General features: G+C 55.9%; 193 protein-coding genes, 6 tRNA genes, 3 rRNA genes, 1 other RNA gene and 6 pseudogenes (2 of these 209 running past the window's edge). 106 read left to right on the plus strand and 103 right to left on the minus strand.

Annotation, left to right across the window (positions count from 1 at the left end; all coding sequences use genetic code 11):
• Positions 1 to 195 carry the 5' portion of a chaperonin GroEL gene (gene groL / locus KGFNPO_RS01910; protein ID WP_472614507.1) on the minus strand. Its footprint begins 1,461 nt before the window's first position, so 195 of the gene's 1,656 nt are visible here — the first part of the coding sequence; the start codon lies at positions 193 to 195; its stop codon lies beyond the left edge, outside the window.
• Between the two features lie 104 nt (positions 196 to 299).
• Positions 300 to 590, minus strand: coding sequence for a co-chaperone GroES (groES, locus tag KGFNPO_RS01915; protein ID WP_472632846.1), 291 nt, complete (start codon positions 588 to 590; stop codon positions 300 to 302).
• Between the two features lie 327 nt (positions 591 to 917).
• Between groES and KGFNPO_RS01920 the strand changes: the two genes are divergently transcribed.
• Positions 918 to 2,285, plus strand: coding sequence for a sodium-dependent transporter (locus KGFNPO_RS01920; protein ID WP_472632847.1), 1,368 nt, complete (start codon positions 918 to 920; stop codon positions 2,283 to 2,285).
• Positions 2,286 to 2,394: 109 nt separating this feature from the next.
• Here KGFNPO_RS01920 and KGFNPO_RS01925 read toward each other — a convergent pair.
• Both KGFNPO_RS01925 and KGFNPO_RS01930 read right to left on the minus strand, forming a co-directional pair.
• A tRNA-Pro gene (locus KGFNPO_RS01925) sits at positions 2,395 to 2,471 on the minus strand.
• A gap of 29 nt (positions 2,472 to 2,500) precedes the next feature.
• Positions 2,501 to 3,430 (minus strand): polyprenyl synthetase family protein, encoded by a 930-nt coding sequence (locus KGFNPO_RS01930; RefSeq protein ID WP_472634546.1) that lies wholly within the window; start codon positions 3,428 to 3,430, stop codon positions 2,501 to 2,503.
• Between the two features lie 465 nt (positions 3,431 to 3,895).
• Here KGFNPO_RS01930 and rplU point away from each other — a divergent pair, with 465 nt between their 5' ends.
• The 4 genes from rplU (at position 3,896) to proB (ending at position 6,992) form a co-directional block, all read left to right on the plus strand.
• On the plus strand, positions 3,896 to 4,207 hold the full coding sequence (rplU, locus tag KGFNPO_RS01935) for a 50S ribosomal protein L21 (protein WP_472614510.1): 312 nt from the start codon (positions 3,896 to 3,898) through the stop codon (positions 4,205 to 4,207).
• Positions 4,208 to 4,251: 44 nt separating this feature from the next.
• Complete coding sequence (rpmA, locus tag KGFNPO_RS01940; protein WP_472614511.1) at positions 4,252 to 4,530, plus strand: 50S ribosomal protein L27; 279 nt, start codon at positions 4,252 to 4,254, stop codon at positions 4,528 to 4,530.
• Between the two features lie 97 nt (positions 4,531 to 4,627).
• Positions 4,628 to 5,737: a GTPase ObgE gene (gene obgE, locus KGFNPO_RS01945; protein ID WP_472632848.1), complete on the plus strand. Its 1,110-nt coding sequence runs from the start codon at positions 4,628 to 4,630 to the stop codon at positions 5,735 to 5,737.
• Between the two features lie 136 nt (positions 5,738 to 5,873).
• Entirely contained in the window at positions 5,874 to 6,992 is a 1,119-nt protein-coding gene (gene proB, locus KGFNPO_RS01950) for a glutamate 5-kinase (RefSeq protein WP_472632849.1), read from the plus strand.
• 40 nt (positions 6,993 to 7,032) lie between these two features.
• Here the strand turns inward: proB and KGFNPO_RS01955 are convergent, their stop codons facing one another.
• Positions 7,033 to 7,605 carry a CNP1-like family protein gene (locus KGFNPO_RS01955; RefSeq protein WP_472632850.1) on the minus strand — a complete coding sequence of 191 codons (573 nt, stop codon included), beginning with the start codon at positions 7,603 to 7,605 and terminating at the stop codon, positions 7,033 to 7,035.
• Positions 7,598 to 8,173, minus strand: coding sequence for an RNA pyrophosphohydrolase (locus KGFNPO_RS01960; RefSeq protein ID WP_472632851.1), 576 nt, complete (start codon positions 8,171 to 8,173; stop codon positions 7,598 to 7,600). The genes KGFNPO_RS01955 and KGFNPO_RS01960 overlap by 8 nt, the downstream gene beginning before the upstream one ends.
• Before the next feature lie 208 nt (positions 8,174 to 8,381).
• On the opposite strand from KGFNPO_RS01960, the gene KGFNPO_RS01965 reads away from it, so the two are divergent.
• The 5 genes from KGFNPO_RS01965 (at position 8,382) to coq7 (ending at position 14,156) form a co-directional block, all read left to right on the plus strand.
• A complete protein-coding gene (locus KGFNPO_RS01965; protein WP_472632852.1) occupies positions 8,382 to 10,106 on the plus strand; it encodes a proline--tRNA ligase in 1,725 nt (574 codons plus the stop codon).
• 80 nt (positions 10,107 to 10,186) lie between these two features.
• Positions 10,187 to 10,792, plus strand: coding sequence for a lytic transglycosylase domain-containing protein (locus KGFNPO_RS01970; RefSeq protein ID WP_472632853.1), 606 nt, complete (start codon positions 10,187 to 10,189; stop codon positions 10,790 to 10,792).
• Between the two features lie 107 nt (positions 10,793 to 10,899).
• Entirely contained in the window at positions 10,900 to 11,835 is a 936-nt protein-coding gene (gene lpxC, locus KGFNPO_RS01975; RefSeq protein ID WP_472632854.1) for a UDP-3-O-acyl-N-acetylglucosamine deacetylase, read from the plus strand.
• A gap of 176 nt (positions 11,836 to 12,011) precedes the next feature.
• Positions 12,012 to 13,289, plus strand: a complete 1,278-nt coding sequence (locus KGFNPO_RS01980; protein ID WP_472632855.1) for a DNA polymerase Y family protein — start codon at positions 12,012 to 12,014, stop codon at positions 13,287 to 13,289.
• Between the two features lie 240 nt (positions 13,290 to 13,529).
• Positions 13,530 to 14,156 carry a 2-polyprenyl-3-methyl-6-methoxy-1,4-benzoquinone monooxygenase gene (gene coq7, locus KGFNPO_RS01985; protein WP_472632856.1) on the plus strand — a complete coding sequence of 209 codons (627 nt, stop codon included), beginning with the start codon at positions 13,530 to 13,532 and terminating at the stop codon, positions 14,154 to 14,156.
• Positions 14,157 to 14,163: 7 nt separating this feature from the next.
• Here coq7 and KGFNPO_RS01990 read toward each other — a convergent pair whose 3' ends face one another.
• Positions 14,164 to 14,610 carry an OsmC family protein gene (locus KGFNPO_RS01990; protein WP_472632857.1) on the minus strand — a complete coding sequence of 149 codons (447 nt, stop codon included), beginning with the start codon at positions 14,608 to 14,610 and terminating at the stop codon, positions 14,164 to 14,166.
• A 583-nt stretch (positions 14,611 to 15,193) separates the two neighbouring features.
• Between KGFNPO_RS01990 and rplM the strand changes: the two genes are divergently transcribed.
• Together rplM and rpsI are read left to right on the plus strand one after the other, a co-directional pair.
• Complete coding sequence (rplM, locus tag KGFNPO_RS01995) at positions 15,194 to 15,622, plus strand: 50S ribosomal protein L13 (RefSeq protein WP_472614522.1); 429 nt, start codon at positions 15,194 to 15,196, stop codon at positions 15,620 to 15,622.
• A gap of 9 nt (positions 15,623 to 15,631) precedes the next feature.
• Entirely contained in the window at positions 15,632 to 16,024 is a 393-nt protein-coding gene (gene rpsI / locus KGFNPO_RS02000) for a 30S ribosomal protein S9 (protein WP_472614523.1), read from the plus strand.
• Positions 16,025 to 16,197: 173 nt separating this feature from the next.
• On the opposite strand, the gene moaC is transcribed toward rpsI, so the two are convergent.
• A complete protein-coding gene (moaC, locus tag KGFNPO_RS02005; RefSeq protein ID WP_472632858.1) occupies positions 16,198 to 16,704 on the minus strand; it encodes a cyclic pyranopterin monophosphate synthase MoaC in 507 nt (168 codons plus the stop codon).
• 77 nt (positions 16,705 to 16,781) lie between these two features.
• Between moaC and KGFNPO_RS02010 the strand changes: the two genes are divergently transcribed.
• Positions 16,782 to 18,296: a beta-barrel assembly-enhancing protease gene (locus tag KGFNPO_RS02010; RefSeq protein ID WP_472634547.1), complete on the plus strand. Its 1,515-nt coding sequence runs from the start codon at positions 16,782 to 16,784 to the stop codon at positions 18,294 to 18,296.
• 74 nt (positions 18,297 to 18,370) lie between these two features.
• Here the strand turns inward: KGFNPO_RS02010 and KGFNPO_RS02015 are convergent, their stop codons facing one another.
• The 5 genes from KGFNPO_RS02015 to KGFNPO_RS02035 form a co-directional block, all read right to left on the minus strand.
• Positions 18,371 to 18,973 carry a DUF2946 family protein gene (locus KGFNPO_RS02015; protein ID WP_472632860.1) on the minus strand — a complete coding sequence of 201 codons (603 nt, stop codon included), beginning with the start codon at positions 18,971 to 18,973 and terminating at the stop codon, positions 18,371 to 18,373.
• A gap of 110 nt (positions 18,974 to 19,083) precedes the next feature.
• Positions 19,084 to 20,031: a YheT family hydrolase gene (locus KGFNPO_RS02020; RefSeq protein ID WP_472632861.1), complete on the minus strand. Its 948-nt coding sequence runs from the start codon at positions 20,029 to 20,031 to the stop codon at positions 19,084 to 19,086.
• 61 nt (positions 20,032 to 20,092) lie between these two features.
• Complete coding sequence (locus KGFNPO_RS02025; RefSeq protein WP_472632862.1) at positions 20,093 to 20,533, minus strand: YybH family protein; 441 nt, start codon at positions 20,531 to 20,533, stop codon at positions 20,093 to 20,095.
• A 110-nt stretch (positions 20,534 to 20,643) separates the two neighbouring features.
• A complete protein-coding gene (locus KGFNPO_RS02030; RefSeq protein WP_472632863.1) occupies positions 20,644 to 20,877 on the minus strand; it encodes a zinc-finger domain-containing protein in 234 nt (77 codons plus the stop codon).
• 63 nt (positions 20,878 to 20,940) lie between these two features.
• Complete coding sequence (locus KGFNPO_RS02035; protein ID WP_472632864.1) at positions 20,941 to 21,861, minus strand: branched-chain amino acid transaminase; 921 nt, start codon at positions 21,859 to 21,861, stop codon at positions 20,941 to 20,943.
• A gap of 168 nt (positions 21,862 to 22,029) precedes the next feature.
• Between KGFNPO_RS02035 and KGFNPO_RS02040 the strand changes: the two genes are divergently transcribed.
• From KGFNPO_RS02040 to KGFNPO_RS02075, 8 genes are all read left to right on the plus strand, one after another.
• Positions 22,030 to 22,791 carry an AzlC family ABC transporter permease gene (locus tag KGFNPO_RS02040; protein WP_472632865.1) on the plus strand — a complete coding sequence of 254 codons (762 nt, stop codon included), beginning with the start codon at positions 22,030 to 22,032 and terminating at the stop codon, positions 22,789 to 22,791.
• 9 nt (positions 22,792 to 22,800) lie between these two features.
• The gene (locus KGFNPO_RS02045) at positions 22,801 to 23,124 is read left to right on the plus strand and encodes an AzlD domain-containing protein (protein WP_472632866.1); all 324 of its coding nucleotides are present in this window, start codon (positions 22,801 to 22,803) and stop codon (positions 23,122 to 23,124) included.
• 105 nt (positions 23,125 to 23,229) lie between these two features.
• On the plus strand, positions 23,230 to 24,420 hold the full coding sequence (locus KGFNPO_RS02050; RefSeq protein ID WP_472632867.1) for a phosphoglycerate kinase: 1,191 nt from the start codon (positions 23,230 to 23,232) through the stop codon (positions 24,418 to 24,420).
• 290 nt (positions 24,421 to 24,710) lie between these two features.
• Complete coding sequence (gene fba, locus KGFNPO_RS02055; RefSeq protein WP_472632868.1) at positions 24,711 to 25,775, plus strand: class II fructose-bisphosphate aldolase; 1,065 nt, start codon at positions 24,711 to 24,713, stop codon at positions 25,773 to 25,775.
• A gap of 76 nt (positions 25,776 to 25,851) precedes the next feature.
• Entirely contained in the window at positions 25,852 to 26,349 is a 498-nt protein-coding gene (gene purE, locus KGFNPO_RS02060; RefSeq protein ID WP_472632869.1) for a 5-(carboxyamino)imidazole ribonucleotide mutase, read from the plus strand.
• A gap of 13 nt (positions 26,350 to 26,362) precedes the next feature.
• Positions 26,363 to 27,241: a phosphoribosylaminoimidazolesuccinocarboxamide synthase gene (locus KGFNPO_RS02065; RefSeq protein ID WP_472632870.1), complete on the plus strand. Its 879-nt coding sequence runs from the start codon at positions 26,363 to 26,365 to the stop codon at positions 27,239 to 27,241.
• Between the two features lie 125 nt (positions 27,242 to 27,366).
• Entirely contained in the window at positions 27,367 to 28,389 is a 1,023-nt protein-coding gene (locus KGFNPO_RS02070) for an L-threonylcarbamoyladenylate synthase (protein ID WP_472632871.1), read from the plus strand.
• 191 nt (positions 28,390 to 28,580) lie between these two features.
• Positions 28,581 to 29,981, plus strand: coding sequence for an SGNH/GDSL hydrolase family protein (locus tag KGFNPO_RS02075; protein ID WP_472632872.1), 1,401 nt, complete (start codon positions 28,581 to 28,583; stop codon positions 29,979 to 29,981).
• A gap of 29 nt (positions 29,982 to 30,010) precedes the next feature.
• On the opposite strand, the gene KGFNPO_RS02080 is transcribed toward KGFNPO_RS02075, so the two are convergent.
• Both KGFNPO_RS02080 and KGFNPO_RS02085 read right to left on the minus strand, forming a co-directional pair.
• Entirely contained in the window at positions 30,011 to 30,265 is a 255-nt protein-coding gene (locus tag KGFNPO_RS02080; protein WP_472632873.1) for a SemiSWEET transporter, read from the minus strand.
• Positions 30,266 to 30,287: 22 nt separating this feature from the next.
• Complete coding sequence (locus KGFNPO_RS02085) at positions 30,288 to 30,809, minus strand: flavin reductase family protein (protein WP_472632874.1); 522 nt, start codon at positions 30,807 to 30,809, stop codon at positions 30,288 to 30,290.
• Between the two features lie 174 nt (positions 30,810 to 30,983).
• On the opposite strand from KGFNPO_RS02085, the gene msrA reads away from it, so the two are divergent.
• Together msrA and KGFNPO_RS02095 are read left to right on the plus strand one after the other, a co-directional pair.
• Positions 30,984 to 31,514: a peptide-methionine (S)-S-oxide reductase MsrA gene (gene msrA, locus KGFNPO_RS02090; protein WP_472632875.1), complete on the plus strand. Its 531-nt coding sequence runs from the start codon at positions 30,984 to 30,986 to the stop codon at positions 31,512 to 31,514.
• 43 nt (positions 31,515 to 31,557) lie between these two features.
• Complete coding sequence (locus KGFNPO_RS02095) at positions 31,558 to 31,962, plus strand: HIT family protein (protein WP_472632876.1); 405 nt, start codon at positions 31,558 to 31,560, stop codon at positions 31,960 to 31,962.
• Positions 31,963 to 32,207: 245 nt separating this feature from the next.
• Here the strand turns inward: KGFNPO_RS02095 and KGFNPO_RS02100 are convergent, their stop codons facing one another.
• The 3 genes from KGFNPO_RS02100 to KGFNPO_RS02110 form a co-directional block, all read right to left on the minus strand.
• Positions 32,208 to 33,410, minus strand: coding sequence for a class I SAM-dependent methyltransferase (locus KGFNPO_RS02100; protein ID WP_472632877.1), 1,203 nt, complete (start codon positions 33,408 to 33,410; stop codon positions 32,208 to 32,210).
• 64 nt (positions 33,411 to 33,474) lie between these two features.
• The gene (gene pdxH, locus KGFNPO_RS02105) at positions 33,475 to 34,110 is read right to left on the minus strand and encodes a pyridoxamine 5'-phosphate oxidase (protein WP_472632878.1); all 636 of its coding nucleotides are present in this window, start codon (positions 34,108 to 34,110) and stop codon (positions 33,475 to 33,477) included.
• A 16-nt stretch (positions 34,111 to 34,126) separates the two neighbouring features.
• Positions 34,127 to 34,777 carry a hemerythrin domain-containing protein gene (locus KGFNPO_RS02110; protein WP_472632879.1) on the minus strand — a complete coding sequence of 217 codons (651 nt, stop codon included), beginning with the start codon at positions 34,775 to 34,777 and terminating at the stop codon, positions 34,127 to 34,129.
• On the opposite strand from KGFNPO_RS02110, the gene tcdA reads away from it, so the two are divergent.
• Complete coding sequence (gene tcdA / locus KGFNPO_RS02115) at positions 34,768 to 35,634, plus strand: tRNA cyclic N6-threonylcarbamoyladenosine(37) synthase TcdA (RefSeq protein WP_472632880.1); 867 nt, start codon at positions 34,768 to 34,770, stop codon at positions 35,632 to 35,634. The genes KGFNPO_RS02110 and tcdA overlap by 10 nt on opposite strands.
• A 191-nt stretch (positions 35,635 to 35,825) precedes the next feature.
• Here tcdA and thpR read toward each other — a convergent pair whose 3' ends face one another.
• Positions 35,826 to 36,365 (minus strand): RNA 2',3'-cyclic phosphodiesterase, encoded by a 540-nt coding sequence (gene thpR, locus KGFNPO_RS02120; RefSeq protein ID WP_472632881.1) that lies wholly within the window; start codon positions 36,363 to 36,365, stop codon positions 35,826 to 35,828.
• 45 nt (positions 36,366 to 36,410) lie between these two features.
• A complete protein-coding gene (locus KGFNPO_RS02125; RefSeq protein WP_472632882.1) occupies positions 36,411 to 37,292 on the minus strand; it encodes a LysR substrate-binding domain-containing protein in 882 nt (293 codons plus the stop codon).
• Positions 37,293 to 37,728: 436 nt separating this feature from the next.
• On the opposite strand from KGFNPO_RS02125, the gene KGFNPO_RS02130 reads away from it, so the two are divergent.
• The 8 genes from KGFNPO_RS02130 to speB all read left to right on the plus strand — a co-directional run bounded on the left by KGFNPO_RS02130 (position 37,729) and on the right by speB (position 47,381).
• Positions 37,729 to 38,826, plus strand: coding sequence for an ABC transporter substrate-binding protein (locus KGFNPO_RS02130; protein ID WP_472632883.1), 1,098 nt, complete (start codon positions 37,729 to 37,731; stop codon positions 38,824 to 38,826).
• Between the two features lie 103 nt (positions 38,827 to 38,929).
• Positions 38,930 to 39,841, plus strand: a complete 912-nt coding sequence (locus tag KGFNPO_RS02135; RefSeq protein WP_472632884.1) for an ABC transporter permease — start codon at positions 38,930 to 38,932, stop codon at positions 39,839 to 39,841.
• Positions 39,838 to 40,758, plus strand: coding sequence for an ABC transporter permease (locus KGFNPO_RS02140; protein WP_472632885.1), 921 nt, complete (start codon positions 39,838 to 39,840; stop codon positions 40,756 to 40,758). The genes KGFNPO_RS02135 and KGFNPO_RS02140 overlap by 4 nt, the downstream gene beginning before the upstream one ends.
• Before the next feature lie 24 nt (positions 40,759 to 40,782).
• Positions 40,783 to 42,012 carry an ABC transporter ATP-binding protein gene (locus KGFNPO_RS02145; protein WP_472632886.1) on the plus strand — a complete coding sequence of 410 codons (1,230 nt, stop codon included), beginning with the start codon at positions 40,783 to 40,785 and terminating at the stop codon, positions 42,010 to 42,012.
• 306 nt (positions 42,013 to 42,318) lie between these two features.
• Entirely contained in the window at positions 42,319 to 43,107 is a 789-nt protein-coding gene (locus KGFNPO_RS02150; protein ID WP_472632887.1) for an ABC transporter substrate-binding protein, read from the plus strand.
• Positions 43,108 to 43,204: 97 nt separating this feature from the next.
• On the plus strand, positions 43,205 to 44,830 hold the full coding sequence (locus tag KGFNPO_RS02155) for a 5-guanidino-2-oxopentanoate decarboxylase (protein WP_472632888.1): 1,626 nt from the start codon (positions 43,205 to 43,207) through the stop codon (positions 44,828 to 44,830).
• On the plus strand, positions 44,827 to 46,278 hold the full coding sequence (locus KGFNPO_RS02160) for an aldehyde dehydrogenase family protein (protein WP_472632889.1): 1,452 nt from the start codon (positions 44,827 to 44,829) through the stop codon (positions 46,276 to 46,278). The genes KGFNPO_RS02155 and KGFNPO_RS02160 overlap by 4 nt, the downstream gene beginning before the upstream one ends.
• 146 nt (positions 46,279 to 46,424) lie before the next feature.
• Entirely contained in the window at positions 46,425 to 47,381 is a 957-nt protein-coding gene (gene speB, locus KGFNPO_RS02165; protein WP_472632890.1) for an agmatinase, read from the plus strand.
• A 335-nt stretch (positions 47,382 to 47,716) separates the two neighbouring features.
• Here speB and KGFNPO_RS02170 read toward each other — a convergent pair whose 3' ends face one another.
• The 11 genes from KGFNPO_RS02170 to KGFNPO_RS02220 all read right to left on the minus strand — a co-directional run bounded on the left by KGFNPO_RS02170 (position 47,717) and on the right by KGFNPO_RS02220 (position 57,804).
• Positions 47,717 to 48,883, minus strand: coding sequence for an acyltransferase family protein (locus KGFNPO_RS02170; RefSeq protein ID WP_472632891.1), 1,167 nt, complete (start codon positions 48,881 to 48,883; stop codon positions 47,717 to 47,719).
• Positions 48,884 to 49,145: 262 nt separating this feature from the next.
• Positions 49,146 to 49,853, minus strand: a complete 708-nt coding sequence (locus tag KGFNPO_RS02175; RefSeq protein ID WP_472632892.1) for a phosphatase PAP2 family protein — start codon at positions 49,851 to 49,853, stop codon at positions 49,146 to 49,148.
• 158 nt (positions 49,854 to 50,011) lie between these two features.
• A complete protein-coding gene (locus KGFNPO_RS02180; RefSeq protein ID WP_472632893.1) occupies positions 50,012 to 50,659 on the minus strand; it encodes a Spy/CpxP family protein refolding chaperone in 648 nt (215 codons plus the stop codon).
• Positions 50,660 to 50,750: 91 nt separating this feature from the next.
• The gene (gene rng, locus KGFNPO_RS02185) at positions 50,751 to 52,214 is read right to left on the minus strand and encodes a ribonuclease G (protein WP_472632894.1); all 1,464 of its coding nucleotides are present in this window, start codon (positions 52,212 to 52,214) and stop codon (positions 50,751 to 50,753) included.
• 6 nt (positions 52,215 to 52,220) lie between these two features.
• Positions 52,221 to 52,844 (minus strand): Maf family protein, encoded by a 624-nt coding sequence (locus KGFNPO_RS02190; RefSeq protein ID WP_472632895.1) that lies wholly within the window; start codon positions 52,842 to 52,844, stop codon positions 52,221 to 52,223.
• A gap of 7 nt (positions 52,845 to 52,851) precedes the next feature.
• Positions 52,852 to 53,322, minus strand: coding sequence for a 23S rRNA (pseudouridine(1915)-N(3))-methyltransferase RlmH (rlmH, locus tag KGFNPO_RS02195; protein ID WP_472632896.1), 471 nt, complete (start codon positions 53,320 to 53,322; stop codon positions 52,852 to 52,854).
• A gap of 25 nt (positions 53,323 to 53,347) precedes the next feature.
• Entirely contained in the window at positions 53,348 to 53,971 is a 624-nt protein-coding gene (rsfS, locus tag KGFNPO_RS02200) for a ribosome silencing factor (protein ID WP_472632897.1), read from the minus strand.
• On the minus strand, positions 53,972 to 54,652 hold the full coding sequence (locus KGFNPO_RS02205; protein WP_472632898.1) for a nicotinate-nucleotide adenylyltransferase: 681 nt from the start codon (positions 54,650 to 54,652) through the stop codon (positions 53,972 to 53,974).
• A complete protein-coding gene (gene hemF / locus KGFNPO_RS02210; RefSeq protein ID WP_472632899.1) occupies positions 54,652 to 55,560 on the minus strand; it encodes an oxygen-dependent coproporphyrinogen oxidase in 909 nt (302 codons plus the stop codon). Before hemF ends, KGFNPO_RS02205 begins: the two co-directional genes overlap by 1 nt.
• 124 nt (positions 55,561 to 55,684) lie before the next feature.
• Positions 55,685 to 56,959, minus strand: coding sequence for a phosphoribosylamine--glycine ligase (gene purD, locus KGFNPO_RS02215; protein ID WP_472632900.1), 1,275 nt, complete (start codon positions 56,957 to 56,959; stop codon positions 55,685 to 55,687).
• Between the two features lie 113 nt (positions 56,960 to 57,072).
• A complete protein-coding gene (locus KGFNPO_RS02220; RefSeq protein ID WP_472632901.1) occupies positions 57,073 to 57,804 on the minus strand; it encodes a YebC/PmpR family DNA-binding transcriptional regulator in 732 nt (243 codons plus the stop codon).
• 102 nt (positions 57,805 to 57,906) lie between these two features.
• On the opposite strand from KGFNPO_RS02220, the gene KGFNPO_RS02225 reads away from it, so the two are divergent.
• From KGFNPO_RS02225 to KGFNPO_RS02260, 8 genes are all read left to right on the plus strand, one after another.
• Positions 57,907 to 59,424 carry a helicase HerA-like C-terminal domain-containing protein gene (locus tag KGFNPO_RS02225; RefSeq protein ID WP_472632902.1) on the plus strand — a complete coding sequence of 506 codons (1,518 nt, stop codon included), beginning with the start codon at positions 57,907 to 57,909 and terminating at the stop codon, positions 59,422 to 59,424.
• Positions 59,425 to 59,740: 316 nt separating this feature from the next.
• Entirely contained in the window at positions 59,741 to 60,652 is a 912-nt protein-coding gene (locus KGFNPO_RS02230; protein WP_472632903.1) for a DMT family transporter, read from the plus strand.
• Between the two features lie 8 nt (positions 60,653 to 60,660).
• Positions 60,661 to 61,443 (plus strand): SDR family oxidoreductase, encoded by a 783-nt coding sequence (locus KGFNPO_RS02235; RefSeq protein WP_472632904.1) that lies wholly within the window; start codon positions 60,661 to 60,663, stop codon positions 61,441 to 61,443.
• A 381-nt stretch (positions 61,444 to 61,824) separates the two neighbouring features.
• Positions 61,825 to 63,030: a TolC family protein gene (locus tag KGFNPO_RS02240; RefSeq protein WP_472632905.1), complete on the plus strand. Its 1,206-nt coding sequence runs from the start codon at positions 61,825 to 61,827 to the stop codon at positions 63,028 to 63,030.
• Entirely contained in the window at positions 63,027 to 63,575 is a 549-nt protein-coding gene (locus KGFNPO_RS02245; protein ID WP_472632906.1) for a hypothetical protein, read from the plus strand. Before KGFNPO_RS02240 ends, KGFNPO_RS02245 begins: the two co-directional genes overlap by 4 nt.
• Positions 63,576 to 63,598: 23 nt before the next feature.
• On the plus strand, positions 63,599 to 64,705 hold the full coding sequence (locus KGFNPO_RS02250) for an efflux RND transporter periplasmic adaptor subunit (protein ID WP_472632907.1): 1,107 nt from the start codon (positions 63,599 to 63,601) through the stop codon (positions 64,703 to 64,705).
• A 170-nt stretch (positions 64,706 to 64,875) separates the two neighbouring features.
• Complete coding sequence (locus KGFNPO_RS02255; protein ID WP_472632908.1) at positions 64,876 to 67,977, plus strand: efflux RND transporter permease subunit; 3,102 nt, start codon at positions 64,876 to 64,878, stop codon at positions 67,975 to 67,977.
• A gap of 194 nt (positions 67,978 to 68,171) precedes the next feature.
• Positions 68,172 to 68,540: a hypothetical protein gene (locus KGFNPO_RS02260; protein ID WP_472632909.1), complete on the plus strand. Its 369-nt coding sequence runs from the start codon at positions 68,172 to 68,174 to the stop codon at positions 68,538 to 68,540.
• Positions 68,541 to 69,018: 478 nt separating this feature from the next.
• Here KGFNPO_RS02260 and KGFNPO_RS02265 read toward each other — a convergent pair whose 3' ends face one another.
• The 14 genes from KGFNPO_RS02265 to KGFNPO_RS02330 form a co-directional block, all read right to left on the minus strand.
• Positions 69,019 to 71,370, minus strand: a complete 2,352-nt coding sequence (locus KGFNPO_RS02265; RefSeq protein ID WP_472632910.1) for a heavy metal translocating P-type ATPase — start codon at positions 71,368 to 71,370, stop codon at positions 69,019 to 69,021.
• Positions 71,371 to 71,411: 41 nt separating this feature from the next.
• Positions 71,412 to 71,657, minus strand: coding sequence for a DUF2933 domain-containing protein (locus tag KGFNPO_RS02270; protein WP_472632911.1), 246 nt, complete (start codon positions 71,655 to 71,657; stop codon positions 71,412 to 71,414).
• A 64-nt stretch (positions 71,658 to 71,721) separates the two neighbouring features.
• Positions 71,722 to 72,156, minus strand: coding sequence for a DUF411 domain-containing protein (locus KGFNPO_RS02275; protein WP_472632912.1), 435 nt, complete (start codon positions 72,154 to 72,156; stop codon positions 71,722 to 71,724).
• A 74-nt stretch (positions 72,157 to 72,230) separates the two neighbouring features.
• A complete protein-coding gene (locus KGFNPO_RS02280; RefSeq protein ID WP_472632913.1) occupies positions 72,231 to 73,724 on the minus strand; it encodes a multicopper oxidase family protein in 1,494 nt (497 codons plus the stop codon).
• 116 nt (positions 73,725 to 73,840) lie between these two features.
• Complete coding sequence (locus KGFNPO_RS02285; protein ID WP_472632914.1) at positions 73,841 to 74,299, minus strand: hypothetical protein; 459 nt, start codon at positions 74,297 to 74,299, stop codon at positions 73,841 to 73,843.
• A gap of 243 nt (positions 74,300 to 74,542) precedes the next feature.
• Positions 74,543 to 75,046 carry a protein-disulfide reductase DsbD N-terminal domain-containing protein gene (locus tag KGFNPO_RS02290; RefSeq protein ID WP_472632915.1) on the minus strand — a complete coding sequence of 168 codons (504 nt, stop codon included), beginning with the start codon at positions 75,044 to 75,046 and terminating at the stop codon, positions 74,543 to 74,545.
• Positions 75,047 to 75,109: 63 nt separating this feature from the next.
• Positions 75,110 to 76,498: a hypothetical protein gene (locus tag KGFNPO_RS02295; RefSeq protein ID WP_472632916.1), complete on the minus strand. Its 1,389-nt coding sequence runs from the start codon at positions 76,496 to 76,498 to the stop codon at positions 75,110 to 75,112.
• A 23-nt stretch (positions 76,499 to 76,521) separates the two neighbouring features.
• Positions 76,522 to 76,983: a hypothetical protein gene (locus tag KGFNPO_RS02300; RefSeq protein WP_472632917.1), complete on the minus strand. Its 462-nt coding sequence runs from the start codon at positions 76,981 to 76,983 to the stop codon at positions 76,522 to 76,524.
• Positions 76,984 to 77,116: 133 nt separating this feature from the next.
• Entirely contained in the window at positions 77,117 to 77,491 is a 375-nt protein-coding gene (locus KGFNPO_RS02305) for a copper-binding protein (RefSeq protein WP_472632918.1), read from the minus strand.
• 60 nt (positions 77,492 to 77,551) lie between these two features.
• The gene (locus tag KGFNPO_RS02310; RefSeq protein ID WP_472632919.1) at positions 77,552 to 80,725 is read right to left on the minus strand and encodes an efflux RND transporter permease subunit; all 3,174 of its coding nucleotides are present in this window, start codon (positions 80,723 to 80,725) and stop codon (positions 77,552 to 77,554) included.
• The gene (locus KGFNPO_RS02315) at positions 80,722 to 82,338 is read right to left on the minus strand and encodes an efflux RND transporter periplasmic adaptor subunit (protein ID WP_472632920.1); all 1,617 of its coding nucleotides are present in this window, start codon (positions 82,336 to 82,338) and stop codon (positions 80,722 to 80,724) included. Before KGFNPO_RS02315 ends, KGFNPO_RS02310 begins: the two co-directional genes overlap by 4 nt.
• The gene (locus KGFNPO_RS02320) at positions 82,335 to 83,702 is read right to left on the minus strand and encodes a TolC family protein (RefSeq protein WP_472632921.1); all 1,368 of its coding nucleotides are present in this window, start codon (positions 83,700 to 83,702) and stop codon (positions 82,335 to 82,337) included. The genes KGFNPO_RS02315 and KGFNPO_RS02320 overlap by 4 nt, the downstream gene beginning before the upstream one ends.
• Positions 83,703 to 83,784: 82 nt before the next feature.
• Entirely contained in the window at positions 83,785 to 84,231 is a 447-nt protein-coding gene (locus tag KGFNPO_RS02325; RefSeq protein ID WP_472632922.1) for a hypothetical protein, read from the minus strand.
• Positions 84,232 to 84,522: 291 nt separating this feature from the next.
• Positions 84,523 to 84,924, minus strand: a complete 402-nt coding sequence (locus KGFNPO_RS02330) for a CzcE family metal-binding protein (protein ID WP_472632923.1) — start codon at positions 84,922 to 84,924, stop codon at positions 84,523 to 84,525.
• Between the two features lie 192 nt (positions 84,925 to 85,116).
• On the opposite strand from KGFNPO_RS02330, the gene KGFNPO_RS02335 reads away from it, so the two are divergent.
• From KGFNPO_RS02335 to KGFNPO_RS02345, 3 genes are all read left to right on the plus strand, one after another.
• Entirely contained in the window at positions 85,117 to 85,797 is a 681-nt protein-coding gene (locus tag KGFNPO_RS02335; RefSeq protein WP_472632924.1) for a heavy metal response regulator transcription factor, read from the plus strand.
• Positions 85,794 to 87,224, plus strand: coding sequence for a heavy metal sensor histidine kinase (locus KGFNPO_RS02340; protein WP_472632925.1), 1,431 nt, complete (start codon positions 85,794 to 85,796; stop codon positions 87,222 to 87,224). Before KGFNPO_RS02335 ends, KGFNPO_RS02340 begins: the two co-directional genes overlap by 4 nt.
• 221 nt (positions 87,225 to 87,445) lie before the next feature.
• Positions 87,446 to 88,420 (plus strand): quinone oxidoreductase family protein, encoded by a 975-nt coding sequence (locus KGFNPO_RS02345; protein ID WP_472632926.1) that lies wholly within the window; start codon positions 87,446 to 87,448, stop codon positions 88,418 to 88,420.
• A 407-nt stretch (positions 88,421 to 88,827) separates the two neighbouring features.
• Here the strand turns inward: KGFNPO_RS02345 and KGFNPO_RS02350 are convergent, their stop codons facing one another.
• Entirely contained in the window at positions 88,828 to 89,481 is a 654-nt protein-coding gene (locus KGFNPO_RS02350) for a DUF4136 domain-containing protein (protein WP_472632927.1), read from the minus strand.
• 219 nt (positions 89,482 to 89,700) lie between these two features.
• On the opposite strand from KGFNPO_RS02350, the gene pepN reads away from it, so the two are divergent.
• Both pepN and KGFNPO_RS02360 read left to right on the plus strand, forming a co-directional pair.
• Positions 89,701 to 92,412: an aminopeptidase N gene (gene pepN, locus KGFNPO_RS02355; RefSeq protein WP_472632928.1), complete on the plus strand. Its 2,712-nt coding sequence runs from the start codon at positions 89,701 to 89,703 to the stop codon at positions 92,410 to 92,412.
• Between the two features lie 149 nt (positions 92,413 to 92,561).
• Positions 92,562 to 93,563, plus strand: a complete 1,002-nt coding sequence (locus tag KGFNPO_RS02360; protein WP_472632929.1) for a class 1 fructose-bisphosphatase — start codon at positions 92,562 to 92,564, stop codon at positions 93,561 to 93,563.
• A gap of 242 nt (positions 93,564 to 93,805) precedes the next feature.
• Here KGFNPO_RS02360 and KGFNPO_RS02365 read toward each other — a convergent pair whose 3' ends face one another.
• A complete protein-coding gene (locus KGFNPO_RS02365; protein WP_472632930.1) occupies positions 93,806 to 97,210 on the minus strand; it encodes a UvrD-helicase domain-containing protein in 3,405 nt (1,134 codons plus the stop codon).
• Positions 97,210 to 99,951: a PD-(D/E)XK nuclease family protein gene (locus KGFNPO_RS02370; protein WP_472632931.1), complete on the minus strand. Its 2,742-nt coding sequence runs from the start codon at positions 99,949 to 99,951 to the stop codon at positions 97,210 to 97,212. The genes KGFNPO_RS02365 and KGFNPO_RS02370 overlap by 1 nt, the downstream gene beginning before the upstream one ends.
• A 356-nt stretch (positions 99,952 to 100,307) precedes the next feature.
• Between KGFNPO_RS02370 and trxA the strand changes: the two genes are divergently transcribed.
• Positions 100,308 to 100,634, plus strand: coding sequence for a thioredoxin TrxA (trxA, locus tag KGFNPO_RS02375; RefSeq protein WP_472632932.1), 327 nt, complete (start codon positions 100,308 to 100,310; stop codon positions 100,632 to 100,634).
• 168 nt (positions 100,635 to 100,802) lie between these two features.
• A complete protein-coding gene (gene rho, locus KGFNPO_RS02380) occupies positions 100,803 to 102,065 on the plus strand; it encodes a transcription termination factor Rho (RefSeq protein WP_472614584.1) in 1,263 nt (420 codons plus the stop codon).
• A gap of 80 nt (positions 102,066 to 102,145) precedes the next feature.
• Here rho and KGFNPO_RS02385 read toward each other — a convergent pair whose 3' ends face one another.
• Positions 102,146 to 102,754: a trimeric intracellular cation channel family protein gene (locus KGFNPO_RS02385; RefSeq protein WP_472634548.1), complete on the minus strand. Its 609-nt coding sequence runs from the start codon at positions 102,752 to 102,754 to the stop codon at positions 102,146 to 102,148.
• Positions 102,755 to 103,054: 300 nt separating this feature from the next.
• Between KGFNPO_RS02385 and KGFNPO_RS02390 the strand changes: the two genes are divergently transcribed.
• The 6 genes from KGFNPO_RS02390 (at position 103,055) to KGFNPO_RS02415 (ending at position 106,282) form a co-directional block, all read left to right on the plus strand.
• Positions 103,055 to 103,321 carry a type B 50S ribosomal protein L31 gene (locus tag KGFNPO_RS02390; RefSeq protein WP_472614585.1) on the plus strand — a complete coding sequence of 89 codons (267 nt, stop codon included), beginning with the start codon at positions 103,055 to 103,057 and terminating at the stop codon, positions 103,319 to 103,321.
• A 124-nt stretch (positions 103,322 to 103,445) separates the two neighbouring features.
• Complete coding sequence (locus KGFNPO_RS02395; RefSeq protein ID WP_472632933.1) at positions 103,446 to 105,161, plus strand: ArnT family glycosyltransferase; 1,716 nt, start codon at positions 103,446 to 103,448, stop codon at positions 105,159 to 105,161.
• Between the two features lie 115 nt (positions 105,162 to 105,276).
• Positions 105,277 to 105,495, plus strand: coding sequence for a DUF904 domain-containing protein (locus KGFNPO_RS02400; protein ID WP_472614587.1), 219 nt, complete (start codon positions 105,277 to 105,279; stop codon positions 105,493 to 105,495).
• A complete protein-coding gene (locus KGFNPO_RS02405) occupies positions 105,492 to 105,803 on the plus strand; it encodes a cell division protein ZapA (RefSeq protein WP_472632934.1) in 312 nt (103 codons plus the stop codon). Before KGFNPO_RS02400 ends, KGFNPO_RS02405 begins: the two co-directional genes overlap by 4 nt.
• Positions 105,804 to 105,849: 46 nt before the next feature.
• Positions 105,850 to 106,029: non-coding RNA, 6S RNA (gene ssrS / locus KGFNPO_RS02410), on the plus strand.
• 82 nt (positions 106,030 to 106,111) lie between these two features.
• Positions 106,112 to 106,282, plus strand: a complete 171-nt coding sequence (locus KGFNPO_RS02415) for a hypothetical protein (RefSeq protein ID WP_472632935.1) — start codon at positions 106,112 to 106,114, stop codon at positions 106,280 to 106,282.
• 116 nt (positions 106,283 to 106,398) lie between these two features.
• Here KGFNPO_RS02415 and lgt read toward each other — a convergent pair whose 3' ends face one another.
• Positions 106,399 to 107,196, minus strand: coding sequence for a prolipoprotein diacylglyceryl transferase (lgt, locus tag KGFNPO_RS02420; protein ID WP_472632936.1), 798 nt, complete (start codon positions 107,194 to 107,196; stop codon positions 106,399 to 106,401).
• 275 nt (positions 107,197 to 107,471) lie between these two features.
• On the opposite strand from lgt, the gene ilvD reads away from it, so the two are divergent.
• Positions 107,472 to 109,346 carry a dihydroxy-acid dehydratase gene (gene ilvD / locus KGFNPO_RS02425; RefSeq protein ID WP_472632937.1) on the plus strand — a complete coding sequence of 625 codons (1,875 nt, stop codon included), beginning with the start codon at positions 107,472 to 107,474 and terminating at the stop codon, positions 109,344 to 109,346.
• Positions 109,347 to 109,439: 93 nt separating this feature from the next.
• Here the strand turns inward: ilvD and KGFNPO_RS02430 are convergent, their stop codons facing one another.
• A complete protein-coding gene (locus tag KGFNPO_RS02430) occupies positions 109,440 to 109,679 on the minus strand; it encodes a TIGR04438 family Trp-rich protein (protein WP_472632938.1) in 240 nt (79 codons plus the stop codon).
• Between the two features lie 156 nt (positions 109,680 to 109,835).
• On the opposite strand from KGFNPO_RS02430, the gene KGFNPO_RS02435 reads away from it, so the two are divergent.
• Complete coding sequence (locus tag KGFNPO_RS02435) at positions 109,836 to 110,144, plus strand: c-type cytochrome (RefSeq protein WP_472634369.1); 309 nt, start codon at positions 109,836 to 109,838, stop codon at positions 110,142 to 110,144.
• A gap of 144 nt (positions 110,145 to 110,288) precedes the next feature.
• Here KGFNPO_RS02435 and KGFNPO_RS02440 read toward each other — a convergent pair whose 3' ends face one another.
• A complete protein-coding gene (locus KGFNPO_RS02440; RefSeq protein WP_472632939.1) occupies positions 110,289 to 111,437 on the minus strand; it encodes a branched-chain amino acid ABC transporter substrate-binding protein in 1,149 nt (382 codons plus the stop codon).
• Positions 111,438 to 111,763: 326 nt separating this feature from the next.
• Between KGFNPO_RS02440 and KGFNPO_RS02445 the strand changes: the two genes are divergently transcribed.
• Positions 111,764 to 112,273, plus strand: coding sequence for an Lrp/AsnC family transcriptional regulator (locus tag KGFNPO_RS02445; RefSeq protein WP_472632940.1), 510 nt, complete (start codon positions 111,764 to 111,766; stop codon positions 112,271 to 112,273).
• 19 nt (positions 112,274 to 112,292) lie between these two features.
• Here KGFNPO_RS02445 and KGFNPO_RS02450 read toward each other — a convergent pair whose 3' ends face one another.
• The 6 genes from KGFNPO_RS02450 to folD all read right to left on the minus strand — a co-directional run bounded on the left by KGFNPO_RS02450 (position 112,293) and on the right by folD (position 118,435).
• Positions 112,293 to 113,606 (minus strand): D-amino acid dehydrogenase, encoded by a 1,314-nt coding sequence (locus KGFNPO_RS02450; RefSeq protein ID WP_472632941.1) that lies wholly within the window; start codon positions 113,604 to 113,606, stop codon positions 112,293 to 112,295.
• 289 nt (positions 113,607 to 113,895) lie between these two features.
• The gene (locus KGFNPO_RS02455) at positions 113,896 to 114,372 is read right to left on the minus strand and encodes a hypothetical protein (RefSeq protein WP_472632942.1); all 477 of its coding nucleotides are present in this window, start codon (positions 114,370 to 114,372) and stop codon (positions 113,896 to 113,898) included.
• Between the two features lie 8 nt (positions 114,373 to 114,380).
• The gene (locus tag KGFNPO_RS02460) at positions 114,381 to 114,800 is read right to left on the minus strand and encodes a DNA polymerase III subunit chi (protein ID WP_472632943.1); all 420 of its coding nucleotides are present in this window, start codon (positions 114,798 to 114,800) and stop codon (positions 114,381 to 114,383) included.
• Between the two features lie 18 nt (positions 114,801 to 114,818).
• A complete protein-coding gene (locus KGFNPO_RS02465; protein WP_472632944.1) occupies positions 114,819 to 115,466 on the minus strand; it encodes a DUF4124 domain-containing protein in 648 nt (215 codons plus the stop codon).
• A gap of 18 nt (positions 115,467 to 115,484) precedes the next feature.
• On the minus strand, positions 115,485 to 117,584 hold the full coding sequence (locus KGFNPO_RS02470) for a M3 family metallopeptidase (RefSeq protein ID WP_472632945.1): 2,100 nt from the start codon (positions 117,582 to 117,584) through the stop codon (positions 115,485 to 115,487).
• Positions 117,585 to 117,589: 5 nt separating this feature from the next.
• The gene (folD, locus tag KGFNPO_RS02475; protein WP_472632946.1) at positions 117,590 to 118,435 is read right to left on the minus strand and encodes a bifunctional methylenetetrahydrofolate dehydrogenase/methenyltetrahydrofolate cyclohydrolase FolD; all 846 of its coding nucleotides are present in this window, start codon (positions 118,433 to 118,435) and stop codon (positions 117,590 to 117,592) included.
• Positions 118,436 to 118,880: 445 nt separating this feature from the next.
• Between folD and aceE the strand changes: the two genes are divergently transcribed.
• From aceE to KGFNPO_RS02495, 4 genes are all read left to right on the plus strand, one after another.
• Positions 118,881 to 121,577 (plus strand): pyruvate dehydrogenase (acetyl-transferring), homodimeric type, encoded by a 2,697-nt coding sequence (gene aceE / locus KGFNPO_RS02480; RefSeq protein ID WP_472632947.1) that lies wholly within the window; start codon positions 118,881 to 118,883, stop codon positions 121,575 to 121,577.
• Positions 121,578 to 121,697: 120 nt separating this feature from the next.
• Positions 121,698 to 123,062 (plus strand): dihydrolipoyllysine-residue acetyltransferase, encoded by a 1,365-nt coding sequence (aceF, locus tag KGFNPO_RS02485; RefSeq protein ID WP_472632948.1) that lies wholly within the window; start codon positions 121,698 to 121,700, stop codon positions 123,060 to 123,062.
• Positions 123,063 to 123,225: 163 nt separating this feature from the next.
• The gene (lpdA, locus tag KGFNPO_RS02490; protein ID WP_472632949.1) at positions 123,226 to 125,022 is read left to right on the plus strand and encodes a dihydrolipoyl dehydrogenase; all 1,797 of its coding nucleotides are present in this window, start codon (positions 123,226 to 123,228) and stop codon (positions 125,020 to 125,022) included.
• Positions 125,023 to 125,516: 494 nt separating this feature from the next.
• Positions 125,517 to 126,248 carry a hypothetical protein gene (locus KGFNPO_RS02495; protein ID WP_472632950.1) on the plus strand — a complete coding sequence of 244 codons (732 nt, stop codon included), beginning with the start codon at positions 125,517 to 125,519 and terminating at the stop codon, positions 126,246 to 126,248.
• Positions 126,249 to 126,415: 167 nt separating this feature from the next.
• Here the strand turns inward: KGFNPO_RS02495 and KGFNPO_RS02500 are convergent, their stop codons facing one another.
• The 4 genes from KGFNPO_RS02500 to KGFNPO_RS02515 all read right to left on the minus strand — a co-directional run bounded on the left by KGFNPO_RS02500 (position 126,416) and on the right by KGFNPO_RS02515 (position 129,186).
• Positions 126,416 to 127,417: an aldo/keto reductase gene (locus KGFNPO_RS02500; RefSeq protein WP_472632951.1), complete on the minus strand. Its 1,002-nt coding sequence runs from the start codon at positions 127,415 to 127,417 to the stop codon at positions 126,416 to 126,418.
• Entirely contained in the window at positions 127,380 to 127,835 is a 456-nt protein-coding gene (locus KGFNPO_RS02505) for a MerR family transcriptional regulator (protein ID WP_472632952.1), read from the minus strand. Before KGFNPO_RS02505 ends, KGFNPO_RS02500 begins: the two co-directional genes overlap by 38 nt.
• Before the next feature lie 698 nt (positions 127,836 to 128,533).
• Entirely contained in the window at positions 128,534 to 128,773 is a 240-nt protein-coding gene (locus KGFNPO_RS02510) for a toxin-antitoxin system HicB family antitoxin (protein WP_472632953.1), read from the minus strand.
• Positions 128,770 to 129,186 (minus strand): putative toxin-antitoxin system toxin component, PIN family, encoded by a 417-nt coding sequence (locus KGFNPO_RS02515; RefSeq protein WP_472634370.1) that lies wholly within the window; start codon positions 129,184 to 129,186, stop codon positions 128,770 to 128,772. Before KGFNPO_RS02515 ends, KGFNPO_RS02510 begins: the two co-directional genes overlap by 4 nt.
• A 141-nt stretch (positions 129,187 to 129,327) precedes the next feature.
• On the opposite strand from KGFNPO_RS02515, the gene KGFNPO_RS02520 reads away from it, so the two are divergent.
• The 3 genes from KGFNPO_RS02520 to KGFNPO_RS02530 all read left to right on the plus strand — a co-directional run bounded on the left by KGFNPO_RS02520 (position 129,328) and on the right by KGFNPO_RS02530 (position 131,348).
• On the plus strand, positions 129,328 to 129,453 hold the full coding sequence (locus tag KGFNPO_RS02520; protein WP_472634557.1) for a hypothetical protein: 126 nt from the start codon (positions 129,328 to 129,330) through the stop codon (positions 129,451 to 129,453).
• Between the two features lie 193 nt (positions 129,454 to 129,646).
• Complete coding sequence (locus KGFNPO_RS02525; protein WP_472632954.1) at positions 129,647 to 130,741, plus strand: FUSC family protein; 1,095 nt, start codon at positions 129,647 to 129,649, stop codon at positions 130,739 to 130,741.
• A 319-nt stretch (positions 130,742 to 131,060) separates the two neighbouring features.
• Complete coding sequence (locus KGFNPO_RS02530) at positions 131,061 to 131,348, plus strand: helix-turn-helix domain-containing protein (protein WP_472632955.1); 288 nt, start codon at positions 131,061 to 131,063, stop codon at positions 131,346 to 131,348.
• A 261-nt stretch (positions 131,349 to 131,609) separates the two neighbouring features.
• Here the strand turns inward: KGFNPO_RS02530 and KGFNPO_RS02535 are convergent, their stop codons facing one another.
• Positions 131,610 to 131,744, minus strand: coding sequence for a hypothetical protein (locus tag KGFNPO_RS02535; protein WP_472632956.1), 135 nt, complete (start codon positions 131,742 to 131,744; stop codon positions 131,610 to 131,612).
• Between the two features lie 404 nt (positions 131,745 to 132,148).
• On the opposite strand from KGFNPO_RS02535, the gene KGFNPO_RS02540 reads away from it, so the two are divergent.
• From KGFNPO_RS02540 to KGFNPO_RS02570, 7 genes are all read left to right on the plus strand, one after another.
• On the plus strand, positions 132,149 to 132,520 hold the full coding sequence (locus KGFNPO_RS02540) for a DUF423 domain-containing protein (protein WP_472632957.1): 372 nt from the start codon (positions 132,149 to 132,151) through the stop codon (positions 132,518 to 132,520).
• Between the two features lie 318 nt (positions 132,521 to 132,838).
• Positions 132,839 to 133,396, plus strand: a complete 558-nt coding sequence (locus tag KGFNPO_RS02545; protein WP_472632958.1) for a cytochrome b — start codon at positions 132,839 to 132,841, stop codon at positions 133,394 to 133,396.
• A 46-nt stretch (positions 133,397 to 133,442) separates the two neighbouring features.
• Positions 133,443 to 134,918 carry an efflux transporter outer membrane subunit gene (locus KGFNPO_RS02550; RefSeq protein ID WP_472632959.1) on the plus strand — a complete coding sequence of 492 codons (1,476 nt, stop codon included), beginning with the start codon at positions 133,443 to 133,445 and terminating at the stop codon, positions 134,916 to 134,918.
• A complete protein-coding gene (locus KGFNPO_RS02555; RefSeq protein WP_472632960.1) occupies positions 134,915 to 136,249 on the plus strand; it encodes an efflux RND transporter periplasmic adaptor subunit in 1,335 nt (444 codons plus the stop codon). The genes KGFNPO_RS02550 and KGFNPO_RS02555 overlap by 4 nt, the downstream gene beginning before the upstream one ends.
• Complete coding sequence (locus KGFNPO_RS02560; RefSeq protein WP_472632961.1) at positions 136,246 to 137,025, plus strand: ABC transporter ATP-binding protein; 780 nt, start codon at positions 136,246 to 136,248, stop codon at positions 137,023 to 137,025. The genes KGFNPO_RS02555 and KGFNPO_RS02560 overlap by 4 nt, the downstream gene beginning before the upstream one ends.
• The gene (locus KGFNPO_RS02565) at positions 137,025 to 138,233 is read left to right on the plus strand and encodes an ABC transporter permease (RefSeq protein ID WP_472632962.1); all 1,209 of its coding nucleotides are present in this window, start codon (positions 137,025 to 137,027) and stop codon (positions 138,231 to 138,233) included. The genes KGFNPO_RS02560 and KGFNPO_RS02565 overlap by 1 nt, the downstream gene beginning before the upstream one ends.
• 134 nt (positions 138,234 to 138,367) lie before the next feature.
• Positions 138,368 to 140,230: a PHA/PHB synthase family protein gene (locus KGFNPO_RS02570; protein ID WP_472632963.1), complete on the plus strand. Its 1,863-nt coding sequence runs from the start codon at positions 138,368 to 138,370 to the stop codon at positions 140,228 to 140,230.
• A gap of 320 nt (positions 140,231 to 140,550) precedes the next feature.
• Here the strand turns inward: KGFNPO_RS02570 and KGFNPO_RS02575 are convergent, their stop codons facing one another.
• The 5 genes from KGFNPO_RS02575 to KGFNPO_RS02595 all read right to left on the minus strand — a co-directional run bounded on the left by KGFNPO_RS02575 (position 140,551) and on the right by KGFNPO_RS02595 (position 148,125).
• Positions 140,551 to 142,086 carry a SpoVR family protein gene (locus KGFNPO_RS02575; protein WP_472632964.1) on the minus strand — a complete coding sequence of 512 codons (1,536 nt, stop codon included), beginning with the start codon at positions 142,084 to 142,086 and terminating at the stop codon, positions 140,551 to 140,553.
• Positions 142,083 to 143,351: a YeaH/YhbH family protein gene (locus KGFNPO_RS02580; protein ID WP_472632965.1), complete on the minus strand. Its 1,269-nt coding sequence runs from the start codon at positions 143,349 to 143,351 to the stop codon at positions 142,083 to 142,085. Before KGFNPO_RS02580 ends, KGFNPO_RS02575 begins: the two co-directional genes overlap by 4 nt.
• Positions 143,352 to 143,466: 115 nt before the next feature.
• On the minus strand, positions 143,467 to 145,389 hold the full coding sequence (locus tag KGFNPO_RS02585) for a PrkA family serine protein kinase (RefSeq protein WP_472632966.1): 1,923 nt from the start codon (positions 145,387 to 145,389) through the stop codon (positions 143,467 to 143,469).
• 405 nt (positions 145,390 to 145,794) lie between these two features.
• Positions 145,795 to 146,982 (minus strand): acetylornithine transaminase, encoded by a 1,188-nt coding sequence (locus tag KGFNPO_RS02590; RefSeq protein ID WP_472632967.1) that lies wholly within the window; start codon positions 146,980 to 146,982, stop codon positions 145,795 to 145,797.
• A gap of 114 nt (positions 146,983 to 147,096) precedes the next feature.
• Positions 147,097 to 148,125: a CDP-6-deoxy-delta-3,4-glucoseen reductase gene (locus tag KGFNPO_RS02595; protein ID WP_472632968.1), complete on the minus strand. Its 1,029-nt coding sequence runs from the start codon at positions 148,123 to 148,125 to the stop codon at positions 147,097 to 147,099.
• Positions 148,126 to 148,137: 12 nt separating this feature from the next.
• Here KGFNPO_RS02595 and KGFNPO_RS02600 point away from each other — a divergent pair, with 12 nt between their 5' ends.
• Complete coding sequence (locus tag KGFNPO_RS02600) at positions 148,138 to 149,040, plus strand: SDR family oxidoreductase (protein WP_472634371.1); 903 nt, start codon at positions 148,138 to 148,140, stop codon at positions 149,038 to 149,040.
• Between the two features lie 256 nt (positions 149,041 to 149,296).
• On the opposite strand, the gene tfpB is transcribed toward KGFNPO_RS02600, so the two are convergent.
• The 3 genes and pseudogenes from tfpB to KGFNPO_RS02615 all read right to left on the minus strand — a co-directional run.
• Positions 149,297 to 151,075, minus strand: coding sequence for a type IV pilus assembly ATPase TfpB (gene tfpB, locus KGFNPO_RS02605; RefSeq protein WP_472632969.1), 1,779 nt, complete (start codon positions 151,073 to 151,075; stop codon positions 149,297 to 149,299).
• A 216-nt stretch (positions 151,076 to 151,291) separates the two neighbouring features.
• Positions 151,292 to 152,113: a spermine/spermidine synthase domain-containing protein gene (locus tag KGFNPO_RS02610; RefSeq protein WP_472632970.1), complete on the minus strand. Its 822-nt coding sequence runs from the start codon at positions 152,111 to 152,113 to the stop codon at positions 151,292 to 151,294.
• A gap of 27 nt (positions 152,114 to 152,140) precedes the next feature.
• A pseudogene (locus tag KGFNPO_RS02615) lies at positions 152,141 to 152,233 on the minus strand (DNA-deoxyinosine glycosylase); the annotation flags it as partial.
• A gap of 95 nt (positions 152,234 to 152,328) precedes the next feature.
• Here KGFNPO_RS02615 and KGFNPO_RS02620 point away from each other — a divergent pair.
• The gene (locus tag KGFNPO_RS02620) at positions 152,329 to 152,607 is read left to right on the plus strand and encodes a type II toxin-antitoxin system RelE/ParE family toxin (RefSeq protein ID WP_472632971.1); all 279 of its coding nucleotides are present in this window, start codon (positions 152,329 to 152,331) and stop codon (positions 152,605 to 152,607) included.
• Entirely contained in the window at positions 152,607 to 152,930 is a 324-nt protein-coding gene (locus KGFNPO_RS02625) for a HigA family addiction module antitoxin (protein WP_472632972.1), read from the plus strand. The genes KGFNPO_RS02620 and KGFNPO_RS02625 overlap by 1 nt, the downstream gene beginning before the upstream one ends.
• Positions 152,931 to 152,976: 46 nt before the next feature.
• Here KGFNPO_RS02625 and KGFNPO_RS02630 read toward each other — a convergent pair.
• A pseudogene (locus KGFNPO_RS02630) lies at positions 152,977 to 153,353 on the minus strand (DNA-deoxyinosine glycosylase).
• 257 nt (positions 153,354 to 153,610) lie between these two features.
• On the opposite strand from KGFNPO_RS02630, the gene KGFNPO_RS02635 reads away from it, so the two are divergent.
• Positions 153,611 to 154,561, plus strand: a complete 951-nt coding sequence (locus KGFNPO_RS02635) for a helix-turn-helix domain-containing protein (protein ID WP_472632973.1) — start codon at positions 153,611 to 153,613, stop codon at positions 154,559 to 154,561.
• Positions 154,562 to 154,610: 49 nt separating this feature from the next.
• Here the strand turns inward: KGFNPO_RS02635 and KGFNPO_RS02640 are convergent, their stop codons facing one another.
• Positions 154,611 to 155,120 carry a DNA-deoxyinosine glycosylase gene (locus KGFNPO_RS02640; protein WP_472632974.1) on the minus strand — a complete coding sequence of 170 codons (510 nt, stop codon included), beginning with the start codon at positions 155,118 to 155,120 and terminating at the stop codon, positions 154,611 to 154,613.
• Positions 155,121 to 155,164: 44 nt separating this feature from the next.
• Positions 155,165 to 155,308: pseudogene (locus KGFNPO_RS02645) on the minus strand (DNA-deoxyinosine glycosylase); the annotation flags it as partial.
• Positions 155,309 to 155,450: 142 nt separating this feature from the next.
• Between KGFNPO_RS02645 and KGFNPO_RS02650 the strand changes: the two are divergent.
• Positions 155,451 to 159,839 carry an EAL domain-containing protein gene (locus tag KGFNPO_RS02650; protein ID WP_472632975.1) on the plus strand — a complete coding sequence of 1,463 codons (4,389 nt, stop codon included), beginning with the start codon at positions 155,451 to 155,453 and terminating at the stop codon, positions 159,837 to 159,839.
• A gap of 395 nt (positions 159,840 to 160,234) precedes the next feature.
• On the opposite strand, the gene KGFNPO_RS02655 is transcribed toward KGFNPO_RS02650, so the two are convergent.
• The 4 genes from KGFNPO_RS02655 to pgi form a co-directional block, all read right to left on the minus strand.
• On the minus strand, positions 160,235 to 161,335 hold the full coding sequence (locus KGFNPO_RS02655) for a response regulator (RefSeq protein ID WP_472632976.1): 1,101 nt from the start codon (positions 161,333 to 161,335) through the stop codon (positions 160,235 to 160,237).
• Positions 161,332 to 161,754, minus strand: coding sequence for a response regulator (locus KGFNPO_RS02660; RefSeq protein ID WP_472632977.1), 423 nt, complete (start codon positions 161,752 to 161,754; stop codon positions 161,332 to 161,334). The genes KGFNPO_RS02655 and KGFNPO_RS02660 overlap by 4 nt, the downstream gene beginning before the upstream one ends.
• Before the next feature lie 38 nt (positions 161,755 to 161,792).
• Complete coding sequence (locus KGFNPO_RS02665) at positions 161,793 to 164,315, minus strand: hybrid sensor histidine kinase/response regulator (protein WP_472632978.1); 2,523 nt, start codon at positions 164,313 to 164,315, stop codon at positions 161,793 to 161,795.
• A gap of 581 nt (positions 164,316 to 164,896) precedes the next feature.
• Positions 164,897 to 166,537, minus strand: a complete 1,641-nt coding sequence (pgi, locus tag KGFNPO_RS02670) for a glucose-6-phosphate isomerase (protein WP_472632979.1) — start codon at positions 166,535 to 166,537, stop codon at positions 164,897 to 164,899.
• Between the two features lie 383 nt (positions 166,538 to 166,920).
• Here pgi and KGFNPO_RS02675 point away from each other — a divergent pair, with 383 nt between their 5' ends.
• The 4 genes from KGFNPO_RS02675 to KGFNPO_RS02690 all read left to right on the plus strand — a co-directional run bounded on the left by KGFNPO_RS02675 (position 166,921) and on the right by KGFNPO_RS02690 (position 170,354).
• On the plus strand, positions 166,921 to 167,694 hold the full coding sequence (locus KGFNPO_RS02675; protein ID WP_472632980.1) for an ABC transporter ATP-binding protein: 774 nt from the start codon (positions 166,921 to 166,923) through the stop codon (positions 167,692 to 167,694).
• Positions 167,691 to 168,686, plus strand: coding sequence for an ABC transporter substrate-binding protein (locus KGFNPO_RS02680; RefSeq protein WP_472632981.1), 996 nt, complete (start codon positions 167,691 to 167,693; stop codon positions 168,684 to 168,686). Before KGFNPO_RS02675 ends, KGFNPO_RS02680 begins: the two co-directional genes overlap by 4 nt.
• A 63-nt stretch (positions 168,687 to 168,749) precedes the next feature.
• Complete coding sequence (locus KGFNPO_RS02685; RefSeq protein ID WP_472632982.1) at positions 168,750 to 169,523, plus strand: ABC transporter permease; 774 nt, start codon at positions 168,750 to 168,752, stop codon at positions 169,521 to 169,523.
• 27 nt (positions 169,524 to 169,550) lie between these two features.
• A complete protein-coding gene (locus tag KGFNPO_RS02690; protein ID WP_472632983.1) occupies positions 169,551 to 170,354 on the plus strand; it encodes a transporter substrate-binding domain-containing protein in 804 nt (267 codons plus the stop codon).
• A gap of 78 nt (positions 170,355 to 170,432) precedes the next feature.
• Here KGFNPO_RS02690 and KGFNPO_RS02695 read toward each other — a convergent pair whose 3' ends face one another.
• A complete protein-coding gene (locus KGFNPO_RS02695; protein WP_472632984.1) occupies positions 170,433 to 171,518 on the minus strand; it encodes an MBL fold metallo-hydrolase in 1,086 nt (361 codons plus the stop codon).
• A gap of 110 nt (positions 171,519 to 171,628) precedes the next feature.
• On the opposite strand from KGFNPO_RS02695, the gene KGFNPO_RS02700 reads away from it, so the two are divergent.
• A complete protein-coding gene (locus tag KGFNPO_RS02700; protein WP_472632985.1) occupies positions 171,629 to 172,534 on the plus strand; it encodes a LysR family transcriptional regulator in 906 nt (301 codons plus the stop codon).
• Positions 172,535 to 172,587: 53 nt separating this feature from the next.
• Here KGFNPO_RS02700 and KGFNPO_RS02705 read toward each other — a convergent pair whose 3' ends face one another.
• From KGFNPO_RS02705 to KGFNPO_RS02720, 4 genes are all read right to left on the minus strand, one after another.
• A complete protein-coding gene (locus KGFNPO_RS02705; protein ID WP_472632986.1) occupies positions 172,588 to 172,779 on the minus strand; it encodes a hypothetical protein in 192 nt (63 codons plus the stop codon).
• A gap of 102 nt (positions 172,780 to 172,881) precedes the next feature.
• Positions 172,882 to 173,193: a helix-turn-helix domain-containing protein gene (locus KGFNPO_RS02710; RefSeq protein ID WP_472632987.1), complete on the minus strand. Its 312-nt coding sequence runs from the start codon at positions 173,191 to 173,193 to the stop codon at positions 172,882 to 172,884.
• Positions 173,165 to 173,488 (minus strand): type II toxin-antitoxin system RelE/ParE family toxin, encoded by a 324-nt coding sequence (locus tag KGFNPO_RS02715; protein WP_472632988.1) that lies wholly within the window; start codon positions 173,486 to 173,488, stop codon positions 173,165 to 173,167. The genes KGFNPO_RS02710 and KGFNPO_RS02715 overlap by 29 nt, the downstream gene beginning before the upstream one ends.
• Positions 173,489 to 173,702: 214 nt before the next feature.
• Positions 173,703 to 173,777: transfer RNA gene (locus KGFNPO_RS02720), tRNA-Arg, on the minus strand.
• A gap of 200 nt (positions 173,778 to 173,977) precedes the next feature.
• Between KGFNPO_RS02720 and KGFNPO_RS02725 the strand changes: the two genes are divergently transcribed.
• Positions 173,978 to 175,879, plus strand: coding sequence for an ATP-binding cassette domain-containing protein (locus KGFNPO_RS02725; RefSeq protein ID WP_472634372.1), 1,902 nt, complete (start codon positions 173,978 to 173,980; stop codon positions 175,877 to 175,879).
• A 135-nt stretch (positions 175,880 to 176,014) separates the two neighbouring features.
• Here KGFNPO_RS02725 and KGFNPO_RS02730 read toward each other — a convergent pair whose 3' ends face one another.
• The gene (locus KGFNPO_RS02730) at positions 176,015 to 176,854 is read right to left on the minus strand and encodes a SirB1 family protein (protein WP_472632989.1); all 840 of its coding nucleotides are present in this window, start codon (positions 176,852 to 176,854) and stop codon (positions 176,015 to 176,017) included.
• 50 nt (positions 176,855 to 176,904) lie between these two features.
• Complete coding sequence (gene murJ / locus KGFNPO_RS02735; RefSeq protein WP_472632990.1) at positions 176,905 to 178,455, minus strand: murein biosynthesis integral membrane protein MurJ; 1,551 nt, start codon at positions 178,453 to 178,455, stop codon at positions 176,905 to 176,907.
• Between the two features lie 213 nt (positions 178,456 to 178,668).
• Here murJ and rpsT point away from each other — a divergent pair, with 213 nt between their 5' ends.
• Positions 178,669 to 178,932, plus strand: coding sequence for a 30S ribosomal protein S20 (rpsT, locus tag KGFNPO_RS02740; RefSeq protein ID WP_472614644.1), 264 nt, complete (start codon positions 178,669 to 178,671; stop codon positions 178,930 to 178,932).
• Positions 178,933 to 179,048: 116 nt separating this feature from the next.
• Here rpsT and KGFNPO_RS02745 read toward each other — a convergent pair whose 3' ends face one another.
• Both KGFNPO_RS02745 and KGFNPO_RS02750 read right to left on the minus strand, forming a co-directional pair.
• Positions 179,049 to 179,510: a DUF192 domain-containing protein gene (locus tag KGFNPO_RS02745; protein WP_472632991.1), complete on the minus strand. Its 462-nt coding sequence runs from the start codon at positions 179,508 to 179,510 to the stop codon at positions 179,049 to 179,051.
• A gap of 87 nt (positions 179,511 to 179,597) precedes the next feature.
• On the minus strand, positions 179,598 to 180,155 hold the full coding sequence (locus KGFNPO_RS02750) for a pseudouridine synthase (RefSeq protein WP_472632992.1): 558 nt from the start codon (positions 180,153 to 180,155) through the stop codon (positions 179,598 to 179,600).
• Positions 180,156 to 180,336: 181 nt separating this feature from the next.
• Here KGFNPO_RS02750 and icd point away from each other — a divergent pair, with 181 nt between their 5' ends.
• Positions 180,337 to 181,590 carry an NADP-dependent isocitrate dehydrogenase gene (gene icd, locus KGFNPO_RS02755; protein ID WP_472632993.1) on the plus strand — a complete coding sequence of 418 codons (1,254 nt, stop codon included), beginning with the start codon at positions 180,337 to 180,339 and terminating at the stop codon, positions 181,588 to 181,590.
• A gap of 183 nt (positions 181,591 to 181,773) precedes the next feature.
• Here icd and cspE read toward each other — a convergent pair whose 3' ends face one another.
• Positions 181,774 to 181,977: a transcription antiterminator/RNA stability regulator CspE gene (gene cspE / locus KGFNPO_RS02760; RefSeq protein WP_010395943.1), complete on the minus strand. Its 204-nt coding sequence runs from the start codon at positions 181,975 to 181,977 to the stop codon at positions 181,774 to 181,776.
• Between the two features lie 331 nt (positions 181,978 to 182,308).
• Here cspE and clpS point away from each other — a divergent pair, with 331 nt between their 5' ends.
• Both clpS and clpA read left to right on the plus strand, forming a co-directional pair.
• On the plus strand, positions 182,309 to 182,617 hold the full coding sequence (clpS, locus tag KGFNPO_RS02765; protein WP_472614648.1) for an ATP-dependent Clp protease adapter ClpS: 309 nt from the start codon (positions 182,309 to 182,311) through the stop codon (positions 182,615 to 182,617).
• Complete coding sequence (gene clpA / locus KGFNPO_RS02770) at positions 182,614 to 184,917, plus strand: ATP-dependent Clp protease ATP-binding subunit ClpA (RefSeq protein WP_472632994.1); 2,304 nt, start codon at positions 182,614 to 182,616, stop codon at positions 184,915 to 184,917. Before clpS ends, clpA begins: the two co-directional genes overlap by 4 nt.
• 236 nt (positions 184,918 to 185,153) lie before the next feature.
• Here the strand turns inward: clpA and KGFNPO_RS02775 are convergent, their stop codons facing one another.
• The 6 genes from KGFNPO_RS02775 to KGFNPO_RS02800 all read right to left on the minus strand — a co-directional run bounded on the left by KGFNPO_RS02775 (position 185,154) and on the right by KGFNPO_RS02800 (position 192,789).
• Entirely contained in the window at positions 185,154 to 186,275 is a 1,122-nt protein-coding gene (locus tag KGFNPO_RS02775; protein ID WP_472632995.1) for a M48 family metalloprotease, read from the minus strand.
• 3 nt (positions 186,276 to 186,278) lie between these two features.
• On the minus strand, positions 186,279 to 186,725 hold the full coding sequence (gene dut, locus KGFNPO_RS02780) for a dUTP diphosphatase (RefSeq protein ID WP_472632996.1): 447 nt from the start codon (positions 186,723 to 186,725) through the stop codon (positions 186,279 to 186,281).
• Between the two features lie 46 nt (positions 186,726 to 186,771).
• The gene (gene coaBC / locus KGFNPO_RS02785; protein ID WP_472632997.1) at positions 186,772 to 187,992 is read right to left on the minus strand and encodes a bifunctional phosphopantothenoylcysteine decarboxylase/phosphopantothenate--cysteine ligase CoaBC; all 1,221 of its coding nucleotides are present in this window, start codon (positions 187,990 to 187,992) and stop codon (positions 186,772 to 186,774) included.
• A 210-nt stretch (positions 187,993 to 188,202) separates the two neighbouring features.
• Complete coding sequence (lspA, locus tag KGFNPO_RS02790; protein ID WP_472632998.1) at positions 188,203 to 188,703, minus strand: signal peptidase II; 501 nt, start codon at positions 188,701 to 188,703, stop codon at positions 188,203 to 188,205.
• Positions 188,704 to 188,785: 82 nt separating this feature from the next.
• Positions 188,786 to 191,713 carry an isoleucine--tRNA ligase gene (gene ileS / locus KGFNPO_RS02795; protein WP_472632999.1) on the minus strand — a complete coding sequence of 976 codons (2,928 nt, stop codon included), beginning with the start codon at positions 191,711 to 191,713 and terminating at the stop codon, positions 188,786 to 188,788.
• Positions 191,714 to 191,811: 98 nt separating this feature from the next.
• On the minus strand, positions 191,812 to 192,789 hold the full coding sequence (locus tag KGFNPO_RS02800; RefSeq protein WP_472633000.1) for a bifunctional riboflavin kinase/FAD synthetase: 978 nt from the start codon (positions 192,787 to 192,789) through the stop codon (positions 191,812 to 191,814).
• 523 nt (positions 192,790 to 193,312) lie between these two features.
• Between KGFNPO_RS02800 and KGFNPO_RS02805 the strand changes: the two genes are divergently transcribed.
• Both KGFNPO_RS02805 and KGFNPO_RS02810 read left to right on the plus strand, forming a co-directional pair.
• Positions 193,313 to 193,828 (plus strand): chemotaxis protein CheW, encoded by a 516-nt coding sequence (locus KGFNPO_RS02805; RefSeq protein ID WP_472614656.1) that lies wholly within the window; start codon positions 193,313 to 193,315, stop codon positions 193,826 to 193,828.
• Between the two features lie 40 nt (positions 193,829 to 193,868).
• The gene (locus KGFNPO_RS02810) at positions 193,869 to 195,557 is read left to right on the plus strand and encodes a methyl-accepting chemotaxis protein (protein ID WP_472633001.1); all 1,689 of its coding nucleotides are present in this window, start codon (positions 193,869 to 193,871) and stop codon (positions 195,555 to 195,557) included.
• A 214-nt stretch (positions 195,558 to 195,771) separates the two neighbouring features.
• Here KGFNPO_RS02810 and KGFNPO_RS02815 read toward each other — a convergent pair whose 3' ends face one another.
• Entirely contained in the window at positions 195,772 to 196,497 is a 726-nt protein-coding gene (locus tag KGFNPO_RS02815) for a 16S rRNA (uracil(1498)-N(3))-methyltransferase (protein WP_472633002.1), read from the minus strand.
• A gap of 152 nt (positions 196,498 to 196,649) precedes the next feature.
• On the opposite strand from KGFNPO_RS02815, the gene tkt reads away from it, so the two are divergent.
• Both tkt and gap read left to right on the plus strand, forming a co-directional pair.
• Entirely contained in the window at positions 196,650 to 198,644 is a 1,995-nt protein-coding gene (gene tkt / locus KGFNPO_RS02820; protein ID WP_472633003.1) for a transketolase, read from the plus strand.
• Between the two features lie 77 nt (positions 198,645 to 198,721).
• Positions 198,722 to 199,738: a type I glyceraldehyde-3-phosphate dehydrogenase gene (gene gap / locus KGFNPO_RS02825; RefSeq protein ID WP_472633004.1), complete on the plus strand. Its 1,017-nt coding sequence runs from the start codon at positions 198,722 to 198,724 to the stop codon at positions 199,736 to 199,738.
• A 245-nt stretch (positions 199,739 to 199,983) separates the two neighbouring features.
• On the opposite strand, the gene KGFNPO_RS02830 is transcribed toward gap, so the two are convergent.
• A complete protein-coding gene (locus KGFNPO_RS02830; protein WP_472633005.1) occupies positions 199,984 to 200,472 on the minus strand; it encodes a DUF6998 domain-containing protein in 489 nt (162 codons plus the stop codon).
• Positions 200,473 to 201,023: 551 nt separating this feature from the next.
• Here KGFNPO_RS02830 and KGFNPO_RS02835 point away from each other — a divergent pair.
• Together KGFNPO_RS02835 and KGFNPO_RS02840 are read left to right on the plus strand one after the other, a co-directional pair.
• Positions 201,024 to 201,287, plus strand: coding sequence for a helix-turn-helix domain-containing protein (locus tag KGFNPO_RS02835; protein WP_472633006.1), 264 nt, complete (start codon positions 201,024 to 201,026; stop codon positions 201,285 to 201,287).
• Positions 201,288 to 201,290: 3 nt separating this feature from the next.
• Positions 201,291 to 202,620 (plus strand): annotated as a pseudogene (locus tag KGFNPO_RS02840) (type II toxin-antitoxin system HipA family toxin).
• A 159-nt stretch (positions 202,621 to 202,779) separates the two neighbouring features.
• Here the strand turns inward: KGFNPO_RS02840 and glnE are convergent.
• Positions 202,780 to 205,539 carry a bifunctional [glutamate--ammonia ligase]-adenylyl-L-tyrosine phosphorylase/[glutamate--ammonia-ligase] adenylyltransferase gene (gene glnE, locus KGFNPO_RS02845; RefSeq protein WP_472633007.1) on the minus strand — a complete coding sequence of 920 codons (2,760 nt, stop codon included), beginning with the start codon at positions 205,537 to 205,539 and terminating at the stop codon, positions 202,780 to 202,782.
• A 182-nt stretch (positions 205,540 to 205,721) separates the two neighbouring features.
• On the opposite strand from glnE, the gene KGFNPO_RS02850 reads away from it, so the two are divergent.
• The 5 genes from KGFNPO_RS02850 (at position 205,722) to KGFNPO_RS02870 (ending at position 214,305) form a co-directional block, all read left to right on the plus strand.
• Positions 205,722 to 209,948, plus strand: coding sequence for a YhdP family protein (locus tag KGFNPO_RS02850; protein ID WP_472633008.1), 4,227 nt, complete (start codon positions 205,722 to 205,724; stop codon positions 209,946 to 209,948).
• A 22-nt stretch (positions 209,949 to 209,970) separates the two neighbouring features.
• Entirely contained in the window at positions 209,971 to 210,801 is an 831-nt protein-coding gene (locus tag KGFNPO_RS02855; protein ID WP_472633009.1) for a carbon-nitrogen hydrolase family protein, read from the plus strand.
• Positions 210,802 to 211,053: 252 nt separating this feature from the next.
• Positions 211,054 to 212,514, plus strand: a complete 1,461-nt coding sequence (gene tldD / locus KGFNPO_RS02860; RefSeq protein WP_472633010.1) for a metalloprotease TldD — start codon at positions 211,054 to 211,056, stop codon at positions 212,512 to 212,514.
• A gap of 286 nt (positions 212,515 to 212,800) precedes the next feature.
• Positions 212,801 to 213,865, plus strand: coding sequence for a 3-deoxy-7-phosphoheptulonate synthase AroG (gene aroG, locus KGFNPO_RS02865; protein ID WP_472633011.1), 1,065 nt, complete (start codon positions 212,801 to 212,803; stop codon positions 213,863 to 213,865).
• Between the two features lie 119 nt (positions 213,866 to 213,984).
• Positions 213,985 to 214,305, plus strand: coding sequence for a DMT family transporter (locus tag KGFNPO_RS02870; protein WP_472614669.1), 321 nt, complete (start codon positions 213,985 to 213,987; stop codon positions 214,303 to 214,305).
• Between the two features lie 21 nt (positions 214,306 to 214,326).
• On the opposite strand, the gene KGFNPO_RS02875 is transcribed toward KGFNPO_RS02870, so the two are convergent.
• Entirely contained in the window at positions 214,327 to 214,959 is a 633-nt protein-coding gene (locus tag KGFNPO_RS02875; protein WP_472633012.1) for a retropepsin-like aspartic protease family protein, read from the minus strand.
• A 78-nt stretch (positions 214,960 to 215,037) separates the two neighbouring features.
• Positions 215,038 to 215,529 carry a YajQ family cyclic di-GMP-binding protein gene (locus KGFNPO_RS02880; RefSeq protein WP_472633013.1) on the minus strand — a complete coding sequence of 164 codons (492 nt, stop codon included), beginning with the start codon at positions 215,527 to 215,529 and terminating at the stop codon, positions 215,038 to 215,040.
• 135 nt (positions 215,530 to 215,664) lie between these two features.
• Here KGFNPO_RS02880 and murB point away from each other — a divergent pair, with 135 nt between their 5' ends.
• The 6 genes from murB to rrf all read left to right on the plus strand — a co-directional run bounded on the left by murB (position 215,665) and on the right by rrf (position 222,652).
• Positions 215,665 to 216,693 carry a UDP-N-acetylmuramate dehydrogenase gene (gene murB, locus KGFNPO_RS02885; RefSeq protein ID WP_472633014.1) on the plus strand — a complete coding sequence of 343 codons (1,029 nt, stop codon included), beginning with the start codon at positions 215,665 to 215,667 and terminating at the stop codon, positions 216,691 to 216,693.
• Positions 216,694 to 217,222: 529 nt separating this feature from the next.
• Positions 217,223 to 218,755: ribosomal RNA gene (locus KGFNPO_RS02890) — 16S ribosomal RNA — on the plus strand.
• 152 nt (positions 218,756 to 218,907) lie between these two features.
• Positions 218,908 to 218,984, plus strand: a tRNA-Ile gene (locus KGFNPO_RS02895).
• A 41-nt stretch (positions 218,985 to 219,025) separates the two neighbouring features.
• Positions 219,026 to 219,101: transfer RNA gene (locus KGFNPO_RS02900), tRNA-Ala, on the plus strand.
• Positions 219,102 to 219,494: 393 nt separating this feature from the next.
• Positions 219,495 to 222,369 (plus strand): 23S ribosomal RNA (locus tag KGFNPO_RS02905).
• A 170-nt stretch (positions 222,370 to 222,539) separates the two neighbouring features.
• A 5S ribosomal RNA gene (gene rrf, locus KGFNPO_RS02910) occupies positions 222,540 to 222,652 on the plus strand.
• The 16S, 23S and 5S rRNA genes sit together here with 2 tRNA genes alongside, the layout of an rRNA operon.
• A 446-nt stretch (positions 222,653 to 223,098) precedes the next feature.
• Here the strand turns inward: rrf and KGFNPO_RS02915 are convergent.
• Both KGFNPO_RS02915 and KGFNPO_RS02920 read right to left on the minus strand, forming a co-directional pair.
• Positions 223,099 to 224,271 (minus strand): annotated as a pseudogene (locus tag KGFNPO_RS02915) (IS3 family transposase).
• Between the two features lie 326 nt (positions 224,272 to 224,597).
• A complete protein-coding gene (locus tag KGFNPO_RS02920) occupies positions 224,598 to 225,197 on the minus strand; it encodes an NUDIX hydrolase (RefSeq protein WP_472633015.1) in 600 nt (199 codons plus the stop codon).
• Between the two features lie 185 nt (positions 225,198 to 225,382).
• Between KGFNPO_RS02920 and KGFNPO_RS02925 the strand changes: the two genes are divergently transcribed.
• Positions 225,383 to 225,459, plus strand: a tRNA-Met gene (locus KGFNPO_RS02925).
• Between the two features lie 320 nt (positions 225,460 to 225,779).
• Here KGFNPO_RS02925 and KGFNPO_RS02930 read toward each other — a convergent pair.
• Together KGFNPO_RS02930 and KGFNPO_RS02935 are read right to left on the minus strand one after the other, a co-directional pair.
• On the minus strand, positions 225,780 to 226,064 hold the full coding sequence (locus KGFNPO_RS02930) for an IS30 family transposase (RefSeq protein WP_472633016.1): 285 nt from the start codon (positions 226,062 to 226,064) through the stop codon (positions 225,780 to 225,782).
• 464 nt (positions 226,065 to 226,528) lie between these two features.
• Positions 226,529 to 227,746 (minus strand): annotated as a pseudogene (locus tag KGFNPO_RS02935) (IS3 family transposase).
• A gap of 74 nt (positions 227,747 to 227,820) precedes the next feature.
• Between KGFNPO_RS02935 and KGFNPO_RS02940 the strand changes: the two are divergent.
• From KGFNPO_RS02940 to thrS, 3 genes are all read left to right on the plus strand, one after another.
• Positions 227,821 to 228,693 (plus strand): ISAs1 family transposase, encoded by an 873-nt coding sequence (locus tag KGFNPO_RS02940; RefSeq protein ID WP_472633017.1) that lies wholly within the window; start codon positions 227,821 to 227,823, stop codon positions 228,691 to 228,693.
• Between the two features lie 589 nt (positions 228,694 to 229,282).
• Positions 229,283 to 229,359: transfer RNA gene (locus tag KGFNPO_RS02945), tRNA-Val, on the plus strand.
• Between the two features lie 211 nt (positions 229,360 to 229,570).
• Positions 229,571 to 230,686, plus strand: partial view of a threonine--tRNA ligase gene (gene thrS, locus KGFNPO_RS02950; protein ID WP_472633018.1) — the 5' portion only. The gene runs 792 nt beyond the window's last position; only the first 1,116 of its 1,908 coding nucleotides appear in the window; it begins with the start codon at positions 229,571 to 229,573; the stop codon falls past the right edge of the window.

Consider the following 230,686-nt stretch of genomic DNA (forward strand, 5'->3'; position numbering starts at 1 on the left):
CTTGTCTTTGAGTTCGATTTCCTTGGCTACCGATACACCATCTTTGGTGATGGTTGGCGCGCCGTATGAGCGTTCGATTACGACGTTGCGGCCTTTAGGGCCCAGGGTAACTTTAACTGCGTTGGCGAGAATGTTGACGCCTTCGACCATCTTGGAACGGGCTGAATCGCCAAATACTACGTCTTTAGCTGCCATGTGAATCTCCTAAACTGATTTTCGGGGCGGGCACTGCTTGAAAGCTTGCCAGCCTGAGAATGTGATGTGACTAAATGATTGATGCCTGACGGATGGTGTGTTGATTACTTTTCAACGACAGCCATGATGTCTTCTTCGCGCATGACCAGCAATTCGTCGCCGTCAACCTTGACCGTCTGGCCAGAGTATTTGCCGAACAAAACGCGATCGCCGACTTTTACAGCCAAGGCACGAACTGAACCGTTTTCCAGAATTTTGCCGTTGCCTATTGCCAGAATTTCACCTTGATCCGGTTTTTCAGCAGCTGTTTCAGGCAGAACGATGCCGGATGCTGTTTTTGTTTCCTGATCCAGACGTTTTACGATAACGCGGTCATGCAAAGGACGAAGATTCATAAAAACTCCTTAGTATTCAATAGGTTGTTGTTTTTTTGCGGCATTTCTGCCACAAAGCATTCTTACTGCGCAGCCTTGTACTGGAAACAGGCTTTGCCGCAAAATTTTAAGGCCAGGAGAACTTGTTAGCACTCTCCCCTAGCGAGTGCTAATTATATGGGGGCTTATCGGCTTTTTCAAGACGTCAAAAATAACAGTTGTAAATTATCTTTCTGATCCACTTTTCCTCCTGTTTGTCCTTTCGCATACCTGATTTTCTAGTGCCGGCAAAGTGCTACAATCCGGCCCTTTCGCCATCCAGGCGTCAGCAATGGAAGAAGAAATGTCATGGGGCAACGCAGTTACAGCGTGAAGCGGGACGGCTTCACTTCCAGTTTTGGTGTGCTGGCAGCCACCCTCGGTTCTGCTGTCGGTCTGGGCAATATCTGGAAATTTCCCTATCTGACTGGCGCCAATGGCGGCGCAGGCTTCTTGCTGGTCTACTTGCTGGCGACCCTGTTTATCGGGCTGCCGGTGATGATTGCCGAGATTACCCTGGGGCGTCAAGCCAAGGCAAATCCGATTACCGCCTTGCAAACGCTGGCATCCAAGGGGCAACCCTGGTGGCTGATCGGCGCTTTTGGCATGCTGGCCGCCTTCCTGATTCTGTCTTTCTATTCCGAAGTGGTGGCCTGGGTCTTCGCCTATGTGTTCAAGGCAATCGGCGGCTCCATCCTGAGTAGCGACCGGAACATAACCGAGGCTGCCTTTGGCGCGCTGATCAGCGATCCCTGGCAATCGGTGTTCTGGCAGTGGGGCGTGCTGTCTCTCATGGGCGGCATTCTGCTGCTGGGCGTGACCAAAGGCATTGAAGCGCTGACCAAGAGGCTGATGCCGCTGCTCTTTCTGTTGTTGTTATTGCTCTGCGCGGTCAGCCTGTCCTTGGACAAGGCCACTGAAGGTCTGGCATTCCTGTTCAATCCCGACTTCAGCAAAATCACGACTTCCGTAGTACTCACAGCAATGGGACTGGCGTTTTTCAAGCTGTCGATTGGGATGGGAACCATGATGACCTATGGCAGCTATTTCCGCGACGATCAGAATATACCGGTGACGACTTTTCGTGTGATGAGTGCCGATCTGTGCGTCTCGATGCTGGCCGGCATTGCAATTTTCCCTGCGGTATTTACCTTTGGCTTCACGCCGGCAGCGGGGCCGGCACTGGTATTCATTACCATTCCAGCGGTGTTTTCCCAGATTCCGATGGGGCAAATTCTGATGGTGGTTTTCTTCGTTCTGACTGCCGTAGCGGCAACCGGCGCCATGCTTTCTTTGCTGGAAGTGCCGGTGGTTATTCTTCACGAGCGTTTTAGCTTGTCGCGCTCGAAAGCGACCCTGCTGACTCTTGCGCTACTGGCGTTGCCGGCGTCAGGCGCGGCACTGACCAACAGCCTGCTGGCCGACTTCAAGCCGTTCGGCCACAACATGTTTGATTTGTTTGACTTTCTCTCATCCAACATCATCCTGCCGGCAGGTGGCATCGCCATCGCCATCTTTGTCGGCTGGTTTTGGGGCTTTGACAAGTTCAGTCAGGCGCTTTCCAATCGTGGTCAGTTGCATAACCAAAGATTAGTGCGCACTGTTTTCTTCCTGCTGCGTTATGTCTCGCCGCTGCTGATCCTGGTCGTGATGCTCAAAGGGTTGGGTATTTTCTAGTTGTTTTTTGGCGGGAGCCCGCGAACATGTCGAGTGACACGGAATGTGCGACGCGTGATTTTTTTAGGGAAGAAAAATGGCGCTAGATTTTTGCTTATAGGGCGAATCCTGGTCGGGGTGAGAGGATTCGAACCTCCGGCCTCTACGTCCCGAACGTAGCGCTCTACCGGACTAAGCTACACCCCGACTGCGATGCAGGCGCAATCTTTGCTATTTCAGTGATTGCGTTTGACTGCAAAGCTGCACAATTCTAGCAAGGAATCCTTGAATCGATTATCAGGCAAGTGCGTCACAGCCGCTGCCGCTCTGCCGGCGGCCTGCTGCGCCTGACTGGTGGTGTAGTCGAGTGCGCCGGAGGTAGTGATGGCCGCCAGTATTTGGTCAAAATGCTGCTCATCGCCGTTTTCGATGCAGGCGCGCACCAGTTCGCGTTGTGTCGGCGTGCCATGTTGCATCAGATAAATTAACGGTAGCGTCGGCTTGCCTTCGCGCAGGTCGTCGCCGACATTCTTGCCGATTTCGGCAGCGTTGCCGGAGTAGTCCAGCACGTCGTCGATCAACTGGAAGGCGGTACCGAGGCAGCGGCCGTATTCGGCAGCGGCTTCAATGGCGTCTTCTGAAGTGCCAGCGACGCGCGCCCCGAGTTGCGCTGCCGCCTCGAATAATTTGGCCGTCTTGGAACGAATGACCTGCAAATAGCGCTCTTCTGTCAGGTCCGAATCATGCATATTAAGCAATTGCAGTACTTCACCCTCGGCCAGCACGTTGGTGGCATCGGCCAGAATGCGCATGACCTGAATATCGTCGATTGCGACCATCATCTGGAAAGCACGCGAATGCAGGAAGTCGCCTACTAATACAGAGGCCGCATTGCCGAATAGCGCATTGGCAGTTTTGCGCCCGCGCCGCATCGAGGATTCATCCACCACATCGTCGTGCAGCAAGGTGGCGGTGTGGATTAGTTCGACCACGGCAGCGAGTTCGTGGTGGTGCGTGCCGGTATAGCCGTAGGCATTAGCGACCAGCAAGACCAGTTGCGGGCGGATGCGCTTGCCGCCGGCGCCGATGATGTACTGCGCAATCTGGTTGATGAGCGGGACATCGGAATGCAGGCGCGTGCGGATCACGCGGTTGACGGCGTCCATGTCGGCGCTGATGGATGGTATCGAGTTGCTGTGGGCGGTGAGGTCGGTTGCGGTAGACAAGGTGGCGCCTGTGAAAAATCATCAATTGCGGGAATTATACGATGACAATATCGTTGCGATGTGATCCGGTTCAGTGGCCCGGCGTACTCGGGATTATTGTCGCGCAGCAGCAACGGCTTTCCGGATGCTGCTGGCAGCGAGAAATAATATACGGAGTATCGTTAATTTGCCAGTGTATCCGCATGCATTTCAAGCGACTTTCAAAATACATGCACAGGTATTCTAAATAGCCGGAATTGTACAAAGCAAGTTTGGAGTGCCCGCAACATTATTGTGGCAATCGGCCGGTGCAAATTTTGACCGTCATCGCAAGTCCATGTATAATTTGCGGTTTTCCGTATTAGGCAAGTGTTTTTTGCATGTTTCGGAAAAGAAAGTTTATTCAATTATTCGATGAGGTTCCACATGTATGCGGTCATAAAAACCGGTGGCAAACAATATAAAGTTGTTGCTGGTGAAAAATTTAAAGTAGAACAGATACTTGCAGACATTGGCTCCGAAATCACCCTAGATCAAGTGCTCGCAGTGGGCTCAGGTGACACCATTAAATTTGGTGCTCCGCTGGTTGAAGGTGCAACGGTGCTGGTTACGGTAGTGGCGCAAGGGCGTCACGATAAGGTCAAGATTTTCAAGATGCGTCGTCGTAAGCATTACCAGAAACATCAAGGCCATCGTCAAAATTACACCGAACTGCAAATCGTCTCCATCAACGCTTAATACATCAGCGTTGTTCGAGTTAACCAGATACCAAGGAGTTTCAAATGGCACATAAAAAAGGCGGCGGCACTACGCGCAATGGTCGCGATTCCGAGTCAAAACGGCTAGGCGTGAAAGTCTACGGCGGCCAGGCAATCAATGCCGGCGGCATCATCATTCGCCAACGCGGTACTAAAGTACATCCGGGCGAAAATGTCGGCATGGGCAAGGATCACACCTTGTTCGCGCTGATTCAAGGCAAGGTACAGTTTGTTATCAAAGGCGCGTTGAGCCGCCAGTTCGTAACAGTAGTACCTGCAACTGTAGCTGTAGTTGCTGCGTAAGCATCGTTTGTAACGATTGCGCAGTGTAAGGCGAAAGCCTTCAATCGAAAGGCTCTGCCCCAGGTAGGGCCTTTTTAGCTTTTGGGCGGCAAAAAATATGAAATTTATCGACGAAGCAAAAATTGAAGTCATTGCTGGTGACGGCGGCAACGGGGTCGCATCATTTTGTCGTGAAAAATTCAGACCTTTCGGCGGCCCAGATGGCGGCGATGGCGGCAAGGGCGGCAGCATTTATGCGGTAGCGGATCGCAATATCAATACACTGGTGGATTTTCGTTTCTCCAAATTGCACAAGGCGCGCGACGGTGAAAACGGCCGCGGCGCGGATTGTTACGGCAAGGGCGCCGATGACATCATGCTGCGCATGCCGGTAGGAACATTGGTTGCCGATTACAACACCGGCGAAGGCATTGCCGATCTGACCGAGCACGGTCAGCAAGTCTTGCTGGCCAAGGGCGGCGAGGGCGGCTGGGGGAATATTCACTTCAAATCCTCGACCAACCGTGCACCACGCCAGAAGGGCGACGGCAAGGAAGGCGAACGGCGCGAACTGCGGCTGGAGCTGAAAGTGCTGGCCGACGTCGGTTTGCTGGGCATGCCGAATGCGGGTAAATCGACCTTCATCACAGCCGTGTCCAATGCACGGCCGAAGATTGCTGATTACCCTTTCACGACATTGCACCCGAATCTGGGCGTAGTGCGTGTCAGTCATGAGAAAAGTTTTGTGATTGCCGACGTACCCGGTTTGATCGAGGGCGCGGCCGAAGGCGCCGGTTTGGGGCATCGCTTCCTGCGCCATTTGCAGCGCACCGGTTTGCTGCTGCATATCGTCGATCTGGCTCCGTTCGATGACATGGTTGATCCGGTCAAGGAAGCGAAGGCGCTGGTCAAGGAATTGAAGAAATACGATGAGTCGCTGGTCGATAAACCACGCTGGCTGGTATTGAATAAGCTGGACGTGATACCGGAAGACGAACGCAAGCAACGCGTCAAGGATTTCATCAAGCGCTTTGCCTGGAAAGGGCCGGTATTCGAAATTTCCGCACTCAACCGTAATGGTTGTTCAGAATTGGTGACGGCGATTTATCGCCATCTGGAAGAAAAACGCAATGCCGAGTTCCGCGCCGAAGAGATTCAAATGACGGAAGAAGCGCGCGGCATCGCATCGATAGATCCGGATGATCCACGCTTCAAGATAATCGATTAAGCTGTTTTACAGGTATCCCAGGCACGGCGGGACGGCAGTTGCCGGTCCCGCCGTTTTTCGATGTAACGTCCAATGCACATGCGGCGCATGCGCTTTTGACGCTTGACTGATTTTTCTCCGGCAGTTACCGAAAAATATGCATTCTGTTATTCAAAACGCCAAACGACTGGTGATTAAAGTAGGTTCCTCGCTGGTAACTAACGATGGGCGCGGCCTGGATCATGCGGCCATCGCAAATTGGGCCGATCAAATCGCCCGCCTGCGTCAGTTGGGCAAGGAAGTGGTGCTGGTCAGTTCGGGCGCGATTGCCGAAGGCATGCTGCGGCTCGGCTTCGAGCGGCGTCCGACCGGCATCGACAAGCTGCAAGCCTGCGCTGCGGTGGGTCAAATGGGACTGGCGCAAATCTACGAAACCAGTTTCCAAGCGCACGGCCTGCGCACCGCACAGGTGTTGCTGACCCATGCCGATCTGGCGCACCGCGAGCGTTATCTGAATGCGCGCTCGACCTTGCTTACCCTGTTGCGCCTGGGCGTGGTGCCGATCATCAATGAAAATGACACGGTGGTCACCGACGAGATCAAGTTCGGCGATAACGATACCCTGGGTGCGCTGGTGGCGAATCTGATCGAGGGCGATGCATTAATCATCCTGACCGACCAGAAGGGCTTGTACACTGCCGATCCGCGCAAGGACCCGGATGCGGTATTCGTGCACCGGGCGAATGCGGGCGATCTGGCGCTGGAAACGATGGCCGGCGGTGCCGGCAGCAGTCTCGGGCGCGGCGGCATGCTGACCAAGATATTGGCGGCAAAACGGGCCGCCAGTTCCGGCGCGCATACGGTAATTGCCTGGGGCCGCGAGGAAGAAGTCTTGATCCGGCTGGCGAGCGGGGAATTGATCGGCACCCAGTTGACCGCCCAAACCGGGCAATTGACCGCGCGCAAACAGTGGATGTCCGATCATTTGCAGACTGCCGGCCGTGTCGTGCTGGACGCGGGCGCAGTGCAAAAGATAAGTGAAGAAGGCAAATCCCTGCTGCCGATCGGCGTCACCCAGGTGCACGGCCAGTTCGGCCGCGGCGAAGTCATTACCTGCACCGATGAAGACGGCCACGCAATCGCACGCGGCCTGACCAACTATTCGAGTTCGGATGCGCGCCGCATCATCCGGCACGCTTCCGGCGACATCGAATCGATTCTGGGCTTTATTGAAGAGCCTGAACTGATCCACCGCGACAATCTGGTGTTGCTGTAAATCCGATTAAGTACCGCCGTGTCGGCGGGACCGCGTTGCGCTAATCACCGGAAATCGATAACGGGCGCCGGTTGCGTATCCTGTCGATGATTTCGGTCGCCTTGCCTGCAACCTGGCCGTCGCGGCAGAAATAATCCTGGGCCAGCGTCACATGTTGCCGATTTGTAGCATTCTTGAAGATCGGCTGCCACGCATCCCGCCTGGCGCGCGACCAGCTGCCGTCGGCGCGGCCGAATGCGTACAGCTTCTTCTCGAACAACTGGCAGCGTATCCCTTCATAACTGACGCTGCTGGCCCCGGCGCTGCTTTGCGCCACTAGTGTGTAGCGCACCACGCCATCGGTTCCCACCGTCAAGGCTTTGGGATCGATATGGAAGCTTTGGGACGTATTTGGCGTGATGGTAAAGGGCAGCAATGCATCGGTATTGGGAGCGGCGGGTAGTTGCAATGCCAGCTCCTGCCACAGATTAACTTTGTTGCTTTCTTCGTCGTCCTGATTCGACTTAATCTGCGCCAGTGCTGAACCCGCCAGCAGGATTGTCGCCAGAAAAATTGCAGTCTTGCTGCAGGCAGTGGTAAATCCGTTGTTTTTTTGCATGAAAAATTTATTCATCGTTGGGCTCTATTTCCGGCAAGCGGGGCGCGTGCGGTTGGCGCAAATAGCGTGATGTATGTCGCTGCTGCTGCGGCGTGGTTGTGTCTGCCACTGGGCGCGACAGGAAACGCGACAGTTCCTGCAGCGCTTTTTGGTAAACATCGCGTTTGAATTCGATGACGATATCCATCGGCACCCAGTAATCGTGCCAGCGCCAGGCATCGAATTCCGGATGCTCGTTGATGCGCAGGTTGACGTCGCAATCGCGACCCACCATGCGCAGCAGGAACCAGATTTGCTTCTGGCCGCGATAGTGGCCGCGGATTTCACGCTTGATGAAATGATCCGGCACCTCATAGCGCAGCCAGTCGCGAGTGCGGCCGACCACCCGTACATGCTCCGGGCGCAAGCCAACCTCTTCTTCCAGTTCGCGGAACATTGCTTGTTCCGGCGATTCGCCGTATTTGATGCCGCCTTGCGGAAATTGCCACGAATGCTCGCGCACCCGTTTGCCCCACCACACTTCGTTTTGTGTGTTGAGCAGGATAATGCCGACGTTGGGTCGAAACCCTTCACGGTCCAGCATATTGCACCTCGATATTTTCTGCTGCTAGCTACACCGCATCCTCGATTTGCACTTAATTTGATGCCTGATCAGCGTCATATCAGGCACTGCCCGCGAGTGGCGTTGCGCGCGGTCTTGAACCAATTGTACGAAGATGTGATGCATTAGCCTGCGAATACTTTAAAATTGGGTTGATTATAACTCTCTCTTTTTAAAAGAATACATCGCCATGCGCGCTTCCCGTTTTTTCATTTCCACCCTTAAAGAAGCACCTTCAGACGCTGAAGTTGTCAGTCACAAGCTCATGGTACGTGCCGGTATGGTCAAGCGCATCGGCTCCGGTATTTATACCTATATGCCGATGGGTTTGCGTGTCATCCGCAAGGTGGAGGCCATCGTGCGCGAAGAAATGGTGCGCGCGGGCGCCATTGAGATGCTCATGCCTGTAGTGCAACCAGCCGAGTTGTGGCAGGAAACCGGCCGCTGGGACAAGATGGGCCCGGAACTGATGCGGGTCAAAGACCGCCACGGCCGCGACTATGCGATCCAGCCTACCTCGGAAGAAGTGATCACCGATGTAGTGCGCTCCGAAATCAAGTCGTACCGCCAGTTGCCGCTCAATTTTTACCATATCCAGACTAAGTTCCGCGATGAGCGTCGGCCGCGTTTCGGCTTGATGCGCGGCCGCGAATTCACCATGAAGGATGCCTACTCGTTCGATCGCGACGTGGCTGGACTGAAGCAGTCGTACCAGCTGATGTACGACGCTTATGTGCGCATTTTCAATCGCTTCGGCCTGCAATTCCGCGCGGTGGCAGCCGACAACGGCGCCATCGGCGGCTCCGGTTCGCATGAATTCCATGTGATCACCGATACCGGCGAAGACGCCATCGTGTATTGCCCAAGCTCCGACTACGCCGCCAACATGGAAGCGGCAGAAGCATTGCCGCTGACCGCGCAGCGCCTGGATGCGACCGAAACGCTGGTCAAGACCGCTACGCCGGGTCAGTCAAAATGCGAACAAGTGGCTGAATATCTGAAGATTCCTCTGGAAAAAACCGTCAAATCCATCGTGCTGACGGTCGAAAAGCCGGCAGGCAAGGAAGTCTGGTTATTGCTGTTGCGCGGCGATCATAGCTTGAATGAAGTCAAGGTAAGCAAGATTGACGGTATCGCCGGTTATCGCTTTGCCACCGAAGATGAAATCATCGAATGGTTCGGCACCAAGCCCGGTTATCTGGGACCGATCAACACTGTCAAGCCGGTCCGGCTGGTAGTTGATCGCACGGTCGCCAACATGAGCGATTTCGTGTGCGGCGCGAATGCCGAGGGTTATCACTTTACCGGTGCCAACTGGGGCCGCGATCTGCCGCAGCCGATGGTCGCTGACTTGCGCGACGTGGTGGCGGGCGATCCATCGCCGGACGGCAAGGGCGTGCTGGCGATTCAGCGCGGCATCGAGGTCGGGCATGTATTCCAGCTCGGCACCAGCTATTCCGAATCGATGAAGGCGACCTACTTGGATGAAAACGGCAAGCCGCAACTGCTGCAAATGGGCTGTTACGGGATTGGCATAACGCGCATTCTGGGCGCGGCAATCGAACAGAATTTCGACGACAAAGGCATCATCTGGCCAGCATCGCTGGCGCCGTTTGAAGTGGTGTTGTGTCCGATGGGCTACGACCGCAGCGAAGCGGTCAAACGCGAAACCGACCGTTTGTATGCAGCGCTGCAGGACGCCGGCGTCGATGTGATACTGGACGACCGCGGCGAACGCCCGGGCGCGATGTTTGCCGACTGGGAATTGATCGGTGTGCCGCATCGGGTCGTGATCGGCGAGCGCGGCCTGAAGGACGGCAATCTGGAATATCAGGGCCGGCGCGATAGTGCGGCAACCGTGGTGCCGGCAGCAGAAATGCCGGACTTCGTTCGTGCCCGCCTGGCGGCTTTGTAATCCTGATATTTTAATGGGGTATTTATGAGGTCGCGTTGTTATATTGCGGTAATTGCATGCTTTTAGGTAATACTGGAGGTATGTATAATATTTGTTTGCGACTTGCGCTGGTGGCTTGGCTGGGCGTCTGCCTGCCGGCGCAGGCCGGCAATCAGCAGGAAATCGCGCTGGCGGACTCGGTGCGGCTCGCTTTGGCGCATGCGGTTGCGGATGGCCGGCCACTCAAGCCGCAGATCGAAGATGCCAACGAACGCAATCAATACCTGCGCTGGCTGGGAGAAATGTCGCAGCGCTTGCAAAAGAGAGTGCCCGATGTGCAGATGCGGCAGGAATTCCTGGAGTCGGTTTGGTATGAAGCCACCCGCGCCGGACTCGATCCGGCCATGGTGCTGGGCCTGATCCAGGTCGAATCGGCATTTCGCAAATACGCGATGTCGATCGTCGGCGCCCGTGGCTACATGCAGGTGATGCCGTTCTGGACCCGCGTCATCGGCGACAATGACCGCAGCAAGTTGTTCCAGATGCAAGCTAATCTGCGTTACGGCTGTGCCATCCTGCGCATGTATATCGATATGGAAAATGGCAATCTGTACCTGGCCCTGGGACGTTATAACGGCAGCCGCGGCCGCCCGGATTATCCGAATGCGGTGCTGTCGGCCTGGAACAAGTGGAAATTGCAAAGTTAGTCGCAGTAGTGCAGGCCTCCGTGCTTGCGGCCCGGTGCAGGCACAGAGGCCTGCACTACTGAAAAGCAGCAGCATTGCGTAAGTCCTATCTTGATTCAACAATAAAAATGTTAAAACAACGAACCATCAAACAAACCGTCAAAACCGTCGGCGTCGGGCTGCATTCCGGCACCAAGGTTGAACTGACCTTGCGCCCGTGCGGCCCGGATAGCGGGATTACTTTCCGCCGCGTCGATCTGGACCCGATCATCAGTTTTCCGGCCGCAGCCATGGGCGTCGGCGACACGCGCATGGCTTCGACCCTGGTCAATCAGGGCGCCCGAGTCTCGACCGTCGAGCATGTGATGTCGGCCTGCGCCGGGCTGGGTATCGATAATCTGGTGATTGACGTGAGCGCCGAAGAGATTCCGATCATGGACGGCTCGGCCTCATCTTTCGTGTTTCTGCTGCAGCAGGCCGGCATGCAAGAACAGGAAGCGGCCAAGAAATTCATTCGTGTCCTAAAGCCGGTAGAAATCCGCGAAGGGCAGGGCGTTACCGAAAAATGGGCGCGGTTGGAACCTTTCAATGGTTTCAAGCTGGACTTTTTCATCGAGTTCAACCATCCGGCGGTAGACGGCACCAGCCAGCAGGCCGAAGTCGATTTCGACCGGGTGTCGTATGTGCGCGACGTCGCGCGGGCCCGCACCTTCGGCTTCATGCAGGACGTGGAAACCCTGCGCGGCCTGGGTCTGGCGCAGGGCGGCTCGATGGAAAACGCGATCGTGATGGATGAATACCGGATATTGAACATGGATGGCTTGCGCTACGACGACGAATTCGTGCGCCACAAGATTCTCGATGCAATCGGCGATCTGTACCTGGTCGGCCATCCGTTGCTGGCCAGTTATGTTGCCCACAAATCCGGTCATGGCTTGAACAACCAGTTGCTGCGCGCCTTGCTGGCGCAGCCGGATGCCTATGAAATCGTCAGCTTCGAGCACACCGAGGCCGCGCCGCCGGCCTACGCCAATCAGGCCAGCATGGAATGGGCGCTGGTGTGAGTGCTTTGACCGCATTGCGCATGATCGCTGCCTCCCAGCCGGCTGCGCCGTGTTGGTGACTCTGCGCCGCCCTTAAGCTGTCGCTGGATTTTTCCGGCATTCCGTAACAGCCGAATTATACTGTACATATATACAGTATAATTCGGCTGTTACGCTTATGCAGGAAGGGGCTGGCGATGACTTTGCGTGCGCTGTATGTGGATTCCAATTCGTATTTCGCCAGCGTCGAGCAGCAATTGCGGCCGGAGTTGCGCGGCCGGCCGGTCGGCGTGCTGGCGGTGCTGACCGACACCACTTGCTGCATTGCCGCCAGCACCGAGGCCAAGCGCTTCGGCGTCAAGACCGGCACGTCGGTGCGCGATGCGCGCAAGCTGTGTCCCGAGATCGTGTTCGTCGAGTCGCGTCCGGCCGTGTATGTCCAGATGCATCACAAGCTGGTGGCGGCGGTCGAATCCTGCATCCATGTCGAGCAGGTGCGCTCGATCGATGAAATGTGGTGCCGTTTGCGCGGGCGCGATACGCAGCGCGAGGGCGCGGTGCAACTGGCGCAGCAAATCAAACAGGCGATTTACCAGGCGGGCGGCAGCGTCATGCACTGCTCGATCGGCATCGGGCCGAATCGCTTCCTGGCCAAGACTGCCTCCAACATGCAAAAGCCGAATGGCCTGGTGGTCATCGAGCAGGCCGACTTGCCGCAGGCGCTCTTCAGGCTGGAGTTGCGTGCGCTGACCGGTATCGGCAGCTCGATGGCGGCGCGGCTGGACGCCTGCGGCATTACTAGCGTGCAGCAATTGTGCAACGCGTCAGCGGCGACCTTGCGCAAGGCCTGGTGCGGCGTGACGGGTGCGCGCTTTCATGCGATGTTGCACGGCGACGATATTGCGGAGACGCCGACCCAGCGCAGCACGGTGGGCCATTCGCATGTGCTGGCGCCCGAGTTGCGCCATCGGGATGCCGCGTACGCGGTGCTGCACCGCTTGCTGCAGAAGGCGGCGATGCGCTTGCGCAGCATCGACTGCATCAGCGCCCGCCTGTGCGTGAAAGTGACGCTGAAAAACCGTCGCCACAGAGTCGTCTGCTGGGACGATGACGTTGCGCTCGACCCGACCAGCGACACCCGCGCCTTGCTGGCCGCATTCGACGTACTCTGGCAGCGCTATCCGCCGCAAGCCAGCGCTCGCGGCTGGGAGCCGATGGCAGTCGGCGTCACGCTGGTGAATTTGTCCGAGGCGCGCAATCAAAGCCTTTCGTTGTTTTCCGGCAGCCACGCGCAACATCAGCTGGATGCCGCAATCGATGCGCTGAACCTGCGCTACGGCAAGAATGCGCTGTATTTCGGCGGCGCGGCAGCGGCTCTGCAAGCCGCGCCGATGCGCATTGCATTTACCCATGTGCCGGATCTGGCGCTGGAGTCGGATCTGGAAGGCGTGCGCCCGGATTTGGCGCGAAAATAATACTATTGTTTGTATTATTTAAAAGTCACATTTTACATGCGGTAATCGATATGTTTTAAGGCATACTCCCGATAATTTCATTTATTTGCAGGGGACTTCCAAGTGCGCCTGGCTTGCCTGGAAAAAGTCGCCGGCCACTTGCGCAGGCGTGTGCGTCATAATATTGGCAGGGGGTATGGGCGCATTGGAAAAATGCGCCATGCCCGGATTAATGCAGTGTAATTCTCAAAGGTTATCGATATGCGTCAATTGGATACATTCATCATCGGTCTGGACAAGGCCTTGCGCGTGGTGTCAGGCGTTGCGGCGGCGTCGCGGCCGAGCCCGGCAGGCTTGGCTGAGGATGGCGAAATGGACGATAAGGAGCGCCGCCATAGCGCCGGCCTGATGCGTATCAACCACGTCGGAGAAGTGTGCGCGCAGGCGCTGTATGACGCCCAGGGGCAGTTTTCTAAAAACGCGGAAGTGCAGCGGCAGTTTGCCCAAGCCGGGCGCGAGGAAGAAGATCATCTGGCCTGGAGCGCGCAGCGTTTGCAGGAATTGGGTTCTCACACCAGCCTGCTCAATCCCTTGTGGTACGCCGGCGCCTATGCGCTGGGCGCCATCGCCGCCAAGCTGGGCGATGCGCGCAGCCTGGGTTTCGTGGTCGAGACCGAGCGCCAGGTTGAGGCGCATCTGAATAGCCATCTCAGCATTTTGCCGCCGCAGGATGTGCGTTCGCGGGCGATTGTCGACCAGATGCGCATCGACGAAATTGCGCACGGCGCAGCGGCCCAGTCGCTCGGCGCGGCAGACACGCCAGCGCCGGTGCGCATGGTGATGCAGGCGATGGCCAAGCTCATGACGACCACCGCCTACCGGATTTAATCAGCTCTCAGTTGGGTGGAGTCGCGGCAATCAGGTCGTCGAGTATCTCGAACGTGTGCGTAATCTGGGCCGATTTTTCCATCATGATGGAAGCCGAACAGTATTTTTCGTGCGACAGTTTGATTGCGCGCTCCACCAGATTCGGCTTCAGATTGCGTCCGCGCACGGTGAAGTGGAAGTGGACGGCGGTAAATATTTTCGGATCTTCGGTGGCGCGCTCCGCTTTCAGGGTGACGTCGCAACCGCTAATATCCTGCCTGCTTTTGCGCAGGATCAGCACCACGTCGTAGGCGGTGCAGCCGCCGGTGCCGGCCAGTACCAGTTCCATCGGCCGCGGCGCCAGATTGCGCCCGCCGCCGTCCGGCGCGCCATCCATCATCGCAATGTGGCCGGAACCAGTTTCCGCTAAAAAAGTCATTCCGGACAATCCTGCCCAGCGTACCGTGCATTCCATAGTGTTCTCGCAGTAAAAAAGACAGCGGTAATTGTAACTCCGGTAACTCCGGTAACTGCAGTAACTGGACTGGCAATCCCCGATTGCGCCACATTGATTTTTTACAAGATGGATATATTGCGTTGCAGCATTATTTACAATATGAAAAAATATATTCATGATGTGAAAATTATTATTAACCTATTGATTAATATATGTTTTTTATTTTTATTTTATTATTTTTAGTCGGCGTATAAAATTTTTCTCAAAAATATCTTGCGATGCACAATGGCTTCGCTATAATCAAATCATTGTTTGGCGCAGTGGCCGCAGTGAAACTTTGAAGCACCCAATTTTGCTTGTCTCCTCCACCCTCCTAACGGTGTGGATTTAAACCCGAAACCATCGTGCTTCGGGTTTTTTTTGCCCGCAGTATTCCGGATAAGGCTCTGTGGTTTCTACCAGATTTGACGCCCAGCCATTGAAAGGACTATAATCTACGGCTTTCCGTTTGCTCAGGAAAGTAGCATAAGGGCGAGTCCGTACTGTTGGCAATGTGCGGAACCACCAATTTTGAGCGAGTTAATCTAGTTAGAAAGTCATCATGAAAACTTTTTCCGCTAAAGCCCATGAGGTCAAGCGCGAGTGGTTGGTGATTGACGCGACGGACAAAATCCTCGGGCGTGTTGCCAGCGAAGTGGCACTCCGATTGCGCGGCAAGCACAAACCTGAATTTACTCCGCACGTCGATACCGGCGACTTTATTGTCGTTATCAATGCAGGTAAATTGCGTGTCACAGGCACCAAAGCAACTGCAAAAACATACTATCGCCACAGTGGTTATCCAGGCGGTATCTATGAAACCAACTTCAAGAAAATGCAAGAGCGTTTTCCAGGTCGCGCGCTTGAGAAAGCGGTCAAGGGCATGTTGCCTAAAGGCCCACTCGGCTATGCAATGATCAAGAAGCTCAAAGTGTATGCGGAAGGTTCCCATCCGCACGCTGCGCAGCAACCTAAAGTACTTGAACTCTAAGGAATAGACATGATCGGTAACTACAATTACGGAACCGGCCGTCGCAAGAGTGCAGTGGCTCGCGTCTTCATCAAGGTCGGCTCAGGTCAGATCATCGTGAACGGCAAACCTGCCAACGAATACTTTTCGCGCGAAACTGGTCTGATGGTAATTCGTCAACCGCTGGAATTGACCAGCAACCTCGAGCGTTTTGACATCATGGTTAATGTCAACGGTGGCGGCGAGTCCGGCCAAGCTGGCGCAGTGCGCCACGGCATCACCCGCGCGCTGATCGACTACGATGAAACGCTGAAAGCAGAACTGAAGAAAGCCGGTTTTGTGACACGCGATGCACGTGAAGTCGAACGTAAAAAAGTTGGTCTGCGCAAGGCACGTCGCGCAAAACAATTCTCCAAGCGTTAATTTTTTCGGCGCTGCTGGCACGGTCTGCATACTTTGCAGCGCTGTGTTTCAGCAAGCGTCGCGGAAATTGCATTTGATTTCCGCCAGAATGCTCCGCAAGTTCAACGACTTGCGGAGCATTTTTTATTGCAGCAGCAATACGGCGCAATGCTTATCTAGGTACGACGCACAATTTACGCCGCCACCCAATCCCCTGACTTTCCCCCGTGCTTTTCCAGCACCCGCACATCCGTCATCACCATGCCGCGGTCGACTGCCTTGCACATGTCGTAGATCGTCAGCAGGCCGACCTGGACTGCGGTCAGGGCTTCCATTTCCACCCCGGTTTTGCCGAAAGTTTCCACTTGCGCGCGGCAGTGAATGCTGGCGGCTGGGCTGTCTATGCTGAATTCGACCGTGACGCGGGTCAGCGCCAGCGGGTGGCACAGCGGAATCAGGTCGCTGGTGCGTTTGGCGGCCATGATGGCGGCGATGCGGGCAATGCCGAGCACGTCGCCTTTTTTTGCGCTGCCGCTCTGAATGATGTCGAGCGTGGCCGGTTGCATGCGGATGGTGCCGCCGGCGATGGCGATGCGGTGGGTTTCATTTTTGGCGCCGACATCGACCATGTGAGCTTGGCCGGTGCTGTCGAAGTGGGTCAGTTGGCTGGTGTCAGTGGGGGTGTCGGGCGAATGGTTCATAAGCGGGAGTGGAGCGTGGAACGATTATTGGGAGCAGGTATCATAGCATCGTGAAAACAAAACACCATTCCCCGAAAATGCAGTTGCTGCCGCGCTTATTGTCGCTCGGGTTGGTCGTGGCCGTTTGTGTCGGGCCGCTTGCGCCGCTGCCGGTTGCGGCATTGGGATTGCCGACTCTGGGCGATTCTTCCAGCGATACGCTGTCGCCGTTGATGGAGCGCAAATTGGGCGAAGAGATCATGCGCGATATCCGGCGTAATCCCGATTACCTGGATGACGCGCCGGTGCTGGAATATCTGAATGCTTTCGGTTCCAGCCTGGTTGCGGCGCGGCCGGAAGCGCGGGGCGAGGCCGGATTCGACTTTTTCTTTTTTGCGGTGCGCGATGTCAATCTGAACGCATTTGCGCTGCCGGGCGGTTTTGTGGCGGTGCATTCCGCGCTGGTGCTGGCGGCGCAAAGCGAGTCGGAACTGGCGTCGGTGATGGCGCATGAGATCGGCCATGTGGCGCAGCGCCATATTGCCCGCATGCTGGGCCAGCAAAAGCAGGATGCGCTGATTCCGCTGGCGGCGATTTTGCTGGGCGTGCTGGCGGCGGGTGCCGGCAACGTGGGTGATGCGCCGGCGGCTCTGATAATGGGCGGTCAGGGGCTGGCGATTCAGCGTCAGTTGAATTTCAGCCGGGATGCCGAGCGCGAGGCGGATCGGGTCGGCTTGCAGATATTGCAGGAGGCCAACTTCGATACCAGCGGCATGGTGGCTTTTTTTGGCCGGATGCAAAAGGCTTCACGCGGGTATACCGATGCGGTGCCGGCGTATTTGCGCAGCCATCCGCTGACCACCGAACGGATTGCCGATATTGAAGCGCGCATCCGCGATCAGCCCCATACCTCGCGCCCGGATAGTCTGGCTTTTTATTTGATCCAGGCGCGCCTGCGGGTGTTGCAGGATGGCAGCGCGCAGGGTTTGCGCGAGGCCGGCGAATGGTTCGAAAAACAGTTGCAGAAAAAAGTGCGGGCGCAAACGGCCGCCGCCAAATACGGCCTGGCCCTGATCGCATTGGAACAGGGCACACCGACCCGCGCCCAAGCCTTGCTGGCGGAGGCGCGAGTGGCGTCGCTGGCGCCGCAGGACTCCATCATGGCTAGCCTGGCGATTGACATCGCACTGGCATCGAAGCCGATGCCGGCAATGGCGCAGCAGGCGCTCAAGCAGGCCGATGCGGCGCGCGCCCAATTTCCGTTGTCGCGCGGGATTGCGCGCCAGTATGCGCAAGCGCTGATTGCGACGACGCGCTACCAGGAAGCGGTGGATTACCTGCGCGACCAGGTGCAAATGTACCGTGCCGAGCCAAAATTGCAGCAAGTGCTGGCCGAGGCTTACGCGGCGCAAGGGCGGCAAGCGCTGCAGCATATCGCGCTGGCCGAATCGTATGCATTGAACGGCAGCCTGCCGGATGCGCTGCAGCAATTGACGATTGCGCGCCGCGCACCGGATGCGTCGTTCTACGACCAGGCCATCATCGATGCCCGCGAGCGTGAATTGCAGGCGCGCTGGGTTGAGGTGTTGAAGGAGCAGGGCAAGAAACCATAGGGCGGGTGCAACCCGCCGCACTGTCTGCAACACATTTTTTCGATTCGGCGCGGGTTGCACTCGCCCTGCTTACTTTAATCCGGCGGCGGTGTGCAGACAAAACCAAAGTGTTCAGCCAGCGCAGCCTGCGCAATGCGCTGCAGCGGCAACTGCCGGCCATTGTGCAGCAATTGCAAATCCAGCGATTTTGCACCGGCTTCGTTGCCGATCCAGGCCAGCAATGCGGTGTCGCTCACCGCCTTATTCTCGATGCGCAATTGTTCGATGCACTGCGCCAGATCGCGGTCGTCCAGCGCGGCGATTTTGCCGCTGCTGCGCAGTATCAGGCGCGCGTTATCGGTCAGCCAGACCGCATCGATATTGTCCATCGGCTCGTCGGTCTGGGTGACGAAGCCGTGGGCGGGATCGCTGCGCACGATGTAGGGCGTCAATTCCAAATTGACATATACCCGTTGCGGGCCGTTCTGGAAGAACCAGCGGCCGCGTTCATCGGCGGCGTAATTGCGGCGGATGAAGCCGAGCAATGCCGGATGCACGATGCGCTCGCCGGCCGAGCCCTGCTGTTGCGCGAGTTCATCGCGCATGCGCCAGGCGCCGCGCGCATCCAGCGCCAGCCAGCCGTAGCAATGCGGCACATTCGGCCATTTGGCGACTGCCTGTTTGACGATCTCATCCATGTTCGTAGTCCAATTAAGTGGGGGTATGCAGTAAAACCGTGCAATTTCCGCATATAACTATTGCGGGTGTATTTTATACCGTGATGTGTATATATTTACAACAGGCGCTGTCAGGCAGTTCCGTCCAGGAATTCCAGCATCTTTTGCGGCAGCCAGTCCAGGTTGCCGGGCAGCGCGCCGGTGGCAAAGCCGATGTGGCCGCCTTGTTCAGGATAGTCCAGTGTGACCGCCGCGGCTGCTTGCTGCGGCAGATGCCGGCCCGGCAGGAAAGGGTCGTTGCGGGCGTTCAGCACCAGCGTGGGCAGCGTGATGTCGCCCAGCACATGGGTGGCGCTGGCGCGATTCCAGTAATCGTCGGCGTCGCGGTAGCCGTGCAGGGGCGCAGTGACGACATTGTCGAAGTCGTACAGATTGCGCGCCTGCAGCATCTTGTCGCGGTCGAACAGGCCGGGGAATTGCTGCAGTTTTTGCAGCGATTTCGCCTTCATGGTTTTCAGGAACATGCGCGTGTACAGGCGGTTGATGCCGTGCGACAGCGCCGCGCCGCCCTGCGCCAAATCGAGCGGGGCCGATACCGCGCAGGCGGCATCGATAATCTCGGCCTGATGCTGCGATTCGCCCAGCCAGCGCAGCAGCGCATTGCCGCCCAGCGATGCGCCGGTGACATAGAAGCGGCTGGCGTGCTGCATTTCTGTGCGCAGGCGGCGGATGATCCAGTCCAGTTCCAGGCTGTCGCCCGAATGGTAGAAACGCGGCGCCCGGTTGGGTTCGCCCGAGCAGCCGCGAAAGTGCGGCACCGCACCCGACCAGCCGCGTGCCGCGACCTGCGCCATCAGCGCGCGCGCGTAGTGGCTGTCGGACGAGCCTTCCAGTCCGTGGAACAGCACCACGAACGGCTGGCCGGCGAGCCCGTCAACGAAATCGATATCGACGAAATCGCCGTCGGGTGCGTCCCAGCGCTGGCGGCGGTATGCCACTGGCGGCTTGGCGATGCAGGTCGCGGAATAGATGGTTTGCAGGTGCCCGTTGGGCAGCCATGGCGGCGCGAAGTACTTCATGAAAATTATTTTGTACCGGATTATCGCGTCGGTATCTGCGCCAGCGCAACAATGCTGAACATCAATGCAGCAGCGCCGGGTGGAGCGGTTCGGACGGCAGTTCGCCGGCGGCGATCGAGGCGTGGTGGGTGACGAGGCGCCAGCCTTGCACCGTCTTGATGAAGACATTGGTGGCGAGGATGTGGATGTCTTGCCGGTCGTGCCGATCATGTTGGGTGCGCTGGACTTCTTCGATGATGCTGTGGATGGCGGTGGTCAGGCTGTAGCTGGCGTGCAATTGCACCGGGCGGATATGCACGTTGCCGCGCTCGAAAATCGCCGCCCACGACTGCCGGATCGCATCATGGCCGACCAGGCGCGGTGCGCCCGGATGAATGCAGACGATTTCTTCATCTTCGGCCCACAGCGCCATCAAGGCATCCAGATCGGATCTGCCCAGGGCGTCGTAGAACGCGGTTTCGGCCTGTTCGGCGGTACTGTGCAAGTGTTTTTTACGCGCCATGAGGATCTCGGCAGATGGTGTAATGTGGTGGAGTATATTTTTTATTTATTGTAAATAATGCGGTAATAAGCATGTTTCTTAATATACTCCTGTGGTATTTGAAAAATCGTTCAATGCCCGTGGATTACGCTGCCAGGTTTCAGCTTATATACGGTGCCGCAATACGGACAAGCCGCACTGCCGCCATGCGACAGGTCGAGGAAGATGCGCGGGTGGGACGACCAGAGCGGCATCGCGACGTTAGGGCAATGCGCGGGCAAATCCTTGCCGTCGAGTTCCACGATGGCGCTTGCTTTGGTTGTGCTGGTTGCGTTTGCTGCGGTGCTTGGATCGGTTGCTTGCATGTGATTCTCCGTTGTTTGGGCGGCTTTTGACGCCGCCCAAAATTGATTTTTATTGTGAAGGCATTACACCAGCGTCAGCCAGTGCTGATATTGCGGTGCTTTCCCGGCGACTGCATCGAAAAACAGCGCTTGCAGTTTTCCGGTGATCGGGCCGCGCCGGCCTTCGCCAATCTGGCGGTTGTCGAGTTCGCGGATCGGCGTGACTTCGGCGGCGGTGCCGGTAAAGAAAGCTTCGTCGCAACAGTACACTTCGTCGCGCGTGATGCGTTTTTCGATTACTTCGATGCCGAGGTCGCGCGCCATGGTCAGTACCGAATCGCGCGTGATGCCGTCCAGGCAGGAGGCCAGGTCCGGGGTGTAAATTTTGCCATTCTTGACGATGAATACGTTTTCGCCCGAGCCTTCGGAGACGTAGCCTTCGGTGTCCAGCAGCAAGGCTTCGTCGTAACCGTCGGCCAGCGCTTCCTGGTTGGCCAGGATCGAGTTGATGTAATAGCCGGAAGCCTTGGCGCGCACCATCGAGGCATTGACGTGGTGGCGGGTGAAGGACGAGACCTTGACGCGAATGCCCTTGGCCATGCCTTCCTCGCCCAAGTACGCGCCCCACGGCCAGGCGGCGATGGCGACGTGGATGCTATTGCCTTTGGCGGAGATGCCGAGCTTTTCGGAACCGACCCAGATCAGCGGGCGCAGGTAGCAGGATTCAAGCTGATTTTCGCGCACCACTTGCTTTTGCGCTTCCATCAGGGTTTCCATGTCGTAGGGCACCACCATCTGGAAGATTTTGGCCGAATTCAATAGACGCTGAGTGTGCTCTTTCAGGCGGAAAATTGCGGTGCCTTGCGGCGTCTGGTAGGCGCGCACGCCTTCGAATACGGCCATGCCGTAATGCAGCGAGTGGGTCAGCACATGCAGCGTGGCGTCGCGCCAATCTACCAGTGTGCCGTCTTTCCAAATCTTTCCGTCGCGATCGTCCATGGACATGGCGTGTCTCCAAATAGCGTAGCAAGGTTTCGATTTTAACGGATTCAGGCAGCTTGGAAAGTTCGTTGGTAGAATTGTCACCCCAAAATATTACTATCTCCTGCTTGCAAAACAGGAAAGTCGATACCTGCCGGTATTCTCAATAAGGTGAAAAGCAGCATGAATGCGATGGACAGTAAAGTCCCGGAACGGGTTCCTACCGATGAAAATAAGGCGATTCAGGCCCGTGCCGCTGAAAAAACGGCATTCAGCGAGGCGGTCAGGTTATCCGCCGCCACCATGCCCGGCATTTTTGCCTGGGGCCTGGTGTCCGGCATGGCAATGGTCAAGTCCGGCCTGACGCTGGGGCAAGCGCTGGGGATGACGTTTCTGGTGTTCGCCGGTTCGGCGCAACTGGCTGCGCTGCCATTGATGATGCTCAATGCGCCGGTGATGGTGGTATTCGCCACGGCAATGGTGGTCAATTTGCGTTTTGTCATTTTTGGCGCAGCGATCGGCCCGCATTTGTCGCATCTGCCCTGGTATCAGCGCATCTGGTACGGCTATTTCAATGCCGACATCACGATGGCTTTCTTCCCGCGCCGCTTTCCGGCCGAGACGCTGTATCAGCCCGAGGGCAAGGTCGGCTTCTTTGCCGGCATTGGTTACTCCAACTGGTGTGCGTGGCAGATCGGCGCGGTGGCGGGCATCTTGCTGGCGAGCCAGATTCCAGAGAATTGGGGCGTCGGCTTTGCCGGTACCCTGGCGTTGCTGGCGGTCATGATTCCATTGATTATCAATAGGGCAGCACTGGGAGGCGTGGTGGTTGCCGGTATCGTCGCGGTAATTGCGGACGATCTGCCGTTTCGCCTGGGTTTGCTGCTGGCGGTTGTTCTCGGCATGGTGGTCGCGATGCTGATCGATGCACTTCTTGAAAAGATAAAAACATGAGAGATAACGATGAATGAGACCGATACCTGGATCACCATTATTTTGTTGACCGTGTCCACGATCCTGACGCGTAGTTCGTTCTTTTTGCTCGGTAATGCGGTCAAATTTCCACCGAAAGTTCAGCATGCGCTGCGCTACGCGCCAGCCGCGGCGCTGGCCGCCATTGTGGTGCCGGATATGGTGTTGTCGGGCGGCGCGGTGACGATCTCGATGGCCAATCCCAAGCTGCTGGCCGGCATCGGTGCCGCCGTGTTTTTTATGGCGACCCAGCGCCTGCTGGGGACGATTGTGGTCGGGATGGCTTTGTTTACCGTATTACGTTTGTTTTTTTGAAATTTGTCGTTGGCTGTATTGTTGTTTTCGCAAGCACAAAACGGTTTTTGAGCACGTTTGCTGCGGTAAAATAGCGATTTTTCCTCCAACAGGATCAGGGCAGACATGCAATTCAATCGACTCAGCGACCTTATTGCCGGCAACGAACTGGCCGGCAAACGCGTTTTTATCCGTGCCGATCTCAACGTGCCGCAGGATGATGCCGGCAAGATTACCGAAGATACGCGCATTCGCGCTTCGGTTCCGGCGATTCGCCAGGCGCTCGACGCGGGCGCTGCGGTGATGGTTACTTCGCACCTCGGCCGGCCGTCCGAAGGAGAATTCAAGCCGGCGGATACGCTGGCGCCGGTGGCGTTGCGTTTGTCCGAATTGCTGGGGCAGCCGGTGCCGCTGCTGCAAAACTGGCTGGACGGCGTTGAAGTCGCACCGGGTCAAGTCGTGCTGCTGGAAAACTGCCGCATCAATGTAGGCGAAAAGAAGAACAGCGACGCACTGGCGCAAAAAATGGCCAAACTATGCGACATCTATGTCAATGACGCCTTCGGTACTGCGCATCGGGCCGAAGCCAGCACCCACGGCATCGCCAAATTTGCACCGATTGCCTGCGCCGGCCCTTTGCTGGCGGCTGAACTCGATGCGCTGGGCAAGGCGCTGCATCAGCCAGCCCACCCGATGGTCGCCATCGTGGCCGGCTCCAAAGTATCGAGCAAACTGAGCATCCTCAAAACGCTGGCCGACAAGGTCGATCAGCTAATCGTCGGCGGCGGCATCGCCAATACTTTCATGCTGGCCGCCGGATTGAACATCGGCAAATCGCTGGCCGAAGCCGATCTGCTGGAACAAGCGCGCAGCATCATGGCGATGATGGCCAAGCGCGGCGCATCGGTGCCGATTCCGGTCGATGTGGTGTGCGCGAAAGAATTCTCCGCAACGGCGGTAGCAACCATCAAAGACGTCAAGGATGTCGCCGACGACGACATGATCCTCGATATCGGGCCGAAAACCGCTGCGATGCTGGCGCAACAGCTGGCAAGCGCCGGCACCATCGTCTGGAACGGGCCGGTCGGCGTGTTCGAATTCGATCAGTTCGGCGAAGGCACCCGGACGCTGGCGCTGGCAATCGCCGGCTCGAAAGCGTTCTCGATTGCCGGTGGCGGCGATACGCTGGCGGCAATTGCCAAGTACGGCATCACCGACAAGATCGGCTACATTTCGACCGGCGGCGGCGCTTTCCTGGAGTTTTTGGAAGGCAAGACGCTGCCTGCAGTCGAAATACTGATGCAGCGCAAGCGCTAATATCGATGCTTGCGCAGCCAACCTGACCGTGACCGCCCGGATGCGCCGCCACCCGGCGCAAGTTTGCGCAATATCGCAATCTGCGCGGATTGCGTCTGGCACAATCGAGCGATAGCGAGGCTGCTCTGCGGACAATAGAAGAACTTCTGGGCGCCAGCGGGATCGTACAAGGGTGACGCCGTGGTCGCTTGGCGGTTATCCGGGACGCTCGACAGGGCGCACTGGTGGTGACACGGCGCTGAACATCGTCAAGGTCGGCGAATACTGATTTTTTTAATTTGGAGAACTACATGGCTCTCGTATCCATGCGTCAACTGCTCGACCACGCCGCTGAAAACGGTTATGGCTTGCCGGCATTCAATGTCAACAATCTGGAACAAGTCACTGCCATCATGCAAGCCGCCGATGCGGTCGGTGCGCCGGTCATCATGCAAGCCTCTGCCGGTGCCCGTAAATTTGCCGGCGAAGCTTTCCTGCGCCACCTGATTCAAGCCGCGGTGGAAGCCTATCCGCACATCCCGGTGGTGATGCATCAGGATCACGGCCAGTCGCCGGCGGTCTGCATGACGGCAATTCGTTCCGGCTTCAGTTCGGTGATGATGGATGGCTCGTTGCTGGAAGACGGCAAGAATGTCGCCAGCTATGAATACAATCTGGAAGTGTCGCGCGAAGTCGTCAAGTTTTCGCACGCCATCGGCGTCACCGTAGAGGCCGAACTGGGCGTGCTCGGTTCGCTCGAAACCATGATGGGCGACAAGGAAGACGGCCACGGTGCCGACGGCAAAATGACCCGCGAGCAATTGCTCACCGATGTCGCACAAGCCGCCGATTTTGTGGCGCGCACCCAATGCGACGCGCTGGCAATCGCGATTGGCACCTCGCATGGCGCGTACAAATTCTCGCGCAAGCCTACCGGCGACATCCTCGCAATCGACCGCATCAAGGAAATCCACGCACGCATTCCGAACACCCATCTGGTTATGCACGGATCAAGTTCGGTGCCGCAGGAATTGCTGGCCGAAATCCGTCAGTTCGGCGGCGACATGAAAGAAACCTTTGGCGTGCCGGTTGAAGAAATTCTCGAAGGCATCAAGCATGGCGTGCGCAAGATCAACATCGACACCGACATCCGGCTGGCGATGACCGGCGCAATCCGTCGCTACCTGTTCGAGAACCCGTCCAAGTTCGATCCGCGCGATTACCTGAAGCCGGCCCGCGAAGCTGCGGCGCAAGTTTGCAAGGCGCGTTATCTGGCCTTCGGCTGCGAAGGCCAGGCTGCGAAAATCAAGCCGATACCATTGGAGAAAATGGCCGAACGCTACAAAAAAGGCGAGCTGTCGCAAATCGTGAAATAATTCGACTGTGAAGCGAGAGGGGCACCGAAGTTTCCGGTGCCCTTATTTATTGGTGATGTGATTTATGGTGAATCAAATGTCTGAAAAAACACTGGTCGGTATCGTCATGGGCTCCACCTCCGATTGGGACGTGATGAAGGAAGCGGCGCAAGTTTGCAAAGACTTCGGCATCAGCTACGAGGCGCGTGCTTTATCCGCGCACCGCACCCCGACCGAAGTGGAAGAATGGGTGGCCGACATGGAAACACGCGGCTGCCAGGCTTTCATCGCCGGTGCCGGCGGTGCTGCGCATCTGGCCGGCGTGGTGGCGTCGAAAACCATCCTGCCGATTTTTGCAGTACCGATTCCGTCCAAATATCTGAAAGGCATCGACTCGCTGCTGGCAACCGTGCAAATGCCCAAGGGCATCCCGGTGGCGACGCTGGCAATCGGTGAAGCCGGTGCCGGAAACGCGGGTTTAGCCGTGGTGGCAATGCTGGCCCTGCATGACGCCGTGCTGAAAGCCAAGCTGATCGCATTCCGCGCCGCGCAAGCGGAAAAAGTACGCAATGCCAAATTGCCTGAATTGAACTAAATAAGGAATCACCATGTCCGGCCTACTAGAAACAAACATCAAATCCCTGCCTTTCCTGCATCGCGGCAAAGTGCGCGACATTTATGCGGTCGGCGACGACAAACTGCTGGTGATCCAGACCGATCGCCTGTCGGCATTCGACGTGATCCTCGACGACCCGATCCCGAACAAGGGCAAGGTTCTGACTGCGATGTCGGATTTCTGGTTCAAGAAGTTCGGCCATCTGATGCCGAACCACGAAACCGGCATCGACCCGGAATCCGTAGTAACGCCGGAAGAACGCGCACAAGTCGAAGGACGCGCCATCGTCGTCAAGAAATTCAAGCCGCTGGCGATTGAAGCGATCGTGCGCGGTTACATCATCGGTTCCGGCTGGAAGGATTATCAGAAGACCGGCGCGATTTGCGGCATCCAGCTGCCGGCTGGCCTGAAAGAAGCGCAAAAACTGCCGGAAACGATTTTCACGCCATCGACCAAAGCGCCGATGGGTTCGCACGACGAGAACATTTCGTTTGCCGAAGCCGAGAAAATCGTCGGTGCCGACATCGCCCGCCAGGTGCGCGACGCTGCCATCAATCTGTACACGCAAGCGGCCGAATATGCGGCGACCAAGGGCATCATCATCGCCGATACCAAGTTTGAATTCGGCCTCGATGCGAACGGCAAGATCCATCTGATCGATGAGATTCTGACCCCGGATTCGTCGCGTTTCTGGCCGGCAGCCAGCTATCAGGTTGGCATGTCGCCACCGTCGTTCGACAAGCAATTTGTGCGCGACTGGTTGGAAACGCAGCCATGGGACAAGAAGTCGCCAGCGCCGCGCCTGCCAGAGGAAGTAGCCGCAAAAACCGGCGAGAAATACGCTGAAGCCTTGCGCTTGCTGACTGCCTGAGCGTTTTAAAATAAGGGAGTATAGGTAATTTCACCTATCTTTCCGCATGTGTATAAACGGGTATCAAAAAATACAATATTGAGTATGTTTTGATGCCCTGATTTTTGATATTGAATAGTTTACCAATGAGCGTTTTTTCCACTGATATCCGCCAGGCCGCTTTGATTCTCGAATCCGGCGGCCTGGTTGCTTTTCCGACCGAGACTGTCTACGGGCTCGGTGCCGATGCGGAAAACCCTGCTGCGGTCGCCAATATCTATGTCGCCAAAAATCGCCCGTCGAATCATCCGGTGATCGTGCATGTCGCGCCGGAAGCGGATATCGCTTATTGGGTCACATCGGTTCCGGCCCAGGCGCAGGCGCTGATGCAGGCGTTCTGGCCCGGCCCGCTGACGCTGATCCTGAAACGTGCCGCGCACATTCCCGATGCAGTGTCCGGCGGACAGGATTCGGTCGGCCTGCGTTGTCCATCGCATCCGGTGGCGCAAGCGCTGCTGCGCGCATTCAAGGGCGGCAAGGGTGGATTGGCCGCGCCATCGGCGAATAAATTCGGCCATGTCAGCCCGACTACCGCCCAGCATGTGCGGGATGAATTTGGCGATGAGTTCGGCGCTCATGGGCTGATCAAGGCAATCCTCGATGGCGGCCAGAGCGCGGTCGGGATTGAATCGACCATTCTGGATTTATCGCGTCTGGCCACGCAAGGGCCGGTATTGCTGCGTCCCGGCCATATCAGCGCAGCGCAGATTGCCGCCGTCATCGGCACCATGCCGCAGCTACCTGATCGGGCAGCGCCACGCGCCTCGGGCACGCTGGCCGCACATTACGCGCCGCGCACTGCCGTCGCGCTGGTCGCGTCCGCGCGACTGGAAGCTGTCGTGCAACAACTGCATCAGGCCGGACGCCGGATTGCCTTGATACGCTATGCGCTTGAGCCCAGCACGCCGACCAGCGGCCAGTGTGCCTTGCCCGCCAATCCGGAGGGTTACGCTCACGGCTTGTACGCAGCATTGCGCGCGATGGACGCCATCGGCGCCGACCTGATCGTGATCGAGTCGCCGCCGCCAGACGTCGCATGGCAGGGCATCAACGATCGCCTGCACCGTGCCGCCCATGATTCCGCCGGCATCTTGCAGCGCCTGCTCTAAATTTCTGCGGGTTTGGTGCGATTTTGTGCGGTTTTGTGTTAACGCAAAGTCGGTCCGTCTGCTTTCCTGCAAAGTGGACAAGTCCTTTCGGTGTTGCGATTGCCGAAAAGCATGTGAATCGATTGGATATTGTATTTACGGAAATAGGGCGCACGCCCCATTAATCTGCAATGCATCCCATAGGAGACACCATGCGTCAAACACCATTTGCGTTGGCACTGCTCACTGCGGCAGTCCTGGCTGGTTGCGGTGGCAGTAAAGATCATGACCGCGAGCCAGTCCCCAAAGTCAAATTCAGCGCCCAGGTTTCATTCGGTGACAGCCTGAGCGATATCGGAACCTACGCGGTCGGTGGCGTTAAAGCATTGGGCGGCGGTAAATATACGGTCAATGACGTCGGTGCGGACGGCACGAACGTGGCCAAGAACTGGACTGAAGTCATGGCGGCAACGATAGGTCTGCCGGCACCGTGCGCGGCAGAAACCGGTTTGTTAAGCAATGGCGTCCTTGCCAGTTTTGCGGCTGCAATTTCTTTTGCGCCCACCTGCACCTCTTATGCGCAAGGCGGCGCGCGCGTGACGGAAGCTGTTGGGCCAAGGAATATTGCGTATGTTGATAAACATCACACCAGTCAGTTGGGTCAATTGACGGTGCCAGTCACGACGCAGATATCCAACCATCTGGCGAAAGGCGGCGGCAAGTTCAAAGGCGATGAAATCGTGCTTGTACTGGCTGGCGGCAATGATCTTGTTTTTCAGGCAAATCAGCTGGAGCTGGATGCAACGGCAGCAGGAACGGCTGCCGCCAATAATCAGTATGCAACTACGTTGATTGGGACACTCGCCGCCGGTTCCACTGATCCGATTGCTGCGCTGCCGGTTATTCAGAGTGCCTTTGAGACGGAATTGGCGAATCCCGCGCATACCACTACGTCGCTCACTCTTGCCGCGACCGCTGCGGCGGTCCGGCAAGGCTTTCCTCTGACGAATGTTCCGGCTGCGGTTGCTTCGGCAACGGCGGCAGCCGAGGCCGCTGGCGCGGCTGCCGGCGCCGCCTATGCGAGCGATCCTGAGAAATTGGCAATCTATGTAGCTGCAATGGCTAAGGCAGGCGATCAATTGGCAGCACTTGTTAAAACGCAGATCATTGCCAACGGCGCAAATCACGTCACCGTACTGAATTTGCCGGACGCCAGCAAAACGCCTGATGCGTTAGCGCAATCTGCTGAGACACAAAAATGGATTGGTGCGATGGTAATTGCATTCAACCTCCGTTTGGAGGTAGGCTTGGTTGGCCAGTCCAAGGTTCTGTTAGTCGATGCTTACGCATTTGATCGCGATCTGGCAGACAATCCGAAGTTTTATGGTTTTAGCAATGTGACGACACCGGTCTGCGCCGATGTCGATGCGGATAAGCCATTGTCGCCTGTGAAAAATGCGCTGCATTCTGCACTTGTGTGCAACAAAAACAACCTGATCGCCGGCGCGGATCAGAATTATAAGTTTGCCGATGGCGGTCACCCGACGCCATTTACCAATCAGCTGCTGGCGCAGCATGTTTCCAAGAAAATGGTCGAAAAAGGCTGGTTATAAGCTTGGCGGGCGCGGCAAGCCCGACAGGTTCAGCCAAAGCGAATTTTCATCGACAGGATATACACGGCTAACGGCAGGGTCACGGTATTGGCCAGGATGATGGGCCAGGAACCGATCAGCCAGCCGTACGCCAGCCACGACATTATCCCCAGTGTAAAGGTGCTGTACATGCCCAGCGACACGCCATCCAGGCGACGCGACCGCCATGCCAGCCACGCTTGCGGGATGAATGCGGCTGTAGTCAAGATGGCCGCAACGTAGCCGATTAATTCTGAGAATGCCATAGGACGTTATGCACTGAGGCTTCTAGGATTGTTTGGAAATGGCATTCGTGCCAGAGAACTGGCCGTCATGAAATACCAGCGCGGGCTGCGGATGCGCTTCGCACCGTTCGACTTCGCCGACAAAAATCACATGGTCGCCTTCCGGATAGCGACTCCGGTTATGACATTCAAACCAAGCTGAAACGCCTTTTAAAATTGGATGCCCGGTGCGCGACAATTCGTAGTCAACGCCTTCGAAGCGGTTTTTGATTCGCCTGGAGAAACGCTCTGCCAGCGCGGCCTGGTTGAGCGCCAGCACATTGATCACATAGTGCGAATTCCCGGTGAATGCCGCCAGGCTGCTGGCGCGATTGCCCAAACTCCATAGCACCAGCGGCGGTTCGAGCGAAACCGAATTGAATGAACTTGCCGTCAAGCCGAGTAAAGTGCCGTCCGATAAGCGCGTAGTGATGATTGTCACGCCAGTGGCAAACTGTGACAGTGCATGACGAAAATGGGGTGTGTCGAATTCACGCGTCAAAGCGCGTGCAGAGCGTGTATGCATCGGTGATCCAGAAAGTTTCAAACATTATCCTGGAAACTACCATCGAGCGCTTATTGTCCTGATGGATGATTGCATGCTTTGACTTTTGCAGATTTTGCTCAAGCAGTACAGGATGGTTTGGGCTACAGTCATGCTGTGAGGCAGCAAAGTAAAACAAAGCAAAGGGAGTTAATCATGACAAGTGAAATCGCAACATTGGGCGGCGGATGTTTTTGGTGCCTGGAAGCCGTATATCAGGAGTTGAACGGTGTGTTGCAGGTTGAATCCGGTTATAGCGGCGGTCATGTGCCGAATCCGACCTATGCACAAGTGTGTGAGGGCAGCACCGGCCATGCCGAAGTGGTGCGGATAACGTTTGATCCCGCACGGGTGAGTTTTCGCGAATTACTGGAGGTTTTCTTTACCATCCACGATCCGACCACCCTGAATCGACAAGGCAACGATTGCGGTACCCAATATCGTTCGGTCATTTACACTCATTCTGCGCAACAGAAAGATACGGCTCAGCATGTGATCAAGGAGATGGCGAATGTCTGGGATGCGCCTATCGTGACCGAACTGTCCCCGGAGCAGCCGTATTACAGGGCAGAAGACAGTCACCAGAATTATTTTCGCCAGCATCCCGACCAGGGTTATTGCGCATTCGTCGTGGTGCCGAAACTGGAGAAATTCAGGAAGATTTTTGCCGACAAGAGCAAGACCTGAGCGCAGGAAACTGCAGTTGATGAGCGCAGTTGAGGAGGATGTGATGACGACCATTTTTGAAAAAATATTACTGGGCGAAATTCCCGGCGTGAAAATCTATGAAGACGACCTGGTCTTTGCTTTCATGGATGCCGGGCAGGTCAATCCGGGCCATGTTCTGGTGGCGACCAAAAAACCTTATGAGACTTTAATGGATGCCGATGAAGAGTCTGTCGTTGCGTTGATGCGGGTCGCGCATAAAATCGCCAAGGCAATCCAGATCGCTTTCCAACCGGAAGGCATCACCCTGTTGCAAACCAACAAACCGGCCGGTTGGCAAACTGTGCCGCATCTGCATCTGCATGTGGTGCCGCGTTTTTGCAACGATGGCGCGAGCCTGGTCTGGCCTCGCAATGATCCGGGGATCGAGAAATTGCGGGAATATGCGAGCAAGATAAAAGTGATTTGACGCGCTTGTTTGTAATTAATTTGGCAACTATTCAGCCCGCTATGGAGAACTCCCTCGCCCGCGTGCGGGAGAGGGCCGGGGAGAGGGTGCTCGCAAGAACGAAGGTGGGCTAAAACAAGACTCGGCCTTGATGGGATTGCCACATAATCAGGCCGGAATATTTGCTAATACCCTCTCCCTAACCCTCTCCCGCAAGCGGGCGAGGGGATTCAAACAGTCCTCATCTAGCGCGCTGAACAGTAACCTTATTTGTAAATATACTTGCGTGACCAGGGAAGTGCGGATGCATCCCTGCCTGCCTTGATGCATACCACCTGATACAAGGATATCCAGTCATGCGTGAAGGCATGGGCACAGCCGGCCAGATACAGACGCCAGATGCGGTAATGCCTGTCGTCCGTAAGCATCTTGATTTGGTCGGCGTGGCTTTCGAAATTGTCGGCCCAGATACTGCAGGTATGGGCGTAATGGCGGCGCAAGTTTTCAATATCGAGCGCTTCCAGACCGCCTTCCTGCATGCTTTTCAGCACCAGCCCGAGATGCGGCAACTCGCCATGCGGAAAAACATATTTATCGATGAAGGTGCCGCCGCCATAGGGGGTTTCACGTTTATTGGGATCGGTCGACGTGATGCCGTGATTCATGGCCACGCCGTCTTCGGCCAGCAGGGTGCAGATTTTGGTGAAATAGTCCGGCAAGTGATTCAGGCCGACATGCTCGAACATGCCGACACTGGTGATGCGGTCGAAACACCCGGTGATATCCCGGTAATCCTGCAAGCGGATTTCAACCCGGTGGGCAAGGCCGGCCTGTTCGACCCGTTCTCTGGCAAATGCATACTGGTTGTTCGATAAGGTGATGCCGACACATTGGGCGCCGAATTGTTGTGCGGCACGCAGCACCAGCGCGCCCCAGCCGCAACCAATATCGAGCAGCGTGTTGCCGGGTTTGAGCTGTATTTTGGTCAGGATGTGATCGATCTTTTTTATTTGCGCGGTGGCCAGATCTTCGTCGCCATTTTCGAAGTAGGCGCAGGAATACACCAGATTTTGGTCCAGCCAGCTTTGGTAAAACGCGTTCGATACGTCATAGTGGTAGCGGATTGCCTCGGCATCGTTCTGCTTGTCATGCCGGACGGTTCTTACGATGCGGGACAGCGTTTTTGCGGGTCCGTGCATCTGGCTGGCGAGCGCGCTACCGATGCGGATTATGGCTGCCGCATGACCTTCAATCTCGATTTTTCCTTCGACATAGGCTTCACCCAGGCTTGCCAGGGATGGCGTCAGCAGATAGTTGATGGCAGAGAAGTGCGGCACCCGGATGGTGACATCGGGATGCCCCGCGCTGAAATCGAACTGTTGTCCATTCCACAATTCCAGCCGTAGCGGAAGTGCGGAATGATTGCGGATATCTTCCACCCATTGCGACAGTTTCTTTTCCCAAAACACGATGCCCTCCGTGTAGCTGAGTCCATACTGCGGCGCACCTGTCGAAAGATCCAGGTGTAAAGATTTACGGTTGCAGTCTGAGCCGGTCCCAGCTTCCATCCGCGCTCAGCTTGAACGCGATGCGGTCATGCAGCCGGGAACTGCGGCCTTGCCAGAATTCGATATAGTCCGGCACCAGACGGTAGCCGCCCCAATGCGCCGGGCGGGGCGGATGCTCGCCGTGTTTCGCTTCGGCATCGGCGTAACGCGTTTCCAGCGCTTCGCGGCTGGCAACCGGCTCGCTTTGGGATGATGCAATCGCGCCAATCCGGCTGCCTAGCGGCCGGCTCTGGAAGTAGGCCTCGTTTTCTTCTGCGGAAATGGGTTCGACGCGGCCTTCGATGCGGACTTGCCGTTCCAGTTCGATCCAATAGAACAGCAGCGCGGCGTACTGATTTTGATGCAGCTCGTGCCCCTTGCGGCTCTCGTAGTTGGTAAACCAGGAAAATCCGCGATGATCGAAGTCCTTGATCAGCACGATGCGCGACGAAGGACGCCCATCGGTGGCCACTGTCGCCAGGCTCATCGCATTGGCTTCCGGTACTTTCGCGTTGAGCGCCTCATCAAACCACTTCTTGAATTGCGTCATCGGATCGGCAGCGACATCCGACTCCGACAGGCTGGCGCGACTGTAATCTTTTCTTAAATCTGCTATCGACATCTTGATTCCTGGTTATTTACTGTGTAATTGCGCGACGTAGCCGCATCGCTTCGCCTAACTGCGCCATCTGTGCGGCACTGAACAGGCGGATTGCCATCGGTGCGATGTGCGTTTCCTCCTTTTGCAGGTGGCTAGTATATAGTTCGGCGAAATGGCCCACGTCCTGCTCCGATAGATGGCTGCCGGCGCCTGCATTTTTACCCGCAGCGATCTGTTGCAATTGCCGCTCAAGCACTTGCCACGCGGCATCCATTTGCTGATGTTCCTGCAGAATCAACGGCAATAATTGTGCCAATAATGCCGCATCGTCTCCTGTTGCCGATACTTGCAGCATCGGCAACAAGTCATTTTCTTCATCCGCATGGTGGTTGGGCGCCGCTTTATTAAAATACTGCAATATCGATTTTGCAGCTTGTTGCGCATCAATATCCGCACCATGTTGTGGCAAATACGACAACAATTTTTGCATGGTGCTGATTTGTTTTCGGATGCGGTCATGGCAGTGCTTGAGTACCGCAATCGGCTGGTCGAAACCGGGAATCGGCGTAAATAATGATGATGCGTTTTGCATGGTGCTATCCCATTTAACAGTAACCGACATCAGTATACATAAAGCGCTAATCCTGGCTTTATGCCAGTTTCCCTTAAAATGACGCAATGAATACAATAACGAAACTGGTAATACCGGGTCCTTTGGACGACATCGATTTCGACCGCCGTTTCGGCGGCATCGCGCGTTTGTATGGCGATGCTGCGCTGCAGCGCTTTCGGGCGGCGCGGGTCTGCGTGGTCGGCGTCGGCGGCGTCGGCTCCTGGGTGGTGGAAGCTTTGGCGCGCAGTGCGATCGGGCACCTGACTTTGATCGATCTCGATAACGTGGCGGAATCGAATGTCAACCGCCAGATTCAGGCTTTGTCGGCGACCCTGGGTCAGGCCAAGGTGACTGCGCTGGCGCAGCGCATCGAACAAATCAATCCGTATTGCCGCGTCACCGAAGTTGAGGATTTCGTCACGCCCGACAATCTGGATGCGATGATCGGCGCCCATGACTTCGATTATGTGATCGATGCAATCGACAACGTACGGGCCAAGACGGCGCTGATTGCCTATTGCCGCGCACACGCAATTGCGCTGATTACCATCGGCAGTGCCGGCGGCCAGATCGATCCGACCAAAATTGAAATACGCGACTTATCGCGGACCGAGCAGGAACCGTTGCTGTCGAAAGTGCGGAAATTGTTGCGCGCACAACATCGTTTCCCGCGCGGCACCAAGAATAAATTCGGCATCGATGCGGTGTTCTCGACCGAGCCTTTACGCTTCCCCGAGACTAACGACGCCTGCGCGCTGGAGGGTGACGGCAGCGTTGGCAGCGCCGGCATCACCGGGCTTAATTGCGCCGGCTTCGGCTCGGCGATGGTGGTTACCGCCTCTTTCGGCCTGGTTGCGGCGGCGCAAGTGTTGCGCAAGCTTGCCGTGGCCGAACCGCCTGTCACGAGCAGCGCGGCGGTAGTTGTGGATTAATCTTTTCGAGATGTGTGGGATATTACACGCATCAATAACGAAAATAGTGTGGAGTATATTTTTCATAGGCAATAAAAATATGCGTAAAATGCCATGAAAATAGTCATACATACCCCACTATTTTTACGAAGCAGAGTGTGTTGTGACGTCTTTGGCGACCAATGCGGAAACATCAGTAAGCATCAGTAACATCAGTTAGCACCTTCAAGCCGGCGCGAGGCCAGCAGGCGATAGCGGGGCGCGCTGCCAGTGGTGGTCGATTGCACCAGCGCGATGTGATCGGCGCGCCAGATGATCGGCCTCATGTCCAGTGCAGCCGCAGCCATAGCCATAGCCGAATCACGGGCCAGCGTGAGGTGCGGCTTGAAGCGTGTTCCTTGGTCGAAAACGATATTCTGCTGCGCCAGAGCGGCAAGCAAGGCCTGTCGAAGCGCCGTCAGCGTCTCGGGCGCACGCTGCATGCCGGCCCAGATAATCCCGTTCTTGGAAAAATGCCCCAGACAATCCACGTTCAGCGTCATCGCCGATGCCGGCAGCTTTGCCAGCAATGCTTGCAGCGCCGGCAGCGCTGCCGACGCTTGTGTTCCCAGAAAAACCAGCGTCAGATGCAGGTCTTCAGCGGGCGTGATGCGCCCCGGCATCGGTGCTTGCAGCTGGATGAGCGCCGCTCGGGTCGCATTGTCCGGCCATAACGCATAAAAAAGGCGGACACCACTCTCTTTTGTCTTCATCGCTTCATCGCCTAAGCCTAAAGCACATCCAAGTCTGGCAATCATTCATGAGCGCGCCACCAGTCGCGCCATCCAATCCCTGAATAACAAGACTTTCTGCTGATTGGCCACGCTGTTGGGATACACCAGGTAATAACTCTGTCCGGTGGACAGCATCTTGTCGAACGGGATTACCAGTCGTTTGGTCTCGATATCTTCCCGAATAAGAGAGCAATCGCCAATCGCGACGCCGAAGCCGTGAGCGGCGGCATTCATTGCCGAATCCAGCGTTTCGAAATTCTGGCCGCTGTCGGGATTTACTCCGGCCACCTCTGCAAACTTCAGCCACATATGCCAATCGCGATGGTCGCGGGTCGGATGCAGCAGCGTGTGATGGCTTAGATCTGCAGGAGTATTGAGCGGTTTTGCGCCCTGCAGAATTTCGGGGGCGCAAACCGGGGTCAACTGTTCATCAAACAGCAGTAATGCATGCACCTCTTCGCCGCTCGGCGTGCCATATACGATCGCGGCATCGAACGAGTCGCGCCTGAAATCGACATTGTGCTGGGTCGTGGTAGTCAACTGGATCTGGATGTCCGCATATTCCGCCTGAAACAACATGATCTTCGGCAAAATCCAGCGCATCGCACAAGTCGGCACTTTGAGCGCAAGGTCATTGCGCTGCCGCGTTAGCCGGGTTGAAATTTCTTCAATGCGCGAAAAACTCTCGCGCACCACCGGCAGCAGGATTTCCCCCTCGACCGTCAGGGCCAGCCCTTTGGGCAGTCGCGTAAACAGCTGAAAACCGTAATGCTCTTCCAACGCCAGGATTTGCCGACTGACTGCGCCTTGCGTCAGGCACAAATGTTCTGCCGCACGGGTGAAATTGCGATGACGCGCGACGACTAAAAATACCTGTAGAGCGTTCAGTGGAGGCATGCGCTGCATCGATTACCCCTGATATTTGGTATGCGTAAAAATCATAATGACGACGGTAATCATGTGATTGTAAAAAATCTCTTGGCGATCCGGAACAATCGAGAACAACCGAGAAGCCGCGCTGCAAGCGCCGCTCTCCAGATTCTGCAAAGAGTACAAATCTACTATTTTTTTGCATGCAGGTAAAGCCGGATGCCAGGCTGCTGGAACAGGTGAGCGCAGATAAGTTCGGTGCCCGGCGCGGCATTACATTTTCACATGGCTGGCATGAGAAAGTTTCGATTGCTGCTATGGCTGCTGAGCCGCACTATGCCAATCACCAAGCCCCGCTTGTCGAGCATGACAATGGGCTGTGGGATGCGCGGCTTTTAGCTCAAGTGTTATGAAAAACATTGCGATGCCACGTAATTTGCATCTGCGAAATACAATAATCCAGGAGATCGCCATGCGCGAACATGATGTCAGTAGGAGACATTTCATCAAGACGGTAGGGGCCGCTTCAATCGCTGCCGCCACATTTTCCACCCCGTATATTCACGCGGCAGAGTCCAAATTCAAGGGCAAGACATTGCGTCTGCTGACCTGGTCCGACGACACCGGCCTGGCGGCGCTGCGCAATATCGCCGCCACCTTCGAAGCCAAGACCGGCGCCAAGGTGATTGCCGACCGCACCGGCAGCACCTCGGAAATGGTGGCCAAGCTGAAGGCCGCCGGCAGCAAGCCGCAATACGACGTGATCACGCTGGCGGGCGTCGGCGCAGTGGGACTGGCCAAAGCCGGCCTGCTGGAAAAGCCCGACTTCAATCGGATTCCGAATATCAAGGATGTGCCTGAAAAATACCGTACCGGCGCCGATGGTCATGGCATCGGATATTTGCTTTGGTGTAATAGCCTGATGTACAGCACCCGCACCATCAAAGAAGTGCCGGATAGCTATGCCGCATTGTGGGACCCGAAATACGCCGGCCGCCTGTTCCTGCCGCCGCCGGGCTGGACCGAGGCCATGGATTTGATCATCGTCGCCGCCAAACTGGCCGGCGGCAATGAGCGCAATATCGAGCCGGGCTTCAAGAAGCTGGCCGAATTGAAGAGCCGGGTCATGATGCTGGGCGAAAATCCGAACCAGGTTGCCGAACTGTTCCGCACCGGCTCGCTCGATATCGGCGGCTTGTATGCGCCTGCATTCTTCCCCAAACAATTGAAGAATCCCGCATACGGCATGGGCTCTACCTTCGGCATGAAGGAAGGTTTTTTCGCCGATCTGATGTTTTCCGTGATGCCGAAATCCCGTCCGGGCGATTCCGACCTGACTTACGCCTTCATCAACCATACGCTCGACCCGGTGGTTCAAGGCAAGATGGCCGAAGACATTTTCAACGGTCCGGTCAATTCCAAGGCCGTGATTTCAAGCGAGGCGCGCAAGAGTCCGTACATCCTGACGCCTGAGCTGATCGCGGAAAAAGGCATTATTCACGACAACGTTTTCCTTTCCACCGTGCAGGGAGAGTGGTTGCGCCGCTACACCGAAATCTTCTCTTCGTAATGGTGTTGTGATTTGCGCGTCTGCCGCTGCCGTTTCAAGCAAACGCAGGCGCGCGCTGTCTGTCGTAATCAGCCGTGTTGCAACTTGTGATAAGAGAACCGAGATGAATCCTGGTATCGGGCTGGCCCATCAGGCCGGCGACGCTGTCCCGCGTCCCACTAAAAAATTGCGTTCCCCCACTGCCCGCGCCTGGCTTTTTCTGCTGCCGGCAATGCTGTTTCTATTCGTGCTGGTGGTGGCCAGCCTGTTGGTGCTGCGCATGAGCGTCGGCGTCAAGGGTGAAGAATGGAGCGCCTTCAGTCTGGCTTCGTATGTGCGGCTGCTGGAACCCTATTACCTGAAATCCTTGCTGCTGACCATGCGCCTGGCGCTGGTCAGTTCGGTGATCGCGGTGGCGCTGGCGATTCCGGTCGGGCTGGCGATGGCGCGCCTGAAGTCGCCGCTGATGCGCCAACTGTTTCTGGCCGCGGTATTGCTGCCTCTGCTGGTTAACCTGCTGCTGCAAAGTTATGGCTGGCTGGTGATCCTGGGGCCGGCCGGCTTGCTGAATAAATTGCTGCTATCGCTCGGCCTGATCGAGCGTCCGGTGATGCTGTTGTACAACCAGACCGGCGTGCTGCTGGGGCTGGTGCAGACCGCATTTCCACTGGCAGTGCTGCCGATTGCCAGCGCGGTGCGCGGTGTCTCGCGCAGCTATGAAGAAGCCGCCGCGATGCTCGGCGCCAGCCGGCTGCAAGTGCTGCGCCAGGTCGTGCTGCCGATGAGCATGCCCGGCATCATGACCGGCGCCACGCTGGTGTTCGCCTACAACGCCAGCAGTTTCGTGGTGCCGATGCTGTTGGGCGGACGCCGGGTGCCGATGCTGGCGGTGGTGGTGCATGACCAGATTGCGCCCTTGCTCGATTGGCCGTCGGCCTCCGCCGGCGGTGTGGTCCTGATCCTGTCGACGCTGGCCGTGATGGGCTTGTCCGAATATTTTACCGGCCGCAGCCGCCGTGCCCTGGAGCTTGCATGATGACGCACCCAACCGCATCAATGTTGTCCGAATCCTCAGCCCCAGCCTTACTGCGCCGGGCCGGGATTGCAAGTTGGAATCCATTCCGGCGTGCGCCCACCTTGCCGGGCGAGGGCGGACGCTTCGTGACGATTCTGGCCAGCATGATTTTGTTGCTGATCGTGCTGCCGATTCTGACCTTGATTCTGATGTCGTTCAGCGCCGGCGAGACGCTCGATTTCCCGCCCGCCGGCTATAGCCTGCAATGGTACCGGGCGGCCTGGAATACCTTTGTCTCGCCCGACAAGAGCGACGTGCTGTCGGTCGGCCAGGCCTTCACCACCAGTTTGCTGGTGGCGTTCCAGACCATGATCCTGGCCACGCTGGCGGCGATCCCGGCGGCCTATGCGATCACGCGCTGCCGTTTTCGCGGCAAGGCGCTGGCGATCCAGCTGGTGTCGCTGCCGCTGGTGTTTCCGATGGTGGTGCTGGGGCTGTCGCTGTTGCTGGTAATGGATCATCTGCCATTCGATCTGGGCAGCTGGCGGCTGGTGATTGCGCACGTGATCCTGGCGTTGCCGTTCGCGATCAAGAACTGCACCGCTGCGCTGACCGGGATCGGCAGCGAAATCGAGGAGGCGGCGCAGATGCTGGGTGCGCGTCCATTGCGCGCGATCGTCGATGTGGTGGTGCCGCTAATGCGCTCCGGCATTCTGGCCGGCGCGCTGCTGGCGTTCATCGTCTCGTTCAACGAGTTCACCGTCACCTTTTTTCTGTACACCATCGAAGTGATGACGGTGCCGATCTTGATGTTCAGCCGAACCGTGTCCTCGCTTGACCCAACCGTGTTCTCGTTCGCGGTGTTGACGGTGCTGATCGATTTCGTCCTGATCTGGGCGCTGGAGAAACTGGTAGGCGATGGCGGCGTGTCATTTTAAATAACAACACATTCGGAGACGAGTATGAGCGGATTAATTCTGGAAAACGTGGAAAAGCGTTTTGGCGCCACCTGCGCGGTGCAAGGCGTTAACCTGAACCTGCCGCAAGGCAAGCTGGTGTGCTTTCTCGGGCCATCCGGCTGCGGCAAGACCACCTTGCTGCGGCTGATTGCCGGCCTGGAAACCCTGAGCGCCGGTTACATCCGTCTCGACGGTCAGGATATCAGCGGGGTGCCGGCTTACCAGCGCAACTTTGGCATGGTGTTTCAGTCGCTGGCATTGTTCCCGCACATGACGGTCGGCGAAAACATCGCCTATCCGCTGCGCTTGCGCGGCGTCGACAAGGATGCGCAGCAACGCCGCGTCGCTGAGTTGCTGCAGTTGATTCAACTGCAGGATTTGGCCAAGCGGCCGGTCGCGCAATTGTCCGGCGGCCAGCGCCAGCGGGTGGCGATTGCCCGCGCCATCGCGGCCGATCCCAAACTGCTGTTGCTGGACGAGCCGCTGTCGGCGCTGGACGCCAAGCTGCGCGAATCGATGCAAGTCGAAATTCGCCAACTGCAGCAACGCCTGGGCATCACCACCATCATGGTCACGCATGACCAGCGCGAAGCAATGACGATGGCCGACATCGTGGTGGTAATGGGCCACAACAAGGTGCAGCAGGTCGGCACGCCGATCGAGATTTACCGTAATCCGGCCAACGAATTCGTGGCTGATTTCATCGGCATGAGCAATATCTTCCCGGCCACTGCGCTGGGCGGCGGCCGGGTCGGCTTGCGGAGCGGGGCGGCGATCAGGGTGCCGGTGCCGGACCGGGTCCACGTTGGCGCTGCGGTGAAGATCCTGGTGCGCCCGGAAGAACTCGAACTGTCGCACGCCTCCCAGCCTGACGGCGATCGCGCGCCGGTCACGTTTGTGCGCGACAACGGCACCACGATCGAGACCACCGCCGATAACGCCGGCAGCGTGCTGTTGGCCTTGACCACGCAGCGCCAGTCGGCCGGCGTGATCCAGATTCTGGTCCATCCGAAGGAGTGTGAAACCGCAGCCGAGCTGGACGGCAACGGCAACCACCTGCATGGCACGGTGACTTTTGTGCGCGATATCGGCGCCACGATTGAAACCACGGTCGATTGCGGTGGCATCTTGCTGACCGCGTTGAGCACCCACCGCCAGGGCTTGAGCCTGACGGTGGGTAATCTGGTGGCGGTCAATATCCCGGAACATGCGTGCTGCGTATTGGCAGCCTGATGCATCAGGCTGCCAATTCTAATATTGTGTATGGAACATACACATATGCATACACATATACGTATATATTTAATACGCACTGTTTATATGCGTAAATATCAGTATTTTTATGCATACTCCCTATTTTTAAAATAGAGGGATTGCAGCGCAATGGAGTTGCCGGATTTTTATGTGCGGCATTTCCTTTCGCTATGCATGAAACGCATGCTTTACATGAGAAATGATCGCTGTCAGCGCCAGCGGGAAAGTGGAAAAATGGCTGCGTGACATGATTCAAATCGCTGTTTAAAACTAGAAGGAGACATCATGAAAAATATCATTACTTTATTGGTTTTGGCCGGCACTCTGGCGACGCCGCTGGCGCAGGCAAAAGAGTGGAAAGAAGTCACGATTGCGATGGATGCAACTTACCCGCCGTTTGAATCGGTGACGCCGGATGGGCAGCTGATTGGTTTCGAGGTCGATCTGGCCAACGCGGTATGCGTTGAAATGAAGGTCAAGTGCAAAATCATCAATGCCGGCTGGGATGGCTTGATTCCCGGTCTGATGGCAAAGAAATACGATGCCTTGATGACCTCGATGAACATCACCGAAGAACGCAGAAAAGCCATCGATTTCTCCGACACGTATTACCGGATGCAAAATCGTTTCGTCGCCAAAAAAGGCGCCAACATCCAGATCAGCAAGGAAGGTTTGAAGGGTAAAACGATTGCGGTGCAAAACAGTACGCCGCAAGACAATTTCGCCACCGAACAATTCGGCGATGTCGCAACCATCAGGCGCTATGCCACCGCCAACGAGCCTTATCTGGAATTGATCAACGGCCGTGCCGACCTGCACTTCGGCTTCATCGTACAGATCAACGATGGCTTCCTGAGCAAGGATGGGAATAACAAACAGTTCGAGTTTGTCGGGCCAACCTATACCGGCCAGGACAACAAGAAACTCGGCGAAGGCGTTGCGGTTGCCGTGCGCAAGCAGGATAAAGACCTGCGGGAAATGTTCAATAAAGGTTTGGCCGCAGTGAAAAAGAACGGTTCTTTCAAGAAGATCAACGACAAATACTTCCCGTTCAATCTTTCTGGCGATAAATAACATCAAGCGGCATGTCGCACACCCGATGCCGGCAGCCCGAAAGTCGGGTGTGCATAAATAGTTCAGCAAAATTTTACAAAGAAGGGCACGTCAAGTAATGGTTACCTGCGGCGAAGTACTGGTTACATTGTTGGAGAACTACGGCGTCAAGCTGGTATTCGGGATACCCGGCGTGCACACGGTCGAACTGTATCGTGGTCTGGCCGCATCGTCGCTGCGCCATATCACGCCGCGCCATGAGCAGGGCGCCGGCTTCATGGCCGATGGCTATGCGCGCGTCACCGGGCAGCCCGGCGTGTGCTTCATCATCACCGGGCCGGGGATGACCAATATCGCCACCGCGATGGCGCAAGCGTATGCGGATTCGATCCCGATGCTGGTGATCTCCAGCGTCAATGCGCGCCACCAGATGGGCCGTGGCAATGGTCATTTGCATGAATTGCCTTCGCAACGCAATCTGACCGCCGGCTTCACTGCCTTTTCACACACCCTGATGACGCCGGATGCATTGCCGCAAATCCTGGCACAGGCGTTCGCGGTGTTCGAGTCGGCCCGCCCGCGCCCGGTGCATATCGAAATTCCGCTGGATGTGATTACTGCGCCGGCCGACCATCTGCTGCTGGCGCGCGCGGTGTCGCCGTTGCGGCCGGTTGCCTGTGATAGCGCGATTGCAGCAGCGGCGGCGCGCTTGTTGCACGCCAGACGGCCGCTGATTCTGGCCGGTGGCGGCGCGGTTGATGCCGGGCCGGCATTGCAGCGGCTGGCCGAGCACTTGCAGGCACCGATCGCGCTGACCATCAATGCCAAGGGCATCATTGCGGCGGACCATCCGCTGCTGATCGGTTCCAGCCAATCCACCGCGGCAACCCGGGAACTGGTGCGGGAAGCCGATGTGGTGCTGGCGATCGGCACCGAACTGGGCGAAACCGATTACGACACCGTGTTCGACGGCGGCTTCACGATTCCCGGCGAACTGATCCGTATCGATATCGATGCCCAACAGCTGACGCGTAATTACCGTGCGTCGATCACGATGGTGGCCGACGCCGGGCAGGCTGCATCTGCGTTGCTGGCCGCCGTCATCCGTACACCCTATGAACCGGCGACGCCAAACTGGGGCGCGCAACGCGCCGTGCAAGTGCGCAGTGCGGTTGCGGCCGGCTACGATGCGCCGACCCGGGCCCAGAAGCGATTGCTGGAAGCGGTCAGGCAAGCGTTGCCGGATGTGATCATTGCCGGCGATTCCACCCAGCCGGTGTATGCCGGCAATCTGGTGTATGACGCCACCGCGCCGCGTTCCTGGTTCAACTCCTCGACCGGCTACGGCACCCTGGGTTATGGCTTGCCGGCCGCCATCGGCGCCAAACTGGGTGCCGGCAAGCGCGCTGTCGTTTGCCTGATCGGCGATGGCGGCTTGCAGTTCACCTTGCCGGAACTGGCGAGCGCGGTCGAAGCGCAGGTGCCGATTATTGTTTTGCTATGGAATAACGCCGGTTACGGCGAGATCAAACGCTACATGACTGAGCGCGATATCACGCCGGTCGGGGTCGATATTTATACGCCTGACTTCATGACCCTGGCGCGCGGTTTCGGCTGCATCGGCGAGCGGATTCGCAGCGTGAATGCGTTGCTGGAAGAATTGCCGCGCGCAGCCCGCCGCAGCGTACCCACCGTGCTCGAAATTGACGAACAGAGCTGGATCGCAGAGGAGGGTGGGTTATGAAAGCTGTACCCAGCCAGCTGTATATCGATGGTTGCTGGCAGGATGCGGCTTCGGGTCAGATGCTGCCGGTGATTAATCCATGCACCGAAGAACAGCTGGCGCAAGTCGCGGCTGCCGGCGCTGCTGATGTCGATCTGGCGGTACGCGCTGCGGCCCGCGCCTTCAAAACCTGGCGGCATACCAGCGGCAGTCAACGCGCCGTTTATCTGCGCGCGATTGCGCACGGAGTCGAGCAGCAAAAAGACTTTCTGGCACGCCTGCAGTCGCAAAACAATGGCAAGCCGCTGACCGAGTCGCACATCGACGTCGGCGATGTGGTCGCCACCTTTGCCTACTATGCGCAATTGGCCGAGCAACTGGATGCGCAGCAGAATGCGCCGGTGGCAATCCCCAGCGCCGATTTTAGCGCCAGCCTGCGGCGCGAACCCTGCGGTGTGGTTGGCTTGATCGTGCCATGGAATTTTCCGATGGTGACCACCGCCTGGAAGCTGGCGCCGGCGCTGGCAGCCGGCTGCACGGTGGTCTTGAAACCGTCCGAAGTCACGCCTTTGCCGGAATTGGCGCTGGCCGCCATCATCGCCGCCACCGGCCTGCCGGCCGGAGTGCTGAATGTGATAACCGGCACCGGCCAGGCGGTGGGCGCGCCGCTGGTGGCGCATCCGTTGCTGTCGAAAATATCGTTTACCGGCAGCAATGCGGTCGGCAGCATGGTGATGAAGATGGCGGCCGCAGATATCAAAGGCGTCAGCCTGGAGCTCGGCGGCAAGTCGGCGATCCTGGTATTTGACGATGCCGATTTGGAGTTGGCGCTGTCGCTGGTGATGGGCGGCATCTTTTTCAATGCCGGCCAGATGTGTTCGGCAACATCGCGCCTGCTGGTGGCGCAATCGCTGGCCGCTGAACTGCTGGCACGCCTGAAACAGGCCTGCGAGGAACTGGTGGTGGGTGACCCGTTCGCCGCAGGCACCCAGATGGGGCCGCTGGTCAATCGGGCGCAGTATCAGCGGGTGTTGTCTTACATCGAGCGCGGTATTGCCGATGGCGCGCAATTGCTCACCGGCGGCGGCCGTGCAGAAGGATGCCAGCGCGGCTTCTTCGTGGCGCCGACGATTTTCAATCAGGCGCCACTGGACAGTGCGATCTGGCGCGAGGAAATTTTCGGCCCGGTGTTATGCGTGCGCAGTTTTTCCAGCGAACAGGAAGCCGTCGCGCTGGCCAATGACAGCGAATTTGGACTGGTGGCGACTGTCGTGACCGCCAGCACCGAGCGTGCAGCCCGCGTCTCGGCTGCGCTGGAGGCTGGCGTGGTGTGGGTCAATGCGCCGCAAGTGATTTTCCCGCAAACCTCCTGGGGCGGCATGAAAAAAAGCAGCATCGGGCGCGAACTGGGACCGTGGGGCATGGCAGCATTTCAGGAAATCAAACACGTTGTTACAGCGCTTATTTAAGGTGAAAGTCGCGTAGCGACTCACTCTGCTCCCCTCTCCCGCAAGCGGGAGAGGGGTTGGGGGAGAGGGCGGTCACGGCGCTTTCATTCGTTGGCGTGGCATTTTCGCCTTGCCTGTTACTTACACAAATCATCAGGAGAACAACCATGTCGGAACGCATTCTCAATCAACCGCTCGGTGGCAATCAAATGCCGCGTTTTGCCGGACCAGCAACCATGATGCGTCTGCCCAGCGCCGCTTCCGCGCAGGGTCTGGACGCCTGTTTTGTCGGTGTGCCGTTCGATATCGGCACCTCGAACCGGGCCGGTGCGCGTTTCGGCCCGCGCGCGATTCGCGCCGAGTCGTGCTTGCTGCGTCCGTATAACATGGCGACCCGCGCCGCGCCGTTCGACTCGATGCAGATTGCCGATATCGGCGATGTCGCGATCAATACCTTCAATGCGCAAAAGAGCATCGACATCATCACCGACGCCTACGACGAAATCTTGCGGCATGACTGCACGCCGCTGACGCTGGGCGGCGATCACACCATTGCATTGCCGATCCTGCGCGCGATACACAAGAAATACGGCCCGGTCGGCATGGTGCATATCGATGCGCATGCCGATATCAATGACGATATGTTCGGCGAAAAAATTGCGCATGGCACGCCATTCCGGCGTGCGGTGGAAGAGGGCTTGCTCGATGGCAAGCGGGTGGCGCAGATCGGCCTGCGCGGCACCGGCTATACCGCGGAAGATTTCGACTGGCCGCGCAGCCAGGGTTTCCGCGTGGTGCAGGCAGAGGAGTGCTGGTATAAATCGCTGGCGCCGCTGATGGCGGAAATCCGCCAGCAACTGGGTGCCGGTCCGGTCTATCTGAGCATCGATATCGACGGCCTCGATCCTTCGTTCGCGCCCGGCACCGGGACCCCGGAGATCGGTGGTCTGACGATCTGGCAAGCACTGGAAATCATCCGCGGCTGTCGCGGTCTGAATATCGTTGGCGGCGATCTGGTGGAAATTTCGCCGCCTTATGATCTGTCCGGCAATACCGCGCTGGTCGGCGCCAATTTACTGTTCGAGATGCTGTGTGTATTGCCGAAGGTGGAATATCGCAGCTAATTATCAACCGCTTTGTTATCACTGCGTAGGGTGTAACCCATCATGATCAACCGCTTAATGCGATGGGTTGCACCCATCCTACCGCTGATGTCGCGCAGCAGCCTTTATCGACGCGAAATGCGGCATCTACGCATATTTAATACAGGCTTGGGTATATTTCATGTCGCCAATAGACGTTTGCGGGTAATGCCATGAAAATTGCAATACTCCCTATTTTTTACGAATTCATTCGGATGGAGAGCCTCTTCGTGCCTTGCGTGGATCATGCCGCCGAATTGTCGCGCCGGAAAACCGCCCGAAGGCGGTCAATAAACAGGGGTGTGCGTTGATCAATGCTAAGAAAGTGATCTCACATTTGTTTCGGTGGACGCGCATACCTTTCGACGTGAATAGGCATATTTTCGTCCCAAGGCAATGAATGGAGCCTCGAAAAAACGATACGAAATAACCGCCGCGAAGTAGCTTCCGACAAAAATCAGTGCAAATATAAATAACAGTTTGGGATAGTTTCCATAGATTTGGAAGCGCATGACCAGCAGAACGGCAATGCCGGCAAACAGCAAATGGTACAGATAGATGCTGTATGAAATAACGCCATACTTATAAAGGTGGTCCGTCATCCACGACTTGATTGCGATGGGTTTAACGTACAGCGCCAGTGCCGTGGCCACTATAGCGATAAGACCATAGCAGTTTGTCTTGTCGCTAAAAAAGAACATTTCTTGAGGCAAGGCAATATAGTCAAGCCGGATAGCGGCAGCCAGCGCAACACACCCTAGAAACAAAACAAAACCCAGGGAGAATCGCATTCTCCAGCGCACCTCGTCAAATAGCGCGGCAATGATGACGCCACCAAAAAACGTGAATCCGAGTTGAAAAAACTCGTAGCGATCCATCGCGATCAACCCCGGATGATGCAGCACGAAATACAGCAGCCCGATGATGAATAAAGATGCGCCAATGCCAACCACCTTGCGCCGCATCAGTATCAATACAATTGGCAACAACAGGTAGTATCTGAACTCTATCGGCAGCGACCAATAGGCTGCATTGAAAATGTTTTTTGGCCCGGTATAGTCAGACGCCAGCAGCAGGTATCGAAGCACGTCAGCTGTTGTGTATGGCGTTAGAAAATGCGCAATCCAGTACTCTTTATTTCCCGTATAAAAAGCGGCAAATACCTCGATGAAAACAATGTACACAAGCAACGACACTGCGAAAGCAGGCCAAATTCGCAGGATTCGCTTTACATAAAAGCGTCCTACGTCGCCCAGGCTGTTCAAGCGGGAAGCATTGCTAAGATACAGCGTACAACCACTCAACACGAAGAAAAGGCACACGCCAAAGGAGCCCAGGTCCAGCAGATTCATCGGCAGGAATCTGCTGCCCACATCCCCTGGGCCATAGACAACTTCCGCGCTGCGCATTGTGTGTGAAACGATTACAAAAAAAGCAGCGATTCCACGCAGCCAGGTCAGCTGCTCAAAGTATTGTTTTTTCATTGTCTGGGGAGCAGGCACGCGATTATCGCGTAGGACTTATACCTACAGGATATGTTGATTAACAAGTGGCGAACTATAGCATCGGTGGCGCGCATCACCGGATTATCAGAATATGGCGGTTAAAGCGGCGACCGATGGATCTGCCGGCGATGTGACTGACAAAGATGCTGCGCTCAGGCGTCACTGCACCTTAACGAGACCATGCTCAGCACTGCGTTTTTTGTCAGATATTTGCTGACAAACTGGAGCATGTTCTGCTTGGTCAGAAGAAGGTTTTTATTAATGTGAGAAACCGTCGGACATCATTAAACATCATACTTATTTCAGCGCTAATTATGAATAAGGCTGTTTGAAAAGCCGCGGGATACCTATTCAATAACCGCATGCACTGCTGGTTATATAGATTCATTATGCTTTTTCGAGTGCAGATTAATACGCATCCCATTCCCAGAAAAGCGCCAGCGAATATATCCGTAGGGTAATGCAACCCAAGATAAACCCTTGGCAGGGCAATAAAGATCAGGACGTAGAGAAAAACAAAGGAACCAACCACTCTTGAAATCATAAAAATGCCCAAGGCGAGGCTGAAAAATAGGGCAGCGTGATCGCTTGGGAAAGAGTTCCAATCGAATAAGGATTGGCTTTCCGGCAGAGGTAATCCAATGTACGCATGGTAGGGCAGTGCCGCGTTTGCAAAGGGGCGTGGCTGATAGGGCGCGATATTGTTCACTAGTCGCGCGATGAATACGGCGACAACGCATCCGACGAGAGTTGCAATAATAAGTTGCCGGGTGTTTAATTTTGCATCCGTATCCCTGAACCAAAAGTACCAGAGCAACCCCATGATCGGGAGCCCTTTAAGTAAATGTGCTGCTTCAATATACTGAATCACTTGATTGAAATGGGCTGAGACTGATGTGTACTGGCCCAGCCAATGGATCACCGCGAGATTCAAAGAATTATTCCACATTCTGTCTCTATCCTTGTTCTAAACAATTTGTTAAATCAATACAGCAATCTTCCGGCGCCAGAGCTTTGCCCGCAAACTCCACAGGGCGGCGCTATTAGTTGGAAAAGTACCCAGGACAAACCCTCTGCCTGCAATACGTAATATTGGTAATACTGCAATCAGGTGTTCCAGGCCTTAATCGATGACAGGTCAAAGATCGACTTTTGTTCTACGCTGAGCACATTATAAAAATCTTTGACGATATGGGACGTCCTGCGCAGGCTCTCCGCACTCAGGCGCATTACGGCCGACATTTTTGCTATTTTTTCTGGCGTCGTAATGTTTTCAAAATCCGCTGGTGTTGCTGCCCGGGCTTTTTCTCCAAGCTGGGCTTCCTCTTTTTTTAGCATTATCAATGCAGCGAAAAACGTTTCCCATGCGCCTTGCTGCGCCGGTTTCAGATCAAGATTTTTATTAAGTTCAGCAACGTACCGATGGGTTGACGACACCGGATCGTTCCATCGATAGTGCGGTTGTTTATTGCTCGCTGTTGCTTCCGTCTGCGTTTCTTGCGCATCGCTATAAATCCCGGCTGTTGCCAGGTAAAACCCTGCGAACAAACTTGCTCTCCTGGCCGACGTTTTCATCGCATATTTCTCCCCGATATGCCGCAATCCGTCACAGTATCTTGGACCAGGATGTTGCGTCAATTCGGTATTTGTAATGCCTTGTAACTGCACTGCTAGAGATTGCTGGATGGTCCAGTCAAAACGAGCCTGCGGACTCTGACGGCGGGATTCGCGGGCGCTTTCCCAAAGGGCCTGCATCTGTGCAATGCAGGGTAGAACGGATTGCGGGTGTCAGTAGCAAAGGATTTCTTTACAACTGTCGTCGATTGCTGTCACGGTGCGGCGACCGTTACATCAGGATAATGTCGTATTGCTCTTGTTGATAGATGGTTTCGACCTGCAGTGAAATCGGCTTGCCGATGAAATCGCCCAGCATCGCCAGGTGCTGGGATTCCTCTTCCAGAAACATGTCGATCACGATTTGCGCTGCCAGAACGCGGAATTCGCGCGGGTTGAATTGTTTCGCTTCGCGCAATAATTCACGCAGTATTTCGTAGCAAATGGTGCGTGCGGTTTTGACTTCACCCTTGCCGCCGCAGGCTGGACAGGATTCGCACAGAATATGCGCCAGCGATTCGCGGGTGCGTTTGCGCGTCATTTCCACCAGGCCCAGGGCGGAAAAGCTGCTGACCGACACCTTGGTGCGGTCGCGCGACAGGGTTTTCTTGAGTTCTGCCATCACGGAATTGCGATGCTCCAGGTTTTCCATGTCGATGAAGTCGAGGACGATGATGCCGCCCAGGTTGCGCAAACGCAACTGGCGCGCGATCGCATGCGCCGCTTCCAGATTGGTCTTGAAAATGGTGTCGTCAAAGTTGCGTCCACCGACATAGCCGCCGGTATTGACGTCTATCGTGGTCATCGCTTCGGTCTGGTCGACGATCAGGTAGCCGCCGGATTTCAGATTGACACGGCGTCCCAGCGCCCGTTCGATTTCTTCTTCGACGCCATACAGGTCGAACAGCGGGCGCTCCCCGGTGTAGTGCTGTATGCGGCCCAATACGCTGGGCGTATAGGTGGTGGCGAACTCGTGCAGCCGGGTGAAGTTCTCGCGCGAGTCGATCTGGATGTTGGCGGTCTCGTCATTCACAAAGTCGCGCAGTACGCGCTGCGCCAGACTCAGGTCTTGATACAACAATTGCGGGGCTGCCCTGGTGCGCGACACAGCGGTGATCGCGCTCCACGTTTTGCGCAGATATTCGATGTCTGCCTGCAAATCTTCATCCGGCGCATCTTCGGCCATGGTGCGCACGATGCAGCCGCCTTTTTCTTCCGGCGGCAGCAAGCCCTGGACCCGGTTGCGCAACAACTCGCGTTCCACCTCGTTTTCAATCCGCTGCGAGATGCCGATATGCGGATCTTGCGGCAGATATACCAGCATGCGGCCTGCAATCGAAATCTGGGTCGACAGCCGGGCGCCCTTGGTGCCGATCGGGTCCTTGATGACTTGTACCGTCAAGGCTTGGCCATCATGCAGAATTTTTTCGATTGCGGTCGGCGCGGTGTTAGCGCCGTCGTGCGGACGCGCTTCCCAGATATCGGCAACATGCAGGAAGGCTGCACGCTCCAGGCCGATATCGATGAATGCCGACTGCATGCCCGGCAGTACGCGCACCACTTTTCCCGAATAGACATTGCCGACCCGGCCGCGCGACAGCGTGCGTTCGATATGCAGTTCCTGGACCGCGCCCTGCAGGATCAGGGCGACCCGGGTTTCCTGCGGCGTGATGTTGATGAGGATGTTTTCGCTCATAGAGGCTCATAGTGGCCGAATACCGGCTTCTTGTAATAGTTGTGTAATTTCGAAAAGCGGCAGTCCCATGATGCCGGAATAACTGCCGGCGATATGGCGAATGAACACTGCGGCCAGGCCCTGGATTCCATAGCCTCCCGCCTTGTCATACGGTTCATGGGTGGCGCAGTAGCGGGCAATCGTTGGCTCGGTCAAGTCATCGAACGTCACTTCGGATATCTGGGTCAACTGCCATGATTGTTCATTGTGGTATAGCGCAATACTGGTCATCACTTGATGCGTACGTCCGGATAGCTGCCGCATCATTTCTACCGCTTCGGCGGTGCCGACAGGTTTGCCCAGAATTTTTCCATCGATCACGACCGTGGTGTCGGCCGCCAGCACCGGGCGTGGGGGAAGCCGGCGCTTTCGCATCATTTGCCAGGCGAACGATGCCTTTTCGTTGCATACCCTAGCCACGTAATCTTGCGGTAATTCATCCGGGTGGACTGCTTCGCTTACGTCCTCCGGGCCGCGTGTGGTGAGATCGCGCAACTGTAATATTTCAAATTCGATGCCGATCTGGCGCAGCAACTCGCGCCTGCGGGGGCTTTTCGATGCCAGGTAAATTTTCCGTTCGGGCTGTTTCATGGAGCGTTCAGACCCGATGGTAGGGATGGTTTTGTGTGATCGACCATGCCCGGTACAGTTGTTCGGCCAGTATCACACGCACCATGCCGTGCGGCAGGGTCAGGCTGGAGATGCGAATCCGCATCTCGGCCCCCGCCTTGAACTGCGCATCGAGGCCGTCGGCGCCGCCGATGACGAAAGCGACATCACGGCCATCCTGTTGCCATTGCGTCAAATGCTGCGATAGTTGTACTGAAGTCAGATCGCGGCCGTGCTCGTCGAGTGCAATGATGCGCGCTCCTTTCGGAAGCGCCGCTTCGATCCTGCCGCGCTCCAGCGCCATCGCGGTTTCGGCAGTCTTGCTGCCGGAACGCTCCACCGGCTTGATTTCTTTCAGGTGGATGCGTATTTCCGGCGGCATGCGCTTGCTGTATTCATTGAAACCGGCTTCGATCCACGCAGGCATCTTGTGACCGACGGCCGCGATGATGAGTTGCATGGGGGTAACCGGCGGCCGGCGGTTGCTAGCTGGCTACCTTGGCCCTGGAAGCGCGTTTGGCAGGTGCTTTCTTGGCGCTGGTGGCGCTTTTTGTGGCAGCAACCTTGATCGTTTTGCCGACTGGCGGCTTGGTGGCACGTTTTTTTGCCGGCGCTTTTTCTGCGCCGGTTTTTACGGACGGCTTGCGGCTTGAGGGTTTCTTGGGCGCTACTACTTCCTCAACGGTGGTTTGCGATGCCGCCAGATGGCGGGAAACGACACGCTTGGGCGCTTCTGCTGCGCCGTCATCCTTCTTGGCAGTGCGTTTGGCGGCGCCGAATTTGACTTCCTTGTCGCCCCAGATTTCTTCTAGTCGATAGTAGGCGCGGATTGTCGGCTGCATGATGTGAACGATGATATCGCCCAGGTCGACCAGCACCCATTCGCCGGTATCTTCCCCTTCCATGCTCAGGACTTGGCCGCCGGCTGCCTTGACTTTATCGCGCACAGATGCGGCGAGTGCCTTGGTCTGGCGATTCGAGGTGCCGGAGGCGATCACGATGCGGTCGAACAGGCTGGTTAAATGTACGGTATCGAAGACATTGATGTCATGTGCCTTAACGTCTTCCAGAGCGTCAATGACGAGAGTTTGCAGTTTTTTGAGTTCCATTTAATTCTTATATAGATGATGTTGTTGAATATAGTCTAGCACTACAGCGGGAATCAGCGCGCTGGGCTGGCTCCCGTGTTGTAGCGCATGTCGAATTTCGCTGGCGGAGATATCGACTGCCAAGCCGGATGCCAGGCAGGTCAAGCCATGCGCCGTATTGCGAATTTGCTCCGGAGTACCGATACGTTTGCCAAATTCCGTGGTAACCGCTGGTGGTAAATCTGCCATGTTCAGCGTAAACCCCGGCCTGGATGCGACGCAAACATGGGCATAGTCAAACAGTTTTTGCCAGTCGCGCCAGGTATGTAGCCCTAGCAATTGATCAGCTCCCATCAGGAATGCAATCGAGGTATCCGGTCCCAGTTCTGCACGCAGCAAACGCAGTGTATCGAGGGTGTAGCTGGATTCGCCGCTGGAACTGGTGCGAAGAATTTCCTGTTCATCGATAACGACCGGCATCTCTGCTGCCGCAAAAGCGAGTCTCGCCATTTCGACCCGATCCTGCGCCGAGGCTTTTAAACCCTGGGTTTTTTGCCATGGATTGCCGGCTGGCAGGATACGCAACTCTTCCGGCGCCAGCAAGCGCGAAAAACACGCCGCCAGTGCGATGTGGCCTTGATGAACAGGGTCAAAACTTCCGCCCAAGACAACAACGCAGCGCCGCGCCGCCTGGGGCCGCATTACACCCACTCTCGCGCGATCAGGAAATCGGTATACAGCCTGGCCTCGGCGCTGCCGGCTTGCGGCTTCCAGTCGTAGCGCCATTTGACTACCGGCGGCAGCGACATCAGGATCGATTCAGTGCGCCCGCCCGATTGCAGGCCGAACAGGGTACCACGGTCGAAGACCAGATTGAATTCGACGTAACGGCCACGCCGGTACGCCTGGAAGTCGCGTTCGGTTTCGCCATACTGCATATCCTTGCGCCTTGCCACCAGCGGCAGGTAGGCGTCGATGAAATGGTTCCCCACACTTTGCGTCATGGCAAAGCTTTGCTCGAAGTCGAGCCGGTTGAAATCATCGAAAAAGATGCCGCCGACGCCGCGCGCTTCCTGGCGATGTTTCAGGTAAAAATAATCGTCGCACCATTTTTTGAATTCTGCATGCAAGCTGTCACCATAGCCGGCCAGCGATTGTTTGCACGTCTGGTGAAAGTGGATTGCGTCTTCCTCAAAACCGTAATATGGCGTCAGATCCATGCCGCCGCCGAACCACCAGACGTCTTCCTTGCCCGCTTCTGTCGCAATAAAGAAGCGCACGTTCATGTGCGCGGTTGGCGCGTACGGGTTGCGCGGATGCAATACCAGCGACACTCCCATCGCCTCCCAGTCGCGACCGGCCAGTTCCGGGCGCGATGCTGCGGCCGATGGCGGCAGATTTTTGCCGGTTACGTGGGAGAAATTGACGCCGCCGCGTTCGAATACCAAGCCTTCCTCAAGCACGCGCGCGATGCCGCCACCGCCTTCCGGGCGTTGCCACGCGTCGGTGAAAAAAGGTTTGCCGTCGAGTGCTTCGAGTGCCGTGACGATGCGGCACTGCAGGTCGAGCAAATAGGTTTTGACGCGTGATGATGCGGTGGGGACTGACATCGGCAGAGACTAAAGAAAAAGATCGGCAGATTGTACCTTGCCGTGTCTTTATTGGAATGTTAAATAGCACGAATACAAAACAGCGCGGCCCGGATCGGGCCGCGCCGCGCCGCCTGATATGCAATCAGCCAGGGTGACGCACGGCACGCCAGCCGATGTCGTTGCGGTATTGCGCACCGTCGAAATGGATTTTGCCGATTGCGTCGTACGCTTGTTTTTGCGCCATTTTGACGCTATCGCCCAAACCCACCACGCACAGCACGCGCCCGCCCGAGGTAACGAGCTTGCCATCCCGCTGCACGGTGCCGGCGTGAAAGGTGACGCATTCGGCGGTTTCAGCCGGGATGCCGCTGATTACATCGCCTGCGCGCGGCGCGTCAGGATAGTTGGCAGCGGCCAGCACCACGCCCAGGGCAGTGCGGCGATCCCACACCAGCTCCACGGTGCCGAGGGTGCCGTTGGTGGCATGTTCCATCACCGCGGCCAGGTCGCTTTTCAGGCGCGCCATAATCGGCTGGGTTTCCGGATCGCCCATGCGGCAGTTGAATTCCAGTGTTTTCGGATTGCCCTGCGCGTCGATCATCAGACCGGCATACAGGAAGCCGGAAAACGGGATACCGTCCCTGGCCATGCCTTGTACGGTTGGATCGATGATTTCGCGCATCACGCGCGCGTGCAGTGCGGGCGTGACGATCGGTGCCGGCGAATAAGCGCCCATGCCGCCTGTGTTCGGACCTTCATCGTGTTCTTTCAGGCGCTTGTGATCCTGGCTGCTGGCCAGCGGCAAGATATCCTTGCCGTCGACCATGACGATGAAACTGGCTTCTTCGCCAACCAGGAATTCCTCGATCACGACCCGCGCACCGGCTGCACCGAAGGCATTGTCAGCCAGCATCAGGTCGATGGCGGCGTGCGCTTCTTGCGCGGTCATGGCGACTACCACGCCTTTGCCGGCGGCTAGTCCATCGGCCTTGACGACGATCGGCGCACCTTTGCGGTCCACATAATCGTGCGCAGAATCGGCATCGGTGAAGGTTTGATATTCGGCGGTCGGAATCGCGTGGCGCTGCATGAATGCCTTGGCGAAATCCTTGGAGCTTTCGAGTTGCGCGGCTTCCTTGGTGGGGCCGAAGATTTTCAGCCCGAGGTCGCGAAAAATATTCACGATGCCGCCAGCCAGCGGGGTTTCCGGGCCGACCACGGTCAGTTCGATTTGTTCTTTTTGCACGAATTCCGCCAACGCCAGCGGGTCGGTCAGGGCAATGTTCTGCAACCGTGCATCGAGCGCGGTGCCGCCGTTACCGGGCGCAACATACACCACTTGCACACGTTCGGATTGCGCCAGTTTCCATGCCAACGCATGTTCGCGGCCACCGGAGCCGACTACCAGGATTTTCATAAATAATCGCCAAAAATTGTTAACGTGAAAGTCGCGTAGCGACTCATTTCGCTCCCCTCTCCCGCCTGCGGGAGAGGGGCCGGGGGAGAGGGCATTAAATGCAGCGTAGTCGCCTATTCTTCGTTTTCCATTACCGCGTTGGTATACACCTCTTGCACGTCGTCCAGGTTTTCCAGCGCGTCGAGCAATTTTTGCATCTTGAGCGCATCTTCACCGGTAAATTCGATTTCGGTCGCGGGCTTCATGACGATTTCAGCCACTTCGGCCTTGAAGCCAGCTTTCTCCAGTGCATCCTTGACGCTCAAAAAATCGAACGGTGGGCACAATACGTCAATGCCGCCCACGTCATCGGTAATAACGTCTTCGGCACCGGCTTCGAGCGCCGCTTCCATCAGCGCATCTTCATTGGTGCCGGGCGCGAACAGGAACTGGCCGCAGTGCTTGAACAGGAACGCAACCGAACCTTCGGCGCCCATATTGCCGCCGAATTTCAAAAACGCATGGCGCACTTCGGCCACGGTCCGCACCCGGTTGTCGGTCATGCATTCGACGATGATGGCCGCGCCGTTGATGCCGTAGCCTTCGTAGCGGATTTCTTCGTAGTTGGCGCCTTCCAGATTGCCGGCGCCGCGCTGCGTTGCGCGCACCACGGTTTCTTTCGGCATGTTGGCGTCGGCCGCTTTGTCCACCGCCAATCGCAGGCGCGGATTGGCGGCGATATCGCCGCCGCCCATGCGCGCAGCAACCGTGATTTCCTTGATCAGACGGGTCCAGACCTTGCCGCGTTTAGCGTCAGTGGCCGCCTTTTTGTGTTTGATATTGGCCCATTTACTATGTCCGGACATGGCGTATCTTTCTAAAGCGAGTTCGCTATAATGAATCGCACATTTTATCATATCGATTTCTTCAAAAATTCCGTGTAACACCTCTCAAAAGAGTGAAAAACCATGCCAAATCCACTCCTGATTGCCAAAGACACTTATTGCAAACCTGCTTTTGATATCGGCCTGCTGCCGAACCTGGTGAATCGGCACGGCTGCATTACCGGCGCTACCGGCACCGGCAAAACGGTGACCTTGCAAGTGATCGCGCAAGGCTTGTCGGACATCGGCGTGCCGGTCTTCATGGCGGACGTCAAGGGCGATTTGTCCGGTCTGGCAAAAGCCGGCGCCAACTCCGACAAGATGCAGCAACGGCTGCAGATGCTCGGCATCGAAGAGCCTGCCTGGGCCGCCTGTCCGGTGACGTTCTGGGACCTGTTCGGCGCATCCGGCCATCCGCTGCGCGCCACCATTTCCGACCTCGGCCCGCTGTTGCTGGCGCGCATGCTGAATCTGAACGAAACGCAGGAAGGCGTGCTGCAACTGGTATTCAAGATCGCCGACGATAACGGCATGCTGCTGCTCGACGCCAAGGATTTGCGGGCGATGCTGCAGGATGTGGGCGACAAAGCGGCCAGCTTCAAGACTGAATACGGCAATATTTCGGCGGCCAGCATCGGCGCCATCCAGCGCGGCTTGGTTGCCATCGAAGAGCAGGGCGGTGATCGCTTCTTCGGCGAACCGATGCTGAACATTGACGACTTGCTGCAAACCGATGCCAACGGCCGCGGCATCGTGAATATTCTCGCCGCCGATAAATTGATGCATGCGCCGCGTTTGTATGCGATTTTCCTGCTCTGGCTGTTGTCGGAGCTGTTTGAAAATCTGCCGGAAGTCGGCGATCTGGAAAAGCCGAAGCTGGTGTTTTTCTTCGACGAAGCGCATTTGCTGTTCGACGAAGCGCCCAAACCGCTGCTGCAAAAAATCGAGCAAGTGGTGCGCCTGATTCGTTCCAAAGGCGTCGGCGTATTTTTTGTCACGCAAAACCCGCTCGACATTCCCGACACCGTGCTCGGCCAGCTCGGCAACCGGGTCCAACATGCGCTGCGCGCTTACACCCCGCGCGACCAGAAAGCGGTGAAGGCGGCGGCCGATACCTTCCGCCCGAATCCGGCGCTCGATACCGCGCAAATCATTTCTGAGCTAGGCGTGGGCGAAGCGCTGGTATCGTTTCTGGACGAAAAGGGCCGGCCGAACATGGTCGAACGCGCATTCATCCTGCCGCCAGCGTCGCAAATCGGCCCGATCAGCGCCGTCGAGCGCCAGGCTGCAATGGCGGCGTCAGTGGTGGCCGGAGTGTATGAAAAAACGCTCGACCGCGCATCGGCTTATGAAAGCATCAAAGGACGCGTCATTGCTGCGGAAGCGCCGCGACGCGACGCGCCGAATGATGCTGCGCCGGACACCTCGACTGGCGGCATCGGCGGTTTACTGGGCGGCTTGCTCGGCAACGGTGGTGGCGGCAGCGCCAATCGCCGCGAATCGCCAGTCGAAGCCTTGGTGAAGTCCGCTGCGCGCAGCATCGGCTCGCAGGTTGGGCGTCAAATCATCCGCGGCGTTCTCGGTTCCCTGTTCAAGCGCTAGGCCAGCAGCGCCCCGGAAATATATTTATACTGTCGCATGTATTTTTAAAGCCGCACTAAAATATTGCGGGAATACCATTTATTTTCAATATACCCCCTGTATTTAATTAAATTTACAATAGCCAGGCAGCAAAATAGGCCGGGTGTGTGGTTTCATCGCGTAACCCGATATTTGTGGCTGGAAATGTCGGATTGCGCTATCGCTAATCCAACCTGCTGATTCTGGACATTCATAATGAGAGCAAGTTGTATTTAATTAAACCCACAGCGGCAGCGCTCCCACGTTGGCGCGGTGGCACTCTGAAAACAATCCGAACATGACTTCTCTCTCTTTGCAACACACTGCGCGCAAGGAATTCCTGATCGGCCTGTCGATTGCGGTTACCGGTGCGGTTCTTTTTTCCGGCAAGGCGATCGTCGCCAAGCTGATCTATCGCTACCCGGTCGATGCGATGACCCTGCTGGCGTTTCGGATGTTGTTTTCGGTGCCGATTTTCGCTGGCGTTGCCATCTGGCAGGGCTGGTCGGCGGCACCTTTGTCGAACGCCGATCGCGTTCGTATCGTGGTGCTGGGTTCGCTCGGCTACTACCTGGCCAGCTTTCTCGATTTTCTCGGCTTGCAACACATCAGCGCCGGTCTGGAACGCCTGATTCTGTTTTTAACCCCAAGTTTTGTATTGTTATTGTCGGTATTCATCTTCAAGAAGCGTATTTCCCGCTTCGAGTGGGGCGCGCTGGCGGTGTCATACACCGGGACCGTATTCGTGTTCATGCATGACGTCAGCACTGGCGGCAACAATGTCTGGTTGGGCGGCGCGTTTGTGCTCGGCAGCGCGGTGTCGTATGCGCTGTACCTGATTTTTTGCGGCGAGTTGCTGCAGCGCGTTGGCACATTGCGCCTGGTGGCGTATGCGATGTGCGTCTCCAGCGTGGCCTGTATCGGGCAATTCTTCCTGTTGCGGCCGGTCTCGATGCTGCTGCAACCGCTGCCGGTGTATGCGTTATCCCTTGTGAATGCGCTGTTTTGCACCGTGCTGCCGGTATTCATGACCATGATTGCGGTGGCGCGCATCGGTGCCGGAACCACGTCGCTGGCCGGCATGGTGGGGCCGGTATCGACGCTGTTTCTGGCTGCAATTATTTTGGACGAGCCGGTGACCGGGATTCAACTGACCGGCACCGCGCTGGTGTTGTGCGGCATGTATGTGTTATCGATGAAAAAAACCTGAGGTGAAAAATGGATTTCGGCATTCGCGGTAAGCAAGCGTTGGTATGCGGCGCCAGCAAGGGCCTGGGGCGCGGCTGCGCAGCAGCATTGGCGGCCGAAGGCGTGCATGTGACCATCGTTGCGCGTCATGCGGAGGTGCTGGAAGCCACCGCGCAAGCGATCCGCCAAGCCAACGCCGATGTCACGGTGCAGACGGTGGCGTGCGACATCACCACTGCCACCGGGCGCGCCTTGGCGCTGGCCGCTTGCCCGACACCGGATATTCTGGTGACCAATGCTGGCGGGCCGCCGATGGGCAATTTTCGCGACTGGGGCCGGGATGACTGGATCGCCGCGCTGGACGCCAATATGCTGACCCCGATCGAACTGATCAAGGCCACCGTGGATGGCATGATGACGCGCGGTTTTGGCCGCATCGTCAACATTACTTCCAGCGCGGTAAAAGCGCCGATTGATATCCTCGGCTTGTCGAATGGCGCACGCTCCGGCCTGACCGGTTTCGTCGCCGGCCTGGCGCGTACCACTGTGGCGCGGAACGTGACCATCAATAACCTGTTGCCGGGGCCGTTCGATACCGACCGGCTGGCATCGACCATGACCGCCGCCGCCACGGCCGGCGCAACCAGTCTGGCTGCGGTGCGCGCCGCGCGCATGGCAAGCAATCCGGCGCGCCGTTTCGGCACCCCGGCCGAATTCGGCGCCTTCTGCGCGTTCATCTGCAGCGCGCAGGCCGGTTATCTGACCGGACAAAATATCCTGCTGGACGGCGGCGCTTATCCGGGCACGTTTTGAGTATGTAATTCCATTTGCGCATCCTGTTTCGTTTAAAGAAGACGCCCGTCGAGTTCGGGCCGATCAAGCCGTTTAGCGCGTCAGAACCCCCATTTACCAACTAGAACTGACCCCATCATGTTGTGATGGCGGGCGTGGAGCCGGCTTGCCGGATGCCGGATTTCACGCACAACAGAATTACATTCAGATTACATTTTTGTCAGTTTCGTTAAACCGCCAATTATGTAATTAAGCTGTCGACTGTTTCCCACCACATTCACCCTCTAGTTAGCACCTTCTGTGACCGCTCTGCATTTTGCAGCAGGGCCGTGTTATTCCCATATGAATTTACTGCGCTGCGTCGTTGTGACGCAGCGCCATTGTCACCTTGTCGAGGTCATCATGCCTTACTCCTATCCGTTCTACCGGGGACCTTTGGCTATCGCTGCACTCTGGCTGGGTTTATCCGGCCCGCTGTCGGCCGCCACGTTCAAGGAAACCCTCGACCAAGCCTGGGCCGCACATCTGCCAGCCCAGTCTGCCCGCACCGCGCAATTCGACGCGCAAGAAATGGCCGCCCGTGCCTGGCTGCCTGAACCGCCGACGCTGACGCTGTCCGGCCGCAACGACCAGATCGACCGCAACAACGGTTTGCGCGAGTGGGAAGCCGAAGTCGGCGTGCCGTTGTGGCTGTGGGGCCAGCGCGATCGCGCCAACGCCGTTGCGCAAGGCGAGCGCAAGGCCGGTATGCAAGGTCTGGTGCAGGAGCGCTGGCAACTCGCCGGCGAACTGCGCGAAGCGTGGTGGGACGCTCGTCTGGCCCAGTCCGAGCTAGACGCAGCCGATCTCAAACTCAAGGAAACCAGCCGGCTTGAGTCCGACGTCGCGCGCCGGCTCAAGGCGGGCGATTTGGCTCCACTCGACCTGAATCTGGCGCGCGGCGCCGTTGGCCAGGCCAAGAGCGATCGTTTGCGTGCGCAGGCGGCGCTGGCCCGTGCCCAAGGACAATTTCAGGCGCTATCGCGCGGCGCACCCTTGCCAGATCAGGACGAGCTGCCAGCCACCGAGATGGCGCCAGGGCAGCACCCGCAATTGATGAGTCTGGTTGCCAAGGCCTCGGCCGCTCAGGCACGGCTCGGTCAGGTCAGCGGCGACACTCGCAACAATCCGGAACTGGCGCTGACGCTGAGCCGCGAGCGCGGCAGCTTCGGCGAGTCTTACCAGAACCTGGCCAAGATTGCGATCAAGATTCCATTCGGTTCATCGGCGCGCAATCAGCCGCGCATCACCGCCGCCAGCACCGAACTGACCGACGCGCAGATCGCGCTCGACAGCGCGCAGCGCCGGCTTGCCGCCGATGTTGCGGCGAGTCGGGCCGGTCTCGATCAGAGCAGGGAAGCCGCAACGCTGCAGCAAGAGCGCCTGCAACTGGCCGAGCAAAGCTTCGCCTGGGTGGAGAAATCATTTCAGGCCGGTCAGCTCAACCTGGCCACGCTGATTCGTGCCGAAACCGAACTCGCCGATGCCCGTCTTCAAGCCGCTCGTGCCCGCACCGAGGCGGCCCGTGCCGTCTCCCGATACAACCAGACTGTGGGAATCCTGCCATGACTCGCCAACCCCTGCTTTTCACGCTGTTGCTTTTTACACTGTTCAAACCTGCCCTTGTTCTCGCTCACGGTGATGAAGACCACGGCGACGGCCCCAAGCCGGCCGTCGTGGCCAACGCTGCGCCGCGGGCCGAGGCGCAGACCGAGTTATTTGAACTGGTAGCCACAGCTGGCAACGGCCAGCTCACCGTCTTTATCGATCGCTTCGCCAGCAATGCGCCGGTGGCCGGTGCGAAAGTAGAGGTCGAAAGCGGCAACTGGAAAGCCGTCGCATCAGCGTTTGACAACGGCAGCTACCGCGTGAACGCGCCACAGTTTGCCAAGCCGGGCAGTTACCCGCTGCTGTTTACCGTAGAGGCCGGCGCGGATGCCGACCTGATCGAGACCACGCTGGTCGTGGCTGAGGCAGCCAAGTCCGAAGCGGGGGTACCCACCCAAGGTTCGGGATCGATGTGGTGGTCGGTTGGCGGCGCTCTGGCCGCCGTGGCCGCGCTGGTTACCCTCGCGCTATTACGCAAACGTCGCCGGCCGGGCCGATCCGCCTGAACGCCGCAGCAAGGAAACAGAATATGAAAATCAAAATGCACAAACTACTGGCCTGCCTGCTGGCACTCTCGATTAGCCAGGCCAGCGCACACGGGGATGAAGATCACAGCGGCGGCGCAGCCAAAGCGTCGCCCATCATCGCCTCCGATAAACCGCAACGCTTGCCGGACGGCAGCGTTTTCGTGCCCAAAGACGTGCAACGGCGCCTGGCCATTCGTACCGTAGTCGGTGCAGAAAAAACCGTTGCGCAAACGGTAGAACTCAACGGCCACGTCGTAATGGACCCGAACGCCGGCGGGCGCGTACAGGCGATCCAGCCCGGTCGCATCGAACCCGGTCCGAAGGGGTTGCCGGTGGCCGGCATGAAAGTGACCAAGGGCCAGTTGCTGGCCTATCTGGTGCCTGCAGTGAGCAGCGTCGAGCGCGCCAATCAGCAAGCCGAACTGAGCGACTTGAAGGTCAAGGCCCGACTGGCCGAGACGCAGCTGAACCGGCTGCGCGAACTTGCCGGCACGGTGCCGCAGAAAGAGATCGAAGCCCAGGCAGCCGAACTCGCCGCAGCGCGCCAGCGCGCTGCGGCGCTCACCCGTGCGACGGGGCGCGAAGCGCTGATTGCGCCGGTGAGTGGCGTGATTGCGGTGGCCCGTGCCGTCAACGGTCAGGTGGTCGAAGTACGCGATGTGTTGTTCGAGATCGTCGATCCGGCGCGTCTGATGATCGAAGCGCTGGCCTACGACAGCAAGCTGGTCGCCGGTCTGGCCGACGCCAGCCTCGCCGGCTCGCAGACGCCGTTGGCTTTTGTGGGCGGCGCCAGCGCCTTTCGTGATGGCGCGTTGCCGGTGCTGTATAGACTCAAGCAAGCCGGAGATACCCCTCTGGCGCTTGGCCAGGTGGTAAAGGTTGTCGCGCAGACCCGTGACACCGTCAAGGGCGTGCCGCTGCCGGCGGCTAGCATCGTGAAGAATTCGGCCAACCAGAATATCGTCTGGGTGCACGAGCGCGCCGAGCTGTTCCGCGCTATGCCGGTGCAAGTGACGCCGCTCGACGGCGCCAACGTGGTGGTGGTAGGACTGAAACCGGGCGTCCGGGTCGTGACCGCCGGCGCAACGCTGATCAACCAGATTCGCTGAGGAACATGCGCGAAGTAAGTTGCGGATTTGTTCCACGTCTGACGGGCCCGCTGCGGCGTTGCTCGTCGTCGCCATAGCTCGCTATGACTCCTCCTCACGCCTTGCATCGCATCCCGTCAGACGCGTCCAAATCCACAACTTAATTCTTACACGTTCCGAAGGGGCCAATCATGTTGAGCTGGATTGTCAATACTAGTCTTAGAAACCGGCTGTTCGTACTCGCCTTCGCTGTCATCCTGATGATTTACGGTGGCATCACCGCATCCAACATGCCGGTGGACGTGTTCCCCGACCTCAACAAGCCGACCGTCACCATCATGACCGAAGCCGGCGGCATGGCGCCGGAGGAAGTCGAACAACTGGTTTCGTTTCCGCTCGAAACCGCTATGAACGGCATGCCGGGTGTGACGCGGGTGCGTTCGGTGTCGGGGATCGGGCTCTCGATCCTGTATGCGGAGTTCGAATGGGGCTCGGACATTTACCGTAACCGGCAGTTGGTGGCCGAGCGCCTGGCCGAGGTCAAGGAACAGTTGCCGTCTGGCGTGCGTCCAAACATGGGCCCGATTTCCTCGGTCATGGGCGAGATCATGCTGATCGCGTTGCCGGCTGATCCGGCCAAAGTCAGCCCGATGCAGGTGCGCGAGTACGCCGACTTCGTGTTGCGTCCGCGCCTGTTGTCGATCCCGGGCGTCGCGCAGGTGATCCCGATCGGCGGCGAGGTGCGTCAGTTCCGGGTCGAGCCGAATACCGCGCTGATGGCACAACTCGGCGTCAGTTTCGACGAACTTGCCGCCGCGCTGAAGGCATTCTCCAGCAATACCAGCGGTGGTTTCCTCGAACAGAACGCGCGTGAATACCTGATCCGCAACCTGGGTCGTACCACTCGGCTGGAAGACCTGCAGAACCTCGCGATCAAGGATGTCAACGGCCAGCCGATCCTGCTCAAACAGTTGGCCGAGGTGAAATTCGCCGCCTCGTTCAAACGTGGCGACGCCGGTTATGGCGCCAAACCGGCGGTGATCGTCAGCGTGCAAAAGCAACCGAATGCCGACTCGGTAAAGCTCAGCGCGGAGATCGAGCATGCACTGGCATCGTTATCGAAGTCGTTGCCGCCGGGCGTGTCCAAGCCGGAAATTTCATTCCGCCAGGCCGACTTTATCGAGGCCTCGATCGGCAATGTCCAGGAAGCGCTGCGCGACGGCGCGATCATGGTGGCGATCATCCTGTTCCTGTTCCTGATGAATGTGCGCACCACGCTGATTTCACTGATCGCGATTCCTTTGTCGCTGGCGATTACCGTTCTGGTGTTCAAGAGCATGGGGCTGTCGATTAACGTGATGACGCTGGGTGGTCTGGCGATTGCCATCGGCGAACTGGTGGACGATGCGCTGGTCGATGTGGAAAACGTATTGCGGCGACTCAAGCAGCACCAGCCCAAGGGCGTGACAAGTATTGTCAAGGTGATCGCGGCCGCATGCAACGAGGTGCGTTCCGGCGTGGTCGTAGCCACCATGGTGGTGGTTCTGGTGTTCGTGCCGCTGTTCGCGTTGCCGGGCATTGAGGGCCGGCTGTTCGCACCGCTCGGGGTCGCCTACATCACCTCGATCCTGTCGAGTCTGGTGGTGGCGCTGACCGTGACCCCGGTGATGTGCTACTTCCTGTTGCCGCGCATGAAGCAGATCGGGCATGGCGATTCGCGGCTGGTGCAATGGCTCAAGCACTGGGACAAACGCTTGCTGGAGGCGTCGTTTGGTCGCGCCAAGCTGATCCTGGCCGCCACGGTCTTGCTGTTGCTCGCGACGGTGGCCACGGTGCCGTCCTTCCCGCGCGCCTTCCTGCCAACGTTCAACGAGGGCACGCTGACCGTGTCGCTGCTGCTCAATCCCGGCACTTCGCTGGCCGAGTCGAACCGGGTTGGCGCGCTGGCCGAGCAGCTGATCATGGCAGTGCCGGAGGTGAAGAGCGTGGGGCGGCGTACCGGCCGTGCCGAACTCGATGAACACGCCGAGGGCGTGCACTCAAGCGAACTCGACGTCGATCTCAAACCGTCGCAGCGCAGGCGCGAAGCCGTGATGGCCGACATCCGGGCGCAATTGGCGCCGCTGCCAGCAACGGCGACCGTCGGTCAGCCGATCTCGCACCGACTCGACCATCTGTTGTCCGGCGTGCGCGCTCAGATCGCTCTGAAGATCTACGGCGACGATCTCGACACGCTGCGCGGTCAGGCCGCGAGCCTGCGCGATAAGTTGACGCAGATTCCGGGGCTGACCGACCTGCAGATCGAGAAACAGGTGCTGATCCCGCAGATCAAGGTGCAACTCGACTATGGCCGCGCCGCGCAGTATGGCGTCTCGCCGGGAACCTTGCTGAAGACGCTGGAAACCCTGACCGAGGGCGATACCGTGGCCCAGATCGTCGACGGCAACAAGCGTTTCAACCTGGTGATACGTCTGCCGGACAGCGCGCGCGATACACCGGGCCTGGCTAACATTCTGATCGACACGCCGCACGGGCGCATCCCGCTATCGCAAGTGGCCACGATCGAAGAGTCGGACGGTCCCAACCAGATCGGGCGTGAAAACGGTCGGCGCCGGATCGTCATCGCCGCCAATACCGACGGCTCGGATATGGCGCGCATCATTACGGATATTCGCAAGGTGTTGGCCGACAGCCATTTGCCGGAAGGCTATTTCGTTAGCCTCGAAGGCCAGTTCCAGGCACAGGAACAAGCGACCAAGCTGCTTGCCGGGTTGTCGCTGGTATCGCTGGCTCTGATCTTCATGGTGCTCTACAGCCGCTACAAGTCGGTCAAACTCACCGCGATAATCATGGGCAACATCCCGATGGCGCTGATCGGCAGCGTGATCGCGATGTGGCTGGCCGACATTACCCTGTCGGTGGCGTCCCTGGTCGGCTTCATCACCCTGACCGGCATCGCCACCCGCAACGGCATCCTGAAAATCAGCCACTATGTCAACCTGTGCAAGTTCGAGGGTGAAACTTTCGGCCAGCGCATGATCGTGCGCGGTTCGCTGGAGCGGCTCACGCCGGTTCTGATGACGGCACTGACTGCCGCACTGGCGCTGGTGCCGCTGCTGCTCTCTGCCGACGCCCCGGGCAAGGAGATATTGCACCCGGTGGCGGTGGTGATTTTCGGTGGACTGGTCAGTTCGACCCTGCTCGATTCGCTGCTGACGCCGCTGATGTTCTGGTTGTTCGGCGAGAAACCGCTGCAACAATTGCTGAAAGAGCATAGCAAGGAAGCATACTGAATTTTCACGAAAATAAGGAGTATTGCCATTTTTAATGTATTTGCCGCATATTTTTATTACGATAAAAAATATACTCGCGTAAATTTTAAATAAGCGCAGAACCTCAGCTGTATTTACCTGTTATTTACCCGCCCCGGACTATTTGCCTAGGGCAGGAATCTCATCTGAATATCATCTCTAAAAAGGAAAGCATCATGAAAAAATTACTGATCGCCGTATCCATCGCCCTGTCCACCAGCCTTGCGTTTGCTGATGGCGATCTCAAGCCACATCATGGCGGCGCGATGGCTGAGGCAGCATCGGGAAATCGTGTCGAACTGGTTGCCGAGGCAGAGCAAGTTACCGTCTATCTGAGCAACCATGACGGCAAGCCGGTCGACAGCAAGGGCGCCAGCGGCGAAATCACGCTGTTGTCCGGCACCGAAAAAACCAAGGCCACGCTGACGCCAGCCGGCGACAACAAGATGATTGCCAAGGCCAGGGCTGCAACTGGCGCCAAAGCCATCGTCAAGTTCGTGCTATCCGGCAAACCGGCTGAACAGGTGCGTCTGACGCTGAAATAAGGCAATTTTCGTATCTATTCAGCCTGCTATGCGATTGATATCCAAGTGACTGCTTTATGTCATTGGCGGTTGTATTGACGCTGTTTTTGATGTTAGGCCGCTGGGGACGCAGCCGTTTGTGTGCTGCAGAAAATGGATCAGAAATGAAGGCTGTTTGAGCGAAGCGAGTTCCTTCATTTCCCATTTTTTGCAGCACACAAACGGGTACCCGAAGGGCAAGTCTGCGGTCGCCTTTCTTTTGCTTACTTTTCTTTGGCGAAGCAAAGAAAAGTGAGTAGCTGTCGGGCTACCCCGACAAAGCATCCACGAAGAGTGCAGCGATTAATTAAGTCGTCGACTTTGCAGTCACCCTCTCCCGCAAGCGAGCGAGGGGGTATTCATAGCGGGGCGAACAGTTACCAATTTTCAGCCAAATGGCACGGTTGATCGGGCTGCTGCCCGATCAAAGCAGCAGCCGGATACGCTCAGTGAGCTTTGCTCACAGCGCCTTGTTGCGCAAGCGCAGCGCATTCGTAATCACCGATACCGAACTCAAACTCATCGCCGCGCTGGCGATCATCGGACTCAACAACAGTCCAAGCCACGGGTAGAGCACACCGGCCGCAATCGGCACCCCGACGAAATTGTAGATGAAGGCGAAAAACAGGTTTTGCCGGATGTTTTTCATGGTGTGCTGGCTGAGTAGCCGCGCTTTCGCGATGCCGCGCAAATCGCCCTTGACCAGCACGATGCGCGCACTGTTCATCGCCACGTCGGTGCCGGTACCCATCGCAATGCCGACATTGGCCTGCGCCAGCGCCGGCGCATCGTTGACGCCGTCGCCGGCCATCGCCACGATACGGCCTTCCTGCTGCAACGCTTTCAAGTAGTTGAGCTTGTCTTCGGGCAGCACATCGGCGCGAAAATCATCCAGCCCCAGTTGTTTGGCCACCGCGGCGGCGGTGGTCGCATTGTCGCCGGTCAGCACGACGATGCGCAGGCCGGCCGCATGCAACTGGTCGATTGCCTCGCGGGTAGTCGATTTGATCGGGTCGGCGACGCTGACGATGCCCGCCAGCTTGCCGTCGACACTCAGGAACATCACGGTTTGCGCCAACTCGCGCAGCGTTTGCACCTGGGCCGCCAGCGCGGTGACATCGATCTGTTCCGACTCCATCAGGCGCAGGTTGCCCAACAAAACCAGCTTGCCGTCGATCTGGCCGCGCACACCCTTGCCGGTAATCGAATCGAATTGCGTGACCGGCTTGGGCGACAGGTTTTGTTCCTTGGCGTGATTGACGATCGCGAGCGCCAGCGGATGCTCGCTCAACGCGTCCAGGCTGGCCGCAAAGTGCAGCACTTGCGGCGCGTCAAAACCGCTGGCGGCAACCACCCGCTGCACCTTCGGTTTGCCTTCAGTCAGAGTGCCAGTCTTGTCTATCACCAGCGTATCGACTTTTTCCATCAGTTCGAGTGCCTCGGCATCCTTGATCAGCACGCCTTCGGTCGCGCCGCGTCCGACCCCGACCATGATCGAAATCGGCGTGGCCAGCCCCAGCGCGCAAGGGCACGCGATAATCAGCACCGACACTGCCACGACCAACCCGTTGGCCAGTGCGGGGGCAGGGCCGTAGATCGCCCATACCGCAAATGCGATTACTGCGACCGCAATGACGGCCGGCACGAACCAGCCCGAAACCTGGTCGGCCAGTTTCTGGATCGGAGCGCGTGAGCGTCCCGCTTCATTGACCATTTGGATGATGCGCGCCAGCAGCGTGTCCGAGCCGACTTTGACGGCCCGCAGCGAGAAGGCGCCGGTCTGATTCACGGTGCCTGCGGTCACTTTGTCGCCGCCATGTTTTTCGACCGGAACCGGCTCGCCGGTGATCATCGACTCGTCCACATTCGAATGGCCATCGACAATTTCACCGTCGACCGGAATCTTGCCGCCCGGTTTGACGCGCAAGACGTCGCCGACTTGCACCTGGTCCAGATGGATTTCTTCTTCCGTGCCATCCGGCTTGATCCGCAGCGCCGTGTTGGGTGCCAGTTCGAGCAGCGATTTGATCGCATTGTTGGTGCGGGAACGGGCCCGCAATTCCAGCACCTGGCCTAGCAGCACCAGCGTCACGATGACCGCCGCCGCTTCAAAATACAAAGGCACCATGCCATCCATCTTGAACGCATCCGGCAACGCCGCCGGGAACAGCAGCGCGAAGGCGCTGAACAGATAGGCGGCCGCGGTGCCCAGGCCGATCAGGCTGAACATGTTCAGATTCCAGGTCTGGAACGAGGCCCAGCCGCGCACGAAGAACGGCCATCCGCCCCACAGCACCACCGGTGTCGCCAGAGCCGCTTGCAGCCAGTTGAAGGTATCGATTCCGATCCGGTGGTGCAGATTGAGGCCGGGAATGAATTCGCTCATCGTAATGAACAGCAATGGCAGGCTCAAGACCAGACTGACCCAGAAGCGCCGCGTCATGTCGCGCAATTCGCCGCTGTCTGCTTCGGCCGCAGCATCCATCGGCTCCAGCGCCATGCCGCATTTGGGGCAGGTGCCCGGGCCGATTTGCTGCACCTCCGGGTGCATCGGACAGGTATACAGCGCATCCTTGGATGCCGCCTTGGCGAGCGCCGGCGCGGCTTTCTCTTGCGGCTTCAAATACTGCTGCGGATTGACCCGGAACTTTGCCATGCAATGCGGGCTGCAAAAATAATAGGTGGTTCCTGCATGTTCGATTGCCTTTGCCGGATCGGCAGCGGTCTGCATGCCGCAGACCGGGTCGGTATACGGCTTGTTCATGGTGCCTCCAGCATGGACACTAGCGCTATCTTCAAGCTGCTTATTCATTCTGAACTCCTTCGCTGAACTTCTTCGCTGAACTTCTTCGATTAACGGCTCTTGTCGTCAGGCGAGACCTGGTCCGCATGGCTGTGCCCATGGCCGCCATGGCCGAACAAGTGCATCAGCGGACACAACAATAGAAGCAGGTAGGGCCAGTTGCCGACCACATGCGCCCAGTGCTCGCGCAATACGTAGAACGCCACCACTAGCGCCAGCATGATGAGCACAATGCCAGTGCGGGATTTCCAATACGGTGGCTGTGGGTTCGATGGTTCAGAATGATTGTGCTGCATGGGTACCCCTCGAAAGTGGAGGGCAATGAATAGGAATGTTTCATCACCCCTGAATTTTGACGCGTTATTCGATGGAAAACACAGCCGGACTGGCTTTCGCGTTGCGCGCGATGGCATAGATCTTGAGCGTACCCGGCCGCATGACGCCCATGCCGGGCGAGTTTGCCGGCATGCCCGGCGCGCTGATGCCTATGAGGGCCGGCTTGCTTCGCAGCAGTTTCTGGATCGCCGCGACCGGCACATGGCCCTCGACTGCGTAGCCGCCGATCAGTGCGGTATGGCAACTGGCGAGATTATTGCTAATGTGCTTTTCCTGCTTGATACGGTTCATGTCGTCGCTGTTGATGGCGTCAACCGCGAAGCCATTGGCTTTGAGATATTTCACATACTCTTCGCAACAGCCACAGGTAGGGCTCTTGTAAAGGGTGACGGGGATGCCTGCCTGGGCCAGCGGTGCCAGCAAGGCGAGACTGAGTAGAGCGGTACGAAACTTGAACATCATGGACTCCTGTTCATTTGGATTGACTGGCGCCATCGCCAGTCATGGAAATGGCGCGAGCAAGAGTTGAATAGCTACACCACCTTGAGTTGCCCCATCATGCCGGCGCCTTCATGTTCGAGAATGTGGCAATGGAACATGTAGATACCCTTGAAACGCTGCACCAGTTTGATCCGCACCGTTTCGCCTGATTGCAAGTTGACGGTATCGCGCCAGGCCCGGTAAGGCGCCGGCGTAACCTTGCCGTTGACTTCCCGCTCCATCACCTGGAACTGCGTGCCGTGGATGTGGAAAGGGTGGTCCATATCCGATTCGTTTGCGATCTCCCACAGCTCCACCTGATTGACGCGGCTCACCAGATCGATGCGCTGCATGTCGAACTGCTTGCCGTTGACCATGAATTTCACGCTGTGCTGGCCGCCAGCCATCGACATTTGTTCCGAGAAAACCACGCGTTTTTGGGCCTTCGGGCGACCCATGTCGTTAATGCGACGCAGCGTTGCTGGCAACGGCTTTTGCGGTCCACCAGCACTCTTGCTGAAATCGACGGTAAGCAAGTTAAGCGCTTTCTCTGCTGCCACATCGCCCATTTTGCCGCGCTGGTAAGGAGCGGCAACCAGCGCAACCCGGCCCTTATTAGTGCCGGCATCGACAATGATCTCGACCCGCTCGGCGGGAGCCAGCAACAATTCGGTAAGACCGCTGACGGGGTGCTCCAGCAATCCGCCGTCGGTGCCGACCAGCGTCAAACCTGCATCAGGCAAGACCAGGCGCAGGTAGCGCGCACTATTCGCATTCCAGATCCGCCAGCGTTCGCGGCCGCTGCGGTCGAACTGGAGCACTGGCTGGCATTGCGCGTTGACCAGTGTGAACTGACCCTCGCGGCCGTTCATTTCGTCGTTGGCATCGTTGGGCGCAATGCGGCCATCCGCGCCGAGCTTGAGGTCGGAAATCACCAGCAGGCGCTCGGGAATATCCTGGAGCGGGTCGGCCTTGGCGCGCACGATAAAGATGCCCGCCAGGCCGCGATACACTTGCTCCGGCGTATTGTCGTGTGGATGTGGGTGATACCAGTAAGTGCCGGCGCTGCCAACCGGCAAGGTGAAGCGGTACAGCCGTTTGCCACCCGGAGCCACCTCATCATGCGGACTGCCGTCCTGTTCCGGCGGCACCGGCAGGCCGTGCCAGTGCACCGTGGTGGCTTGCGGCAGGCGGTTCTCGAAGACGATTTCAACGGTATCGCCCTCGACAACTTCGATTAGCGGTCCCGGCAGACTGCCGTTGTAAGCCCAGAATTCGGTTGCAGCGCCCGGCAGCAAGGGCAGGTTTACCGGCGCTGCGATCAGCGATGCACGGAACAGTCCAGGTTGGCCGCTGGTATTGGCCAGTTTGACGATGTCGCTGATTGCTGCGCCGGCACCCAATGCCTCCACCGCCGCAAGCTTGATCCCAGCGGCCGCTCCCATATTCATGGCAGGCATGCCGCCGGTGGCTGCGCGCGCCCAGCCCATGTTTAGGCCGATGATAGGTAAACTGCCAAGGGTGGTGAGAAAGGTGCGACGTTTCATCTGGTGTCCTGATTGATTGTTGGGTTGCTGATATAGGAGAATGGCGACGCTGTTCGGTTCAGATCGCAATGGATTGCGCTCATGCGGTCTTGTCATGCAGCCATCGCCAATTCATGCTACTTGGTCATCGGCATGCCGCCAGCCTCCCGGTCCATCATCATCTCCATCATCATTTGCATCATGTCCATGCGTTTTTCCATCGCGTCTGCTCCCATCATCATGCCGGCGGCGCCCTTGCCATTCATCATTGCACCGTCCTTGCCGCCCATGTTCTTCATCATGGACATGCCGTCCTGCATCAGATTCCTGTGCTCGTCCATCAGCTTCTGTCGCTCTTCGGGCGTCTTGGCGGCCATCATCTTGTCGTGCATGTCCTGCATTTTTTTCATCATCTGGTCCATTTGCTGCGTCTGCATGCCGGCTTGCGCTGATGGCTTGGTTGCGGACTTGGTTGGCTTGCTGGTGGACGTTACGGCTGGTTTGGCGTCGGCAGGGTGGTGTTCTTCGACCGCGCCAACTGCGCCGGCGAGAAGGGTGAAAAGCACAGAGGTACCGATAACTAGCATTTTTTTCATGGCAAAGCTCCTGATGGGTGATAACGGTTGTTGAGAAAATACTGCTGATGCAAAGTGGCTGTTATGGCGATCGGTACCTGCGTATCGATGAAGACCAGTATAGAAAAGAGAAGTAAACAAGATCCTGACGACGAGATTACAGTTTTGTAATCTATCTTCCATCCGGTATCAGCGAGAGCTGGGTCCGAAACATCTTCATGGATGAATATAACAAGCGGGTGAACGCGAGAGAGCCCAACTGCATTACGGCACGGTAAGATTCAATGTTTTTTCGATAGGCGGATAACAGACCCCTGTACTTCTATGGCAACCCTGATAAGCGGCCACCAGCGTAAAGTTTTTTGCCTTTGGCGCGCGCTTCAACGTGATTACGGCTTGAATGGGCTTCTCGTAAGTTTCTGTCCTGCCGAAAGTCGGGTCGTTGGTAACTTTGCCGTCCGGCAGATTGACCGCTGTGATGACAACATCGCTGGAATTCTTGACCGAGAAATGGATTCTGTCTTTGTACAGGTAATATCCTTTTGAAGGCATCAAATCCGCAATCAAGGTGGTCGGTCCCTTGAACCCGACTTTCACTTTGAACGCCTGGTCAGGCTCCAGCAGTTCATCCTCTTTCGTGTTCGAAAAAAGCCCCCCGAGCCGCTGTTGCAGACTCGGTCCAGACGATGGTTCGGCAACGCTGTACTGGTGCATGCCAAGCGCAATAACAGCCAGTGCCAAGCATGACAAAAAACGTTTCTTAAACATGTGTGTTCTCCATCAGGTATAAAAATTACTGGATTGTGCGAGCCGTTCTTATGCGTTGTGCTTCTATCTGCAATCTGTCCCGCAACACGTGATGGCGCTTCCAGTTGCATGCAATATTGTTTCAATTTCGCAAGCCACATCGGCATCGGGCAGGCTGTACACCGGTGCGAAACCGCCGCCGGGAGTGCGAAAATTCGTGGTCTGGCCTTGATACATACGCGCTGCAGTCCACTGAACCCTCCCATCGTATGCATAACTGCGGATGTCAAACTTGAGCAATCCCGGATTCTGTTGGCTGCCAATGACCCTTTCCCCAGGCGTCACGATGGCCTGCGCCACGTAATCGCCGGCTAAAATATCCTGCCAGACGCGCTTGGTGAGCTTGTCGCCCCGATAGGCGGCGCGTCCGCCGTAGCCTGCGGTGGGTTTGAAAAATAGCTGGCGGCGCTCGCTCCACAATCGCTCGGCATGCGCTGCGTCAACCACTTCCGTGTGCGGGATGTTGGCCAGCAGTAGGTCCTGAATATTCTGCGGTACGCCAAGCGCTTGCAACCGGACGGCGTCGCAGAGCAGCGCCAGATTGCGCTTATCCGCATACAGAGCATGCGCTTGCGGGTGCGGCGTCAGCACCACCGCATGTTCGAGGTAGGCCACGCGCAAAGCCGCGCTTGCCGGTAACGCAAGCATGAAATCCGTTAGCCGGTTGTAGACCAAGTCGACGGCAGTCTCGCCGTGCCACAAAACACCATCATGCAGCCGCAGTTCCGACGGGTCTGCGATTACAGCGTGCAGACCATGACGCTCGAATAATTTCTGGAACAAGAGGAACTCCGGATACAAATATTGCTGCTGCGGTTCTGTGTCAACGATGGCAATGGTTTGCAAGGGGCGGTCGCGGCCGCAAAGTCGCCATTCAGTGTAGAACATGTCAACGATGTTCTGTTCCAGCGCCGCGGCAGAGCTCGCTGCCGCAGCCAGTTGTTCGCTATCGAGACAGCAAGCGTGATGCGCTCGTGCCATTACGGCATTCAGCATCGCACCACCGGCATTGGTATTGATTTCGATGAGTCCGATGCCGCTTTCGTTCAGGTGGCACAGGTGGAAATCGTAGCCAAAAAAGACACCCTTTGCGCCGCCAGGATCGTGTCTGGCAATCGCGGGCGCATTGGCAAGTATGTGTTTTCGATAGGCTGGCAGCGCAACTACCGACTCAATGGCACGCACCACTTCCGCCATGCGTTCTGTTTGGCTATCTGATACGAACACGGGTTGCGCAGAAAACAGGTAGGGACATCGTTCCTCGACCAGTGCCAACAAGTCGGACGAACCCAATTCCGCGGCCAATGCTTGCCGCAGTGCAGCGCTATCCAGGCTGATGCAGAAGCATTTGCTGTTCAGCCTCTCGCTCCTCAGTTCAGTAGGACTTTCCCCGCGAGCGACAGGGGTAGGCATCATTGTTTCGGGCGTATGTGTATTCACAGTTTCTTCATCCTCAATCGCAATGCAGCAATTCGGAATATCAGTGGTGGCAATAAGAGCATTTGCAGTACCGGGACAAGTCCAACGCCCAATCCAGGTATCAGTGGCATGCCTGTTGTGTAGGCCCATCGATTGAGAACATAAACAGCGCCCCATTCGACGCCAAGACCAATACACAATCCGATTGCCAGCATCAGACCATATGCTGGACCGCTCGGGTACAGGTACCAGTCGGAACGCCTGAACGCGGCCCATCCAACCGCGTAGATTATCGAGACGAGAATTGCGTCGCCCAGGCTGGCAACAAAACAATGCCACCAGGTGTTGCCCCAGTCTTCTATTTCAGAATAAAGCGGTGCTTGTGCGATTTCCCAAACGTAGTTCAACACCACGGAGATAATAAATATGGCTATCGCCTGCTGTCTGGCACATCCGGAAAATCGTAGGTTTTGTCGCATTAATTGTGGAAATTTTGGAGTTGGGCGAGCGTCAACGGGTACGCTGCGCACCACCGGATACACGACAGAATAATGTCTATCGGTAATCGCCTATTTTTGATCAGCCAGAAAAGTGCGACCACCCACCATCTCTTTATTTAACAGCGGTCACGACATAGTCAGCGTTCTGCTTTGCAAACACAATCGTAACTTTCTGGTCAACCGCGAGCTTGTCGAACAAGCTCTTGTCTTTCACAACGAAACGCATGGTCATTGCTGGCCATTGCAAGCTTTTGACAGGTCCATGCGCCAGCGTCACCGTACCCTTCACAGGATCAACCGCCTTCACTGCGCCAGTCGCCTGGTGGCTCATTGCCTGGGGAGCCATGCCTTGGGCCATTTTGCCCATTTCCGCGCCCTTCATGTCCATACCTTTCATATCCATATCCTTCATGTCTCCGGATTGCGCGATGGCAAGACTGGATGCGGACAAAGCGATTATCAGGGACAGGGTTGCGGTAAATTTCATGATGAGTTCCTTGGTTGTTCAAGATTGTCAGATGTTATTGGTAAAAACTAATTGACGGTGTCAACTGTCTTCAAAAATGGATTCCTTGATGGGCGGCGCAATGCTTTCTGCACGAATCCGACGCCGGCGCAACAGCAGATACACGGCCGGGACCACGAACATCGACAGCAGCGGTGCGGTGATCATGCCGCCCACCATCGGTGCGGCGATGCGTTTCATCACTTCCGATCCGGTGCCGGTACCAACCATGATCGGCACCAGGCCAGCGATGATGACGGCCACCGTCATCGCCTTTGGCCGCACCCGCAGCACCGCACCTTCGCGAATCGCATCGAGCAGATCGGCTGCGCTGTTCTTGCCATCGGCCAGGCGCGCTTCCCACGCCTGTTTCAGGTACAGCAGCATGATCACGCCGAACTCGGCCGACACGCCTGCCAGTGCGATGAACCCCACGCCGCTGGCGACCGATAAATTGTGCCCGAGCAGCCACAGCAGCCAGATGCCGCCGGCCAGCGCAAACGGTAGCGTCGCCATGATCAGCACGGCTTCATCGAATCGTTTGAAAGTCAGATAGAGCAGCACGAAGATGATGAACAAGGTTGCCGGCACCACGATCTTCAACTTGGCGGAGGCGCGCTCCATATACTCGAACTGCCCGGACCACGAAATCGAGTAACCGGCTGGCAATTTCACTTTCTTGGTGACCGCCTGCTGCATGTCGTGCACTGCAGAACTTAGCGCACGCCCGCGGATATCGACATAGACGTAGCCGGTCAGACGCGCATTCTCGCTTTTTAACATGGGCGGACCGTCATTGATACGGATTGCAGCCACGTCGCCCAAGCGGATTTGCGCACCACGCTCGGTCAGCACCGATAATTGGCGCAGCTTCTCCACCGAATCACGCACCTCGCGCGGATAGCGCAGGTTGATCGGGAAGCGCTGCAGGCCCTCGACCGTCTCGCCGATGTTTTCGCCGCCGATCGCTGCCGATACGATGCTTTGCACGTCGGCGATATTCATCCCGTAACGTGCGGCCGCATCGCGGTCGATGTTCACATCGATATAACGTCCGCCATTGAGGCGCTCGGCCAGCGCTGACGAGACGCCCGGCACCTGCTTGACGACCCGCTCGATCTCGCCGGTGATGCGATCGATTTCTTGCAGGCTGGCGCCGGCGACCTTGACGCCGACCGGACTCTTGATGCCGGTCGCCAGCATGTCGATCCGGTTGCGAATCGGTGGCACCCAGATGTTGGACAATCCTGGCACCTTGACGATGCGATCCAACTCATCAACCAGTTTGTCCGGTGTCATGCCAGCGCGCCATTGGTTGCGTGGCTTGAACTGGATCGTGGTTTCGAACATCTCCAGCGGTGCAGGATCGGTTGCGCTTTCGGCACGGCCCGCTTTGCCGAACACGCTTTGCACCTCGGGCACGGTTTTAATCAGGCGGTCTGTCTGCTGCAGCAATTGCGATACTTTGCCGGCCGACAGACCAGGCAGCGCCGACGGCATATACAGCAAGTCGCCTTCGTCTATCGGCGGCATGAATTCCCCGCCGAGCCGCGACATCGGCCAAATCGTCACGACTGCAACCAGCGCTGCAAGCAATAAAGTTGCCTTTGGAAAACGCAGCACACTTTCGAGCAACGGACGGTACAGCGCGATCAGAGCGCGATTGAGCGGGTTCTTTTGTTCATCGGGAATACGACCGCGAATCAGATAGCCCATCAGTACCGGAATCAGCGTCACCGCCAAGCCAGCTGCCGCGGCCATCGCATAGGTCTTGGTAAAGGCCAGCGGAGAAAATAGCCGCCCTTCCTGTGCTTCCAGGGTGAACACCGGGATGAACGACAGCACGATGATCAACAAAGAGAAAAACAGCGCCGGTCCGACTTCGGCTGCCGCGTCGCCGATGATGCGCCAGTGATCATCTCCTTTCAGTTTTTCGCCGGGATGGGCATGGTTCCATGCCTCGATGTGCTTGTGGGCATTCTCGATCATCACCACCGCCGCATCGACCATGGCCCCGACCGCGATCGCAATCCCGCCCAGGGACAGGATGTTGGCATTGACCCCCTGGTAATACATGACGATGAACGCGATCAATATGCCAATCGGTAAGGTGACGATGGCGACCAGTGCAGAGCGCAAGTGGAACAGGAAGATCGCGCAGACAACGGCAACCACAATGAATTCCTCGATCAGCTTTTCTTTCAAGTTCGTCACCGCGCGCTTGATCAGGTTGGAGCGGTCGTAGGTCGGGACGATTTCGACGCCAGGCGGCAGACTTGCCTTCAGCTTTTCCAACTTGGTTTTTACTGCAGCTATGGTTTCCAGCGCATTCTTGCCGAAACGCATGATGATCACGCCGCCAGCGACTTCCCCCTCGCCATTCAGTTCAGCAATACCGCGCCGCATTTCCGGCCCCACCTGAATACGCGCAACGTCGCCCAACCGTACCGAGACGCCGGCATCGGTGGTCGATAACGGAATCTTGCGGAAATCATCCAGCGATTTCAGATAACCTGAAGCGCGCACCATATATTCGGCTTCGCCCAATTCCAGCAACGCACCGCCAGTTTCCTGATTGGCCTTCTGCACCGCCTCGATCACCTTGCCATGCGGGATGTTGTAGGCACGCATCTTGTCCGGATCGAGCACGATCTGGTATTGGCGCACCATGCCGCCGAGACTTGCCACTTCCGAGACATTTGGCACCGCCTTCAATTCATACTTGAGAAACCAGTCCTGCAGCGCCCGCAACTGCGACAAGTCCATCTTGCCACTGCGATCGACCAGCGCATATTCGTAGACCCAGCCGACGCCGGTTGCGTCTGGCCCGAGTGCAGTCCTGGCCTGCGGTGGCAGGCGCGATTGCACCTGATTCAAGTATTCGAGCACGCGCGAGCGCGCCCAGTACGGATCGGTGCCATCCTCGAACAAAATATAGACGTAGGAATCGCCGAAAAACGAGTAGCCACGCACCGTTTTCGCACCCGGTACCGACAACATGGTGGTTGTCAGCGGATAAGTGACCTGGTTCTCGACGATCTGCGGTGCCTGGCCCGGATAGCTGGTGCGGACGATGACTTGCACATCGGACAGGTCCGGAATCGCATCGAGCGGCGTGTGCGCCAGCGCCCAGATGCCCCAGGCGGTGATCATCAGCGTTGCCAACAGTACCAGAAAGCGGTTCGTGATTGAGCAGCGGATCAGTTTGGCGATCATTTGGTGGTTCCCGCCGACTTGGCTGGCATGGCAGGCATCTGCATTGTGCTGTCCATCTGCGGCACGGGCGCGGCAGCGCTCGGGGAAATGGTCGCGATTTCGAACCTGCCATCCTTGACCGGACGAATCTCGAACACGACGCTGTCGCCCACCGCGACGTCTTTGGGCAGGCCGCTCACCGGCACTTTAAAGCCCATGGTCATCGGCCCCCATTGCAAAGTCGGGATCGGGCCGTGCGAGATCGTGATCTCGTCCTTGTCAATTTTTTCCACCTTGCCTTCGCCGCGATGGGATGGCCCCACAGCCTGGTCGTTGTTCGGGGCCGGCATATCGCTCATACGGGTCGTGGTGCCTCTCAGACTTGCTTCGGAATCGATCAGGAACTGGCCGGACACGACCACTTTTTGCCCGGCTTCCAATCCTTTTCGAATCTCCGTCTGGCCGTTGGTTTCGGCTCCGATCACGACGTCGACCGGGATAAATTTGCCGTCTCCAAGCGCTGCCATCACGACGCTACGGGTGCCGGTCTGGATCACGGCCTCCGTTGGCACCAGCAGAACCTCCTTGCGAGGCGCAGAGGTAAAGTTGATGGTGGCAAACATGCCCGGCACCAGCTGGCCGGATGGATTGGCCAGTTCGACCCGCGCCTTCAGCGTGCGCGTGGCGGCGTTGACTTCGGGCAGGATCGCACTGACTTTGCCCTTGAATACGGTTCCTGGTAATGATGGTGTGCGGGCTTCGACCGTGTTGCCCGGTCGCACTTGTGCAGAAAGGTTTTCCGGCACGGCGGCATTGACCCAGATAGTGCTGAGTCCATTGATACGGAACAACGGGGCGCCGGCCATCACGGTCATGCCGTCGCGGACGATGAGCTCGGAAATGACGCCGCTAATCGGCGCAGTGATGGTGAGGCGAGGGTGCACCTTGCCACTCGATTCCACCGCGTGAATTTGACCATCAGTCATGCCCACCAACCGCATGCGTTGGCGCGCACCGCTCATTAATAACGACGCTAATGCAGCATCCGCGCCGCTGCCCTGCATGCGTTTGACTGACAGGTACTCTTCCTGTGCCGCCACCCACTCCGGCACATACAGTTCGACCAGCGCCTGACCCTTGCGTACTTGGTCGAGTGGCGCCCGCACATACAAGCGTTCGACAAAACCATTACTGCGCGCCTGTACCAGAGCCACATCGCGTTCGTTGTAGGCGACACTACCCACCGCGACCAGCGCCGATGTCAGCTCTCCCTTGGTGACTTCGGCGGTTCGGATGCCTAAATTCTGTTGCACACGCGCACTGATATTGACCTTGCCCAGATCGCCAGCATCACCCACGGCGTCCGCATAGACCGGCACCAGTTGCATATCCATGAATGGTGATTTGCCGGGCTGGTCGAACTTTTGTCCTGGAAGCATTGGATCTTGCCAATACAGCACTTTTTTGTCGGTGTTACCGGCTGTCTGTCCACTTGCCGCATTGGCTCCAGCCGGGTTTGTGATCGGGGCGGCCATTTGCATGCCATGATTCTTGCCGAGCCAATACATGCCATAACTAGTCGCGCTGATGGCAACTACCGCAGCGGCTGCGAAGATCATTTTCTTGTTTTTCATTGCATTTCCTGGTTCGTGTTCAGCGCTGCGTGCGTAGCCATCGCCTCAGTGGGAAAGAGAAAATTGATTTGCGCCCACAGACGGGCGGTGTTTGTCGCCAGTTGCAGCGCCTGGATGCGCACCTCGATTTGGTTGCTGCGTGCCGCAAGCACATCGACCAGACTGGCCTTGCCACCACGGTAAGCAGTTATCACTGCCTGCATACGCTGATGCGCCAGTGGAATCAGTTCGCGTTCATAGCGGGTGGAGCGCTCACGATCGTTGTCCCATTCGTTGATCATGGCGCGGGTCTCGGCGACGTAATTACGCAGCATTTCGTCGCGCTCGGCCTTCGCTTGTTCGACCAGCGCCAGTTTTGCAGACAGTTCCCGGTCCTGGCGATTTTTTTGATCCCACTGCAATGGAATCGAGACACCGACCGACACCATGTTGGCAAAAGAGGGGCCGCGCTGTTGGAACGCCAGTTCCACGCTCCAGTCGGATTTTTTGTTGGCTTGGGCGAGCTTCGCCTCCGTCGCTGCGATATCCTCTTTCATGTTGGATGCCGCAATTTGCGGAAGCTGGGCCAGCTGGGTATCGAGCCTGGCCGGATCAAGGCCGATGCTGTCGGTCGCAGGTTTGCCGGCCAGCGGCAAATCGGCGGCACTGCCGATCCAGCGTGCCAGCATGACTGTCGCATTACGGACGCGACGCGCGATTTCGCTGCTGCGGTCATCAAACGCCGCCAGTGCGCTGCGGGCGGCGAAGACCTCGGCCTGATTGCCGCGACCGGCACGATATGCGCTTTCGGCCGACTCAATTTCCAAACGGGCTTGTTCACCTTGCTCGGCAACCACTGCCGCCATCGCTTCCGCGTAATAACGATCGAGCCAGGCCAGCGCGGTATCGCGTTCGATTGCAGCCGTCGTCATGTGTTTCTCAGTGAAAGTTTTTTCTGCTTCGCGCTTGAAACGATCGGCGCGCAACTGGCGTTTGTCGGCGCGCGTAATTTCCTGCATCACGCCAATCCGGCGCATCGTCATGGGTTCGCTGGTCAAACTAAAACGGTCCGAGCCACTGAGCGGCAGATTGTCGATGCCTATCTTGAGCACGGGATCGGGCAATTGGCCGGCGGCGACTGCCATCTCGCGCGCAGCGGTGATGGCGAAATCCTGCGCAACCAGTTGATGCGAGCGTTCAATCGCGCGGCGCTGGGCATCGGCTAAAGTCAGTGAGTTCTCGGCAGCGAAAGCATTGGCGGAAAGCGCGAGCGCGCCTGCCAATGTGGCCAGGCTGATTTTTCGGGAAAACCGAACAACCGCAGTGCGCACCAGACAATGCGCAGTAAACAAGGGTAACGTCAAGGATAACGTCGGGGCTGACATGAAACCTCCAGATTGCAATGAACAACATCGTCCGCGCATGAAACGACATGCGCGACGCTGACGGACTAAGCGATCTGGAGAGTTAAATCCGGAAACAGCAATTGCGGATAGAGAGCGGGGGCGCGGTGATCCGCGTCAGTAGAAAGGAATCAGGTTGTCTGGCAATCGGGCTGTATGCAGGATTGGTGACATGGAATGCCAGCGGCAATGCCACTGCGATAAATGGCTGTACATCGGGAGGTGCCGTTTTGTCGAGAGACTGATTGCCCGCTTGAACGTGCGCGTGACACAGACTGGGCTGTTCCGCATCCATATCCGCGCACCCAGGCATGCCGCCACCAGCATCGGTGGACATCGTGACCGATTGGCTGACGGTGTCGATTTTGAGCTCAGGGCACGCATATCCCGCCACAGCAAGCTGCATGAACAGCATGCTGAGCAACGCGATGCACGCGGCGATAAAGCGGGATGGACGGGACAGTTTCATTAAATGCTTTGTTTTTCTTGAGTAACTTTTCTTGAGCAACAATAGGTTGTGACGGTGGTTCAGTCGGATTAACTAAAAACTCAAGAATTTATTACGGTAGTTGTTTCAATGCAGTAGTTGTGCCAATGGACGACAATTGTCCCACATATCGTATATCGCGAAAGTAAAAAAAAGTTAATGCGACAGGACCGATGTGATACGACACCACCACCACAGAGGAGTAAAAAATGACCGTTTGCACGAAATTAATTACACCCTCCTGATAGTCAGTTCTATTCAAGAATCAATTCTTAAACGGAGATTGCTGCAATGCCCAAAGTGACGGACAAGTTTCTATCGGCTTCTGTCATTCTGGTTCCTTGCCACATAGACGCGTATTTGCTGCAGATTGATGTCCTTCGGTGCAATCGTAGCCAAATCGAAGCTGCCCTCGCTACGCAAGGTGTAAAAATTCCAGGCAAACGATTTTCCGTCCACCACAAAATTAACCGAATCGCCACGCGTCACATTGATCCACTTAGTACTTGGAGTTAAGGTAATCTGACGTGTTGCCGCTTCAACTGGAATAGAGTTGCCATACGGCTCCACTGTATTTTTCATTGGGCTGCCCGATGCCGACAGAGGTAAATTGGCTCCCCAATTATCTTGTTTCTCTGCTTGTGCACTCACTGACATGGCAGCAAACAACATGCCCATGGTGAACATCGAAACGGTTTTACTCTTCAGGTTCAACATGATTGATTCCATTCCTTAAACTGGCACTTCAAAAACGCTGCTATAGCGACCGGTACGGTGCGTATCGATGGAGTGAAGTATAAGAAAGAGAAGGAAACGAGAACCTGACAACGAGGTTACAGTTTTGTAATCCATGCGCAATACGGTATCAGCGAGAATAGACCTATCTATTCGCTAATAAGGAGGCATTTCATGCATATTTTAGTGGTGGAAGATGAACCAAAGGCGGGTGACTATCTCCGTAAAGGACTTACTGAATCGGGTTTCGTGGTCGACCTGGCGCGCACCGGCCCGGATGGTTTGCAATGTGCCACCGCCGATGCCTACGACTTGATCGTGCTCGATGTGATGTTGCCGGGTATGGATGGCTGGCAAGTGGTGCAGGAGTTGCGCAAGGCACAGCAAACACAACAAACGCCGGTACTGTTTCTGACTGCGCGCGACGATGTGCAAGATCGGATCAAAGGTCTGGAATTGGGTGCCGATGATTATTTGGTAAAACCGTTTGCATTTGCCGAACTGGTGGCGCGCATTCGCACCTTGCTGCGGCGCGGCCCGATCCGTGAATCGGAGCGACTGGAAATTGCCGACATGGAAATCGATGTATTGAAGCGTCGCGTCACGCGTGGCGGTGCAAGGATTGATTTGACGCCGAAGGAATTTGCACTCCTGCATCTGTTGGCCAAACGCCAGGGGGAAGTCCTGTCACGCTCCCTGATTGCATCCCAGGTATGGGACATGAACTTTGACAGTGATACCAATGTGGTTGATGTCGCCGTGCGGCGTTTGCGCGCAAAAGTAGATGACGCCTATTCGCGCAAATTGATTCACACGCTACGTGGCATGGGATACGTGTTGGAAGCACGGGAGTGAAGCGATTTCGTTCAACTTCGCTGACCACGCGATTGGGGCTGCTGTTTGCGCTAATTGCAGCGCTGACGTTTGCCGGTGTCGGTACTTATTTATATCAATCGCTGGCGAGCCAGCTTGAATCCCACGACGATATCGAATTGCTGGGAAAAATTAGTTTAATGCGCCATTTTTTACTGGAAACGTTTTCAGTAAAGGAAATCCAGGACGATCCGCATCGATTCCTGGATGCTGCTGCCGGTCACAATGGATTAATCATCATTTTGAAATCGGCCGATGGAAAAATCCTTTTGCAAAATCATACCGATCACGGCGCATTGTCGACATTGCCTGTCACGCCGGCCAATCAGACGCCGGGCAAAGCGTCATTGGGCCGATGGACACTGAACTCAGGACTTTCTGCGCGCACGGTCTCTGCATGGGGATCATTGAATAATGCGCATGAGCAAGTGCAAATCATTGTTGCGCGGACCAATTCGGACCGAATGGCATTGCTTGAGACCTATCGCAACAAGGTGTTTGCAGCGGTTTTTTTCGGCGCACTGTTAGCGGCATTATTCGGATACATCATAGTGCGGCAAGGCTTGCGTGCGCTCCATGCGATTGCCAGGCAGGCACAATCGATCACTGCGCAACGCCTGGATATGCGACTCGACGTCACAGCCGCGCCGAATGAATTGCAAGTGCTGGTGCTGGCATTCAATGACATGCTGGATCGGCTGCATCGCAGTTTTCAGCGGCTGTCGCAATTTTCCGCTGATTTGGCACACGATTTACGTACGCCAATCAATAATCTGATGGTGCAAACCCAGGTGGCGCTATCGCAACCGCGCTCCACTGAGGATTACCAGTCTTTACTGGCCTCGAATCAGGAAGAGTATGAACGGCTGGCGCGCATGGTTGAAAACATGCTGTTTCTGGCGCGGGCCGATCATGCTAAATTCGTGCTGAATAAACAACGCTTAGACACTTCCAATGAGCTGCAGCGCATCGCCGATTACTTCGAAGGCGTTGCAGAAGATGCGCAGGTCCAACTAGCAGTGAATGCAAGTGGCACACTGGAGGCTGACCCGATCTTGTTTCGACGCGCTGTCAATAATCTGGTGGCAAATGCGCTCCGGTACACGCCCAAAGGAGGCGTGATTCGCCTGGCTACACAGCAAGCACAAGAGGGAATAGCTATTACCGTAACTAACCCGGGAATCGGCATCAAGCCCGAACATCTCCCCTTGTTATTCGACCGGTTTTATCGTGTCGATGACGCCCGCAGCGGTTCGACATCCTCCACCGGCTTAGGACTGGCTATTGTGCAATCCATCATGATGTTGCATGGCGGGCGGGCTGATGTAGAAAGTGCTGCGGACACAATGACGACGTTTCGGCTGCTGTTTCCATCGACTAGAAGTCATGGCGACCTGCGACATTCCTGATGTTGCGCATAGCGCATGTAAAACATTGTCCACGAAAGACACGAAAAGCACGAAAGAATGCATAAACCATCTTTCGACTGCGGCAGTACCGTAGGATGGGTGAAACCCATCTTGTGAATTCGATACGTGATGGGTTTCACCCATCCTACGGCAGTGCGTAACATCATCTGACCATGCAAATAAAATCACCCATTGACTCTTCAACCGGAAGGAAAAACATCATGTCAAAAGCAATTCGTATTAGTAAAACAGGCGGCCCGGAAGTGATGGAATACGTCGAAGTCGAGGTCGGCGCGCCCGGCCCCGGTGAAGCGCGGGTGCGCAATGTCGCCTGCGGCCTGAATTTCATCGATGTGTATTTTCGCACCGGGCTGTATCCGCAACCGCTGCCGGCCGGCCTGGGCATGGAAGGCGCTGGCGTGGTGGAAGCGGTCGGCGCGGGCGTCACCGATCTGAAGGCCGGCGACCGCGTCGCTTACGCCGGTCGGCCGATCGGCGCTTATGCCAAAGTGCGCCTGATGCCGGCGGCGGCGCTGGTCAAATTGCCGGACGCGATCAGCTTCGAGACTGCCGCTGCGATGATGCTGCAGGGTTTGACGGTGCAATACCTGTTTCGTCGCACCTTCCGGTTGCAGGGCGGCGAAACCATCCTGTTCCACGCCGCTGCCGGCGGCGTCGGCTTGATCGCTTGCCAGTGGGCGCGCGCGTTGGGCGTGACCATGATCGGCACCGTCGGTTCGGACGCCAAAGGCGCGCTGGCCAAGGCGCACGGCTGCACCCATGTAATCAATTACAACACCGAGAATTTCGTCAAGCGGGTCAAGGAAATCACCGGCGGCCAAGGCGTGCCGGTGGTCTACGACTCGATTGGCAACGATACTTTTTTCGGCTCGCTCGATTGCCTGTCGCCGCTGGGGATGATGGTCAGTTTCGGCAGCGCTTCGGGGCCGGTGCCGCCGTTTAGCCTGAATGAACTGGCGTCGCGCGGCTCGCTCTTCATCACGCGGCCGTCGCTGATGAGCTACACCGCCAAGCGGGAAGATTTGCTGGTGATGGCGTCAGAGCTATTTGGCATGGTCGAAAGCGGCAAGATAAAGATCGAGATCAATCAGCGCTACGCGCTCAAGGACGTGGCGCAGGCGCACATCGACCTGGAAGCGCGCAAGACCACCGGTTCCTCGATTCTGATTCCATGATGCCGGCAGCTTGCTGGTCGTGATAGAGGATTTTGCTCCCTCTCCCGCTTGCGGGAGAGGGCCGGGGAGAGGGCGCTCGCAATAAGCAAGGTGGCCAAAACAAGGTTCAACCTTGATTGCATTGCCACATAATACGGCCGGAATTTTTGCTAAGATCCTCTCCCTAACCCTCTCCCACAAGCGAATCGCATCGCGATTCGGGCACCAGGAAAAGCCATGCCGGGCGAGGGGACCAAACAGTCCTCACCTGGCAGGCTGAACAGTTCCGTTATTTTCAATAAATACGGGAGTATGTAATAAATAGCCATTAATACCGCATATTCTATATTCGGCATTAAAAAATACATGATTAAGTATATATTTCTATTCAGGCTGCCTTAAAGCCGGCTTGAGTCCAGTTCCCACAATCAATCCTTGATCGGGAGTTCGACCTGGCGCGCCACTCCGCTTTTGCCGGGAAAATCTACAAAGGCGCTGCGCATCATGTAGGGCATCACAGACGCCAGCGCGCTGTTGCGGCCTTCGCTGTTGACCGTTACGTCATACAGTTTCTTGCCGTCCCTGGCTTGCCTGATGCCGACATGCAATTGCCGGCGGTACAGCTGAAAATCGGATTGCTGATACACCACCACTGGCGGTCCGTACCAGAACGGGTCGTAAAAGGGATCGCCAAAGGGACTGTAAAAAGGATCGTAAAAACCACCGCGGCGGTGCCAGCGGGACCCGTAAAATCCACCGCCGTAGCCATCGACCAGCACCGGCTGGATCAGCCGCACATCGCGCACCTTGACGTCATACTCGAACGCAACCTGCAGTGCCGCTGTTTTGGAGTCGGCGGCATCGGTGAAACCAAGTCGCAGCAATTGCGTGCGCAACAGTCGCTGGTAAGACTGGTATTCCAGGTCGCCCTCCAGCGATTTTTCATGCTCGAACACAAACGATTTGTCCGGCAACTTGGCCGGCCAGGCGTGAAACACAGTGACATCGCTGCGGATGGTGGCGGCGCAACCGGTTAGCAATATGCTTATAGCCAGCAGTGCCAGACGTACATAATTTTTCATGACAGTTCCTTCTCATGGCAACGCGATCCAGACCGCAGCGTTATCTTTAAGATAGCTTTTTCAGCAGAAAAATCCAGACGGCGATGTAACAGAATGTTGCAGGGGCGTTGCGTAGATGTTGCGCAATATTCTGGCGGCCTTTCCTGACGCCTTTCCAGCTAAATTAAGCGGCGATTGGTAAAATGTCATTTTGCACCACTTCCATTGGATGATTTTCTTATGCGATCTAATACTCCCAATATGATTTTTCGCGCCGACTATACGGCGCCCGGTTACACAATCAGTACAGTGGAAATGGGTTTTGATCTTGACCCGCAATCAACCCGCGTTGCCACCCGCATCACGATGACGCGCAATCCCGCAGCGACCAGCAAAAATGTGGTGCTGTATGGCGAGACGCTGGAACTGCTGTCGCTGCGCATGAACGGAAAATTGCTGGGCAAGCGCGCCAAAGGCGGCTACACCATTTCCGGTGCGATTTTGCAGATTGCCGATGCTCCTGACGACATCATGCTGGAAATCGAAACCCTGATTCATCCGGACCAAAATACCACCATGATGGGACTGTATGTCTCGAACGGTAATTTCTTTACCCAATGCGAAGCCGAGGGATTTCGCAAGATTACCTACTTCCCGGATCGCCCGGACGTGATGGCGAAATACACAGTGATGCTGCGCGCCGACAAGAAAAAATATCCGGTTTTGCTGTCCAACGGCAATCTGGTGGAAGAGGGCGATCTGACCGATGGCCGCCACTATGCGAAGTGGGAAGATCCGTTCAAGAAACCGTCCTACCTGTTCGCGCTGGTGGCCGGCAAGCTGGTTTGTCAGGAAGAAAAATTCAAGCTCAAATCCGGTCGTAAAGCGTTGTTGCAAGTCTGGGTCGAGCCGGGCAATCTCGACAAAACCCAGCATGCGATGGCGTCCCTGAAAAACGCTATCCGTTGGGACCAACAGCGCTTCGGCCTGGAGCTGGATCTGGACCGGTTCATGATCGTCGCCGTGGGTGACTTCAACATGGGCGCGATGGAAAACAAGGGTTTAAATATTTTCAATACCAAGTACGTACTTGCCAATCCATCGATAGCCACCGATGCCGATTACGCGAATATCGAATCGGTGGTCGGCCATGAATATTTCCATAACTGGACCGGCAACCGCGTCACCTGCCGCGACTGGTTTCAGTTGTCGTTGAAAGAAGGCTTGACGGTGTTCCGCGATCAGGAATTCTCGGCCGATATGATCGGCTCCGACAGTGGCCGGGCGGTCAAGCGCATCGAGGATGTGCGGACCTTGCGCCAGGTGCAGTTTTCCGAAGATGCCGGCCCGATGGCGCATCCGGTGCGGCCTGACAGTTATGTCGAAATCAATAATTTCTACACTGTCACGATTTACGAAAAAGGCGCGGAAGTGGTGCGCATGTACCAGACGCTATTGGGACGCGATGGTTTTCGCAAAGGGATGGATTTGTATTTCGAGCGGCACGATGGTCAGGCCGTCTCGTGCAACGATTTCCGCGCTGCGATGGCTGACGCCAACCGGCGCGATCTGAGTCAGTTCGAGCGCTGGTATAGCCAGGCCGGCACCCCGCGCGTGAAGGTGCAGACCAAGTTTGACGCCAACGCGCACACCTATGAAGTGACGCTGGCGCAATCCTGCCCGGGCACGCCCTTTGATGACAAGAAGCAGCCGTTCCACATCCCGTTTGCAATCGGCTTGCTCGACGCCAGCGGCCGCGACATGCCGCTGTATCTGGAAACCATGCAGAAAAAAGGGCAGGCGCCGGCAGCCAATGACCAAACCTGCCAGGCCGGCCAAACCACCTGCGTTCTGGAATTCACCAAGACCCGCCAAACCTTCCGTTTTACACAGGTCAGTGAAGCGCCGACGCCATCGTTGCTGCGTAATTTCTCAGCGCCGGTAATGCTCGATTACGCCTATTTGGATCAGGAACTGGCGCACTTGCTGGCGTTTGATAGCGATCCGTTCAACCGCTGGGAAGCCGGCCAACGCCTGGCAATGCAGCGCTTGCTTGCACTGACTGCAACGCTGCAAGCCGCCGCCGAGCCAGCGCAAGCGGTGCTGGAACTGGACGGCTTGTTTATAGAAGCCATGCGCGCCACGCTCAACGACGCGTCGCTCGATCCGGCCTTCCGCGAACTGGTGTTGACATTGCCGTCGGAATCCATGCTGGCCGAACAGTGCGCGGTGGTCGATCCGCAAGCGATTCATGCCGCCCGCCGCTTCATGCGCAACACGCTGGCGCTGGCGCTCAAGGCGGATTTTCTCGCCATTTACGAAGATCATCTCGGCAGCGTGAAATACAGCCCCGATGCCAACTCTGCCGGCAAACGCGCACTGAAAAATCTGGCATTGTCGTACCTGCTGGACTGGAATGATGACAGCGCGTTGCAACTGGCGCACGCGCAGGACGCCGCCGATAACATGACCGATCGGATGGCCGCCTTGGTCGGCCTGGTCAACTCCGGCAGCAAGAGCGCAACCAAGCCGGTGCAGCGCTTTTACCGGGATTTCAAGAAAGAAGCGCTGGTGGTCGACAAGTGGTTCAGCCTGCAAGCCACAGCGCGCACCACCGATGTGGCAACGGTGCGTAAGCTGATGGCGCACCCTGCATTTACCATCGCTAATCCGAACCGCGCACGCAGCCTGATTTTCAGTTTCTGCAACGGCAATCCGGCGCAATTCCATGCGAAAGACGGCAGCGGCTACGCATTCTGGGCCGAACAAGTGATCGCGCTCAATGCGATCAATCCGCAAGTCGCTGCGCGCCTGGCCCGCACGCTGGACCACTGGAAGAAATACCAGCCTGCGCTGCAAGTGCAGATGCAGGCTGCGCTGCAAAAAGTCGCGAAATCGAAAAAACTGTCGAAGGACGTGGCGGAAGTCGTGTCGAAGGCGCTGGCGGTTTGATAGATAACTGACCACGAAAGACACGAAAATAGTGCGTTAGTCCAATCTACTTTCTTGCAACTTTTTTATGCTTTTCGTGTCTTTCGTGCATCACGTTTTTCTCCATAATGAACGTGCGTAACATCTGTAAATAATTAAAAAGGAAATTAATGAAACGCATCAGCTTGACCCAATACCTGGTTGAGGAACAACGCCAGCACAACACCATCCCGGCCGAATTACGGCTCTTGATCGAAGTCGTCGCACGGGCCTGCAAGACCATCAGCCACGCAGTCGGCAAAGGCGCTTTAGGCGAAGTCATGGGCAGCGCCGAAACGGAAAACGTACAGGGCGAAGTGCAGAAAAAGCTCGACATCATTTCCAACGATATTCTGCTCGAAGCCAATGAATGGGGTGGCCATCTGGCGGCGATGGCGTCGGAAGAAATGGAAACCATCCACCTGATTCCAAACCGCTATCCGAAGGGCGAATATTTGCTGTTGTTCGATCCGCTCGACGGCTCTTCCAACATTGATGTCAATGTCTCAATCGGCACCATTTTCTCGGTACTGAAAGCGCCGGAAGGCATGGGCGTACCGACCGAACAGGATTTCTTGCAACCCGGCAGCAAGCAAGTCGCCGCCGGTTATGCGGTGTACGGCCCGCAAACTGTGCTGGTGCTAACCACTGGCAACGGCGTCAACTGCTTCACGCTGGATCGCGAGATGGGTTCATGGGTGCTGACCCAGCGCAATATGCAAATTCCGGTGGAAACGCGGGAATTCGCCATCAACGCTTCCAACGCACGGCACTGGCATACGCCGGTCACGCGTTATGTGAACGAATTGCTGGCTGGCGAGGACGGTGTGCGCGGCAGTAATTTCAACATGCGCTGGATCGCCTCAATGGTGGCCGATGTCCATCGCATTCTTAGTCGCGGTGGCGTTTTCATGTATCCGGCCGACAAACGCGAACCGGAAAAACCGGGCAAGTTGCGCTTGATGTATGAAGCCAATCCGATGGCTTTCCTCGTCGAGCAAGCAGGCGGCTCTGCCACCAACGGCGCCCAGCGCATTCTGGATATTCAGCCGGAAAAACTGCACCAGCGGGTTCCGGTTTTCCTCGGTTCGAAAAGCGAAGTGGAACGGGTCACTGCGTATCATCAGGAATAAATGTAGATATTGGCAGTATTTTTAAGTAGCGCATATTCTATATGCGTAAATGGCAGTGTATTTAACTATACTCTGCCATTTTTTAATTTTGTCGTAGAACGGGTGAAGCCCATCATTTTCAATCGCTACCAAAACAAATGATGGGTTTCACCCATCCTACTTGCCCGTAGGTGCGAATTTATTCGCATCAGCTCGTATTAAATCGTTCAGAGTGCGAATAAATTCGCACCTACGGCATTTTTTCACTCCAGTTCAATCAAACGCCCATCGACGGTAATTAACGCCGATTTCAGGGTTTTGCCGCCAAACACCAGCGCGCCTGCAGCGCGGTAACCGGCCAGTTGCTCTTGATAATCGGCATGTTCGCTGTCGAGATAATTGCGCTTGTAATCGAGAATCCAGACTTCTTCCTCAAAGACCACCACGCGATCCAGTCGGAGCAAGTGTGCGCCATGCAGGATTTCCATTTCGTTGCGGGCGCTGTGATGTTGCGACGGATCGAAAAAATGTTCCAGATGGGTTTGCGACAGGATGGTGTCGGCGTGGGCGCGGATGGTTTCCGCCAGCGCCGCGGAGCAACGCAGCCAGTCGGCGATGGTGTTTGCAGTCGGGATGGCGATGGGCCAGATGGCCGCGTGGGTCAGGCGTTCCAGCAATGCGTGCAGCGCGATCCCTTCGGCGATGGCATCCCCCGTGGCTTTGTCGTCGGCCGGTTGTGCGCTGACGGGCGCGGGCAGCAGCGGCGGATTGTAGATCTGCAGCGTGAAGCTGTCGGCGGCAACCTGACTCGGCGCGGGTTCTTCCCAGTCTGCTGCAACATCGGCAACATCGGCAACATCGGCAGGAATGTACGGCGCGTTTTGCAGCCGGTGGTACCAACTATCGACGGCGCTGCCATCGGGTTGCGGGTTTTTCGCGCTGGCGACGCCGCTGACGATCAGGATCTGTTTGGCGCGGGTGGCGGCGACGTAGAGCAGATTCCAGTCTTCCTGTTGCTTGAAGTTTTCTTCCGCGGCGAACAACGGGTCGCGTGCCGCGCCGCGTTCGCTCTGGCGGCCGAAGACCGAGAAGTGGGTCGGGGCTGCAGAATCTTGCGGCCAGTCGCACAGCACGCCAATATCGTCGCGTGCCGGTTCGCTGTGGTTGGCGTCGAGCAAAATCACGATCGGCGCTTCCAGCCCTTTGGCGCTGTGGATGGTCATGATGCGCACGGCGTCCAGCGCAGCATCGATACCGGCTTCGTCGGGAGAATCGTTGCCGGCATTATTTTGCAAAGTGCGTAGCGCATCGATAAATTTCGGCAAGCTTGGATAGCGGCCTGCATCGAGATTCAGAGACAGTTCGATGAAGGCTTCAATATTGCCGATCACCTGGTTGCGCACCAGCGGCTGTGCGGCTTGCGCAGTGCGGGTGATCAATTCGCCCTGATGCAGGATGACGTCGAGCAAGTCGTGTACCGGCAATTGCGGCGCGACGTGCAACCAGTGCGCCAGCAAGCGTTCGGCGCGCATTAGCAGCTCCGATGTTCCGGCGCTTGCAAGCGCTTGCAAGCGATTCCACCAACTCTGTTCGGCGCGTTGTGCCAGCGCAATCAGGTCGGCATCCTCCGCATCGAATAACGGCGACTTCAATACGTGCGCCAGCGCCAGATCGTCGCCGGGCGTGATCAGGAAATTCAGCAGCGCAATCAGATCGAGGATTTCCAGAGCGCTTAATAAGCCGCCGCGACGGTCGGATGCGAATGGAATCCCGGCAGCGCGCAACGCGCCTTCGTAAGCGCCGAGATGGGTACGTTTTTTGACCAGCAGCATGACGTCGGACCAGCGCACCGGCGCATCTGTCTGTGTGCTCAGGAGGTGTTTGGCGCGCAGAATTGCTTGCGCCACCGCATGCCCTTCGTCGCGCCGGCGCGCATCTTCTTCTTCATCGCGTGGCGTGGTGAACGGGTCGCGGATCATGACTTCATCAACTGCCACGGATTTTTCACTGGCAACGCGCTGGATCAGCGGCAAACGCCAGACCACGCCGGATTGCGCCGCCAGCGTGGTTTGCGGCCTGAAAATCGGATTGTGTGTGAAGCTGGTATTGAGCGCCGCGACGATGGTGGCGGCATTGCGCCGGGTCTGGTTGGTGCGCAGCAGCGCCGCGCCTTGTGCCGCCAAGTGCGCGCTGGCGGCTTGAAAGACGCGCGGTTCGGCACGGCGGAAACGGTAAATCGATTGCTTGGGGTCGCCGACGATGAAGATGCCGGGTTTGCTCTCGTCGTCGCCATTTTCACTGTAGGCATTCAGCCAGCCTTGCACGATGTGCCATTGCAGCGGGTTGGTATCTTGAAATTCGTCCAGCAGGATTTGCTTGTAACGCGCATCGAGCCGGCTTTGCAAATACGCTGCGTGTTCTTCGTTGGAAAGCAGTCGATAGGCTTGCCATTCCAGATCGGCGAAATCGAAAACGCGCCGTTCGGCTTTGATCGCTTGATAGCGTTCCAGATACGCGCTGCCGGCGGTAAATAGCGCGGCGTTAATGGCAAGTACGTGCGGCTCGAAACTGCGGCGCTGCAACTGTAATAGCGCAGTACTTAAGCTGATAAATTCGCGTTCGAATGTTTCACCGCTGTTTTCTCCCAGATTGGTTTCGATCACCTTGAACAATTGCCCGCGACGATGATCGTTGCCGCGTGGTGCGCCTTTGTCGTCGCAGAACTGGTTGAGCAATTGGGCGAAATTATCCAGACTGGCGCCGGCAGTCAGCGCGCTTTCGATGTTGCGTGCGCGCTCTTGATTGCGCTTTGTCGCTTGCCCCAGCAGCCATGCGATGTTCAGCAAACGTTTGTTTAATGCTGCGTCATTCCATAATGTTAGCCGTGCATCATGCTCGGCATCATTGCCGCAAAGTGCACGCAGCCATTCCAGTGGCAGCGGCTTTTGCGATGGGTCTTGCTGTTGTGTGCTGGCCCACCATTCCGCGCGTTTGCTGATGAAGGCGTCCAGCAATTTTTTGGTATTGAAGTCGCCGATGCTGTCGTACAAAACCAGTAGCGCCGCCTTCAGTTCGGCATTGCCGTCATCGTTGACCGATTGCATGAAGGTGCTGTACGCCTCGGACAGCAATGCGCCGGTGGCGTCGGTCAGCGTGTAGCCGTGCGGCACGCCGGACGCCAGCGGCGCAATCTGGATCAGCTTTGCAAACCAGCTATGGAAGGTGTCAATCGACAGCGCTTGCGGGCTGGACAATACGCGTTCATACAGATCGCGCGCGGCCGGGATTGCTTGCTCTGCTTCTTGCGGCGACAAGCCGCGTTCCTCCAGCAGTGTGCGTACCGCAGTTTCTGGCAGTAAGGCTAAATCGCGCAACAGCGACAGCAAGCGTTCGCGCATTTCCTGCGCGGCCTTGCGGGTGAACGTAATGGCCAGCAATTCGGCCGGTTCGGTACCGGCGAGCAGCAGGCGCAACATGCGCGCCACTAGCAGCCAGGTTTTTCCGCTGCCGGCACAAGCTTCTACCACCACCGATTGCCGCGGGTCGCAGGCGCTGGTGATAAATGCTTCCGCGTTGACAGGGCGTTGATTGATTTCGTAGGCGTGCGGGCTTGCTTCCGGATTTGCGCTCGGATTAATGTCTACATCCCTATTTTCGATATCTTCCATTACCAAGCTCCCTTGCGGCACAGGCCGCGCACATCGCAATATTGGCAGACGGATTCGACACCGTTGGCCGGCATTGGCGCGTCATCCGCTATCGCTTGCATATGGATCGTGATGTGTTGTTCCAGTGCGGTTTGCCAAGCGGCGTAATCGGGGGCGATTGCTGCGCCGGTTTTGCCTTTGTTCGCTTCCAGCGCGACGTACTGCGCACTGGCAACCGGCGCGTCGGACAATATGCCGTAGAACGGCAATTGCAGATCTTCGCCGTTTTTTAATTTGGCTTTCAGGATGGAGGCTTCGCTGGTTTTGTAATCGAGCACTATGCGTTCGCCATCTTCGGTTTCGTCGATGCGGTCGATGCGGCCTTGCAGCAGTATTTCGCCCTGCGTTTCACCTTGCTGCCACGATACGATTTTCTCGAACCATTGTTCGCCGATTACGAAATTCCAGCCTTCGGCTTCGTGCGCGTTGGCCCATTCGAGATACGCGGGAATCACCTTTTGCCAGCGGACGGTATACCCGAGCGCGGCGGCATTTTTGCCGAGAATGGTGTCGAATGCTTGCGCCGAAATGCTGCGCAGTAAACTTTCCCGTTCAGGTAGTGGGCAACCCTGGTCGCGCAGGGTGTCGTGATAGGTTTTCAGAATCGCATGCAGCCAGCCGCCGTAATCGCGTTTTTCCGGCATATCGGACAATTCATCGAGTGCGTTGAGGCGCAAGATGCGCGCCGCAAAGAATTGGTAAGGGCAGGCCAGCAAGCTGTTGTAGCCGCTGGCGGACAATTTTTGCGGCGTGAGTTGCGATGCTTTTGGTGCCGGCATGCTTGGCAGTGCTGGCAGCAATTGTTGGGTCGACAGTGCGCTCTGGTGTATCGGCAACGGTGCTTTATTGTGCCGTGTCAGCGTCAATTGTAGCCGTTCGATCCAGGCGCTGACTGCATTTGGTTCGCCGTCCTTGTGTGCTTGCCACGTCAGGACTACTTCCGGATTGGCGCTGAGTAATTCGGTAAAGTCGCGCAATTGCTGGCGCTGGCGGCTTTCGCGGGTTTCCAGCCCGAGTTCGCGCCGCACTGCATTGGCGAAAAACAGGGTTTCCTGCGGTTGCGAAGGCAAATGCTTGGCGTCGGCACCCACCAATAACACCGCATCGAAGCTGCGCAGGCGCGCGCCGTTGAGCGGCAGCATCACGACTCTGTTATCGGGATTGGGTGCCACGAAGGGCGCCGCTTCGAGCTGCATGTTGAGGAAGGCGCGCCACTCGGAAAACGCAAAGGTTTCAGTCAGCGCAGCGCATTCTTTCTGAAGCGATTCCAGCACGGTTAATACCTGTTGACCGGCAGCGTCAGCCGCTAACGCAGTGTGCATGTCGAGCGCAGCCAGCATGTCGCCAGTGGCGTCGAGCCACGCGGCCAGTGTCTTGCGGCCATTGAATGTGGCGGCTTGTTTTGCAATGCGGCGCACGCTGATTTGTTCGGCAGGACTGCTCGCCAGAACTGCATTGGCAGCATCCCAGCCGCCCAGCACATTGGCGCGCCGCAGCGTGCGCTCGATGGTCATCAATTGCGTGGGTTTGTCTGGCAGCGGCGCAAATACATAAGGCGATTTCAAAAAATCCAGCAAAGCCACTGTTTCTGCCCGTGACGACACGACTTCGAACCAGGCTGCCAATGCCGCTGCAGCGCGGGTGGTGGACAGCTTCCAGCCGGTTTCATCGCTGACGCAGACTTGCGCCCGTTCCAGCAAGGCCCGAATGCGCCGTGCCACAACGCGGTCTTGCGCCACGATGGCAAGACGGGATTTGCCTTCCTGCAGCCAGTCCACGATGGTTTGGGCTGCGTGCAAGGCTTCGTCTTCCAGGCTGCTGGCACCGTAAAGGGATAAGTGCGGGCATCCGGTGCTTTCCGGCGCATCAAATATACTGGTGATGCTGGCATCGTTTTCCGCATGTATTTCATGCCAAGCCGATGCATACTCCTTATTTATTCCGAATTCTCTCCAATCGAGATAGAGTTGCAAGACCGGCTGGCGCGCAGCGTAAGCGCTCAAGAATGTTGCTTCCTGCGGATTAGGTGCAACCGGACTGATCCAGACCAAAGGCCCGCGCGCCTGCGCCGCAAAACGCAGCAGCTGCAGCATGCGGGCGGCGCTGGCATCGTTTTGTGCCAGCTGGCTCTTCCAGATAGTCCACACCAGTTGGGTTTCATCCGACAACAGCTGGCGTGCCGGGGGCGACAGTTCGGCCAGCGCCGCTTGCCAGCTTTGTTCCAGGGCGTCCGGCGCAGTTTCAGCCGCAAGCTGGAGCGCCGGCAGCAGCGCTTGCGTAAGTTCATCCGACAGCGACAGCAAGGTGTGCGCCAAGGGCAGCAGGTCGGTATTGCGTTTGGCGGTGAACAATTTTTTCAGCCACGCATGCTGGCGCAGTCCGCCATACAGCGTCATCAGGCGTTCGCTGTCGTGTGCAATCGCAGGGTCGGAATCCTGCGGCGTCAATAATTCAAGCCAGGTGGTCGGCGTCGTGATGCGCGGCGGGATGAATGCGCATTGCAGAGCATGCGCCAGCGCGGTCCTGAGTTGCAGCGCATGGCCGTAGGTTGGCACCATCACGCACAAATCAGACATGTCGAGAGATTGCGAGCCATTCTGCGGCGGCAGCAGTGCGCTTTCTGTCAGTCGCTGCAGCAGCGTGCGCGCCGCGTGGCTCCAGAAATGGGCGGAAGGAGGGATCAGAATAGGCTGGAGTGACATGTGGTCCGGGCTGATGGAAGCGGAAAGAGAGGGAAGAATTTTGCGTGAAAAACCACGTTAATGATGTATTTTATGCGAGCGCCGTAGACGCCTGCGGATAAAATCGCAGCGCCGCACGACATTTCGCACCAAAATAGGTTATGATTTCAAACATCCCCGCCGCAGTATTCCTTGCCACACATTTCAAAAACATTGAATTTAAGCACAACGAATCAACTTCATTGATGTAACAATGAAAGCGTTGTCGGCAGGTTGGGGGCACGGCATGCCGTGCCCGTACGAGTATTGCAGGCAAGCCTGAACGCATCCCATAAGCAGCGCCATTTACCCTTTTATCCCGGCATACCGAGGAACCCATGAGCGAAAACATCAAACATATTACCGATGCATCCTTTGACGCGGATGTATTGAAATCCGACAAACCCGTTTTAGTCGATTTTTGGGCAGAGTGGTGCGGCCCCTGCAAAATGGTGGCGCCGATCCTGGAAGAAATCGCCAAGGAATACGACGGCAAGATCACAATCGCTAAAATGGATGTCGATGCTAATCAAGTCATACCGGCAAAATTTGGCATTCGCGGCATCCCGACGCTGATTTTGTTCAAGAACGGCGTCGCTGCAGCACAAAAAGTGGGTGCGATGGCAAAAGGCCAATTGACCGCGTTTGTGGACAGCAACATTTAATAATGCAAGCAGCGGCGATGCGCTCGCACCGCCGCTGATGCAGACAGCTCATTTTTACTCAGTTTTTTTACGCAAATTATCTCTGCTTGATATTGAACACCCGTTCACAAGCACACCACGCGACTCCCACCCCCACCTATATTTATCCCATCTCGGGACACTCTCACCATGCATTTATCTGAATTAAAGGCGTTACACGTCTCAGCCCTGCTAGAAATGGCAATCGGACTCGACATCGATAACGCAGCACGCTTGCGCAAACAGGAATTGATGTTTGCGATCTTGAAAAAACGCGCCAAACAAGGCGAACAAATTTTCGGCGACGGCGCACTGGAAGTGCTGCCGGACGGCTTCGGTTTCCTGCGCTCGCCTGATGCCAGTTATATGGCGTCCACCGACGACATCTATATCTCGCCATCGCAAATCCGTCGTTTCAACCTGCACACCGGCGATTCGATCGAAGGCGAAGTCCGTACTCCGAAAGACGGCGAACGCTATTTTGCACTGGTGAAAGTGGATAAGGTCAACGGTGAACCGCCTGAGGCATCCAAGCACCGCATCATGTTTGAAAACCTGACGCCGCTGCACCCGAACAAGGTGCTGCATCTCGAACGCGAGATGAACGGCCAGGAAAACATTACCGGCCGCATCATCGACATGATTGCGCCGATCGGCAAGGGCCAGCGCGGCTTGCTGGTGGCGTCGCCCAAGTCGGGTAAATCGGTGATCTTGCAGCATATTGCGCACGCGATCACCGCCAACCACCCGGATATCACGCTGATCGTGCTGCTGATCGACGAGCGGCCGGAAGAAGTGACCGAAATGCAGCGCTCGGTGCGCGGCGAAGTGGTGGCGTCGACCTTTGACGAACCGGCAACGCGCCACGTACAAGTGGCCGAGATGGTGCTTGAAAAAGCCAAGCGCCTGGTTGAAATGAAGAAAGACGTAGTGATTTTGCTCGATTCGATCACCCGTCTGGCGCGCGCTTACAACACCGTGATCCCGGCTTCCGGCAAAGTGCTGACAGGCGGCGTCGATGCCAATGCACTGCAACGTCCGAAACGCTTCTTCGGTGCGGCGCGCAACATCGAAGAAGGCGGTTCGCTGACCATCATTGCCACCGCACTGATCGAAACCGGCAGCCGCATGGATGACGTGATCTTTGAAGAATTCAAAGGTACCGGCAACATGGAAGTGCATCTGGAACGCCGTTTGGCCGAAAAACGTGTCTATCCGGCCATCAACCTGAATAAATCCGGCACCCGCCGCGAAGAATTGCTGATCAAGCCAGACCAGTTGCAGAAAATCTGGATCTTGCGCAAGTTGCTCTACAGCATGGATGAGATCGAAGCTATGGAATTCATCCTCGATAAAATGAAAGCGACCAAGACCAACGCCGAGTTTTTCGACATGATGCGGCGCAGCAGCTAATCTGCGTTAAGTCGCTGAGTCAAGCTTGTTTTTGATTGACGGGATAGGGCGCATGCTGCGGCATGCGCCCTATTTACGTTTCAGGCCGGCAGCTTCAGGTCAAAGCGCACTGCCAGCAGGCGCAGGATGGTTGTGACAAGAATGCTGGCAATGAGCGCAATCGTTTGGTGGACATCGGCCAGATCCAGTATCAGATACACCCAGGAACCGATAAAAGCGCAGGTTGCGTAGAGTTGTCCACGGCGAAATACCAGCGGTATTTCGTTGCAAATCATATCGCGCAATACGCCACCAAAAATGGCTGTGATGACGCCCATCATGACGCAGATGAAAATCGGCATTTGCATCTCTTGCGCAATCGACGCCCCCACTGCGCTGAACAGGCCGAGCCCCAGCGCATCGGCAAAGTTAATCGCGCGTTCGGCAGACGACGAGCGAATATAGTGGGAAAGAGGAAGCACGACCAAGGCCAGCGCAAATATTAACAGCGTGTATTCCTGATGCTGCACCCAAAACAGAGGCCGGCGGTCCAGTAAAATGTCACGCAAGGTGCCGCCACCAAAGGCTGTAATGAAAGCTACGGTGAAAACGCCGATCAGATCCATTTCCTTGCGACGCGCCTCAATGAAGCCCGAACTGGCGAAGGCGATAATGCCAAGCGCCTCAATCACCTGTAACGCCGTACTCATCCCTGAATTGATGTTGATCGTCACGTTTTTTACTCCTGGCCGAGGCCGATATCTTATTCCAATTCGTGTTAAAGACGATCACAGCGTTGCTGAACTGGCATTGAAGTGAGGTTCTTTGGCCCAGCGCCATGCAAGCATTTCCAACGCAAATTTAGCCGTGGCGGTTAATTGCATTGTATAATTTCGGGTTACGATTTTAAGCAGCAGTATTCAACCCTTGGAAAGTGATCGACAATCGGGCCAAGAAGCAGCACGGCCGACGAAGTGACGATTGGCTACCAAAACTATTTAGAGGCACACATGAAAGACGGCATTCACCCAAATTATCGCGAAGTTTTGTTTCACGACTTGTCCTGCGATTTCAAATTTGTTACCCGCTCAACCATTCAGACGCGTGACAAGATGGAATTTGAAGGCACGGAATATCCACTCGTGAAGATCGAAGTATCTTCCGAATCGCATCCGTTTTACACCGGCAAGCATAAGATCGTCGATACCGCCGGCCGGGTCGAGAAATTCCGTCAGAAATTCGGTAAAGTCGGTTCCAAAACCCAAGTGGCAGAGTAATTTCCCTGCTTCACAACAAAAAAGGCAGCCCAAGCTGCCTTTTTTGTTGTCCTGGCCGCATTCCTTTAAGGTTTTCGGACACAATATTGCGCTTACGCGTTCACGGAACTACTCCATCATTTTAATGAAGCCCGTTCGCCTGCCTGCCTCGGCCGCGCATACCCTCCCACGCTGGGGTTTGTATGCGCTGTGCCTGTTGTACATCCTTCCTGGCTTGATCGGTCGCGACCCGTGGAAGAACGATGATGCGATCAGTTTCGGCGTCATGTGGACGATGGCGCACGGCAATTTGCATGACTGGCTGTGGCCACATGTGGTCGGGCTGCCGCTGGCAGACGAGGGGCCGCTTGCGTATTGGCTCGGTGCCATCTGCATCAAATTGTTCGGCTGGTTGCTGGGCGAGCCGATGGCGGCCCGGGTGTCGGCCATGCTGTTCTTTCTGATTGGTGCGTCTTCGGTCTGGTATTGCACCTATATACTGGGCCGCAGGTCGGAGGTGCAACCGCTGAAACTGGCTTTCGGCGGGCAGCCTGACGCGCAGGATTTTGGCCGCATGCTGGCCGATGGCGCCTTGCTGATTTATCTCGGCTGTCTTGGCCTGCTGCTGCATAGTCATGAGACTAGCCCCGCAGCATTGCAAGTATCGCTGATCGCTTTCGCTCTTTACGCTAGCGCTAAACTGTTCGTTTCGGGTTCATTTGGCAGCGCTGCAATGCTGGGACTCGCTCTGGGCTTGTCGATCCTCACGCGCGGCTGGCTGATGCCGCTGACTTTGTTGCTCGCTACCATCATTCTGGCGACGCTTCAGAACCGGAAGTTGTTGGCGCAGCTTTTCTTGATGACATTGCCAGTCATGCTGCTGGTAGCCAGCGTTTGGGTCGTCGGCAATTATTTCGTCCAGCCATTTAATGGCTCACCGGTGGCGGCATGGATGCCGGCCGCTTATCGCGAATTAAACTGGCCGACGTGGAATAACGCAAAATATTTCATGGTAAACGGAATTTGGTTCGCCTGGCCGGCGTGGCCTTTTGCCGCCTGGGCCGTGTATGCGTGGCGCAAACAATACAAGGGTTTGCACATAACGATTCCGCTAGTTTTCGTGGGCGCGCTGTCTTTGCTGGTGTTGCTGAATCAATCTCCTAAAGATGGAATCTTATTACCTCTGTTGCCACCGCTGGCAATATTAGCGGCATTCGGTTTGCCCACCATGAAGCGCGGCGCAATCAATGCGATAGACTGGTTCTCGGTGATGACTCTGTCAACCTGTGCCGGTTTCATCTGGCTGGGCTGGATCGCCAAGCAAACAGGCTGGCCGGCCCAAATCGCAAAAAACGCATTCAAACTCGCGCCCGGATTTAGGCCGGAATTCAATGCCTTTGCCTTTGTGGCCGCCGCCTTGGCAACCGTGTTCTGGCTGGCGCTGGTGCATTGGCGGATTGCGCGCCGCCCCGCCGTGCTCTGGCGCGCGGTGGTGCTGTCGTCTGGCGGCGTGATTCTTTGCTGGCTATTGTTGATGACCTTATGGTTGCCGTGGATAAATTACGGCAAGAGTTATGCGGGCGTAGCCGAACAGATTGCACAGAAATTACCCGTCAAGCAATATTGTGTCGACACTAATGTCGGCGCCGCCCAGCGTGCATCGTTTGCTTTCTTCGGTAATGTTGCGTTTGCACACTTTGACGAGGCGTCCTGCCGTTACCTTTTGTTGCAGGACAATCCGCGCAAAAAAAGCGATACCAAGCTGCTGCAGCAATATGACGGCCAATGGCGCATTCTGTGGGAAGGGCGACGTCCTTCAGACCGGGATGAGCGTTTCCGATTGTATCGGCGTATCGATTGAATATTTTGAAAATCATGCCTTTTAAAATGCAACATGATTGATATATCTTGCTACACATCAATGCAACTGATTGAATCTATTGACGGAAATTCATTTGCGCTACTATAGTGACGGGATGAATTCCGAATTTAACTTACTCTCCGAAAAAATCGACAAACTGGCAGAAATGGCACAATTTCTGCGGCATGAAAATGCCGAATTGCGCCTGAGAATCACTGCCATGTCTTCTGAAAATACCATCTTGACAGAAAAAATGCAGCAGGCGCATCAGCGGGTCTCGGCATTGCTGGCGCAGATACCTGATCCGCAACAGCAAGACGAGGAGTCGGCATGACCCAAATCGATGTCATCATCATGGGCCACCCCTATAAATTATCCTGCAAGGACGGCGAAGAGGCGGCATTACGGGACGCAGTGGCTTATCTCGATGCAAGGATGTGCGCGATTCGCGATGCCGGCAGGATTCGCGGCAATGACCGGATTGCGGTGATGGCGGCGCTGGGCATCGCAGCCGAATTGCTGGCAACCAAAGCGCCCGAAGGGCCTTTGTCGGCGTTGACGATGGCCCAGGTGCAGCAGCAAATTACCACCATGCATTCGGTGCTCGACCGCGCTCTGACTCCTCAGGAAAATCTGTTCTGAGATCGATATAACCGTTTGACATGCGTTTCGAATGGAGTAGACTTCGAATCTCCTGCCGTGTTCGCGATTGTCATATATTCCTTGAACCATTCAAATGCATCGGTTGCGGGACAAGTTTGATGGGTGTGCGCGTCGCTAGTTCGACGAACCCGAAATTGAACTGACTGTGACCACCTTGGACCGCTTTGGTTCGGGATGCCGGCATAGCGGCACAGGCGGGGTTAAATTCTAAAGCGGTTGCACATCATCTGATGCGTAACCGCTTTTTTTATGTTCGCTGCGATGATCAAATAATCCAATACTGACCAATGAAGCCCGAGTCGGGCGATGTCGGTGTCGATGCCGCACTGAGGGCGTACGACAGTACGGTGCCATGGATCGCTGTGCGCTTGAAGCGCGGCAATCGTCTATCGATTACGCCAGCCCCACCGGAACAGTGGGGCTCCATCACGCAAGCGCTTCTGACTTCCGCCGGTTAGCAGAATATTTAATACTGCTTTGTGTATTTTTTATAGCGCACTAAAAAAATGCGGGAATGCCATGGTTTTTGTCTATACTCCTGTAAAAACCATGGTAGTAGTAGCTTGATAACAGCTTAAGCCCGATGTTTACGGTAGGAAAATAGCAGCAAGCCGATACCGATTGCAATCATCGGTAGCGATAGCATCTGGCCGGCGGAAATGGTGATGCCGGCAAATGTGACTTCGTAATCGGGGGTGCGGAAATATTCGGTAAAAAAGCGCGCGCAGCCATACAGCATCACGAACATCGCGCCCACTGCCAGCCTTGGGCGCGCAGTGCGGGCGAACAACCACAGGATGACGAAGAGCAACACGCCATCGATCAGCGCCTGATAAATCGGCGACGGATGGCGCGGCAGGTTATCTACGTTCGGCCAGATCATCGCCCAGGGCAAGGAGGGATCAGCGACGCGGCCCGGCAGTTCGGCATTGATGAAGTTGCCCACGCGCCCTGCGGCATAGCCGAGCGGCACCAGCGGCGCGATAAAATCATATACGTCGAGCAGGTTGCGTTTGGCTTTGCGGGACCAGAATGCCATCGCGATAATCACGCCCAGGAAGCCGCCATGGAAAGACATGCCGCCTTTCCAGACCGCCAGCATGTCGGCCGGGTGCGAAAAATAATAAGCCGGGTTATAGAACAGGATTTCACCCAGCCGCCCACCGATGATGACGCCCAGCACGCCATAGAACAGCATGTCGTCCAGGTCCTCTTTTTTCCAATGCGCTGCAGCGATATGCGGCTGCCGTATGCGCAGCCGTCCCAGCAGCACAAATTGGGCAAATGCCACCAGATACATCAGACCGTACCAGTGCACGGCAAGCGGGCCTATCGAGAAAGCGATTGGATCTGGGAGTGGGTGAATCAGCATCTGGCGGTTCTTTCGTAATAAATCGCAAAAAGTATACAGTACGGGCGAGACGTTGTTAGCCGCCACGCTATGCCGGTTTCTGTCCACGGAGTAGTGCAGCCAGATTATAGGTGATCGTAAAACTGACTCTGGTTTGAAATTCCGCCCTGAAGGTCTGGCGCTCATTTTTTGCTGGAAGTCGTCATAATCAGAGATCCGCCATATATTTGACACAGAACTACACGCAAGGCACTCTAGCGTTAAAATTAGCCTGAACCATTTTGGAGATTTACAACATGCCGCAATACCGCTCCCGCACTACCACTCACGGTCGCAACATGGCCGGCGCACGCGCACTCTGGCGCGCCACCGGCATGAAAGATGGCGACTTTGACAAACCCATCATTGCAGTCGTCAATTCCTTTACCCAGTTCGTTCCGGGCCACGTCCATCTGAAGGATCTGGGCCAGATGGTGGCGCGCGAAATCGAGGCAGCCGGCGGCGTTGCCAAGGAATTCAATACCATCGCAGTCGATGACGGCATCGCGATGGGGCACGGCGGCATGTTGTATTCGCTGCCTTCGCGCGAGTTGATCGCCGATTCGGTCGAATACATGGTCAATGCGCATTGCGCCGACGCGATGGTTTGCATCTCCAATTGCGACAAGATTACGCCCGGCATGCTGATGGCCGCCATGCGTCTGAATATTCCGGTAGTGTTCGTCTCCGGTGGCCCGATGGAAGCCGGCAAGATGGTCGAGACCATGCACGGCAAGCAGGAAGGCACGCAGAAGATCATAAAGATCGATCTGGTCGATGCCATGATCAAGGCCGGCGATTCCAGCGTATCGGATGAGGAAATCGAACAAATCGAACGCTCTGCCTGTCCTACCTGCGGCTCCTGCTCGGGCATGTTTACCGCCAATTCGATGAACTGTCTGACCGAAGCTCTGGGCCTGTCCTTGCCAGGCAACGGCACCATCCTGGCTACCCATGCCGACCGCAAGGAGTTATTCCTGCGCGCCGGGCGACTGATAGTCGAACTGTCCAAGCGCTATTACGAACAGGATGATGAGACGGCGCTACCGCGCAGCATCGCGACCAAAGCAGCGTTTGAAAATGCGATGACGCTGGATGTGTCGATGGGCGGCTCGACCAATACCGTGCTGCACTTGCTGGCGGCCGCGCATGAAGCCGGTGTCGATTTCAAGATGGCCGACATCGATCGTATTTCGCGCAAAGTACCGTGCCTGTGCAAGGTGGCGCCCGCAACCGAGAAGTATCATATGGAAGACGTGCATCGCGCCGGCGGCATCTTCGGTATTCTTGGTGAACTGGCGCGGGCCGGTTTGCTTGATACCAGTCGGCCCACCGTCCACAGTAAAACCATGGCAGATGCCATCGCCCATAACGACATCTTGTGCACCCAGGACCCGGCCGTGCATAGACTATTTAGCGCCGCGCCCGGCGGCGTATCGACCCAGGTGGCATTCTCGCAAAGCCAGCGCTTCAATAGTCTGGATACCGATCGCGCTGACGGCTGCATCCGCGACAAGGCCCATGCGTATTCTCAGGATGGCGGCTTGGCTGTTTTGTACGGCAATATTGCTGAAAAAGGTTGCATCGTCAAAACCGCTGGTGTCGATGAAAGCATTTTGAAATTCACCGGTCGTGCACGTATCTTTGAAAGTCAGGATGATGCGGTGGAAGCGATTTTGGCCGATGCGGTACATCCCGGCGACGTCATCATCATTCGCTATGAAGGCCCGAAAGGCGGCCCGGGGATGCAGGAAATGCTGTACCCGACGTCCTACATCAAGTCCAAAGGTCTGGGCAAGTCCTGCGCGCTGTTTACCGACGGCCGTTTCTCTGGCGGTTCATCCGGACTGGTGATCGGCCATGCTTCTCCTGAAGCGGCAGAAGGCGGCGCGATCGGCCTGGTCGAAGAAGGTGACATCATTGAAATTGACATTCCTGAACGCCGTATCCATCTCAAAGTTAGTGACGCCGATCTGGCGCAACGCCGGGCGGCCATGGACGCCAGAGGCGATCGTGCGTGGCAGCCGGTAAATCGTCAGCGTACTGTGTCACAGGCGCTGCAAGCGTATGCGGCACTGGCAACTTCGGCTGACCGCGGCGCGGTGCGCGATATCACACAATTGAAAAGATAAGCGCCAATCAGCTGCTTTGTTATCCAATACAAAAGGCCGGAATCGGAATTCCGGCCTTTTGTGCGTTTTTTTGTGCGTTTACCAGACCCAAAACTAGCGCCGCTTGTTGTGATTGGTTTTGTCAAAGGTTGCCTTGACGCGCTCCATGCGTATTTTTTCCATTGCATCGTGGGCGCGCCGCTTGTCTAGCCCGAGCATTTTTTCAATGAATTCGAACCAGACAAAAGTAATCGCCATCAGTCCGGCAATCCACCACCACGAAAAATCGGCGAAGAAACCGACTTCAAAATATTTCAATATGGATAATAAGACGATGGCAATAATCAGTGGCATGGCAGATCTTTCATTGCGTGATATTGTCAACGAGTGTAACGGAACAAGGCCGATAGTCAATCAAGTGCGATAATTTGTGCGGGCGATACAATGTCGCCAGACATGGATGAAAAAACCCGCTGTAAAATGCTTGCAGTCATTATTTTGGAGAAGGCAATGAAAAGTTTTTTATTGGTTCTTTTTGCGATGGGCGGACTGGTTTCTAACGCCGCTATGGCAAATGCCGATTTGGCAAAAGCCAAGAATTGCATGGCTTGCCATGCAGTCGCAAACAAGTTGGTTGGCCCTGCGTTCAAGGACGTAGCGGCAAAATATGCAGGACAGAAAGATGCCGAAGCCAAGCTGGTTGCCAAAGTGATGAAAGGTGGTAGTGGCGTGTGGGGAGCAATTCCAATGCCGGCCAACACACAGGTCAGCGAAGCTGAAGCGCACACCCTGGTCAAGTGGGTATTGTCCCAGAAGTAGCATCCAGAAGTAGCGTCACCTCTCAGTAGTGATGCAAAAAGCGCTCAACCGAGCGCTTTTTTTCGTGCTGCGCTCCCAAATCAGCCTGACAAAAAAAAAGCGCCCAGTCCGAAGACAAGGGCGCTTTTTATGGGAGAAGACTGATTACTTGACTACGGCCATCAACTCGCGCTGGCCGCCTTTGTAGGTGAAAAGCGTCAGGGAACCATCCTTGATATCGCCTTTTGCATCAAAAACGATCGGGCCAGTTACGCCTTTGTAATGAATTTTAGCCAGTTCTGGTAAATATTTTACTGGTTCAACCGAATTGGCTTTCTGCATCGCTGCCGCCATGACATTGACGGAATCATAGACATACGGTGCGTAGAGTAGAACGTCGATGCCGAATTTCTTTTTATACGCGGCACGGAAATCTTCCATGGGTTTTTTATCGGCATCGACAACACCGCCGGCCTCTGCGCAAACGACCTGGCTTTCACCGACGGCGTCGCCCGCCAGTTTGGCCAGGGCTCCGGTACAGATGCCATCGCCACCCATGAACTTGGCTTCGATTCCGAGCTGCTTCATTTGGCGCATCATCGGGCCGGCAACCGAATCCATGCCGCCGAAGAAGATAACATCAGGTTTTTTCGACTTGATCGATGTCAGAATTGCGTTGAAATCGGTGGCTTTGTCATTAGTGAATTGTTGTGCAGCAATGTTTGCGCCAGCGGCTTTGGCTGCCTTCATGAATTCATCGGCAACACCTTGGCCATAGGCAGTGCGGTCATCAATGACGGCGACGTTCTTGGCTTTAAGCATCTTGACTGCGTAGCGTCCTAGCGTGCCGCCTAGTTGGGCGTCATTGGCTACTACGCGAAAGGCAGTCTTAAAGCCTTGCTGGGTGTATTTCGGGTTGGTGGCAGAAGGAGAAATCTGTGGAATGCCAGCCTCAGAATAAATTTTCGAAGCCGGGATGGTGGTGCCTGAGTTGAGGTGACCAATGATGCCTTTGACTTTTGCATCTACCAGTTTTTGTGCAACAGTCGTACCTTGTCTCGGATCGCCTGCATCATCTTCGGTCAGCAGTTCGAATTTGATTTTTTTGCCACCGATGGTCAGGCCTTTGGCATTCAACTCTTCAATTGCCATCTTGCCGCCGTTTTCATTATCCTTACCCAGATGAGCGCTGGGGCCGGAAATTGGGGCAACGTGGCCGATTTTAACGATTTGTTCATCTGCAGCGGATGCGGTACCAGCAAATGCGAATGCGATTGCGGCAGCCAGTGGAATCATTTTTATTGTGAACGGCATGAACATCCTCCTAAGAATTGTGATAAAGCGGGTTACCGTTAAACTTGGGTATTCAGGAATCTGAATAAATTAAAGGTACAACATATCGTGCTTGCAGTAAATAAAAATGCGATCTATTCAAGAGCAGCTGTGCCTTTTATGGCAAGTTACCCACGCATTGCCGTCAACTACCGGATTAGTATGAGCGACTTTTACGATTGATTTTTTGCGCGCACGCAATAGTAAAACGATGTTATTCAGGTTTCTGAATATCGGAAAGGTACCGCAGGTAAAATTGATGGAAAATATTTTTTTATTCTGATTTTATTGGATTTTACAAATTTTATATGTCAAAAATTCGTACCCTGGACCTGGTGGATCGCAAGCTTTTGAATCTTTTGCAAAAGGATAATCAAACTCCGACCCGGGTGCTGGCGGACCAGTTGCATGTCTCGCAGCCGACTTGCTTGCGGCGCATTCGCGAGTTGCGTGACATGGGTGTCATCAGCGCTAATGTGGCGATGGTCGACCCGTTCGCGCTGGGTTATGGAATGCTGGCATTTCTGGAAATTTCGCTGATCAATCAGTCAGACGATTGCATGGTGCAATTCGAGACGTGCATGCAGCAGGAGCCGGAGGTGATGCAGTGCTATTTTGTCTCCGGCGAGTTTGATTATTTTCTTGCCGTGCATGTGATCGATATGGACGCCTACTACCAGTTTGTGCGGCGTGTCATTTCCGGATCGGGCAATGTGCGCCATTTCCATTCCCGCTTTCCGATGAAACGCGCCAAGTTCACTACCCAGATCGCGTTTGACGAAAAGGCAGTAGAGCTACAGGTGCGTACATCAAAATAGCGGGTTTGTAAAACCGCTCTTATGCCGGTTGTATCTTGGTTGGTCTGGCATGACTGGCCTGGCCGCTCATGCCGGTAAAGGCGAAATCGAGTTCGGGGCGCCGGCCCGAGACGATGTCTGCCAATGCGCGCCCCGAACCGCAGCCCATGGTCCAGCCGAGTGTGCCGTGGCCGGTATTGAGGTACAGGTTGCTGATCTTCGTTTTGCCGATATACGGTATGTTCGACGGCGTCATCGGCCGCAAACCGGTCCAGTAGGTCGGGTTCTCGTAGTCGCAGGCGTCCGGGAACAATTCGCGGGTGCGCTGCGTGATCGCTTCGCAGCGGGTGCTGTTCAGTTCGCGCGTATAGCCATTCAGTTCGCATGTGCCAGCCACGCGCAAGCGGTCGCCGAGTCGCGAGACCACCAGTTTGTAACCGTCGTCGGTCAGCGATACGGATGGCGTCGCGTCCGGATTGGTGACCTGGTAGGTGGCCGAATAGCCCTTGCCGGGGTAAATCATCAAATCGATCCCAAGCGGCTTCAATAGCGGTACGGAAAAACTGCCCATCGCAACCACGAAGCTGTCTGCGCGCAGTATTTGATGATGGCCGTTAGGCAGGATGACCTCGACTCCGGTAATTTTTGCGGCTGCGCCCGTGCCTTCGGTCAGCAAGCGGGTGACGGTGGTGTTGTAGCGGAACTCGACGCCGGCTTGCTGCGCCTTGTCAGCCAGGCTGTTGGTGAACTTGAAAATATCGCCGGATTCATCGGTGGCGGTGAAATCGCCGCCGACGATTTTATTGCGGATACCGGCCAATGCAGGTTCGATTTTGACCACTTCATCGGCGCTGATCGAGTCGCGCGGACAGCCCAGATCGCGCATCAGTTTGGCTGACGGCAGGGATTCGTCGAAATCTTTCTGGTCGGTATAAAAGTGCAGGATGCCGCGCGTCAGACAATCGTATTCAATCCCGCTATCGGTGCGCAGCGCTTGCAAGGTCTGGCGGCTGTATTCGGCGATCGCGACGATCTGGCGGATATTGTAGGCGGTGCGTTTAGGCGTGCATTCGCGCAGGAATTGCAGCGCCCATTTCCACTGCAGCCATTCCGGACGAAAGCGATACAGCAGAGGAGCATCTTCCTTTCCCAGCCATTTCAATATCTTCATCGGCGCTGCCGGATTGGCCCATGGTTCGGCGTGCGATACCGAAATCTGGCAACCGTTGGCAAAGCTGGTTTCCTGCGCGCTGCCTGGCTGACGGTCTATTACCGTCACATCATGGCCGGCCTGATTGAGAAACCAGGCAGACGCTGTACCTACGATACCGGAACCTAATACGATGACTTTCATGGCAACCTCGAAGTTTTGGATACCTCGATTGTAAGAAATTTTCGATTTTCTATGTAGTTATTACAGGAGTAATTTTTTTCATTAAACAACAAATAAAACGGTATTTTTTAATAAAATAAACGTTTTTTGTTTGAGGTTGTTTTTTGACTTGCGTAAGGATGTTTGGTCACGTTGCTGCAAGGTTGTCGTTTCAAAGTCCTTGCATGTCATCATACAATGCCATGTATTTTTAAATCCTGCCTGAATGCATGCGGAATATCCCATATTTTTTGCCATACTCCCTATTAAATCAATCAGCTGGGGAGTCTTCGTCGGGCTTGTTTCTGTTCGTCTGCAGTCGTGCAATTTCCTGTGCCACGGCGCGCGAGATTACATCTTCCAGGGTGTGATGCAGGCCGCGCTTGATTTCTGCCGCCACGCCTGCAACCGCCAGTTGCAAGGCATCGGCCAGGCTGTCCCTGACCCGGTGTTCCAGCACGAAATCAATCCGGGTCTGCAACTGACTTAGCACGCGTTCGCTGATCTTGCGTTCCAGCGTTTCCCACTGGCTGTCGCTGATGGCGGCGGAAGGCGGTAAATCGGCTGGGATGATGACTTCGGGGGCTGCGGCGACTTCGCTAGCTTCGGTGATGTCGTCTGCGCTCGGACTGAACTCAGACTGTGGCGCAGCCGGTGAAAGTGTCGATGCTGCGTCTACGAAATCCTGTTCCTGCGCAATGATTTCGGTCAGTACCGGGATGCTGGCGTCGAGTTGGTCTTTATTCATTTCTAGGATTATTTTGCGACAAAGTGGGCCAGCGGATAACCGCGTTGCCGGTATTGGCGGAAACGTTCGCGCCCGCTTGAGGCGTCGGTTTCATCGGTGGAGATGATTTCCAGCAACCGCTCGAAACTGGCGAAATGTGCGGGCGTTGTTCTGGATATATTGATCAAAATCTGATGGTGCGGACAATCTGCGCTGTCGTGCGGCAGCAGAATGATCGGGGTTTGCGCCGCCAGCGCGTGGCCGGATCGTACATGGGGCAGAAAATCGGCTTCCGAGAAGGTCCATAACGCCGCGTCAAGCGCGCTCAGTTCGGCCTCATTGTCGCTCAGGATGGCGACCCGTTGCTGGGCGGCGACCGCCTTGCGCACCAGTCGGCAGGTGTAATTGAGCTTGTCCGCGATATTGGTGTGAAAATCGATGCTGGTCATGGTCTGGTTGCAATCATGCTAGAAGCGAAAGCCAGGGGGCGCGTTGCCGGTGGCGGGCAGGCGCTGCTGTGCGGTTGCCGCCGGCGGTGTGCGATTGCCAGCATCAGCCGCCTTGTCAGGTTTTGCCGGTGCTGCCGGCGCTGTTTGTGTCGTGGGTGCGGCCGGTTCTGCCGGCGCGTACCGATAATCCCTGGGTAACTTGTTGTCCTGCGGGTAACTGGCGGCAGTCAATGCCAAATTCCAGGCCCCGGAGTCGAACCCCAGTTGCTGGTTGCGGCCGATCAGCAACAGCGGCAACTGGGCTTTGCCGCTGATCTGGCGCAATTTGGCGATATCCTGATTGCTGATGACGGATTTTTCGACAAACGGAATGCCGCGATTTTTCAGGAAATCCCTGGCTTCCGTGCAGGGCGTGCATTGTTCACCGGTAAATAAGGTTACCGGATGGTTTTTGCTGGCCTCGGCCAACGCGTAAGGCAGCGCCGCAGTGGCAGAGTCGCCGGGGTTCAGCGTCGATTTCTCCAGCTGCCGGGCGGTTTTGGGCGGCGGCAGATCGCTGTAGGTGATTTTCCCATCGGGGTCCACCCATTTATAGAGTTGCGCCTGGGCATTTCCGATACAGAGAAATGCCAGCAAGCCTGCCAACGTCAAACCGGTTCGTTTCATGTTGTGCGCTACCTGGTTTCAGGATGCCATGCCGCTATGGCGCAGCAATGCATCGATGCTGGGTTCCCTGCCGCGAAAGGCTTTGAACGATTCCAGCGCCGGACGCGATCCGCCGACAGCCAGAATCTCGGCCTGGAACTTGCGGCCGGTTTCTGCTACCAGGGTGTCGCCATGGCCTGACTGGTCTGCTCTGGCTTCTTCGAACGCGCCGTAGGCATCAGCCGACAGCACTTCAGCCCATTTATAACTATAGTAGCCGGCTGAGTAGCCGCCGGCAAAAATATGGCTGAAGGAATTCTGGAAGCGGTTGAATGCGGGCGGCACCAGCACCGCAAATTTTTCACGCACGTCATTCAACACATCCTGCACTGAACGGCTGCCGTAGGCATCGTGATCGAAATGCAGGTGCATGTCGAACAGCGAGAATTCGACCTGGCGCAGCGTTTGCAGGCCGCTCTGGAAATTCTTGGCGGCTAGCATTTTGTCGTACAGCGCACGCGGCAATGCAGCGCCGGTGTCGGCGTGCGCGGTCATGTGTTGCAGCACTTCCCATTCCCAGCAGAAATTTTCCATGAATTGCGACGGCAGTTCGACCGCATCCCACTCGACGCCGGAAATGCCGGACACGCCGAGTTCATCGACTTGCGTGAGCATGTGATGCAAGCCGTGGCCGAATTCGTGGAATAGCGTGCTCACATCGTCATGCGTGAACAGGGCCGGATTGTTGCCAACCGGTCCGGAAAAATTGCAGGTCAGGTAAGCCACCGGGGTTTGCAGTGCGTCGCCCTGACGCCGGCGGCCGCGGGCATCGTCCATCCAGGCGCCGCCGCGCTTGCCGCTGCGGGCATACAGGTCGAGATAAAACTGGCCGACCAACTTGCCGTCTTTCTCGATGCGGAAAAACTGCACATCTTTGTGCCAGACCGGCGCGGTATCCGGCTTGATCTGCACGCCATACAGTGTTTGCGTCAGATGGAACAGGCCGGCAGTCACTTTCGGCTCGGGGAAATATTGTTTTACTTCCTGTTCCGAAAACGCGTAGCGTTGCTCGCGCAATTTTTCCGAGGCGTAGGTGATGTCCCACGCTTCCATCGTATCCAGGCCCAGTTCCTGTTTGGCGAAAGCGCGTACCTCGGCCAGATCTTTTTCTGCAAACGGTCTTGCGCGCTGTGCCAGGTCCTGCAGGAAATCGATCACTTGCTGCGGCGTTTGCGCCATCTTCGCCACCAGCGATACTTCGGCGAAATTTTGGTAACCCAGCAGTTGCGCTTCTTCGGCACGCAATTTCAGCATGTCGATGATGATTTGGGTGTTGTCCCATTCCGGCTTGACGCCCAGTTCGGACGCCTTGGTTGCATTGGCGCGGTAAATCGTTTCGCGCAGTGCGCGGTTGTCGGCCAATTGCAGGATCGGGAAATACGACGGGAAGTGCAGCGTGAATTTATAACCCGGTTTGCCATCCTGTTCGGCAGCAGCGCGTGCGGCTTGCATCACATCTGTCGGCAAGCCGGCCAGTTCGGCTTCATCCTCGATCAACAGCGCATAGTCGTTGGTGGCGTCCAGCACGTTTTCGGAAAACTTGGTCGATAGTGCCGAATGCTGCTCCTGAATCGCGGCGAAGCGGGCTTTCTTGTCTTGCGGCAGATCGGCGCCGCCCAAGCGGAAATCGCGCACCGCGTTGTCGATGATGCGCTGACGCGCCGCAGAATAGACAGCGAAGTCGGGGCCGTTCCTGAGCGCCTTGTACTTGTCGAACAGCGCGATGTTTTGCGCCACGCCAGTCCAGAACTCGGTAAGTTTGGGCTGGTTTTCGTTGTAGGCGGCGCGCAACTCCGGAGTGTCCAGCACCGCGTTCAAATGGCCGACTACGCCCCAGGCGCGCCCCAGTTGTTCCGTGGTGTTTTCCAGCGGTTCGATGAAATCGTTCCAGCTGACCTGCTGCATCGGTGCTTCCAACTGGGCGATCACTGCGCGGCTGCGCGCCAGCAATGCATCGATGGCCGGCGTCACATGCTCGGATTTGATGGCGTCAAAACGCGGCAGATCGGAGAAGTCCAGCAGCGGATTATTGCCGGTGCCGGCGTTGTCAGGAGGTGTGGTGTCGCGTGCAGCATTCATGGTTTTTAGCTTCTTTCCGCCGCTTCGATCGTGTTGACGAGCAGCATGGTGATAGTCATTGGTCCGACGCCGCCTGGTACCGGGGTAATGTAACCGGCCACTTCTTTCACATTGGCGAAATCGACATCGCCGCACAACTTGCCTTGATCGTCGCGGTTCATGCCGACGTCGATTACGACCGCGCCCGGTTTGACCATGTCGGCGGTCACGATGTTCCTGCGTCCGGTGGCGACCACCAGAATATCGGCGTTTTTAGTGTGGGATGCCAGGTCGCGGGTCTTGGAATTGCAGATGGTGACAGTCGCGCCTGCTTGCAAGAGCAGCATCGCCTGCGGTTTTCCGACGATGTTGGAGGCCCCGACCACGACTGCATTGGCGCCGCGCACCGGGTAATCGATCGATTCCAGCATCTTCATCACACCATACGGCGTGCAGGGGCGAAACAGCGGTTGGCCGGTCATCAGCAGGCCGGCGTTGTTGACGTGGAAACCGTCCACATCCTTGTCCGCAGCGATGGCTTCGATCACCTTGTTGGTATCTATATGTGGCGGTAGTGGTAATTGCACCAGGAGGCCGTTGATTTTCGGGTCGTGGTTGAGGGCGTCGATGCGGGCCAGCAAGGCAGCTTCGCTCAGGTCGGCGTCGTATTTCTCCATTACCGAATGGATGCCGCTGTCTTCGCAGGCTTTGACCTTGTTGCGTACATATACTTGCGACGCCGGGCTTTCGCCGACCAGAATCACGGCCAGGCCGGGTTGCCGGCCTTGGGCCGTGAGAGCGGCGGCGCGCCGGGCGACATCGCCGCGCAGCTGTTTGGAGAGAAGGTTTCCGTCTATAAGTTTGGCAGCCATGATGTGCGTCAAATAAGTTCGATTTAAAACACGATTATAGCCTGCTGGATTTAGAGAATAGCTGCCGGAAGCGCACCGGGCCGGAACTGGGGTCGCCGTTTTCAGCCGCGTTTTAGCCACCTTGTGCAGCGAATAAAGCCATTCCGGCAGCGCTTGAAATCTGGCAGTTCGCATGCTTGCTAGCGCAGCAATGCGAGCGCTGGACCGGGTTTGTTGCGGTGCAAAATTGCTATGCACGTTGCGTTTATTGACGCTGCCATATTATTTTTTTAGATGTGTTGCTTTGCCACATAATTTCACATTATAAAAAACGATTTCGCTATTTGGAAAATTAAAAACTGCTGATAGAATACTTGCGCTTATACGAAATATGGCCGTAAATTATTAGCAGATACCGCTCAACTGCGATGTCAAGTCGGGTTGAGATTCAAACCAGGAGACAAAAATGTCAGCTCAGCTTGATCAAGTCTTGGCGCAAGCCACCATTGACCCCGATACTATGGAAACCCAGGAATGGCTCGATGCGCTCGAAGCCGTTATTGAGCATGAGGGCCCGGAACGCGCCCACTATCTGATGGAGCGCATGGTCGATCTGGCGCGCCGCCGCGGTGCCCAGATTCCTTTTTCCAGCAATACCGCCTACGTCAACACCATTCCGCAACACCTTGAAACCCACTGTCCGGGCGATCTGGAAATTGAAGAACGCCTGCGCTCCTGGATGCGCTGGAATGCGATGGCCATGGTGGTCAAGGCCAACCGCCTCGATGGCGATCTCGGTGGTCATCTGGCCAGCTTCGCTTCGCTGGCAAACATGCTGGGAATCGGTTTCAATCACTTCTGGCATGCGCCGACCGAAGATCACGGCGGCGACCTGATTTACTTCCAGGGCCACTCGTCGCCCGGGATTTACGCCCGTGCCTTCCTCGAAGGACGCCTGAGCGAAGAACAGTTGCTGCATTACCGCCGTGAAGTCGATGGCCATGGTCTGTCTTCTTATCCGCATCCGAAGCTGATGCTGGATTTCTGGCAATTCTCGACCGTATCGATGGGCCTGGGCCCGCTGATGTCGATTTATCAGGCGCGTTTCCTGAAATACCTGCATGCGCGCGGGATTGCCAAAACCGATAACCGCAAGGTGTGGGTATTCTGCGGTGACGGCGAGATGGACGAGCCGGAATCGATGGGTGCGATCGGCATGGCCGCGCGCGAAACCCTCGACAATCTGGTGATGATCGTCAACTGTAATTTGCAGCGACTTGATGGCCCAGTGCGCGGCAACGGCAAAATCATCCAGGAGCTCGAAGCCGATTTCCGCGGTGCCGGCTGGAATGTGATTAAAGTCATTTGGGGCCCGGGCTGGGACGCATTGCTGGCGCAGGACAAGGAAGGCATCTTGCAGCGCGTAATGATGGAAACCGTCGATGGCGATTACCAGACCTACAAGGCCAAGGATGGCGCCTATGTGCGCAAGCACTTCTTCGGCAAGCATCCGAAGTTGCTGGAGATGGTCGCCAACATGACTGATGACGATATCTGGCATTTGACGCGCGGCGGTCATGATCCACACAAGATTTATGCAGCCTACAAACTGGCGCAAGAGCATAAAGGTCAGCCGACCGTATTGCTGGTTAAGACCGTCAAGGGTTATGGCATGGGCAAGTCCGGCGAGGCGCGCAACACTGCCCACCAGACCAAGAAACTCGATGATGAAGCGATCCGCGCAATGCGCGACCGTTTCGGGATTCCGATTCCCGACGACAAGTTGCTTGAAATCCCGTTTTTCAAACCGGCCGACGATGCGCCGGAAATGATCTATCTGAAGCAACGTCGCGAAGCGTTGGGCGGCTCCTTGCCGCAACGTCGCGTGCAGGCCGATGAAACGCTGCCTATCCCTGAATTGAGTGCGTTCAAAAACGTACTCGACGCAACCGCAGCAGGGCGCGAGATTTCGACCACCCAGGCGTATGTCCGCATCATCGCCACGTTGCTGCGCGACCCGGTTCTGTCACCACGCGTGGTGCCGATTCTAGTCGATGAAAGCCGTACCTTCGGGATGGAAGGCTTGTTCCGCCAGATCGGTATTTTCAATCAGCAAGGCCAGTTGTATGAGCCGGTCGATAAAGACCAGGTGATGTATTACCGCGAAGACAAGGCTGGCCAGATTCTGCAGGAAGGCATCAACGAAGCGGGCGGCATGTGCTCGTGGATCGCGGCTGCGACCTCGTATTCGACCAATAATCGCGTCATGTTGCCGTTCTATACTTTCTACTCGATGTTCGGCCTGCAACGTGTGGGCGACCTGGTTTGGGCTGCCGGCGACATGTGCGCACGCGGTTTCCTGCTGGGCGGGACTGCCGGGCGCACCACGCTCAACGGCGAAGGCTTGCAGCATGAAGACGGCCATAGCCATGTGCTGGCTGCGACCATTCCGAACTGCATGCCGTACGACCCGACCTTCTCGCATGAAGTCGGCGTCATCATTCACGATGGCTTGAAGCGGATGATCGAAAAGCAGGAAGATGTGTTCTATTACATCACCCTGATGAACGAAAATTACGCTCACCCAGGCCTGAAGCCAGGCCAGGAAGAGGGGATTCTGAAAGGAATGTATCTGCTGCAGGAAGGCGATAAAGATGCCAAGCATCGGGTGCAATTAATCGGCTCCGGCACCATTTTGCGCGAATCGATCTTTGCCGCAGAATTGCTTAAAGACGATTGGGGCGTCGCAGCCGACGTCTGGTCTGCGCCATCGCTGACACTGGTTGCACGCGACGGCCAGGATGCAGAGCGCTGGAACATGGTGCATCCGACTGACGAGCAACGTTTGCCTTACGTGACCCAATTGCTGCAAGACACGCAAGGCCCGATCGTTGCATCGACCGATTACATGCGCCTGTTTTCCGAGCAAATTCGCGCCTTCATGCCGAAAGGCCGCAACTACAAAGTGCTGGGCACCGATGGCTTTGGCCGTTCCGACTCGCGGGTCAAATTGCGTGAATTCTTCGAAGTGAATCGTTACTATGTGGTGGTTTCGGCCTTGAAGGCGCTGGCGGAAGATGGTGCGATTTCAACTTCCGTAGTGGCGCAGGCGATTGCTAAATACGGCATTGATCCGAGCAAGCCGAATCCGGTAACGCAGTAACCTGGCAACCCCATAATGTGCGCTCGCTGAGGGCGCACTTTCAATACATGGGTTTGCGGTGCAAGCCCCTATTCACACCGACCCTGTGCCTCGCGCAGAGGGTAAAACGGAGACAGCGCTATGAGTTTAATCGAAGTCAAAGTGCCGGACATCGGCGACTTCAAGGAAGTTGAAGTTATCGAATTGATGGTTAAACCGGGCGATACGATCAAGGTCGATCAATCGCTGATTACGGTCGAGTCCGACAAAGCCAGCATGGAAATTCCGTCCAGTCATGCCGGCGTCATCAAGGAAATCAAGGTCAACATCGGCGACAAGGTAAAAGAAGGTTCGTTGCTGTTGATGATGGAAGCGGCTGCTCCTGATGCTGCAGCCGCACCGGCGGCTGCAGAATCCAGCCCTGCAACCGCAGCGCCTGCACCCGCCGAATCAGCCGAATCTGCGAAATCTGCCGAATCTGCGGAATCTGCTAAACCCGCCGCCGCCGCTGCTGCTGCGCAGGAAGCTGCACCAGCGCCCGCACCAGTTGCAGCCGCCCCGGCACCAGCGCAGACCAGCGGCAGCAAGCCGCATGCATCGCCGTCGATTCGCAAGTTTGCCCGCGAACTGGGCGTCGATCTGGCGCGTGTCGGCGGTTCCGCTCCGAAAGGCCGCATCACGCAGGAAGACGTGCGGAGTTTCGTCAAGGGCGTGATGTCGGGCGCAATCGGTACTGCTGCCGCGCCGGTTGCTGGTAGTGGCGTCGGTCTGGATCTGCTGCCATGGCCGTCGCTCGATTTCAGCAAGTTCGGCAGCACCGAATTGCTGCCCTTGTCGCGCATCAAGAAAATCAGCGGCCCGAATTTGCATCGCAACTGGGTGATGATCCCGCATGTGACGCAGTTCGACGAAGCCGATGTCACCGAGTTGGAAGAATTGCGCAAAGCGGTCAATGCTGCGGCGGCTAAAACCGGCGTGAAGTTGACCATGCTGGCTTTCGTCATCAAGGCTTGCGTGGCCGCACTGAAAAAATTCCCAGCCTTCAATGCATCGCTGGACGCTGCTGGCGCTAACCTGATCCTGAAACAGTATTACCACATCGGTTTTGCCGCCGATACGCCGAACGGCCTGATGGTGCCGGTGATCAAGGATGTCGACAAAAAAGGCATTACGCAAATCGCCCAGGAAATGGGCGAACTGTCGGCGCAAGCGCGCGAAGGCAAGCTCAAGCCGGCCGACATGCAGGGCGCCAGCTTCACCATTTCGTCGCTGGGCGGGATTGGCGGCACCGCATTTACGCCGATCATCAACGCGCCGGAAGTCGCCATTCTCGGCTTGTCGAAGTCCTCGATGAAGCCTGTCTGGGACGGCAAGCAGTTCATGCCGCGCCTGATGATGCCGATGTCGCTGTCGTACGATCACCGGGTGGTCGATGGTGCGATGGGCGCGCGCTTCAGCGTGTATCTGGCGGACGTTTTGGCCGACATGCGCAAAACCTTGCTGTAAGCCATATCGCCAGTCTTGCGATGCAGTGATTCGGTTCCTCCCAAAGCGGGAGGCCAGTTGTAGAACGGGTTTGCTGTTAATACAGTGGAACCCGTTTTCCCATCCCAGCTTTGCCACATGCGCAACGTGACGCACGCGGCAAGGCTAGAACGGAGCCAAAGCCATGAGTTTAATAGAAGTCAAAGTCCCGGATATCGGCGACTTCAAGGAAGTGGAAGTCATCGAATTGATGGTCAAGCCGGGCGATACGATCAAGGTCGATCAATCGCTGATTACGGTCGAGTCCGACAAAGCCAGTATGGAGATTCCCTCCAGCCACGCCGGCGTCATCAAGGAAATCAAGGTCAACATCGGCGACAAGGTCAAGGAAGGTTCGCTGCTGCTGATGCTGGAAGCGACCGAAGCCGCCCCAGTTGCAGCCGTCGCTGCACCTGCGGCCGCGCCAGCTGCAGCTCCCGCTCCCGCAAAAGTCGCCGCACCTGCCGCGCCAGTTGCTCCTGCGGCTTCCAGCTATGCCGGCAAAGTCGATCTCGAATGCGACATGTTGGTCTTGGGCGCAGGGCCGGGCGGTTATTCTGCCGCTTTCCGCGCTGCCGATCTGGGCCTGGCAACCGTGCTGGTCGAGCGTTATTCAACGCTGGGCGGAGTGTGCCTGAACGTCGGTTGCATCCCGTCCAAAGCCTTGCTGCACGTGGCGGCGGTGATCGATGAAGCGGCAACCATGTCTGCGCACGGTGTTACTTTCGCCCAGCCCGAAGTCGATATCGACAAGCTGCGCGGCTACAAGGAAAAAGTCGTCAGCAAGATGACCGGCGGTTTGGCCGGCATGGCCAAAGCGCGCAAAGTTAATGTGCAGCAAGGCGTCGGCCAGTTCGTCAGCCCCAATCATCTGGAAGTCACGGCCGGCGACGGCAGCAAGAAAACCGTGCAGTTCAAGCAAGCGATCATCGCCGCCGGTTCCTCTGTGGTGAATCTGCCGTTCGTGCAAGGTGCTGAAAAAACCGACCCGCGCATCGTCGATTCCACCGGTGCGCTGGAACTGCGCCAGGTGCCGAAACGCATGCTGGTCATCGGCGGCGGCATCATCGGGCTGGAAATGGCAACCGTATATTCGACACTGGGTGCGCGCATCGACGTGGTTGAAATGCTGGATGGCTTGATGCAAGGCGCGGACCGCGACATGGTCAAGGTATGGCAAAAATTCAACGAAAAACGCTTCGACAAGATCATGTTGAAGACCAAAACCGTTGGCATCCAAGCCTTGCCGGAAGGCATTAAAGTCAGCTTTGAAGGCGCCGATGCAAGCGTCACAGCACCAGAACCGCAACTGTACGACATGGTGCTGGTGGCAGTCGGGCGCAGTCCGAACGGCAGCAAGATCGCCGCCGACAAGGCCGGCGTCACTGTCAGCGAGCGTGGCTTCATCAACGTCGATAGCCAGATGCGCACCAACGTACCGCACATTTTCGCCATCGGCGACCTGGTCGGGCAACCGATGCTGGCGCACAAGGCGGTGCACGAAGCGCATGTCGCAGCGGAAGCAGCGGCAGGCGAGAAGTCGCATTTCGACGCCCGCGTGATTCCATCGGTGGCCTACACCGATCCCGAAGTGGCATGGGTTGGCATCACCGAAGACGAAGCCAAAGCCAAAGGCATCAAGCTTGAAAAAGGCCATTTCCCCTGGGCCGCTTCCGGCCGTGCAGTGGCAAACGGGCGCGATGAAGGTTTCACCAAGTTGCTGTTCGATGCCGAAACCCACCGCATCGTCGGCGGCGGCATCGTCGGCACCCACGCCGGCGACATGATCGGTGAAATCGCGCTCGCCATCGAAATGGGCGCTGACGCCACCGATATCGGCAAAACCATCCATCCGCACCCAACCTTGGGCGAATCGATCGGCATGGCCGCCGAAGTGTTCGAAGGCGTCTGCACCGACCTGCCGCCGATGCGCAAGAAGTAAGCAGCGCAGCAGTCAAGAAAAAGCCTCCCGCCGGCGTGTTTCGGCGGGAGGCTTTTTCAATCTGCGCGATAGCGCTTATTCAACAAAATTACAGGGGTATGTTGAAAAATATTAGGCTTGTCGCATATATTCGTTGCTGTTTTTAAAATACAGTGCATGGTATATTTTATGTGCATCTTGCGCTTATGCTGCATATCCGCCCCTTAAATCAGCCGGCTTTATAGTGAGACTTGCATGTTATTTGGCTATTGGCGATACGGGGAGAAGGCTGATTTCGATCATTCAATATATTATCCATCAGACATGAAAAATTGATAAAATGCAACGCAATTGCAGTGACGCTTTTCACGAATTATTTAGTACGGTTCAAATATGCAGTACATCTATTGAAAGTCAAGCTGCAAGCGGGTTTCGCGGGTTTTTCCGAGAAACGTTATGCGACAAAAGTCTGTTTATGCGACATTTGCGTTCGGATATATCAAGTTAGAAAACATATGACTAAACGTGACGCCATCCATAAAGAACTTGAAGCTTTGTATAAAGAGGGCGCGGAGTTGGCTGTGGCTTTCCAAAAGGCGAAAGAAAAACAGTTTCATTACGACTATCAGAGCTGGTATACCAAAGCGCTAAAAGCGGTTGCATCTCTTGCCTCAGATCGACACGCAGAGTTTCGCAGCTATTATGAAGTGGACCCAAAGAGAAAATCCCTGGGATACGGCACTTATGTAATTCAAGATTTTCTGAAAGGTGTGGCACCAGGAAGTTATCAACTTCAAAATTTCGACACTAGAGCCGAAGTAATCAAGTGCTTTCTCAATCAGCTTTCTATTTTGAACGCAATAAAGAGTCGAGTGGATTCAGTCCTTGCTAACATAGAAGGAGAGCTCTACGCTGAAATTCAAGACAACGAAGTTGCTAACGCAAGACAACTTATGAAAATCAGTCCTCGGGCTGCAGGCGCACTTGTCGGGGTTGTCATTGAGGGCCACCTTCAAAAGGTAGCTGCTGCACACGGGTTAAAGATTGCAAAGAAGAATCCCACAATCGCTGACCTCAATGACCCTTTAAAGGCGGCTGAGGTAATTGACACGCCGGCGTGGCGCAAAATCAGCTTTCTGGCTGATCTCCGAAATCTGTGCTCGCACAAAAAAGATGCAGAGCCTACAAAGGAACAAGTTGAAGAGTTGATACATGGTGCGGAATGGCTGACCAAGAATGTCTTCTAACTTGACGCTCAACTCGGACGCTCCGCGCCGGGTAGCTCTACGTTGAGCATCCGCTTTTGCGAAGCACGACGGTCGGTCGATACCGGCCTGTAGATATTCGCAAGACGCAACACTGCAAGTCTCGATCTGGCCTCAGTAAGTAAAATCGCCGGCTGCCGTTTCCACGTTCAACCGTTCAGCATCTTCATGCTTTCCTCTGCATAACGCGCACCGCTTGCTGCACCGAATGGAAACACCGCATCGAGTTCGGCTAACGCGTTCTGATCGAGTTTCAACTCAACAGCTAACACGTTTTCTTCCAGATAACTGCGGCGCTTGGTGCCGGGGATCGGGACGATGTCATCGCCTTGCGCCAGCACCCACGCCAGCGCTAGCTGCCCCGGCGTGCAGCCGTTGCGTGCGGCGAGTTCTTTTACCTTTGCTACCAAAGCCAGATTTTTGCTGAAGTTTTCGCCCTGAAAACGTGGGTTATGGCGGCGGTAGTCGTCCTCTGAAAATTGCTCTGGTGTGGTGATCGCTCCGGTCAGAAATCCGCGTCCCAGCGGGCTGTACGGGACAAAGCCGATGCCGAGCTTGCGGCAGGTCGCGAGCACACCTTGTTCCGGGTCGCGGGTCCACAGCGAATATTCGCTTTGCAGCGCCGTAATCGGGTGGATTTTGTGCGCCCGCTCCAGCGTCTGCGGCGATGCTTCGGAGAGGCCGATGTAACGGATTTTGCCCTCCTTGACCAGCGCCGCCAGTGTGGCGACCGTGTCCTCGATGGGCGTTTGCGGATCGATGCGATGCTGGTAGTAGAGGTCGATGGTTTCGACGCCGAGACGCTTCAGGCTGCCTTCGACCGACTGCCGGATGTATTCCGGGCTACCGTCAACGCCACGCGCATTCGGGGTGCTGCTGTTGCGCACCATGCCGAATTTGGTGGCGATAAAAACCTGTTCGCGCTTGCCCTTGATCGCTTTGCCGACCAATTCTTCGTTGATGTACGGGCCGTACATGTCGGCGGTATCGAGAAAATTGATGCCGAGTTCAAAGGCGCGATGGATGGTGGCGATGGATTCGGCATCGTCGCGCTGTGCATAGAATTCGCTCATGCCCATGCAGCCGAGGCCGATGGCGGATACGGTGGGGCCGTTAGCGCCGAGTTGGCGGGTGCTTATGCGTGTGTTCATGTGCATGTTCCTTATCAAGAGAGTGTGTGGGTGCGCCCGCATTCAATGTCGTTTCAATGGCGCCGTACATGGCGATTTTTTGGTACATGACGACCAGGTTGCCCTGCAATTCTGCAAGTGTGGTTTCCAGTGACAGCGTGTGCTGCTCCAATAGCGCCTTGCGTTCCGACACGCTTTCCCTTTGATTGCCGAGCCTGCGCAGTTCGGCATAGCGCAACATCTTCTGGATCGGCAGCCCGGTCGAGCGCAGCTTCAGCAAAAACGCGATCCACAGAATATCTTCCTCGCGGTAGATCCGGTGTTTGTTGTCCTTGCGCGGGATCGGATCGATCAGACCGATGCGTTCGTAATAGCGCAGCGTATGGACCGTCAGCCCGGTCGCCGCCGCAGCTTGCTGTATCGTCAGGGAAGTCATCATGGCAATCAGTGTATTTGTTAAAGTGCACTCGAAGTCAAGCGCGCCGGATGACATTAATACAGGTCGGCTGAAGGATCAAGTCCATGCCTGTCGGTGGCGTTCTTCGCCTGCACCCGGGCTGTCATGGTCTTTCCTGAAATGCGATTTATAGTGGAGTATGATTAAATATTATGCAGTTAGCGCATATATTAATTGCGACTTCAAAAATACAAACAGCAGTATTTATCAATAATCAGTATCGGAATCCCTATGAATGAACGCTCCCTGGTCATCGCCGCTGCGATCAATATGTTCATCGCAGTGGCCGCCGGCGTCTTCGGTGCGCATGGGCTGAAAACGTCCTGAGCAATGACCTGCTGACAGGCGGGATCGTGCTGTTCAGCAGCAGCCTGTATGCATTGGCAATCAGCGGCATGCGCATGCCGGGCGCCATCACCCGATCGGCGGCATTGCGTTCCTGATCGCGTGGGCGATGCTGGCCTGGGCGGCTTTCAGCAGTTAATTAATCTGAATGGAGTATGCCAAAAAAGTGCATTGTTCTCGCATTATTTCTGGGCGTGCATAAAAAATACACGGTACAGTTTATGTGAAAATTGTGGCTTCTGACAGAGCTGCAGAAGCCTGCGTGGGATTGTATTGCGAAGCTGTCAGTGCGCTATCTGGCCGTCATCGTCCGCTTTTGAGCCGCAGCGGGAGGGTCAAACTCGTTCGTCTCCCTCTTGCGCGGGCGCATCCGGCACCATGCTCAGATAGTGCTCAAAGTCACTGCGCTTGCCTTTGCTTGCTTCCGACTTGAGATAGTCGAGCGTCATCACCGAAGCCATTTTTTCTGCTGCGGCACTCGCGATGAACTGGTTCACCGAGATATCATCGCGGGCGGCCAGTTCTTTGATTTTTTGATGAATGGAGTTCGGTAAGCGAACGGTCAATGCGGTCATGATCTACTCCTCAATAGTTTCAAAAAATCGGCAGGCTTGATGGCCTGCACCTTCAACACCTCAACACGCCGAAAATTCTTCATGTTGTGTGTCACGATGAACTGGCTACCAGATGCCACAGCGCACTCCAGCACCATGTCGTCATCCGGATCGCGCAAAAATGGTCGCCACAAAAAATGCACATCTTGCAAATGCGCAAGCGATGCAAGGTAGCGCAAGTACCCCAGCGCTGTAGCCGCGCTCACACCTGGAGGCAAATGCTCCGGCCTCGTCAAGACCGCCTGCCACTCTGTGTAGAGCGGTACGGTGAGCGCGATCTCGAAGTCTCGGTTCGGCAACATCGACATTAGCTGATAGCTTGCCCCGTTGCGCGAGCGCGCTGCGGCCACCAGGACCGATGTGTCAAGAATCACGCGCAAAGTATTTATATCCGTATGTTAGTTATGCCTGTATAACCAAATTCTACGCTTTCTGTCGTTGCATGCATCAGAAATTTTTAGCGTGGCTCAAACGCGAGAAGAGGAACAATCAGGGAGGCTTACCAATAGTTTGCGATGGCGCAATGCACAAGCATCGGCAAAACCATCCATCCGCACCCAACCCTGGGCGAATCAATCGGCATGGCCGCCGAAGTGTTCGAGGGCGTGTGCACTGACCTGCCGCCGATGCGCAAGAAGTAAGCAGCGCAGCAGTCAAGCAAAAGCCTCCCGCCGGAACTGTTCCAGCGGGAGGCTTTTTTAATCAGCAAAGGCTCACTGTCGAATTTACGCTGCACATACAGTTCCCAATCAAGTATCTTGATAAAATAAACATTCTGCGTTGTTCTCTCTGCCGAAGCGGGTAACAGATATATCAATATCAAAAAGGTAATCAATGACGCGCTTGAGTAGGTGGAGTAAGTTGCAGGCGCTGATGCGGGCAGAACTTCGCCAGCTGATGACCGTCCACGCGAGTGATCGAGTATGGCAGATGCCGTTCGCTGCGGCGCTTGCTTCGGGCCTGCCGCTACTGGTCGGCGCGTATTTCAATCACATGGCTTACGGACTGGTCTCGTCGCTTGGCGGGCTCGTGTTTCTTTATCTGCCCAGCACGCCGTTGTATCACCGCATGGTATCGCTGATGGCTTGTGCATTTGGCATGGCCGCTTGCTATACGCTGGGGATGATGAGCCACTTCTTTCCGCCGGTAATGATGCCAGTGCTCGTCTTTATCGCCATTTTGGTCACGATGGTCTGCCGCTTTTACGGCCTGGGGCCGCCGGGCAGCCTGTTTTTCATCATGGCGGCATCGATCGGGGCGTATTCGCCGGTGCAGGTATTGCAGCTTCCGCTCATGGTGGGGCTGATCACCTTAGGCTGCCTGCTGGCCTGCCTGATCGGATTTTTCTATAGCGTCTATATATTGCGGATGCAAGCGCCGGAGCCAGTGTTACCCTTGCCGCCGCCGACCTTCGATTTCGTGGTGTTCGACGCGGTGGTGATCGGCGTATTCGTGGGCATTTCGCTGGCTGTGGCGCAGGCGCTGCAGCTGCAGAAAGCCTACTGGGTTCCGGTGAGTTGCCTGGCCGTGATTCAGGGTGTCTCGCTACGCGCGGTGTGGAACAAGCAATTGCACCGTGTGGTCGGTACCGGCATCGGCCTCCTGGTGTCTTGGGGCTTGTTGCTGCTCCCGCTGGACGAATGGAGCATCTCCTTGACTATGATGGCGCTGGCCTTCGTGATCGAGATTGCGGTGGTGAGGCACTACGGGTTCGCCACTATCTTCATCACACCCTTGACGATCCTGCTGGCAGAAGCGGCCACGTTGGGTCATGGTTCGCCATTCGCACTGATTCAGGCACGATTTTTCGATACCGTCCTGGGGTGCTTCGTTGGTCTTGTCGGCGGTATCTGCCTGCATAGCCCGCGTTTTCGAGATGTAGTGGGCCGCCATATCCGGCGCCTGATCCCGTCGCGTTTTGTATTATGAGCGGCTTGGCTATGGCACATAGGTGTTGCTGCCCAGCATAATGGCTGATGGCTGACTTCCTCCTGCCCGGAGGAAAATAGGGGACGGACCACGGTTTTCGGTCCAAATCCTCCAGTCATCAGTTCATTGCCGATGCAAGAATCCCATTCTTCGCAAAAGAGTCAGGTTTTTTCATATCTTCGGCACAAATAGCCCGATTTTTGTCCTGACCGACCGCATGATCTCAACGGCGCCAATATGGGTGCGCCGCACACGCAGGCAATGGGCGATGGACTGTTTGAATTGCGCACGGCACAAGCCAGAATGAAGGAGATTAAAAATGCTCACGCATGAAGCTTTTAAAGCCGAAATGATGAAAAGGCCCGGCGTTCGAGCCGAAGTAGAGCGCTTGGAGCGCGAAGAAATGCCCATCCTGGATGAGATTCTTGCAGCACGTAAAGCTGCCGGCCTGACTCAGGCGCAGGTCGCACAGCGCATGGGCAGCACCGCCCCGGCAGTGTCGCGGCTCGAAGATGCGCTGGTAACTGGCAAACATTCGCCCTCGCTTGCAACGCTGCGTAAGTACGCGGCAGCACTTGGAAAACGCATAGAAGTGCATTTGGTTTGATGGGGCGTCACACTGGCAGCAATCTTATTTGGACAATAGGGCAGGTTAGGTACCGGCCTGTCGTGCGCTAATCCAGTCAGGCATATTCCCGCAATGCATTGATAGTCTGCACCGTGTCGCATGCGCTGCCTGGCGCAAGCGCATGTCGTTCCCACGTTCAACCATTCAGCATTTTCATGCTTTCCTCTGCGTATTGCCCACCGCTCGCCGCACCAAATACAAAGCCCGCGCGAAGTTCGGCCATCGCGTCCTAACCGAATTTCAGCTTGACCGCTTGCACGTTTCTCCCAGAATGCTGCGTCGCTTGGTGCCGGGGCTTGGGGCGATGTCATCGCCTTGCGCCAGCGCCGTCATGCCTGAAAGCTTGCGTTGCGGCATAATCATTGGCTTTTTCATGGAGATATCAAATGCGCGTTCGGACAAATTCAGAAGATATCGGTCGATGCGGTTGTGGTCGTCGCGATTACTGCGATGGCAGTCATGGGCTGACAGAAGCGCAGTGGCAAGAAGTCCAGGCTAAAGAGTTGGAAGCCATTCAGAAAAATACGAATATTGTCAGCCAGGAAAGAGACCAGTGATCTTTGTACGGCCTCTGCTGTGGAATCTCTTTTCATCGGCCTGATAGCAAGTTTTGCATGAGGCCGACACGCCGGTCGTATCCGCCGCCGATGTTCAATGCGCTCCGGCACGACTGTTATGACTGTTAGATATATGCCGCCAAAAGCTGATCGGTGCGCAGGCATGCATTGCGGTGGTTAAAAATCCCCATTGAAGCACTTATTTTCCCACCTGGAATCCACATGAATGAACGAACACTTGTCATCGCCGCTGCCATCAATATGTTGATCGCAGTTGCCGCCGGCGCTTTCGGTGCGCACGGGCTGAAAAATATCCTGAGCAGCGACATGCTGGCGGTCTGGCATACGGCCGTCACGTATCAAATGGCGCACGCACTCGGCTTGTTCGTCATTGCCCTGCTGCTGCCGCGTTTTAATTCGGCGCTGCTGGCTTGGGCCGGGGTCGCGATGCTGGCGGGGATCGTGATATTCAGCGGAAGTTTGTATGCATTGGCAATCAGCGGCGTGCGCATGCTGGGCGCAATCACGCCCATCGGCGGCGCTGCATTCCTGCTGGCGTGGGCGATGGTGGCCTGGGCAGCTTTGCGCGGGTAATAAATTTACCGGGGGTATGCAAAAAAAGCGCGTAGTTTGCGCATTATTTCTGTGCGCGCATTAAAAATACATGACCCTGTTTATATGTGGATTGTGACTTCTGACAGACCTGCAGAAGCGCATGGAATTGTATTGTTTTGTAAAAGCGCCGCGGTCGCCGCCAGGGATTTACTAGAATGCGCTGGTGTTTCCGGGTGCCTGCGGGAGTAAGCAATGGTCCGATTTCCGGTGTTGATATCGGATAAGCGACTTCCATTCTAGTGCCCCATGATGACTCCGTTTAAGCCGATTCCCGGCACAACTGATAAGGAGATTACTGTGATCACGAACGCAAACGCGAACAATGCCGACAGATATGGCCCGCTGTCGATAGGGTTGCACTGGCTGATGTTGCTATTGATTGTCTGTGTATATGCCAGCATGGAACTGCGTGGCATTTTTCCCAAGGGCAGTGCGCTCTATAACGGGATGAAAACGTGGCATTACATGCTGGGCTTGTCGGTTTTCGTCCTGGTATGGATACGTTTGGCGGCGCGCTTGCGCACACCCGCTCCGGTCATCAAACCGGCTTTGCCGCAATGGCAGACGCGACTTTCCCTGTGGATGCATGTGGCGCTGTATGTGCTGATGATAGTCATGCCGCTGCTGGGCTGGCTTGTGCTGAGTGCCGGCGGCAAGCCGATTCCATTCTTCGGGCTGGAGTTGCCGGCGCTGATCGCCAAAAACAAGGCCAACGCCACACAAATAAAAGACATCCATGAGGCAATCGCCACCGCGGGTTATTTCCTGATCGGCCTGCATGCTGCTGCGGCCCTGTTCCATCATTACTGGGCGGGGGATAACACGCTCAAGAGAATGTTGCCATTTCGTACGTGACGTACATGACGTACGTGACGTATATGAATTTTCCAGAAAAGATTGCATGTTGAAAAAACGCGGTTTATGGACGATGTTGCTGCCGTTGACATTAACGTTATCGGCTTGCGTGTCGATGACGCCGTCGTCGCCGGCGCTGCCGGAGATTGCGGTGCCGGCGGCGTGGTCGGCGGCTGTTGCAACCAGCGGCGCCGGTGCAGAAAACGGCAACGCCAACGCCAACCTGGCGCAGTGGTGGCAACGTTTTAACGATCCCTTGCTCGATGCGCTGATAACGCAGGCCTTGCGCGCCAATACCAGCGTCAACAGCGCGCAGGCGGTTTTGGCGCAAGCGCGTGCGTTGCGCGACATCGCGGCAGCCGGCTTATTGCCCAGCGTTGCCGGTTCGGCCTCGGCGGGGCGCAGCAAGTCGGGCAACGCCAGCGCCAGCAATGCGTTCAATACCGGGTTTGACGCCAGTTGGGAGCCCGATGTATTTGGCGGCAACCGCAGCGCGCTGCAGGCAGGCGAGGCGAGTGCGCAAGCCAGCGCTGCCAGCCTGGCCGATGTGCAAGTTTCTATCGCGGCCGAAGTGGCGGTCAGTTACATCCAATATCGCGGCGCGCAGACCCGGTTGATGATTGCGCGCAGCAATCTTGCAAGCCAGCTGGAAACCTTGCAGCTCACCGATTGGCGGGTGCAGGCCGGTTTGCTGACGTCACTCGAAGGCGAGCAGGCGCGTGCCGCCAGCGAACAGACGCGGGCGCAAATTCCGACGCTGGAAACCAGCGTGGCGCAAATTCAGCACAGCCTGGCGCTGCTGTGCGGCCAGACGCCGGAGGCGTTGCGGGCGCAACTTGCCAGCGCCACTCCGGTGCCGCAGGCGCAGGATGATCTGGCGCTCAGCATGCCGGCCGAAACGTTGCGCCAGCGCCCTGACGTGCGCGCCGCCGAGCACCAGGTTAGCGCCGCGTTGGCGCGGGTCGGGCAAGCTGATGCTGCGCGCTATCCGAGCTTCAATCTCAGCGGTTCGCTGGGATTGCGCGCATTGACGCTGGGCACGCTCACCGGCAGCGGTGCGCTGGCCAGCGCATTGCTGGGCAGCGTGTCGGTGCCGCTGTTCGATGCCGGCGCAGGCAAGGCGCAGGTGCGTGCGCAACAAGCCGCGCTGGAACAGGCGCGGCTGTCTTATCAGGCCACGGTGCTGACTGCATTAAAGGATGTGGAAGATGCGCTGGTCGCGTTGGGCGGCGACCGCGAGCGCCTGCAGCACTTGCGCGACGCCAGCGATGCAGCGGCCAATGCGGCACTGCTTGCGCGCCAGCGCTACGCCAGCGGCCTGATCGATTTTCAGACCGTGCTGGAAACGCAGCGCTCCCTGTTTAGCACGCAAGACGCGATGGCAACTACCGCCACCGACCTCAGCACCGACCATGTGCGCTTGTACAAGGCCTTGGGCGGCGGCTGGCAGCCGGAGCGCGATTCTGCAATGTCGCCAGGCCAGCCCAGTAGCGCCAACATCACTCAACCTTCGAACTCATGAACACACCATCTGCTTCCAACGAAACTACACCGGACACCGATGCACTTGGAGCGCTGGCCGACCCGGCTGCGCGCCGCTGGTGGCGTCGCCCGCTATTCTGGATCGCTGTCGCGTTATTGATGCTGGCTGCAATCGGCGTTTATTTCTGGCAAGCGCAGCAAAAAGCCAACGCCGCACCCAGCTTCACGGCCCAAGCGGCGGCACGCGGCAACCTCACGCTCACCGTCATCGCCAATGGCACGTTGCAGCCGACGCGCTCGGTCAGTATCGGCAGCGAACTGTCCGGTACCGTGTTGCGGGTGCTGGTGGACGTCAATGATCAAGTCAAGAAAGGACAGGTTTTGGTGGAACTCGATACCGCCAAGCTGAACGATCAGATTGTGCGCTCACGCGCTGCGCTGGCTGCCGCGAATGCAGCAGTGGCGCAACAGGTGGCCACAGTCAAGGAGTCGCAGGGCAATTTGGCGCGGCTGGAAGAAGTGTCGCGCTTGTCCGGCGGCAAAGTGCCTTCCAGGGCCGAGCTCGACACTGGCCGCGCCACGCTGGAGCGGGCGCAAGCCAATGCATTGAGCGCCAACGCCAACGTCGTCAGCGCCCGTGCAACCTTGTCAACCGACGCGACCAATCTGTCGAAAGCATCGATTCGTTCGCCCATCGACGGCGTGATTCTGACCCGCACGGTCGACCCCGGCAACGCGGTGGCGGCCTCGTTGCAGGCGGTAACGCTGTTTACCATTGCCGAAGACTTGGGCCATATGCGCCTGCAGGTGAATGTCGATGAAGCCGATGTCGGCTCGGTCAAGATCGGTCAGAAAGCCCGCTTTACCGTCAGCGCCTATGCCAATCGCAAGTATCCGGCAACCATCACGCGGGTAGCGTTCGGCTCGACCATTACCGAGAACGTGGTCACTTACATCACTTATCTGGACGTCGATAATGCCGACCTGAGTCTGCGTCCCGGCATGACGGCAACCGCCACCATCACCGCTACCGAGCGCCGCGATGTGCTGCTGGTGCCGAACAGCGCACTACGCTTCACGCCGACATCGACCTCGACTCCGAAGCAGGCCGGCAAGGCATCGGGTGCCGCTGATCAGGGCGGCATTGTGGCCAGCCTGATGCCGCGCGGGCGTCCCCGCGCGCCACGCAAATCTGCCGCCAGCAGCGCCAGTACGGCTGCTGTGCGTCAGGTTTGGGTATTGCGCAACGGCGCCGCGGTCGCGGTGGATGTGACGCCCGGTATTAGCGATGGCCGGATGACCGAGATAACGGCAGGGGATTTGCAGGCCGGCATGCAGGTCATCACCGATCAGCGCACGGCGGGGCAATGAGTACAGTGATCGCGCCAGCCGCCAATCCTGATTCCAGTGTCTCAGCGCCACTGATCCGCCTGCGCGGCGTGACCAAAATGTACGGCAAAGGGCAGGCCGCATTGATGGCGCTCAAGGGTGTCGATATCGACATCGCAGCGGGCGAATTTGTCGCCATCATGGGGCCCAGCGGCTCGGGAAAATCGACCGTGATGAATATCCTCGGCTGCCTCGATACGCCCACCGCAGGCGAATACCTGTTTCACGGCATGCATGTGGAAAAATTGTCGCGCGACCAGCGCGCACAACTGCGCCGGCGCTACCTGGGTTTTGTGTTCCAGGGCTTCAACCTGCTGGCGCGCACCTCGGCCCAGGAAAACGTCGAATTGCCCTTGCTGTACCGTGGCGAAAGCGCTGCGCGGCGGCACGCCCTGGCGACCAAGGCGCTGGCTTCGGTAGGCCTGACTGGATGGGAGCATCACACGCCGGCCGAACTGTCGGGCGGGCAACAGCAGCGGGTCGCAATCGCCCGCGCCATCGTCACCGAGCCGGCGGTATTGCTGGCCGATGAGCCCACCGGCAACCTCGATACCCAGCGCAGCCGCGAAATCATGGAGTTGCTATCGCGGCTCAATCTGGATCACGGCATCACCGTGCTGATGGTCACGCACGAGCACGACATGGCGATGTATGCCAAACGCATGGTGCATTTTGTCGATGGCTTGCTCGACAGCGACGCCAGCAATCCGCATCCGCTCGGACTAGACTTGCCACCAGCGGCAGTGGGGGAACTGTAATGCTGCTCAATACTTTGCTGCTGGCGCTGCGCTCGATTCGCCGCAATATGCTGCGTTCCTTCCTGACCATGCTCGGCATCGTGATTGGCGTCAGCGCGGTCATCACCATGGTAACGCTGGGCAACGGCGCCACCATGGAAGTGCAAAATCAGATTTCCAGCCTGGGCAGCAACTTGCTGATGGTGCGCCCCGGACAACGCCAGGGTTTCGGCGGCGGCAGTGGCGGCGCACCGGCGTTCAAGGAAGCCGATGCGGCAGCGATTGCGAACCAGATCGGCGGCGTGCAGGCAGTGGCTCCCGAAGGACGGGCCAGCGTGACAGTGGTCGCCAACGGCCGCAACTGGACCACCAACGTCACCGGCAGCACCAATGCCTGGTTTCAGACCAGCAACTGGAAGCTGTCCGCAGGTCGTCAGTTCGAAGAGGGCGAGTTGCAAGCAGGTGCCGCCGTATGCATCATCGGCGAGACCATACGGCGCGAATTGTTCGATACCCGCAGTGCGCTGGGAGAACAGTTGCGCGTCAAGCAATTCTCTTGCGTAGTAGTGGGCGTGCTGGCAGCCAAGGGGCCGGCGGCCATGGGCAACGATCAGGATGACGTAGTGCTGGTGCCGCTGCACACGCTGCAGCGCCGCGTTGCCGGCAACCAGCGGGTCGCCACCTTGCTGGTGTCGATGAAAGACGGCACCGATAGCGCGCGCCTGAAGTCCAGCCTGACGCAGTTGCTGCGCGAACGCCGCAAACTAGCCCAGGGTGATGACGATAATTTCAACGTGCTCGACACCAAACAGCTGGCCGAAACCTTGTCCGGCACCACCAAAGTGATGACCACGCTACTCGGCGCGGTAGCCGCAGTGAGCTTGCTGGTGGGCGGCATCGGCATCATGAATATCATGCTGGTCAGCGTCACCGAGCGCACCCGTGAAATCGGCTTGCGCCTGGCCATTGGCGCGCTGGAGCGCGAAGTGTTGCTGCAATTTCTGATCGAGGCGGTGGTGCTGTCCACCCTCGGCGGCGTGATCGGCATCGTGCTGGCGACCGGGGCTTCGATCGGGCTGGCGCAACTGATGCAGGTGCCTTACGTATTCAACTCGTCCATTAACATTCTGTCGTTCCTGTTCTCAGCCGGGATTGGCGTACTGTTCGGCTACTTTCCCGCCCGCCGCGCCGCGCAACTGGACCCGATCGAGGCGTTGCGGCACGAGTAAATCATTGCCTGTTGGCTGCGGTTTTGGCCGTTTTACTCAGCCAGCGGTGACAATCCCCGATTCGTTTGACTTATGTCAATCAGTGTGACGCCCCATTTTTGCAAGAATGAATAATTCGCAACCGAGAGGTGGATATGAATCTGACTGAAAAGAATTTGAACCATGATCACAGCTTGCCAATTGCAATGGCAGCAGATGCAACTTTGCCGCAGGACGCTGCAGCTCCCAAAAAACTGTGCTATCTGGGCAGCGATGGCAACGAGCAGGCTGGCACCAATACCCTGGATTTGATGTATCAGAGCGCGCTGGCAAAGTTGACCGGCGGCATTTCTCCCACCAGCCTGTCAGTGGCAATGCAGGAATGGCTGCTGCAACTCGCCATGTCGCCGGGACGCCGCATCGAACTGCTGGCTTTGCTGAAGCAGCAAGCGGCGGAATGGGGGCCTTTCATGGCCAGCGCGCTGAGTTCCGGCAGCGGTCAGGTCGGCGTGACGGAAAGCGATTCGCGCTTCAACCGGCCGGAATGGTCGTACTGGCCATATAACGTGTTTGCCAAATCCTTCTTGCAGACGCAGGATTTCTGGCAGCAGGCTACTACCGGCATCCGCGGCGTTACGCCGCATCATGAGCATGTGGTCAGTTTTGCCGCGCGCCAGATGCTCGATGCTGTTGCTCCGTCCAATTACGCAATTACCAATCCGGAAGTATTGCGCGCCACCATCGAATCGAAAGGCCATAACCGCTTGACCGGCTGGAACCACTGGCTGGAAGATCAGGCCAAACGCAAACAAAAGAAGCGGGGCGGCGATGCGCACCAGGAAGCCGATTCTCCCTACAAGGTCGGACGGGATGTCGCAGTCACGCCCGGAAAAGTGGTGTTCAGTAATGCACTGTTTGAATTGATCCGGTACACGCCGCAGACCGAAACCGTATACCGGGAGCCGGTGCTGTTTGTGCCGTCGTGGATCATGAAATATTACATCCTGGATCTGTCGCCGAATAATTCGATGGTGCGCTACCTGGTCGAGCAGGGTCATACCGTGTTCATGATGTCATGGAAGAACCCCGGCGCCGAGAGCCGCAATCTGGGCATGGATGATTATATTGGGCAGGGCTTGTTTGCCGCGCTGGAGCAAGTCGCGCAGCTGATGCCGGACACTCCGGTGCATGCGGTCGGCTATTGCCTGGGCGGCACTTTGCTGTCCATCGGCGCAGCGGCGCTGGGACGCGATCCGCAGAAGGCGCTGGCGCCAATGCAGACCATCACGCTGCTGGCGGGGCAGGCCGACTTTACCGATCCGGGCGAGCTGGGGCTGTTCATCGACGACAGCCAGCTGGCCTTGCTGGACGCGCTGATGTGGGAGCAGGGCTATCTGGATGGCGCGCAGATGGCAGCCAGTTTCGAGCTGCTCAATTCGCGCGATCTGGTCTGGTCGCGCATCATGCGCGAGTACCTGCTGGGCATCCGTCGGGCGCCGAACGACCTGATGTCGTGGAACGCCGATACCACGCGCCTGCCATACCGGATGCATAGCGAATATCTGCGGCAGCTGTTCTTGCACAACGATCTGGCCGAAGGCCGCTACTGTGTCGATGGTCATTTGATTGCACTCAGCAATATCAGGCAGCCGATGTTTGTGCTGGGTACCGAACGCGACCACGTCTCGCCCTGGAAGTCGGTCTACAAGATTCATTTCCTGGTCGATTCCGAGGTCCATTTCGTGCTAGCTTCCGGTGGCCACAATAGCGGAGTGGTATCCGAGTTGGACCATGCGGGCCGCAGTTTCCGGTTCCGGTCCGGCCAGCGGCATGCGCTCAGTCATGTGGTGGGGCCGGATGAGTGGGTGTCGCAGTCCACGGTCGAGCAGGGTTCCTGGTGGCCGCACTGGCATAAGTGGCTGGCGCTGCATTCCAGCGCAAAAAAAATCAAGGTCCAGGACATCCTGGCCGAGCGTGTGCTGGCCGACGCGCCAGGACAGTACGTTCTGCAAGCATGACGATTTTCGGCTTTGCGTGGTTAATTATTCAGCCCGCTATGAACGATAATTTTCCCTGCTAGGTGGGTATGTAGGGGCGGGTTCAAAACCCGCCCTTTCACCGCCAAAGTACCAGGGCGGGTTTGGAATCCGCCCCTACGAGAGAATCGCCGGAGGCGTGATAATCTAGATTAATGCAGGAGTATGTGATAAATACATGAATTTCACGCCTGTATTTATTGGAGATATTAAAAATACATAAACCAGTATATTTTAAATGTGTTTATCTGCGTTTAAGCTGCATTGAAGTGCAAGCCTTGACTCAGAAGCGTTCCGGAGGTTTAGCCGTGCGTGCGCTTTTCGCGCTTGCATTCCAGCGTGCTGATGATTTTGCCGTTCGGATCGATGGTCTCCAGGCGCACATCAAAACCCCACAGACGCGCCACATGCTTTAACACTTCCTGCGCCTGCGCGTTGAGCGGGCGGCGCTGAAACTGGGTGTGTCTTAACGTCATCGAGCGATCGCCCTGCATGTTGACCGCAAACACCTGGATATTCGGCTCCCGATTGCCCAGATTGTATTGCTCCGACAGTTTCTGGCGGATGGTCTGATAGCCACTGTCGTCGTGAATCGCGGAAATCGTCAGCTTGTCATCTGTGTCATCGTCAAGCACCGCAAAAAAATGAAAATCGCGAATCAGCTTGGGCGACAGGTATTGGGAAATAAAGCTCTCATCCTTGAAGTTGCGCATCGCAAAATCGAGCGTCTTTAGCCAGTCGCTGCCGGCGATATGGGGAAACCATACGCGGTCTTCGTCGGTAGGCGCGTCGCAGATGCGGCGGATGTCCGACATCATGGCAAACCCCAGCGCATACGGATTGATGCCGCTGTAGTGCGCACTGTCGAGCGGCGGCTGGTAGATCACGTTGGTATGGCTTTGCAGGAATTCCATCATGAAGCCGTTATCGACCACGCCTTCCGCATACAGTTGATTGAGGATGGTGTAGTGCCAGAAGGTGGCCCAGCCTTCGTTCATGACCTGGGTCTGGCGCTGCGGGTAAAAATACTGCGCAATCTTGCGCGTGATGCGCACCACTTCGCGTTGCCACGGCTCCAGTATCGGCGCGTATTTCTCGATGAAATACAGCAGGTTTTCCTGCGGTTCCGACGGGAACCGCTGTGACGGCCGGTTAGATACCGCCTCTTTTTCTTGCTGAGGCAGGGTGCGCCACAGGTCGTTGACCTGCAATTGCAGGTAGGCTTCGCGCTCTTTCTGGCGCGCCTTTTCTTCCGTGAGCGACAGTTTGGCCGGGCGCTTGTAGCGATTGACGCCGTGGTTTTGCAGTGCATGGCAAGAGTCGAGCAGCAGTTCGACCGCTTCGATGCCGTACCGCTCTTCGCATTCGGATATGAATTTCTTGGCAAATACCATGTAGTCGATGATCTCTTCGGCATCGGTCCAGGAGCGGAACAGGTAATTGCCCTTGAAAAAGGAATTGTGACCGTAGGCCGCGTGCGCGATCACCAGGGTTTGCATCATCAGGCTGTTTTCTTCCATCAGATAGGCGATGCAAGGATTCGAATTGATGACGATCTCGTAGGCCAGGCCCATCTGGCCGCGCTTGTAGTGTTTTTCGGTATTCAGGAAATGCTTGCCGAATGACCAATGGTGGTACGACACCGGCAAGCCAACCGCCGTGTAGGCGTCCATCATCTGTTCGGCGCTGATGATTTCGAGCTGGTTCGGATAGGTGTCTAGGCCGAAATTTTGTGCGATGCGGCGTACTTCTTCGTGCACCTGCTCCAGCAGTTCGAAGGTCCATTCCGACTGTTTCGGCAACTGGTACGAGGAGCTTATTTTGCTCGGAACACTCATGATTTTTCCTGTTTCTTGAATAATTCACGAAACACAGGATAAATATCGGCCGGGGATTTGATCAGTTGCATTGCAAAGTGGGGGTGATGGTGCAGTACCTGCGTGTATTCTTCCCATAGATTCTGCGGCTTGTCCCCGGTGATTTCGACGTAGGCGTAATACTGCACCGCAGGCATGATGGTGTTAATCAGCAGCTGGCGGCAGGCGACCGAATCGTTGTCCCAGTTGTCGCCATCGGAAGCTTGCGCCACGTAAATATTCCAGTCGTTACTGGCATACCGTTCACGTATGATCTTGGCCAGCAAATCCAGCGCCGACGACACCACGGTGCCGCCCGATTCGCGCGAGTGGAAAAAATCGTTTTCATCGACTTCGTCGGCCATCGTGTGGTGGCGGATGAAGATCACTTCAATCTTGTCGTAAGCGCGCCTCAAAAACAGGTACAACAGGATGAAAAAGCGTTTTGCGGTATCTTTCTTGATTTCATCCATCGAGCCGGAGACATCCATGATGCAAAACATGACTGCCTGGCTGGACGGTTTCGGCACCCTGATGCGATTGCTGTAGCGCAGATCGAAGGGGTCGATGAATGGAATCGCCAGCAACTTGCTGCGCAAGCGATGAATTTCCTGCCGCAGCACAATGATGCGCGCATCGTCGTCCGGCACGCTGTCGAGCAATTGTTTGAGTTCGGATTCTGCTTCCAGCAGACGCTTGTGCGATTTGCTGCCGACTGCGATGCGCCGTCCCAGTGCGCCACGTAGCGAGCGCAACACATGAATATTAGTGGGCGTGCCGGACATTTTATAACCGGCCCGCTGCTGCTTGAATTCGGTGGTGGCGGTGAGCTGGGTCTTCACCATATTCGGCAATTCCAGATCTTCGAAGAAGTAGTTCAGGAATTCTTCGCGCGTCAGTTCGAAGATAAAATCATCTTCCGTGATCTGGTCGCTGTTGCCGGCCTGGCCGGAGCCGGAACCGGCGCCACTTTTGGGGCGCGCCACCCGGTCGCCTTTTTGGTATTCCGTGTTGCCGGGATGTACCATCTCCCAGACCCCGCCATGGGCATTGCCGAAACTCGGCTCATTGACATCTTTGGCTGGAATCGATACTTTTTCGCCGCTCTCCATGTCGGTGATGGAACGGCCTTTTATCGCCCGTTCAACTGCATCCTTGATCTGGCCCTTGTAACGACGTAAAAATCGTTCGCGATTGACTGCGGATTTGTTTTTGCCTTGTAGGCGCCGGTCGATTAGGTGAACCAAAATCGTCTCCTATGTTTAACGTCAGCCATTTCCTCGTAGGGGCGGGTTCCAAACCCGCCCTGGCATTTTGGCGGCGAGAGGGCAGGTTTGGAACCTGCCCCTACGAGCCATCTGCTCACGACGATTTTCTGACGCGCAAATACCACTCACATAACAGTCGAACCTGTTTGGCCGTATATCCTTTTTCCACCATGCGGGCGACGAACTCTGCATGCTTGTTGACATCGTCGGCGCTGGCCTTGGCGTTAAACGAAATCACCGGCAGCAGTTCTTCGGTATTCGAGAACATTTTCTTCTCGATCACCATCTTGAGTTTTTCGTAGCTGGTCCAGGACGGATTCTTGCCGGCATTCTGGGCCCTGGCCCGCAGCACGAAGTTGACGATTTCGTTGCGGAAATCTTTCGGGTTCGAGATGCCGGCAGGCCGTTCTATTTTTTCCAGTTCCAGATTCAGCGCATTGCGGTCGAAGCTCTCGCCGGTATCCGGGTCGCGGTATTCCTGATCCTGAATCCAGAAATCGGCAAAAGTCACGTAGCGGTCGAAAATATTCTGGCCGTATTCGGAATAGCTTTCCAGATACGCGGTCTGGATTTCCTTGCCGATGAATTCGGCGTAGCGCTGGGCCAGATATTCCTTGATGTAGGCCAGGTATTTCTGCTCGGTTTCGGGCGGGAACTGTTCGCGCTCGACCTGCTGTTCCAGCACATACATCAAGTGAACCGGATTGGCTGCCACTTCGGTGGTGTCGAAGTTAAATACCTTGGACAGAATCTTGAAGGCGAAACGGGTCGACAACCCGCTCATGCCTTCATCCACCCCGGCGTAGTCGCGGTACTCATGATACGACTTGGCTTTCGGGTCGATGTCTTTCAGGTTTTCACCGTCATAGACCAGCATCTTGCTGTAAATGCTGGAATTTTCCGGCTCCTTCAGGCGCGTCAGTACCGCAAACTGCGCCATCATCTTCAGCGTGCCGGGAGCGCACGGCGCTTGCGACAGCGAAGAGTTGCGCAGCAGTTTTTCGTAAATTTTGGTTTCTTCCATCACCCGCAGGCAGTAAGGCACCTTGACGATGTAAATCCGGTCCAGGAAGGCTTCGTTATTCTTGTTGTTTTTAAAGGTTTTCCATTCCGACTCGTTGGAGTGGGCCAGGATAATGCCGTCGAACGGGATCGCACCAAAACCTTCGGTGCCCTTGTAGTTGCCTTCCTGGGTGGCGGTCAGCAATGGATGCAGCACCTTGATCGGCGCCTTGAACATTTCGACGAATTCCATCAAGCCCTGGTTCGACAGGCACAGGCCGCCCGAGTAGCTGTAGGCATCGGTATCGTCCTGGGAAAAGTCTTCGAGCTTGCGGATATCGACCTTGCCCACCAGCGATGAAATGTCCTGATTGTTTTCGTCGCCCGGTTCCGTCTTTGAGATGGCGATCTGTCTGAGTATCGACGGGTAGCGTTTGACGACCCGGAACTGATTGATATTGCCGTTGAATTCGCCCAGACGCTTGACCGCCCAAGGGCTGGGGATGGCGTTCAGATGGCGGCGCGGGATGCCGTAATCCTCTTCCAGAATCGCCCCGTCTTCTTCCATGCTGAACATGCCCAGCGGCGACTCGTTGATGGGTGAGCCCTTGAGGCAGTAGAACGGTACCTTTTCCATCAAGTGCTTGAGTTTTTCGGCAATCGACGATTTGCCGCCGCCGACCGGTCCCAGCAGGTACAGAACCTGTTTGCGTTCTTCCAAGCCCTGCGCTGCGTGGCGGAAATACGATACCACTTGCTCAATCGCATCCTCCATCCCATAGAACTCCTTGAAGGCGGGATAGATTTTAATTATCTTGTTGGCGAAGATGCGCGACAAATGGGGATAGTTGCGGGTGTCGATCAATTCCGGTTCGCCGATGGCCACTAGCATGCGCTCGGCTGCGCTGGAATACGCCAGAGGATCGCGCTTGCATAAATCCAGGTATTCTTTCAGGGAATACTCTTCTTCCATGGTCCGCTCGTACCGCGCTGCGTAGTTGTCAAAGATTTTCATTTTCATGTCCTTTGAGTGGAACCTACCCGTCTTTGGCAATGAATACTGTATTGCCGCTTTAATTCTAGCCCTGTTCTTCTTTTGTTGCGTTTTGTCAGAACAATGTTTGTCCGTAGACAATTACTGGCAAGTGTTAGTGATCCTTGCTGCTCATTTTCTGCTCAATCAGCGCCTGTCGATGCGATTAATGTAATTAACACAATAGGGATGTACCGGCCAAGAATCAAGTGCCATTATGATATTTTATGCAGGGATGAAGAGGGCTGGCTGTCAAGCAGGTGATCTTGATGATACGCAGAGTATCATCAATAATATGGCGTTTTCCGCACTATTCGTGTGCGTTTTAAAAAATACAACGATCCAGTATCATCCTGGAAGCGGGCGCTTCCAGGATTTTCACGCAGATTATTTCTGTTGGTGCAACAAGTCCGACAGCATCGATATCATCTGCTGGATTTCAGCGGTGGTGACATTGAGTGCCGGCATGAAGCGCAACAAATCGGGGCGCGGCGAGTTCAAGAGCAGGCCGAGCGGTTGCAGGTCGCGCGCCGCTTCCACCAGTTGCGTGCCGATCGGGCGGCCGAGTTCGAGCGCGCGCAACAAGCCTTCGCCGCGCTCGCCTTGCAAGCCGTGCTGCGCGCACAGTTGCAGCAGTTCGGTGCGCAGATACGCGCCTTTTTCCTGCACCGCCGGCAGGAAGCCGGGTTGCAGCAATTGTTCCATCACCGCCACGCCCACTGCGGTCATCAGCGGATTGCCGTTGTAAGTACCGCCCTGGTCGCCGGGCTCGAAACAGGCGACTGCTTCGGTGCACAGCATGGCCGCCAGCGGCACGCCGCCGCCGATGCCCTTGCCCAGCGTCATCAGATCGGGCGTGATGTCCGACAATTGATGGGCAAACAGCGCGCCGCAACGGCCCATGCCGGTTTGCACTTCATCGACGATCAATAGAATATTGTGGCGGTTGGTGAGTGCGCGCAACGCCTGCATGAAGCCACGGCTGGCCGGGATCACGCCGGCTTCGCCCTGTACCGGCTCCAGCATCACGGCCACGGTGTTGGCATTGATTAGTTTTTCGACCGATCCGATGTCGTTTAGTTCAGCCTTCGGAAAGCCCGGCACTTGCGGTGCGTACAGCGTATCCCAGCCGGATTTGCCGGAGGCCGACATGGTGGCCAGCGTGCGGCCGTGGAAGCTGTGGTTGAAGCTGATGATTTCAAATGCGCCGTCTTTGTATTTTTTGCCCCATTTGCGCGCCAGCTTGATCGCGCCTTCATTGGCTTCGGCGCCGCTGCTGGCAAAGAATACGCGGTCGAAGCACGAATTGGCGGTCAGCAGCGAGGCCAGCTTGATCGATGGCGCGTTGTAGAACGCCGGCGATGGGTTGATCAGTTTTTTGGCTTGCGCGGCCAGCGCATCCTGGATGCATTGCGGCGAGTGGCCGAGGCAGTTGACCGCCCAGCCTTGCAGGTAATCCAGATAGCGTTTGCCGCTATGGTCGGTCAGCCACATGCCGCTGCCTTCGGTGAAGACTAGCGGTGGGCGATTGGTGATAAACATCAAGGCGTTGACATCGTACTGGCTGAATTCCATGGGTGCTCCGGGTGTGCGGGATTGAATTATGTAGGACGTGTGCGCAGAATGTTGGGCTTCGCAAGCTCAGCACCAACCTACTGGGTTTTGCTTAATTTCCGAATTGCAGGTTTCTCAGGCGGTGTGTAAATCCGCTTCCGAGGTGAACGAATCCGCATGGAATTCTTCTTTCGGCAACATGCACTGCGCGATGAAATCCCGTTTGGCTGAATCCACCATGACCGGCGCGCCGCAGGCGTACACCTGATAGCCGGACAAGTCGGGGAAATCCTCGATCACGGCGCGGTGCACGTAACCGCTGCGGCCTTGCCAGCCGTCTTCCGCTTGTGCATCCGACACCACCGGCACGTATTTGAAATGGGGCAAAGTGCGCGCCCATTCTTCGCACAGTGCGTGCATGTACAGGTCCTGTGGCCGGCGGCCGCCCCAGTACAGCGTTATCGGGCGCGTCGATTCGATGAAGGTGGCGTGTTCGATGATTGCCTTGAGCGGCGCAAAACCGGTGCCGGAAGCCAGCAGCATGATCGGCTTGTCGGAATCTTCACGCAGGAAAAAAGTGCCGAGCGGGCCTTCGAAGCGCAGGATATCGCGTTCCTTCAGGGTGCCGAACAACTGATCGGTAAACAAGCCGCCCGGCATGTGCCGCACGTGCAGCGTGATCTTATCGTCGGCATGCGGCGCGTTGGCCATGCTGTAGCTGCGGCGTTTGCCGTCGCGCAGCATGAATTCGAGGTATTGCCCGGCCAGATACTGCAGCCGCTCGTTGGCGGGCAGTTGCAGCGAGATGACCATCACGTCGGCGGATACTTTTTCCAGCGCGGCGATGCGCGCCGGCATCTTCCTGACCGGGAATTCGCCCACGCTTTGCACTTCGTGCGCCTCGATCACCAAGTCCGATAGCGGGGTCGCGCAACAGAACAGCGCCAGGCCATTCGCTTCTTCCTCCTCTGACAGCGCCTTGGGCTGGTGCGCGCCATGCTTGACCGTGCCGGCTAACAGCTTGCCCTTGCAGGAGCCGCAGGCGCCGTTTTTGCAGCCGTAGGGCAGGGTGATGCCGGCCTGCATCGCTGCGGTCAATACATTATCGCTTTCGTCGCAGCTAAATTGCTGGCCGCTCGGCTGAACCGTCACTTGAAAAGTCATACAATCCCGATGATGAAAAATACAGTCAATAAAATGGAGCAGACCAGCGTGTCCAAGCTGGGCCGGCCGCGTTTGCTGATCGTCGGTTGCGGCGATGTCGGCATGCGCTTGCTGCCGCTGCTGGGCGCGCGCTTTCGCGTATTCGCCGTCACCAGCCAGCCGGAGCGTTGCGCAGAATTGCGCGCCGCTGGCGCGGTGCCGATTGTGGCCGATCTGGACCAGCCATACAGCCTGCGCCGGTTGGCTGGTCTGGCGCACACCATCGTGCATCTGGCGCCGCCGCAACCGAATGGAACGCAAGACCGGCGCAGCCGCAATCTGGCCGCTATTTTACCCGAGCAGGCGCGGCTGGTTTATATCAGCACCAGCGGCGTGTACGGCGATTGCGGCGGCGCGCAGTTCGACGAGACCCGCAGCGTCAACCCGCAAAACCCGCGCGCCCGGCGACGGGTGGACGCCGAGCAAGTGCTGCGCGACTGGGCCCGGCGCAGCAATAGTCACATGAGCATCCTGCGCGTGCCGGGCATTTACGCCGCCGGGCGTCTGCCTTTGGCCCGGCTGCGCAAGGGCATGCCGGCGCTCACGCCACAGGATGATGTGCACACCAATCACATCCATGCCGACGATCTGGCGCGCATCATTGTCGCGGCGTTGTTCAAGGCCCGGCCGTGCCGGGTTTATCACGCGGCCGACGATAGCGAAATGCAGATGGGCGCGTATTTCGATGCGGTTGCCGATGCCTTTGATTTGCCGCGCCCGCCACGTTTGCCGCGCGTTGAACTGCAAAGCCAGGTGTCGCCGATGCTGCTGTCTTTCATGGGGGAATCGCGCCGCTTGTGCAACCGGCGCTTGAAGCAAGAACTGGGATTCCGGTTGCGTTACCCGACGGTGCAGGCGGCGCTGGCGCAGATGTGAGAATGCTGGGCTTCGCTGCGATATATTTAAAATATGGTGAGTATTTATACGTTCCGCATATTTTATATGCGGTAATTGGCATATTTTAAGGCATACACAGCCTAGTGTACGTATGTTTCCGTAGGAGCGCACCCGGGCGCGAAAGCAGTCGTCAGACTGCAGCTGTTGGTCGCGCCCGGGTGCGCTCCTACCAAAACCGGGCCGTTGCACTTTTGATGGATATGCGATTAAACAATGACGTAGTGTGCGAAAGGCGCTAAACCGTCATCGAAGAAGTCACCTTCAGCACTTCTTCGGCGGTGGTCACACCTTCGATAATCTTCAACGCGCCGGCGATGTGCAGCGGGTGCATGCCGTCTGCGCCAGCTTGCTGACGCAACTGATGCATGTCGGTTTGTGCGCGGATCAATTTGGAGAACGCTTGCGTCACCGTCAGCAATTCGTACAAGCCGGTGCGGCCCCGATAGCCGGTCTGGCGGCATTCCGGGCAGCCCACTGCGCGGTACACGGTCGCCGGTTGCGCGAGGTTGCGGCCCTCCGTCAGCTTGCTCCAGATTTCTTTATCGATTGTGCCGTCGGCCGATTTGCAATGGATGCAGAGCGTGCGCACCAGACGTTGCGCCATGATGCCGATCAGTGTGGTTTCCAGCAGGTAATACGGCACGCCCAGTTCCAGCAAGCGCATCACCGCCGATGGCGCGTCGTTGGTGTGCAGCGTCGACAGCACCAGATGGCCGGTCAGCGCAGCCTGAATCGCCATTTCGGCAGTCGCCAGATCGCGGATTTCGCCCACCATGATGATGTCCGGATCTTGCCGCATCAGCGCCCGCACACCGTCGGCGAACGACAGGTCGATGCCGTGCTGCACCTGCATCTGGTTGAACGCGGCTTCGACCATCTCGATCGGATCTTCCACCGTGCAGACATTGACTTCCGAAGTCGCCAGCGCCTTCAGCGTGGTGTACAGCGTGGTGGTTTTGCCGGAGCCGGTCGGGCCGGTGACCAGAATGATGCCGTGCGGCCGCTTGGTCAGCGCATCCCAGCGCGCCGCATCGTCGCGCGGGAAGCCCAGTTCGGGCAGCGTCTTGACCACCACTTCGGGGTCGAAAATCCGCATCACCAGCTTTTCGCCGAATGCGGTGGGCAGCGTCGATAGCCGCAATTCGATTTCCTGACCGGCGGCGGTCAGGGTCTTGATGCGGCCATCCTGCGGGCGGCGCTTTTCGATCACGTCCATCCGGCCCAGCAGCTTGATGCGCGCAGTCATCGCGATCATCACCACCGCCGGCACCTGATACACCTGGTGCAGGATGCCGTCAATGCGAAAGCGCACCAGGCTGAAATCGCGCTTCGGTTCCAGGTGGATGTCTGAGGCGCGCTGGTCGAACGCGTATTGCCACAGCCAGTCGACGATATTGATAATGTGCTGATCGTTGGCATCGACCTGCTTGTTCTGCTTGCCGAGTTCGACCAGTTGCTCGAAATTGTTGCGCAGCGCCAGATCCTGGCCGTTCAGCTTGTGCGCGCCCTTGATCGATTTGGCGAGGCTGAAAAACTGGCTGATGTACTGGGCGATGTCGAGCGGGTTGGCCATTACCAGCCTGACACTGCGGCGCGAAATCTTGGCGATCTCGGGCTCCCAGTCGATCGCAAACGGCTCGGAAGTGGCAATCACCAGTTCTGTCGGCGTCAGTTCTACCGGCAGAATATTGTGGCGGGCAGCGTAAGTGGCAGACATCACGTCGGCCACCCGGGTGAAGTCGATCTGCAGCGGATCGATGCGGAAAAACGGCAGCTTGACTTTGCCGGCCACCCATTCGGTGAGCCAGTCCAGCGTCACCATCCGATGCGGCGGCAACGCCGACAGGATCTTGCACTGGGCCACGGCGGTCAGCGGATGCATCGCGCCGGTGGCGTTGCGCAGCAGCGCCTGCGCCTGGTTGTAGCCAGCCTTGACATTGGCTTGCTCAACGATGCCGTCCGCCAGCAGCCAGGTGAACAGGTGCTGCAGGTCGAGTTTTTTCGGGGTTTGCATCGGCAAGGTTCCAGACTGTTTAACGCGAAAGTCGCGGTGCGACTCACTTTGCTCCCCTCTCCCGCTTGCGGGAGAGGGGTTGGGGGAGAGGGCGCTCGCAATATGCAAGGTGTCAAAACAAGGCGCAACCTTGATTGCATTGCCATATTGGTGCGGCCGAAATGTTTGCTGAGCCCCTCTCTCCCGCAAGCAGGAGAGAGGAGCAAAACAGCAGCTTTATTCCTCGGACATCCAGACTTTCAATCCATCCACCCAGGATTTCGCCGGTAGTTTGGTCTCTGCCCGGATTGCTGCGGCGCGTTCATACAGGATGGAAAAGTCCAGCGACGGTGCGCGCTTGAAGGCGATCACGACGATATTGCCGTCATGCACTTCCGGCAGCCACACCACTGCGTCGAAGGCGAATTTCATCGCTTTCAGGTTCTTGGCGTAACTTGGATGATCGCCGAACAGGTTCACCGTCATCATGCCGTCGTCCGTCAGGCAGGCCGCGCAGGACTGGTAGAACTCCGGCGTGTCGAGCACCGGGCCGCGCGCAGTGGCATCGTACAGATCGATTTGGAATACATCGACGCTGTCGAGATTGGCGCTGTCGTTGACGAAATCCATCGCGTCCATTTCAATCACGTTGAGCCGGTCGTCGTTCGGCGGCAGCTTGAACATGGTTTCGCAAATAGTAACAACCGACGGATTGAGTTCAATCGCGCTCACCCGCGCTGCGGGAAACTGGCGGTAACAATATTTGGTCAGTGCGCCGGTGCCTAGGCCGAGCTGGACGATGTGCGCAGGATGGTCGTTAAACAACATCCACAGCATCATCTGTTGCGCGTATTCAAGTTCGAGCGCATCGGGCTTGCGGATGCGCATCGCACCTTGCACCCACTCGGTGCCGAAGTGCAGGAACCGCACGCCATCCTGTTCCGACAGGGTGACCGGTGCATATTTTGGCTTGCGCGGTGGTTTTGGTGTTGCAGCGGCGCGTGATCGAGGTGGCCGCAGGGATTCTTCTTTTTCGATCGATTTACGTTTGATGAGCATGTCTGTAGCCTGGAATGTTGAACCGTATTATCCGGTTATGCCCTGCCAAAATACAAGTTTTTGCGAAAATGAAAGTTGCGCATTGGCCGGCGACGAGGATGGCAGAACCATCGTCGCATAACAGTTACTATAAGCGACACCTCCGCCGGGACAGAGCGGCAACTCTTTACATTGTAATTCATTGGATTACAATGTCATCTCATGGATTACACAAATTGATTACCTCGATTCGACACAAAGGACTGTTGAAATTTTTTTCCAACAGCGATCATCGTGGTATTCCTCTGGAATTCGCGCCACGGATAGAACGGATGCTGGATCGATTGGATGGCTGTGCCAAACCGGAAGATATGAATTTACCTGGCCACAAATTTCACCCACTTAAGGGGGCGCGCAACGGGACCTATGCGGTGTCCGTATCCGGAAACTGGCGTATTACGTTTAAATTCGACGGCGAAAACGCAGTCGAAGTGGACTTGGAGGACTATCACTGATGAAATCACTACGCAACCCGAATCGACGCCCTACGCATCCTGGCGCTGTGCTGCGCGAGGACGTTTTGCCTGCGTTGAAGATGACGCAAACTGAGTTAGCTGAACTGATTGGAGTTAGTCGGCTGAGCGTGTCCGAACTGTTGCATGAGAAGCGCGCATTGTCGCCGGAGATGGCAGTGCGAATTGGTACGCTGTTCAATACATCCCCAGAAAGTTGGCTGCGCATGCAGGAAGCAATGGACCTGTGGGAAGTGCGCCAGAATATTGCGAAATTGGCGACCATCAGGCCGCTGGACAAGGCACGCCTGGCCTTGGTCGGATGACATGACGGAAAACGGCGACGCGTGATCAAGTTCGGTTCGCTTTCAGTCAGCCCATCAGCTTACGCCAAACTAATAATTTTTCGTCGAATGAGAGTGCTGCATGTGCTGGCGACGAGGAAGGAAGTACCAAGGTCTCGAAACCGACTGCGGCGAACTTAGGTTCGAATTTGCCGAGGTTTTACCGTTGACGCCGACCATTCCCAACGCCGGACAGCGCTGTCGCAGTAGCAAGAAATCGTTTGCCTCCGCATTGCGAATTGCCGAATCGAGGCTGCCGCACCGTTCGCATGCGGCGATCACATCCCATAGGCCGATTCCGTGCGCGAGCCGGCGCGGCAGACGTTCGGCGTAAGGAAGGCCAACAAGGTCGTCGCCAGTCAACGCCGACAACAACCGCCAAAACTGATTGATGTTTTGTCTCATTTGACACCTACTAAACTTCAGTTACGTTGATATTTTGGTCAATTTGACACCTAACCGTAGAAGCTGAGGCCGATTCTCGGGGCGGCTATGTCCTTACGCTTGCTTTGGAACACGCATCAGAATGGCTTGTGAAGCCTGTGGTCGTTTATTGATTTACTAAAGAGGCTTGCGGAGTAGCTCAACTATTGCTAGAGTTAATTTACTAATTAAAAAATTAAACTTACTAAATTGTTCTAATTCAATAGGAGTATCAAAGAATGGATAGCGAAGCTCTGGTGCAGCTTGCTCTGAATATATTGTCCTGCAGTCAGAAAGAACTTGCTGTTCGTCTCGGTGTTTCGCCGACCCAAATCAGTAAATGGAAGAGGGGCGAGTACATGTCTTCTGAAATGGAGAAAAAATTCCGGGGGCTCGTGAGCATCGGCGACAAAGACCCTAGGTTTGTTCTCTGGGCAGGGTCCATTGAGGATGCGAGCAAATGGGAACGGCTGATTCATTATCTTGCGGAGCTTGCAGAAGAAAATGCCGAGACAGGCTATAACACTTATCCATTAAAGGACGAAGTCGGTACTTTGTGTTGGGAAACTTTCCATGTTCTCAGCGAAATGGGGGTGATTATTCCGAAAGAATTCCCCCAAGATTTGGATATTGACTACGAAGACATCGATGTCGATGCAGAGGATGAGTGGTTTGACGGCAATCCGTATTCCTCTCTCATTTATAAAATCTACGAATCGCTTAATGACGTGTGTGGGTTTTACGCCGCATATATAGACGATTTGATGTCTGATGACGAACTAGATTTATTCGACACGCCCGCCTGCAACATTGAGCCATACCTAATGTCACTTGCTGCTTGCAAGCTTGAAAACGATCAAGAATTTGCCCCGAAGCTCGGAGAATTAAGGCGCCAAGTAACAAAGGACTACGAGGAATGGCTCATCATCGTTAAGGACAGAGCCTTTCGCGCTGGTGTTCCCTTGCGAGCAGAGCTTCTTGATATGGTTTATCACTCCGCCGATGAGCTCGGACATGAAGCTGAGGCCGAGAGCCTCGGGTTCAACTCGTCAAGAGTACATCCGGATATATATATGAACGAACTCTTGGTCGGGATGAGAGTAATTCATCGAGTTTTGCCTGCCATAATGAAAAAGCTCGGGATCGACGAGGAGTTTCAGTTGGACACGCAGGAGCTCCGGATTAGATAGGTCGGGGGGTGCTAGTGGTGGATTCGTTGGGTCGATGGGAGAGCCCTTTCTATTTGAAATTGACCAGAGTCTTCCATGCCTGCAGTTTCATGCCGAATGCCAGCGTATTCGCCGGACTCGACGACGGCAGGTCAATCAATACCAGCCTGTCCGCAAGCGACCTGAGCCTCTTCAAACCAATTCGCGCCGCGGTCCCGCCGTTGAACGCAACTGCTCGTAGCGCTGGCAGGGTCTCCACTAATTCCTCCAGGGCATTGTGCGATTCATTGCGGATATTGGCATCGAGACTGCCCTTGCGCTCGGCTTCTGCAATCACGTCCCACAAGCCGATGCCGTGGTCCAGAAGCGTTTCGAGTCGTGCTTCGTAGGGCAGGCTGCGCAAATCGACATCGATGACGGCTCCGACCAGCTCCCAGAATTTGTTCTGGCGATTTCCGTAGTATTCATTGCGCGCAAGTGATTGCTCACCCGGTAAGCTTCCTAAAACGAGCAAACGGGTCTGCTGGTCAACGACCGGATCGAAGCAGCGTTTACGCGATGTCGCTTTGGACGTGGTCATGGGATTGGATATGGGTGTCATTTCTTTATATCTATTAAACGCGCCAACTGATTGCGCGGGTGCGCATAGTATTGCTGCGCTTGCAACGACGCAGTACCGGGAAAACTGCCCAATATCAGAATCCGGGTCGCGTGGTCGATCACCGGCGGCAATCCGGTCAGCGCCAATTGCAATGGGGACTTATGCATTCCATCCTTCCTGTTTGGCGGCGCCGATCGCGTAAATACGGCGGGCCGCGCATTTTGTTTGAGCCTGTTGCAAAATGGAAACTGCTAGAATCGGCTTAAAAAAAGAGCCTTTACAATCATTTTTTGCCAACGAGACGACCCCATGATAGAAGCCATACAGCCAGCCAACGAGATTGTACGTCTGGCGCAATTGCGCGCTTATGGTCTGTTGGGCATCAATGGCATCGGCGATAAGCAAATATTCGCATCCCTGGCCAAACTTGCCGCCCATTTCTGCAATACACCCGCTGCCTACATTTGCCTGGTCGATGCGGATAGCCTGTTTTTGCTGTCTTCATTTGGCGGCAGCGGTGAAGATCGGATTGCCCGCGGCGCATCGTTCTGCGCGCATACCATCCTGAATCGGGATTTGCTGGAGGTCACCGATGCCGCGCAAGACCTGCGTTTTGCCGATAACCCGCTGGTCACCGGTGCGCCCGGCCTGAAATTCTATGCGGGTATGCCGGTTGTGACGCTGGCCGGCCACGCACTCGGTTCGCTCTGCGTGACCGATACCAAGCCCGGGCAGTTGAGCGATTATCAAAAATCGACATTGCGAAAACTGGCCGAAGTCCTGATGGCGTTGTTCGAAGTGCATCGGGCCGCTACCGAAAACAGATCCCTGCTGGCCATCGTCGGGCGCAGCGAAAGGGAATTTTATCTGGCGGACGCGGTTTCCCTGAAGATCGTCTACGCCAATCAGGCCGCACTGTCCCGGCTCGGCTATAGCGCGCAGGAACTGTGCCAACTTGACATCGGTGCACTCAACGCCGAATACCCGGCACATTTTTCCAGTTTGTCGGCCATTACGCTGGGTGGCTACCATGTACTGGAAACCCAGCACAGCAAAAAAGACGGCAGCGCTTATCCGGTGACAGTGCGTATGGAGACCCATCTGAACTTTGACAGCCAGATCTGGACTGCCATGGTGGATGACCTTACCACGCGCCGCAGCGTCAAGGAGCGGCTGGTCCGCAGCAAGCGTTTTTATCAGATGTTTGCCAGGGTCAATCATGCGATCATCCATTCGGAGAATTCCGAGGATATGTTCGGCCAGGTATGCGAAATTGCAGTCGCCTGCGGCATGTGCGATGTGGCCTGGATCGGCGTGCTCAATGCGCAGCGGGAGCTGATCCCGGTGGCCAGCGCCGGTCTTGCCTTGAGCACGCTGCGCCAGTTTCGACTGCATCTGGACGACCCGATGGCATCGGCGCGCAGTGTTTCCATTCCTGCGATCCGGTCCGGGACCAGCCATTACAGCAATGATTATCGTTCGAACGTGACGCCTGATGATTGGCGCAACACGGTAATTCAAAGCGGTGTAAACGCTGCGGGAGCGTTCCCGATCCGCAGCAACGAGCGGGTGATCGGGGTTTTCGCCATCGGCGACAGTCAGGAGAATTTCTTCGATGCCGAGCTGGTTGAATTGCTGACCGAGCTGGCAGACAATATTTCCTTTTACCTCGATACCGAACGCAAGGAAAAGAGCCGCAAACTGGCCGAGGCAAATATCGTCGAAGCCGAGCAGCGCTACCGGGCTCTGGTTTCGCTGTCACCCGATAGCATCTATATCTATCAGAATGGCCGGCTGGTGTATATCAATCAAGCTGGCGCCAACCTGTTCGGCGCGGCCGAGCCGGTAGATGTACTGGCGCTGCCGTATCAGGCCTTGTTTCATCCGGACGATTGGCCGCTGATACAAAAGCGCATACAGAATGCTGAAAGCGGCCTGACCAATCCACCGGTTGTGTTGCGCTGCAGACGCTTCGACGGTTCCGATTTCGAGATGGAAATCCTGTCCACCACCTTCGACCATTTCGGCCAAAACGCCATCATGGTGGTGGCCCGCGACGTCACCCAACGCATGCAGCGCGAGCGCCTGATCAAGGAGAGCGCCAATATCCTGGAGATGGCTGCCAAAGACGAGCCGCTGGCGCAGATTCTGGAGCGGATAGCGCGCCTGATGGAGCAACAGGTACCCGGCATGATTGCGTCGGTGATGCTGGTTAGCGAGGATGGATTGCGGCTGCATTGCGGCGCAGCGCCGAGCTTGCCGGCATCGTTTCGACGCGCGGTGGCGGGTGAAGGGTTGAAAATCGGTCCGCTGGCAGGCTCTTGCGGGACTGCCGCATATCGCCGGGAAGCGGTTATCGTCAGCGATATCGCGATCGATCCCTTGTGGCGGGATTATCGCCAGCTGGCGCTGGAGCATGGCTTGCGGGCCTGTTGGTCGACCCCGATCTTTTCCTCATCCGGCGAGCTGGTGGCGACGTTTTCCTCCTATTTCCGGGAAATCCGCGAGCCCAAAGCGGAGGAGCTGGATCTGATCAAGAACATAGCCGGCCTGACCACAGTTGCCATCGAGCGCGAGCGCAGTTATCGCACCATCATGGCGACCCAGAAAAAACTGCTGGAAGCACAGCGCCTGGCGATGCTGGGCTTGTGGAGCTTCGATTTCAGAACCGGCGAATATGCTTGCTCGGATCTGGTCAAGGATATGATGCAAGTTGATCGCAGCGTGCAAAATTTAAGCTTGGATTCTTATGTCGATTTAATCCATCCGCAAGACCGCAAGTGGGTAAATGAAGCCCGCGCAGCAGCGTTGGCCGGTGGACAGTCGTTGAAAATGGAGTACCGGCTGCGGCGCAGCGATGGCACTTATTGCCATGTTGAAGTGCTGGGGCAGGTCGACTTTGACGACGCCGGCCAGCCGTTGATTTATTCCGGTGTGTTGCACGACATTAGCGAGCGCAAACTGGCCGAACAGAATCTGCGCATCCATCAGCGCGCGATGGAGCAAAGCAGCAACGGCATCATCATTTGTGACGCTAGCGCGGATGATATGCCGATAGCCTATGTCAACCCGGCGTTCGAACGGATTACCGGCTATCCGGCCGAGGAAGCGATCGGCCGGAATTGCCGTTTTTTGCAGGGCGCCGATTCCGGCCAGGAGGGCGTGCTGGAAATCCGCATGGCGATACGTGAACAGCGCGAAGGCCATGCGTTGCTGCGCAATTATCGCAAGGATGGAACCCTGTTCTGGAACGACATGCGCATCGCTCCGGTGCGCGACGAGAACGGTGTAGTGACACATTTCGTCGGCGTGCAGAGCGATATCACCGAGCGCATCCAGCACGAAAATGTATTGGCGTTCCAGGCCAGTCACGACGTGCTGACCGGCCTGCCGAACCGGTATCTGCTGGAGGATCGCCTGCAGCAGGCGATCAGCATGTCGCAGCGCAACGGCCAGTCGGTCGGCGTGGTGTTCATCGATCTGGATCGCTTCAAGGTATTCAATGACAGCATCGGTCACGGCGCCGGCGATCAGATCCTGCAGACTCTGAGCGAACGCTTTAGTGGCTGCATCCGTGACTTCGATACCCTGGCGCGCTTTGGCGGCGACGAGTTCGTGCTGGTGTGTCCGAATCTGACTGACCCCGCGGTGCTGGTGGATATCGTCGAGCGCCTGTTTGTCGCAATGCAGCAACCGATCTGCATCGAGTCGCAGGATGTGCAGGCCGGCGCCAGTATCGGTATCGCGCTCTACCCAAACGATGGCGACTCTTGTTCCGACCTGATCAAATGCGCCGATATCGCGATGTACCAAGCCAAGGCAATGGGGCGCGGCAATTACCAGTTTTATGCGCATGAACTGGGGAGCCGCACTGCGCAGCGCCTGAACACTGAAAACCAGTTGCGGCGCGCACTCGATCAGAGCGAATTCGAACTGTATTACCAGCCTAAAATCTGCTTCCGCAGCGGCCGGGTGTCAGGCATGGAAGCGCTGATCCGCTGGAATCATCCGCAGCGCGGATTGGTGCCGCCGATGGAATTCATTGCGATTGCCGAAGAAAGCGGCCTCATTGTGCCGATCGGCGCATGGGCGCTGCAGCAAGCCTGTAACCAGAATCAGGCCTGGATCGAGGCCGGCTGGTCGGATTTTCCGATTTCGGTGAATGTCTCGGTGGCGCAGTTCAAGCACAAGGATTTCAGCCAGATAGTGGCTCGCGCACTGGAGCAAAGCGGACTCAAGGCACAATTTCTGACGCTGGAAATTACCGAATCGCTGGTGATGGAAGATCCGGAATTGTTCATCCTCGAACTGGAACACCTGAAAGCGCTCGGGATACGGATTTCGATTGACGATTTCGGCACCGGTTATTCGAGCCTGAGTTACCTCAAGCGCTTCCCGGTCGATGAGCTGAAAATCGATCAGTCGTTCGTGCGCGATATCAGCACCAATCCAGCCGACGCCGACATCTGCCGCACCATCATCATGATCGGGCGCAATCTCGGCCTGTCGGTGGTGGCCGAAGGCGTCGAGACCGAAGCCCAGGCCAGTTACCTGATACGCCACCGTTGCGATGAATTACAGGGTTATCTGCTGTGCCGGCCGGCGCCGGCGTCGCAGATCAGCGCCAGACTGGCCGAACAAACCCTGTTGTATCCGGCTCTGTGGCAAGAAAAGCCGCTTTACCAGCCTAAAATTTAGGTAACTATTCAGCCCGCTATGAACGATCCTTTCCCCTGCCTGATGGCGAGAGTCGGAGCGTTCGTAGGGGCGGGTTCCAAACCCGCCCTTGTACTTTGACGGCAAAAGGGCGGGTTTGGAACCCGCCCCTACGAGAGTAGTCGCCAGACTGCGGCCGTTGATCGCGCCCGGGTGCGCTCCACCAAAATCGTACCATTTCGCTCTTAATTGCCTTGCCGGCTGAATCGTTACAAATTTAGAATTAAATAGGGGAGTATCATTAAAAACATGCAAGCTACCGCATGTTTTTAAAGAATTTTTATAAATACACGTCTCTAGTATTTGTAGAGTCTCAAAGCGCTGCGGCAGCGCATGAAAGAGTCCAGCAGCATATTGCTTGGCTGGAGCGTGCACTGTTAAACAGGCTTTTGCGACTTGCCGCCTTCAGGCAATTTCAATTCTGCCGCCCGTTCCTCGACAGGAATGAAGATCGACAACACAGTCCCATTGCCATCGCTGCTATCGATGATCAGTTCACCGCCGAGCGAACTCACGCGTTCCTTGATTCCCCCTATGCCAAACGCGTTTGTTTTTCTTCGGTCGCCCGGATAAATGCCGACGCCATTGTCCTTTACCTGCATGGAAAATGTGCGGTCGTTGCGGCTTAGCGTGACCGCAACCTTGGTCGCCTGCGAATGGCGGGCGATATTGCTCAGCGCTTCCTGCAGGATTCGGAAAATCGTCAGGGTCTGCTCCTCGCCCAGCGCATAACCCAATGTCGCCTCATCGATTGACAGTTCGCAGGCAACCCCGCTGATGCGCTCGAATCCCTTTAGCTGCCATTCGACTGCCGCCTGCAATCCCAATTCCAGTTCGAAAGGCCGCAGGCCGTTGATGATGGATTTGACCGATTTGATGGTGGCGTCCAGATTATTCAGCAGCACACTTACCCGTTGGTGCAGGCGTGTATGGCCATTGGAAGTACGTGCATGCAGGATTGAAATATCAATGCGCAAGGCCAGTAAATTCTGCCCCAGGTCATCATGAATTTCGCGCGCGATGCGTTTGCGCTCTTCTTCCTTGATCTGCTCCCGATGCGTCAACAGCTGATGCAAACTGTTTTTCGATTGCTGCAGCGCATCTTTCAAGCGCAATAGATTGCGCACCCTTAACCACAATTCGGCCCGGTCGACGGGTTTCGTCAAAAAATCTTCGGCCCCGGCATCGAGGCCAGCCAGGCGGGCGCTGCGGTCGATTTGCGCGGTCACCATGATGATCGGAATATCCGACGTGGCAAGGTTGGCTTTGAGTATGCTGGCCACCTGGTAGCCGTCCATGCCCGGCATCATGATGTCGAGCAAAATCAGGTCCGGTGCGCGCTGCGCAATCGAGGCCAGTGCCTCTTCGCCATTGGCGGCGCACAGCGTCAGATAACCTTCGGGCCGCAGCAGCGCTTCGAGCAACTTGCAGTTCCGGGTTTCGTCATCGACGATCAGGATGGTGGCAGGGCTGGTCATGGTGGCGGATGAACGGGATTTGCTGCGCTGGCCGCCTGTGGCAACCCCTGCTCTTTTTTGACCAGGAGGGCATCGATTGCTGCATACAATTCCTGGTAGCGCAACGGTTTGGCGATATACGCGTCGCAACCGGCTACCTGGCTTTTTTCCTGGTCCTCTTTCATCGCCATCGCGGTCAGCGCGATGACGGGAATGGTGGCGGTGGCCGGATCTTGTTTCAGCAGGGCAGTCGCCGCCAAGCCGTCCATGCCGGGCAGCTGGATGTCCATCAGGATCAGGTCGGGCTGGCCGGCGCGCGCCAGCGTCAAGCCGGTTTCGGCATCTACCGCGCACAGCACCGTATGGCCGGCGTTGCGCAGCAGAAGAGAGGCCAGCTTCATGTTCGCCGGGTTGTCTTCAATAATTAATATTTTGGCCATTTTGTGCTCTCTTTTTGTGCTCTCTTTTCGTGCTCTCTCTAATGTGGCAGCAAGGCGCGCCTTACTTCGTCGATAAAACGCGCATGATTGAACTCGGCCTTTTCGACAATATGGATCACCTTGCCCGGATTGCTATTGAGTGCAACGCGGTCTTGCGCGGTGATCTGTTTGGCGGTCACCACCAGGATCGGGATGCGCGCCGTATCGGTATTGCGCTGGAGTGCTTCAACCACATCGAAGCCGCTCACTTCCGGCATCATCAGGTCGAGCAAGATCAAGTCCGGCCGCAGCCGCTGCGCCAGGATGATCGCCTCGCTGCCGCCATACGCGCGCACTACCGCATAGGACGGATTCGGCAAGAATGCGGAAATCACTTCGACTGCTTTGGGGTCGTCGTCTACCACCAGTATCGTGTGGGTGTGCTCCTGGGTTGGATGCAGGCCCAGATTGGCCAGAGATGCTTTCAGTTGGACGCGGCTGATGGGCTTTTGCAATACGGCGGCAGCGCCACCGGCCAGCGCCATGTTGCTATCGGCCAGGCCGGCGACTACCACCACCGGCACGTGGGCCAGGGTATTGTGTTCGCGGATTCGCAGCAGAAACTCCCAGCCATCGATGCCGGGCAACTGAATATCCAGCGTGATCAGGCTGAGGGTGTATTGCGGGGCCAATATGAGAGCGGCCTCGGCGCTGGCAGCGCGCAAGACGGTAAAGCCCTCGGCTTCGAGCAGCAGGCGCACCAGGTCAGCCGCCTGATCGTTGTCCTCGACTACCAGTGCCATGCGCTGCTTGGGATCGGCGGCCGCGATGGCTGCAACCCCGACGCCGGGGCTGTGCGGCAGGGCGGGTGCGGCTTGTTCCGGCGTGCGCAGCGGCAACCAGACGGCGAAGCGCGCCCCTTCGCCCTCGGCACTGGCCACGGCCACCGCGCCCCCATGCAGTTCGGCCAGTTGTTTGACCATCGCCAGACCGAGACCGGTACCCTCGAATTTGCGCGCCAGACTGCTGTCGATTTGACTGAAGGCCTGGAACAATTTCGCCATGTTTTTCTTCGAGATGCCGATGCCGCTGTCGCTGACGCATATTTCGAGAAATTCGTTGTACTCATTGTCGGCCAGGGGGAAGTTGTGCACCGGCCAGGTGCCGGACAGGGTGCCCACGGTACTGCGCGAAACGCGCCGCGCGCGCAAGCTCACGCGCGCACCGTTGGCGCTGAACTTGACGGCATTCGACAGCAGGTTGTAGACAATTTGCTTGGTCTTGCGCATGTCCAACTGGGGGATGCCCAAGTCTTCGCCGGTGTCGAGTTCGAGCTGGATGCGCTGGGCTGCGGCCTTTTCCCGCACGATCGACAGGCTGTTCGACAGCAGGCTGTGCAAGTCGGCCGGCTCCAGTTCGAGTTCCATCATGCCTGCTTCGACCTTGGATAAGTCCAGAATGTCGTTGATCAGGGAAAGCAAGTGCTGCCCGCTGGTGAAAATATCGCCGATGTATTCGTGCTGGGTATCGCTCATCTGGCCCATCAAGCCATCCTTGAGCGCTTCGGAAAAGCCGATGATGGCGTTCAGCGGCGTGCGCAATTCGTGCGACATGGTGGCCAGGAATTCGGACTTCATGCGGCTGGCATGCTCCAACTCGATATTTTTCTCTTGCAAGGTGCGCTCGAAAATCTTGCGCTCGGTCACATCGCGCGCGGCCGCGAATACGCCTTGCAATTTGCCGTCGCGGTCATTGATGGTGGTGGCGTTATAGGACACCACGGTCTCGTGCTCATCCTTGGCGCGTGCGGTGAGTTCGTAGTTGGTGACTTTGCCTTCGCGCAATACTTGCTGGATGCCTTGCTCGGCACGCTCGGGATCGGTGAAGAAGTCCTTGGAGGGCGCGCCGATCAATTCCTCGCGGCTGCACCCGGTGAGCACCATCATCTGCTGGTTCACGTCCGAGATGATGCCTTGCGGATCGGTCGTCATCAGCGCATCGATATTCGATTCGATCAGGGAGCGTGTATAGAATTGCTGGTCGCGCAGTCGTTGATCCTGTGCCGTTTCGGCTTGTTTGCGGGCTGTATTGTCGGTGCCGATCGATAAATAGCCGATGATCTTCTCTTGCGCATCGCGCAGCGCCGTGACCGAGACGATGGCGGGGAAGCGGCTGCCGTCCTTGCGGATTTTGGTCAGCTCGTAAATATCTTCGATGCCACGCGAGGCTTTGAACACCAGCGCTTCAAAACCCGGCGTAATCGGTGTATCAAATTCCAGGCTCAGGGCCGCTGCCCGCACGATCAACTCCTGCTGATCCGACATATCTGCATGCGTGAACTGGTTAACGACATCCGACGCTGCGTAGCCCAGCATGCGCTCGGCGCCGACATTGAAAAGCTGAATCACGCCTTTTTCATCCGTGGCGATGCAGGAGAAGTAGGCGCTATTGAAAATGGCGTCTTGCAAAGCGCCTGTCTTGAGTAGTGTTGTTTGGCGCTGAAGTTCCATGATGCTGTCAGGGCCACCCTGTTTTTCGTCAGCACTATCGCCAGAACCGGTTTTCGGCATAATTTCTTTCATGCAAACAATCACACATTAGTAAAGTAAGCGGCTCGGACAAAAACAGTATGCGACGCCACTGCAGAGCAGACTCATGGATTGCCACTGCGATTAGCGCTGAAACGCGCACAGGCCGGCAGCAAGAATGAGAAGAATTGGAAAAATCGAGAAATCCTGAAAATTTATCAGCCGCTCATACTATATGAGAATTCTGACTATAACCTCTAAATTCTTGCAGATAAAGGTTGAACCGCTGCCGACGGCAAAGCCAGGCGCTGAACCCGCGCCATCGACGCTGCACGCGATGATGTGCTTCTGGTCGCCGTAGTGCAGGCACACCAACGAAAGACTTCATGGATGTGTGCGATCAGCATTGGTTGCAAATAGCCGCAAATAGCGCGCCAATGAACCGGGGCGGGGGCTCTGGCAACTTTGCAGCAACAACGTTATGCCACTGCTTGCGCCGTCCGGCCTAAAATTAAAGTGGGAGTATCACTAAAAAAATGCACTATTCCGCATATTTTTAATGCGTGCATTATAAATACAGTGCCCTAGTATTGACTGCACATGGCTTTCAAGTTGACGATTGTAGTGAAAATGCATCAAAGCGCAGTTCTGGCGATGGCGATCAGGCCATTGGTGGAACTGTCGTGCTGCTGCGGTTGTGCCGCGCCCTGTAGTTCGGATTGGATCTTTTGGGCCAGCACCTTGCCCAGTTCGACGCCCCACTGATCAAAACTGTTGACGCCCCATATCACGCCCTGGACCAAGACTTTGTGCTCGTACAGCGCGATCAGCGCGCCCAGGGTTTTGGGGGTCAGCGCATCCGTCAGAATCGTGTTGCTGGGGCGGTTGCCGGCAAAAGTGCGGTGCGGCGCCAGCGCCGCGATCTGCGCTGGATCGATGTCCTGGGCCTGCATTTCGGCGCGCACTTCTTCTGCGCTCTTGCCGCGCATCAGCGCTTCCGACTGCGCAAAGCAGTTGGCCAGCAGCGCCGCATGGTGCCCCGGCAACTGGTGTTGCGGCTTTAACGCGGCAATGAAATCGACCGGGATCACATCGCTGCCCTGATGCAGCAACTGGAAATACGCATGCTGGCCATTGGTGCCGGCCTGGCCCCAGACCAGCGGGCCGCTTGCGGTTTCCAGTGTGCTGCCATCGAGCGCAACGCTTTTGCCATTGCTTTCCATATCCAGTTGCTGCAAGAAAGCCGGCAACAATTTAAGGTCTTGCAGATAGGGCGCAATCGACAGCGACGTGCAGCCGAGGAAATTGCGGTTCCAAATACCGACCAGCGCCAGCAAAACCGGCATGTTCGATGCTAGCGGCGCGCTGCGGAAATGCTGATCCATCGCGTGCGCGCCTTGCAGGAATTCGACAAAATGGTCGAAGCCGACCGCCAGCGCAACCGGTAGCCCGATTGCCGACCAGACCGAGTAACGGCCGCCGACCCAATCCCAGAACGGGAACATGTTCTCGGGATCGATGCCGAACACTTTGACCGCTGCGGTATTGGTCGACAGCGCCACAAAATGCCGGGCCAGTGCCGCCTCGGTGCAGCCCTGTTGCAGCAGCCAGTTGCGCGCCGAGTGCGCGTTCATCATGGTTTCCAGTGTGGTGAAGGTTTTGGAAGCGATGATGAAGAGCGTGGTTTCCGGATTGCACCTGTTTAGTACCGCATCCAGATCGCAAGCGTCGACATTCGACACAAAGTGCAGCTGCAAGCCGGGTTGTGCAAACGGACGCAAGGCCTGGCACACCGTTCTGGGGCCAAGGTCGGAGCCGCCAATGCCGATGTTGACGATGTCGGTGATGGCGGCGCCGGTGTGGCCCAGCCATTCTCCGCTGCGCACGCGCTGGGTGAAGGCGCGCATCTGATCCAGCACCGCATGCACATCCGCGATTACATCCTGGCCGTCCAGCAACAGTCGGGCGTCGCGTGGTGCGCGCAGCGCGGTATGCAGCACTGCGCGGTTTTCAGTGGTATTGATTTTGGCGCCGGCAAACATCGCTTCGCGCTGTTGTTCCACGCCGCGTTCGCGCGCCAGATCGAGCAGCAAGTGCAGGGTTTCGGCAGTAATCAGATTTTTGGAATAATCCAGCAGCAGGCCGCCGGTCTGGAGCGACATGTCCGCAAAGCGCTGCGGATTCTGCGCGAATAAATCCGGCAGACGCCATTTTTTTGCGCTTGCGCAGTGGGATTGCAGGGCGGCAAAAGAGGTGCTGGCGGTAAGTGGTTGCATGGAAATCCCGATCAAGGTTGCTGGCAGGTGAGTAAAACTCACCCTGAATGTAAAGTAAAAACAGGACGGTAATTTTTACGCATAGTTAGCTATTGACTAAGCTGCCGGCATAAAATTCCTTAGTAATGCTCGGAATGGAATAAATTACCAACCGTCAGCATTTTGATTCAAGCGTCCGCCTGACGGATCGCTGCAGCATGGTGTTATATGTCATATTCGAATAAGCATAGCGTTTAAAAATAGTTGTGCTGCATAAGCTGGCTCGGTACAGTACGCAGCATCTGCCAAATTCCCCCAGTTATAACGCCCATGCAACATGCATCACTGATGCAGCGCCGGATATTCAGCGCTGGTTGCAGTCCCGCATTCAGAAACGAGGTCTAATGAAGCTGTCTTTCGAGAATATACAAAAAAGTTTTTCCGGTCTGCATGTGATCGATAACTTTAGCCGCGACATCGAAGATGGAGAGCTGGTAGCACTGGTCGGCCCGTCCGGTTGCGGCAAATCGACGCTGCTGCACATTGCCGCCGGACTGGAAAAGCCAGGCAGTGGCAGCATCCTGGCAGATGGCCAGCCGATTACAGGTCCGCATCCGCAGCGCACCCTGATGTTCCAGGAAAATGCGCTGTATCCGTGGCTGACGCTGCAGCAAAACGTCGCGCTGGCGCTCGAATTCCAGCAAGTCGACCAACAGGAAGCACGCGTCCAGGCCAACATCTGGCTGGCGAAAGTCAATCTGGAAGGTTTCGAAGCCTATTATCCGCATCAGGTGTCAGGCGGCATGCGGCAACGCGCGGCACTGGCGCGCGCATTCATTTCGCGCCCGCAAGTGCTGTTGCTGGACGAGCCGTTCGGCGCGCTCGATGCGCTGACCCGGATGACTTTGCAGGATGCATTGCGCCAATTGATTCGCGAAGAACGGCCGACCGTTTTGCTGGTCACGCATGACGTCGACGAGGCGCTGTTTCTGGCCGACCGGATTCTGGTGTTTAGCGCACGGCCAGCTACCGTGCTGCGTGAATTCAATCTGGCGCATCACGAAAAAACCCACGACCTGTCCGAGTTTTCAGCGATCCGGCGTCAAATTCTGGGGCTGTTGGGAATCCATGCAGAGCAAGACAATTTTGCAAAATCAATAGAAGAGGCTGGCGTATGAAGTTGTCACGATTATTACTCTCCACCGTAGCGGTATTGGCGCTCAGTAGCCAGGTTCTGGCTGCCGACAAGTTCAAGGTCGGTTACTTGCGCGTGATGGACGATGCGCAGGCGATCGCCGCGCACGAAGGCGGTTTCTACAAGAAACAGGGTCTGGATGTGGAGCTGGTCGAATTCAAATCCGGCACCGATCTGATCAAGGCCATCGTTGGCGGCCAACTCGATACCGGCGTGTTGGGCTTTACCAATGCCGTGGCGTGGGCCTCCAAGGGCGCCAATCTGAAAGTGGTGGGCGGTGCGCAGCATGGCTATCACGCGATTGTGGTGCGCGAAGACTCCGGCATCAAGGATGTCGCCGGCCTGAAAGGCCACTCGCTGGCATCGCAAGCCGAAGGCAGCACCGCCGACACCGTGCTGAAGGGCGTGGTGCTGAAGAATGCCGGGCTGAAAGTGGACGATGTCAACATCATGGGCGTCAGCCCGCAGGTGGCGGTGCAGTCGCTGGTGGGCAAACGGGTCGATGCCGCATTCCTGTTTGAGCCGCAAGCCAGCATTGCGCAACTGATTGCGCCGGTAAAACAAATTTACGAAATCGGCGAAGTCTGGCCTTTCCCGTGCATGGTCGTCATCACTTCCGGCGAGACGCTGGCAAAACGCCGTGCCGAGGTCTGGAAATCGCTTGATGCCCAGCGCGAAGCGATCGATTTGCTGCAAAAGAAACCCGCTGAAGCATCGAAACTGATCGCCTCTTATTTCATTTCCGAGCCCACCCTGAAAACCCTCAAGCGCGGCGACTTGCCGCGTGAAGACGTGATCCGCGATGCCATCAAGAGCCAGACCTTCAGTGCCGCGCTGACCGCCAAGGAACAATTGCGGATGCAGGAAATCGCCAACATCCTGCAACAGCAGGGCGCATTGAAAACCCGCGATGGCAAGCCGTTCGACGTCAAGAGTATTCTCGATCTGTCCTGGCAAAAGGACCGTAAACTATAATCACGCGTTTTTTTAGTTCTAGATGGCCGGCAGCAAGCCGGCCTTCGTATTTTTGAAGTCGCCATGAGTACTCAAATTCGCATTACCGGTTATCGAAAAAAATTCGCCATGATCCTGGCGATTGCCTTCATTCTGCTGATGTGGCAAATCGCTGCATGGTTCTTGCCTGATTTTCTGATGCCGGATGTTCCCACCGTGCTGGTGCGCTTGTGGGAAGAGGTGCAGACGGAACAGTTCCGCACCGCCTTGTGGGGCAGCCTGTCGCGGCTCGGCATCGGTTATGGCGCTGCCTTGTTGCTGGGAATTAGCTTTGGCCTGGTCGGCGCGATACTGTTTTTCTTCCGCGAAGTATTGAAGTCGGCCATCATCATTTTGCAATCGATTCCGTCGATCGCATGGGTGCCGCTGCTGTTGATCCTGATGGGTTTCGGCAGTCTGCCGATTATCATCGTGGTGGCGATTGCGGCATTTTTTCCGGCGGCGCTGTCGGTCATGAATGCAACCGAAAGCGTGCAAAAGGTGCATGTATCGGCGGCGCGCGTGATGGGCGCCACGCGCCGCGACCTGCTCAAGCGAGTTTATCTGCCGGCCGTGATGCCGGAACTGATCACCGGTGCGCAGCTGGCTTTCGGCAATGCATGGCGGGCGCTGATTTCGGCCGAAATGCTGATCGGTTTCGGCAAAGGCCTGGGGCGTTCGCTGGCGTATGCGGGCGAAACTGCCGACATGGTCGGCGTCATGATGAACATCCTGACGATTGCGATTCTGGCCGTCCTGATCGATCAGCTCATCCTGGAAAAAATGAAGCACCGTTTGCTGCGTTATCAATACGTTTAGTTATAAAGTCTGGTCATGGAGTCTGCGATGTCGGTCAAACAGTCATTTCTGCTGCGTACATTGATAGCTGCCATCTTGGGATGCGCCAGCCTCACCGCATTGGCCGCCGGCTTGCCGGAGCGTGCCAAGTTAGCGGTTGGCGTGGGCAGCATCGTGCCGCCTTATGTGGCGGGCACTAAATATCGCACCTCGGAAAGTATCGAAACCATTCTGGCAAAAGAACTTGCAGCGCGCCTGAAAGTGCCGCTGACCACACTGCGCGCAACCACTGCCAATCGCATGCAGTTGCTGGCTAGCGGCAAGGCGGATGTGGTGCTGGCAGCGATTGCCGACACCCATCCGTTACTGCGCAACGCAGCGGTGGTGCCGACCGGTTACACCGCCGCGCCGCTGGCAATCCTGCGCACCGATACCGATATCAAGCAGCCGGAACAGCTCAAAGGACGCACCGTTTGCCTATCCGAAGGCGGCGCTTATGTCGGCAGCATGGCCGCCAAATACGGTGCGATTGAAAAAATCACCAAAGCGCCGGCCGATTCCTTGCTGGCGCTCAGAAGCGGCGCTTGCGACGCTGCCGTGCACGACGATACGATGCTAAATGCACTGCTCAAACTGCCGGAGTGGAAGAAATTTTCAGCCCGTCTGAAAGTCGGGCCGCGCGCAACGCTAGTGCTGATCGCGCCTGCCGGCGACGCCGATACGCTGGCGTTCCTGAAGAAAACTGCGCGTGCGTGGTCGGAAAACAGTTACTGGCCCCAGATCAGGAAAAGATGGGCCAGTGACGTTGCCTTTGAAGTGTATCTGGACCAGAACGTACCGGACTGTCATTGAAAGCGAAGTCAGATCGCACCCGATCAGCAATCAAACATCGCCCGACTTCACAGCAATACAACTTTCCGATTGACTTGATCAATGTGCATCGCGCAATCGATGGTACTCGGCAGGCACCCAAACATAAGCCGTAGCGCTATTCAAACGCACATGTCCTATACCGGGAAAAGGCATGTGCGCCCCAGCAATCCAGATTTTCTGGGACGCAGCTAAAGCAAGAATGCGCCGACGTGTGGCAACCGCTTTTTTCTGATTCCAGTCGAACTCGATGGCGACTTCAGGGTGCTGGAATTGCACCGCAAGACTATGCACAATATCGCCCCAAACAAGCAGACCTTGGCCTTCGGAAGAAACGAGATAAGCGCTGTGCCCTGGTGTATGTCCCGAGGCAGGAATCTCAGTCACGCCGTCCAGTATTTTTTGACCCACATCGAAGATAGTCAGTTTGCCGGCAGCAAGGTAGGGTGCGACGGCATCACGCGACATTTTAAAGAGGGCTTGCTGATCCTTCGGTGCGTTTGCTGCCTTTGTTTCGTTCAGCCAGTAGTCGGCATCAGCCCGGGACACGAAGACTTGGGCATTGGGAAATGTCATCGCGCCCGCTGGCGTTAGAAGGCCACCGGCATGGTCAGGATGCAGATGCGTCAGCAAGATAGTGTCGATTTGTGCCGGTTCGTAGCCTGCGGCGCGCAGGTTTTCCGGCACAAAGCCAAGGTTGGGACCGAATAATTTTGCAGTCCCGGTATCGATCAGAATCAAATTTTTGTCGGTGTGAACAAGATAGGCATTGACTGCAGTCTGGATTGCTTTGGAGTCGGATACAAACGATTGCGCGAGCGAAGACCGAATCGTCTTTTTACTTGCGCCGCTCAGAAGCGAGGAATCGATATCCACAGATCCATCGTACAAAGCGGTAACTTCGAATTTCCCAAGCGCCATTCGAAAATAGCCGGGTGCTTGTTCCTTCTGTTGCGGTAGCGTTTCAGCGAACACTGACGGTGCAGCTGCACTGCCCGCCGCAATGGCGCTGACCATCATGCAAGTCTCAAGAAAATCCCATACGCGTTTGGTAAGTGATTTCATAAACGGAATATCCACCAGCTTCAGATTCTCGCGCCTGAACTTGGAGCGCATTGACCGGTGCATTACTTGTTTGATCAACATGAATTTCCTCTTGAACTATATGAATACATCAGGATATAAGAGAAAATAGATCTTCAGTAAAGACAAATATTCTTTATATTGGAGATCTTTTGGCGTCAATGGAGCGAGTGGTGAGCGATCAACTGCGTGGAGTTGCTGCTTTTGTGCGAGCAGCAGAAGCAGCCAGCTTTGCAGTTGCAGCCGAGCAGATGGGTTTGTCGCGTTCAGCAGTAGGCAAGGCCGTTGCCCGGCTGGAGGAGCGCCTTGGGGTGCGACTATTTCATCGCACGACCCGCAGTTTGAGTTTGACAGACGAAGGCGCGTTGTTCTATGAACGTTGCTCGGGTGCTCTGGCTGAAATCAAGGCAGCTGAACAAAGTTTCGATGCGGGGCAACGTGAACCCATCGGCCGGGTGCGTATTAGCGTGCCGGTTTTACTGGGTCGATACTGCATTGCGCCAATTCTGGTCAATCTGGCACGTGTGCATTCGCAACTGGAAATAGAGGTCGCTTTTACGGACCGCCCGGTTGATCTACTCGAAGATGGCTTTGATCTGGTGGTTCGCGTCGGAACGCTGGCCAATGAGGCGGATCTGAAAGCGCGTCGATTGGGCGCGCAAACCATGATGCTATGTGCGTCGCCTTCTTATCTTCAGACCCGTGACGCGCCTTTGCGGCTGGAACAGATTGCGTCGCATGACACCCTTGCTTATGGCAAGGGGAATAAAGTTGTTCCCTGGTTATTCGCCGATCAGGGACGCCAACACGAAATAAAAACGACTGGGCGGATTCGCTTCGATGATCTGGAAGCCATTGCCGATGCTGCTGTTGCGGGCGGTGGACTGGCTTGGCTGCCATCGTGGTTAATCGCAAACCACCTCCGGTCGGGGCGATTGATTGAGGTGCTCACTGAACTGCGTGGGCCGGCTAGCGATATGTACGCCCTCTGGCCACCTGGACGTTTTTTGCCGATGCGTGTACGCGTTGTGATTGACGCGCTTGCTGAAAAAATTCCGCCGCTACTTGGCTATTTGTAATCAACGACTTAGGCAGATCAGGTGAAACGCTTCGCCATTAACCCGGTACAAGTTCAATTTTGAATGTCTTCCCCAGCGCCGCCGCTGGTATGAATTTTCTTTGCCATCACCGTTTTGGTAAGGCTTCGCGCCTTCATTGTTTCTTCAATTTGCACCGCCAGCACCTTCTCTACCGCAGCGGCGGTGCAACGCTCGTATATCGATTCCTCTTTCAGGAAGTCATCAAAATTTGTTCCAATAGGCATCGGTATTCCTCCTAAAAATCAATCCGGCTTTCAGCCAGGTGCAATGCACATCCTGGGGTGTGGATCGGGTCTTTTTGGTGAAGCCATGCAATATGGTTTTCCTTACGCCGCCAGTTCTTGCAATACTTCGGGATGCCGGAGAGCAATCGTTAGCAGGGTTTGCGCCGCTCCCGATGGGTTGCGTCGTCCCTGCTCCCATTCCTGCAAGGTGCGCACCGATACGCCCAACAGCTTGGCAAACCGACTTTGCGACAGACCCGACTGCATGCGCACAGTCACTACCGGGGATACCGACACCGGCTTGCCTTGCCCGGCTAGCATTTCGTTAATGGATTGTTCCAGTTCTGCGGCCATGTCGCGGGAATCCTCCCAGGCGCGCAACGCTTTATCGCCCATAGGTTTTTTCGATGGCATTTTTCAACTCCTTTAATTTTTCACCGGCGATTGAATCGAATTCGTTCTTTGCGTAAAGGAAGATCAAAATGATTTCCCCATTTGCCAGCCGGTTGTAATAAATTACCCGCACGCCGCCAGATTTCCCGCCGCCTTTTCTGCTCCATCTGACCTTGCGCACGCCGCCGGAACCTTTCACCACGTCGCCAGCTTCAGGGGTTTGCGCCAGATACGCGGCAAATTCCGCTCGCTCTTCCTCGGTCCAATAAGCAGGCCAAAGCCGCTGAAATGTCGGGGTTTCGATAATTGTTAGCATGGGAATATTATACGTCAAAGACGTATTAAATCAACTTGTTGGTGTGCCATTCCCGCGCCAGATTGCCGAAGTATTTGCCGCATTGCCAGCCACAAGCCGCGCCGCTTTTGGCTGGCAATGCACCTTGTTGAGCCTTGCGGGAACAAAAAAGCCGCATCCTCATAGTGAGAAGTGCGGCTTTTGGGATGTTCTGGAGCTGCTTGAAACTTGTAACTGGTCCCCCCGACTGGAATCGGACCAGTATCCCACGCTTAGGAGGCATGTGCACTATCCATTGTGCTACGGGGAGACGTTTAGTGGCGCTGAGTTGCTATTTTTTGCGCTTGCTTGCTCGCAATTGCGTGCGCATTATCGCATCAAACGGCAGCAATTATAGCCGACGTAATTGCCCGGAATCGTGTCTTTTGTCTGGCAATCGGTACAATGCGTGCTTCATTCATCATTTCGGTCGGCGCTTTTGCGGTGCCGCTCAACCATCATCAGGGCATTATGGCAGTCATTTCTCTTTCTAACGCGCAGCTTGCTTTCGGTCATGTAGCTTTACTCGATCATGCTGAATTTTCGTTCGACTCCGCCGAGCGGGTCGGCTTGATCGGCCGCAACGGCACCGGTAAATCTTCCTTGCTTAAGGTCATCGCCGGCACTTCCAAACTGGATGACGGCTTGCTGTCGATGCAGCAGGGGATCAAGGTTGCGTATGTCGAACAGGAACCGCATTTCGAGCCGGATGTGACAGTATTCGATGCAGTCGCTTCAGGCATGGGCGAGATGGCGGCGTTGCTGATGGAGTATGAGGCTTTGACCGGGCAATTTGGCGGTGATGACGATGACGCGTTGATGGAGCGCATGCACGACATTCAGGTCAAGCTGGATGCGGCCGACGCCTGGAGCCTGAACAACAAGGTTGAAACCACGCTGGACCGCCTGAACCTGGAAGGTGGATCAAAAATGGGGACGCTTTCGGGCGGCATGCAAAAGCGCGTGGCGCTGGCTTGCGCGCTGGTCAGCGCACCAGACGTTTTGCTGCTCGACGAGCCGACCAACCATCTCGATTTCAGCTCGATTCTGTGGCTGGAAAGCTTGCTGCGCGACTATAAAGGCAGCGTGCTGTTCATTACCCATGACCGCAGTTTTCTGGACAATGTCGCCACTCGCATCGTCGAACTCGATCGTGGCCGCCTGTTGTCGTTTCCGGGTAATTACACTGCCTACGAAGTGCGCAAGGCCGAGCAATTGGAGATCGAAGAGGTCGAAAACGCCAAATTTGACAAGTTCCTGGCACAGGAAGAAGTCTGGATTCGCAAAGGCGTGAAAGCGCGCCGGGTGCGCGACGAAGGCCGCGTGCGCCGTCTGGAAGCATTGCGTCTGAATCGCGACGCCCGTCGCAATCAGCAAGGGCAGGTCAATCTGGCGGTGTCGTCAGGTGAGCGCTCCGGCAAGATCGTGGCCGAGCTGGAAAATGTATCGAAGAGTTATGGCGACAAGGTCATCGTGCGCGATTTCAGTGCGACTTTGTTGCGTGGCGACAAGATCGGTCTGATCGGCGCCAACGGTGCCGGCAAGACCACGTTGCTGAAAATGATTTTGGGCCAGGAACAGCCGGATTCCGGCAGCATTAAGCAAGGCACCAAGCTGCAAATCGCGTATTTCGACCAGATGCGCACCCAGCTTGACGAGAACGGCAGTCTGGCCGACACCATCGCGCCGGGCAGCGATTGGGTCGAGATCAACGGACAGCGCCGCCATGTGATGACGTATTTGAACGATTTCCTGTTTTCGCCGGAGCGGGCCCGTTCACCGGTCAAATCGCTGTCCGGCGGCGAGCGCAACCGGCTGTTGCTGGCGCGCCTGTTCGCCAAGCCGGCCAATGTGCTGGTGCTGGATGAACCGACCAATGATCTGGATATCGATACGCTGGAGTTGCTGGAAGAGTTGCTGGAAGATTACAAGGGCACGGTATTTCTGGTCAGCCATGACCGCACCTTCCTCGACAATGTGGTGACCGAAGTGATCGTTTCCGAGGGCGATGGCCTGTGGCGCGAATATATCGGCGGCTATAGCGATTGGGAACGCGTGCGGCCGTCGCAGGCGGCAGTCATCAAGGCTGCCAAGGCTGAACTGAAGGCCGAGCCGAAACAGGAAGTGGCAGCGGTTGCGCCGAAGAAAAAGCTCAGTTACAAGGAGCAGCGCGAACTGGAAGAACTGCCGAAGCTGATCGCCAGTCTGGAAGCCGAGCAGAAAACGATTTCCGAGCGTTTGGCCGACCCCGATCTATACAAGCAGCCGGCGGCTGAGGGCAAACGGCTCAATGCGCGCTTTGCCGAGATCGATGCGTTATTGCTGGATGCGCTGGAACAGTGGGAAGTCATCGAGACACGCGCCAAGGGCTAACTCGGTCATTCTTTCATTCTATTATTTGCGGGGAGTATGCATTAAAAGTGCATTACTCCCGCAATTATTTAGTGCGACTAAAAAAATACCGGCATTAGTATTGGCCCTGAATGCCGGTTGCCCGGCAGCAGGAAATCAGCTGGTGCGTTTGCAGGCTTGCCGCAGTCCCGGCAGCCTTTCGCGCAGCGTGTCGGCGTCCGGCGCATACGGTCGTTTGGCCAGATAGGTTTCCAGATCCTGCAGCGCCGGCTGCGGGCGCGACAGGTTGGCATACGCCAGGCCGCGGTCGCGGCGCTCGGTAATGTCTTCCGGCAACAAGATGACCAGCCTTTGCTGCACCGCCAGAAATGCCTCCCAGCTTCTTTCTTCTACCAGGATGGATTTCAGGTTGCGCAACATGCGCGCCAGTATTTCGCGCGGATGGGCTGCGTGTAGATAGTGCGCCAGCGTACTTTTCTGCGGCTCTTCCGCCGGTTCGATATGCGGCAACAGCCGCTCTTCCAGTACCTCTCGCGTCAAACTATTGCCGTTGAGCGGGTCGAGAATGATTTCGCCGCTTGGGACTGACAAGCACATCAGGAAATGTCCAGGAAAAGCTATCCCTTTCATTTCCAGGCCGATTTGCTGCGCCACTTCCATGAAGAGTATGGCCAGAGAAATCGGAATCCCGCGTCGCGTTGCGATAACTTGCGGCATGAGGCTGTTGCCGATGTCGTAAAAATGGTTGACGTTGCCGCCAAAGCCCAATTCACCGTAGAAATACTGATTGAGCAAGCGCAACTTTTGAATATCGGTCATATCCGGCGCCAGCCGTCGCTGCAAGGTGGCGGCAAAGCTATCGACCGCGGCTTGGGTGGCGTCAAAATCAAGCCGTTCATCGATACCCTGCGCGACGGCGAGCGCCGCCTCGAACAGCGGAATCGCATCGTCCTGACTGACCAAGGTGGCAAAGTAATCGAGCGGCTGAATCATCATTGGACTATTTTGCCAGTAATCACGTTATTCGGCTGCAAGCGGGTTGGTATTTACAGCGCGATTCGCTTGAAATCCCTGAACCGAAAGCCCATCGCCAGCAACGCGCTGAAGTAGGTCGCGACGCACAGGCTAATGACCAGGAACAGGGCGCCGATGCGCATCAGCGGATGCGCCTTCAAGCCCATCCAGTCGACTTGCGCGGCGCTCCAGAGCGCGACCCCGGCCAGCAGAAACAGGGCGCCGACAAGACGGATCATAAACAGTCCCCAGCCTTCTTTGGGCGTGTAGATTTTGCGCCGGCGCAGGCCGAAATACAGTAACAGCGCGTTCAAGCAGGCGGCCAGGCCGATCGACAGTGCCAGTCCGGCATGCGCAATCCACGGCACGAAAAGCAGGTTCATCAACTGGGTGGCGATCAAGACGCCGACGGCAATCTTGACCGGCGTGCGGATGTCCTGTTTGGCATAAAATCCAGGCGCCAGGATTTTGACCAGAATCAGGCCGATCAGGCCGACGCCGTAAGCCACCAGCGCATTGCCTGTCATGGCGACATCGCGCGCGGCGAACTTGCCATAATGAAATAGCGTCGCCGTCAGCGGTTCGGCCAAGGTTAATAGCCCCACTGCGGCCGGCAATGCGAGCAGGAAAGTGAGCCGCAAGCCCCAGTCCAGCAGCGCCGAATATTCGACTTTATCGCCATCGGAATTGGCTTTCGACAGACTCGGCAGCAAGATCGTGCCGAGCGCCACGCCCAGTAGCGCGGTGGGGAATTCCATCAGGCGATCCGCATAAGACAGCCATGAAACGCTGCCGTTGGCCATGCGGGAAGCGATATTAGTATTGATCATCAGGCTGATTTGCGCCACTGACACCGCAAAAGTCGCCGGCACCATCTGTTTGAGTACCCGCCGCACGCCCGCATCGCGCAGACAAAATACCGGATTGAGCGAGATGCGCGGCAGCATGCCGATTTTCAGCAGCGCCGGGATTTGCACCGCCAGTTGCAATATGCCGCCGACAAACACCGCAATCGCCAGTGCGTACACCGGTTGCTTCAACATCGGCGCCAAGAATAGCGAAGCGACGATGAAAGACAGATTCAGCAACACCGGCGTCAGGGCAGGAATCTTGAATTCGCGCCAGGTATTGAGGATGCCGCCAGACAGCGCCACCAGCGACATGAAGCCGATATACGGAAACATGATGCGCGTCATCATGACCGAGACATCAAACACTTGCGCATTGGATTTCAAGCCGGTGGCAATCAGATACACCACCGCAGGCGCTGCCAAAATACCGACGATGCAGGTAATGAGCAACGTCCAGGTCAGCACGGTGGCGACATGATCGATCAGTTCCCTGGTTGGCTGATCGCCTTTCTGGTTCTTGTATTCAGCCAGAATCGGTACAAACGCCTGGGAAAAGGCACCTTCCGCAAACAGTCGGCGCAGCAGATTGGGAATGCGGAAAGCGACGAAAAACGCATCTGTATAAGCAGAAGCGCCGAACGCGCGTGCGATCAGAAACTCGCGCAGCAGACCTGTCACGCGGGATAGCATCGTCATGCCCGATACGGTGGCAAGTGTTTTAAGCAAGTTCATGGGCCGGAATTATAGCCGCTCAGAGCATTGCAACCTGTAGCAAGCGCTTCCTATACACTGCTGTTCCAGCAAATGCTACTTGATTTGTTGTGGTGCGCCAGCATCGATTTGCTCGTTTAAAAAAATACCGCTATAATGCGTGGCTTCACAGAATTTTTATCTCGCAACACTCAGGTTTGCGAACGCACTTTGACCTTGTTTTAGGAAATACTCATGGCAAATACAGCACAAGCACGCAAGCGCGCTCGTCAAGCAGTCAAACTGAACGCGCATAATTCCAGCCAGCGTTCCACATTGCGTACAGCAATCAAAGCTGTTCGCAAGGCAATTGCTGCAGGCGACAAAGTAGCTGCAGCCGCAATCTATCAATCGTCTATTTCAACGATCGACCGCATTGCAGACAAAAAAATCATTCACAAAAACAAGGCTGCACGCCATAAGAGCCGTCTTGCTGCAGCTCTGAAAGCACTAGCTTAATTAGTTTTCCATTGTTCCGGCCTGCGCTGGAAGCAATGTGCTTGATTGATTGAAAAACCCGCTTGATTTTGTCGCGCGGGTTTTTTCGTCGTTGCTATATCTTTCGGTAAGCAGGCTCAGTTCGGGACTAATCCACTTATTACGCTGCCGGGTTTGACATTTTTCTGCTTGAACCAACCCTGGTTCATTTCCAGCGCATAGCGAACGGCTTTTTTTGCGCAATGCGAATTGGTGGTTTGTGGTTGCATATCCTCGATATTGACAATTTTTCCACTGCTGTCAATGAACGCAACCGAGAGTGGAATCAAGGTGTTTTTCATCCACATGCAAACGCCTGCGGGTGCCTCGAAGTCGAATATCATTCCTTCGTTGCTGGCCATTTTTTCACGAAACATCAAACCCTGTTGACGCTCGGCCTCATTGGCGGCGACTTCCGCCTTGATTGCATACATTCCGGCACTTAGCGTAGTGCTGCGAAACTTTTGCGTTTGCTGCGCGTATGCGGGTGTTGCGGGTATCGCAACGCAGACCAAAAAAGCGCTAAAAAGCCCAATGCACTGACGCGTCTGCCTGTTCATGTTGAAATTCCTTGGCTGAAAAGAAGATACGCATTTTGACGTAAAAAGGCTCGGTACATCGGGCCTTTTACAATTTTCATCTAAAAATTATCGTATTTCAGCAGGCGATACCGTGCGCCATTCTCCAGGCATAAGTGGATGGGATTGCAGGGAAATGTTACCAATGGCGATGCGCACCAACCTAAGAGTGGGCAGGCCAACCGCTGCTGTCATTCGTCGAATCTGACGATTCTTGCCTTCGGATAGCGTGATGGACAGCCAGCTAGTCGGATGATTGTTGCGTTCCCGTATCGGCGGATTGCGCGGCCATAGCCATTCAGGCTGATAAATTTTCCTGACAATACACGGTTGGGTAACGAAGTCCCCGAGATTAAGCGGATAGCGTAAGCGCGCCAGTATGGTGGGGTCGGGCGTACCTTCTACCTGGACGATATAAGTTTTCGGTTGTTTATGATCCGGGTGGCTGATATCGTGCTGAAGCTTGCCGTCATCCGTGAGCAGCAGCAATCCCTCGCTATCGGCATCCAGTCGACCGGCCGGGTAGACGTTCGGAATGTCGAGATAATCGGCCAGTGTTTGGCGTGTCGGATGCGTAGAAAACTGGCACATCACTTGAAACGGTTTGTTGAATAATATAAGTGGCATGCTGCTAGTGTCGCAAAAACATGGCATCAAGTAAAATACAAGCGCATAATATGAAATTCTAGTCTTATGTCTTATATAAGACATAATCAAGATACATTCGATTAATTGCAAAAGTCAGCAGTATTCAGATGTTCACATAGAGTGATGTACGCTCTTTTTCGCCTCAACTTCGGAGACAACGATGTATCAACATATCAAAGTTCCAGCCGACGGCAAGAAAATTACCGTCAATGCCAATTTTTCATTGACCGTTCCAGATAACCCGATTATTCCTTATATCGAAGGCGACGGTACTGGTGTTGATATCAGTCCAGTGATGATCAAGGTAATTGACGCTGCTGTCGCCAAAGCATACGACGGCAAGCGCAAGATCAACTGGATGGAAATCTATGCTGGCGAAAAAGCGACGCAGGTATATGGTCCGGACGTATGGCTGCCAGAAGAAACGCTGCAGGTTCTGAAGGACTTCGTAGTCTCGATCAAGGGTCCATTGACCACGCCGGTTGGCGGCGGCATTCGCTCACTGAATGTGGCAATGCGCCAAGCGCTGGATCTGTATGTTTGCCTGCGCCCAGTGCGTTATTTCACTGGTGTGCCTTCGCCAGTGCGTGAACCGCAAAAGACCGATATGGTGATTTTCCGGGAAAACTCGGAAGACATTTATGCCGGGATCGAATTCCAGGCAGGTACGGATGAAGCCAAGAAAATAATCGATTTCCTGATCAATGAAATGGGCGTCACGAAAATTCGTTTCCCGAATACTTCCGGGATCGGCATCAAGCCGGTGTCCAGCGAAGGTACCGAGCGTCTGGTGCGAAAGGCAATCCAGTATGCAATTGACAATGACAAGCCATCTGTGACGATTGTGCACAAAGGCAACATCATGAAATACACCGAAGGCGGCTTCCGCGACTGGGCTTATGCCTTGGCGCAAAAAGAATTTGGCGCCGAACTAATCGATGGCGGCCCATGGTGCAAATTCAAAAATCCGAAGACCGGCAAAGACATCGTCGTCAAGGATTCGATTGCAGATGCATTCCTGCAGCAGATTCTGTTGCGTCCCGCCGAGTACAGCGTCATTGCGACATTGAACCTGAACGGCGACTTCATCTCGGACGCACTGGCGGCTCAGGTCGGTGGTATCGGAATTGCTCCGGGTGCCAATCTGTCGGATTCAATTGCAATGTTTGAAGCGACTCACGGTACCGCACCAAAATACGCAGGAAAAGATTATGTTAATCCTGGTTCACTGATCTTGTCGGCAGAAATGATGTTGCGCCATATGGGCTGGTTGGAAGCGGCGGATCTGATCATCGCTTCGATGCAAAAATCGATTGCATCGAAAAAAGTTACATACGACTTTGCCCGTCTGATGGAAGGCGCCACTCAGATGTCTTGCTCCGGTTTTGGCGACGTCATGATTGAAAATATGTAAATTGCACTACCGCCGTTAATGATGAATAGTTATTAGCGTCACACATCAAAAGGCCGGATTAAATCCGGCCTTTTTTCATTGGGTGCAGCGGGTTTTCTCGAAGATTGCCGCATGTTCTGTCATCTATGGGCGAAAAAAAACCCTGCAATGCAGGGTTTTCCGAAAACTTTTTTAATCCAAAAATTATGCAGCCTGGATATTTGAAGCTTGCTTGCCTTTAGGGCCTTGCGTGACTTCGAACTGAACTTTTTGACCTTCTTTGAGGGTCTTGAATCCGTTCATGTTAATTGCGGAAAAGTGCGCAAACAGATCTTCTCCACCATCATCTGGAGTGATAAAGCCGAAGCCTTTAGAATCGTTGAACCACTTGACTGTACCTGTTGCCATAATGCATCTTTCAAATAAAAAAAATCACACGAGTCATAAAGCAAGAAACATCAAAATTGCTGCTTCAAACTAAGTACCCACTTATATATTGACAAGAAAATTTTCTTTCCTTGCAATAAATACTATTGTTCTCGGAAAAAAATTTATGGTCAAGCGATTTTTAATCGGTAAACATATTTTATTGCGCTAGATCGAACAAAATGCTCTTGATTTGATCTTTGCAGGTGCCATCTGCGAACAGGAAAGAAACCGCGTAATATCGAAAGAAATGAATACTGGACGTCGGTTATGACGCGTTGTATCTGAAGTCGAACGGATTAAGAATAGACGCATGGCCATTAAGCATGAAAACAGTACGCTCATCGAGCAGCGTGAACAGAAATTAAAGGCACCATCTATGTATCAGGTGTTATTGCTCAATGACGATTACACACCGATGGAGTTTGTGGTTGCGATTATTCAGGAGTATTTCAACAAGGATCGCGAGACCGCGACGCATTTGATGCTCAAGGTCCATCGCGACGGTAAAGCGGTATGTGGCGTATATTCGAAAGACATAGCGTCGACTAAAGTGGATCTTGTTTTAACGCATGCCCGTAAAGCGGGGCATCCCCTGCAATGCGTGATGGAGGAAGTATGATTGCCCAGGATTTGGAAGTAAGTTTGCACATGGCTTTTGTCGAAGCCCGTCAGGCACGACATGAGTTCATCACTGTCGAGCATCTGTTGCTCGCGCTGCTGGACAATCCATCTGCAGCAGAAGTATTGCGTGCGTGTGCAGTCAGTATCGACGACTTGCGCAAAACACTGTCCAATTTTGTCGCCGACAATACGCCGACGGTGGCGGGTACGAGCGAAGTTGACACGCAGCCGACGCTAGGTTTCCAGCGGGTGATTCAGCGTGCAATCATGCACGTCCAGTCTGCCTCAAACGGCAAGAATGAGGTTACTGGCGCCAATGTTTTGGTCGCCATTTTCGGTGAGAAAGATTCGCACGCAGTCTATTATCTGCATCAACAAGGCGTCACGCGCCTCGATGTTGTGAATTTCATTTCGCACGGGGTGCGCAAGGATCAGCAATCCGATCCGCAAAAGCCGTCGGAAAGTGCAGATGAAGTGCACACGGAAGGGCAGCAGAAAGAAAGCCCGCTCGACCAATATACGCAGAATCTTAATAAGGCTGCTGCCGAAGGGCGGATCGATCCCCTTATTGGACGGGAAGCGGAGATCGATCGCGTGATTCAGATCTTGTGCCGCCGCCGCAAGAACAACCCGCTGCTGGTGGGCGAGGCCGGCGTCGGCAAGACCGCGATTGCCGAGGGTTTGGCGTGGCGCATCACGCAAGGCAATGTGCCCGAAATCCTGAACAGCGGTATTGTCTATTCGCTCGATATGGGGGCTTTGCTGGCCGGGACCAAGTATCGCGGCGACTTTGAACAACGCCTGAAGGCAGTGCTCAAGCAGCTCAAGGACAATCCGAACGGCATTTTGTTTATCGACGAGATTCATACCATCATCGGTGCTGGTTCGGCTTCTGGTGGCACGCTTGACGCCTCCAACCTGCTCAAGCCGGCGCTTGCCAATGGTCAGTTGAAATGTATTGGCGCCACCACATACACAGAATTTCGCGGCATCTTCGAGAAAGATCATGCGCTGTCGCGGCGCTTCCAGAAAGTGGATGTAAATGAGCCGACCGTGGAGCAAACGGTGCAAATTCTACGTGGCTTGAAATCCCGTTTCGAGGAACATCATGGGGTCAAGTATTCGGCTTCTGCGCTGACCACTGCAGCGGAATTGTCAGCGCGCTTCATCAATGACCGTCATCTGCCCGATAAGGCGATCGACGTGATCGATGAAGCCGGTGCGGCGCAGCGCATTCTGCCCAAATCAAAGCAGAAAAAAATCATCGGCAAGGCGGAAATCGAGGACATCATTTCCAAAATTGCCCGCATTCCGCCGCAATCGGTCAACCAGGATGATCGCAGCAAGCTGCAGACGATTGACCGCGACCTGAAGAATGTGGTGTTCGGCCAGGAACCGGCAATTGAAGCGTTGGCTTCCGCCATCAAGATGGCGCGTGCCGGTTTGGGCAAGACCGACAAGCCGATTGGTTCATTCCTGTTTTCCGGTCCTACTGGTGTAGGCAAGACCGAGGTCGCCAAGCAGTTGGCTTTCGTTCTCGGTATCGATATGATCAGGTTCGATATGTCGGAATACATGGAACGCCATGCGGTTAGCCGGCTGATCGGCGCGCCGCCGGGCTACGTCGGCTTTGATCAGGGCGGCTTGTTGACCGAAGCGATCACCAAGAAACCACATTCCGTGTTGTTGCTGGACGAAATTGAAAAGGCGCATCCCGATATTTTCAATATCCTGCTGCAGGTAATGGACCATGGCACGCTGACTGATAATAATGGCCGCAAAGCGGATTTCCGCAATGTGATCATCATCATGACCACCAATGCAGGGGCCGAAAGCCTGCAAAAACGGTCGATCGGTTTTACCGAGAAAAAAGAGGCCGGCGATGAAATGATCGACATCAAGCGCATGTTTTCGCCTGAATTCCGCAACCGCCTGGATGCGATCATCAGTTTCCGCGCCTTGGACGAAGAAATCATCTTGCGCGTGGTAGACAAGTTCCTGATGCAACTGGAAGAGCAATTGCACGAGAAGAAAGTGGAAGCGATTTTCACCGAAGACTTGCGCAAGTTCCTGGCCAAGAAGGGTTTCGATCCGCAGATGGGCGCACGGCCGATGGCGCGTTTGATCCAGGATCTGATACGCAAGGCCTTGGCCGATGAATTGCTGTTCGGAAAATTGGTTAGCGGCGGCCGCGTGACAGTCGACTTGGATGACAAGGAGCAGATCAGCTTGAGCTATCCGGAAGAAGGTGATCCGGTTCCGCCACCGGCGCCATCACTGGCCACGGAACTCGAATGATTTTATAGCCGTAAATCAATACTAAAAAACCCGAACTGCCACCAACAGTTCGGGTTTTTTTATCGGTATTTTTCCAGGAGTTGCGGTTGCGCACAATCCATCCGTGCTGCCCATAGAAGTTGGTACATTACATATACAGTTCGAAGTATATTTCGTATCACTTTATTTTATTGCGGTAAGTGTGGTGTTAATTAATATACTCCTGCCATAATTCATTTCCTGTAGTGGCGGTTTCCTTACGGTAGCAGCGGTTTTTTGTGCGCCTGTTTGGCCTTGATCTCGGCTACGGTTTGGGCGATTGTTGCTAGGCGGTAAGCGGTGGCTGGATGAATTGCCGTATAGCCGTTTAGTACCGTGGCCGGAATTTGCCGGTCCAGCCGCTGCCAAAACGCCGCCGCATTGTCAATTTTGTATCCTGCCCGGGTCAGCATGTACAAAGACAGGCTGTCGGCGGCTGCATCGAAATTCTGTGGATAGGCTTTTATTCCTACCATGCCATTGATTGCATCCAGATCGGGGTTGTGACGGATCAGATTGTCAATGATGCCGCCCATGGTAGCGCTGATTTTCTGCTTGCTGGCATGCGCCAGTGCGTTATGCGCGAATTCTCGCGCCAGCACCAGAGCCAGCTCTTCGTCGGATTGGACAAAATCGAGCATGCCGCGGGTAATCATTACGCGCTGGCCGTCTGCATAGGCATTGACGTTGTCCGTATTGCCCAGTTCCACCGCGAAAGCGCAGGCGCGGGTGAGCGGGATGCTGAGCGGAATATTCTTGTCGTTGCGTGAAACGGTCAATTTAATCAGCGAACGATTGCGCACCAGCGGGCCCAGGATCGCGGCGGCCTGTCGTTCGGCGTTGGGGCCGAGCGGAAAAGGCTTGTCGCTGGCGCTGATCAGGCGGTCACCGCGCCGGATGCCGGCATGTTCGGCGCCGCTGTCGGTCAAGACTTGGATCACTTGCAACTGTTCGTCCAGGCCGTACGCCTTTTGCGCATCTGCGACGAATTCTTCAGGGAAGGAGTACTTGTTCTTGGCAGAAAATCCGAGCAGATTACGGGCATTGGCCTTGCACAGCGGCGCATTCTGGGTCAGCAAGGGGGCTGCGACCCGATACAGGCGCTCCTGCTGCACTACGATCGAGCGCAGGGGGGCCGGGGCGGGCAGGGCGCTCAATGGCGCGGGAGATGCGCCCGGGCTTTTGGGGGTTTCTGGTGTTGCCGTTATTGGCTGTTGCGTGGCGCAAGCACTGAGCAGCAATGCTGCCGCAGCCCATCCAGAAAGCCGCCGGCAGCGTGTCAGACTGGTGTGTATGTATGTGCGCGCGTACCTTGCAGCGGGCATGTGAAATATCGTCATGGATTATTTTCCTGTGCTGCCGAATCCGCCGGTACCGCGTTCGCTGGCATCAAATTCTTCGACAATGTTAAAACCAACCTGGAGCACCGGTACGATGACCAGTTGCGCCAGGCGTTCCATCGGGTTGAGCGTGAAAGCGGTCTGGCCGCGATTCCAGGTCGACACCATCAACTGCCCCTGATAGTCGGAGTCGATCAAGCCGACCAGGTTCCCCAGCACGATGCCATGTTTGTGGCCCAGTCCGCTGCGCGGCAAGATCATCGCGGCGTATGCGGGGTTGGCCACATGGATCGCCAGCCCGGTCGGAATCAGGTGTGTTTCGCCTGGAGCAATGCACAGCGGCGCATCGAGGCAGGCCCGCAAGTCCAGTCCGGCGCTGCCGGCGGTGGCGTAGGCCGGCAGTTGGTCCTTGAGGCGCGGGTCGAGAATTTTAATGTCGATGGTTTTCATGGATTCTGGCTCCTAGTGATTGGTTCAACCTGGTGTTGCCGGATGCTCATGCCGCAGGCGGCATGCGGCCGGCGATGACTGCGATCAACTGGCGCGCCAGCGCTTGTTTGTCGTTGCGCGGCAGCAGGGTGTGGCCGTCGGCATCGAACAAGATCAATTCGTTGTCATCTTGGCCGAAAGTATGGTGGCCGATATTGCCGACCAGCAGCGGGATGTTTTTGCGCAGACGCTTTTGCTCGCCATACTGCAGCAGATTTTCGGACTCGGCGGCAAAGCCGACGCAGTACGGCCGCTTTGGCAACGCCGCGACGGTGGCCAGAATATCCGGATTTTGCGCAAATTCCAGCACCGGCGCGCCGCCATCGCTGTTGCCGTCCTTGTCGCTTTCCTTCTTCAGCTTCTGGGCGCTGGCATTCGCTACCCGCCAGTCGGCCACCGCGGCTACCGCGATAAAGATATCCTGATCGCTCACTTGCGCCAGCACTGCATCGTGCATTTGTTGCGCGGTTTGAACCTCGATGCGCTGCACCCCGAACGGTACGTCGAGCGCGGTTGGGCCGGATATCAGGGTGACAAAAGCGCCGGCCTGCTGGGCGGCGCGGGCAATCGCGTAACCCATCTTGCCGGACGACAAGTTGGTGATGCCGCGCACCGGGTCAATCGGCTCGAAGGTCGGGCCGGCGGTCAGCAGGACGCGCCGGCCCGCCAGGATTTTCGGCTGGAAGGAAGCGATGATTTGCTCCAGCAACTGAGCCGGCTCCAGCATGCGGCCCATGCCGTTTTCGCCGCAAGCCTGGGCCCCGGTGTCGGGGCCAAGCAATTCGATGCCATCTGCCGCAAGTTGCGCCACATTGCGCTGGGTGGCGGGGTTTTGCCACATTTCTACATTCATCGCCGGCGCCACCAGCAAGGGCAGGCGGGCCGGGCGCGCGATGCACAAGGTCGAGAGCAGGTCGTCGCATGCGCCCTGCGCCAGCTTGCGGATGAAATCGGTCGAGCAAGGCGCAATCACGATGGCGTCGGCGTCCCGGCTGAGGTCGATATGCGCCATGTTGTTGGCGATCCGCGCATCCCACTGATCGGTAAATACTGGCTTGCCGGACAGCGCCTGCAGCGTCACCGGGGTGATGAACTGGGTCGCGGCCTGCGTCATCACGACTTGCACCGAGGCACCCGCCTTGCCCAAGGTGCGGGTCAATTCCGCCGCCTTGTAACAGGCGACGCCGCCGGTCAGGCCTAGGATAATTTTTTTGCCTGCAAGATCCATCGCTATTCCTTTGATGCTTTGAGATTGAGCGTGTTGCCGTGCAACCAACGGGTAATGCGGGACTGATATATTAAATTAGGGAGTATGCATAAAAAACAGATACTTTCCGCATTATTCATATGCTTTTATAAAAAATACACGCAATAGTATATTTTTTATAAAGAATGCCTTGCGCCGCGTGTTGTTACTTGATGCCGTTACTTGGCGTCGCTACTTATTGACGCGTCGCAACTCATCGAGAATGAACAATCCCGCACCGATAAAAATGGCGCTGTCGGCGAGGTTGAATGCCGGCCAGTGCCAGCCGACGAAATGCACGTCCAGAAAATCGATCACATGGCCGTACATGACGCGGTCAATCACGTTGCCGATGGCGCCACCCAGAATCAGCGCCAAAGCCCAGCAAAACAGGCGTTGGCCGGCATGGCGTCGCAACATGTATATGATCACCAGCGCCGCCACTACGCCGACGGTGGTGAAAAAATACCGCTGCCAGCCGGATTCGGCCGCCAGAAAGCTGAATGCCGCGCCTTTATTGTAGGCTAGCACCAGATTGAAAAAAGGGGTTACCGTAAGTGACTCGCCGTAGGTGAATAATTTGGTGATCGTGATCTTGCTCAACTGGTCGAGCAAAATCACGATCGCCGCGATCCCGATCCAGGGCGTAATGCTGGTGTGTGAACTGGAAGAATAACGATTTTTTGTTGCCATTGCGATGTACTCCGGAGGTATGTCAGATTGGCCTGTCATGCCGGAAAATTGGCATGACAGGCTGCGGAGTTAATGTCAGTAATCAGGCAAAGCGCCGTGTTTCGCCCGCGCCAAACAGATTGCTGATGCAGCGCCCGCACAAACCGGGATGCTCGGTGTGGTTGCCGACATCGGCGCGATAGTGCCAGCAGCGTTCGCATTTCTGGTATGCCGAAGGAGTCACGACGACGCTTTCTTCTTCCTTGCTGGTAACTTCAAGCACTTCGGCTTGCGAGGTGATCAGCACGAATTTCAGATCGTCGCCCATGCCGCTCAATAGCGCAAATTTGTCGCCGCTGGCTTTGATGCTGATCTCGGCCTGCAGCGATGAACCGATAGCGCCGGCGCTGCGCACTTCTTCCATTTGCTTGGTGACATCGGCGCGGATTTCGCGCAACTGGGCATACTTTGCCAGCAATGCCGGAGCATCGGCCACTTCGGGCAGCGTGTAATAGGTCTGGGTGAAAACCGTTTCATCGCTGTCGGCAAACGCTTCTTTGCTGGCGAATACGGCCCAGGCTTCTTCGGCGGTGAAAGAGAGCATCGGTGCCATCACGCGCAATAACGATTGCGTGATGTGCCACATGGCGCTTTGCGCCGAGCGGCGTGCATGTGAAGTGGTGCCGCCGGTGTACAGGCGATCTTTCAGGATGTCGAGGTAGAAACTGCCCAGGTCTTCCGAGCAGAAACCTTGCAGCTTGGCTACTACCGGGTGGAATTCATAAGCGTCGTAATGGGCCAGGATTTCAGCCTGCAAGGCGGCTACGCTGGCTACCGCATAGCGGTCGATTTCCATCATCTGCGCGACCGGCACCACATCCTTGGCAAAGTCGAAATCGGAGGTGTTGGCCAGCAAAAAGCGCAGCGTATTGCGGATGCGGCGATACGCTTCGGTCACGCGCTTGAGGATTTCGTCAGAAATATTCAATTCGCCCGAATAATCGGTGGACGCAACCCACAGCCGCAGGATGTCGGCGCCGAGCGTGTCGGAGACTTTTTGCGGCGCGACCACATTGCCTTTCGACTTCGACATTTTCTTGCCTTCGCCATCGACCACGAAACCGTGCGTCAGCAAAGCCTTGTACGGCGCGCAGCCATTCAGCATCGAAGACGTCAGCAGCGAAGAGTGGAACCAGCCGCGATGCTGGTCCGAGCCTTCCAGATACAAGTCGGCCGGAAATTGCAACTGTTTTGCGTGCGAGCCTTTGCCTTGTCGACCGCCTAGCACGGTCTGGTGCGTGGTGCCGGAATCGAACCAGACGTCCAGCGTGTCCTTGTTCTTGACGTACATCGGCGCGTCGTCGCCCAGCAGTTGGTCGATATCGACTGCGTGCCAGGCTTCGATGCCGTGCTGTTCGATCCGTTGGGCGATGATCTCCAGCAATTCCGCTGTGCGCGGATGCAGTTCACCGCTTTCCTTGTGAACGAAAAAGGCCATCGGCACGCCCCATTGGCGTTGCCGCGACAGCGTCCAGTCGGGCCGGTTGGCGATCATGCCGTGCAGCCGCGCCTTGCCCCAAGCAGGGTAAAAAGCGGTGTCGTCGATTGCCTTGAGCGCGGTTTCGCGCAAGCTCAGGCCGCCGTCTTGCGGCGTGAGGTCCATGCCGGCGAACCATTGCGAGGTGGCGCGATAGACGATCGGCGTCTTGTGGCGCCAGCAGTGCATATAGCTGTGGTCGAACATCACCAGCTTGAACAATGCGCCGACTTCTTCCAGCTTGCTGCAGATCGGCTTCGACGCTTCCCAGATCGTCATGCCGCCGAAAAATGGCAGCCAGGATGCGTATTTGCCATCGCCCATCACCGGTTTCAGGATTTCGTCATCGGTCATTCCGTGCGCTTTGCAGGAAATAAAGTCGTCGATGCCGTAAGCAGGTGCCGAATGGACCACGCCGGTGCCGGTGCCGAGTTCGACATATTCCCCCAGAAATACCGGCGAATAACGGTTGTAGCCTTGATCCAAGTCGGCGAACGGGTGTTTGAATTTGATCAGACTCAGCGCTGCACCCTTGCAGGTGGCGATAGTTTTGCCTTCCAGTCCGAAGCGCTGCAGGCAGGATGCAACCAGATCTTCGGCCAGAATCAGCAGAATGGTCTCGCCATTGCGCACAGTTTGCACCAGCGCATACGTGAACTCGGGATGCATGTTCAGCGCTTGGTTGGCGGGAATGGTCCACGGGGTGGTGGTCCAGATCACCGCGTAACCGTTGTCGGTGGGCAGTTGCGGCAAATCGAAGGCGGCGGCGATCTTGTCTGGCTCGGCGAACGGGAAGCCGACATCGATGCCGGGGTCGCGCTTGTCCTGATACTCGACTTCCGCTTCGGCCAATGCCGAGCCGCAGTCGAAGCACCAGTTGACCGGCTTCAGGCCGCGATAGATATAACCTTTTTCCAGCATGGTGCCGAGCGCGCGCAATTCGTCGGCTTCGTTGCCGAAGTCCATGGTCTTGTAAGGGTTATCCCATTCGCCCAGCACACCGAGCCGGATGAAATCCTTTTTCTGGCGCTCGATCTGTTCGCTGGCGTAGGCGCGCGCCTTGGCTTGCACTTGTTCCACCGGCAGATTCTTGCCGTACAGCTTTTCGATCTGGATTTCGATCGGCATGCCGTGGCAATCCCAGCCCGGCACGTATTGCGCATCGAAGCCAGCCATGTTGCGGGCCTTGATGATCATGTCTTTCAGGATTTTGTTGACCGCGTGACCGATATGGATATCGCCATTCGCATACGGCGGGCCGTCATGCAGGATGAATTTCGGGCGGTTGGCCGAGGCCTTGCGGATGCGCTGGTAGATTTTTTTCTCTTGCCATTGCTTGACCCATTGCGGCTCGCGTTTGGCCAGATCGCCGCGCATCGGGAACGGGGTTTCGGTCATGTTGACCGGATATTTGCTGTGCGCCTTGTTGGACGGCTTGTTAGCCGGTTTGCTGGATGGCTTGACTTCAGGCTGGTTTGTTTGGTTATCGGACATAGTATTTCTTCAATGATGTTCAGTGAAATTCAGCGATATACATCTATAAAGCGATTTATAAAGCGGATAGATGGCGGCGCTGCGTGGCGTCGGCAGCTTCAAATTCGGTCGGTCGCCGTGGTGGCGGCTGCTGCGCGGTGTTTGAAGTAAGCGCGCGCCTGCACCGCATCGCGGGCTATGGCGTCGATCAGAGTCGGCAAATCGACGTATTTTTCCTCGTCCCGCAACTTCTTCAGGAATTCGACCCGGATCAGTTTGCCATAGCACTGTTGGGCATAATCAAACAGATGTGTTTCCAGCAGCACGCGGCCGCTGTCGTCGACCGTCGGCCGCAATCCCAGGCTGGCAACGCCCGGCAACGGCGTCTCGGCCAGCCCGTGCACTTGAACGATGAAAATCCCGTTCAGCACCGGATGCGGGTGGGTCACGCGCAGGTTCAGGGTCGGAAATCCGAGCGTGCGTCCCAGTTTTTTGCCGTGGACCACATGGCCGGAAATGGCGTACGGCTGGCCTAGCAATTGGCGCGCATGGTCAAAATCGCTTGCCGCCAATGCGGCGCGCACCGCCGACGAAGAAATGCGGGTGCCGTCGTTGGTGACCGTGCGCAGCACTTCCACCTCGAAGCCGTATTTCTTGCCGGACTCGACCAGCGTTGCCAGGTTGCCGGCACGTTTGGCACCGTAGCAGAAGTCTTCGCCCACAATCAGCCATTTGACGTGCAAGCGCTGCACCAGCACTTTTTCCACAAAATCCTGCGGTGTCAGACTGGCGAAATGGGCATTGAAATGCTCGACGATGACGCGCTCGATGCCGGTGGTGGCCAACGCTTGCAGCTTGTCGCGCAGGTTCGCAATGCGGCTGGGCGCGCGGCTCGGGTGGCCTTGGACGCGGGCGAAAAATTCGCGCGGGTGCGGCTCGAAAGTCATCACCGCCGCATCCAATTGCAGCCGGGCGGCGGCTTCGCACACGCGCGCAAGCAGGGCCTGATGCCCAAGATGCACACCATCGAAGTTGCCGATCGCCAGCGCACAGGGCGCACGCGATGCGGCATTGGGAAGTCCGCGAAATACCTTCATACAGATTCAGTGTTGGGATTGCTGCAAAGCTTTCGATTATAAGTGCTTTCTGGCGCTTTCCCTTGGATTGTAAAACCGGCGCGGATTCGGCAGGTTGCGGCATTCCGGCGCATTCCACACTGCAAGCGACAGCAAGCACCGAGTTGCGCTGCATGTATGGCTGGACGCAAGTGTCTGCGCGGCTTCCAAATTTAAAACTCATTGGCTTGGCGAAAGCCTCGCATGAATTTAAATTTATTGGCAGTATATTAATATTTACCCTATTTTACGCATGCTATTAATGGGGTTTTAAAAATACAGTATGCTGTATAAGCAGGCTCCTGTAAGCTTGCGAAATTCTGGCCAACGCTGCGGCCGGCAACTGCGCTGGGTTAAAGTTTTACCGGGTAGAGCCGCTACCTGCCATACTTCAGTTGCCGTGTAGTAATCTGATGCCGGCAACCGGACTACGGTTTCCAGGCAGCCATCCAGCCATCCAGTCCAGGATCGGATGCATTGTAATCACCCCTTTTAAGAGAGCACCATGTCTTCTTCAACCCAATCACTCTCCGCTGTAGGCAATCACCCCAATCAGGCAGACACGCATGGCCGCAACGAGTTTCTGGCGTTTACCCTGGGGCAGGAAGAGTACGGCATCGACATACTTAAAGTGCAGGAAATACGCGGCTATGAAGTGGTGACACGGATCGCCAATGCGCCCGAGTTTCTCAAAGGCGTCATCAACCTGCGCGGCATCATCGTGCCGGTGGTCGACATGCGCATCAAATTCAAGCTGGGCACGCCGACCTACGACCAGTTCACGGTGGTCATCATCCTCAACATTGGCGGGCGCATCATGGGAATGGTGGTCGACAGCGTCTCCGACGTGATCACGCTGGTGCCAGAGCAGATCAAGCCGGCGCCGGATCTGGGAGCCGCTTTCGATAGCGATTATCTGATCGGGTTGGGCACGGTCGAAGAGCGCATGCTGATTCTGGTGGATATCGACAAATTGATGTCTTCGGCCGAGATGGGCTTGATTGAAAAAAATGCTGCCTAGCATTGTGTTGGATCTTTGGATTTCCTGGTAAAGCGCAGATATGATATTAACAATTAAAACGCGCCTGATCGGCGTAGTCGGATTTTTGTCCTTGCTCACTGTCCTTATCGGGATGCTGGGCCTGAATGGCATGAACAAGACCAATGCCGGATTGAAAACCGTGTATGAGGGCCGCGCAGTGCCGCTGGAGCAGATGGCGACGATGAATAACTTGTTGCAGGAAAATCTGCTTGGCATCGTCAGTGTGCTGCAGGACCCGATGCCCGATAAGATCAAATCCGAAACCGCTAAAATCGATGCCAGAATCCTGGAGATTACCAATATCTGGCGTGCCTATACGTCGTCCAGGTTGACGCCGGAAGAAAAGCGGCTGGCCGACAAGTTTCAAGTCGACCGCAGCCGTTTCGTCAAGGAAGGGCTGCTGCCCGCCGTCGCAGCGTTGCGCGAAGAGCGCATCGGTGAGGTGCAGCTGAAGTGGCATGAAATTGAATCCCTCTCCAGCCCGGTCAGAAGCAGTTTTAGCGCATTGCGAAAACTGCAAGTCGACGGCGCCAAGGCAGAATACGATGCAAGCGTGGCGCGCAACGATACCACCCAGTTCGGCATCTTCGTTGCGATTGCTCTGGGCGTATTGCTGGCGGCCGCGGCTGCCTACTTCCTGATCAGGAGCATATTGCGTCCGATGCATCACGCCATCGATGTGGCGCACAGCATTGCAGCGGGTGATTTGACGACTGAGGTAAAGATCCGGTCCGCCGATGAAATCGGCCAGCTGCTACTCGCCATCAAGGAAATGAGCGACAGTCTGGTTGGCATCGTGTCCCGGGTTCGCAGCGGCACCGACGCCATCGCCACCGCATCGAGCCAGATCGCAGCCGGCAACCTCGATCTTTCCAGTCGTACCGAAGGCCAGGCCAGCAGCCTGGAACAAACCGCAGCCTCGATGGAAGAGCTGACCGGCACCGTCAAGCAAAACGCCGACAATGCCCGACAAGCCAATCAACTGGCGCTCACCGCCTCCGAAGTCGCGCTCAAAAGCGGCGAAGTGGTGTCTCAGGTAGTCGACACCATGGCTGCCATCGACGTCTCCGCCAAGAAAATCGTCGACATCATCGGCGTCATCGACGGCATCGCATTCCAGACCAACATCCTGGCCCTGAACGCCGCAGTCGAAGCGGCCCGTGCCGGCGAACAGGGCCGGGGTTTTGCGGTAGTGGCTTCCGAAGTGCGCAACCTGGCGCAACGCTCTGCCACTGCGGCCAAGGAAATAAAGTCACTGATCGACGATTCGGTGCAAAAGGTCGGGGTCGGCAACAAGCTGGCGGCGCACGCCGGCGACACCATGGAGCAGGTAGTGGCCAGCGTGCGCCACGTAACCGACATCATGTCTGAAATCACCGCCGCCAGCCAAGAGCAAAGTCAGGGCATCGAACAGGTCAATCAGGCCATTGCCCAAATGGATGAAGTTACGCAGCAAAACGCCGCGCTGGTAGAACAAGCTGCAGCCGCCGCCCAGTCATTGCAGCAGCAAGCCGGCAGTCTGACCCAGGTGGTGGGGATGTTCCGGCTCGACATGTCGCCCGCAATGGCAATGGCAGCGCCGGCGCAGAAAAACGGCATTGCTCTAATCGAAAAACGGCCTGCAGCAGCCAAGGTCGCGCGCCCGGTCAAGCGAGCCGCTGCAAAAACTCCGGTAAGCAGTGACGAGGAGAGCTGGGAAGAATTCTGAACTAACCAACCGATGTTAAGTACTTGTCCACGAAAGACACGAAAAGCACGAAAAAACTGCATGACTTAATTCTTTCTGCTGTTTAGTAGTGCAGGCCTTTATGCTGCTGCAGAGAGCAGGCACGGAGGCCTGCACTACTGATATTGCTTGCTGTTTCGTGCTTTTCGTGTCTTTCGTGGACCGTTTTTTCGTTATGACCATGCGTAATACCAGTTCACATTTCACCCCACATCGCGTTCAGCGTTGCCAGCGCCGCCAGTCCGGCGGTTTCGGTACGCAACACGCGCGGCCCCATCGACAGCATCAGCGCGCCTTGTGAAACGGCCATCGATTCTTCCACTTCGCTAAAACCGCCCTCCGGCCCGATCAGCAATGCCAGTGCCTGCGGCGGATGATGGCGGGCCCAGCCGGACAGCGATTGTTCGGCGCGCGGGCTGAGCAGAATGCGGCGGTGCAAGTCTTGTTGCGTGATCCAGCTTTTGAAGTCGCACAGTTCGCCCAGTTGCGCCAGACGGTTGCGTCCGCTCTGCTCGCTGGCGGCGACGATGATGCCCTGCCAATGAGCCAGTTTCTTTTCGGCGCGTTCGCCGGACAGCCGCATCACGCAGCGCTGGGCCGATAACGGCTGGATCGCGGCGGCGCCCAATTCCACCGCTTTTTCAATAATCCAGTCCATTTTCGATGATTCCGGCAGCGCTTGCGCCAACGTGATCGCATACGGAAGCTCGACATCGCGCGCGGTGTACGCTTTGACTTCGGCGCTGACGCGTTTTTTTTCGATGACGGTCAGGGTCGCCGTATATACGCCGCCATCGCCGTTGAACAGGGTGATCGCCGTTCCAGGCTCCAGGCGCAGGACCTGGACGTGATGGGCGACATGGTCGGGCAATACCAGTTGGGTACCGATCGCCAGCGGCTGTGAGCAATAAAAACGAGGCATGGTAAATCCGGTTAAGAGGAATCCCGATTTTAATTCGGCACCTGTGTCTCTGGTAAAATACTTGGCTTCGCACTGTGCACTGTCGTTGTTCACTGATTACGCAAGTCTATGAGCATGTCCTTATTCCCCCATCGTCATTCAAACAGACCAACATGATTTCCACGCTCCCAACTACCAAGATGGCCAACGCGATCCGCGCGCTGGCAATGGATGCTGTACAAAAGGCCAACTCCGGGCATCCCGGCATGCCGATGGGAATGGCCGATATCGCCGTCGCCTTGTGGGCCGGACATTACCGCCACAATCCGGCCAACCCGCACTGGATCAACCGTGACCGTTTCGTGTTGTCGAACGGCCATGGTTCGTTGCTGCACTATGCGTTGCTGCACCTGACCGGCTACGATTTGTCGATTGAAGATCTCAAAAATTTCCGTCAGATGCACTCGAAGACACCGGGCCATCCGGAAGTGCATGTGACTCCGGGGATTGAGACCACCACCGGCCCGCTCGGCCAGGGTTTGGCCAACGTAGTCGGGATGGCGCTGGCAGAAAGATTGCTGGCGGCCGAATTCAATCAGCCCGGCTTTGCCGTGGTCGATCATCACTCCTACGTATTCCTGGGCGACGGCTGCCTGATGGAAGGCATTTCGCACGAAGTCTGTTCGCTGGCCGGCACCTTGCGCCTGAACAAGATCATTGCGCTGTATGACGACAACGGCATCTCGATCGACGGCAAGGTCGAAGGCTGGTTCCTGGACGACACCCCGAAACGCTTCGAAGCCTACGGCTGGAACGTGATTCCTGCAGTGGACGGACACGATGTTGCGGCCGTCGATGCCGCGATTGCGCAAGCCAGGCTGTCCGACAAACCGACGCTGATCTGCTGCAAGAGCGTGATCGGCAAGGGCTCGCCGAACATGGAAGGCACCCACAATGTGCATGGCGCTCCCTTGGGCGACAAGGAAATCGCCGCGGTGCGCGAAACCCTGGATTGGCCGCATACGCCGTTTGAAGTGCCTGCCGATGTCTACGCCGCCTGGGATGCGAAAGCGCAAGGTGCTCGCCTTGAAGCGGAATGGGATGCCTTGTTCAACGCCTACAGCGAGCGTTACCCGCAGCAAGCGGGCGAACTGCTGCGCCGCATGAAAGGCGAATTGCCGGGCAATTTCAACGATGTGGTCAAGTCCTACCTTGCCAGTTGCGTCGCAAAGAAAGAAACCATCGCCAGCCGCAAGGCCAGCCAGAATACGATTCAAGCTCTGGCGCCGACTTTGCCCGAGTTCCTCGGCGGCTCCGCCGATCTGACCGGCTCCAACCTGACCAACTGGAAAGAATGCGTCGCGGTGCGCGCCGACCAGCCCGGCAACCACATCAATTACGGCGTGCGCGAATTCGGCATGAGCGCGATCATGACCGGCATCGCGCTGCATGGCGGCTACATCCCGTTCGGCGCCACTTTCCTGACCTTCTCCGACTACAGCCGCAATGCGCTGCGGATGGCGGCACTGATGAAAATCCGTTCGATTTTCGTGTTCACGCATGACTCGATCGGCCTCGGCGAAGATGGTCCGACCCATCAATCGGTCGAGCACGTTTCCAGCTTGCGTTTGATCCCGAACCTGGATAACTGGCGTCCCTGCGACACGGTCGAATCCGCCGTGGCCTGGTCGCATGCGATCACCCGTCGCCACGGCCCGTCGACGCTGATTTTCTCGCGTCAGAACTTGCAATATCAGGAACGCACGCCGGAACAAATTACCCATATTTACCGTGGCGGCTACGTGCTGAAAGACGCGGCGGATGCCAAGGCGATCCTGATCGCGACCGGCTCCGAGGTCGAACTGGCGATGCAAGCGGCGCAACAACTGGCCAAGCAAGGCGTGCCGGTACGCGTGGTTTCGATGCCGTGCACCGACGCGTTCGATCGCCAGGAATCGGCTTACAAAGCCAGTGTCCTGACCCGAGGCTTGCCGCGGGTCGCGATTGAAGCTGGCGTGACCGACTTCTGGTACAAATATGTCGGTCTTGAAGGTGCGGTGATCGGTATCGACACCTTCGGTGAGTCCGCTCCGGCGGGTGTATTGTTCAAACATTTTGGTTTCACGGTCGACAATGTCGTGGCCAATGTGAAATTGGTTATCGCTTAACTATATTGTTTAACTAATATTGCTTAATTAACCTCGTTTAATTAACATCGATTACTTAACTACGTTCTGGAGATGGTATGACTATTCGCGTTGCAATCAATGGCTATGGCCGCATCGGCCGCAACATCCTTCGCGCCCACTATGAAGGCGGCAAGTTCAAGGAAGACATCAAGATCGTTGCCATCAACGACCTCGGCAATGCCGAATCGAACGCCCACCTGACCCGCTACGACACCGCCCACGGCAAGTTCCCGGGCACCGTCACGGTCGAAGGCGACACCATGATCGTCAACGGCGACCCGATCAAGGTCTTCGCCGAGCGCAATCCGGCCAACATTCCTTGGGGCGAGCTGAATGTCGACGTCGTACTGGAATGCACCGGCTTCTTCGCCACCAAAGAGAAAGCTTCGGCCCATCTGGCCGGCGGCGCGAAAAAAGTCATCATTTCCGCACCGGGCGGCAAGGACGTGGACGCGACCATCGTGTACGGCGTCAACCACGGCGTGCTGAAATCGACCGACACCGTGATTTCCAACGCATCCTGCACCACCAACTGCCTGGCCCCGCTGGTCCAGCCTTTGCACGAGAAAATCGGCCTGGAAACCGGCCTGATGACCACCATCCACTCGTACACCAACGATCAGGTATTGACCGACGTGATGCACGAAGACCTGCGCCGCGCCCGTTCCGCCACCCAGTCGATGATCCCGACCAAGACTGGCGCTGCCGCTGCGGTTGGCCTGGTATTGCCGGAACTGAATGGCAAGCTGGACGGTTATTCGATTCGCGTGCCAACCATCAACGTCTCAATCGTCGATCTGTCGTTCATCGCCGCCCGCGACACCAGCGTCGAAGAAGTCAACGCGATCATGAAAGACGCGTCGGAAAACGGTCCGTTGAAAGGCATCCTGCAATACAACACCGCACCGCTGGTATCGGTTGATTTCAACCACAACCCGGCATCCAGCACGTTCGACGCGACGCTGACCAAAGTATCCGGCCGTCTGGTCAAGGTATCGTCCTGGTACGACAACGAGTGGGGTTTCTCCAACCGCATGTTGGATACTACGATGGCGCTGATGTCTGCCAAGTAATTATTGTAGTTGTTCAGCAAGTTGAAACGCCCCGCGTGCGGGGCGTTTTGCTGTGTGGAGCGATTGTTAATTAATGAAAATAGGTGGGGTATGTTAAAAAATAGTGCTTCTTTCGCATATATTTAATAATTTTTTAAAAATACATTGCTATGTATCTTTAATTGATAGGTTGGGTTGAGCGAAGCAAAGCCCAACATTCGGTAGCGAAATCTGTGGGTGCCAAATGTTGGGCTTTGCAGCCCAACCTACGCGCTGATTTGCACAATTCTTCCGAACTTGCCGTAGCCAGGAAGGCTATGGGTTTGAACTCGCCACGGTTCAAGATCTTTGAAGCGATAAATCGGCTTGTTTTCTTTACCGACGCGAACGAGCTTCTGAATATCTTCTGTTGGAACGTCATATAGATCGCGAACAGTGAGCGTGTCAGTGAGCAGAACGACAACTAGGCGGTCAAAAAACTCAGGCTTGGTTGTTAGATAGTTCCACTGGTTTTTGGGGTCAAACGTCTGGGTCTTCACCTGCAATCTTGCGCCCGTTGAGCGTTCAAGCACATCCCATCCCTTTTGGGCTTGGCTCAGAGGTAGATCGCCTTCATAGAGCGTCGCGACGTACCATTCTCCAATGTCTCCGACAAAGCGTGTCGAACGAATGACTCCTGATGCCCGAAGTACAAGAATCGCTTCGGATAGTGCACATATTGCTTGCTCTGGAGTGATGATATTGATAAGTGTCACCTGCGACCTCTAAAGTGATTTAATTTAATTTTGCAAATATATCCGACTAAATTCACATAGGCAATTTGTTCCAAAGTCCTTGTGGTATTGGGTATTTCTGATAAGGCTGCCGGCTTTGCCACCTAACCGGGGTGGCCCGGCGGCCACTCACTTTCTTTGCTTCGCCAAAGAAAGTAAGCAAAGAAAGAAAGGCGACCGCAAGACGCAGCCCTTCGGGTTCCCGCCGTCAGCCGGGATAAAACGGGAAACGAAAAGAACTCGCTGCGCTCAGACATTTTTCGTTTCTGATCCGTTTTATCCCGGCTGACGGCGGCTGCGTCCCAAGCGGAAGGGCACACCACGGGTGCGGCAGATTTGAGAATTGCCAGTTAAAAATGTTGGGCTTTGCAGCCCAACTTTTTCTGCCAGTCATCATGCATCTTGGCCGGCAATCCCGAACGCCGCTTCCGACGCATTTACGTTTCCATTATTATCGCCCTTGGGCGATAATGTATAAATATCGCTCAGGTACGATATATTTACATTATCGTCTTTGAGCGATATTATTAGCTATGGACTATCCAATTCAAACTTCATCCCAACTCTCTGAACACCTGAAATCGTTGCGTAAGGAACAAGGCCTTACGCAGACGCAATTGGGGCAACTCCTGGGCATCGGGCAAGCGCGCGTAGCCGACATTGAAAAGAATCCGGGTCTGGTGCGGGTTGACCAACTGCTGCAAATATTGCACGCTCTGGATGCCAGGCTCGCTTTAAAGGTGCGCGCCACGGCACCAAAGCCGGACTCGTCCATTCCTTCAAAAGCGGGATGGTGATGTATGGCAATACGTGAGTTGGCCGTTTGGATGAACGGCGAGCATGTAGGCAACTGGTCCTGGTCGCGCACCGACACCCACACTTTTCGATATGACGACGCATGGCTGAGCTCGCCCAACGTGCGCGTTCTTTCTCTTTCTCTGCCCATCCCTGCCGGTAAAAAGGAACTCCGCGGCCCGAAAGTCAAAAGCTTTTTTGACAACCTGCTGCCGGACAGCGACAGAATTCGTCAGCGCATTCGCACCCGCTACCAACTCGGCTCGACTGGGACGCAAGAACTATTAAGCGCTATCGGCCGGGACTGCATCGGGGCCGTGCAGCTACTGCCGCCCGGCACCTTGCCGGAAGGGTTTGACCGGGTGGAAGGAACGCCGCTCAGCGAAGCGGATGTCGAACGCCTTCTCGGCAGCGTCACCAGTGACGCTGTGCTTGGCCAGGATGCAGAAAACTTCGAGGATTTCCGGATCTCGATTGCCGGTGCCCAGGAGAAAACAGCGCTGCTGAAGCTCCGACGGGCAGTGGCACCGTCCGCATGGCGCTACGCCGACCACCCATATCTTGAAGCTGCCGCTCGGACTAGTCGGAAACATGCGGGTCGACATGTCCAACTCGGTGGAGAACGAGTGGCTGTGCTCCCGCATCATGCATGCATTCGGCTTTGAGGTTGCGAACACTGAAATGGCAAGCTTCGGGAAACAAAAAACGCTGGTGGTCGAAAGGTTCGACCGCCGCTGGGTTGGCAACAATACGTGGATTGCCCGCCTGCCGCAGGAAGACTTCTGTCAGGCGACAGGAACACCCGCTCAGAATAAATACGAAAGCCAGGGTGGTCCCGGTATGCGCAAGTGTCTGGAACTCCTTGCTGCCAGCGAAGATGCGGTCAAATATAAACGCACATTTGTGCTCACCCAGCTCGCTTTCTGGTTGCTGGCTGCGACCGATGGCCATGCCAAGAATTTCTCCGTGTTTCTGCTCCCCGGTGATGGCTACGCCATGACGCCGCTCTACGACATTCTGTCGGCCTGGCCTGTCATCGGGAAAAGTCCAAATCTGCTGCAGTTGCAAAAAGTAAAGCTCGCGATGGCGGTGCGCACGAATAATGCGCACTACAAGCTGGTTGATATCCATGCCCGACATTGACACGCGTTGGCCGAACAAAGCGGTGTAGTAGAAGCGTTTGATACGATGCAGGAAATGGTGCAGAACGTCGGCCAGGCTTTGGCCAAGGTTGAGATTGAACTGCCTGCAAACTTTCCGGAGCAAGTCTGGGCCAGCATCCGAGATGGCATACTCGCCCAGAAAAAACGTTTTCTGGAAGGATTGGTCGCTTAACAGGTGTTTAATGGGCGGGCGCGGTGGAGCGTTAATTCATGGGGTATGCCAATAAACATGCAATTTACCGCATATATCTAAAGCGCTGTTAAAAAATACTGCGGGTAGCTTATTCTGATTGCAGCGAAGACCAGCAATCGCTGCCATTCAACATTCCCCTCAACTTGCAATCCCGAACACCGCTTCCCATAACCGTTTCACGTCATCGACTCTGGCGGCCACTTCCTCCAACTCTACCCGTGCGCGGTCGCTGCCTTGCAGGCGGATGTTGTGCTGCATTTTGCGGAAATCGCGGTAGGCGCTGGCGACGGCTTCGGCTCGCGGCACGTCTAGCAGGCCGAGCGCGCCGCACAATTTGAGCAGCGCGATGTTGCCGATGTTGGCGGTCAGTTGCGGATATTGGCCGGCGTGGCGCAGCACCAGGTATTGGACGATGAATTCGATGTCGATCATGCCGCCGGCGTCATGCTTGAGGTCGAACATTTCGCTGCGGTTGGGATGGGCGCTGTGCAGCTTGTGGCGCATTTGCAGGATGTCGTCCTTGAGCGCGGCTTCGTCCTTGGGTTGGCGCAGCACCTGGTCGCGGATCGCTTCAAAGCGGGCGCCGATGGCGGCGTCGCCGGAACAGAAACGGGCGCGGGTCAGCGCCTGATGTTCCCACAGCCAGGCCGATTCGCTCTGGTAGCGGCCGAACGAGGCAACCGACGACACCAGCAAACCGCTGCCGCCGTCGGGGCGCAGCGCGATGTCGATGTCGAACAGGATGCCGGACGAGGTGTGGGACGTCATCCAGGTGATGAAGCGCTGCGCCAGCTTGGCGTATAGGGCGGGCGCATCCTGATCTTCGTCGTCGTACAGGAAGATTACGTCGAGGTCGGAGGCGTAGCCGAGTTCCTTGCCGCCCAATTTGCCGTAAGCGATGACGGCGAATTTCGGAGTCTCGATGTGACGTTTCGGGATGGTTTTCCAGACTGCGCGGATGGTGGCGGTGACGATGATGTCGGCCAGTTGCGACAGATGATCGGCCAGATGTTCCATGCTGAGCGCACCTTCCAGGTCCAGCACCAGCAGCCGGAATAGTTGCGCATGGTGCATGTCGCGCAGGATATTCATTTGCAGTTCGGTATCGGGCTCGCCGTTGAGGGTGGCGGCGTCGAGCTGTTGTTGCAGTTCGACGCTGAAACTGGCCCATACCGGCGCCATATGCACCATGTTTTCATCCAGCAGTTCGTCCAGCAGGATCGGGTGGCGGGTCAGATATTTTGCCGCCCAGTCGCTGGCTTGCATCATGCGAATTACGCGCTGCAATGCCGGCGGGTATTCGGTCAATAGCGACAGATAGGCGGAACGGCGGGCGATTGTTTCCAGCAGGTCGAGCAAACGGCTCAAGGTGGCTAACTGGGCTTTTTTTGTCTGCGCAATCAGTGGCAGCGCGGCATTGATCAGGGCCAGGAATTTCTTGCGGCTGTCCAGCGGCAACGATTGCAGGCGCGAAGATTTGCCGGTTTCGAGCAAGCGCTGGGCCGCTGCCGGAGCCTCGCCAAAGCCGATTGCAGCCAACTGGGTTTGGATGGCTTCCGCTTTTTCGGCGTCCGGCAGGTTGGCAAACATTTGCAGGTCGATGGGCGCACAACCGGCTGGCGCGCCGCTTGCGTTCTGGGTCTCGTCTTTTTCGCTGAAAATCGCATCGAACTGGGCCGCGACGATCTGGCGTTGCGCGTCCAGCGCTTGCAACAGCGCGGGCACGCCGGCGATGCCCATCATGTTGGCAACAATAAGCTGGTCGGCCGCGTTGGCAGGCAGGATGTGGGTCTGGGCGTCTTCGATGTATTGCAGCCGGTGTTCCAGATTGCGCAGGAAAATATTTGCGGCCAGCAATTGATCAACGCATTGCTGGCTCAGGATGCCTTTTTCGGCCAGCGTTTTCAGTACGCCGCGGGTCGAGCGGTCGCGCAGTGCGGGGTCGCGCCCGCCCCGGATTAGCTGGAACACTTGCGCGATAAATTCGATTTCGCGGATGCCGCCGCGCCCCAGTTTGACGTTGTTGCTGCGCTCCGGGTGGCGGGTTTCCTGGCGGATGACTTCGGCCCGGATCTGGCTGTGCATGTTGCGGATCGCATCGATCGCGCCGAAATCCAGATAGCGCCGATATACAAACGGCCGGATGATGCTTTCCAACAATGTGATATCGGCTGCGCGCCCGGTCAGCGCGCGCGCCTTGACCCAGGCGTAGCGCTCCCATTCGCGGCCCTGGACGATGAAATATTCTTCCACCATATTGAAGCTGGCGGCCAGCGGGCCGGATGCGCCATTCGGGCGCAGCGCCATGTCGACCCGGAAGGTGAAGCCGTCTTCCTCGATTTCCGAGATTGCATGAATCAGTTTTTTGCCCAGCCGGATAAAAAACTCGTGATTCGAGAGCGGCCGCTGTTGCGGCGTGGTGGTGCGGGTTTCGCCATCTTCCGCATACACGAAGATGAGGTCGATGTCGGACGAAACGTTGAGTTCAGCGCCGCCCAGTTTGCCCATCCCGAGCACGATCAATTCCTGCTCGGCAGCGGAATCTTCGCCTACCGGGCTGCCGTGCAGCGCGACCATTTCAGCCATCAATGCCGCCAGATGGGTTTGCACCGCGAATTCGGCAAATTCGCTGATCGTCCGCACAACTTCGTCCATGTCGGCGGCGCCATTCAAGTCGCGCTCGATCAGGGTGGCGATGATCAGGTTGCGCAGGCGGCGCATCGCGCGCGGCAGCGGCATGCCGGCCGATGTTTCATTTTGTAATATGCGCACAAAGCTGCTTCGGCTTAAGGGGAATTCGGCGATACTGGCGACCAAACTCGGGCGCTGCGGTTCGGCACTCTGCCAGCGCGCATAGAATCGGGACGCTGCGGCACTTCTTAATAATGATGTGGTCATAGAGTCTTGAAGTAATTTAAGGAACGCAAAACAAATACGCACATTATTTCGCGCACGGTTCTAAGTTGTTCGCAGTCATCATCAGGCACCTGATGATCCTTATCGAAGCGTGGCAAGCGGCCGTTTTTGGCTATCATGCAAGTCTGCGCATTTTACGCCGAGTCTTTTTTGTATAACCGTTAATGACCACAGATCAATCATCCTCCGCTGGCCCTCGTAATCGCTGGTCCCGGCACTGGTGGGCCGCGCGTCTGGCCTATGCCAAGTTCAATGCGCTGTCGCACCATACATTGCGCTGGCTGATACGGCTGCTGGTGCTGGCGTACTTTGTTTTTTGCGGCCTGTTTCTGAGCTTGCGCTATGCGGTCTTGCCGAATATCGACAATTACAAGGGCGATATCGAACGCATGGTCAGCCAGGTGGTTGGCCGGCCGGTCACGATTGCCCGGGTGTACGCATCCTGGCATGGCTTGCAGCCGTATCTGTCGCTCAATGACGTGGTCGTTCTCGATAAGGATGGCCGGCAAGCGCTGTCGCTGCCGAGCATTTCCGCCACCTTTTCCTGGTGGTCGGTCGCGGCTGGCGAGGTGCGTCTGGCCTTGCTGGAAATCAATCGCCCCGATCTGGATATCCGGCGCGCCGCCGACGGCAGCCTGTTTGTCGGCGGGATTTTTATCGATACCAGCAAAAGCGCCGATAAACGGGGCGCCAACTGGTTGCTGGCGCAGACCGAGATCGTGGTGCACGAAGGGCGCTTGCGCTGGAATGATCAGCAGCGCGGCGCGCCGGAATTGATTCTGGCGAGCCTGAATTTCAGATTGCGCAATCATGCGCGGCGTCACCAGTTCGGGCTCCAGGCCGCGCCGCCTGTGGCGCTGGCAGCGCCGATCGATGTGCGCGCCGATTTCGTTCATCCGCATTTTTCCCGCAATATTTCGGATCTGATGCGCTGGAAGGGCGTGGTATTCGCCCATGTGCCCAATACCGATCTGGCCGCCTGGCGCACCTATGCCGATACCCCGATCGAGATCCTGCAGGGCGCCGGTTCGGTGCGCGCCTGGCTTAATTTCAATCAGGCCAGAATCGCCGACTTCACCGCCGATCTGACGCTGTCGGACCTATCGGTCCGGCTGCGCAAGGATTTGCAGCCGCTGAATCTGGCGCAGCTTAACGGTCGTATTTTTGCGCGGGAAGAATTCGATGCTGCTGCGGTGAGTACGTCGGCGCCGACGCTGCCGCTATCAGGTGTGCGCGCCCACACATTTTCAGTTTCCAATTTTTCACTGACGACCAAGGAGGGTTTGCACCTGCCGCCGACCACCATCAGCGAATCGTATGCGCCAGGCAAAAATGGCAAGCCGGACAATACCAGCGTCAAGGCGCAACGTTTGGATTTGCAGACTTTGGCTAATTTTGCCGGGCGTTTGCCGCTGACGCCAGCGCAACTGCAGATGCTGGCGGATTTTGCGCCGCGCGGTGAACTGCGGGATTTTTCCGCCGAATGGCAGGGCGCTTATCCTGAAATCGCCACGTATGCGGTCAAAGGGCAATTCGTCGGTTTGTCGCTGCAAGCCCAGTCGGCGCGGCCGGCGCGAGCAAAAAGCGCGACTGCTCCGGCGCAGGCCGCGGTGCCGGCGATTCCGGGCTTTGAAAACCTGACCGGCGGGCTCAATGCCAACGACAAGGGCGGCAGTTTTTCGCTCGACTCGAACCGGCTCCAGCTGGCCTTGCCGGGTTATTTCACTGAACCCATGATGTCGATCGATCAGTTGAAGATGCAGGCCGGCTGGACCTTTCAGGGCCAGGATCAGTTGCTGTTCCGGATCGATAAAATGCATCTGGTGCAGGATGGCATGGTGGTCGCTTTGTCGGGCCAGCATCTGGTGCCGCTGGTGCATCAGCCCGGCAAGCCGCTGGGCGAGATTGATATCAGCGGCCAGCTTTCCGGCTTCGATGTGAAGAAAATCGGCCAGTATCTGCCGCTGCAAACGCCAGCGCATTTGCGCACCTGGCTGGTCGGCGCGCTGCAGGGCGGCCATGCCGATGCGGTCACGATCCGGCTCAAGGGCGATCTGGCGAAAATGCCGTTTCGGGTCGATAAGGCTGGCGGCAAGGCGGCAAATCAGCCGGAGGGAATCTTCAGGATTGCCGGCAAGATCGTTGACGGCCGGCTGAATTTCGTTCCTGGATTTTTTGGCAAGGATGGCAAAGCGCCGGAGTGGCCGGAACTCGAACAGATTCAGGGCAATTTCGTGTTCGAGAATGCCCGCATGGAAATTCGCAGCGATTCGGCCAAAACGCATGGCGCTGCGTTGTCCGGCGTGAAGGTAGTGATTCCTGATTTGCTGTCGAACGACAGCATGCTGGAAGTCGATGGCAACGCGGCCGGCTTGCTGCAGAACTATTTCAGCTATGTCAATAACAGCCCGGTCGCCGGCTGGATCGATGATTTCACCGCCGAGTCAAAAGGCGACGGCACCGCCAAGCTGGCGCTGAAGCTGCGATTGCCGCTGGAGCGGCTGCTGGAATCGAAAGTCAACGGCACGCTGCAACTGAACAACAATGCGGTGTCGCTGCAGCAAGCGATACCAAAGCTGTCAGCCGCGCAAGGCAAGCTTGAATTCAATGAAAAAGGCTTCAACCTGAACGGCGTGAGCGCCAACCTGCTGGGCGGGCCGGCAGTCGCCTCCGGCGGCACCCAGGCCGATGGCAACATTCGCATCAAGGTCGATGGCAGCGTTTACGCACTCGGCCTGCGCACATCGTATCCGACGCCGGCGATCCAGGGTCTGACCCAGCGCATCGCCGGCAGCACCCGCTACAGCAGCGTCATCACGGTCAAGAACCGTCAACTGGAGTTGCTGATCGACTCCGGCCTGCAAGGGCTGGCGCTGAATTTCCCCGCGCCTTTGCAAAAGGCGGCAAACGCAACTTTGCCGCTCAAGCTGCAACTGAGCGCGCTGCCTTCGGATGACCCGTTGCTGCTGCGCGACCAGATCCAGATATCCCTGGGAACCACCATAGCCGCGCATTACGTGCGTCAGAAGACGCTGGAACAACAAGCGCCGTGGCACGTATTGCGCGGCGGCATCGGCGTCAATGCGCCGCCGCCGCTGCCCGATAGCGGGCTGGCTGCAAACGTCGAATTGCAGTCGTTGAATCTGGATGAATGGCAGCGGGTGAGCAGCGAGATTGCCGCTGCAAGTAACGCTGACAAGGCCGGTGGCGATGCTGCGCCAGCCCAACCGCGCGGCGCGCAGGATATCAGCCAATACCTGGAACCCGACACCATGGCGGCGCGCGCCAAAACCTTGTTCGTGATGGGCAAACGGCTCGATAACGTGGTGGTCGGCGCCTCGCATCAGAAAGAAACCTGGCAAGCCAATATCGATGCCAGCCAGGCTTCCGGTTACGTGACCTGGGATTCGACCGCCGGCGCCATGGGCCGGGTGACGGCGCGGCTGGCGACGCTGACTATCCCGCAGTCGGATGCTTCGGATGTCGGCAATCTGCTTGAAGGCAAAAATACGCCGACGCAAATCCCGAGCCTGAATATCGTGGCCGAGAATTTCGAACTGTTCAACAAGAAGCTGGGGCGGCTGGAAGTGGTGGCCAACAACCTGGTGGCCAACAATCCGAAAACGCCGGGCCTGCGCGAATGGCGCATCAACCGGCTGGCCATTGCCAATGACGATGTCAGCATGAATGCCGCCGGCAAATGGGTCACCAGGGACGGCCAGAGCAAGACCGAGCTGACTTACGCGCTGGATGTGGAGAATGCCGGCAAGCTGCTGCGGCGGTTCGGCTTCAACGATGTCTTGCGCGGCGGCAAAGGCAAACTGGACGGCAATATCAATTGGGATGGTTTGCCTTTTTCGCTGGACATCCCCAGCCTGAGCGGTCAGATTCATCTGGATATGGCTGCCGGCCAATTCCTCAAGGTCGAGCCGGGCGTGGCAAAATTGCTGGGTGTGTTGAGCCTGCAATCGCTGCCGCGCCGGCTGACGCTGGACTTTCGCGATATCTTTTCTGAAGGATTTGCCTTTGACGGCGTGACCGCCACCGCCACTATCCAGCGCGGCGTGGCGAGAACCGATAACTTCAAGATGCGCAGCGTGAGTGCGGCGGTATTGATCGACGGCAGCGCCGATATCGCCAAAGAGACGCAAAACCTGCATGTCGCGGTGATTCCGGAAATCAATGCGGGAGCCGCATCGGTGGTGTACGCGCTGGCGGTCAATCCGGTCATCGGCCTGGGGACTTTCCTGGCGCAATTATTCCTGCGCGAACCGTTGGCGCGGGCATTTACCTACGAGTATCAGATCAGCGGCCCGTGGCAAGAGCCGGTGGTCACCAAAATCGATAACAAAGCCAGGGCTGACACCGGCTCCGGCGTTTCTAACAAATAAAGTATCAGCAAGAGGCACGCAGATGACACCAGACAACGCATTAATTCGCATCGCGGCGCTGCAAATGATTTCGACGCCGCACCCGGCAGAAAATATCGCCACCGCGCGCCGCCTGGTTGCCGAGGCCGCGCAGCAGGGCGCGCAACTGGTGTTGCTGCCCGAATATTGGCCGATCATGGGGATGGAGGAATCCGACAAGCTGGCGCATGCCGAAGCGGCCGGCAGCGGACCGCTGCAGGCCGCGATGGCGCAGATGGCGCGCCAGCACGGCGTCTGGCTGATCGGCGGCACTTTGCCGATGGCAGCGCCCGAGTCCGGCAAGGTGATGAATACGACGCTGGTGTTCGATCCGCAAGGCAGTTGCATTTGCCATTACGACAAAATCCATCTGTTCGGTTTTACCAAAGGCGACGAAACCTATGACGAGTCGCGCACCATCGTGCCGGGCGCTGAAATCGCCACTTTCGCCGCGCCCTTCGGTCGGGTCGGATTGTCAGTGTGCTACGACTTGCGCTTTCCGGAACTGTATCGGGCGATGGGTGAATGCGCGCTGATCGTGGTGCCGGCTGCTTTTACCTACACCACCGGTCGCGCCCACTGGGAAATCCTGCTGCGCGCCCGTGCCATCGAAAATCAGTGTTATGTGCTGGCCGCAGCGCAGGGCGGCGTGCATCCGAACGGCCGCCGCACCTGGGGCCACAGCATGTTGATCGATCCGTGGGGCGAAATCAAGGCAGTGCTGGCCGAAGGGGAGGGCGTGGTGGTGGGCGAATTCGATCCGCAGCTGCTGGCCCGCGTACGTGAAAACCTGCCGGCTCTGCGCCACCGCAAACTCGTCAAGCCTGTCTTGTAAACTTGGACGTAAATATATACATATAACTGTATTTTTAGTTACCGCATATAATATATGCGGTAACTATGGTGTTTTTAAGCATACTCCACATATTTTTAATTATTGTAGATAAATTCCAGACCGGCCATCGACGCTGGTGAATGGCCGATCCGCACCACGCCTGCCCGGTGCTGCCAGATGCTCTACAATCGTCCATCTCCGAATTAACTCACGAACCAACATACTGCGCGCCAAGCGCGATTGCGACCGCCCATGAAACCATTTGAACCGAATCTCAGTACTCTTGCCGTCGCCCGCGACATTCTGCTCACGCCTTTTGGCCTGGATGAATCCAAGCTGATCAAGACCTTGGGCGCAATGTTTACCCACAAGGTCGATTATGCCGACCTGTATTTCCAGTTCACCAAAAGCGAGGGCTGGAGCCTGGAAGAAGGCATCGTCAAGACCGGCAGCTTCTCGATCGACCAAGGCGTCGGCGTGCGCGCGGTCGCAGGCGACAAGACCGCCTTTGCCTACTCGGACGAGATTTCCGAACACGCATTGCTGGAAGCGGCAGCCGCCACCCGTACCATCGCCCGGCACGGCGCCGGCAAAGTGAAAGTGGCGTCCTCGATGCAACAGGTTGGCGGCCGCGCACTGTATTTGCCGAACGATCCGCTGGCCTCGCTCGAAGCCACTGAAAAAGTCAAACTGTTGGAACGGGTTGAACGCATGGCCCGCGCCAAAGACCCGCGGGTAGTGCAAGTAATGGCTGGTCTGGCCGGCGAATACGATGTGGTGCTGGTGGTGCGCAGCGACGGTGTGCTGGCAGCCGACATTCGTCCGCTGGTGCGGGTTTCCGTGACCGTCATCGTCGAGCAGAATGGCCGTCGCGAGATGGGTTCCGCCGGCGGTGGCGGGCGTTACAGCTATGGCTATTTTGACGATGCACTGCTGGACCAATACGCCACGGATGCGGTCAAGGCGGCGCTGGTGAATCTGGATGCGCGTCCCGCGCCGGCCGGTCCGATGACGGTGGTGCTGGCACCGGGTTGGCCCGGCATTCTGCTGCATGAAGCTATCGGCCATGGTTTGGAAGGCGATTTCAACCGCAAGGGTTCCAGTGCGTTCTCCGGCCGCATCGGCCAGCGGGTCGCGGCCAAGGGTGTGACCGTGGTCGATGACGGCACCATCGCCGACCGGCGCGGCTCGCTCAATATCGATGACGAAGGCAATCCCAGCCAGTGCACCACGCTGATCGAAGACGGCGTCCTGAAGGGTTATCTGCAAGACACCATGAACGCCAGGCTGATGAAGATGCCTGTTACCGGCAACGCGCGGCGCGAATCGTTCGCCCATCTGCCCATCCCGCGCATGACCAATACTTACATGCTGGCAGGCGACAAGGACCCGGGAGAAATTCTGGCCTCGGTCAAGAACGGTTTGTTTGCGGTCAATTTTGGCGGCGGCCAGGTCGACATCACCAGCGGCAAATTCGTCTTTTCCGCCAGCGAAGCTTACATGATCGAAAACGGCAAAATCACTTATCCGGTCAAGGGCGCAACCCTGATCGGCAACGGCCCCGATGTGCTGAACCGGGTCTCGATGATCGGCAACGACTTGCGGCTCGATCCTGGCGTCGGGGTGTGCGGCAAGGAAGGGCAAAGCGTGCCGGTCGGCGTCGGCCAGCCGACTTTGCGCATCGAGGAGTTGACGGTGGGCGGCACCGCCTGAGCATGTCGGTGCTGAGGCCGTGTGTTGAAAAAGCGCTTGCCAAATCTTGAATAATCTTGTTATAGTTAATTTCGATTTGAATCAATACACAGATGCAAAACTCCGGCACATGACTTTCGCACATTCCTATTTTTATTTTTACTTTAGCTATCCCAGCCCAAGGCGGTGGAGAGGCGGAAGGTTCACGTAAAAGCAGCATGCAGGCGAAACCAAACCGAATTTCACAAAAACCGCCAACGCTGGCGGTTTTTTTATGTCTACCCGATATTCATAACCAGGAAAAACCATGCCACGTACCGACGACTTACGCATACGAGAAATGAAAGAATTAACCCCACCGTCACACCTTATTCGCGAATTCAGTTGCTCTGACAAAGCCGAGACCACAGTCGCGCATGCCCGCGCCGCGCTGCATAACATCCTGCACGGACAGGATGACCGCTTAATGGTGGTCATCGGTCCCTGCTCGATTCACGACACCAAGGCGGCGCTGGAATATGCGCGCCTGCTGGCCAAGGAGTGCGAGCGTCTCAAAGGCGAGCTGGAAATCGTCATGCGCGTCTATTTTGAAAAGCCGCGCACCACCGTCGGTTGGAAAGGTTTGATCAATGACCCGTACATGGACAACAGTTTCCGCATTAATGACGGGTTGCGCATTGCGCGCGAATTATTGTTGAATATCAATGAATTGGGCTTGCCGGCAGGCACCGAGTTTCTCGACGTCATCAGTCCGCAGTACATCGCCGATCTGATCAGCTGGGGCGCAATCGGTGCCCGCACCACCGAATCCCAGGTGCATCGCGAACTGGCTTCCGGCCTGTCTTGCCCAGTCGGTTTCAAGAACGGTACCGACGGCAATGTCAAAATCGCGGTGGATGCAATCAAGGCGTCGTCGCAGCCGCATCACTTCCTGTCGGTCACCAAGGGCGGCCACTCTGCCATCGTCGCCACCGGCGGCAACGAAGATTGCCACATCATCCTGCGCGGCGGCAAGGCGCCGAATTATGATGCGGCCAGCGTGGATGCTGCCTGCAAGGACATAGCGGCAAGCGGTCTGGCGCAACGTTTGATGATCGATGCGTCGCACGCCAACAGTTCGAAAAAGCCCGAGAACCAGATTCCGGTGTGTGCCGACATCGCCCAACAAATTGCGGCCGGTGACAAGCGCATCGTCGGCGTCATGGTCGAATCCTATTTGGTTGCAGGGCGTCAGAATATGACCCCAGGCAAAGAACTGATTTATGGCCAGTCGATAACCGATGGCTGTATCAATTGGGAGCAAAGCGTACAGTTGTTAAATGGTCTGGCGGAGGCGGTCAAGACGCGTCGTTTGAACGAACAAAACGACTAACTTCTATGGATGCGCCACGATGAAATCAAGGCCTCATCGTGGCGCATCCATAGCTTCATCTGACAGCCTTGATAAGCGGGCGTCAGTTATTGATGTTTTTGTACTTATCGGGAGTTTCAATGCGCAGTTGGCTGTTTCTGATTCTGGCAGGCCTGTTTGAAATAGGCTGGCCGTTGGGTTTCAAGTTATCGCAAATACCGGAAAAACGAATCATGGGGATCGTTCTTGCGATTATTTGTATGTCTGTCAGCGGATATTTATTGTGGTCAGCACAAAAAGAAATCCCAATGGGCACCGCTTACGCAGTCTGGACCGGGATCGGTGCTGCCGGAACGTTCCTGGTGGGAGTTTGTTTTTTTGGCGACAGCGCCAGTCTCGGACGGTATCTGGGCGCGCTGCTCATCGTCTCCGGAGTCATCACCTTGAAGCTGGCGCATTGAGCCAGTTTCATGTCGCAGACATCAAAATCTTTTGGTCAGCGTCATCCGATCGCCATCGCGGCGCATTTCCATCCGGTTCAGAAAAGACATTCCGAGCAGCGCAAACGGCAGGCCGGCCTGCTGCACCACCGCATCGACCTGATTCAGTTCGATGCTGCCTACCTTGACCGTATCGAGCTTGATCCGATAGACCGGAATGCTGCCGTTGGCGGTGCTGACTCTGCCCCGCTGACCGGATTTGTAATCGATCTTCAATCGCTGTGCATCCGCTTCGGAGAAGGCAATCATCGTCGCCCCGGTGTCGACCAGCATCTGGATCGTGCCGCTGTTGATTTGCCCTTGCGCGATGAAATGCCCTTGGCCATTAGCCTGCAAGACAACGCTGGTCGGGCCTGTAGGCGCGAAGCGGTTGACATGCTGACCAATGCCAATCGTTTGCTTTTTGTTGTTGATGGTTACGGTCGCGCTGGATTGATCGGCTGCCAGCAGCTTGACATCCGTCGTCACCATACTGCCGACTGAAAAAGTTTTCGGTGGCGCGCCATCGATCACCAGTACGGCCTTGCCCGGGAATAACCCGACTACAGCGATATCAGCAGCATAAGAAGTGCTGCCCATAAAAACGAATGGCAACAAGAAAATTTTTAGGCGCATGGCAAGTTTGGATTCCGGCAAGTCGATAGTTTTGGCAGGTCGATGCGGCACGCCAAACGGAGCATGGCCCGATTTTCTTTAGTCGCGGAAGTTATTGAACTCCAAAGGCAAGTCAGGGACATCCTTGCGCAGCATTGCCATGGCTGCCTGCAAATCGTCTCGTTTGGCGCCGGTAATGCGCACCGCATCGCCCTGAATGCTGGCTTGCACTTTCATTTTGCCATCCTTAATCAGGCGCACGATTTTCTTGGCGGCATCGGATTCGATACCATTTTTGATCTTGATGATCTGCTTTACTTTATCGCCACCGATTTTCTCTACCTTACCCTGATCCAGAAAACGTATGTCCACCCCGCGCTTGCCCATGGTTTGGTTGACTTCGAGCATAATTTGTTCCAAGTGAAATTCAGAATCGCCGAAAACCGTCACTTCGCGTTCTTTTTCCTTGAGTTCAACCTTGGCGCTGGTACCCTTCAGATCAAAGCGATTGGTCACCACTTTATTTGTCTGAACGATGGCATTTTTTACTTCATCCATATTGGCTTCAGATACAACATCAAACGATGGCATGATTCTTCCTTTAATTTAATACCAGACAAAATTGAATGGCGGCCTTGATCCAGCATTCTGCTGCAAGTTAGTAGCGCATTTTAGCGGACAAAAAAACAAGTTGCCACATTCGCTTCCACCTATAAACGGCTCGCTATGACACTCCGCACTTCTATTCAATACGATTTTTCCTTGCTAAATCACAATACTTTTGGCGTGAATGCCCAAGCTTACGCTTATGCCGAAGTGACATCGCCAGAGACATTGGCGCTTATTCGCCGCGACAATACATTGTCAGCATTGCCGAGATTAATATTGGGTGGTGGCAGCAATATTGTCTTGACGCAGGATTTTGCCGGTCTGGTAATGCATATGGGTATGAAAGGTATCGATATTGTTGCCGAAAATGACGACTTTACCTTTGTGTGCGCCGCCGCCGGCGAGACTTGGCATGAATTTGTACTGTGGACTCTGGATCGCAAGTTGGGCGGGTTGGAAAATCTTTCCTTGATCCCCGGCAGCGTCGGCGCCGCTCCTATTCAAAATATTGGCGCCTATGGCGTGGAAGCCAAAGATTACATTTACTCTTTGCGCGCGTACGACTTTCAAACGGGTGAAGTAATTACACTGCGCAACTCCGATTGCCTGTTTGGCTACAGGGATAGCATATTCAAACATGGTCTGCAGGGTCGTGTAATCGTATTGGAAGTTATTTTTGCATTACCTAAGAAATGGCAAGCGAATGTTCACTATGCTGACGTAACGCGCAAACTTGCGGAAAATGGAGTGTGCGATCCATCCGCTCGCGATATAAGCGAAGCGGTCATCTCGATTCGCACCGACAAACTACCGGACCCATCAAAAATCGGAAATGTAGGAAGTTTTTTCAAAAACCCTATAGTTGATGCTAAACAAAGCGATGCATTGCAAAGTATTTTTCCCGGACTTGTAAGTTATAAGCAGTCAGAATCCGAATATAAACTTGCTGCGGGCTGGCTGATTGATCAATGCGGATGGAAAGGTCAAACTCAAGGAACTGTTGGCGTCTATGAAAAACAAGCGCTGGTATTGGTTAATCTGGGTGGCGCAACAGGTGCCGACATTGTCCATCTAGCCAATACAATACAGGCGAATGTTTTTGATCGTTTCGGTGTGCAACTGGAGCCAGAGCCTGTATATGTCTAGCTTCAAAGACACATAAGCGGTGGCGTATGTAATTTTACAGAAAAGCGCTTGCCAAAGTTCCGCAACGTTTGCTATAGTTCGGCTCCCGCTGCGAGGCGGGGTAAAGGCAGGAAGAGAAGTGGCAGCGGAAGTTGACGGAATTGGACGAAACGCGGAGTGCAGGGAGTTGGAGTTTGCGCGGTGCGGGACGGAAAAGAAATGTTGACTGAGTAAGAAAAACGCTGCATAATCTGCCCTCTTCAGTGCTGCAAACAAAACGCTTTGCAGTCTGGTTGGCCCGGGTGAAGATACCAGAGCTGACGGAGAAAAGAAAGATCTTTAACAACTAACAGTCGATAAGTGTGGGCACTTGATGAAGGCGCCACGTCAGACGCGCAAGCGTTTGGGGTGAACTTAAAATATCAAATGCTCGCACAGAAGAAGAATAGGATTTTTTTGGAGGCAACTTCAGGAAGAGCCTGTCAGTATTTTGAGTGAGCGACCGGTCTGGTAAAACGGACCATGTCAGCAATGACATAAAACAGAGATTAAACTGAAGAGTTTGATCCTGGCTCAGATTGAACGCTGGCGGCATGCCTTACACATGCAAGTCGAACGGCAGCACGGAGCTTGCTCTGGTGGCGAGTGGCGAACGGGTGAGTAATATATCGGAACGTACCCTCGAGTGGGGGATAACGCAGCGAAAGTTGCGCTAATACCGCATACGATCTACGGAGGAAAGCAGGGGATTCGCAAGGACCTTGTGCTCGTGGAGCGGCCGATATCTGATTAGCTAGTTGGTAGGGTAAAAGCCTACCAAGGCCACGATCAGTAGCTGGTCTGAGAGGACGACCAGCCACACTGGAACTGAGACACGGTCCAGACTCCTACGGGAGGCAGCAGTGGGGAATTTTGGACAATGGGGGCAACCCTGATCCAGCAATGCCGCGTGAGTGAAGAAGGCCTTCGGGTTGTAAAGCTCTTTTGTCAGGGAAGAAACGGTGGCTCCTAATAAGGGTTACTAATGACGGTACCTGAAGAATAAGCACCGGCTAACTACGTGCCAGCAGCCGCGGTAATACGTAGGGTGCAAGCGTTAATCGGAATTACTGGGCGTAAAGCGTGCGCAGGCGGTTATGTAAGACAGATGTGAAATGCCCGGGCTCAACCTGGGAACTGCATTTGTGACTGCATGGCTAGAGTGTGTCAGAGGGGGGTAGAATTCCACGTGTAGCAGTGAAATGCGTAGATATGTGGAGGAATACCGATGGCGAAGGCAGCCCCCTGGGATAACACTGACGCTCATGCACGAAAGCGTGGGGAGCAAACAGGATTAGATACCCTGGTAGTCCACGCCCTAAACGATGTCTACTAGTTGTTGGGTCTTAATTGACTTAGTAACGCAGCTAACGCGTGAAGTAGACCGCCTGGGGAGTACGGTCGCAAGATTAAAACTCAAAGGAATTGACGGGGACCCGCACAAGCGGTGGATGATGTGGATTAATTCGATGCAACGCGAAAAACCTTACCTACCCTTGACATGTACGGAACCTTTGAGAGATCAGAGGGTGCTCGAAAGAGAGCCGTAACACAGGTGCTGCATGGCTGTCGTCAGCTCGTGTCGTGAGATGTTGGGTTAAGTCCCGCAACGAGCGCAACCCTTGTCATTAGTTGCTACGAAAGGGCACTCTAATGAGACTGCCGGTGACAAGCCGGAGGAAGGTGGGGATGACGTCAAGTCCTCATGGCCCTTATGGGTAGGGCTTCACACGTCATACAATGGTACATACAGAGGGCCGCCAACCCGCGAGGGGGAGCTAATCCCAGAAAGTGTATCGTAGTCCGGATTGTAGTCTGCAACTCGACTACATGAAGTTGGAATCGCTAGTAATCGCGGATCAGCATGTCGCGGTGAATACGTTCCCGGGTCTTGTACACACCGCCCGTCACACCATGGGAGCGGGTTTCACCAGAAGTAGGTAGCTTAACCGCAAGGAGGGCGCTTACCACGGTGGGATTCGTGACTGGGGTGAAGTCGTAACAAGGTAGCCGTATCGGAAGGTGCGGCTGGATCACCTCCTTTCTAGAGTATGTGCCCAAGTCAAGTGTTCACACTTATCGACTGTTATGAAAAAGAAGAGCAGCAATGAACAGTAATTGGACTGCCGGCGTGTGCGTTGTGCAAGAAAGGCCGCACAGGCAACAGCGCAGAGCTGACCAAGCACTGATCCAAGCGGGTCTGTAGCTCAGCTGGTTAGAGCACTGTGTTGATAACGCAGGGGTCGTTGGTTCGAGTCCAACCAGACCTACCATACGACAAAGATTATGTGTTGATTGTAAGTGCGCATATCTGGGGGGTTTAGCTCAGCTGGGAGAGCACCTGCTTTGCAAGCAGGGGGTCGTCGGTTCGATCCCGTCAACCTCCACCACGTAATTGATCAAGAATACAAACCTGAGTCACCCATGCGAAAGTAAGAAGTGCATGAAAAATTCAGGTTTGGTTTCTTAAGCCATTAGCTGTTTCGTTCTTTAAAAATTTGGAAGAAGTAAAGATTTATCAAGGAGTATGGATAAATCGATGCGCACGTTGATAGCAATATCGCGGCAGCAATGCCAGACGTGCACATGGATAGACCTGTATGACTTGATGGGTTGTGATTGTATCAAATCAAAAAAGTATTAAAAGTGAGTTTGTTAAGATGTTTTAAATACAAATTCCTTGCAATACGGCAAACGCTAAAGTAATACTCATAGAAATATCCTATAACCGGTTTTTAATCCGTGCATGAACAGCACTATCGGGTTAGAAGCCAACGTTATAGGGACAAGTGAATAAGTGCACATGGTGGATGCCTTGGCGATATCAGGCGATGAAGGACGTAGTAGCTTGCGATAAGCTGCGGGGAGCGAGCAAACACGCTTTGATCCGCAGATTTCCGAATGGGGAAACCCGGCCGAAAGGTCATTGCACACTGAATACATAGGTGTGCAAAGCGAACGTGGCGAACTGAAACATCTAAGTAGCTACAGGAAAAGAAATCAACCGAGATTCCCAAAGTAGCGGCGAGCGAAATGGGAAGAGCCTGCAAGCAATAGCAGTAGACATAGTGGAAAGCTTTGGAAAAGGCTGCCATAGAGGGTGATAGCCCCGTACACGAAATGTTTATTGTGGTACTAAGCTTGCGACAAGTAGGGCGGGACACGAGAAATCCTGTCTGAACATGGGGGGACCATCCTCCAAGGCTAAATACTCGATATCGACCGATAGTGAACCAGTACCGTGAGGGAAAGGCGAAAAGAACCCCGGAAGGGGAGTGAAATAGATCCTGAAACCGTGTGCATACAAACAGTAGGAGCGGACTTGTTCCGTGACTGCGTACCTTTTGTATAATGGGTCAGCGACTTACATTCAGTGGCAAGGTTAACCGCATAGGGAAGCCGTAGAGAAATCGAGTCCGAATAGGGCGATTTAGTCGCTGGGTGTAGACCCGAAACCAAGTGATCTACTCATGGCCAGGATGAAGGTGCGGTAACACGCACTGGAGGTCCGAACCCACTAATGTTGAAAAATTAGGGGATGAGCTGTGGGTAGGGGTGAAAGGCTAAACAAACTTGGAAATAGCTGGTTCTCTCCGAAAACTATTTAGGTAGTGCCTCACGTATCACCATCGGGGGTAGAGCACTGTTATGGCTAGGGGGTCATCGCGACTTACCAAACCATTGCAAACTCCGAATACCGATGAGTGCGAGCGTGGGAGACAGACGTCGGGTGCTAACGTCCGGCGTCAAGAGGGAAACAACCCAGACCGCCAGCTAAGGTCCCCAAGATTGGCTAAGTGGAAAACGAAGTGGGAAGGCTAAAACAGTCAGGAGGTTGGCTTAGAAGCAGCCATCCTTTAAAGAAAGCGTAATAGCTCACTGATCGAGTCGTCCTGCGCGGAAGATGTAACGGGGCTAAGCCAGTCACCGAAGCTGCGGATATCCGTAAGGATATGGTAGGAGAGCGTTCTGTAAGCCTGCGAAGGTGTCTTGTAAAGGATGCTGGAGGTATCAGAAGTGCGAATGCTGACATGAGTAGCGATAATGGGGGTGAAAAGCCTCCACGCCGTAAGCCCAAGGTTTCCTGTTCAACGTTCATCGGAGCAGGGTGAGTCGGCCCCTAAGGCGAGGCAGAGATGCGTAGCTGATGGGAAGCAGGTTAATATTCCTGCACCGTCGTATGATGCGATGGGGGGACGGATCACAGAAGGTTGTCCGGCGGTTGGAAGTGCCGGTTCTTGACTTGTAGAAGGCTGTTAGGCAAATCCGGCAGCGTAATTCAAGGGGTTGAGACGAGCGGACTTGTTCGCGAAGCAATTGGAAGTGGTTCCAAGAAAAGCCTCTAAGCTTCAGTCATACGAGACCGTACCGCAAACCGACACAGGTGGGCGAGATGAGTATTCTAAGGCGCTTGAGAGAACTCGGGAGAAGGAACTCGGCAAATTGGTACCGTAACTTCGGGATAAGGTACGCCCTGGTAGTTTGACCCCCCTGCGGGGGAAGGATGAAAGGGTTGCAATAAACTGGTGGCTGCGACTGTTTAATAAAAACACAGCACTATGCAAACACGAAAGTGGACGTATATGGTGTGACTCCTGCCCGGTGCTGGAAGATTAAATGATGGGGTGCAAGCTCTTGATTGAAGTCCCAGTAAACGGCGGCCGTAACTATAACGGTCCTAAGGTAGCGAAATTCCTTGTCGGGTAAGTTCCGACCTGCACGAATGGAGTAACGATGGCCACACTGTCTCCTCCCGAGACTCAGCGAAGTTGAAGTGGTTGTGATGATGCAATCTACCCGCGGCTAGACGGAAAGACCCCATGAACCTTTACTGTAGCTTTGCATTGAATTTTGAACCAATCTGTGTAGGATAGGTGGGAGGCTTTGAAGCGTGAACGCTAGTTTGCGTGGAGCCAACCTTGAAATACCACCCTGGTTTGTTTGAGATTCTAACCTTGGTCCGTTATCCGGATCGGGGACAGTGCATGGTAGGCAGTTTGACTGGGGCGGTCTCCTCCCAAAGTGTAACGGAGGAGTTCGAAGGTACGCTAGGTACGGTCGGACATCGTGCTGTTAGTGCAATGGCATAAGCGTGCTTAACTGCGAGACTGACAAGTCGAGCAGGTACGAAAGTAGGACATAGTGATCCGGTGGTTCTGTATGGAAGGGCCATCGCTCAACGGATAAAAGGTACTCTGGGGATAACAGGCTGATTCCTCCCAAGAGTTCATATCGACGGGGGAGTTTGGCACCTCGATGTCGGCTCATCACATCCTGGGGCTGTAGCCGGTCCCAAGGGTATGGCTGTTCGCCATTTAAAGTGGTACGTGAGCTGGGTTTAAAACGTCGTGAGACAGTTTGGTCCCTATCTGCCGTGGGCGTTGGAAATTTGAAGGGGGCTGCTCCTAGTACGAGAGGACCGGAGTGGACGAACCTCTGGTGTACCGGTTGTCACGCCAGTGGCATTGCCGGGTAGCTAAGTTCGGAAGAGATAACCGCTGAAAGCATCTAAGCGGGAAACTTGCCTTAAGATGAGATTTCCCTGGAGCCCTGAGCTCCTTGAAGGGTCGTTCGAGACCAGGACGTTGATAGGCTGGGTGTGGAAGCGCAGTAATGCGTTAAGCTAACCAGTACTAATTGCCCGTAAGGCTTGTCCCTATAACCTTGGCAGGTTATAGAAATCAATGTGTAACACTTGTGTTTGCCAACTTTGGTAGTCACAACCCAAAAAATAATATACCTTTACTTCTTCCAGATTGCGTCGCTTGCTGACATGCACACTCGTAGAAATACGATATACGCAGTAGCAAACGATGTTACAAGTTATGCCTGATGACCATAGCAAGTCGGTACCACCCCTTCCCATCCCGAACAGGACCGTGAAACGACTTCGCGCCGATGATAGTGCGTCAACACGTGTGAAAGTAGGTCATCGTCAGGCTGTTATTCCTAAAACCCCCGTACTCATCGTATGGGGGTTTTTTTATGCGCACCCACGCGTAAATACCCTTCAGTATTCAACGCCGCTTGCTCAACTACCGCACTAAACCCCCGCAGCATGACTCCGCATCCGCTTTCAGAAAATAGGCAATACGCCCGCAAGAACCAAAACCGGCCAGAAATCAGTGCGCACAAATCGTGGTTGGTATTTTTTTGCAAGAATTAATTGGAAATCATTCATATTTAAATTTTTTGCCTGAGAATTTCGATGAGAATTAGAATTTATCCGTAAATATTTTTACTTTCCTCAGTTCAATATATTTAATTTCCTGCATGATCGGCGATCATGCTGGTTTTCAGCGGATTGATGAGATCACCAAATCGGTAAGCCAAAAAGGTCGTCGCGATCAAACAAGTGACGGACAATGTAGTGACGATATGCAGTGTTCAAGTAATTTCGGACACACCAATAGGTTCTTTTTCTGCCATTTTCCGGTCATAGGCGGCGGGCGGCAGTATTACACAATACTGAATTCAATCGCTTGCAGTTGTAAAAGCCGACGATATAGTCCGTGATGTCAGCCTTGGCCTCCGCGTGATTGGCATATTGACGTTGCCAAATGCGCTTCATCTTGAGGTTCAGGAAGAAGCGTTCTGCGACCGCATTGTCCCAGCAATTACCTTTGGGGCTCATGCTGCAAACAAAGCCATGTTCGTCCAGCAGATCCTAATATAGCTTACTGGCATATTGACTGCCGCGGTCAGAGTGGACGATCAGGCCCGGTGCCAGTTGTCGCTGTTGAATGTCAATGTTCAAGGCAGCACAGACTAATTCTGCCGGCATACTCGGAGCCATGGCCCAGCCGACCACTTTGCATGCGAACAGGTCAAGCACGATTGCGAGGTACAGCCATCCGGCGCCAGTACGGATGTACGTGATGTCGGCCACGTATGCCATGTTCGGCGCGACCGGATTGAACTTCCGGTCGAGCACATTGGCGGCAATTGGCAAGTCGTGCTTGCTGTCGGTGGTGTGAACGAATTTGCGCTTTCAGACGGGCTTTAAGGCAGCCTTGTGCATCAGGCTGCGTACCTTGTAACGCCCAATCTAGATTCCCTGGTTTGCCATCGCTATGACCAACCGACGGTTTCCATAGCTTTGATGGCTGGCCATGAATGCGGCTTTCAGGTGGACGCTGGTTTTGCATAAAACCGGTTTGGCAGAACGATGCTGTGCCTCGTAATAGCCGGAACGGCTGACGCACGCGGCAACTGTGTTGGACGGGGATGGCCTCCTGTTGCAGTCGACGAACGAGTTGATAGCCCATTTCAGTTCGCGGGCAAAGAAAGCCGATGCTTTTTTAGGATAACTACATCTTGGCGAAGCTGGCGATTTTCGATCTCCAATTGTCGGATGCGTTGCTGCTCGACGGTGAGTGGCTTGCCAATCCCGGGCTGGCCGTTCTGTTCTGCGCCATACTGTGTTACCCAGCGCCGAATTGCTGTCGGACCGATGTCCATACTTTCGCTGACGTTCTGGACGCTCAACCCTTGTTCTTTGATCATGCGCACGACTTCCAGCTTCAGGCTGGTATCGAATTTCTTGCGCTGCTTTGCCATGTAATTCTCCTCAGGGGGTGGATTTTCCACCTATTGAGGTGTCCGGGCAAATTAGACCACTGCAGTTTGAACACTGGTGCAACAATGTCCTTTGCATTACAGCAGTTCCAGCGCCCAAAGTCCGTGCTGTCCTGGGAACCTAGTTGCTATCGATTTTTGACGAGCACCGACGTTACTCACATGTTGCGAGTTTGCGGGGCGACAAAGGGGGCTAGGAACGCGCGCCGCAATGGATCAGTCGGCATCAAGGCGAATCACCCTCACCCAATTTCTACACCATCACCCTATCGCACAGATAACTTGCTTAAATCATCCACATATTCTACTTACGAACCAACTTTGGTCTGGATTTCTGAATCCATTGTATTCATTGGTTTGATGATGTCGAAAGGATGAAATCCATATTCGCCTCCCTGCTTTATTTTCTTGTTATCTTCAAAAAAAAATTTCAATGTATGTGCAACAGTGGGGAAAGCTATTTCGTTCCACGGTATTTTAGATTCGGGAAAAATATCGATTTCCAAGCTTTCTGGCCCGGCGAGATAATTTAGATCAAGCAGTGTTGCACGATAGAACATGTGCACCTGATGCACATGTGGTACGTTTAACAAAGAGAATAATCCGTGCAGCACGATGCTCGCACCAGCCTCTTCGTGCGTCTCACGTAAAGCGGCAGCGGCAGTCGTTTCATCATTCTCCATAAAGCCGGCAGGCAAAGTCCAAAATCCATATCGAGGCTCAATAGCGCGTCTACATAGCAGCACGCGTGTTTCGCCCTCTTCTTCCCATGCGGGAATCGAACCAACCACCATCTTGGGATTTTGATAGTGAATCATGCCGCATTGTGTACATACAAAACGTGGCCGGTTATCGTCAGGAGGAATGATTAACGCAACCGGATGAGCGCAGACGGAGCAAAATTTCATAGGGAAGTGTTGTAGTTTATTTAATTGGTTTTCCTAAGAATGCGTTATATGCAATTCTTGCGTTTTTAATCGAACAAAATTATTTATCAACAAATCTAATTCTGCATTTGAGTTTAGCATTGTGCGCTTGCTTTGCAATCCCAGTTGCTTTGTTACGGAATTTGATGTATAGTTCTTACATCAGACGCGGGGTGGAGCAGTCTGGCAGCTCGTCGGGCTCATAACCCGAAGGTCGTAGGTTCAAATCCTGCCCCCGCAACCAAAATACTAAAAGCAATCACTGTTAAGTGATTGCTTTTTTTTGCTTTATGCTCAGCTGGGTGCACTTACTTTAGGTAAAAAATTTTAGCTCGCTCGACAAGTGGGAAAGTTATCTTAACGACACACTGTGTCGCGGGCGACTATGAATCTAGGGGGGCGAAGGCAAAACGCTAACATTACTCAAAGCGAGCGGAGATAAGTCCGCATAGAAGGGCGAAATGTCGATTAAGCAGATTCCGCTACAAAGTGTAACAAAACCTTTCCGTTAAACTGCGGAAATGCAAATTAAAAACAGGTGGAGTCAAGAACCAACCGCAGCAGTTAATGTTTGGTAGCGGTTTTAGCAAGTCTGATATTGAGCAGTAGCTCGTTGTATATCTCTACCGGTGATCGGAACCCGAGCAATTTTCTTCGACGTGTGTTCAAACTCCATGCAATCGCATCCAACTGCTCCTGTGTGTAGACTGATAGATTTGTCCCCTTAGGAAAACATTGGTACAGCAGTCCGCTGGTGTTCTCGTTCAATCCGCGTTGCCATGGGCTGTGTGGGTCGCAGAAATAAACAGCCATGCTGGTTCGTTCAGTCAGTTGCGTGTGCTTACTCATCTCACCCCTTGGTCGTAAGTGAAAGTTTTGCGTAGCTCAGCGGGAATTGCACTGAGTGCCTCACCGTCTAACGCTGATTGTGCCGTGCCATGAGGCATCCTGTCCAACGCCACCCATCAGCGTAGTACGCTCAACCAGTCGTGCCGACTGAAGTCATCCTTTGGTAATACCCGTTTCTCAGCGTCCAAGTATCAAACGATCCGCGACTTCTGGTGGACTCAGATGAATGCTCGACATCTCCGTTATGTGCCCACGCCCATCCGGGGCAGGGTTTTGGAAGAACGTTTATCTCGACTCCAACGCAAGCAGGTAATCAATTCATCGCGCAGTTCGCCACGCGGCATGGCGTAGAGCCGTGTGGTAAATCGTTTCGTAGTTAAAACGTTGGGTAAGTTTGTTTGGATGCGGGCGTTTGAGTGTGCCTGCAATTTATTTGGGCGACCAATTTTTCTTGAGATGTCCCACTACCACGCCAAACAACGTACCCCCAACCATGAGTGTAGTGGCCAACTAATTTCGGACACAACAATAGGTTTTTTTGCTGCCATGTTCCGTTCGAAGACGGAGGGCGGCAGATTGCCCAATACGGAGTGCAAACGCTCGCAGTTGTAAAACCCGACAATGTACGCTGCGATGTCGTTTTTTGCTTCGGTCTGGTTGGCATATTCACGCTGCCAGACCCGCTCCATTTTGAGATTCAGGAAAAAGCGTTCAGCGACTGCATTGTCCCAGCAATCTCCTTTTCGGCTCATGCTACAGACGAAGCCATGCTTGTTCGGCAGAGCCTGATACAGGTCGCTGGCATATTGACTGCCACGGTCCGAATGGACGATCAGACCCGTGGGCGGCTGCCGTTGTTGAATGGCCATGCGCAGGGCGTCACAGACCAGTTCAGCGGGCATACTCGGTGCCATGGCCCAGCCGACTACCTTGCGGGAAAATAAGTCCAGCACGGTTGCCAGATAAAGCCAACCTGAACCGGTCCGGATGTAGGTGATATCGGTCACGTACGCCACGTTCGGTGCTGCGGGATTAAATTGCCGATTCAGGATATTGGCGGCAATGGGCAGGTCGTGCTTGCTGTCATTGGTATGGATAAATTTACGCTTCCACACGGGCTTCAAACTTGCCTGACGCATCAGACGACGTGTCTTGTAGCGGCCAATAGGAATGCCTTGTGCGGCCATTGCTGTGGCCAGGCGACGGCTGCCATAGCTTTTGGCTGGCCGTAACAGCAGCCTTCAAGTGGACGCTCGCTTTGCACAAAATCGGTTTGGCAAAACGCCGCCTCGCCTCATAATAGCCTGAACGGCTGATGCCCAGGACACGGCAACTCTGCGCAACAGGGATGGCCTTCTTTTGCAACTGGCCGACGAGTTGGTAACGCATTTCAGCTCTCGGGCAAAGAAGGCCTAGGCTTTTTTTAAGATATCGACATCCACGCGCAATTGCCGGTTTTCGAGTTCAAGATGCCGGATGCGCTGCTGCTCGACTGTGAGCGGGTTGCCGATCCCCCGTTGTCCGCTTTGCTCTGCATCGTATTGCGTCAGCCAGCGTCGAATCGCGGTCTGGCCGATGTTCATGCTTTGGCTGACATGCTGAACGCTCAGGCCCTGTTCTTTGATCATGCGCACGACTTCCAGCTTGAGGCTGGTGTCGAATTTTTTGCGTTGCCTTGTCATGTAATACTCCTCGATAGGTGGATTTTCCACCTATCGAGGTGTCCAGGTAAATTAGACCACAGCAGGTTGCCGACATGCCTGATCCAAGGGTTGTTGGTAGAACGGACCACCATTTACTGGATATTTTAGTGTTGACCGTGTGTGCGGTGGTAGGCGGCGCAGATGACTGGGAGTCGGTTGAAATGTGGGGGGAAGCCAAGCTTGAATGGTTGCGGCAATATATTCCGTTGAAAAATGGTATCCCCTCCCACGATACGATTGGCCGACTCTTTGCCGCCATGAACAGTACAACATTTCAGGCATGTTTTACCCGGTGGGTATCGACCATCTGCGGCTCGCTTGTCGGGCAGGTGGTCGCCATTGACGGCAAGACCATGCGGGTGTCCCACCATCATCGTCTGGGCAAGAAGGCGATTCATATGGTCAGTGCATTTGCCAGTGATCAGGGCATCACCTTGGGACAGCTCAAGACTGCGGAGAAATCCAATGAAATTACGGCGATTCCAGAGTTGCTTGCCATGCTAGCCTTGAGAGGCAGCATCGTGACGATCAACTCGGTGGGGTGCCAAACGGATATTGCCAAGGCGATCACTGAGCGCGGCGCGGACTACGTCCTGGCCCTGAAAGGCAATCATGGCAAGTTGCATGAGCAGGTGGCCGAGTTCTTTGAAATCGCCGAGCAGTACAAGTACCAGGCGATAGACGCAAAGTCGGATGGCACCTGCGAAAAAAATCACGGACGCATTGAATCGCGCCGGGTTATCGCGCTCTCGTCAGCGCATCTGGAACAGGTCGGTGCCTGGCAGGGATTAAAGAGCATGATCATGGTGGAATCTATCCGCGAGATCGGTGACAAACGCACCAGCGAGCGACGGTTCTATATCAGCTCCCTCGAACCGGACTCAAAGCAGATCGGCAATGCTATTCGGGCCCATTGGGGCATCTAAAACGAATTGCATTGGTGCCTGGATGTTTCGTTTAAAGAAGACGACAGTCGAATTCGCGTCAGCCATGCCGCTGAAAACTTCAACATCATCAGAAAAATCACCATGAACCTCTTGCGACAAGAGACATCTATGAAGCGCAGTATTCCGAAAAAACGGCTCTACGCTGCGCTCCATGATCAATACCTCGCGAATGTTCTTGGCTTATGTCCGTTGGTCATTTGATGCGTTTGCCCTGCAAGAGCTATCATTTCTAGCATAACTTTGGTCATGCAAAGTAACATCTGGAGCAACCTGCTCACGACGCTGATATTGCTAGCCTACCTCATGCATAGCGTGCCCGATTGGGTTGACAAGGCATATCGCGCTATATACGATTTATCGCGCGTAGCGCCGCGCTTTCTTCGAGCATTTGCGTGCTTTGCTTCAGTATTATTTGCCTTTCGATGATTGGTCGCATCTCATACGATTCAGCTCGAGGCGCTCGGCACCACATCGCTCAAGCCGGGATAGCAATTTTTTGAAATGAGAACTGCTGGTTTGAAGAAAGATCTGGCAAATGAAATAATTCCTCTGTTATAATTGTTTCTTTAGGCGCGTAGCTCAGCTGGTTAGAGCACTACCTTGACATGGTAGGGGTCGTTGGTTCGAGTCCAATCGTGCCTACCAACGAGTATTGGTACCGTTCTACGGGAAATAAAATTTTTGTTACTAAATTGTTGCAAACAATTAGTAATGTTTGTAAGCGGTACATTAAGATTTTTCTCGGTATGAAGTGAAAAGCGCGGATTAGCCGCGCTTTTTTACGCCCATATTTTCTTGCTCAATAAATGTAACAATCTAGCGTTGGTATCAATTTCGTGGTGATTTGGAGAACAAAATGATTTCAATTCGGCTTCCCGATGGTTCGCAGCGCCAATTTGATGCTCCGTTAACAGTTGCTCAAGTTGCCCTAAGCATCGGCTCCGGGCTTGCAAAATCTGCATTGGCTGGCAAGATCGATGGGCATCTCGTAGATACATCATATCTTATTAAAAACGATGCTTGTTTAGCAATTGTTACCGACAGGGATGTTGATGCGCTTGAGGTTATTCGGCATTCGACAGCTCATTTGTTGGCGCATGCAGTCAAGGAACTATTCCCTGATGCTCAAGTGACAATTGGCCCAGTAATTGAAAATGGTTTTTACTACGATTTTTCATATAAACGCCCTTTTACCCCTGAAGATTTATCGGTAATTGAAAAGAAAATGGTCGAATTGGCCAAAAAGGATGAGCCGGTTACACGTAAGGTTTTGCCTCGCGATGAAGCGGTTGCTTACTTTAAGTCGATAGGGGAGTCATACAAAGCTGAAATTATCGAATCAATCCCACAAGATCAAGATGTGTCGTTATACACAGAGGGCAACTTTACGGATTTGTGTCGCGGCCCGCATGTGCCGTCTACCGGCAAATTGAAGGTTTTCAAGTTAATGAAACTTGCTGGGGCGTACTGGCGCGGAGATTCCAAAAATGAGATGCTACAGCGTATTTACGGGACTGCTTGGGTTAAAAAAGACGAGCAGGAAGCCTACTTGCATATGCTTGAAGAGGCTGAAAAACGCGATCATCGTAAATTGGGGCGTGCGCTTGACTTATTTCATTTCCAAGAAGAGGCGCCTGGACTGATCTTTTGGCATCCGAAAGGTTGGACTGTGTGGCAGCAGGTTGAGCAGTATATGCGTAAGGTGTATCAGGATAATGGCTATCAGGAGGTTAAGGCGCCACAAATCCTCGATCGTAGTTTGTGGGAAAAATCCGGGCACTGGGAGAACTATAAAGAAAATATGTTCACCACTGAGTCGGAAAATCGGTCATATGCGTTAAAGCCAATGAATTGTCCTGGGCATGTGCAAATATTTCGATCGAATTTGCGCTCTTATCGTGAATTACCTTTGCGTTATGGTGAATTTGGTCAATGCCATCGCAATGAACCTTCTGGTTCATTGCACGGCATG

Source organism: Gelidimonas diazotrophica, from assembly GCF_055694025.1.

Coding starts and splice junctions, on each gene's coding strand:
- groES (WP_472632846.1), bottom strand. CDS start 590: ATGAATCTTCGTCCTTTGCATGACCGCGTTATCGTAAAACGTCTGGAT.
- KGFNPO_RS01920 (WP_472632847.1), top strand. CDS start 918: ATGGGGCAACGCAGTTACAGCGTGAAGCGGGACGGCTTCACTTCCAGT.
- KGFNPO_RS01930 (WP_472634546.1), bottom strand. CDS start 3,430: ATGGACGCCGTCAACCGCGTGATCCGCACGCGCCTGCATTCCGATGTC.
- rplU (WP_472614510.1), top strand. CDS start 3,896: ATGTATGCGGTCATAAAAACCGGTGGCAAACAATATAAAGTTGTTGCT.
- rpmA (WP_472614511.1), top strand. CDS start 4,252: ATGGCACATAAAAAAGGCGGCGGCACTACGCGCAATGGTCGCGATTCC.
- obgE (WP_472632848.1), top strand. CDS start 4,628: ATGAAATTTATCGACGAAGCAAAAATTGAAGTCATTGCTGGTGACGGC.
- proB (WP_472632849.1), top strand. CDS start 5,874: ATGCATTCTGTTATTCAAAACGCCAAACGACTGGTGATTAAAGTAGGT.
- KGFNPO_RS01955 (WP_472632850.1), bottom strand. CDS start 7,605: ATGAATAAATTTTTCATGCAAAAAAACAACGGATTTACCACTGCCTGC.
- KGFNPO_RS01960 (WP_472632851.1), bottom strand. CDS start 8,173: ATGCTGGACCGTGAAGGGTTTCGACCCAACGTCGGCATTATCCTGCTC.
- KGFNPO_RS01965 (WP_472632852.1), top strand. CDS start 8,382: ATGCGCGCTTCCCGTTTTTTCATTTCCACCCTTAAAGAAGCACCTTCA.
- KGFNPO_RS01970 (WP_472632853.1), top strand. CDS start 10,187: ATGTATAATATTTGTTTGCGACTTGCGCTGGTGGCTTGGCTGGGCGTC.
- lpxC (WP_472632854.1), top strand. CDS start 10,900: ATGTTAAAACAACGAACCATCAAACAAACCGTCAAAACCGTCGGCGTC.
- KGFNPO_RS01980 (WP_472632855.1), top strand. CDS start 12,012: ATGACTTTGCGTGCGCTGTATGTGGATTCCAATTCGTATTTCGCCAGC.
- coq7 (WP_472632856.1), top strand. CDS start 13,530: ATGCGTCAATTGGATACATTCATCATCGGTCTGGACAAGGCCTTGCGC.
- KGFNPO_RS01990 (WP_472632857.1), bottom strand. CDS start 14,610: ATGGAATGCACGGTACGCTGGGCAGGATTGTCCGGAATGACTTTTTTA.
- rplM (WP_472614522.1), top strand. CDS start 15,194: ATGAAAACTTTTTCCGCTAAAGCCCATGAGGTCAAGCGCGAGTGGTTG.
- rpsI (WP_472614523.1), top strand. CDS start 15,632: ATGATCGGTAACTACAATTACGGAACCGGCCGTCGCAAGAGTGCAGTG.
- moaC (WP_472632858.1), bottom strand. CDS start 16,704: ATGAACCATTCGCCCGACACCCCCACTGACACCAGCCAACTGACCCAC.
- KGFNPO_RS02010 (WP_472634547.1), top strand. CDS start 16,782: ATGCAGTTGCTGCCGCGCTTATTGTCGCTCGGGTTGGTCGTGGCCGTT.
- KGFNPO_RS02015 (WP_472632860.1), bottom strand. CDS start 18,973: ATGGATGAGATCGTCAAACAGGCAGTCGCCAAATGGCCGAATGTGCCG.
- KGFNPO_RS02020 (WP_472632861.1), bottom strand. CDS start 20,031: ATGAAGTACTTCGCGCCGCCATGGCTGCCCAACGGGCACCTGCAAACC.
- KGFNPO_RS02025 (WP_472632862.1), bottom strand. CDS start 20,533: ATGGCGCGTAAAAAACACTTGCACAGTACCGCCGAACAGGCCGAAACC.
- KGFNPO_RS02030 (WP_472632863.1), bottom strand. CDS start 20,877: ATGCAAGCAACCGATCCAAGCACCGCAGCAAACGCAACCAGCACAACC.
- KGFNPO_RS02035 (WP_472632864.1), bottom strand. CDS start 21,861: ATGTCCATGGACGATCGCGACGGAAAGATTTGGAAAGACGGCACACTG.
- KGFNPO_RS02040 (WP_472632865.1), top strand. CDS start 22,030: ATGGACAGTAAAGTCCCGGAACGGGTTCCTACCGATGAAAATAAGGCG.
- KGFNPO_RS02045 (WP_472632866.1), top strand. CDS start 22,801: ATGAATGAGACCGATACCTGGATCACCATTATTTTGTTGACCGTGTCC.
- KGFNPO_RS02050 (WP_472632867.1), top strand. CDS start 23,230: ATGCAATTCAATCGACTCAGCGACCTTATTGCCGGCAACGAACTGGCC.
- fba (WP_472632868.1), top strand. CDS start 24,711: ATGGCTCTCGTATCCATGCGTCAACTGCTCGACCACGCCGCTGAAAAC.
- purE (WP_472632869.1), top strand. CDS start 25,852: ATGTCTGAAAAAACACTGGTCGGTATCGTCATGGGCTCCACCTCCGAT.
- KGFNPO_RS02065 (WP_472632870.1), top strand. CDS start 26,363: ATGTCCGGCCTACTAGAAACAAACATCAAATCCCTGCCTTTCCTGCAT.
- KGFNPO_RS02070 (WP_472632871.1), top strand. CDS start 27,367: ATGAGCGTTTTTTCCACTGATATCCGCCAGGCCGCTTTGATTCTCGAA.
- KGFNPO_RS02075 (WP_472632872.1), top strand. CDS start 28,581: ATGCGTCAAACACCATTTGCGTTGGCACTGCTCACTGCGGCAGTCCTG.
- KGFNPO_RS02080 (WP_472632873.1), bottom strand. CDS start 30,265: ATGGCATTCTCAGAATTAATCGGCTACGTTGCGGCCATCTTGACTACA.
- KGFNPO_RS02085 (WP_472632874.1), bottom strand. CDS start 30,809: ATGCATACACGCTCTGCACGCGCTTTGACGCGTGAATTCGACACACCC.
- msrA (WP_472632875.1), top strand. CDS start 30,984: ATGACAAGTGAAATCGCAACATTGGGCGGCGGATGTTTTTGGTGCCTG.
- KGFNPO_RS02095 (WP_472632876.1), top strand. CDS start 31,558: ATGACGACCATTTTTGAAAAAATATTACTGGGCGAAATTCCCGGCGTG.
- pdxH (WP_472632878.1), bottom strand. CDS start 34,110: ATGTCGATAGCAGATTTAAGAAAAGATTACAGTCGCGCCAGCCTGTCG.
- tcdA (WP_472632880.1), top strand. CDS start 34,768: ATGAATACAATAACGAAACTGGTAATACCGGGTCCTTTGGACGACATC.
- thpR (WP_472632881.1), bottom strand. CDS start 36,365: ATGAAGACAAAAGAGAGTGGTGTCCGCCTTTTTTATGCGTTATGGCCG.
- KGFNPO_RS02125 (WP_472632882.1), bottom strand. CDS start 37,292: ATGCAGCGCATGCCTCCACTGAACGCTCTACAGGTATTTTTAGTCGTC.
- KGFNPO_RS02130 (WP_472632883.1), top strand. CDS start 37,729: ATGCGCGAACATGATGTCAGTAGGAGACATTTCATCAAGACGGTAGGG.
- KGFNPO_RS02135 (WP_472632884.1), top strand. CDS start 38,930: ATGAATCCTGGTATCGGGCTGGCCCATCAGGCCGGCGACGCTGTCCCG.
- KGFNPO_RS02140 (WP_472632885.1), top strand. CDS start 39,838: ATGATGACGCACCCAACCGCATCAATGTTGTCCGAATCCTCAGCCCCA.
- KGFNPO_RS02145 (WP_472632886.1), top strand. CDS start 40,783: ATGAGCGGATTAATTCTGGAAAACGTGGAAAAGCGTTTTGGCGCCACC.
- KGFNPO_RS02150 (WP_472632887.1), top strand. CDS start 42,319: ATGAAAAATATCATTACTTTATTGGTTTTGGCCGGCACTCTGGCGACG.
- KGFNPO_RS02155 (WP_472632888.1), top strand. CDS start 43,205: ATGGTTACCTGCGGCGAAGTACTGGTTACATTGTTGGAGAACTACGGC.
- KGFNPO_RS02160 (WP_472632889.1), top strand. CDS start 44,827: ATGAAAGCTGTACCCAGCCAGCTGTATATCGATGGTTGCTGGCAGGAT.
- speB (WP_472632890.1), top strand. CDS start 46,425: ATGTCGGAACGCATTCTCAATCAACCGCTCGGTGGCAATCAAATGCCG.
- KGFNPO_RS02170 (WP_472632891.1), bottom strand. CDS start 48,883: ATGAAAAAACAATACTTTGAGCAGCTGACCTGGCTGCGTGGAATCGCT.
- KGFNPO_RS02175 (WP_472632892.1), bottom strand. CDS start 49,853: ATGTGGAATAATTCTTTGAATCTCGCGGTGATCCATTGGCTGGGCCAG.
- KGFNPO_RS02180 (WP_472632893.1), bottom strand. CDS start 50,659: ATGCAGGCCCTTTGGGAAAGCGCCCGCGAATCCCGCCGTCAGAGTCCG.
- rng (WP_472632894.1), bottom strand. CDS start 52,214: ATGAGCGAAAACATCCTCATCAACATCACGCCGCAGGAAACCCGGGTC.
- KGFNPO_RS02190 (WP_472632895.1), bottom strand. CDS start 52,844: ATGAAACAGCCCGAACGGAAAATTTACCTGGCATCGAAAAGCCCCCGC.
- rlmH (WP_472632896.1), bottom strand. CDS start 53,322: ATGCAACTCATCATCGCGGCCGTCGGTCACAAGATGCCTGCGTGGATC.
- rsfS (WP_472632897.1), bottom strand. CDS start 53,971: ATGGAACTCAAAAAACTGCAAACTCTCGTCATTGACGCTCTGGAAGAC.
- KGFNPO_RS02205 (WP_472632898.1), bottom strand. CDS start 54,652: ATGCGGCCCCAGGCGGCGCGGCGCTGCGTTGTTGTCTTGGGCGGAAGT.
- hemF (WP_472632899.1), bottom strand. CDS start 55,560: ATGTCAGTCCCCACCGCATCATCACGCGTCAAAACCTATTTGCTCGAC.
- purD (WP_472632900.1), bottom strand. CDS start 56,959: ATGAAAATCCTGGTAGTCGGCTCCGGTGGCCGCGAACATGCGTTGGCA.
- KGFNPO_RS02220 (WP_472632901.1), bottom strand. CDS start 57,804: ATGTCCGGACATAGTAAATGGGCCAATATCAAACACAAAAAGGCGGCC.
- KGFNPO_RS02225 (WP_472632902.1), top strand. CDS start 57,907: ATGCCAAATCCACTCCTGATTGCCAAAGACACTTATTGCAAACCTGCT.
- KGFNPO_RS02230 (WP_472632903.1), top strand. CDS start 59,741: ATGACTTCTCTCTCTTTGCAACACACTGCGCGCAAGGAATTCCTGATC.
- KGFNPO_RS02235 (WP_472632904.1), top strand. CDS start 60,661: ATGGATTTCGGCATTCGCGGTAAGCAAGCGTTGGTATGCGGCGCCAGC.
- KGFNPO_RS02240 (WP_472632905.1), top strand. CDS start 61,825: ATGCCTTACTCCTATCCGTTCTACCGGGGACCTTTGGCTATCGCTGCA.
- KGFNPO_RS02245 (WP_472632906.1), top strand. CDS start 63,027: ATGACTCGCCAACCCCTGCTTTTCACGCTGTTGCTTTTTACACTGTTC.
- KGFNPO_RS02250 (WP_472632907.1), top strand. CDS start 63,599: ATGAAAATCAAAATGCACAAACTACTGGCCTGCCTGCTGGCACTCTCG.
- KGFNPO_RS02255 (WP_472632908.1), top strand. CDS start 64,876: ATGTTGAGCTGGATTGTCAATACTAGTCTTAGAAACCGGCTGTTCGTA.
- KGFNPO_RS02260 (WP_472632909.1), top strand. CDS start 68,172: ATGAAAAAATTACTGATCGCCGTATCCATCGCCCTGTCCACCAGCCTT.
- KGFNPO_RS02265 (WP_472632910.1), bottom strand. CDS start 71,370: ATGAATAAGCAGCTTGAAGATAGCGCTAGTGTCCATGCTGGAGGCACC.
- KGFNPO_RS02270 (WP_472632911.1), bottom strand. CDS start 71,657: ATGCAGCACAATCATTCTGAACCATCGAACCCACAGCCACCGTATTGG.
- KGFNPO_RS02275 (WP_472632912.1), bottom strand. CDS start 72,156: ATGTTCAAGTTTCGTACCGCTCTACTCAGTCTCGCCTTGCTGGCACCG.
- KGFNPO_RS02280 (WP_472632913.1), bottom strand. CDS start 73,724: ATGAAACGTCGCACCTTTCTCACCACCCTTGGCAGTTTACCTATCATC.
- KGFNPO_RS02285 (WP_472632914.1), bottom strand. CDS start 74,299: ATGAAAAAAATGCTAGTTATCGGTACCTCTGTGCTTTTCACCCTTCTC.
- KGFNPO_RS02290 (WP_472632915.1), bottom strand. CDS start 75,046: ATGTTTAAGAAACGTTTTTTGTCATGCTTGGCACTGGCTGTTATTGCG.
- KGFNPO_RS02295 (WP_472632916.1), bottom strand. CDS start 76,498: ATGCCTACCCCTGTCGCTCGCGGGGAAAGTCCTACTGAACTGAGGAGC.
- KGFNPO_RS02300 (WP_472632917.1), bottom strand. CDS start 76,983: ATGCGACAAAACCTACGATTTTCCGGATGTGCCAGACAGCAGGCGATA.
- KGFNPO_RS02305 (WP_472632918.1), bottom strand. CDS start 77,491: ATGAAATTTACCGCAACCCTGTCCCTGATAATCGCTTTGTCCGCATCC.
- KGFNPO_RS02310 (WP_472632919.1), bottom strand. CDS start 80,725: ATGATCGCCAAACTGATCCGCTGCTCAATCACGAACCGCTTTCTGGTA.
- KGFNPO_RS02315 (WP_472632920.1), bottom strand. CDS start 82,338: ATGAAAAACAAGAAAATGATCTTCGCAGCCGCTGCGGTAGTTGCCATC.
- KGFNPO_RS02320 (WP_472632921.1), bottom strand. CDS start 83,702: ATGTCAGCCCCGACGTTATCCTTGACGTTACCCTTGTTTACTGCGCAT.
- KGFNPO_RS02330 (WP_472632923.1), bottom strand. CDS start 84,924: ATGTTGAACCTGAAGAGTAAAACCGTTTCGATGTTCACCATGGGCATG.
- KGFNPO_RS02335 (WP_472632924.1), top strand. CDS start 85,117: ATGCATATTTTAGTGGTGGAAGATGAACCAAAGGCGGGTGACTATCTC.
- KGFNPO_RS02345 (WP_472632926.1), top strand. CDS start 87,446: ATGTCAAAAGCAATTCGTATTAGTAAAACAGGCGGCCCGGAAGTGATG.
- KGFNPO_RS02350 (WP_472632927.1), bottom strand. CDS start 89,481: ATGAAAAATTATGTACGTCTGGCACTGCTGGCTATAAGCATATTGCTA.
- pepN (WP_472632928.1), top strand. CDS start 89,701: ATGCGATCTAATACTCCCAATATGATTTTTCGCGCCGACTATACGGCG.
- KGFNPO_RS02360 (WP_472632929.1), top strand. CDS start 92,562: ATGAAACGCATCAGCTTGACCCAATACCTGGTTGAGGAACAACGCCAG.
- KGFNPO_RS02365 (WP_472632930.1), bottom strand. CDS start 97,210: ATGGAAGATATCGAAAATAGGGATGTAGACATTAATCCGAGCGCAAAT.
- KGFNPO_RS02370 (WP_472632931.1), bottom strand. CDS start 99,951: ATGTCACTCCAGCCTATTCTGATCCCTCCTTCCGCCCATTTCTGGAGC.
- trxA (WP_472632932.1), top strand. CDS start 100,308: ATGAGCGAAAACATCAAACATATTACCGATGCATCCTTTGACGCGGAT.
- rho (WP_472614584.1), top strand. CDS start 100,803: ATGCATTTATCTGAATTAAAGGCGTTACACGTCTCAGCCCTGCTAGAA.
- KGFNPO_RS02385 (WP_472634548.1), bottom strand. CDS start 102,754: ATGAGTACGGCGTTACAGGTGATTGAGGCGCTTGGCATTATCGCCTTC.
- KGFNPO_RS02390 (WP_472614585.1), top strand. CDS start 103,055: ATGAAAGACGGCATTCACCCAAATTATCGCGAAGTTTTGTTTCACGAC.
- KGFNPO_RS02395 (WP_472632933.1), top strand. CDS start 103,446: ATGAAGCCCGTTCGCCTGCCTGCCTCGGCCGCGCATACCCTCCCACGC.
- KGFNPO_RS02400 (WP_472614587.1), top strand. CDS start 105,277: ATGAATTCCGAATTTAACTTACTCTCCGAAAAAATCGACAAACTGGCA.
- KGFNPO_RS02405 (WP_472632934.1), top strand. CDS start 105,492: ATGACCCAAATCGATGTCATCATCATGGGCCACCCCTATAAATTATCC.
- KGFNPO_RS02415 (WP_472632935.1), top strand. CDS start 106,112: ATGAAGCCCGAGTCGGGCGATGTCGGTGTCGATGCCGCACTGAGGGCG.
- lgt (WP_472632936.1), bottom strand. CDS start 107,196: ATGCTGATTCACCCACTCCCAGATCCAATCGCTTTCTCGATAGGCCCG.
- ilvD (WP_472632937.1), top strand. CDS start 107,472: ATGCCGCAATACCGCTCCCGCACTACCACTCACGGTCGCAACATGGCC.
- KGFNPO_RS02430 (WP_472632938.1), bottom strand. CDS start 109,679: ATGCCACTGATTATTGCCATCGTCTTATTATCCATATTGAAATATTTT.
- KGFNPO_RS02435 (WP_472634369.1), top strand. CDS start 109,836: ATGAAAAGTTTTTTATTGGTTCTTTTTGCGATGGGCGGACTGGTTTCT.
- KGFNPO_RS02440 (WP_472632939.1), bottom strand. CDS start 111,437: ATGCCGTTCACAATAAAAATGATTCCACTGGCTGCCGCAATCGCATTC.
- KGFNPO_RS02445 (WP_472632940.1), top strand. CDS start 111,764: ATGTCAAAAATTCGTACCCTGGACCTGGTGGATCGCAAGCTTTTGAAT.
- KGFNPO_RS02450 (WP_472632941.1), bottom strand. CDS start 113,606: ATGAAAGTCATCGTATTAGGTTCCGGTATCGTAGGTACAGCGTCTGCC.
- KGFNPO_RS02455 (WP_472632942.1), bottom strand. CDS start 114,372: ATGAATAAAGACCAACTCGACGCCAGCATCCCGGTACTGACCGAAATC.
- KGFNPO_RS02460 (WP_472632943.1), bottom strand. CDS start 114,800: ATGACCAGCATCGATTTTCACACCAATATCGCGGACAAGCTCAATTAC.
- KGFNPO_RS02465 (WP_472632944.1), bottom strand. CDS start 115,466: ATGAAACGAACCGGTTTGACGTTGGCAGGCTTGCTGGCATTTCTCTGT.
- KGFNPO_RS02470 (WP_472632945.1), bottom strand. CDS start 117,584: ATGAATGCTGCACGCGACACCACACCTCCTGACAACGCCGGCACCGGC.
- folD (WP_472632946.1), bottom strand. CDS start 118,435: ATGGCTGCCAAACTTATAGACGGAAACCTTCTCTCCAAACAGCTGCGC.
- aceE (WP_472632947.1), top strand. CDS start 118,881: ATGTCAGCTCAGCTTGATCAAGTCTTGGCGCAAGCCACCATTGACCCC.
- aceF (WP_472632948.1), top strand. CDS start 121,698: ATGAGTTTAATCGAAGTCAAAGTGCCGGACATCGGCGACTTCAAGGAA.
- lpdA (WP_472632949.1), top strand. CDS start 123,226: ATGAGTTTAATAGAAGTCAAAGTCCCGGATATCGGCGACTTCAAGGAA.
- KGFNPO_RS02495 (WP_472632950.1), top strand. CDS start 125,517: ATGACTAAACGTGACGCCATCCATAAAGAACTTGAAGCTTTGTATAAA.
- KGFNPO_RS02500 (WP_472632951.1), bottom strand. CDS start 127,417: ATGAACACACGCATAAGCACCCGCCAACTCGGCGCTAACGGCCCCACC.
- KGFNPO_RS02505 (WP_472632952.1), bottom strand. CDS start 127,835: ATGATGACTTCCCTGACGATACAGCAAGCTGCGGCGGCGACCGGGCTG.
- KGFNPO_RS02510 (WP_472632953.1), bottom strand. CDS start 128,773: ATGACCGCATTGACCGTTCGCTTACCGAACTCCATTCATCAAAAAATC.
- KGFNPO_RS02520 (WP_472634557.1), top strand. CDS start 129,328: ATGGCGCAATGCACAAGCATCGGCAAAACCATCCATCCGCACCCAACC.
- KGFNPO_RS02525 (WP_472632954.1), top strand. CDS start 129,647: ATGACGCGCTTGAGTAGGTGGAGTAAGTTGCAGGCGCTGATGCGGGCA.
- KGFNPO_RS02530 (WP_472632955.1), top strand. CDS start 131,061: ATGCTCACGCATGAAGCTTTTAAAGCCGAAATGATGAAAAGGCCCGGC.
- KGFNPO_RS02535 (WP_472632956.1), bottom strand. CDS start 131,744: ATGAAAAAGCCAATGATTATGCCGCAACGCAAGCTTTCAGGCATGACG.
- KGFNPO_RS02540 (WP_472632957.1), top strand. CDS start 132,149: ATGAATGAACGAACACTTGTCATCGCCGCTGCCATCAATATGTTGATC.
- KGFNPO_RS02550 (WP_472632959.1), top strand. CDS start 133,443: ATGTTGAAAAAACGCGGTTTATGGACGATGTTGCTGCCGTTGACATTA.
- KGFNPO_RS02555 (WP_472632960.1), top strand. CDS start 134,915: ATGAACACACCATCTGCTTCCAACGAAACTACACCGGACACCGATGCA.
- KGFNPO_RS02560 (WP_472632961.1), top strand. CDS start 136,246: ATGAGTACAGTGATCGCGCCAGCCGCCAATCCTGATTCCAGTGTCTCA.
- KGFNPO_RS02565 (WP_472632962.1), top strand. CDS start 137,025: ATGCTGCTCAATACTTTGCTGCTGGCGCTGCGCTCGATTCGCCGCAAT.
- KGFNPO_RS02570 (WP_472632963.1), top strand. CDS start 138,368: ATGAATCTGACTGAAAAGAATTTGAACCATGATCACAGCTTGCCAATT.
- KGFNPO_RS02575 (WP_472632964.1), bottom strand. CDS start 142,086: ATGAGTGTTCCGAGCAAAATAAGCTCCTCGTACCAGTTGCCGAAACAG.
- KGFNPO_RS02585 (WP_472632966.1), bottom strand. CDS start 145,389: ATGAAAATCTTTGACAACTACGCAGCGCGGTACGAGCGGACCATGGAA.
- KGFNPO_RS02590 (WP_472632967.1), bottom strand. CDS start 146,982: ATGGAATTCAGCCAGTACGATGTCAACGCCTTGATGTTTATCACCAAT.
- KGFNPO_RS02595 (WP_472632968.1), bottom strand. CDS start 148,125: ATGACTTTTCAAGTGACGGTTCAGCCGAGCGGCCAGCAATTTAGCTGC.
- KGFNPO_RS02600 (WP_472634371.1), top strand. CDS start 148,138: ATGAAAAATACAGTCAATAAAATGGAGCAGACCAGCGTGTCCAAGCTG.
- tfpB (WP_472632969.1), bottom strand. CDS start 151,075: ATGCAAACCCCGAAAAAACTCGACCTGCAGCACCTGTTCACCTGGCTG.
- KGFNPO_RS02610 (WP_472632970.1), bottom strand. CDS start 152,113: ATGCTCATCAAACGTAAATCGATCGAAAAAGAAGAATCCCTGCGGCCA.
- KGFNPO_RS02625 (WP_472632972.1), top strand. CDS start 152,607: ATGAAATCACTACGCAACCCGAATCGACGCCCTACGCATCCTGGCGCT.
- KGFNPO_RS02635 (WP_472632973.1), top strand. CDS start 153,611: ATGGATAGCGAAGCTCTGGTGCAGCTTGCTCTGAATATATTGTCCTGC.
- KGFNPO_RS02640 (WP_472632974.1), bottom strand. CDS start 155,120: ATGACCACGTCCAAAGCGACATCGCGTAAACGCTGCTTCGATCCGGTC.
- KGFNPO_RS02650 (WP_472632975.1), top strand. CDS start 155,451: ATGATAGAAGCCATACAGCCAGCCAACGAGATTGTACGTCTGGCGCAA.
- KGFNPO_RS02655 (WP_472632976.1), bottom strand. CDS start 161,335: ATGACCAGCCCTGCCACCATCCTGATCGTCGATGACGAAACCCGGAAC.
- KGFNPO_RS02660 (WP_472632977.1), bottom strand. CDS start 161,754: ATGGCCAAAATATTAATTATTGAAGACAACCCGGCGAACATGAAGCTG.
- KGFNPO_RS02665 (WP_472632978.1), bottom strand. CDS start 164,315: ATGAAAGAAATTATGCCGAAAACCGGTTCTGGCGATAGTGCTGACGAA.
- pgi (WP_472632979.1), bottom strand. CDS start 166,537: ATGCAACCACTTACCGCCAGCACCTCTTTTGCCGCCCTGCAATCCCAC.
- KGFNPO_RS02675 (WP_472632980.1), top strand. CDS start 166,921: ATGAAGCTGTCTTTCGAGAATATACAAAAAAGTTTTTCCGGTCTGCAT.
- KGFNPO_RS02680 (WP_472632981.1), top strand. CDS start 167,691: ATGAAGTTGTCACGATTATTACTCTCCACCGTAGCGGTATTGGCGCTC.
- KGFNPO_RS02685 (WP_472632982.1), top strand. CDS start 168,750: ATGAGTACTCAAATTCGCATTACCGGTTATCGAAAAAAATTCGCCATG.
- KGFNPO_RS02690 (WP_472632983.1), top strand. CDS start 169,551: ATGTCGGTCAAACAGTCATTTCTGCTGCGTACATTGATAGCTGCCATC.
- KGFNPO_RS02695 (WP_472632984.1), bottom strand. CDS start 171,518: ATGTTGATCAAACAAGTAATGCACCGGTCAATGCGCTCCAAGTTCAGG.
- KGFNPO_RS02705 (WP_472632986.1), bottom strand. CDS start 172,779: ATGCCTATTGGAACAAATTTTGATGACTTCCTGAAAGAGGAATCGATA.
- KGFNPO_RS02710 (WP_472632987.1), bottom strand. CDS start 173,193: ATGCCATCGAAAAAACCTATGGGCGATAAAGCGTTGCGCGCCTGGGAG.
- KGFNPO_RS02715 (WP_472632988.1), bottom strand. CDS start 173,488: ATGCTAACAATTATCGAAACCCCGACATTTCAGCGGCTTTGGCCTGCT.
- KGFNPO_RS02725 (WP_472634372.1), top strand. CDS start 173,978: ATGGCAGTCATTTCTCTTTCTAACGCGCAGCTTGCTTTCGGTCATGTA.
- KGFNPO_RS02730 (WP_472632989.1), bottom strand. CDS start 176,854: ATGATGATTCAGCCGCTCGATTACTTTGCCACCTTGGTCAGTCAGGAC.
- murJ (WP_472632990.1), bottom strand. CDS start 178,455: ATGAACTTGCTTAAAACACTTGCCACCGTATCGGGCATGACGATGCTA.
- rpsT (WP_472614644.1), top strand. CDS start 178,669: ATGGCAAATACAGCACAAGCACGCAAGCGCGCTCGTCAAGCAGTCAAA.
- KGFNPO_RS02745 (WP_472632991.1), bottom strand. CDS start 179,510: ATGAACAGGCAGACGCGTCAGTGCATTGGGCTTTTTAGCGCTTTTTTG.
- KGFNPO_RS02750 (WP_472632992.1), bottom strand. CDS start 180,155: ATGCCACTTATATTATTCAACAAACCGTTTCAAGTGATGTGCCAGTTT.
- icd (WP_472632993.1), top strand. CDS start 180,337: ATGTATCAACATATCAAAGTTCCAGCCGACGGCAAGAAAATTACCGTC.
- cspE (WP_010395943.1), bottom strand. CDS start 181,977: ATGGCAACAGGTACAGTCAAGTGGTTCAACGATTCTAAAGGCTTCGGC.
- clpS (WP_472614648.1), top strand. CDS start 182,309: ATGGCCATTAAGCATGAAAACAGTACGCTCATCGAGCAGCGTGAACAG.
- clpA (WP_472632994.1), top strand. CDS start 182,614: ATGATTGCCCAGGATTTGGAAGTAAGTTTGCACATGGCTTTTGTCGAA.
- KGFNPO_RS02775 (WP_472632995.1), bottom strand. CDS start 186,275: ATGACGATATTTCACATGCCCGCTGCAAGGTACGCGCGCACATACATA.
- dut (WP_472632996.1), bottom strand. CDS start 186,725: ATGAAAACCATCGACATTAAAATTCTCGACCCGCGCCTCAAGGACCAA.
- coaBC (WP_472632997.1), bottom strand. CDS start 187,992: ATGGATCTTGCAGGCAAAAAAATTATCCTAGGCCTGACCGGCGGCGTC.
- lspA (WP_472632998.1), bottom strand. CDS start 188,703: ATGGCAACAAAAAATCGTTATTCTTCCAGTTCACACACCAGCATTACG.
- ileS (WP_472632999.1), bottom strand. CDS start 191,713: ATGTCCGATAACCAAACAAACCAGCCTGAAGTCAAGCCATCCAGCAAA.
- KGFNPO_RS02800 (WP_472633000.1), bottom strand. CDS start 192,789: ATGAAGGTATTTCGCGGACTTCCCAATGCCGCATCGCGTGCGCCCTGT.
- KGFNPO_RS02805 (WP_472614656.1), top strand. CDS start 193,313: ATGTCTTCTTCAACCCAATCACTCTCCGCTGTAGGCAATCACCCCAAT.
- KGFNPO_RS02810 (WP_472633001.1), top strand. CDS start 193,869: ATGATATTAACAATTAAAACGCGCCTGATCGGCGTAGTCGGATTTTTG.
- KGFNPO_RS02815 (WP_472633002.1), bottom strand. CDS start 196,497: ATGCCTCGTTTTTATTGCTCACAGCCGCTGGCGATCGGTACCCAACTG.
- tkt (WP_472633003.1), top strand. CDS start 196,650: ATGATTTCCACGCTCCCAACTACCAAGATGGCCAACGCGATCCGCGCG.
- gap (WP_472633004.1), top strand. CDS start 198,722: ATGACTATTCGCGTTGCAATCAATGGCTATGGCCGCATCGGCCGCAAC.
- KGFNPO_RS02835 (WP_472633006.1), top strand. CDS start 201,024: ATGGACTATCCAATTCAAACTTCATCCCAACTCTCTGAACACCTGAAA.
- glnE (WP_472633007.1), bottom strand. CDS start 205,539: ATGACCACATCATTATTAAGAAGTGCCGCAGCGTCCCGATTCTATGCG.
- KGFNPO_RS02850 (WP_472633008.1), top strand. CDS start 205,722: ATGACCACAGATCAATCATCCTCCGCTGGCCCTCGTAATCGCTGGTCC.
- KGFNPO_RS02855 (WP_472633009.1), top strand. CDS start 209,971: ATGACACCAGACAACGCATTAATTCGCATCGCGGCGCTGCAAATGATT.
- tldD (WP_472633010.1), top strand. CDS start 211,054: ATGAAACCATTTGAACCGAATCTCAGTACTCTTGCCGTCGCCCGCGAC.
- aroG (WP_472633011.1), top strand. CDS start 212,801: ATGCCACGTACCGACGACTTACGCATACGAGAAATGAAAGAATTAACC.
- KGFNPO_RS02870 (WP_472614669.1), top strand. CDS start 213,985: ATGCGCAGTTGGCTGTTTCTGATTCTGGCAGGCCTGTTTGAAATAGGC.
- KGFNPO_RS02875 (WP_472633012.1), bottom strand. CDS start 214,959: ATGCGCCTAAAAATTTTCTTGTTGCCATTCGTTTTTATGGGCAGCACT.
- KGFNPO_RS02880 (WP_472633013.1), bottom strand. CDS start 215,529: ATGCCATCGTTTGATGTTGTATCTGAAGCCAATATGGATGAAGTAAAA.
- murB (WP_472633014.1), top strand. CDS start 215,665: ATGACACTCCGCACTTCTATTCAATACGATTTTTCCTTGCTAAATCAC.
- KGFNPO_RS02920 (WP_472633015.1), bottom strand. CDS start 225,197: ATGAAATTTTGCTCCGTCTGCGCTCATCCGGTTGCGTTAATCATTCCT.
- KGFNPO_RS02930 (WP_472633016.1), bottom strand. CDS start 226,064: ATGAGTAAGCACACGCAACTGACTGAACGAACCAGCATGGCTGTTTAT.
- KGFNPO_RS02940 (WP_472633017.1), top strand. CDS start 227,821: ATGCCTGATCCAAGGGTTGTTGGTAGAACGGACCACCATTTACTGGAT.